This window comes from Butyrivibrio sp. AE2032, assembly GCF_000702965.1.
In genome coordinates this window covers 1,027,843-1,258,528 of the sequence record NZ_JNLF01000005.1, presented here as the reverse complement: position 1 = coordinate 1,258,528, position 230,686 = coordinate 1,027,843, and the positions used below count along the sequence as shown (strand labels likewise).

At 49.4% G+C, this 230,686-nt stretch carries 169 protein-coding genes, 1 pseudogene, 1 riboswitch and 1 other annotated feature (2 of these 172 running past the window's edge); of the genes and pseudogenes, 124 read left to right on the top strand and 46 right to left on the bottom strand.

Annotation, left to right across the window (positions count from 1 at the left end; genetic code table 11):
* The 5 genes and pseudogenes from BO18_RS23250 to BO18_RS33415 all read left to right on the top strand — a co-directional run.
* Window positions 1-3,345, top strand: partial view of an ABC transporter ATP-binding protein/permease gene (locus tag BO18_RS23250; RefSeq protein ID WP_034450015.1) — the 3' portion only. 147 nt of this gene lie to the left of the window's left edge; 3,345 of the gene's 3,492 nt are visible here — the last part of the coding sequence; the start codon falls outside the window, past its left edge; its stop codon occupies window positions 3,343-3,345.
* Between the two features lie 311 nt (window positions 3,346-3,656).
* Entirely contained in the window at window positions 3,657-4,010 is a 354-nt protein-coding gene (locus BO18_RS23245; protein WP_034450013.1) for a hypothetical protein, read from the top strand.
* Between the two features lie 129 nt (window positions 4,011-4,139).
* Window positions 4,140-4,772, top strand: a pseudogene (locus BO18_RS36530) (flavin reductase); the annotation flags it as partial.
* A gap of 90 nt (window positions 4,773-4,862) precedes the next feature.
* Window positions 4,863-5,399, top strand: a complete 537-nt coding sequence (gene rbr, locus BO18_RS36525; RefSeq protein WP_034451650.1) for a rubrerythrin — start codon at window positions 4,863-4,865, stop codon at window positions 5,397-5,399.
* A gap of 255 nt (window positions 5,400-5,654) precedes the next feature.
* The gene (locus tag BO18_RS33415; protein ID WP_051689090.1) at window positions 5,655-7,694 is read left to right on the top strand and encodes a DUF6273 domain-containing protein; all 2,040 of its coding nucleotides are present in this window, start codon (window positions 5,655-5,657) and stop codon (window positions 7,692-7,694) included.
* Between the two features lie 422 nt (window positions 7,695-8,116).
* Here BO18_RS33415 and BO18_RS23220 read toward each other — a convergent pair whose 3' ends face one another.
* The 4 genes from BO18_RS23220 to BO18_RS23205 form a co-directional block, all read right to left on the bottom strand.
* Entirely contained in the window at window positions 8,117-10,846 is a 2,730-nt protein-coding gene (locus tag BO18_RS23220; protein ID WP_051689089.1) for a DegV family protein, read from the bottom strand.
* Window positions 10,843-13,398 carry an ATP-binding protein gene (locus BO18_RS23215; RefSeq protein WP_034450010.1) on the bottom strand — a complete coding sequence of 852 codons (2,556 nt, stop codon included), beginning with the start codon at window positions 13,396-13,398 and terminating at the stop codon, window positions 10,843-10,845. Before BO18_RS23215 ends, BO18_RS23220 begins: the two co-directional genes overlap by 4 nt.
* A 5-nt stretch (window positions 13,399-13,403) precedes the next feature.
* Window positions 13,404-15,764, bottom strand: a complete 2,361-nt coding sequence (locus BO18_RS35375) for a GGDEF/HDGYP domain-containing response regulator (protein ID WP_051689088.1) — start codon at window positions 15,762-15,764, stop codon at window positions 13,404-13,406.
* 126 nt (window positions 15,765-15,890) lie between these two features.
* Window positions 15,891-17,429 carry a leucine-rich repeat domain-containing protein gene (locus BO18_RS23205; RefSeq protein WP_034450008.1) on the bottom strand — a complete coding sequence of 513 codons (1,539 nt, stop codon included), beginning with the start codon at window positions 17,427-17,429 and terminating at the stop codon, window positions 15,891-15,893.
* A gap of 196 nt (window positions 17,430-17,625) precedes the next feature.
* On the opposite strand from BO18_RS23205, the gene BO18_RS23200 reads away from it, so the two are divergent.
* Complete coding sequence (locus BO18_RS23200; protein ID WP_034450006.1) at window positions 17,626-19,521, top strand: glycerophosphodiester phosphodiesterase family protein; 1,896 nt, start codon at window positions 17,626-17,628, stop codon at window positions 19,519-19,521.
* 54 nt (window positions 19,522-19,575) lie between these two features.
* On the opposite strand, the gene BO18_RS33405 is transcribed toward BO18_RS23200, so the two are convergent.
* Window positions 19,576-21,180 carry a leucine-rich repeat protein gene (locus tag BO18_RS33405; protein WP_051689087.1) on the bottom strand — a complete coding sequence of 535 codons (1,605 nt, stop codon included), beginning with the start codon at window positions 21,178-21,180 and terminating at the stop codon, window positions 19,576-19,578.
* A 250-nt stretch (window positions 21,181-21,430) separates the two neighbouring features.
* On the opposite strand from BO18_RS33405, the gene BO18_RS23190 reads away from it, so the two are divergent.
* Window positions 21,431-23,182 carry a Na/Pi cotransporter family protein gene (locus tag BO18_RS23190; RefSeq protein WP_034450005.1) on the top strand — a complete coding sequence of 584 codons (1,752 nt, stop codon included), beginning with the start codon at window positions 21,431-21,433 and terminating at the stop codon, window positions 23,180-23,182.
* A 60-nt stretch (window positions 23,183-23,242) separates the two neighbouring features.
* Here BO18_RS23190 and BO18_RS23185 read toward each other — a convergent pair whose 3' ends face one another.
* Window positions 23,243-23,791, bottom strand: a complete 549-nt coding sequence (locus BO18_RS23185) for a metallophosphoesterase family protein (protein ID WP_034450003.1) — start codon at window positions 23,789-23,791, stop codon at window positions 23,243-23,245.
* A 12-nt stretch (window positions 23,792-23,803) separates the two neighbouring features.
* Window positions 23,804-24,892, bottom strand: coding sequence for an FkbM family methyltransferase (locus BO18_RS23180; RefSeq protein WP_034450001.1), 1,089 nt, complete (start codon window positions 24,890-24,892; stop codon window positions 23,804-23,806).
* 132 nt (window positions 24,893-25,024) lie between these two features.
* On the opposite strand from BO18_RS23180, the gene BO18_RS23175 reads away from it, so the two are divergent.
* Complete coding sequence (locus BO18_RS23175) at window positions 25,025-26,164, top strand: DUF4349 domain-containing protein (RefSeq protein ID WP_034449999.1); 1,140 nt, start codon at window positions 25,025-25,027, stop codon at window positions 26,162-26,164.
* Between the two features lie 121 nt (window positions 26,165-26,285).
* Here BO18_RS23175 and BO18_RS23170 read toward each other — a convergent pair whose 3' ends face one another.
* The 3 genes from BO18_RS23170 to ttdA are packed head-to-tail and all read right to left on the bottom strand — an operon-like array spanning window position 26,286 to window position 28,531.
* Complete coding sequence (locus BO18_RS23170) at window positions 26,286-27,008, bottom strand: HAD family hydrolase (RefSeq protein ID WP_051689086.1); 723 nt, start codon at window positions 27,006-27,008, stop codon at window positions 26,286-26,288.
* A gap of 3 nt (window positions 27,009-27,011) precedes the next feature.
* The gene (ttdB, locus tag BO18_RS23165; protein ID WP_034449997.1) at window positions 27,012-27,635 is read right to left on the bottom strand and encodes a L(+)-tartrate dehydratase subunit beta; all 624 of its coding nucleotides are present in this window, start codon (window positions 27,633-27,635) and stop codon (window positions 27,012-27,014) included.
* On the bottom strand, window positions 27,632-28,531 hold the full coding sequence (gene ttdA, locus BO18_RS23160; RefSeq protein ID WP_034449995.1) for a L(+)-tartrate dehydratase subunit alpha: 900 nt from the start codon (window positions 28,529-28,531) through the stop codon (window positions 27,632-27,634). Before ttdA ends, ttdB begins: the two co-directional genes overlap by 4 nt.
* Before the next feature lie 140 nt (window positions 28,532-28,671).
* Between ttdA and BO18_RS23155 the strand changes: the two genes are divergently transcribed.
* Window positions 28,672-30,072 carry an O-antigen ligase family protein gene (locus BO18_RS23155; protein ID WP_034449993.1) on the top strand — a complete coding sequence of 467 codons (1,401 nt, stop codon included), beginning with the start codon at window positions 28,672-28,674 and terminating at the stop codon, window positions 30,070-30,072.
* 22 nt (window positions 30,073-30,094) lie between these two features.
* Window positions 30,095-30,982, top strand: a complete 888-nt coding sequence (locus tag BO18_RS23150; protein ID WP_034449991.1) for an alpha/beta hydrolase — start codon at window positions 30,095-30,097, stop codon at window positions 30,980-30,982.
* A gap of 192 nt (window positions 30,983-31,174) precedes the next feature.
* Here BO18_RS23150 and BO18_RS23145 read toward each other — a convergent pair whose 3' ends face one another.
* Window positions 31,175-31,843, bottom strand: coding sequence for an ECF transporter S component (locus BO18_RS23145; protein ID WP_051689085.1), 669 nt, complete (start codon window positions 31,841-31,843; stop codon window positions 31,175-31,177).
* Window positions 31,844-31,848: 5 nt separating this feature from the next.
* Window positions 31,849-31,995: riboswitch (FMN riboswitch) on the bottom strand.
* A gap of 303 nt (window positions 31,996-32,298) precedes the next feature.
* On the opposite strand from BO18_RS23145, the gene BO18_RS23140 reads away from it, so the two are divergent.
* From BO18_RS23140 to BO18_RS23090, 11 genes are all read left to right on the top strand, one after another.
* Entirely contained in the window at window positions 32,299-33,189 is an 891-nt protein-coding gene (locus tag BO18_RS23140) for a LicD family protein (protein WP_185752557.1), read from the top strand.
* 23 nt (window positions 33,190-33,212) lie between these two features.
* Window positions 33,213-34,094: a LicD family protein gene (locus BO18_RS23135; protein WP_034449988.1), complete on the top strand. Its 882-nt coding sequence runs from the start codon at window positions 33,213-33,215 to the stop codon at window positions 34,092-34,094.
* 12 nt (window positions 34,095-34,106) lie between these two features.
* Window positions 34,107-34,985 carry a LicD family protein gene (locus tag BO18_RS23130; RefSeq protein WP_034449986.1) on the top strand — a complete coding sequence of 293 codons (879 nt, stop codon included), beginning with the start codon at window positions 34,107-34,109 and terminating at the stop codon, window positions 34,983-34,985.
* A 38-nt stretch (window positions 34,986-35,023) separates the two neighbouring features.
* Complete coding sequence (locus BO18_RS23125) at window positions 35,024-36,118, top strand: DegT/DnrJ/EryC1/StrS family aminotransferase (protein ID WP_034449985.1); 1,095 nt, start codon at window positions 35,024-35,026, stop codon at window positions 36,116-36,118.
* An 11-nt stretch (window positions 36,119-36,129) separates the two neighbouring features.
* Window positions 36,130-37,047: a GNAT family N-acetyltransferase gene (locus tag BO18_RS23120; RefSeq protein ID WP_034449983.1), complete on the top strand. Its 918-nt coding sequence runs from the start codon at window positions 36,130-36,132 to the stop codon at window positions 37,045-37,047.
* Window positions 37,047-38,492, top strand: coding sequence for a lipopolysaccharide biosynthesis protein (locus BO18_RS23115; RefSeq protein ID WP_034449981.1), 1,446 nt, complete (start codon window positions 37,047-37,049; stop codon window positions 38,490-38,492). Before BO18_RS23120 ends, BO18_RS23115 begins: the two co-directional genes overlap by 1 nt.
* A complete protein-coding gene (locus BO18_RS23110; RefSeq protein ID WP_034449979.1) occupies window positions 38,492-39,712 on the top strand; it encodes a CDP-glycerol glycerophosphotransferase family protein in 1,221 nt (406 codons plus the stop codon). Before BO18_RS23115 ends, BO18_RS23110 begins: the two co-directional genes overlap by 1 nt.
* Window positions 39,709-40,728: a dTDP-glucose 4,6-dehydratase gene (gene rfbB / locus BO18_RS23105; protein WP_034449977.1), complete on the top strand. Its 1,020-nt coding sequence runs from the start codon at window positions 39,709-39,711 to the stop codon at window positions 40,726-40,728. The genes BO18_RS23110 and rfbB overlap by 4 nt, the downstream gene beginning before the upstream one ends.
* Window positions 40,715-41,668, top strand: coding sequence for a glycosyltransferase family 2 protein (locus BO18_RS23100; RefSeq protein WP_034449975.1), 954 nt, complete (start codon window positions 40,715-40,717; stop codon window positions 41,666-41,668). Before rfbB ends, BO18_RS23100 begins: the two co-directional genes overlap by 14 nt.
* A 77-nt stretch (window positions 41,669-41,745) precedes the next feature.
* On the top strand, window positions 41,746-42,576 hold the full coding sequence (locus BO18_RS23095; protein ID WP_034449973.1) for a glycosyltransferase: 831 nt from the start codon (window positions 41,746-41,748) through the stop codon (window positions 42,574-42,576).
* Window positions 42,573-43,649 carry a glycosyltransferase gene (locus tag BO18_RS23090; protein ID WP_034449971.1) on the top strand — a complete coding sequence of 359 codons (1,077 nt, stop codon included), beginning with the start codon at window positions 42,573-42,575 and terminating at the stop codon, window positions 43,647-43,649. Before BO18_RS23095 ends, BO18_RS23090 begins: the two co-directional genes overlap by 4 nt.
* Here BO18_RS23090 and BO18_RS23085 read toward each other — a convergent pair.
* The 4 genes from BO18_RS23085 to glmS form a co-directional block, all read right to left on the bottom strand.
* Window positions 43,640-44,512, bottom strand: a complete 873-nt coding sequence (locus BO18_RS23085) for a hypothetical protein (protein ID WP_185752556.1) — start codon at window positions 44,510-44,512, stop codon at window positions 43,640-43,642. The genes BO18_RS23090 and BO18_RS23085 overlap by 10 nt on opposite strands.
* 138 nt (window positions 44,513-44,650) lie before the next feature.
* Complete coding sequence (locus BO18_RS23075) at window positions 44,651-46,255, bottom strand: sel1 repeat family protein (protein ID WP_185752555.1); 1,605 nt, start codon at window positions 46,253-46,255, stop codon at window positions 44,651-44,653.
* 417 nt (window positions 46,256-46,672) lie between these two features.
* The gene (locus BO18_RS23070) at window positions 46,673-47,647 is read right to left on the bottom strand and encodes an IS30 family transposase (protein WP_034449535.1); all 975 of its coding nucleotides are present in this window, start codon (window positions 47,645-47,647) and stop codon (window positions 46,673-46,675) included.
* Between the two features lie 701 nt (window positions 47,648-48,348).
* Window positions 48,349-50,199 carry a glutamine--fructose-6-phosphate transaminase (isomerizing) gene (gene glmS, locus BO18_RS23065; protein ID WP_034449964.1) on the bottom strand — a complete coding sequence of 617 codons (1,851 nt, stop codon included), beginning with the start codon at window positions 50,197-50,199 and terminating at the stop codon, window positions 48,349-48,351.
* A 209-nt stretch (window positions 50,200-50,408) separates the two neighbouring features.
* Here glmS and BO18_RS23060 point away from each other — a divergent pair, with 209 nt between their 5' ends.
* The 4 genes from BO18_RS23060 to BO18_RS23045 all read left to right on the top strand — a co-directional run bounded on the left by BO18_RS23060 (window position 50,409) and on the right by BO18_RS23045 (window position 57,187).
* Window positions 50,409-51,137 carry an ABC transporter ATP-binding protein gene (locus tag BO18_RS23060; RefSeq protein WP_034449962.1) on the top strand — a complete coding sequence of 243 codons (729 nt, stop codon included), beginning with the start codon at window positions 50,409-50,411 and terminating at the stop codon, window positions 51,135-51,137.
* Window positions 51,130-52,047 carry a SufB/SufD family protein gene (locus tag BO18_RS23055; RefSeq protein WP_034449961.1) on the top strand — a complete coding sequence of 306 codons (918 nt, stop codon included), beginning with the start codon at window positions 51,130-51,132 and terminating at the stop codon, window positions 52,045-52,047. The genes BO18_RS23060 and BO18_RS23055 overlap by 8 nt, the downstream gene beginning before the upstream one ends.
* Window positions 52,048-52,149: 102 nt before the next feature.
* Window positions 52,150-53,163 (top strand): DUF4236 domain-containing protein, encoded by a 1,014-nt coding sequence (locus tag BO18_RS23050; protein ID WP_034449959.1) that lies wholly within the window; start codon window positions 52,150-52,152, stop codon window positions 53,161-53,163.
* 166 nt (window positions 53,164-53,329) lie between these two features.
* On the top strand, window positions 53,330-57,187 hold the full coding sequence (locus BO18_RS23045) for an EAL domain-containing protein (protein WP_034449957.1): 3,858 nt from the start codon (window positions 53,330-53,332) through the stop codon (window positions 57,185-57,187).
* Window positions 57,188-57,196: 9 nt separating this feature from the next.
* Here the strand turns inward: BO18_RS23045 and BO18_RS23040 are convergent, their stop codons facing one another.
* The gene (locus BO18_RS23040; RefSeq protein ID WP_034449955.1) at window positions 57,197-57,961 is read right to left on the bottom strand and encodes an exodeoxyribonuclease III; all 765 of its coding nucleotides are present in this window, start codon (window positions 57,959-57,961) and stop codon (window positions 57,197-57,199) included.
* A gap of 68 nt (window positions 57,962-58,029) precedes the next feature.
* On the opposite strand from BO18_RS23040, the gene BO18_RS23035 reads away from it, so the two are divergent.
* The 7 genes from BO18_RS23035 to BO18_RS33400 all read left to right on the top strand — a co-directional run bounded on the left by BO18_RS23035 (window position 58,030) and on the right by BO18_RS33400 (window position 65,750).
* Entirely contained in the window at window positions 58,030-58,869 is an 840-nt protein-coding gene (locus BO18_RS23035) for an asparaginase domain-containing protein (RefSeq protein WP_034449953.1), read from the top strand.
* Window positions 58,866-59,498, top strand: coding sequence for a hypothetical protein (locus BO18_RS23030; RefSeq protein WP_034449951.1), 633 nt, complete (start codon window positions 58,866-58,868; stop codon window positions 59,496-59,498). The genes BO18_RS23035 and BO18_RS23030 overlap by 4 nt, the downstream gene beginning before the upstream one ends.
* 44 nt (window positions 59,499-59,542) lie before the next feature.
* Window positions 59,543-59,794 (top strand): acyl carrier protein, encoded by a 252-nt coding sequence (locus BO18_RS23025; RefSeq protein ID WP_034449949.1) that lies wholly within the window; start codon window positions 59,543-59,545, stop codon window positions 59,792-59,794.
* A gap of 2 nt (window positions 59,795-59,796) precedes the next feature.
* Window positions 59,797-62,061, top strand: coding sequence for a beta-ketoacyl-[acyl-carrier-protein] synthase family protein (locus tag BO18_RS23020; RefSeq protein ID WP_034449948.1), 2,265 nt, complete (start codon window positions 59,797-59,799; stop codon window positions 62,059-62,061).
* Between the two features lie 25 nt (window positions 62,062-62,086).
* A complete protein-coding gene (locus BO18_RS23015; RefSeq protein WP_034449946.1) occupies window positions 62,087-62,821 on the top strand; it encodes an SDR family NAD(P)-dependent oxidoreductase in 735 nt (244 codons plus the stop codon).
* A 2-nt stretch (window positions 62,822-62,823) separates the two neighbouring features.
* Complete coding sequence (locus BO18_RS23010; RefSeq protein WP_051689084.1) at window positions 62,824-63,558, top strand: flavodoxin family protein; 735 nt, start codon at window positions 62,824-62,826, stop codon at window positions 63,556-63,558.
* 110 nt (window positions 63,559-63,668) lie between these two features.
* A complete protein-coding gene (locus BO18_RS33400) occupies window positions 63,669-65,750 on the top strand; it encodes a leucine-rich repeat protein (protein ID WP_051689083.1) in 2,082 nt (693 codons plus the stop codon).
* Between the two features lie 86 nt (window positions 65,751-65,836).
* Here BO18_RS33400 and BO18_RS23000 read toward each other — a convergent pair whose 3' ends face one another.
* A complete protein-coding gene (locus BO18_RS23000; protein ID WP_066738428.1) occupies window positions 65,837-66,385 on the bottom strand; it encodes a hypothetical protein in 549 nt (182 codons plus the stop codon).
* 106 nt (window positions 66,386-66,491) lie between these two features.
* On the opposite strand from BO18_RS23000, the gene BO18_RS22995 reads away from it, so the two are divergent.
* From BO18_RS22995 to BO18_RS22875, 25 genes are all read left to right on the top strand, one after another.
* Complete coding sequence (locus BO18_RS22995; RefSeq protein WP_034449944.1) at window positions 66,492-67,469, top strand: 3-oxoacyl-ACP synthase III family protein; 978 nt, start codon at window positions 66,492-66,494, stop codon at window positions 67,467-67,469.
* 28 nt (window positions 67,470-67,497) lie between these two features.
* Window positions 67,498-68,433 carry an enoyl-[acyl-carrier-protein] reductase FabK gene (fabK, locus tag BO18_RS22990; protein ID WP_034449942.1) on the top strand — a complete coding sequence of 312 codons (936 nt, stop codon included), beginning with the start codon at window positions 67,498-67,500 and terminating at the stop codon, window positions 68,431-68,433.
* On the top strand, window positions 68,433-69,350 hold the full coding sequence (gene fabD, locus BO18_RS22985; protein WP_242856601.1) for an ACP S-malonyltransferase: 918 nt from the start codon (window positions 68,433-68,435) through the stop codon (window positions 69,348-69,350). The genes fabK and fabD overlap by 1 nt, the downstream gene beginning before the upstream one ends.
* Before the next feature lie 18 nt (window positions 69,351-69,368).
* On the top strand, window positions 69,369-70,115 hold the full coding sequence (gene fabG / locus BO18_RS22980) for a 3-oxoacyl-[acyl-carrier-protein] reductase (protein WP_034449938.1): 747 nt from the start codon (window positions 69,369-69,371) through the stop codon (window positions 70,113-70,115).
* A gap of 51 nt (window positions 70,116-70,166) precedes the next feature.
* Window positions 70,167-71,399 (top strand): beta-ketoacyl-ACP synthase II, encoded by a 1,233-nt coding sequence (gene fabF / locus BO18_RS22975; RefSeq protein WP_034449936.1) that lies wholly within the window; start codon window positions 70,167-70,169, stop codon window positions 71,397-71,399.
* A 15-nt stretch (window positions 71,400-71,414) separates the two neighbouring features.
* Window positions 71,415-71,855, top strand: a complete 441-nt coding sequence (gene fabZ / locus BO18_RS22970) for a 3-hydroxyacyl-ACP dehydratase FabZ (protein WP_034449934.1) — start codon at window positions 71,415-71,417, stop codon at window positions 71,853-71,855.
* Between the two features lie 175 nt (window positions 71,856-72,030).
* A complete protein-coding gene (locus BO18_RS33395; protein ID WP_051689082.1) occupies window positions 72,031-74,019 on the top strand; it encodes an N-acetylmuramoyl-L-alanine amidase family protein in 1,989 nt (662 codons plus the stop codon).
* Between the two features lie 72 nt (window positions 74,020-74,091).
* The gene (locus BO18_RS22960; protein ID WP_034449932.1) at window positions 74,092-76,386 is read left to right on the top strand and encodes a beta-glucosidase; all 2,295 of its coding nucleotides are present in this window, start codon (window positions 74,092-74,094) and stop codon (window positions 76,384-76,386) included.
* Between the two features lie 82 nt (window positions 76,387-76,468).
* Window positions 76,469-77,578 (top strand): UDP-galactopyranose mutase, encoded by a 1,110-nt coding sequence (gene glf, locus BO18_RS22955; protein ID WP_034449931.1) that lies wholly within the window; start codon window positions 76,469-76,471, stop codon window positions 77,576-77,578.
* Window positions 77,575-79,461, top strand: a complete 1,887-nt coding sequence (locus BO18_RS22950) for a hypothetical protein (protein ID WP_034449930.1) — start codon at window positions 77,575-77,577, stop codon at window positions 79,459-79,461. Before glf ends, BO18_RS22950 begins: the two co-directional genes overlap by 4 nt.
* Before the next feature lie 153 nt (window positions 79,462-79,614).
* Window positions 79,615-79,902 (top strand): Asp-tRNA(Asn)/Glu-tRNA(Gln) amidotransferase subunit GatC, encoded by a 288-nt coding sequence (gene gatC, locus BO18_RS22945; protein WP_034449929.1) that lies wholly within the window; start codon window positions 79,615-79,617, stop codon window positions 79,900-79,902.
* A gap of 19 nt (window positions 79,903-79,921) precedes the next feature.
* Window positions 79,922-81,409, top strand: a complete 1,488-nt coding sequence (gatA, locus tag BO18_RS22940; RefSeq protein WP_034451637.1) for an Asp-tRNA(Asn)/Glu-tRNA(Gln) amidotransferase subunit GatA — start codon at window positions 79,922-79,924, stop codon at window positions 81,407-81,409.
* A gap of 1 nt (window position 81,410) precedes the next feature.
* Window positions 81,411-82,853, top strand: coding sequence for an Asp-tRNA(Asn)/Glu-tRNA(Gln) amidotransferase subunit GatB (gene gatB, locus BO18_RS22935; protein ID WP_034449928.1), 1,443 nt, complete (start codon window positions 81,411-81,413; stop codon window positions 82,851-82,853).
* Complete coding sequence (locus tag BO18_RS22930; protein ID WP_051689080.1) at window positions 82,853-84,196, top strand: hemolysin family protein; 1,344 nt, start codon at window positions 82,853-82,855, stop codon at window positions 84,194-84,196. Before gatB ends, BO18_RS22930 begins: the two co-directional genes overlap by 1 nt.
* Window positions 84,189-84,848, top strand: coding sequence for an HAD family hydrolase (locus BO18_RS22925; RefSeq protein ID WP_051689079.1), 660 nt, complete (start codon window positions 84,189-84,191; stop codon window positions 84,846-84,848). Before BO18_RS22930 ends, BO18_RS22925 begins: the two co-directional genes overlap by 8 nt.
* A 43-nt stretch (window positions 84,849-84,891) precedes the next feature.
* Entirely contained in the window at window positions 84,892-86,415 is a 1,524-nt protein-coding gene (locus BO18_RS22920) for a hypothetical protein (protein WP_034449927.1), read from the top strand.
* A 201-nt stretch (window positions 86,416-86,616) separates the two neighbouring features.
* Window positions 86,617-87,591 carry a hypothetical protein gene (locus tag BO18_RS22915; protein WP_034449926.1) on the top strand — a complete coding sequence of 325 codons (975 nt, stop codon included), beginning with the start codon at window positions 86,617-86,619 and terminating at the stop codon, window positions 87,589-87,591.
* A 101-nt stretch (window positions 87,592-87,692) separates the two neighbouring features.
* Window positions 87,693-87,943 (top strand) — a binding site (T-box leader).
* A 74-nt stretch (window positions 87,944-88,017) separates the two neighbouring features.
* Window positions 88,018-89,484, top strand: coding sequence for an anthranilate synthase component I (trpE, locus tag BO18_RS22910; RefSeq protein ID WP_034449922.1), 1,467 nt, complete (start codon window positions 88,018-88,020; stop codon window positions 89,482-89,484).
* Window positions 89,481-90,047 (top strand): anthranilate synthase component II, encoded by a 567-nt coding sequence (locus BO18_RS22905; RefSeq protein WP_034449920.1) that lies wholly within the window; start codon window positions 89,481-89,483, stop codon window positions 90,045-90,047. Before trpE ends, BO18_RS22905 begins: the two co-directional genes overlap by 4 nt.
* Window positions 90,048-91,012: 965 nt before the next feature.
* Window positions 91,013-93,265, top strand: coding sequence for a leucine-rich repeat protein (locus tag BO18_RS33390; protein WP_051689078.1), 2,253 nt, complete (start codon window positions 91,013-91,015; stop codon window positions 93,263-93,265).
* Window positions 93,266-93,330: 65 nt separating this feature from the next.
* Window positions 93,331-95,508: an N-acetylmuramoyl-L-alanine amidase family protein gene (locus BO18_RS33385; RefSeq protein ID WP_051689077.1), complete on the top strand. Its 2,178-nt coding sequence runs from the start codon at window positions 93,331-93,333 to the stop codon at window positions 95,506-95,508.
* Window positions 95,509-95,547: 39 nt separating this feature from the next.
* Entirely contained in the window at window positions 95,548-95,949 is a 402-nt protein-coding gene (locus BO18_RS22890; RefSeq protein WP_034449918.1) for a hypothetical protein, read from the top strand.
* 64 nt (window positions 95,950-96,013) lie between these two features.
* Window positions 96,014-96,217, top strand: coding sequence for a tautomerase family protein (locus BO18_RS22885; RefSeq protein ID WP_051689076.1), 204 nt, complete (start codon window positions 96,014-96,016; stop codon window positions 96,215-96,217).
* A 207-nt stretch (window positions 96,218-96,424) separates the two neighbouring features.
* Window positions 96,425-97,612: a hypothetical protein gene (locus BO18_RS22880; RefSeq protein ID WP_034449916.1), complete on the top strand. Its 1,188-nt coding sequence runs from the start codon at window positions 96,425-96,427 to the stop codon at window positions 97,610-97,612.
* Window positions 97,613-97,616: 4 nt separating this feature from the next.
* Window positions 97,617-98,042, top strand: coding sequence for a hypothetical protein (locus BO18_RS22875; RefSeq protein ID WP_034449915.1), 426 nt, complete (start codon window positions 97,617-97,619; stop codon window positions 98,040-98,042).
* Window positions 98,043-98,095: 53 nt separating this feature from the next.
* Here BO18_RS22875 and BO18_RS22870 read toward each other — a convergent pair whose 3' ends face one another.
* Window positions 98,096-98,980: a LysR family transcriptional regulator gene (locus BO18_RS22870; RefSeq protein ID WP_051689075.1), complete on the bottom strand. Its 885-nt coding sequence runs from the start codon at window positions 98,978-98,980 to the stop codon at window positions 98,096-98,098.
* A gap of 222 nt (window positions 98,981-99,202) precedes the next feature.
* Here BO18_RS22870 and gltB point away from each other — a divergent pair, with 222 nt between their 5' ends.
* From gltB to BO18_RS22850, 4 genes are all read left to right on the top strand, one after another.
* The gene (gltB, locus tag BO18_RS22865; RefSeq protein WP_034449913.1) at window positions 99,203-103,744 is read left to right on the top strand and encodes a glutamate synthase large subunit; all 4,542 of its coding nucleotides are present in this window, start codon (window positions 99,203-99,205) and stop codon (window positions 103,742-103,744) included.
* 15 nt (window positions 103,745-103,759) lie between these two features.
* The gene (locus BO18_RS22860; protein ID WP_034449912.1) at window positions 103,760-105,226 is read left to right on the top strand and encodes a glutamate synthase subunit beta; all 1,467 of its coding nucleotides are present in this window, start codon (window positions 103,760-103,762) and stop codon (window positions 105,224-105,226) included.
* 34 nt (window positions 105,227-105,260) lie between these two features.
* Window positions 105,261-107,363, top strand: a complete 2,103-nt coding sequence (locus tag BO18_RS22855; RefSeq protein ID WP_034449910.1) for a glutamine synthetase III family protein — start codon at window positions 105,261-105,263, stop codon at window positions 107,361-107,363.
* Between the two features lie 105 nt (window positions 107,364-107,468).
* The gene (locus BO18_RS22850; protein WP_034449908.1) at window positions 107,469-109,061 is read left to right on the top strand and encodes a CTP synthase; all 1,593 of its coding nucleotides are present in this window, start codon (window positions 107,469-107,471) and stop codon (window positions 109,059-109,061) included.
* A gap of 4 nt (window positions 109,062-109,065) precedes the next feature.
* On the opposite strand, the gene BO18_RS22845 is transcribed toward BO18_RS22850, so the two are convergent.
* The gene (locus tag BO18_RS22845) at window positions 109,066-109,479 is read right to left on the bottom strand and encodes a type II toxin-antitoxin system VapC family toxin (RefSeq protein ID WP_034449906.1); all 414 of its coding nucleotides are present in this window, start codon (window positions 109,477-109,479) and stop codon (window positions 109,066-109,068) included.
* Window positions 109,463-109,927, bottom strand: a complete 465-nt coding sequence (locus BO18_RS22840; protein ID WP_034449904.1) for a helix-turn-helix domain-containing protein — start codon at window positions 109,925-109,927, stop codon at window positions 109,463-109,465. Before BO18_RS22840 ends, BO18_RS22845 begins: the two co-directional genes overlap by 17 nt.
* Window positions 109,928-110,315: 388 nt before the next feature.
* Here BO18_RS22840 and rpoB point away from each other — a divergent pair, with 388 nt between their 5' ends.
* The 7 genes from rpoB to rlmD all read left to right on the top strand — a co-directional run bounded on the left by rpoB (window position 110,316) and on the right by rlmD (window position 124,366).
* Window positions 110,316-114,257, top strand: coding sequence for a DNA-directed RNA polymerase subunit beta (rpoB, locus tag BO18_RS22835; protein ID WP_034449902.1), 3,942 nt, complete (start codon window positions 110,316-110,318; stop codon window positions 114,255-114,257).
* A gap of 18 nt (window positions 114,258-114,275) precedes the next feature.
* Window positions 114,276-118,310 (top strand): DNA-directed RNA polymerase subunit beta', encoded by a 4,035-nt coding sequence (gene rpoC, locus BO18_RS22830; protein WP_066738426.1) that lies wholly within the window; start codon window positions 114,276-114,278, stop codon window positions 118,308-118,310.
* Between the two features lie 220 nt (window positions 118,311-118,530).
* Complete coding sequence (locus BO18_RS22825) at window positions 118,531-119,799, top strand: C40 family peptidase (RefSeq protein WP_034449901.1); 1,269 nt, start codon at window positions 118,531-118,533, stop codon at window positions 119,797-119,799.
* A 501-nt stretch (window positions 119,800-120,300) separates the two neighbouring features.
* Complete coding sequence (locus BO18_RS22820) at window positions 120,301-121,578, top strand: C40 family peptidase (RefSeq protein WP_034449899.1); 1,278 nt, start codon at window positions 120,301-120,303, stop codon at window positions 121,576-121,578.
* A gap of 105 nt (window positions 121,579-121,683) precedes the next feature.
* Entirely contained in the window at window positions 121,684-122,304 is a 621-nt protein-coding gene (locus BO18_RS22815; RefSeq protein WP_034449898.1) for a cyclodeaminase/cyclohydrolase family protein, read from the top strand.
* Between the two features lie 2 nt (window positions 122,305-122,306).
* Window positions 122,307-123,152 carry a bifunctional 5,10-methylenetetrahydrofolate dehydrogenase/5,10-methenyltetrahydrofolate cyclohydrolase gene (locus tag BO18_RS22810; RefSeq protein WP_034449896.1) on the top strand — a complete coding sequence of 282 codons (846 nt, stop codon included), beginning with the start codon at window positions 122,307-122,309 and terminating at the stop codon, window positions 123,150-123,152.
* On the top strand, window positions 123,152-124,366 hold the full coding sequence (gene rlmD, locus BO18_RS22805) for a 23S rRNA (uracil(1939)-C(5))-methyltransferase RlmD (protein ID WP_034449894.1): 1,215 nt from the start codon (window positions 123,152-123,154) through the stop codon (window positions 124,364-124,366). Before BO18_RS22810 ends, rlmD begins: the two co-directional genes overlap by 1 nt.
* 33 nt (window positions 124,367-124,399) lie before the next feature.
* Here rlmD and BO18_RS22800 read toward each other — a convergent pair whose 3' ends face one another.
* Window positions 124,400-124,939, bottom strand: coding sequence for a hypothetical protein (locus BO18_RS22800; RefSeq protein ID WP_034449892.1), 540 nt, complete (start codon window positions 124,937-124,939; stop codon window positions 124,400-124,402).
* Between the two features lie 284 nt (window positions 124,940-125,223).
* Between BO18_RS22800 and BO18_RS22795 the strand changes: the two genes are divergently transcribed.
* The 12 genes from BO18_RS22795 to BO18_RS33380 all read left to right on the top strand — a co-directional run bounded on the left by BO18_RS22795 (window position 125,224) and on the right by BO18_RS33380 (window position 135,814).
* Window positions 125,224-126,126: an RHS repeat domain-containing protein gene (locus BO18_RS22795; protein WP_034449890.1), complete on the top strand. Its 903-nt coding sequence runs from the start codon at window positions 125,224-125,226 to the stop codon at window positions 126,124-126,126.
* Window positions 126,127-126,250: 124 nt separating this feature from the next.
* The gene (locus tag BO18_RS22790) at window positions 126,251-126,955 is read left to right on the top strand and encodes an ABC transporter ATP-binding protein (RefSeq protein ID WP_034449889.1); all 705 of its coding nucleotides are present in this window, start codon (window positions 126,251-126,253) and stop codon (window positions 126,953-126,955) included.
* Between the two features lie 30 nt (window positions 126,956-126,985).
* Window positions 126,986-129,853: an ABC transporter permease gene (locus BO18_RS22785; RefSeq protein WP_034449887.1), complete on the top strand. Its 2,868-nt coding sequence runs from the start codon at window positions 126,986-126,988 to the stop codon at window positions 129,851-129,853.
* 3 nt (window positions 129,854-129,856) lie between these two features.
* Window positions 129,857-130,531 carry a response regulator transcription factor gene (locus BO18_RS22780; protein WP_034449886.1) on the top strand — a complete coding sequence of 225 codons (675 nt, stop codon included), beginning with the start codon at window positions 129,857-129,859 and terminating at the stop codon, window positions 130,529-130,531.
* A complete protein-coding gene (locus BO18_RS22775) occupies window positions 130,528-131,457 on the top strand; it encodes a sensor histidine kinase (RefSeq protein WP_051689074.1) in 930 nt (309 codons plus the stop codon). Before BO18_RS22780 ends, BO18_RS22775 begins: the two co-directional genes overlap by 4 nt.
* A gap of 57 nt (window positions 131,458-131,514) precedes the next feature.
* On the top strand, window positions 131,515-132,447 hold the full coding sequence (gene cysK, locus BO18_RS22770) for a cysteine synthase A (protein ID WP_034449884.1): 933 nt from the start codon (window positions 131,515-131,517) through the stop codon (window positions 132,445-132,447).
* A gap of 154 nt (window positions 132,448-132,601) precedes the next feature.
* Window positions 132,602-133,054, top strand: coding sequence for a helix-turn-helix transcriptional regulator (locus tag BO18_RS22765; protein ID WP_034449882.1), 453 nt, complete (start codon window positions 132,602-132,604; stop codon window positions 133,052-133,054).
* 2 nt (window positions 133,055-133,056) lie between these two features.
* Entirely contained in the window at window positions 133,057-133,308 is a 252-nt protein-coding gene (locus tag BO18_RS22760; RefSeq protein ID WP_034449881.1) for a hypothetical protein, read from the top strand.
* Between the two features lie 10 nt (window positions 133,309-133,318).
* On the top strand, window positions 133,319-133,459 hold the full coding sequence (locus tag BO18_RS35045) for a hypothetical protein (protein WP_185752554.1): 141 nt from the start codon (window positions 133,319-133,321) through the stop codon (window positions 133,457-133,459).
* Window position 133,460: 1 nt separating this feature from the next.
* Window positions 133,461-134,426, top strand: coding sequence for a PstS family phosphate ABC transporter substrate-binding protein (locus tag BO18_RS22755; protein WP_034449879.1), 966 nt, complete (start codon window positions 133,461-133,463; stop codon window positions 134,424-134,426).
* Window positions 134,427-134,577: 151 nt separating this feature from the next.
* The gene (locus tag BO18_RS22750; RefSeq protein WP_034449878.1) at window positions 134,578-134,931 is read left to right on the top strand and encodes a hypothetical protein; all 354 of its coding nucleotides are present in this window, start codon (window positions 134,578-134,580) and stop codon (window positions 134,929-134,931) included.
* A gap of 76 nt (window positions 134,932-135,007) precedes the next feature.
* A complete protein-coding gene (locus BO18_RS33380) occupies window positions 135,008-135,814 on the top strand; it encodes a prolipoprotein diacylglyceryl transferase (protein WP_185752553.1) in 807 nt (268 codons plus the stop codon).
* Window positions 135,815-135,888: 74 nt separating this feature from the next.
* On the opposite strand, the gene BO18_RS22740 is transcribed toward BO18_RS33380, so the two are convergent.
* Window positions 135,889-136,176: a hypothetical protein gene (locus tag BO18_RS22740; RefSeq protein ID WP_034449877.1), complete on the bottom strand. Its 288-nt coding sequence runs from the start codon at window positions 136,174-136,176 to the stop codon at window positions 135,889-135,891.
* A 272-nt stretch (window positions 136,177-136,448) separates the two neighbouring features.
* On the opposite strand from BO18_RS22740, the gene BO18_RS22735 reads away from it, so the two are divergent.
* The 9 genes from BO18_RS22735 (at window position 136,449) to BO18_RS33370 (ending at window position 147,353) form a co-directional block, all read left to right on the top strand.
* Entirely contained in the window at window positions 136,449-138,107 is a 1,659-nt protein-coding gene (locus BO18_RS22735) for a diphosphate--fructose-6-phosphate 1-phosphotransferase (protein ID WP_034449876.1), read from the top strand.
* Between the two features lie 78 nt (window positions 138,108-138,185).
* A complete protein-coding gene (locus BO18_RS22730) occupies window positions 138,186-138,824 on the top strand; it encodes a hypothetical protein (RefSeq protein ID WP_034449875.1) in 639 nt (212 codons plus the stop codon).
* A 73-nt stretch (window positions 138,825-138,897) separates the two neighbouring features.
* Window positions 138,898-139,584: a D-lyxose/D-mannose family sugar isomerase gene (locus tag BO18_RS22725; RefSeq protein ID WP_034449874.1), complete on the top strand. Its 687-nt coding sequence runs from the start codon at window positions 138,898-138,900 to the stop codon at window positions 139,582-139,584.
* Window positions 139,585-139,720: 136 nt separating this feature from the next.
* Window positions 139,721-141,514, top strand: coding sequence for a glycoside hydrolase family 25 protein (locus BO18_RS33375; protein WP_051689072.1), 1,794 nt, complete (start codon window positions 139,721-139,723; stop codon window positions 141,512-141,514).
* A gap of 22 nt (window positions 141,515-141,536) precedes the next feature.
* On the top strand, window positions 141,537-142,652 hold the full coding sequence (locus BO18_RS22715) for a GGDEF domain-containing protein (RefSeq protein WP_034449872.1): 1,116 nt from the start codon (window positions 141,537-141,539) through the stop codon (window positions 142,650-142,652).
* Between the two features lie 4 nt (window positions 142,653-142,656).
* Entirely contained in the window at window positions 142,657-143,352 is a 696-nt protein-coding gene (locus BO18_RS22710) for a DUF308 domain-containing protein (RefSeq protein WP_034449870.1), read from the top strand.
* A 42-nt stretch (window positions 143,353-143,394) separates the two neighbouring features.
* Window positions 143,395-144,042, top strand: coding sequence for an MBL fold metallo-hydrolase (locus tag BO18_RS22705; protein WP_051689071.1), 648 nt, complete (start codon window positions 143,395-143,397; stop codon window positions 144,040-144,042).
* A gap of 68 nt (window positions 144,043-144,110) precedes the next feature.
* The gene (locus BO18_RS22700; protein ID WP_034449869.1) at window positions 144,111-145,595 is read left to right on the top strand and encodes a DUF1846 domain-containing protein; all 1,485 of its coding nucleotides are present in this window, start codon (window positions 144,111-144,113) and stop codon (window positions 145,593-145,595) included.
* A 174-nt stretch (window positions 145,596-145,769) separates the two neighbouring features.
* Window positions 145,770-147,353, top strand: coding sequence for a hypothetical protein (locus BO18_RS33370; protein WP_051689070.1), 1,584 nt, complete (start codon window positions 145,770-145,772; stop codon window positions 147,351-147,353).
* A gap of 126 nt (window positions 147,354-147,479) precedes the next feature.
* Here BO18_RS33370 and BO18_RS22690 read toward each other — a convergent pair whose 3' ends face one another.
* The gene (locus tag BO18_RS22690) at window positions 147,480-147,824 is read right to left on the bottom strand and encodes a hypothetical protein (protein WP_034449867.1); all 345 of its coding nucleotides are present in this window, start codon (window positions 147,822-147,824) and stop codon (window positions 147,480-147,482) included.
* Window positions 147,825-148,292: 468 nt separating this feature from the next.
* On the opposite strand from BO18_RS22690, the gene BO18_RS22685 reads away from it, so the two are divergent.
* The 8 genes from BO18_RS22685 to BO18_RS22655 all read left to right on the top strand — a co-directional run bounded on the left by BO18_RS22685 (window position 148,293) and on the right by BO18_RS22655 (window position 158,805).
* Entirely contained in the window at window positions 148,293-148,754 is a 462-nt protein-coding gene (locus BO18_RS22685) for a CtsR family transcriptional regulator (RefSeq protein ID WP_034449865.1), read from the top strand.
* Window positions 148,755-148,785: 31 nt separating this feature from the next.
* Window positions 148,786-149,439: a hypothetical protein gene (locus BO18_RS22680; RefSeq protein WP_034449864.1), complete on the top strand. Its 654-nt coding sequence runs from the start codon at window positions 148,786-148,788 to the stop codon at window positions 149,437-149,439.
* Entirely contained in the window at window positions 149,432-150,472 is a 1,041-nt protein-coding gene (locus tag BO18_RS22675; protein ID WP_034449862.1) for a hypothetical protein, read from the top strand. The genes BO18_RS22680 and BO18_RS22675 overlap by 8 nt, the downstream gene beginning before the upstream one ends.
* The gene (locus BO18_RS22670; RefSeq protein ID WP_051689069.1) at window positions 150,459-153,149 is read left to right on the top strand and encodes an ATP-dependent Clp protease ATP-binding subunit; all 2,691 of its coding nucleotides are present in this window, start codon (window positions 150,459-150,461) and stop codon (window positions 153,147-153,149) included. Before BO18_RS22675 ends, BO18_RS22670 begins: the two co-directional genes overlap by 14 nt.
* Window positions 153,150-153,253: 104 nt before the next feature.
* Window positions 153,254-154,582, top strand: coding sequence for a lysophospholipid acyltransferase family protein (locus BO18_RS22665; protein WP_034449860.1), 1,329 nt, complete (start codon window positions 153,254-153,256; stop codon window positions 154,580-154,582).
* 190 nt (window positions 154,583-154,772) lie between these two features.
* The gene (gene tpiA / locus BO18_RS22660; protein ID WP_334291235.1) at window positions 154,773-156,716 is read left to right on the top strand and encodes a triose-phosphate isomerase; all 1,944 of its coding nucleotides are present in this window, start codon (window positions 154,773-154,775) and stop codon (window positions 156,714-156,716) included.
* A gap of 77 nt (window positions 156,717-156,793) precedes the next feature.
* Window positions 156,794-156,931, top strand: coding sequence for a hypothetical protein (locus BO18_RS35040; protein WP_185752552.1), 138 nt, complete (start codon window positions 156,794-156,796; stop codon window positions 156,929-156,931).
* A gap of 77 nt (window positions 156,932-157,008) precedes the next feature.
* Entirely contained in the window at window positions 157,009-158,805 is a 1,797-nt protein-coding gene (locus tag BO18_RS22655) for a putative bifunctional diguanylate cyclase/phosphodiesterase (RefSeq protein WP_051689068.1), read from the top strand.
* Window positions 158,806-158,816: 11 nt separating this feature from the next.
* Here the strand turns inward: BO18_RS22655 and gltA are convergent, their stop codons facing one another.
* Both gltA and BO18_RS22645 read right to left on the bottom strand, forming a co-directional pair.
* Window positions 158,817-160,211, bottom strand: a complete 1,395-nt coding sequence (gltA, locus tag BO18_RS22650; RefSeq protein WP_034449857.1) for an NADPH-dependent glutamate synthase — start codon at window positions 160,209-160,211, stop codon at window positions 158,817-158,819.
* A 13-nt stretch (window positions 160,212-160,224) separates the two neighbouring features.
* Complete coding sequence (locus BO18_RS22645; RefSeq protein WP_034449855.1) at window positions 160,225-161,103, bottom strand: sulfide/dihydroorotate dehydrogenase-like FAD/NAD-binding protein; 879 nt, start codon at window positions 161,101-161,103, stop codon at window positions 160,225-160,227.
* A gap of 260 nt (window positions 161,104-161,363) precedes the next feature.
* On the opposite strand from BO18_RS22645, the gene BO18_RS22640 reads away from it, so the two are divergent.
* Together BO18_RS22640 and BO18_RS22635 are read left to right on the top strand one after the other, a co-directional pair.
* Window positions 161,364-162,095, top strand: a complete 732-nt coding sequence (locus BO18_RS22640) for a zinc metallopeptidase (RefSeq protein WP_034449853.1) — start codon at window positions 161,364-161,366, stop codon at window positions 162,093-162,095.
* A gap of 15 nt (window positions 162,096-162,110) precedes the next feature.
* Window positions 162,111-163,076, top strand: coding sequence for an alpha/beta fold hydrolase (locus BO18_RS22635; protein ID WP_034449851.1), 966 nt, complete (start codon window positions 162,111-162,113; stop codon window positions 163,074-163,076).
* Here BO18_RS22635 and BO18_RS22630 read toward each other — a convergent pair.
* The gene (locus BO18_RS22630) at window positions 163,073-165,364 is read right to left on the bottom strand and encodes a TIM-barrel domain-containing protein (RefSeq protein WP_034449849.1); all 2,292 of its coding nucleotides are present in this window, start codon (window positions 165,362-165,364) and stop codon (window positions 163,073-163,075) included. The genes BO18_RS22635 and BO18_RS22630 overlap by 4 nt on opposite strands.
* Before the next feature lie 109 nt (window positions 165,365-165,473).
* Here BO18_RS22630 and BO18_RS22625 point away from each other — a divergent pair, with 109 nt between their 5' ends.
* Both BO18_RS22625 and BO18_RS22620 read left to right on the top strand, forming a co-directional pair.
* On the top strand, window positions 165,474-166,859 hold the full coding sequence (locus BO18_RS22625) for a CCA tRNA nucleotidyltransferase (RefSeq protein ID WP_034449848.1): 1,386 nt from the start codon (window positions 165,474-165,476) through the stop codon (window positions 166,857-166,859).
* A 129-nt stretch (window positions 166,860-166,988) separates the two neighbouring features.
* Window positions 166,989-167,777, top strand: a complete 789-nt coding sequence (locus BO18_RS22620; protein ID WP_034449846.1) for a type II secretion system protein — start codon at window positions 166,989-166,991, stop codon at window positions 167,775-167,777.
* A 182-nt stretch (window positions 167,778-167,959) separates the two neighbouring features.
* Here BO18_RS22620 and BO18_RS22615 read toward each other — a convergent pair whose 3' ends face one another.
* From BO18_RS22615 to BO18_RS22600, 4 genes are all read right to left on the bottom strand, one after another.
* Window positions 167,960-169,588, bottom strand: a complete 1,629-nt coding sequence (locus BO18_RS22615) for an ATP-binding cassette domain-containing protein (protein ID WP_051689067.1) — start codon at window positions 169,586-169,588, stop codon at window positions 167,960-167,962.
* Entirely contained in the window at window positions 169,588-170,205 is a 618-nt protein-coding gene (locus BO18_RS22610) for an ABC transporter permease (protein ID WP_185752551.1), read from the bottom strand. Before BO18_RS22610 ends, BO18_RS22615 begins: the two co-directional genes overlap by 1 nt.
* A gap of 241 nt (window positions 170,206-170,446) precedes the next feature.
* The gene (locus BO18_RS22605) at window positions 170,447-171,406 is read right to left on the bottom strand and encodes an ABC transporter permease (RefSeq protein WP_034449842.1); all 960 of its coding nucleotides are present in this window, start codon (window positions 171,404-171,406) and stop codon (window positions 170,447-170,449) included.
* 132 nt (window positions 171,407-171,538) lie between these two features.
* Window positions 171,539-173,062 (bottom strand): ABC transporter substrate-binding protein, encoded by a 1,524-nt coding sequence (locus BO18_RS22600; RefSeq protein WP_034449840.1) that lies wholly within the window; start codon window positions 173,060-173,062, stop codon window positions 171,539-171,541.
* A gap of 233 nt (window positions 173,063-173,295) precedes the next feature.
* On the opposite strand from BO18_RS22600, the gene BO18_RS22595 reads away from it, so the two are divergent.
* From BO18_RS22595 to BO18_RS22570, 6 genes are all read left to right on the top strand, one after another.
* On the top strand, window positions 173,296-175,023 hold the full coding sequence (locus BO18_RS22595; RefSeq protein WP_034449839.1) for a hypothetical protein: 1,728 nt from the start codon (window positions 173,296-173,298) through the stop codon (window positions 175,021-175,023).
* 294 nt (window positions 175,024-175,317) lie between these two features.
* A complete protein-coding gene (locus BO18_RS22590) occupies window positions 175,318-177,393 on the top strand; it encodes an elongation factor G (RefSeq protein ID WP_034449837.1) in 2,076 nt (691 codons plus the stop codon).
* A 167-nt stretch (window positions 177,394-177,560) separates the two neighbouring features.
* Window positions 177,561-178,049 carry an NADH-quinone oxidoreductase subunit NuoE family protein gene (locus BO18_RS22585; RefSeq protein ID WP_034449836.1) on the top strand — a complete coding sequence of 163 codons (489 nt, stop codon included), beginning with the start codon at window positions 177,561-177,563 and terminating at the stop codon, window positions 178,047-178,049.
* Window positions 178,046-179,929 (top strand): NADH-quinone oxidoreductase subunit NuoF, encoded by a 1,884-nt coding sequence (gene nuoF / locus BO18_RS22580; RefSeq protein ID WP_081861207.1) that lies wholly within the window; start codon window positions 178,046-178,048, stop codon window positions 179,927-179,929. The genes BO18_RS22585 and nuoF overlap by 4 nt, the downstream gene beginning before the upstream one ends.
* Window positions 179,930-179,944: 15 nt before the next feature.
* Entirely contained in the window at window positions 179,945-181,726 is a 1,782-nt protein-coding gene (locus tag BO18_RS22575) for an NADH-dependent [FeFe] hydrogenase, group A6 (RefSeq protein ID WP_034449834.1), read from the top strand.
* 156 nt (window positions 181,727-181,882) lie between these two features.
* Window positions 181,883-183,805 (top strand): diguanylate cyclase domain-containing protein, encoded by a 1,923-nt coding sequence (locus BO18_RS22570; protein WP_034449832.1) that lies wholly within the window; start codon window positions 181,883-181,885, stop codon window positions 183,803-183,805.
* Here BO18_RS22570 and BO18_RS22565 read toward each other — a convergent pair.
* The gene (locus tag BO18_RS22565; RefSeq protein ID WP_034449830.1) at window positions 183,802-186,966 is read right to left on the bottom strand and encodes a hypothetical protein; all 3,165 of its coding nucleotides are present in this window, start codon (window positions 186,964-186,966) and stop codon (window positions 183,802-183,804) included. The two genes, BO18_RS22570 and BO18_RS22565, sit on opposite strands and share 4 nt — an antisense overlap.
* A gap of 257 nt (window positions 186,967-187,223) precedes the next feature.
* Here BO18_RS22565 and BO18_RS22560 point away from each other — a divergent pair, with 257 nt between their 5' ends.
* From BO18_RS22560 to BO18_RS22510, 10 genes are all read left to right on the top strand, one after another.
* Entirely contained in the window at window positions 187,224-187,709 is a 486-nt protein-coding gene (locus tag BO18_RS22560) for a deoxycytidylate deaminase (protein ID WP_034449829.1), read from the top strand.
* 11 nt (window positions 187,710-187,720) lie between these two features.
* Window positions 187,721-189,802: a glycoside hydrolase family 5 protein gene (locus BO18_RS33365; protein ID WP_051689064.1), complete on the top strand. Its 2,082-nt coding sequence runs from the start codon at window positions 187,721-187,723 to the stop codon at window positions 189,800-189,802.
* A gap of 1 nt (window position 189,803) precedes the next feature.
* Entirely contained in the window at window positions 189,804-190,688 is an 885-nt protein-coding gene (locus BO18_RS22550; protein ID WP_034449827.1) for a hypothetical protein, read from the top strand.
* A 143-nt stretch (window positions 190,689-190,831) separates the two neighbouring features.
* The gene (locus tag BO18_RS36160; RefSeq protein WP_051689063.1) at window positions 190,832-194,377 is read left to right on the top strand and encodes a hypothetical protein; all 3,546 of its coding nucleotides are present in this window, start codon (window positions 190,832-190,834) and stop codon (window positions 194,375-194,377) included.
* Between the two features lie 32 nt (window positions 194,378-194,409).
* Entirely contained in the window at window positions 194,410-194,835 is a 426-nt protein-coding gene (locus tag BO18_RS22535) for a hypothetical protein (RefSeq protein WP_034449826.1), read from the top strand.
* A gap of 5 nt (window positions 194,836-194,840) precedes the next feature.
* Window positions 194,841-195,914 (top strand): radical SAM/SPASM domain-containing protein, encoded by a 1,074-nt coding sequence (locus tag BO18_RS22530; RefSeq protein WP_330379621.1) that lies wholly within the window; start codon window positions 194,841-194,843, stop codon window positions 195,912-195,914.
* A gap of 57 nt (window positions 195,915-195,971) precedes the next feature.
* Complete coding sequence (locus tag BO18_RS22525) at window positions 195,972-196,769, top strand: SDR family NAD(P)-dependent oxidoreductase (protein WP_034449823.1); 798 nt, start codon at window positions 195,972-195,974, stop codon at window positions 196,767-196,769.
* 39 nt (window positions 196,770-196,808) lie between these two features.
* Window positions 196,809-197,147: an SCP2 sterol-binding domain-containing protein gene (locus tag BO18_RS22520; RefSeq protein ID WP_034449822.1), complete on the top strand. Its 339-nt coding sequence runs from the start codon at window positions 196,809-196,811 to the stop codon at window positions 197,145-197,147.
* A gap of 146 nt (window positions 197,148-197,293) precedes the next feature.
* Window positions 197,294-198,871 (top strand): sialate O-acetylesterase, encoded by a 1,578-nt coding sequence (locus BO18_RS22515; protein WP_081861206.1) that lies wholly within the window; start codon window positions 197,294-197,296, stop codon window positions 198,869-198,871.
* A gap of 1 nt (window position 198,872) precedes the next feature.
* Window positions 198,873-199,304: a CBS domain-containing protein gene (locus BO18_RS22510; protein WP_034449820.1), complete on the top strand. Its 432-nt coding sequence runs from the start codon at window positions 198,873-198,875 to the stop codon at window positions 199,302-199,304.
* A gap of 52 nt (window positions 199,305-199,356) precedes the next feature.
* Here the strand turns inward: BO18_RS22510 and BO18_RS22505 are convergent, their stop codons facing one another.
* The 9 genes from BO18_RS22505 to BO18_RS22465 form a co-directional block, all read right to left on the bottom strand.
* Window positions 199,357-200,967: an LCP family protein gene (locus BO18_RS22505; protein WP_034449819.1), complete on the bottom strand. Its 1,611-nt coding sequence runs from the start codon at window positions 200,965-200,967 to the stop codon at window positions 199,357-199,359.
* Between the two features lie 26 nt (window positions 200,968-200,993).
* Window positions 200,994-202,373, bottom strand: coding sequence for a hypothetical protein (locus BO18_RS22500; RefSeq protein ID WP_034449818.1), 1,380 nt, complete (start codon window positions 202,371-202,373; stop codon window positions 200,994-200,996).
* A 130-nt stretch (window positions 202,374-202,503) separates the two neighbouring features.
* Complete coding sequence (gene yidC / locus BO18_RS22495; protein WP_034449817.1) at window positions 202,504-205,278, bottom strand: membrane protein insertase YidC; 2,775 nt, start codon at window positions 205,276-205,278, stop codon at window positions 202,504-202,506.
* Window positions 205,279-205,297: 19 nt separating this feature from the next.
* Window positions 205,298-208,072, bottom strand: a complete 2,775-nt coding sequence (locus BO18_RS22490; protein ID WP_034449815.1) for a YidC/Oxa1 family membrane protein insertase — start codon at window positions 208,070-208,072, stop codon at window positions 205,298-205,300.
* Complete coding sequence (gene yidC, locus BO18_RS22485; RefSeq protein ID WP_034449814.1) at window positions 208,069-210,834, bottom strand: membrane protein insertase YidC; 2,766 nt, start codon at window positions 210,832-210,834, stop codon at window positions 208,069-208,071. The genes BO18_RS22490 and yidC (BO18_RS22485) overlap by 4 nt, the downstream gene beginning before the upstream one ends.
* Window positions 210,834-212,006 carry a CDP-glycerol glycerophosphotransferase family protein gene (locus BO18_RS22480; RefSeq protein ID WP_051689062.1) on the bottom strand — a complete coding sequence of 391 codons (1,173 nt, stop codon included), beginning with the start codon at window positions 212,004-212,006 and terminating at the stop codon, window positions 210,834-210,836. The genes yidC (BO18_RS22485) and BO18_RS22480 overlap by 1 nt, the downstream gene beginning before the upstream one ends.
* A 263-nt stretch (window positions 212,007-212,269) precedes the next feature.
* Window positions 212,270-215,020: a membrane protein insertase YidC gene (yidC, locus tag BO18_RS22475; protein ID WP_034449813.1), complete on the bottom strand. Its 2,751-nt coding sequence runs from the start codon at window positions 215,018-215,020 to the stop codon at window positions 212,270-212,272.
* A 6-nt stretch (window positions 215,021-215,026) separates the two neighbouring features.
* Window positions 215,027-216,355 (bottom strand): CDP-glycerol glycerophosphotransferase family protein, encoded by a 1,329-nt coding sequence (locus BO18_RS22470; RefSeq protein ID WP_051689061.1) that lies wholly within the window; start codon window positions 216,353-216,355, stop codon window positions 215,027-215,029.
* 211 nt (window positions 216,356-216,566) lie between these two features.
* Window positions 216,567-217,631: a type IV pilus twitching motility protein PilT gene (locus BO18_RS22465; RefSeq protein ID WP_034449811.1), complete on the bottom strand. Its 1,065-nt coding sequence runs from the start codon at window positions 217,629-217,631 to the stop codon at window positions 216,567-216,569.
* Window positions 217,632-217,840: 209 nt separating this feature from the next.
* Here BO18_RS22465 and BO18_RS22460 point away from each other — a divergent pair, with 209 nt between their 5' ends.
* Complete coding sequence (locus tag BO18_RS22460; protein WP_034449809.1) at window positions 217,841-218,224, top strand: hypothetical protein; 384 nt, start codon at window positions 217,841-217,843, stop codon at window positions 218,222-218,224.
* Window positions 218,225-218,233: 9 nt separating this feature from the next.
* On the opposite strand, the gene BO18_RS22455 is transcribed toward BO18_RS22460, so the two are convergent.
* Complete coding sequence (locus BO18_RS22455) at window positions 218,234-218,710, bottom strand: DNA-deoxyinosine glycosylase (RefSeq protein ID WP_034449807.1); 477 nt, start codon at window positions 218,708-218,710, stop codon at window positions 218,234-218,236.
* Between the two features lie 164 nt (window positions 218,711-218,874).
* Here BO18_RS22455 and BO18_RS22450 point away from each other — a divergent pair, with 164 nt between their 5' ends.
* The 6 genes from BO18_RS22450 to BO18_RS22425 all read left to right on the top strand — a co-directional run bounded on the left by BO18_RS22450 (window position 218,875) and on the right by BO18_RS22425 (window position 226,827).
* The gene (locus BO18_RS22450) at window positions 218,875-220,242 is read left to right on the top strand and encodes a YwqG family protein (RefSeq protein ID WP_034449806.1); all 1,368 of its coding nucleotides are present in this window, start codon (window positions 218,875-218,877) and stop codon (window positions 220,240-220,242) included.
* Window positions 220,243-220,248: 6 nt separating this feature from the next.
* The gene (locus BO18_RS22445) at window positions 220,249-220,785 is read left to right on the top strand and encodes a hypothetical protein (RefSeq protein WP_034449805.1); all 537 of its coding nucleotides are present in this window, start codon (window positions 220,249-220,251) and stop codon (window positions 220,783-220,785) included.
* A 210-nt stretch (window positions 220,786-220,995) separates the two neighbouring features.
* The gene (locus BO18_RS22440; RefSeq protein WP_034449804.1) at window positions 220,996-221,226 is read left to right on the top strand and encodes a hypothetical protein; all 231 of its coding nucleotides are present in this window, start codon (window positions 220,996-220,998) and stop codon (window positions 221,224-221,226) included.
* Window positions 221,227-221,367: 141 nt separating this feature from the next.
* The gene (locus BO18_RS22435) at window positions 221,368-221,844 is read left to right on the top strand and encodes a flavin reductase (protein WP_034449803.1); all 477 of its coding nucleotides are present in this window, start codon (window positions 221,368-221,370) and stop codon (window positions 221,842-221,844) included.
* Between the two features lie 409 nt (window positions 221,845-222,253).
* Window positions 222,254-224,638, top strand: a complete 2,385-nt coding sequence (locus BO18_RS22430; protein WP_034449801.1) for a hypothetical protein — start codon at window positions 222,254-222,256, stop codon at window positions 224,636-224,638.
* A gap of 2 nt (window positions 224,639-224,640) precedes the next feature.
* Window positions 224,641-226,827: an extracellular solute-binding protein gene (locus BO18_RS22425; protein WP_034449799.1), complete on the top strand. Its 2,187-nt coding sequence runs from the start codon at window positions 224,641-224,643 to the stop codon at window positions 226,825-226,827.
* 27 nt (window positions 226,828-226,854) lie between these two features.
* Here the strand turns inward: BO18_RS22425 and BO18_RS22420 are convergent, their stop codons facing one another.
* From BO18_RS22420 to BO18_RS22400, 5 genes are all read right to left on the bottom strand, one after another.
* Window positions 226,855-227,586 carry a hypothetical protein gene (locus tag BO18_RS22420; protein ID WP_185752550.1) on the bottom strand — a complete coding sequence of 244 codons (732 nt, stop codon included), beginning with the start codon at window positions 227,584-227,586 and terminating at the stop codon, window positions 226,855-226,857.
* A gap of 142 nt (window positions 227,587-227,728) precedes the next feature.
* Window positions 227,729-228,322, bottom strand: coding sequence for a hypothetical protein (locus BO18_RS22415; RefSeq protein ID WP_034449797.1), 594 nt, complete (start codon window positions 228,320-228,322; stop codon window positions 227,729-227,731).
* A 70-nt stretch (window positions 228,323-228,392) separates the two neighbouring features.
* Window positions 228,393-229,103, bottom strand: coding sequence for a rhomboid family intramembrane serine protease (locus BO18_RS22410; RefSeq protein ID WP_034449795.1), 711 nt, complete (start codon window positions 229,101-229,103; stop codon window positions 228,393-228,395).
* A 354-nt stretch (window positions 229,104-229,457) separates the two neighbouring features.
* Window positions 229,458-229,808 (bottom strand): DUF6547 family protein, encoded by a 351-nt coding sequence (locus tag BO18_RS22405; RefSeq protein ID WP_034449793.1) that lies wholly within the window; start codon window positions 229,806-229,808, stop codon window positions 229,458-229,460.
* Between the two features lie 316 nt (window positions 229,809-230,124).
* On the bottom strand, window positions 230,125-230,686 hold the 3' end of the coding sequence (locus BO18_RS22400; RefSeq protein WP_034448571.1) for an IS1182 family transposase. It continues 983 nt past the right edge of the window; the window shows 562 of its 1,545 coding nt (coding positions 984-1,545); its start codon lies off the right edge, out of view — the gene reads right to left on this strand; it ends in the stop codon at window positions 230,125-230,127.

Here is a 230,686-nt window from a genome sequence, read left to right as displayed (position 1 = left end):
ATAATCGGAGGTCTGGACCGTTACGATTCGGGCGACCTCATAATAAACGGCGTTTCCACCAAGCGTTACAGGGACAGGGACTGGGATTCATACAGAAACCACACGATAGGCTTCGTATTCCAGAGCTATAACCTGATCCCGCACCAGACCGTTCTGTCGAATGTCGAGCTCGCGCTCACCATCTCGGGAATATCCAAGAGGGACAGAAGACAGAGGGCTCTGGACGCGCTCGCAAAGGTCGGACTCCGCGAACAGGCACATAAAAAACCGAACCAGATGTCGGGCGGACAGATGCAGCGTGTCGCCATAGCCAGAGCTCTCGTAAACGATCCCGACATCCTTCTGGCAGACGAGCCGACGGGCGCGCTCGATACTGAGACCAGCATCCAGGTCATGGACCTTCTCAAGGAGGTCGCAAAGGACCGCCTGGTCGTAATGGTTACGCATAACCCGGAGCTCGCCGAGGAATACGCCACGAGGATAGTAAAGCTCAAGGACGGAAAGATCATAGGAGACAGCGATCCTTTCGAGCCCGAGGCAAGCGCGGTCACGGCAGCTCCCGTTCACAAGAATCTGGGCAAGGCTTCCATGAGTTTCTTTACTTCGCTCGCTTTGAGCTTCAACAATCTCTGGACCAAGAAGACGAGGACCATACTCGTTGCTTTCGCCGGTTCGATCGGCATCATCGGCATTGCGCTGATCCTGTCGCTCTCGAACGGCGTCAACACTTATATCGACAGGATAGAGGCACAGACATTGTCTCAATATCCGCTGTCCATTGAGTCTTCATCGATCTCTTTTATGTCGATGATGATGGTCTCTACCGAGACGTGGGAGCCTGCCAAGGAAGGCGAAGTCACCGAAGTGCCTTCCGTCAGCCAGCTCCTTTCGACGGTCACAACGAATGACCTTATCTCGCTGAAGGAATATTTCGACAGCGGTGAGACGGATATCTATGAGCTTACGAACGGCGTTGAGTATTCATACGGCCTGGATCCTCAGATCTTCCGCTATGAAAGAGGAAAGAGGGAATACAGACAGGTAAATCCCAACAACGATTTTGCTTCGATGGGACTCACGTCTTCGAGCGTGTTCACATCGGCTTACAGCATGAACGTCTTTTTCGAAATGCCGGAGAATGAGGCGCTCTACATCAACCAGTACGATGTCAAGGCAGGCAGATGGCCCGAGAATTCCCAGGAGGCTGTCCTCGTTCTCACACAGAACGGCGCCGTGTCTGACTACATAATCTACGCTTTCGGATTAAGGGATACCGGTGAGCTCGATAAGATGATCAGGGACTTCAGCAACGGCGTGGAAGTCGTATCCGATCAGGAATACTACACCTGGCATTACGAGGACTTCATGGGCAAGAACTTCAAGGTCGTTCCCGCTTACGAATTCTATAAGTACGACGCTACAAACAAGATCTATACCGACATGAGGAACAGCAGCGATTATATGTGCGACCTCCTGAACAAGGCTCAGGATCTCAAGATCGTCGGCATCGTCCAGCCCAAGAAGGGTGAGGATATATGGATGCTCGATTCGGGCATCTACTACGGCAAGGACCTGGTCGAGGAACTCAGGGAAAGTGCCGAGAAATCAGACATCGTCAAGGCACAGCTTGCTGACCGCGAAGTCAACGTACTGACGGGCGTAAGGTTCGATGAGGAGGAATCCGATTTCGATATGGGCAATCTCTTCTCGATCGATGAGAATGCCATTCAGGATGCATTCAAGTTCGACGAGAGCAAGTTAACCATCGACGAGAGCGCTTTCGGCGACATGAGCGGAATGGATCTGTCGGGCGCGTTCGGCAGCGCGATGCCGGATCTTTCTGCCGACCAGATCATGGGTCTCCTTGACGGAGTGGAACTCAAGATAGATTTCGATGCTCTGGGACAGGGTATGTCGGCCCTTTTCACGGATTATATGGCTTACGCTTCGGAGAATCCGACGACGGATTTCGCAAAGCTCCCCGATGCCATCACGCAGTTCATCAGTTCTGAGGAGGGCAGTGCCGTCTTAAGATCCGAACTCGAAAAGGCGATAGAGGAGAGCGGTGTCACATCGATCGACCAGACTCTGGTCAACACGGCGCTGAACAACATAACGGACGGCTTTGCCGAATACGCTGTCGCGCACGGCATGGACCTCTCCGACCAGTCAAACTACGGCGAATACTTCAGGGAATACCTGGAGAGCGACGAGGGCCGCGAGATCGTCGGCGAGCAGTCCGACATGATCTCGAAAGAGATAACCGACAAGATCGACATCTCCCTCGAGAAGTCGCAGGAGATCGCGGAAGCGCTCCTGGCAAGATACAGCGAATATGCGCTTGAGAACGAGCTGCCCGATCCCCAGGCTCTTCCCCAGTCCCTCGTGGATTATCTCGGAAGCGAGAGAGGCCAGCAGCTCATCATGTACACGATCAACACCGCGGTAAATACCGACGAGATCGTATCGGCAGTCATGACCAATGTTTCGGGTCTGACAACGCAGATGGCAACATCGATAGCATCGGGCGTTGAGAAGGCGATCAGCATGGTCGTTGAGCGTATCGCATCAAACCTGACGACAGCCCTGCAGAATACTTTCGAGGATCTGGGAAGTGCACTGACGATTGATCAGGATGCATTTGCAGATGCATTCCAGTTCAACATGGGTGAGAACGAGCTCCAGTCCTTCATGACTGAGATGATGGGCGGAGGTGTGTCTTCCGCTGAAGGTAACCTCTCCGCATTCGGTTACTGCGACAAGGAAGATCTGCAGTCGATCACCATATATCCGAAGGACTTCGAATCCAAAGACCAGATCACGCAGATCCTGAAGGACTACAACAAGATGGCTGAAGACGCCGGCGAAGACGATAAGAGCATCGTCTACACCGATATCGTCGGAGCCCTTATGAAGTCGGTTACGAAGATCATCAACACGATATCCTACGTGCTCATCGCATTCGTTGCGATCTCGCTCGTCGTATCGTCCATAATGATCGGCGTCATCACATACATCAGCGTTCTCGAGCGCCGCAAGGAGATCGGTATCCTGCGTGCCATGGGTGCATCCAAGCACAACGTAGCACAGGTCTTCAACGCCGAGACCATGATCACGGGCTTCCTTGCCGGCATCATCGGCGTCGGCATCTCGCTGATACTCCTTATCCCGATCAATGCCCTGATCCACAAGCTCGCCGAGTCTTCGGACGTCAGCGCGATCATGCCCTGGGCGGCAGCCATCCTGCTTGTCGTATTGAGCATAGTGCTGACCTTCATAGGCGGTCTCATCCCGTCCAAGTCGGCTTCAAGACAGGATCCGGTAACGGCTCTGAGGACAGAGTAAGGCTCACTGATAACAGAAAGAACTTTGAGTGCACTTTTGCTTATGCGGGAGTGCGCTTTTACTTTCAGGAAATACACCATTTCATTTTCGGGAGTGCACGTTACAGTACGTTATTTGGCCAAAAACCGTACTCAAAAGTGCAAATAGAAGTAAAAGTGCAATTTTAAGTACGGATTATTGCGAAAATCCGTACTCCTTGGTGACTATCTTTTGGAGTGACCGACAAGACGCAAAATCTGTGATCAGTCTTCCTGGTTAGTCTTGAAATACATATCCCCGATGCTAGAATTATAATGGTGGAGAACAAAAATATGAAAAATAGAGTTAAAAAAACAAATCCCTTATTATTTTTTTTAATTGTTTTAATCGCCTTATTTGTTTTTCTTTTATTCCCGAGAAAGATATACCTGAAGGATGGTGGAACTGTTTTGTATCAGAGTGTTGGTCTTGGTTATATATATCAAGTTGAGCAGCGTCACAGGATATATACAGAGGGAAACTATAGTTATTATGAAATTGGTACTCGTGTAATGATTTTCCGTATGGATATCTTTGATGATATCCATGTGGATTATGACCATCCATCCCCTTTGGAACGCTCCCCTGAAATCGAATCTGCAAATAGTGAAATAGATGATATCTTTGCATCGATGCATAACAGTTGATTTCTGTTTTTGCCGTTAACAACTGGCGCATACACTGTGATCTCCTGACCTGTTTTCCGGATTTTCGAAAAAATCAGAATTCATTTATTATTCACCCAAAAACCAAGCTAATTACTATATAATAGATTTATGCTTTCCGCGAGGGAGCGCCAAATCGGGAGAAAGGGGAACAGTATGGACAGCAAAGCCATGTACAACCTGACTTACGGTCTCTTTGTCCTGACTGCCAAAGAAGGCGGCAAAGACAACGGATGCATCGTCAATACCGTATCTCAGGTCACGACGGAACCCAACAGGATCTGTGTTGCCGTAAACAAGCTGAACTACACGCATGACATGATCGTCCGGACAGGCGAGTTCAACGTGTCGATCCTGACGGAGGGTTCGAAGTTTGAGACTTACAAGCATTTCGGATTCCAGAGCGGAAAAGATACCGACAAGATGGAATCGATCGACTTTAAGCGTGCGGCAAACGGTATCGCATATATCGCGAAAGAGACGAATGCCTATCTGTCCGCAAAGGTCGTAAGCACGACGGATCTCGGAACGCATACGCTGTTCCTTGCAGACGTAACGGACGGGGAGATCTTATCGGACGATCCTTCGGTCACTTATGCTTTTTACCAGAAATACATCAAGAAGAGACCCGCGGCGGCTTCTTCCGAAGCTCCGAAGAAAGGCTTCATCTGCACGGTCTGCGGATATATCTACGAAGGCGACACGCTGCCTTCCGATTTCATATGCCCGTGGTGCAAGCACGATGCAAGTTATTTCATTCCCACCGGCGGAGAAGCGCCCGTTAAAGAAACAATAAAAGAAAATACAATAACCAAAACGCAGGAGGAAACAAAAATGAGCAAGTACGCAGGCACACAGACAGAGAAGAACTTACAGGCTGCTTTCGCAGGTGAGTCACAGGCAAGGAATAAGTATACTTATTTCGCATCCAAGGCTAAGAAGGAAGGCTACGAGCAGATCGCAGCACTCTTCCTTAAGACTGCTGACAACGAGAAAGAGCATGCAAAGATGTGGTTCAAGGAGCTCGAGGGCATCGGCACGACAGCTGAGAACCTTGCAGCAGCTGCTGACGGCGAGAACTTCGAGTGGACAGACATGTACGAAGGCTTCGCAAAGACAGCTGAGGAAGAGGGCTTCCCGGCACTCGCAGCAAAGTTCAGAATGGTCGGCGCCATCGAGAAGCATCACGAGGAAAGATACAGAGCTCTCCTTAAGAACGTTGAGGCTCAGGAAGTATTCGCAAAGAGCGAGGTCAAGGTTTGGGAGTGCAGGAACTGCGGTCACATCGTAGTCGGCGAGAAGGCTCCGGAGATCTGCCCTGTATGCGCTCATCCCCAGGCTTATTTCGAAGTCAACGCGGAGAACTACTGATACCTCAGTTACAACTTAAGAACTTAAAGACCGCTCCGGGCATGTGTACCCGGGGCGGTTTTTTCGTGGCCAATAAAGGAACGGATCATTTGCCGCCCGGGCGATCCGGAAACGGCGGGATCACGTGAAAAATGGTACAAACGGGTGATATTAATTTCTGTTGTAATCCATTATTATTTCAATTATATTTTATTAGTGCTTCAGGCCGGCAGTGTTTTCAGCTGCAAACAGACCTCGATCGAAAAGGAGACTGATATGGGTAACAGGAGATTGGAAAAATGTGCGGGCAAAGCCGCCGCAGCGTTTTTATCTGCATCAATGTTCGTCACGTTACTGCCGAATGTGCTTGGAAACGGCACGGTACTGGCGTATGAGAGTAAGGATCAGGATAATACTTTCCTGGGGGTTTCGGGTATATCAAATCCGGAGGCTCCGAAGGATAACAGGGGCTGGACGGGCAACTATGTATATTTCGGAATGTATGACAGTGTACCGATCAAATTCCGTGTGCTGCAGAAAGATTCCCAGGTTTATTCTTCCAGAAAATCCCTGTTCCTGGACAGCGATCTCCCTTTGTTCGACATGAAGTTCGATGACGATGATGCTTCGAAATCATGGAAGGAAAGCGATGTACGGGAATACCTCAACGATGAATTCCTGTATTATGCATTTACTGATACGGATATCAATGCCATCTTAAAGAGCAGCGGCAACGGAAAAGTCTCTTACGGACAGGGATCGTTCCTTAAATATATGTATGGTTCACCGGTTTCTGTTGATGATAAGTTGTTCCTTCTCGATGCGGGTGAATTAACAAACACTGCATACGGGTATTCATCTGATGACGGCTGGGATTATGAAGAACTGTCGGATCTGAATTCTCCTTATGGTTGTTCTTCTCATACGGTCACAACCAGGTTAAAGTACTACTCATCCGGAGAAGCATACTGGATGCGTTCATCCTCAAGAGGGTTTTCCCAAAATGCCGGGTACGTCCATAAGAACGGAGTTTTGGCAACTTGTAATGCCGGCAGCAATTATTGTGGCGTTGCACCTGCATTAAACATCGACCAGAGTTATATTATCTTTTCTTCCAGGACCGGAGAGATAGCAGACGATTTCAAGCTTACTTTACTTGACAATAAGCTCAATATCGCACTTCAGAACGGACTTGCCTGTGATACAGACGGCGCCGGAAACGTAACTGTCCCGTTCGCCATCTCAGGATCGCATTCGTCCGATGTCAACAGAGTATCCGTACTGATCCTCGACAAGGAATATACGGCAGGCAACACCAACGGGGCTAAGATCCTCTACTACGATTCCATTGCCGAAGAATTCGCCAAGAAGGACACCGGCTCATTTAAATTCCCCTCATCTCTGGATCCCGAGAAATGGGGAAAGGACTACCATGTGTATATCCTTGCTGAGATGGCATGCGCTGAATATCTTACTGATTATGCGAGCAGACCGCTCGAGATATCTTCGCCCTTCAAGCCTGTTCACAGAAACGAATGGGTCGAAGCAGACGGCATCTGGCATTACTATGACGGCGACGGAAACATGGTCAAAGGCGGCTGGTATGAGATCAAGAAGGTCTGGTATTACTTCAATGCTGACGGCGACATGATGACTGACTGGCAGCAGATCGGAGGCTCATGGTATTACCTGGGCAGCGACGGTGCCATGAGGACAGGCTGGAAGCAGATCGGCGGGAAGTGGTATTACTTCAAGAGCAACGGTGTCATGGTAACCGGCTGGCAGCAGATCGGCGGCAAGTGGTATTACTTTAACACCAGCGGCGTAATGCAGACCGGCTGGCAGCAGATCAGCGGTAAATGGTACTTCTTTGACGGTAACGGCATCATGCAGACAGGCTGGTACGCGAGCGGCAGTTCCTGGTATTACCTGGGTACCGACGGTGTGATGGTGACAGGCTGGAAGGAGATCGGCGGTTCCTGGTATTACTTCAACAGCAAGGGCATCATGCAGAAAAACTGGCAGCAGATCAGCGGTAAATGGTATTACTTTAACGACAGCGGTGCGATGCAGACGGGTCTTACTAAGATCGGCGGTACAACGTACTACTTCAAGGCTGACGGCACGATGGCAACAGGCTGGGTTGAGATCAGCGGTTCGTGGTACTATTTCGAGTCCTCCGGCGCAATGCATACCGGATGGCTGGAGTCAGGCGGAAAGACATATTACTTCAAGGCTGACGGCAAGATGGTCACGGGATGGATCGAGATCGACGGCGTCTGGCACCGCTTCAACGACAAGGGCGAGAAGTATTAAGGCTATATTTTGTATATTTAAAGCACAGGGCTGTCTCAGGTGAGCAGCCCTTATCTTTGCAAAGAAGTTCCTGTAGACGGATTGAATTTATTCGGCAAAGATTCGGCTATGCCATATTTTTGCTAGTTTTTTCTAAGATGATGCTTGAAAAATACGGCAAATGATCCGGCAGTGCCGCATAGTTGCCGAATTAAATCCGGCCTATGTGCCTGGCTTGAAAAAGCAGGCTGAAACCTCGGCTGTAGCCGGGCTTTTAGCCGGGTTTTCTGAAAAAACTGATCAAAAGCAGGCTGAAACCTCGGCTGTAGCCGGGCTTTTCGCCGGGTTTTTGAAACCACTTCGGAGATAACACCTTATTGTGTCCGCGTAAGCGTGGCGGTGATAAGCAGACGTGATTAGATGCGGTGATCAGATAATCCCCGTCACTTCTCCATGTACAGCAGTCCGAATGTGCCGGCGCCACAGTTGACCGCGATGGCAGGGGAGGCCTGCTTGAAGTAGATCTCATCGAAATGCATGCGCTTCTCGATCTGCTCGCGGATCCAGTCCAGATCGTGCTTGTTAATGCCGACGTAGGTTACGAAGAGAACTCTCGTGTCGATGGACGCGCCGCGGTTCAGGACGGAGCTGATGTATGCTTTCCATGCCTTTTCCCTTGAGCCGAAGTAGGACATGCCTACGCCCATCTTACCTTTGCGCAGGACGAGGATGGGGCGCACCATGAGCGACTTGACGATGTTGGCGGTGCCGTTGCCGACCTGGCCGGCGCGTGCGAGGAAGTCAAGATTGTCTACGATGAAGCTCGTATGGATCTTCTTCTTTACGACTTCGAGATCCTTGATGATCTCTTCGGGCGTAAGACCTGCTTCGGCCATCCTGCATGCTTCTATCGCGAGAAGACCCTGGCCGCTCGACAGGTGCGCGGAATCGATTACGAAAACGTTGTCGAAAGACTTCGACGCATCGAGCGCGGGCTTATATCCGCTGTGCTCGATCTTGCTCGAGATCGAGATGTGGACGATGTTGTTTGAGTATGAAAGCTGCTTTGCGAAGAACTCCTCGACCTCTCTAACCGTAGGTCCCTGAGGCAGGACGATATGGTTCGGATCTTCCATATACTTGAGGACGCCCAGAGTCTCTATCTCCTTGCCGTCCTTGAAGATGCCTTCTTCCGTGTGGACCTTGTGGGGGAGGACAGCAATGCCGTACTTCTCGATGATCTCGGGTGAGAGGTCGGCGACGCTCTCCGTGGTAATGACGATGCTCTTACGCTTCTTGGCGCCCTTCATCCAGGAGATGGACTCCTCGGCGATCTCGCTCCTGTTGCCGGTGATCTTGACGATCTCCTTCGGCAGGTGGTTGTAGAGCTCGTTCTCGAGTGCCTCGCCGCTAACGGGCTTGGCAAGATATCCGTCGAAATTCTCGCGGGCATAGAGTGCGCGGTTCTCCTCATCGGCATTGGCCGTGAGGATGACGATCGCCGATTCACGGCAGCGGCCGCCCGTCTGATCCTTGATCTGGCGTCTGCACTCGATGCCGTCCATCTCGGGCATCAGGTGATCCATGAAGATGACGTCGTACTTGATGTTAAGAGTTTTTCTCAAAGCTTCAACGCCGCTCGAAGCCGTGTCGATACGGACTTTGGTATCACGCAGGAGCTTGCTGACGACCATGAGGTTGGCCTCGTTGTCGTCGACGACCAGGATCCTCGCCTGGGGTGCTTCGAACTTGGGAAGGTACTCCTTCTTGCGCCCAGTGGTGCTGCCTGCCTTTGCGAAGTCGTAGTTGCCGACGGAGCCCTCTCTCTCGACGCGCTGGGGGATCTCGATGATGAATGTCGAACCTTTCTTGTAAACGCTGTTTACGGTGATCTTACCGCCCATGAGGTCGACCAGCTGCTTTACGATCGAGAGTCCCAGACCGGTTCCTTCGATGTGCTTTGTGGCTGTCTCGTCAACTCTCTTGAAGGCGGAGAAGAGGTAGGGGATGTCCTCTGACTTGATGCCGATGCCGGTGTCCGTGACCATGTAGATCATGTTGCAGGTCTTGTCTTCCTTCATCTCGCACTGTACCGTCAGGGATACAGAACCTTCTTTGGTGTATTTGATGGCATTGTTGATGACGTTTATGAGGATCTGCTTGATGCGGACCTCATCGCCGACTAGTTCAGCCGGGATATCGGGAGATACATCCACGGTGAAGTCGAGTTTCTTGTCCTTTGCCCTGATCCAGAGCATTCCGACGATGTCTGAGAGCATGTCGCCGGTGTGATACGGCTCTATCAGGAGCTGCATGCTTCCTGACTGGAACTTGCTCATGTCGAGGATATCGTTGATGAGGCTTAACAGGAGTTTTCCTGCAGCTTTGATGTTGACTGCGTCTTCTACTACTTCCTCACTTACGTCCTCGCGGAGGATCATCTCATTGAGGCCGATGATGGTGTTGATAGGTGTTCTGATCTCGTGGCTCATGTTGGAGAAGAAGCTGTTCTGCGACTTGTTCAGCATGACGATCTCTTTACGCTGGCGCTCGGCAGTTACGAGCTGTTCGTTGAGCCTGAATCTCGTGTAGGACATGATGATGCCCATTACGACCTGGAAGACTGAGAAGATGGTGAAGTTGGCGAGCTCGTTCGGTTCGATCGCGCCGTTGGAGACCATGTAGAACATGAATGACGCCATCGCAGCGTTGGAGAGCAGCGCGATGATGACATATGCTATCGGGTTGAAATATACGCAGAGAGGGACTACCAGCGCAACAGTCATAAACAGCGTGGTGTCGAGTGTTCCGCGTGCAAGGGAGTTGACGATTACGAGAGATACTACCCAAAGATAAAGCGAGATGCCCATGAAATGGTTGAGCACATATACTGTGCGGTATCTTGTCTCAAAGTCCTTCATGGCATGGTTTATGCCGAACATCCAGATGAGAACGACGGCGAGAAGCCATACATAGCAGATCTGATGGTAAAGTACCGTCGTGCCGCCGAAATAAGCCGGGTAAACAAATGTGAGCGTCAGGAATATGACCGCGGCGAGGAATGCAAGGATCATGGTGACGCGGGTGGGTCCGACGGATTCATAGTAAGCTGATTTGATCGCTTCAGGATCGTTGCTCGAAGGCTTGAAAAGATATCTCAACATGTCTCTCATACCTTATCACCTCCGTTGCTTTCGGGTTCGAACTCGAAGACTTCATCCTCTTCGTCGTCGGAAAGGAGCAGCTCCTTTATGTCCGCCGTGACGCGGTTGTAGTCCATGAGCATCTGTTCGTGATTATCGAGGATATATTCCTCGTTGTCTTCTTTCGCTGCCTGCTCCAGAGCTTTCGCCTTCTCGGACAGCGCGGCTATGCCGATCATCTTCGAAGTGCTCTTCAGGGCATGAACGAGTATCTCATAGTTATGCCAGTCGCGTACGGAGTAATAGTTCTTCATTGCAGCCATCTTGTCGGCGCTCTCTGTTGCGAACTGGATGAGGAGCGACCTGTAGAAATCGACGTCTCCCACGCAGTAGCTGATGCCTGCGACGGTGTCGATGCCGCTCTTTTTGAGTTCCTCCATCGGATCCTTCTCTGCAGCCGGTTTGGAAGATGCCTCCTGCGGGATCTCGTCTTTTACCGATGTTTCCTCTTCCGCTATCTCGCTCGCATCGACGAACGATATCGAGGATTTGGGGAGGACTTGCTTCAATACGCGCTCAAGCTCCTCGATCTCGACTGGTTTGCTTACGAAGCCGTCGAAGCCTTCCTTAAGGAACATCTGCTTTGCAGAGCTCATGGCATTGGCTGTGAGTGCAACTACCGGTATCGAGCCGTTTAATCCGGCGACATCGGTCCTTATCCTCTTCATGGCTTCGACGCCGTCCATTCCGCTCATCATGTGATCCATGAATATGATGTCGAATACTTTTTCGCGGCAGATGTCGATGGATTCCTGACCTGAGGAAGCGGTGATGACCTTCATGCCGTATCTTCCGAAGATGCTCTTAGCGACCACGAGGTTCATGGACTCATCGTCAACGACGAGCGCCCTTACGCCTTCGCAGCGCAGCAGTTTTACGTTCTCTTCCTTGGTGTCGACAGTGGAGTTCAGTATGGATACGACAGGGAAGCAGTAGAAAGGCTTCTCGAGTATCTTAACGTGTGTGTTCTTGGGAAGGATCATGCCTTCGTTTGCGACGACGGCAACGACCATCTCTTTCGCGAGTTCCTCAATGAGATCGACATTGTCGTTGTATTCCTCTTCCGCGATGAACAGGTGCGTCAGATGAACGGAGTTCTTGAGGAGTTTCAGGTTTTCAGCGTTGTTAACGCGGTGCATCTGGACGCCTAAGCCCTTAACTATGTTGAGTACCATTGAGTTGTAGTAGTCTCTGACTGCCGGATTCTCGTATTTCTCGAAATGCAGGAACGCGCCGAGGCAGAGCTTGTCGGGTGCGGCAACGGACATGCAGCTCAAAGGATCGACGATCCTCTGCGGAATGCTGACGGTGACCGTGGTGCCGATGTCGGGCTTGCTGTTGATCGTCATGAAGCCGCCCAGGAGTGAGACGAAGCCTGATGCTATCGCAAGTCCAAGACCAAGACCGCCGCCCTGGCGGGAACGTCCGGAATCAGCCTGATAGAAGCTGTCGTAGACCTTCTCGAGTTCGTATTCGGTCATGCCCTTGCCGGTATCGGTGACTTCGATGTTGAGGTTAAGTCCGTACTCATGCTTGGCTGCCGTGATCCTTACGTAGACGCCGCCTTTCTGCGTGTACTTGAGACCGTTGGTGATGAGCGCCTTCAAAACTTTCTTGAGCTTGGCAACGTCGGAATTCATTACCGCCGGGATCGAGGGATCGACGTCGATGATGAGCTCAACATTCTTGGATTTATACTGCTTTACGTCAGTGACGAGATCGTGGAGAACGGAAGAGAGCATGTAGTCTTCATTGTTGCAGACTGCCTTCTTACGGTCGATCTCGGAATAGTCGAGGATGTCGCTTATCTGCTCTGCGACCTTGCGTCCGGAGTCCCTTACCGCTATCAGATCGTGCTGTATCTCGCGGTTCTTGGACTTGTCGATGGCAAGGCTGGTAAGACCGATGATGGCATTTACCGGAGTCCTCAGTTCGTGAGAGACGTTTGCGAGGAAATCGTTGAGACGTTCGGTCGCTTCCTTGAGCTGTTCGACCTCGTCATTGGAACTGCTGAGGACCTGAAGCCATCTGTCGATTATCGTTTTCGCGAACCTGCCGATGAAGTAGACCATGCAGAGGTGGAGGATGATGCGCGTTATCATGAGAGCGTCGAAGGTCTCGCCGCCGATTATCAGCATCACGATCTCGTAGATCATCGTGACATAGTAGGTGAACTGGCAGAGCGTGATGAGGGGCTTTTTGCCGGTCATGATGTTGAGCGTGATAATCGCGGACATTACGATAGCGAGATCGAACGTGCTCGTATCGTGGATGCCGTAGAAGAAGAAACATCCCATCATCAGGATCGCATAGATCCAGATGCGGATGTTCGCGGGCGTGTTATGCCTTATGTGGAGCGTCCAGGCTACGATGACACCGACGAAGATGAGCAGTATCGCCCATTTTTCCCAACCCATGAGAAATGATTCGGCTATCAGTATCATGGAAAAGATAGTGTAACTTACAAGAAGCGTCAGGTGGGAGGACTGAAACATATCTTTGATGTCGGTTGTCGTAGTCATAAGGATTATCCCCTGTATTTGTATTCTTTATCTTCCTCTATGATCTCCAGCATTATTTCCGCGAAATGCGGATCGAACTGTCTGCCTGATCCGGACTTCAGTTCATCTTTTATCATTTCCTGCGTGAGGCGCGTCCTGTAGATCCTGTCGCTCGACATGGCGTCATAAGCGTCAGCCACGGCTATTATCCTGGCCTCTTCGGGGATGGCGCTGCCGCTGAGCCTGTCGGGATAACCGGTGCCGTCATACCTCTCGTGGTGATGTTTTGCGCCCAGCGCGAACTTGGGATCGCTCTCGATATTCTGAAGGATGGATGCGCCCATCTCGGAATGCTTCTTGACCAGCGCGTATTCTTCTTCGGTGAGCTTGCCCATCTTGTTGAGAACGGAGATCGGGATGCCGATCTTGCCGACATCGTGAAGGATCGCGATCATGTAGATCTCGTCCTGTCTCTCATCGGAGAAACCGAGTCTTTTGGCTATCATCCTCGAATACTCAGCGACGCGGCTTGAATGGCCTTTGGTATAAACGTCCTTTGTATCGATCGCCGCTGCGAGGCAGCTTATGGCCTGCAGGAACAGAGCCTTGTTTTCCTTTGTCTTCTGCTCGACCTCGAAATAGAGCTGCTTCTGTAAAGTGACGAGCTGTATGAGGTTATTGACGCGCAAAAGGAGGACTTCGGGAACGAAGGGCTTTCTTATGAAGTCCATCGCGCCCAGCTGCAGGCCTTCTCTCTCGGAGCCTTCGCTCTCGTCAGCCGTCAGGAATATGACGGGGATCTTAGATGCGGCCGACTCGAGGGAATGGAGCTTCTTTATCGCGTCGAAACCGCCCATTCCGGGCATCTTGACGTCCAGGAGTATCAGACTCGGCATCTCGGCTTCCTTGTCCAGGTACTCGAAAAGGGCCTCTCCCGATCTTAATGCGACGACATGAAGTCCGCCCGAACTGAGGATCTTGCCCGCAACCTGGAGATTGATGACGTCGTCATCAACGACAACGACAGTCCTGACCTTCTCCTTTTCGGCGGGTTCTGTATAGCTGCCGATGAATTCCGACTCGTATGTGATAACGAGATTGGTTATCTTCCTGGCGTTCCAGGGATCCATGATGTGTGATATGACCTTGCCTACGGAGTCGGCCCTGATGTCCGTGAGGAATACAAAATACTGGTTCTTGCTGTTCCTCATGAAGATATCCGACTTGCGGAGGGATTCCCTGATGTGGTTACCGAATTCGTCAACGCCGTCGTAGAAATCGTTGTCCGCCGTTCCGTTCTCGGGTGAGAGCGTGAAAAGGACCTTACATGCGTTGATGTGGTGTCTCATTATGTATCTGATGACATAGCGGTAGACAGGGGAGAAGGAGTCCTTGTCGAGCTGGAGCGCGACATCGTGGATGGAACGCTCGCCCAGGATCTCGGAGATCGCGTGGATGTCTGCGGCCGATGTCTCCTGTCCGTTGTCGACGTCATCGTCGTAGAGTCCGTAACCGTGCTTGCCGTTTTTCTTGATGATGTAGAGAGCTTTGTCGGCGAGCTTTAAGAGTGAATTGTAATCGTTTCCGAATCTCGGAACGAAGATGCCTCCGATGGAAGCTCCGAGCGGTATGCTCATGTCCTCGCCCATCAGTTCCTTTGCCCTGCGGGTGATGTTATCGTTGATGGTCTGGGCTATCTCGGCAACCGCCTTCTCGGTCGTGACGCCGAGTGCGAAAGCGGTGAACTCGTCGCCACCGATCCTTCCGCATTTGCTGCCTGAAGGAACTGCCGAACGGATGATGTCCGCACATGCGATGAGGACCTTGTCGCCCATCTCATGTCCGTAAAGGTCGTTTACGAGCTTGAATGAATCGAGGTCGATCATCATGAGGCAGCCGGTGGAATTGGAGCATGTCTTTGAGAGTTCGACGCCTGTCGCTCCTTTGTTGAGGAGACCTGTCAGTTTATCGATCGTGGCTTCACTCTTAAGGCTCTGCATCTCCTGTGAGTTCGACATGATGTTGTCGATCCTCCTGAGGAGGACGTCGGGATTGAAAGGCTTTCTGATAAAGTCGGATACGCCGACCTCAAAGCCTCTCGTCTCGGTGTCGACATCCTCATCCGCCGTAAGGAAGATGACGGGAGTCTTCATCAGACCCTTCTGCTGCTCTATCTGCCTGAGTTTCCCAAGCGTCTCGAAGCCGTCCATCACGGGCATCTTGATGTCAAGAAGCACCAGATCCGGCATGCCGTTTGTGTCAACGTACTCGAGAAAAGCACTGCCCGATTTGAGGGCGGTAACGCGCATGTTGTTCTTACTCAGGATATGACCTGCCATCTTAAGATTGGCAGTGTCGTCATCTACGACAATAATCCACTTCGCCATATGTGATCACCCCGTTTTTATACAAAAGAAAGCACTAATGCTAATAATATAGCACACGAGGATATAGGTTTTTCTTACCTTCTTATGACACTGATAAAGATAAAAAATCTTTAAAACAATGGATGTTTAAGGGTTTGTGCAATAACCTTCGCTGTTGAAGTTATAGTTCTTGCCGTCGATCTTGTAAGTGGCGTTTTTCGCATACCATCCGGAAGTGTCCTGATAGTACCAGCCCTTGGAGTCCTTCTTCCAGCTTGCCCTTTCCTTGTAGAGCCACTTGCCGCTTAATTCGAGCCAGTATCCGCTGCAGAATTCATTTGCTGCCATGGAACCGTCAGACTTGAAGAAATAATAGTATCCTTCTATCTGTTTCCATCCGGTTACCATTGCACCTTCGGAATTGAAGAAGTACCACTTGCCGCCGATCTTCTGCCAGCCCGTGACCATGGAGCCGTCACTGCTCAGGTAGAACCATTTATTGTTGTTATTGAGCCAGCCGGTTGCCATGATGCCGGACTTGTTGAAGAAATACCACTTGTTGTTGAATTTGGCCCAGCCGGTGATCATGACGCCCTGATCGTCAAAAGCATATTTATGACCGTCGACCGTTGCGATCTTGTTGTAGAAAACCTTTCCGTCGTTGTCAAAAAACATCCACTTTCCGTTGCCCAGACTGAACCAGCCGACACGGACATTGATATATTTATCCATGTAACCGTTATCTGTCTTGCGTATGACGATATCTCCGTCATTGCAGTGGACAACGGTACCGTCGAGGTGAAGCGCGGTTCCGATAAGGGTTTCTGAAGAGTCGATCTCCTTGACAAGCGTCATCCATTTGCCGCTGTCACCGTAATATTTTATGGATTCCAGACCTGATCCCGTAAAGGCATTGAATCCGATGCTCTTAATGGTACCCGGAATGGTTATGGATTTCAGGTTTGTACACTTTTTGAAAGCACTGTATTCGATAGAAGAAAGACCTGAGGGCAGGGTAACAGATGAAAGATTTTTGCAGTTGTAGAATGCAAGTTCAGGGATCTTCGTTGTTCCGTTCTCGAAAGAAACTTTCCTGATAGCGTTTGAATCGCAGAAAGAATAGTCGAATGAAGGATTAGTTCCGGTGAATTTTGAGGGGACTATCACGTTTGAAGGACCGTCATATTTGTCAAGACAGAAATAAACGGTACAATCGGAAGCTGTGCCGATCGTTTTTATCTCGGGAAGATATGTTGCGGCATTTCCGTTGATACCGGTCATATCGAGTTTTATATATTTGCATTGATTATTTTCTATAGTTATCTTTTCAAGCCAGGTGCAGGTTGCAAGGCCTGAAACTTCACGGTAATTTCCGGTGAATGAAATGTCGTGAACCTGCTTAAGTGATGAAGGCATTACGAATGTTTCCGGATCCGAGTGGGGGTTGTAGACTGAAACCTGGTCTATCTTATCGCTGTGAGATTCAAAGCTTGAAGGAGTGAATGAAGTCTCATTAGTCCTGATAAGCTCGAGATATCCGTACATCCTGTCGACCAGAGTATATCTCCACAGATAGACATCGCCTCCGATATAGCAGTAACCGCTTTCATCAAAAGCAAGAACGCTGTTGAACATTGAGACAAGAATACAAAGCGAAATAAAAACCGATGCAAATGCCTTCTTCATAACAGATCCTCCCCATATATCATAAATATTTAAAATTTTACTATGGCAACAGTCATTCATCAACTGAGATTGATAAATATGTCAGTTGCTAAGGGCAGTACGGGAATCTGCCGTGAGTTATCCGGCAAACTTGATATAAGGGTACGGCGTAATTATAATGACGGCAGAATAAACATTTCGAGAGTTATGGAAAACAATGTCTGATATATCCATTAACGGCAAATTAACCAAAAAGGCCAAGAACCATGTCTCGAAGTTCTTCTCCGGGTTCGGATACTTTCTGCAGGAGGTCTTCATCCTTTTCAGGCAGAACTTCAAGGAAGTCATGATCTTTCTCCTTATCAGCTCGGTCTTTACAGTCTCGCTCACAACGTTCCTCAAGGGCAGGCTGATCGAATTTATGATGATGGTAAGCGGAGAGACGTACATCGCGCCCGAAAACATTCAGCGCGTGCTTTTAAATCCCTTATCCATCCTTGCCATGGCGGCTTTCGTGATCGTGGTCACTCTCATGTCGCTGTTCCAGATCGCGGGACTGCAGCATGCGTTTTCCATGGGAAGCGTGGGACGCAATACGAATATCACCAGCATGATCTATGCCGGACTCCACGTATGCAGAAAGGCCATCCACCCGAAGAACTGGATAATAATCATATTCATCCTTGTCCTTTTCCCGCTGACAAAGCTGCTGCCGCTTTCGGGATCGACCTTCAAGCTCATCCTGCCGGGATTCGTTGACCAGACCATCGACTATACGAAAGGCCTGGGCGCGCTGTACAACGCGATCTATTTTATCCTTATCGTATTTCTCACCGTATACATCTTTTCGGTCAACAGCTTCGTTATCCAGAAGAAATCATTCATCCAGAGCTGCAGGCAGTCAAGAAGACTCATAAAAGGCCATTTTGTCGAGACGATACTCACCATGATCCTTCTTACGATCCTTATGAACTTCACGATAAATTCCGTTTCTTCGATCATCGTCATCAACTATAAGGAACTGATGTCCTGGATCCGCGGCAACACGAGCATCGTCGACAAGTCCGAGGCGGTCGGCACTTATACATACATGCTCAGGCAGATCCTGAAGAGCTATCTCTCGCCTGCGGTAAACAATGCCGCACTGACGGTGCTGTTCTACAAGTATTTCGACGGGGAGGCAAAGTTCAATACGATCGCCAAGTCGACTTTCAGGGCCAGAAAACCTTCAAAGGAATTTCTCATAACCTCTATGGTTTTGTTATCGGTACTCGCCACCGTATCCTGTTTCTTCGTTTACCAGAAGTATTCATTCCTCGCTGAGGATGTTGAAAGACCGTTAGTCTGCGCGCACCGCGGAGATAACGTGAACGCACCCGAGAACACCATGGAGGCGTTCGAGCTTGCAGCCAGCGAGAACCTGCAGTGGATAGAACTCGACGTCCATCAGACTTCTGACGGCGTCATAGTCTGCAATCACGATTCAACGATAAAGAGGGTGACCGGGTATAACCTGGCCATCCATGAGCATACTTTTGCCGAAGTGAGAGCCTGCAAGGTAGGCAACTGGATGCCTGGAGATTACGAGCACGTAGTCATACCGACGCTTGAAGAGGCGCTCACGTTCGCGAAAGAGAACGGGCTGAATGTCCAGGTTGAACTCAAGGGTCACAGCAGTGATGTGAATTTTGAGGAAAACGTGCTTAAAGTTATAAACGACACCGGCATGCACGACAACGTCATGGTGATCTCGCAAAATGCCGCGCGCATGAAGCGCATCAAGGAGCTCGATCCCAACATCACCAAGGGCTACTGCATGGTTGTCGCTCTCGGCAATCTCGAAGATCTGGAATACTCCGACAACATCACGATCGAAGAGACATATGTTACTCCGGAACTCGTACACCGCATGCACGAGCAGGGCAAGAAAGTCTTCTGCTGGACGGTGGACCGCGACGATACCGTACAGTATCTCATCAGCTGCGGCGTGGACGTCATCGGAACGGATAACCCGATCCTCATAAGCAAAGCCGTGGACAAGGCCGACTACTCAGGCGGATTCATGAGGGTGTTCCACATCGTCATGCATGCCATCGCGAACATGGATACATAAGAAAGGCCGCCTCACTGAAGCAGCCTCTCCAATACTTAAATTGAATAACGGATCTTAAGGATTCGTGCAGTAACCTGACTTGTCAAAGTTGTAATTCTTTCCGTCGATCTTAAGAGTCTGGTTCTTTGCATACCAGCCGTTTGAATCGCCATACCACCAGCCCTTGGAATCTTTCTTCCAGGAAGCCTTGTAGGTATATGTCCATCTGCCGTCGGCATCGAGCCTGTAGCCGCCGCAGTATTCATTTGCAGCCATTGAGCCGTTGGTCTTGAAATAGAAATAGTAACCGTCGATCTTTTTCCAGCCTGTAACCATCTGGCCGTTGGATCCGAAATAATACCAGACGCCTTCTATCGGCTTCCAATACGTGGCCATGTCGCCATTGGGATTAAGATAATACCATTTGCCGCCGTCAAGGAGCCATCCTGTCTGCATGATGCCCTTGTTATTCAGGTAATACCAATAGCCGTTTGACTGCACCCAGCCGGTCTGCATGACGCCGGACTTATTGAAGAAATACCAGTTGTTATCGAACTGGGCCCAGCCGGTTATCATGTAAGCGTTCTTGTCAAAACCGTAGGTCTTTCCGTCTATTACCTGCATGCAGCCATAGGAGCATCCGCCGTTTTCGTTATAGTACATCCACTTGCCGTTGCTTTCCTTTGACCAGCCGTAGTAGTTCTGGTAATAACGGTAATAGTAGCGCGTCTCTTTCTCATTAAAACTGATAAGGATGTCTCCGTCGTTGCAGTGAACCACAGTGCCGTCAAGGTAAAGGACATTCGCGCCGTTGATAGGTCCGTCTTCATTCCACTGTTGTACAAGTCCGTACCACTTCGATCTTGTTCCGTCGTAGTAGATGTCCTTTACTCCGGAATCCTCGAAAGCGTTGTGACGGATCCTGGTTATGGTTGAGGGGATGGTTACTGAAGTGAGGTTTTTGCACCTGGCAAAGGCGCTGTACTCGATCGTGGTTACTCCCGTGGGGATGCTGACCGAATTGAGCTTCTCGCAGTCATAGAAAGCATCATCAGGTATGCATTTTGTTCCTTTCTCGAAAGTAACATTTTTAATGCCTGACGAGTTCTTGAAAGAGTACTCTATGCGGCTGTCTGAGCCGTATTGCGCAGGTACGGTGATGTTAGCAGTTCTTGTGTCGCTGATATTAAGATTGAATTTAGTGTCTGACGTGTCGCAGAGGATCTTAGGCAGCGTGACCAGATAATTCCTGGAAAAATCAAGTTCGACCCATTTGGCGCTGTTTGCGCTGAAGGTGATCTTTGACAGATTTGTACATACATGGAGATTTTTTACGGACTCGCATGTGCCGGTGAAGGTGATCTCTTTAAGAGCAGGCATATCATACGGGTAGATATAATACTCATATTCATTTTGACCGTCGGGAAGAGGCTGTATTCCGCTTATATTCATCTTTACGGCTTCTTTGGCCGTGTCCTTGTCATATCTGGAATCCTGAAACCCGGATGATGAGCCCTTGCTGATATTCAGTGTCTTACTGCTCGTCTCATAATTCCACTTATAGTAACCCTCGTTCATCTTGAACTGGCCGCTGGTCGGTGAGTCGGCAAATACAGTGCCGAAAAACGTAAATACCGTACTCGCAGCCAGGACGAGCGACATTACGGATCTTTTCTTCATCGTTCTGATCCCCCTTGAATTAAATTTATAAAAACAATTTTACTATGAATGGGTGCACAGCGCCATCGCGGATTTCAGTAAGATGCCCGCCGTGCACAGTTATTACCGCAAAGCCTTGTGTCTGTTGATATATAGATAGCAGTCTATGTAATCTGAAACACAACATTTTCTGATTTTACATATCGCCGATTTGACGATAAAATACGATAGAAAATAAATTATTTGGATCAGTGTCGGAGCAGCATAAGATATGGACGTTTTCTCATTTATAACCCTTTTTGGAGGACTCGCATTCTTTCTTTACGGAATGCATACACTGTCTGAATCTTTAAAAAAGACCGCAGGCGGCAGGCTCGAAAAACTCCTCAACAAAGCGACTGACAATAAGTTCAAAGGACTTGCAGTCGGTGCGATAATAACGATCGCCATCCAGTCATCATCGGCAATGACGGTCATGCTGGTCGGTTTCGTTAACTCCGGCATCATGGAACTGCCCCAGACAGTTGGCGTTATCTTCGGCTCCGACATCGGCACGACGCTCACCGCATGGATCCTGTCACTCGCAGGCATCGACAGCGGCGACAGTCTGGTCTTAAAACTCCTTAAGCCTTCATGCTTCTCACTGGTCGTTGCACTCATCGGCGTCGTCATGATCATGATGTGCAAGAAACAGCGCCACAAGGACATCGGCTCCATGCTCATCGGCTTTGCCATCCTCATGCAGGGAATGACCATGATGTCCGCTTCGATGGAACCTTTGAAGGAGATGGACAGCTTCGTCTCCATAATGACGGCATTCAAGAACCCGCTCCTGGGCGTTCTTTCCGGCGCGATAGTAACGGGCATCATCCAGAGCTCCGCGGCTGCCATCGGTATCCTGCAGAGTATCTCCATGACGGGCCAGCTCACTTACGGTATGGCGATCCCGCTCGTAATGGGCGCCAATATCGGTACCTGCATGACTGCGATCCTTTCTTCGATCGGCGTTAACAGGGATGCAAAGAGAGTTACCGTCATACACGTCACGATCAAGCTCCTCGGCACTGTCATCTGGCTCATCGTTTTCTATGCGGTAAATGCCATCTTCGATTTCAGTTTCATGGACAACCAGGTCAACATCGTCGGTGTTGCTGCCATCCACTCGATATTCAACATCGCAAACACGATACTTCTTTTCCCGTTCAGCAAGCTCCTCGTAAAGATCGCCCACCTCATCGTCAAAGAGACAGAGGAAGAGCAGGAGTTCAAACTCGACGAGCGTCTCATGCTCACGCCCTCCATTGCTGTCGGTGAGTGCCGCAACATGATGATCAAGATGGTCAGCAAGGCCAGGGACGGGCTCGACAAGTCAATGGGCATGCTGATCAACGGTTACAACGCAACTGATTTCGAGTTCATCAAGAAGAACGAGGAGAGGGTGGACGGTTACGAAGACCTTCTTGGTTCCTATCTCATGAAGCTTACCACCACGCAGCACCTGAGCGTCGAGGACAAGAACAAGTCTTCGAGGATCCTGCAGGCGATCGGAGAAGTGGAGAGGATCGCGGACCACGCGAACTATCTGTCCGATTCGGCCGAGGAGATCGAGACGAAGCACCTCGCTTTCTCTGATGCCGCCCAGGAAGAGCTCAACAGGGTCATCCCCGCCGTCCGTGACATCTACACGATGGCTTTGGACTGCTTCCTTTCCAACAATGCAGCCAATGCCGAGAACATCGGACCTTTGAGAATAGTAATCAGCGAGATGTGCGACCAGTTCAAGGCAAACCACGTCGAGAGACTTGCGAACGGTATCTGCACGACCGAGCAGGGATTCGTCTTCAACGACATCTTATACAGCTGCGTCAGGATCGCCGAGCACAGCCTCAACATCGCCGCCATCGCATACAGATTCAAGACTTCCGGCGAGAACGTTTCCGACACTTACATGCACGACTTCAAGCAGCGTAAGGATAAGGACGAGAAGAAGTATCAGGAGTACGTCAAGAAGTACAAGGCCTGATGTTCCGGCCGTCATTTTCGGATTTTTAAGAACCCGTTGTATATCTGGGCGCGGGAACGGCTATTCGACTGTAAGATACTTTACGTCGTATCTGCCGTCCTCTTCCATCTCCATGATCATGTAACCGCGTTTTGAGCCGCCGCGGGGGAGGGAGATCGATCCCGGATTGAGTATGCGCGGACCGGACGGATTGCCTGCATCCGATCCGTAATATCTTCCGTAAGCCCTGACCGCATCACCGAAGCTGTCGTACGGCACATGCGTGTGTCCGAAAAGGCAGATGTCGCAGCCCTGTGCCTGTGCCGAGAGCGAGAGTGTCAGGAGCCCGTAACCTGCATGCTGGATGTGGCCGTGAGAGCAGTAGAATCTGTGTCCCTTGAGTTCAAAGACTGCCACGGTCTTCACGATGGAAGGATCGTATGAGGTGATGTCGCAGTTGCCCCTTACGAATACGCACGGGGTCCTGGGCGATCCCGCCCATGAAGCGATCTCGGACTGTGAATATTCGCAGTCTCCCAAATGGATCAGCATGTCGGGAGATTCCTTTGATATCGCCGTCCTTAACGGTCCGTTTATTCCGTGCGAGTCGCTTACGATCAGTATCTTCATAAGGTTTCCTTATCAGACAAAATAGAAGTCGGTATCCCATCCCGGGATGCATCTGGTGTGGCGCATGAAGACCTTGTAGTCGTCCCTTATCCCGAGCACTTTTTCCGGAATGGCGAAAACATCCTCGCTCCTGTGATAGCAGGCGATCTTCATGACGGGGTGTGATCTGAGTATCGTTTCACGTGCCCCTTCGATGGCTTCGGATTCGGAACCCTCGACATCGAACTTTATGAAACTCACGTCACTTATGCCCAAAGAATCGACGGTTACCACGTCGATCTCGCGGGTGTTCTTTATTTCCACATTGCTGTTGGACAAGGCTCTTGTGCCCCTGCCTCTTGATGAGGATACGAGTTCTGTCCCGGTCCAGCTTCCGGCAAGTGCGTTGATGCATCTTATGTCAAAGCCTTCGTCCGACAGATCCTTCGCGTATGCTTCGAGCTTTGCAAAAGAATGGCGCTCGGGTTCGACGGCAACGCATGATGTTAAACCCGGAATGATCTCGCGGTATCTCTTTACGGTATCTCCATAGTACGCTCCGAGATCGACATAGCAGCCGTTCCTGATGCCGGAAAGAAGGGCGGCTTCATCGTCAGGAGACGATTCGCAGGCGGCAAGATATGAGAGACTTCCGGAGAGCTTATAATCGATGTAGTTTCTGAAGCAGTTTTTTGAAGCATCGTCCTCAAGGCGCGCACAGACTTTTCCGATGTGTTCCTTATTGGTCTCATAGTATTCGCGGTTGAACAGTATGTTTCCGTATGCGGGGACATCGGGGACGTAGAGTTCCCTGCCTGAAGCGATCTTTCCGACCTGCTCGAGGACTTCGGGTCTTGAAGAACCGAAACAGACGAGGACGATGAAATCGTCTGCCAGAGTCCTGCAGCAGTCAGCGTATGACATTACCTTATAGCCGTGGAACATGCGGTCCCTGACAAAGCCGTTGCTCGCAAAGACAGCGGCTATAAGGTCAGCAAGGCCGTAACTCTTTAACACGGCGATTATCTTGTCGGCGCCGTCGCCCGTGCCGTAGAGGGCGATGGGGCGGCGTTCAAGCGCAAGGTATTCCCAAAGGTCATGTTGTGTTTTCGAGATGCTCATAGGGATAAGTATATACTCTTTGACCCCGCCCCGCGAAAAAAATCATGGAGGGGGTGCAACATTTCGCGGACCCCGTCTGTATATAGGGTAATAACGGGAAACAAACCATGCCCGGATACGGAGGATATATATATGAAAAAAGGTGCGATCATAGGTATAGTGGCAGGCTCGGTTGCGACCAGCATGCTCGTGTTATTGCTTTTCGCAGGCACATATCTGAGCAAGGCAAAGGCAGCTTCCTCGGAGGTGCGCTCCCACAATGACAGCGCTTATGCCAATTATGAAACGAATTCATACCTGAGCGGTGCTTCCTCGAACAAGGGAATTACATATTCCATGGATATGAGCGACAACTTCGGATATGCCGATGAGGAAGCGGAATATTTCGAGAACGACGTGGTCACGCAGAACACCCCGGACATTACCGAGGTCAACATGGATCCCACACAGGGAAGACTTCTTATAAGGACCGTGAGCATCACTGCCGAGACGACGAATTACGCATCGGTTTCCGCAGATCTCGAGAACAAGGTCAGGGAGTGCGGAGGATATATCGAGTATTCTTCCATGAACGGAACGGGCAACAACAGGGACCTGCGCACCGGAACATACACCGTACGCGTTCCCGCGGAAAAGCTTGATGCTCTCATCAGCGCTGTAAGCGGAAGCTGCACGGTAACTTCTTCGAGTGAGGGCACATCAGATGTTACTCTCGAATATGTTGACACAAAGTCCAGGATCGAATCATTAAGAGTCGAGTACGACCAGCTGATGGAACTCTTAAAGCAGGCTGAAGATCTCGATACCATCATCATCCTTCAGAACAGGCTTACTGATGTCAGATACCAGATCGAGAGCTCCGAATCCAGGATCAGGGTGCTCGAGAACCAGGTACAGTTCGCAACGCTCAATCTCACTTTAAGAGAGGTTCTCGAAGAGAAGGAAGTCGAGGAGGCTCACGTTGTAACTTACGGCGAGAGAGTCACGGATCAGTTCAAGGACATGTGGGAAAACACGGTAGAGTTCTTCCAGGATCTCCTCCTGTGGATCATCTCCATAATCCCGGGTCTCATCTTCATGACAGTCCTTACGGTAATAATCCTCATCATAATCTTCTCAGCAAACAAGAAGAGAAGAAAGAAGATCGCAAAGGCCCGTGCGGAGAAGGAAGCAGCAGAGAAGAAGGCTGCCGAAATGAAAGAAGCAGAACAGATTTCCGAAAATAAAAAAATGTCTAAGGAGGAAAACAAAGAAGAAAAGAAGGAGGATTGAAAACAGAATTAACCCGGATAAGCATAGTATCATTCTGTAATCAATATCTGAGTTACGGCCGTAGATTAAGGGATAAAGGAAAGGGCAGGAGGTAAAGGAACAACCCGGAATAAGTACTGATTCAGAAACGCATTACAGAAAAATCACATTCGGCTGCGAAGCGCTCCCACCCCTCGGGACCTCCGCAGCCGATATTATCATATACGGCACACGTGAGGAATCCGCCGGATCTGGCGCCTTTCAGCGCCTGCGGAACGTCGTCGAAAACGAGAGCCCTGCAGGGCTCGATCCTGATGCCTGATGCTGACACATATTCAGTCGCGCGGAGGAAGATGTCGGGTGAACTCTTGTCGATCTTTCCGCCCAGATCTTCCAGAGTAATGACGCAGTCGAAGAGTTCTTTTATGCCTGTGTGAGTGAGCGCCGCGCCGGCGTTTTGGCGGGAAAGGGCAGTGGTAACGCTAAGTGAAAACCCGAGCCTTTTTGCTTCCTCAAGATACTCTTTCGCGCCTTCTTTGAGGTTTACTTCAGAACGGTAAAATTCATATACCATCGATTCCCATGTGGCGGCGACTTCCTGCCATGTCATGGGGATGCGGTACTTGGTCTGCGTATATCTTGCGGCATCCTCGATGGAGACGCGCTTGACGAATTCCGTGTAGTCGGGAGTCACCTCATATCCGTAACGGCCGAGGAACTCCTTGTCGACATCGTGCCATACGCTCATGGAATCGAGAAGCGTTCCGTCGAGATCGAAGATGAGAAGCCTGACGCCCTCTTTTGAGAGCGCTTTGAGGTCAGGATAAGATGTGCTGCTGACGGCGGGACTGCTGTTCGGATCCATCAGTTAACCCATGAAATCGAGCTTGCCCTTGAGTTCTTCCAGAGCTTTTTCCCTGCGGTCGTTGAAATCGACCTTGTTATTCTCGATGAGGTTGTTGCCGTATGAATCGATCGATACGATCAGGGGTCCGAAACGCTCGGCCTTGAGCTTCCACATGGCTTCGGGCATTCCGAGGTCGAGCCACTCGACGCCTTCGACGTCCGTTACTTCCTCGGCTGCAACCACTGCGCATCCGCCCGGGAAGATGGTGTGGATCGCGCAGTTGTCGATACATCCATGTGTCGTCTTGGGACCCATTCCGCCCTTTCCGATTATTATCTTAACGCCCGTCTTTTCAAGGAACTCCGCTTCGGCTTTTTCCATGCGCATTGAAGTCGTGGGGCCTACGCTGATGACCTTGTACTTGTCGGGTTCGCCTTCGGCGGAGATCTTCTTCATTATCGGTCCCGCGTGGAAGATGGCCTTGCCCGTAAGATCCACGGGAGGCATCTTGCCGGACATTACGACTCTGTGGTGAACGTCGTCCCTGCCGGTCACGATGTCGCCTGTAAGATAGATGACATCGCCTATATGTACTTTCCTGATATCCTCATCGGATACGGGTGTCGTGAATTCGAAAGTGCTCATAAGACTGCCCCCTTGTGTGTGAAGAGATCGTAGGTGAAGTCGGGATTGATCCTGATGCCCGCTCTCCTGTGCGCCCAGCATGCTGTGGACATGCCCATGGCGAGAGTTGCAGGGTGTCTTGATGCCTGCTCGATGTTTACGCCCATGACGGAGAGCTTTCCGCCGAATCCGCCGGGGCCGAGGCCTATGGAGTTGAGGCCGTCCTCAATGAGCTTTTCCATCTGGGCAGCCTTGGGATTAGGGTTGTGCGAACCGACCTGTCTTAAGAGTGCTTTTTTGGAGAGCTTGGCTGCAACTTCGGAAGAGCCTGCGATGCCGATGCCTACGAGGCAGGGAGGACATGCGTTTACGCCGTATGTCGTCATCTGTTCGAAAACCGCCTTCGCGATGCCGTCGTATCCTTCGAGCGGCATAAGGACTTTGGAGAAGCCCGGCAGTGAGCATCCGCCGCCTGCCATGTAGAAATAGAGTTCCAGAACGTCGCTGTCCTTTACGATCTCCCAGTCGATCCAGGGGCTGTGCGTCCCGATGTTGTTGCCTGTGTTTACTTCGTCGAAAACCTCGACCGCGTTAGGTCTCAGAGGAGCCTTGGCTGTAGCCTCCCTGACTGCGTCTATCAGTGTGTCTTCGATGATGTCCATGTAAGGCCATCTGGAGCCGACCCTTGCGAAGAACTGAGGAATGCCGGTGTCCTGGCATGAAGGCCTGCCCAGGGAATGAGCAAGCTGCATGTTCTTTTCCATTACGTTGTAGATATCGGGTGCAAAGCCCTCGTTCTCGGTCTCTTTCATCTGTGCGAGACGGGCTTTAACGTCATCAGGAAGATGACCTGCGGAGTAGCTCATGAACGATGCGACGAGCTTTGTAAGCTGTTCCTGCGGTAAGTCAACAGACATATCTTTTCCTCCCGGAGATTCATTCTGTGACAATTATATATCATTGTCGAAGTATAGTACTCACGGACTTTTAAATGGTTTGCAAGTTCTTTATAATGAATCAGATTACTAAATGTTTTGTGTTAAAGGGGTTATAAAGGATGACTGCTGAAGCTGAGGCGAAGGTGCCTGTTCTCGCGAAGATCACTTCCGATAAAGTATTCTGTTACGTGTCAATGGCGCTCCTCATGTTCCTGCCTGTTGCGGAGATCATCACGGAGTTCCTCATCAAGGCGAAGATCAAGAAACTGAGATTCCTTTATCCGTCTTACTATCAGCCTTATATCGTCATGATATTCGGCGGCATTTTTGTCCTTCTCATAGTATTGAATCTGATCTCGAGAGCGGTCAGCGGAAAATTCAAACTGTACCTTGCCGACATCTTCTTTTTCACTTTGACGGCATTCATGCTCATCTCGATGTTCTGCTCGGTAAACTTCGGCGTGTTCGCCGACGGCGTGCTCTTCTACAGCGAGCGTCCCGAGACATTCCTCTGCTATTACGGACTGTTTTTCGCAGGCTCCATGATCGTGGATCCGAACCTCAGAAAAAAGCTCCTTTTCTCATATGCGATCATAGCTGTTATCGAAGGCATTTTGGGTTTTTTGCAGTCCTTCAACATCGAGATCTCATACTGTCTTTACGCGGTCAACCGCATGCCCAACACGGCATACGGAACGCTCCAGAACACGAACTTCTACGGCACGCTCTCATGCGTTCTTACAGCTGCGGTATCAGGCCTTTTCATCTTCAGTTCGAAGCTCCTTAAGTCAAAGGCTGCGAAATGGGGAACGCTGGCATTATCGCTCCTTCTTTTCTACACGCTCCTCGCGAGCAAGGCGCGTCTTGCTTGGATCGGCATGGCCGGCATGATCTTCATGTACATCGTGTCGCTCATCGTCATGCGCAAGGGCGCGATCGACAAGGATTCATTAAGACAGATAACGATCGACTTCTTAACTCTCATTATCGGTTACATCGCGGTCATCATCATCGCAATTATCTGCACGCCTTACATCACGAGCAGGATCGAAGTTACTGCCGAGGATCTCCAGGAAAAGGCCGGAAGCGACGGTTTCGGAAACGGCAGAGGCAGGATATGGAGAGCCGCGCTCAACAGCGTCCGCAGGCACTGGCTTACGGGTATCGGTCTCGATAACCTTGCACAGGCATTCAGGGAAATGCCCGGATGGAAGCAGGGTGACTATGTACAGTCCAAGGGACACTGTGAATACATTCACACGCTCGCAACACAGGGTGTATTTGCCCTCGTTAATTATCTCGTAATGCTTATCTGTGCAGGCGCAGGTGCGGTCAAGACAGTCTTCACCGAGAAGGACGATGTGAAGAGAAGCCTCACATGGATCTTCCTGGGCGTCTTCATCGCATACGCGGCACAGGCCACATTGAGCAGCAGCATTATGAATGTTGCACCGTATTTCTGGATCATCGCCGGTCTGCTGTTACCAAGGACCAAGCCTGTCTCGCTGAAGAAAGGCTGACCTCACATAAAGGAGGCGTCACATGCTCAATTCTTTTGTCCGTTATAAAGCAGAGAAGAACAGACAGCTCTTCATAAAGAACTGCACGATCAGCGACGCACCGAGACTCGAAGAAGAGGTTTTCCCGGCCGAATGCAAGGCGGAGATGGACTTCGTTTACAAGAACGGAAACGAACCCTTAAAGCTCGACGTCTATACACCGTTCGGCTGTTACGGCCCCAAGGAATGCTTCATCCTGATCCACGGCGGAGCATTCGTATACGGCAGCAAGGTCCTTGACCAGAACTTCGGCATGCACCTTGCGATAAAGGCCGGCATCCCGGTCGTAAATGTCGACTACACTCTAATGCCCGATTCCGACATATCGCAGATAGTAAACGAGATATTCCATGCGATGAACTACATCAGCAGCAAATACGGCATCAGGACCTTCCATACTGTCGGAGATTCCGCCGGCGGGTACCTGGCTTACCTTGTCGCCATTGCCGCAAGGAGCAGACATATCCGTCACGGCCTGTGGGTTTTCGAAAAGCTCAACGGCACCGTTCAGTCGGCCGGCCTTGTCTGTCCCGGCATCAGAAACCCCAGGAAAGGTTTCCCTGGTATATATTTCGAGAAACAGATCAACACCAAAAATGAACCTCTGCGCCTTCCGGATTATGTCTACGATCTCAACCTCATAGCGGAGCGCGACACCGACTTAAGGCTCGCGATAATCACGGGCGAAGAGGACTTCCTCCGCGAACAGGACCGCGAGTTCAGCAAGCATTTCGAGAACGTGCTCTTCTACGATGCCGAAAACGACGGCGACCTCATAATGCACCACGTCTTCCCGGTAGCACATCCCGAATGGCCTCAGTCGGTCAAGGCGATATCCATGATCGCCGAGAATGCGGTCGGGAGAAGATAGGATCGGCAAGAGTGCTCTGATATGCATCTCAGCGTGACAGGGTGATTCCGCGAAGTGCACCGGAGAGTACGGATTACGGCGAAAAAACGTACTCAAAAGAGCAAAAAGGTTAAAAGTGCATTTTTCAGTACCGAAATCCGGTTAAAAACAGCACGAAAATCAGCACTGGTGCACCTTCTGCAGACGAAAGTATCACGCCCTTTTGTTCTTGGGCTGTTCGTGCGTCTGATCGTAAGTCCTGTTGATCAGCTTTGAGATAGGCTTGTAAACGAAGAATGTGATCGTGCCGACAACGATACCCTTGAAAAGGTTGAAGGGAACGAATACTGCGAGGAGCAGCGAGATCTTGTCCTTTACGAGCGGATTGGCGCCTGCGCTCATTCCGATGATGGCTTCAAGAGGGAATCCCATCGCAGAACCGTAGAGAGGCAATGTGATGAATGCGTTTACGGGGATTGCGATCAGAGCGAGAACGAGTGTTGAGATAATCATGGATACTGCAGCGCCTTTTCTCGTGCGGAACTTGCGGTAGATGAGACCTGCCGTGCCGACATAGATGACTCCGGTGATGAAGTTTGAAAGCTCTCCGATACCCATTGTCTGTGTGACGGGAAGGTGGATGAGATTCTTTAGAAGCTCGATCACGATGGCCCAGACCGGGCCGAGAGCGAATGTGCCGATGAGTACGGGAAGCTCGGCGAAATCGAATTTCAGGAATGCCGGCATGAACGGGAGCGGCACTTCGAGATACATCAGGAGTACTGCCATTGCCGTGAGGATGGCGCATGCGGCGATGCGGCGGATCATGATCTTGCGCGCAGCACGGGAATCCGCCTTAACGGTTACTTGAGTTTCAGTCATAGAAAATACACTTCCTTTCTTCCGGACTTTACCGTCGGCCCCTAGAATCTCACTGGGTCAACCTCACCTTGAAAAAAATTATGAGGCTTGCGGGCTTACGCTTCTGGCGCTCACCGCCGGTCGGAGAATCACACTCCGCCTTGGACGCCTCAATTATACATTGGAAAGACGATTTGTAAAGACTCGTTCATAGCAATTCCGCTTGCTCCGGGTCCTCCGCGCTTCGCTTGTGCGGAAGTCGCAAGCTGAATGCTATGAACTCGTACGGAAACGTGAGCACTGCAGAATCGCAAGCTCGATACTATGAACGAGACGAAGAAGCGGAAACGGGCCGCCGTTCACTACGGAGTCATATTTATATAATTTTGCTTGTAATAAATTATAGTGTTATAATCGCTTATCACGGCCGGAGCGGGTCTATGTTCGCTTGCCGTGAATCTGCCGGGAGTGGATATATGGAGAGGATTTCATCAGATACGAGGAAAAAGGTCCAGTATGTCATCACTGACATGCTGCGCCAGTTCGACAAGATCTGCAGAGACAACGATATAGAATACTTCGTTTGCTACGGTACCGAATTGGGTGCGGTCAGGCATCAGGGATTCATCCCATGGGATGATGACGCCGATGTCGGCATGATGCGCGAGGATTATGAGAAGTTCAGGAAGGTCTTCGAGTCACAGGATACGGGGAACCTTTATCTGGCAAGTCCTGACGGCGATTACGAATGGCATGAGAAGGTCTATCCGAGACTCTACTATCTCGGAACGGAGATGGAGCTCGGGTACTGGAACGACTGCTTTGAGCTGAGCGGCGACAAGTTCGGCAAGGCGATCAATCTGGACATCTTCCTTTTCGATTATGTGGACAACGATCCTGCGAAGATTGAGGATACGATCAAGAAGGCGCTGAAGCTCAAGCGCAGATACATGTACTACAAGTTCAAGTCGAAGATCGTTAAGAACAGGGGTGCGAGGGCATTCGTGATGAGCCTCATGAAGCGCCTTATGTATGATTTCCATCACAACGATCCGGATGCTTCGAGGAAGCAGTATGAGAAATATAAGCAGCTCGTGCAGCACCCGAAGAGCGATTACATAATTAATTTCGATGACCTGGAAGCAGTCGACATAAGGGCATCGCTCTTAAGATACGACCAGGTGTTCCCGACGGTCCCCGGCATGTTCGAGGGGTTTGAGGTCAGGATGCAGAGGGATTACGACGCGGCGCTCACGAAGCTCTACGGCGATTACATGACGCCTCCCGAAGGGGATGCGAAGGATGTCCACAAGACGGTACGCGCGTCTTTCGGAGACTACAAGTTCCCTGATTCTTTTGAGGATTAAGGCAGCAGGAAGGAAGTAACTCTTTGATCAGCAGCAAGGAAATGTATTCGAAGAGCTTTAAGGAGTACATCCTGAGCGATGAGACCCTGAAGAAGGTTCAGGGAGAGCTGTTCAAGATCCTTTTGGACGTTAAGTACGTCTGTGAGAAATACGACATCAAATATATGCTCGCCGGCGGCACTATGCTCGGCGCCGTAAGGCATAAGGGATTCATCCCGTGGGATGATGACATCGACCTCTTCATGTTCAGGGAAGAGGCCGTAAAACTCGTCGCAAGGTTCAGGGAGGAGTTCCCCGACAAGTATCTGGTTGCCGAGCCCCTGTGCGACGACCTGTATTTTTCGAAAGCGATCAAGATATACAAGAAGGGCACGAAATATGTCGAGATCCCGCTCGCGGGGATCGATGCTTTCGACATGCTCTTCGTTGACGTGTTCATAATAGAGAATGTTCCCGCGAACAGCTTCATGCGCAAGCTTCACTGGAAGCACTACAAGTTCGTCTACAACGCAGCGAGCGTCTGCATCGACTACAAGTACCCGTCGCCGATAATCATGGAGAAGGCGAAGGAAAACAAGGATATCGCCGAATACGTGAACTTCAGGAGAAGGATAGGCTGGTTCTTCTCGCATTTCGGAGGAATGAAGTATTACCTCAGAAGATGCGAAAAGATCGGCAACATGAAGCGCCATACCGGCTGGGTCGGCGTTCCGTCAGGAAGCTACGACAACGAGAACTATCCCGAAGAGATCCTCCGCGAGACGACGATGGCCGAATTCTGCGGATATGAATTTCCGATACCCGCCGCATACGATACGGTGCTGGGCAGAATGTTCGGCGACTACATGAAGATCCCCGATCCGTCAAAGCGTGAGTGCCATGTGGCATATAAGATCGAGATCTGACAGGAGATAGCGATGGGCAAGGAATACGAACAGGACCTGCTTAAGAAGACACAGATAATTCTGACGGATATGATGCGTCAGTTCGACAAGATCTGCAGGGACAATGACATAGATTATTTCGTTGCATACGGCACCGCGATCGGCGCCATAAGACACAAGGGATTCATCCCGTGGGATGACGATATCGACGTCGGCATGATGCGCACCGAATACGAGAAGCTGAAGAAGGTTTTCGAGACTCAGGATACAGGCAATCTCTATCTGAGCAGTGCGGACAGTGACGACGAGTGGCACGATAAGTTCTTCCCGAAGCTCAACTACAGGGGCACCGTCTATATCTCGGATAACTGGCATGACAGTTTCGAGAAGGATGGCGAGAAGGACGGAAGGCCGATCAATTTCGACATATTCCTTTACGATTATGCTGATGAGGACCATCTCAAGATCGCGAAGAAAACGATGGACCTCAAGCGCAATTACATGTACACCAAGTTCAAGGCCAAGCTCATAAAGGGCAAGGGTGTGGGGGCGTTTGTCTCGAGCCTTGCAAAGAGGCTGATGTACGACATCCATGCTTCCGATCCGGACTATCCTAAAAAGCAGTTCGCGAAATACTTAAAGCTCATCGAGCACCCGAAGAGCGACTACATCATCTGCTACGACACCTGGTCCGAATTTGATGTCACGAGTTCGTTCATCAGGTACGATGAGTCCTTCCCGACGAAGTCAGTACAGTTCGAAGGGATCGACGTCAAGATACAGAAAGATTACGCGAAGACACTGACGGCCCAGTACGGCGATTACATGACTCTGCCGCCCGTGGACCAGAGAGTCGCCCACCCGCCTTACAACGTATCGTTCGGCGATTATAAGTTTCCGGATGAGGCCTGAGCGGCATCAGAGAACAAATCGAGGGAGTGTTGCTACATATGAAAATACCTTTTGTCAGTTTTATCCCGCTCGAAAAGGAGCTCGATAAGGAACTCCGCGGAGCCTTTGACCGCGTCTTTACAAGATCGTGGTATATCGAGGGTGAGGAAGACAAAACCTTTGAGCAGGCATTCGCCGAATACTGCGGTGTTAAGTATGCCGTGGGAACGGGCAACGGCCTCGATGCGCTGATGCTCGCGCTGAAGGCTCTCGGAATAGGCGAAGGGGACGATGTCATCGTTCCGTCGAACACGTTTATCGCGACTGCCCTTGCGGTTACCTATGTGGGTGCAACGCCCGTATTTGTCGAGCCTGACATAAGCACGTTCAACATCGATCCTTCCCGCATCGAAGATAAGATAACGGCTAAGACAAAGGCCATAATGCCGGTCCATCTCTACGGTCAGGCCTGTGACATGGATCCGGTTATGGAGATTGCGAAAAAGCACAGCCTTTATGTCGTCGAGGACTGCGCTCAGGCTCACGGCGCGACATACAAGGGAAGAAAGATCGGAACCTTCGGCGACGTTGCGGGATTCAGTTTCTACCCTGGAAAGAACCTGGGAGCGCTGGGCGATGCGGGAGCCGTCATAACAAACGACAAAGAGATCGCGGAAAAGGTAAGGGCTTTGGGCAATTACGGTTCCGACTATAAATACCACCACATCTACAAGGGCAACAACAGCAGGCTCGATGAGCTGCAGGCGGCTTTCCTGGCTGCAAAACTGCCAATGCTCGACAAGGTGAACGAGGAAAGAAGAAGGATCGCCGCACTCTATTCCGCGGGCATCAAAAATGAGAAGGTCATACTTCCCGTGGTTAGGGAGGACTGCGTTCCCGTATGGCATATCTACGCCGTAAGGTGCGCAGAAAGGGATGCATTGGAAAAGCACCTTGCAGACCTTGAGATAAAGACGAACAAGCACTATCCGATACCGATCCATCTGCAGGAATGCTACAGTGATCTCGGCCTCGGTAAAGGTTGCCTTCCTATTGCCGAAGAGATAAGTGCCACCGAACTCAGCCTTCCGCTATACTACGGGATGACTGATGAGCAGATACAGTACGTTATCGATTCTGTAAACAGTTTCTAAGGAGAAATGCGATGCATCTGAGACAACTGGAACTTAGGGATGCCCCGCTGATGCTCGAGTGGATGCACGACGAGAGCGTCGTAGGACAGCTCCGCACGGATTTCGCTTCGAAGACATTGAGCGACGCCGAGGCATTCATTAAAAAGAGCATTGAAGGCAGCAAGGACATCAACCTTGCAATAGCATCCGACGAGGATGAATACATGGGCACGGTAACGCTCCGCGACATAGAGGACGGCAGTGCCGAATTTGCGATCACGGTAAGGACCAAGGCCATGAGCAAGGGCTATGCCTGGACCGGCATGGAGATGATCCTGAAAAAGGCTTTTGAGGAACTTGGACTTGAGAGCGTTTACTGGTGCGTAAGCAGAAAGAATACGAGAGCCGTAAGGTTCTACGACAAGCATAACTTCCACGAGGCTTTGGACATTCCCGCAAAGGTCCTCGCAAGATATGAAGGCATCGATGACCTCAAGTGGTATTCGGTGCTCAAGGATGATGACATCAACGAGAAGGATACCGTTGCGGGCTGTAAGGTAATTCATATCAAGACGATCCCGACGGTCAATGCCGGCGAGCTCTCTTTCTTTGAGGCTGAGCAGGACGTTCCTTTCGACATCAAGAGGATCTACTACATCTCCAAAGTGCCCGAGGGCGTAAGGAGAGGATTCCACGCACACAAAGCGCTCAAGCAGCTTTTGTTCTGTCCGTACGGACGCATCCAGCTGATACTCGAGAACAACAACGGCAGGGAAGAGATAGAACTCTACGACCCTTCCATAGGCGTTCTCATAGAGGAACCCACCTGGCGTGAGATGCTGTGGCTCCAGAAGGATTCGGTACTGTGCGTTGCTGCTTCGGATCACTACGATCCCGCCGATTACATCAGAGACTACTCTGAATTCAAAGAGTACATACGGAGCAGATAATGACCTCGATCAGGGAAAAATGGCAGAAGATTCCGGTCACTTTAAAGGCTTCGGGTGCGTATGCGGTCTGCAGCATCCTGCAGCGCTGCATCTCTTTCTTTACGATGCCGATCTTTGCCAAACGGCTCCTCACGACAGAGCAGTACGGCGACGTTACTCTCTATAACACGTGGTCGAGCATAATCACGATAATACTGACGCTCAATCTCGCGTACGGTTCGTTCTCGACAGCGATGGTAAAGTTCGAGAAGGACAGGGACGGTTACATATCGTCCGTACAGGGTATTTTCTTATATCTGACGGGATTGTTCGTGCTGATCTATCTTCCTTTCAGGAAGCTTTTCAACACTGTTTTCGAGATGCCGACATGGATCGTGCTGATAATGTTCTTCGACATCATCACGAACAGCGCATGGTCTCTCTGGGCAGGCAAGAAGAGGTTTGAATTCAAGTGGAAGGAAGTCGTTGCGGCTTCGCTCGTTAACTCCATATTGTCTCCTGTTCTTGCACTGTTCATCGTGCTCAATATCGAAGAGCGCGGTTACGGAAGGATCATCGGTTTTGCAGCCGTAACTCTCGTGTTCGGCGGCTACCTCTTCATCGCGAACACCTTCCGCGGCAAGAAGCTCTACAAAAAGGAATACTGGGAATATGCCTTGAGCTTCAACATACCGCTCATCGCGTACTATCTTTCCCAGACGATATTCAACATGAGCGACAGGCTCATGATCGACCACATCATCGACAAGGGCGCCGCGGCCGTCTACGGCGTTGCCTACCAGCTCGCCACGGTCCTGACGTTCGTGCTCAATGCCATCAACAACTCATATGTGCCGTGGTTCTACGGACAACTCAAGGAGGGCAAGCAGAAAGAGAACAGGAGCGTCACGGTCGCGATATCCGTGCTCATGAGCCTTCTTCTGTGCGGCGTAATCTGGTACGCGCCTGAGATAATCCTGCTCTGGGCGGGCGAAAAATACACGGGTGCAAATTACGTCGTTTTGCCGGTTGCTGTAAGCATACTTCTCCTGTTCTATTCGCAGCTCTTCATCAATGTCGAGTTCTTCTATGAGAGGAAGAAGGAGCTCGTATGGGCTTCCATCGGATCCGCCCTGGTCAACATCGTACTGAACTGGTGGCTGATACCTTATTTCGGTATCGTTGCCGCAGGATATACGACGCTCGCAAGCTATGTGCTCTTTGCTCTCTGCAACTACATCGCGATGAAGAAGGTACTGAAGGAAAAGAACATGAAGGACGACATGTACGACTACAAGCTCCTTCTTGCCATCCTGGGACTTTTCTGCATCGTGGCGGCAGGAGGAGCACTGCTCTACAGCCTCCTATGGGTACGCATCGTCATCACGGTCATCGTCTTAATAGTCATGGTCGTAAAGCGCAACTACTTTATCGACATGTATAAGAAGATCAAGGGGAAGAAGTGATGGCTGATTCTGCGTTTAAAGAAGCATTGAGGAAAGCCAAGCACCGTCTGGATGCACAGGGTGCCAAGCGCTTCATCCGCGAGTTTGAATCAAAGCCCGTTGGAGATCCCGTCAAGGTGGGATTCATCGTCCAGATGCCCGAGGTATGGCATGTGCTCGAACCCGTATATAAGATAATGTGCGGCGATAAGCGTTTCGAGCCATGGCTCATAATAATCCCGTCCTATGACATCAAGAGCAGGACTTTTGCGGATAATGTCTCCGATTATTTCGTAAACGAATGCGTTAACGGGAATGTCATTACCGCCATAAAGGACGGCGCATGGTGTGACATCGATCTTCAGGGCTTCGATTACGTGTTTCTCCAAAGACCATACAACGAGTACTATCCCGCACATCTCAAGAGCGGGGAGATCGCCCGTCAGACGAGGCTCTGCTACATAACCTATGCCACGCATGAGATCATCCATGACGATGAATATCCGAATGATTTCTTTGAGAATGTATATCTTGGTTTCATGGAAGATGACGCGCTCACGGACATGCTGAACAAAAGATATTCGTCAGGCACCCACAGGCGTTATTTCAACGTCGGTCATCCCGCATACGAAAACGGGTTAAAGCTCGATAAGGAATGCGGTTATTCGAGCGTTCTCTGGGCGCCGAGATGGAGTACCGATCCGGCTGTCGGAGTCAGTCATTTCAGCGATTACTGCAAACCTCTGACAGGCTTTGATATGGGCAGCGGTTCACTTACCGTAAGGCCTCACCCCATGATGTGGGACAACTTCATCAAGAAGGGCGTAATGACTGAGGAGGAAAAGGCTGAGATCCTTTCTGATTGGGATAATGCGGGAATAAAGACTGATCCCAACAAGAGCATACTCGACACTTTTAATACGACGGATATCCTCATCTCGGACATCTCATCCGTCGTTCCGATGTTTTTCTTAAGCGGCAAGCCCGTGATATACTGTCCGTTCGACTGTGATTACACTGACGTATTCAGGAAGATCCTTCCGGGACTTTATAAGGCTTACGACTGGGACGAACTCTCAAAGACCCTGAAGATGCTGCTTTCCGGGGAAGATCCCCTCAGGGAGGAGCGCCTCCGGATTTTAAATGAGTCCTTTTTGAAGTATAATCATTCATCAGAAGCTATAGTCGAAGAGATATATAAGAATTCAACTGAACACAAGAAAAGAGGTCTTGATACATGAACATTATCGTAACGGGCGGAGCAGGATTTATCGGTTCTAACTTTGTTTTCCACATGCTGGACAAGCATCCGGACTACAGGATCATCTGCCTCGACAAGCTTACATATGCAGGCAATCTGTCCACGCTCAAGAACGTTATGGACAACCCGAACTTCAGATTCGTAAAGCTCGACATCTGCGACAGGGAAGGCGTTTACAAGCTCTTTGAGGAAGAACATCCCGACATGGTCGTAAACTTCGCTGCCGAGAGCCACGTTGACAGGAGCATCAAGGATCCTTCGATCTTCCTTCAGACAAACATCATCGGCACGAGTGTTCTTATGGACGCGTGCAGGGAGTACGGCATCAAGAGATATCACCAGGTATCCACGGATGAGGTCTACGGCGACCTTCCTCTGGACCGTCCCGACCTGTTCTTCACAGAGACGACACCCATTCACACATCTTCACCTTACAGCTCGTCGAAGGCCGGCGCGGATCTTCTGGTAATGGCATATCACCGCACGTTCGGTCTGCCTGTCACCATTTCGAGATGCTCGAACAACTACGGACCTTATCACTTCCCCGAGAAGCTCATCCCTCTCATGATCGTAAACTGCCTGCATGACAAGCCCCTCCCGGTATACGGTGAAGGTCTTAACGTCCGTGATTGGCTCTATGTTGAGGATCACTGCAGGGCGATAGACCTCATCATCCACAACGGCACAGTCGGCGAAGTATATAACGTCGGCGGTCACAACGAGATGAAGAACATCGACATCGTAAAGCTCATCTGCAAGGAACTCGGCAAGCCCGAGTCGCTGATCACATACGTTCAGGACCGTAAGGGACACGACATGCGTTACGCGATCGACCCGACGAAGATCCACAATGAACTCGGCTGGCTTCCCGAGACGAAGTTCGCTGACGGCATCAAGAAGACAATACAGTGGTATCTCGACAACCGCGAATGGTGGGAAGAGATCATAAGCGGCGAATATCAGACTTACTACGAGCGCATGTATGGCGAATCCTGATATCTCGGTCATCGTACTGACTTATAACGCCGATCTTAACGATCTTAAGAAGACACTACGTTCCATCATGCTCCAGAAAGGGGTCAGTTATGAGATCGTCATCGCCGATGACGGTTCTTCCGACAATCTCTCTGATGAGATAAGCGCTTTTTTCGAAACTTCCGGTTTTGAAGATTACGTTCTTGCCATGAGTCCCGAAAACCACGGCACCGTCATCAACGTCATAAGCGGTGTCGAAAAGGCTTCGGGAAGATACGTCAAGCTCATAAGTCCGGGCGATTATCTCTATGATGAGGATTCTTTGAAAAAACTCTTTGACTGCGCGGCAAAAAATGACGCGCCGCTTGTTTTCGGAGATATCCTGATCTTCGATTCGAACGCTGAAGAATTTACTGTCATCAAAAAGTGGGCTTATCCGCAGATCGTTAAGTGCTATTCGGAAGATAGCTATGATCCTGAAGCCGTAAGGCTCAATAATCTTGTCGTTGCAGACAACGTCCACGGCGTATCGACGCTCATCGAACACGTGGTGCTCCTGAAATATCTGAAGATGATCGAAGGCAAGGTCATCTACTGCGAAGACCTCTCATACAGGCTCATGGCATATGAAGGCGTGAAAATGATCCGCTGCCCGTATCCCGTCGTAATGTACGGCTACGGTGAGGGTATATCCACCAGCGGCAAATGGGAGGAAAGGCTCCGCAATGACACGCGCGCCGCAAACGAGCTGATGCTATCCATGCCGTGCAGTGACGAAAAGTTCAAGGAACTGATGCGCCAGGCTTTTGAGGAGCGCTTTTCGGGCGACAGGAAGAAGATGAAGGCGTTCTTTGCGAAGCACCCGGATCTCCTGCTTAAAAAGCTGAAGATGGAGCGCTCGCCGCGTTATACCGCCACTGAATACAATGAGGCATTTGTCAGTCAGATCCTCGGCGCCTGACGGAAATAACAGTTTGAACGTTAATATGGTTTTGTACGTTCATATAGTAGAATATACTTCTAACGAAGAGGAGTATTATGGCCAAGCTAAGCGTATTGTTGTCGCTCTACATAAAGGAAAAGCCTGAATATGTCGAGGAGTGCTTTCAGAGCCTCCTGAGACAGACCGTACCGGCTGATGAATGGGTCGTCGTCGAAGACGGTCCTCTTACCGGTGAACTTTACGCAGTTCTTGAAAAGTACGAGAAAGAGCATCCCGGCCTCATAAAGCGCGTTCCCCTCGAAAAGAACCAGGGCCTGGGACTTGCCCTCCGCGCAGGCGTTCCGGAGTGTTCGAATGACCTCATCGCGAGAATGGATACGGACGATATCTGCAGGGAAGACAGGTTCGAAAAGCAGCTTGCCGAGTTTGAGAAGGATCCGTCTCTGGATGTGGTCGGAAGCCACGAGGACGAGTTTGAGGATACTCCCGACACCATCGTCGCGAAGAGAACGGTCCCGCTGACGGACGCCGAGATAAAGAAATACCAGAAGCGCCGCGACGGTTTTAACCACGTAACCGTAATGTTCAAAAAAGCCGCTGTCCTGGCTGCAGGCAATTACCAGTCCTGCCCGCTCATGGAAGACACTTATCTCTGGGTCCGCATGATGAAGAACGGCATACACTGCAAGAACATTGACGAGTCCCTTGTCTTTGTCAGGATCGGCAAGGACATGTACGACAGGAGAGGCGGCTGGGCTTATTTCAAGAAATACAAAGCCGGATTTAAGATGGTCTACGCCACGGGCTACATCTCGTGGTTCGACTATGCTTCCGTAATAGTCATCCAGTTCATCGTGGCTTTGGTACCCAGAGGCATACGCGGCTGGATATTCAAGAAGATGCTGCACAGGAAGAAAAAGTCATGATAATACTGCATATAGGTTCGATCGCGGATAATCCGTTCAGCGGCGTGTGCGTCGTCGTGCCGCAGTACATCAAAGAGCAAAGGGCTCTCGGTCATCAGGCTGCCCTGTACAACATAAGGGAGAAGGACAGAACGGATCTGATCGACCAGTTCCCGCTGATGGAAAAGTTCGACATAGACAGGATTCCGGAGCCATTTAACCGCCCCGACCTTGTTGTTTTCCAGGAGTGCTACCGCAAAGAATACCTAAGCATATGGAAGCAGCTCAAGAGCAGGGGCATCCCCTATGTCGTGATCCCGCACGGCGAACTCCGCAAGGAGGCGCAGGCTCAGAAGAAACTCAAGAAGACGGTGGCAAACATCCTGCTCTTCAACAGTTTTACAAACAACGCTCTGGGACTGCAGTGCCTCTCGCAGCAGGAGTACGACACCACATCATTCGGACGCAGGAAGTTCATTGCGACCAACGGCGTGACGATGCCCGGGATCAGGAAAGAGTCTTTCCGCAGTGAAGGTTTGAAACTCGTATTCATAGGACGTCTCGACGCTCACGTAAAGGGCCTCGACATCCTCCTGGAAGCCGTCAGCAAGACGATGGATCTCATGAAGCAGAACCATGTGACATTGGATATCTACGGCCCCGATAATTTCGGCAGATACGAGAACATGGAAAGGCTCATCGAATCTTTCGGAGTCGGTGAAGTCGTAACGCTCCACCATGAGGTGCTCGGAAAAGACAAGGAGGATACACTCCTGGACGGTGATGTTTTCGTGCAGACGTCGCGCCACGAGGGAATGCCGGGCGGCATCCTGGAAGCGCTGAGCTACGGCGTTCCGTGCCTGGTAACAAGAGGCACGAACTTAGGTGAGAAGATCACTGAGACGGACTGCGGCTGGATGGCCGAAAACAATGCCGAAAGCGTTGCTGACTGCATCAGAAAGGCCATTGCCGGGAAGGATACGTTAGCAGCCAAGTCGGCTAATGCCGTAAGGTTCATCGAAGAAAATTACTCGTGGAACGTCGTCATGCAGAAGACGGTCGAAGAGTATCAGAAACTGCTGTCTCAGAAATAATATGTGTGACTGATGCCGGGGACGATGCCTTCAAGCGGATCGACTCCGGGATTTTCATGGAGCGCGCTCAATACCACGTCCATCATCTGAAGCTGTTCTGCCGAGGCGTAATATCCTCTTCCGCATATGGAGACATTGTATTTTTCGGGCTGGCTCGGGTTTGCGGGGCGGAGCCTGATCTCGAGATTGTGGGATATTATCTTTATCTCGGTGATGTAGAGTTCAAGATCAGAACCCTTGGGCGTGGTCCACGTTCCGATATCGGTATAGCCCGAGAAAGTGACGGATGTGTCGTTGTCGTAGAAGCCGAGGAAACGGTAGGAAGAATCCATTTCGCTGTAATCGAAGGCTTCCTTTACATAGAAAATGTCTATCCAGTCGCACTTGCATGTCCTTGCCTCGTAGTCGTAGACAGTGACGTCCTCAGGCTGGATAAGCATCGAGATGTCGGTATACGAATGGTATACGAGGTCGCCTTTCTGAAAGCCGAAAGAGCCCGATCCCACATCCCTGGATGAAGTTTCCGCGGTGTCTGAAGGAGCGGAAGTGTTTGATGTGTCAATTGTTTCGGATGTGTCAGAGGTGTCGGAGGCGTCAGTTGTTTCCTCTGTTGTGTTTTCGGTTTCCGAGGGAGTAGTCTCCGATTCCATTTGGCTTGTCTGCGTTGCGGAAGACGTGGTGTTCTCTGAGGTGGCAGCCGATGTTTCCGTGGTTTCTGTGGTTTCAGCTGTTGCGGAAGTTCTGTCCGTACTTTCAGAGGATGCTTCCGAAGGAGCCGTGCTGCAGGCAGAAAGCAACACGCCGGTCAAAACAACCGACGCTATAAGCCGCCGTATCTTACTGGATCCTGCATTGATTGCCATCCGTTATATGCACCTGTTCTATTATTCCCCAAGCGCAATTATATACCAAACCGGAAGATATTCCAGCCCGAAAACCATACTGAGAACGTCCGCTGTCTGTGGAAGTTATAATTCCTGAACAGCCGAGATCAGCCGAGATCAGCCGAGGTTCGTTCCGGAGGGCTTGTTGAAGAAGATCTTGTCTGCGGCAAATTCGAAGCAGACTCTTCCTTCATTTATGAACGTGAATATCGATGTGCCCTCCTTGGCATTGTTCCTTACGACCAGCTTGTCAAAGGTGAGATAACCGGGGGCCTTGGCCAGAATCTCAATGCGGTGGTTTATGTTTTCCGCAGGGAAAGAGAAATCGAGCCTGTCGCTCAGGCCGACGCGGAGCGCCCATGGCTGTACCGACAGCGACAGGGGTGCCTTGGTGTCGGGAAAGATGGAGTGGCGTCTTATCGTGAGCTTAAACTTGCCCTTAAGCTTCTTTGCGCGGAGCGAGTAATACGCGGGGAACGGAGGCCCCGTAAAGTCGTCGAAGACATCGGAGACGTCCTCATTGCCCAACATCTGCCAGGATGAATTGATCTTGATGTGATCCTTCGGCGTGAATTCGTTGATGACCTTGTCTATCTCGGTCTGTATGTGCTTTGAGAATTCAAGGTCGGAATAGAGCTTGTTTGTCTGATAGCGGACGAAAGAGGAATAGGATGCCTCAAGGAGAAGCTTGAGCCTCTTGGCCTTCTGGTCCGGGAAGATCGCAAGCGCATGAGCGATCCTCAGAGCGCTCTCCGGCAGGCATATGTTGTACTCGCCGGATTCAAACCTGATCCTGGCGTCGTGATATACCTGAAGGAAGATGTTATATGCAAGGAGCGGATCCGGATTGCCGGCCTCGCCCAAAAGGAGCATGTCCGCGAACATGAGCTTTGCTTCGAAAATGTTGTAGTTCGAAGCGATGGCAAAGTAGGAAAACGCCTTGTTGAAGTCGGGCTTGCCCGTAAGCCTGCCGTCGTGATAGATGAATCCCAGCGCGTTGGCCGCATAGCCGAAACCGAATTCCCTCAGCAGGATCTCAAAGAGCCTTGCAGCCTCGGCGTAATCGCAGCTGTAAGCGCTGTTGCCGCCGTTGCAGGCAAAAGCCTTGATCTTGAGCGCTTCGAAAACGTGCTCTTCGCACATCAGGTCCGTGAAATAGACGAATCTCGAGATGATGCTCTTGGGAGCATCCGACAGGAGCAGGTTGTTGTCCCAGTGGTTTACGAAAGCGAGCATCTGCTCTTTGGTATATGTGCGTTCTTCAAAAGGAAGATCCTTGTTTTCCTCGAAATTCTCGATGAGATTAAGGAGCTCGGGTATACCGAGGACCTCTGATGCCGTTCCTCTCGGGAATTTGCTTTCCTCATCGAGCTTGTCAGCAACCTGGGCGAGCTTGACCATTATGGTGACGATCATGTCCTCTTCCGTCTCGGGGATGGGAGGGCACGGAAAATCGTAGATGCGGTCGGGGTCGGGTCCCAGAAGTTCATCCAGGAGCAGATCCTCATAGAAATAAGTGGTGAGCGGGGCCCACCAGTCGAATATGAAATCCTTGAAAGAGAGCTGTTCATCCTCGAAATGTCCGAGCGCAGTCTTAAGGTCTGACAGCTGCATCGGATATTCATTCTCGCACTGGACGTCAAAGCCTGACTCGGGATATGCATCCGTGTCATCTCCGCCGACGATATCGATCCAGCCGACATCGTATCTGCAGATATCCATCAGTTTGTCCTGTGTCATAAAGATGTATGGTCTGTGTTTGCTCATGTGTATATTATAACGCGTGCTTATCCTTATTAAAGTCTTGACAAGGGTTTGTCCCATAATCGGGAGGGAACGGGGCGGGCGGAAGTCCCGTATTTACGGACAATGGAGGCTGTACCGGTGAGGGCTGGGGCTGTTCCCGGGAGGCGCATGACGCAAAGTGATGAGATTATCCCGTTGGGGTAGTTTTCGGGACTTTGGGATAAAACGGAGGCGAAATATTCCAAGCGGGTCATTTTTCGCGACTTTGGGATAAAACGGGGCTGAATTATCCCACCGAGCCATTTTTCGGGACTTTGGGATAAATTTTGAACTCGAAATTATCCCAAGATGAGGTTTTCTTGCAGTTTGGGATAAAATCCCAGCGGCGAATTTTCAAGTCAAGTGCAACGTGGTTGAATAGAAGACCTCGTAAGGTGTTGCATAGCCCAGACACTTTCTTGGCCTGGTGTTCAGATTATACACGACCTGTTCGACTAATTTATCTGTCATTTGTGTTATGTCCTTTCCTTTTGGAAAATATTCTCTAAGTAAGCCGTTGGTATTCTCGTTTGTTCCTCTAGCCCAGGGTTGGTGAGGTGCCGGAAAGTAGAATTCAATGCCGGTTTCTTTAGTGATCTCAGCATGTCTGGCAAATTCTTTGCCTCTATCTAAGGTCACGGTGAATACCGGTTGTCCTTTCAGGAGAGAGGACATAACTTCATTTACGTCATCTGACAACTTGGATCTGGACTTCTTACTAAGCAAGAATCGGCTGCGTCGATCTGTAAGTGTTACCAGACAAGACTTGTTAAATACACCAGCTACGGTATCACCCTCCCAATCACCGATTCTCAGACGTTTATTGGCCTCTTCAGGACGATCCTCTATTCGGTTGGAGATTATAATCTTTCCACGCTTTTCAAATTTGCGTCTTACATTTTTACCTTTACGCCTAAGCTTCAAGATCAGACCTCTGCCGTATTCACCTTTTCTGTTAAACACTTTCTTGTGCAGTGCACGGTAAATCGTGCTGTAACTTATTGAGTATTCTGAGTTCTCATGTTTGAGACGTCCTGCAATCTGTTCAGGGGACCATTGGTACACTTCTATCTTTTCTCTTACAGTCTCTTTCAAAGCCTCATTAGAGAGCTTGGGCTGCATCCGGCAAGTCAATCTTCTTGTTTCATACTTTCCTTGGGCAGTAGAAGCTCTATAGAAAGTTTGATATGAATTTCTTTTTATCTCACGTGATATGGTTGACTTGTTACGTCCCAAATAATCTGCAATAGCTGTAACACTCCAACCGTGTGATAGCCACAGCATTATCATTTCCCGTTCCATTAGTGTAAGATGATGGTAGTTGCTCATAAGGTGCTCCTTTGATGTTTTTTGTTTAGCAACACCATTATATCAAGGGCCCTATGGGCAATTCTTATTTACTGCGGTTGCACTTGACTTGAAAATTCGCCGCTCAAAATTATCCCAAGTGAAGCATTTTTAAACTTTTGGGATAATTTCACCTCTGAAAATTGTCCCGCGGAGGTAATAATCTAAGGTTTGGGATAAAATCGCCATTTAGGAGTCTTTTGGCAGGTATCGAGTAAGAAGTGCTTTCCTTTATTTCGATACCTTTGATTACAGAAGATATCGGAAAGGAAGACTTTTTAAGTTTTCGATACCCTGACCTTCCGGTTGATATCGTTTTTAAAGACTTTTTCCTGAAAACGATACCATGACCTTCCGGCTGATATCGTTTTTAAAGACTTTTTCCTGAAAACGATACCCTGACCTTCCGACTGATATCGTTTTTAAAGACTTTTCCCTGAAAACGATACTTTGGTCCTTCAGAAAGTATCGGAAATTGGGATTTTCCTCCGAAAACGATACCTTGAGTTTCGGCGGGTATCGGAAACGAAGAATTAAACCGGATTTCGATACCTTTGCCTCAGCTGGTATACAGCACAGCGGTTCTGACACCCGCGCAGCCCCGCCCCCAACAAAAAGTGCCGCCCCACCACGTGAGACGGCACCATTCAAATATCAGTTAAAGAATACGCGGGTAAGAGAACTTACTCTACCGTTACGCTCTTTGCGAGGTTACGCGGCTTGTCGACGTCGAGACCTCTTGCGCAGGATACATAGTAGCCGAGGAGCTGGAGCGGAACGACTGCCAGGGAAGCTGCGAAGAGCTCGTTGATCTTCGGGACATAGACCACGAAGTCCGCGGAGTCCTCGATCGCATAATTGCCGAATGACGTGAGGGCCATGAGGTAAGCACCACGAGCCTTTGTCTCTACAAGGTTGGAAAGAGTCTTCTCATAAAGACCGCTCTGTGTAAGGACACCGATGACAAAGGTGCCTTCCTCGATGAGGCTGATCGTGCCGTGCTTGAGCTCACCTGCAGCGTATGCTTCGCTGTGAATGTATGAGATCTCCTTCATCTTGAGGCTGCCTTCCATCGTGATAGCGTAGTCGATGCCGCGGCCGATGAAGAAGATGTCCTTCTGGGCCGAGAGCTTGGCGGCAAACCACTGGAGACGCTCCTTGTCCTCGAGGACCTTGTTGATCTTGGCGGGGATGGTCATTACTTCGGAAGTAAGCTCTTTTGCCTCATCTTCTGTAATGGCGCCTTTTATCAAAGCAAACTTGATGGCAAGAACATAGCAGATAGCGAGCTGGGCTGAATATGCCTTGGTGGTGGCAACAGAGATCTCGGGACCTGCAAGTGTGTAGAGTACATAGTCTGCTTCACGTGCGATGGTGGATCCTACAACGTTAACTATGGCAAGCGTCTTGATGCCGTTTGCCTTAGCATCTCTTAATGCTGCGAGTGAATCTGCAGTCTCGCCTGACTGGCTGATGATGATGCAGAGGGCATTCTTGTTGAGAGGCATGGATCTGTAGCGGAATTCGGATGCAAGCTCGCATCTTACCGGAATGCCTGCCAGTTTCTCAACGATATACTGGGTGCAGCAGCCGACATGATATGCGGAACCGCATGCAACGATGTAGATCTGTTCAAATGATTTGATGTCCTCATCCGTGAGATTTGTGGCGGAGAGATCGATCTTATATGAGTCTCCGTCGGGTACGATAACGGAATTAAGAGTATCTGATACTGCCTTGGGCTGCTCGTGGATCTCCTTCATCATGAAGTGCTCAAATCCGCCCTTTTCGGCAGAAGCCGCATCCCAGTCGATCTCCACGGGAGTTTTCTCGATTGTGTCACCGTCCAGGTTATAGAAAGTAACATTGCCGGGTTCGAGACATGCCATTTCAAGGTCATCGATGTAGTAAACGGTTCTTGTGTACTTAAGGATGGCGGGAACGTCAGATGCAAGATAGGAAGCATCCTTGTCGAAGCCGATGATCATGGGGGAGTCCTTGCGGGCGACGAAGATCTTGCCCGGGTGATCCTTGAACATTACGGCGAGAGCGTAGGAGCCTCTTACACGGACCATTGTCTTTGCGAGGGCTTCGATCGGGTCGTGTGTGTATTTCTTGTAGTAGTAATCGATGGTCTTGATGGCGACTTCGGTGTCTGTCTCGGAATAGAACTTGTAACCCTTGCGGATCATCTTGTCCCTCAATTCCTGATAGTTCTCGATGATGCCGTTATGTACGCCGACAACGTTATAGTCGTCAACGATGTGGGGATGCGCGTTGTTCTCGGTGGGTTCGCCGTGGGTAGCCCATCTCGTGTGGCCGATGCCGCAGGTGCCCTTGAGGGCCGCGCCGCCGTCGGTCTTTTCAGCGAGGACTTTGAGTCTGCCCTTGGCCTTGACTACAACGGGGTTCTTTTCGCCGTCCCTTACCGAGAGACCGGCAGAGTCATAACCTCTGTACTCGAGCTTTGCAAGACCGTCCAGGAGGATAGGAGCTGCTTTTTTCTTTCCTGTGTAACCAACGATTCCGCACATAATAAGGAATTCTCCCTGCTTTTTTTAATTGAAGTATTTTATCACACGGCGAATATCCCTATTGAAACTCTCTGGGTATCATAATCATTTCCGTTAAGTATGATAGCCGTTTACAAATAATTTTCGTCATATGTCGAAAATAACTATTGATAATTGCCCCGAAACAATTTAAAGTAAGTTGGCTTTAATAAACGGAAAGGGGAAGTCATATGCTCGAACTGCAGAACATCAGCTTTCATGCCGATGACAAAGACATCCTTAAAGATATAAACCTTACGATAGACGACAAGTTTGTCGCCATCACCGGACCCAACGGCAGCGGTAAATCGACCCTGTTAAAGATCATCATGGGCATCATTAAGCCCACTTCGGGAAAGATCATCTTTGACGGGCAGGACATCACGGAACTAGCCGTCAACGAACGCGCCAACCTGGGCATCAGCTTTGCATTCCAGCAGCCCGTCAGGTTCAAGGGCCTTAAGGTAAAGGACCTTCTGACGATCGCGGCAGGCGAAGGCGTTGACGTCACCAAAGACTGCAAATACCTGTCGGCAGTCGGTCTCTGCGCCAAGGATTACCTGAACCGTGAGATCAACGATACGCTTTCGGGCGGTGAGATGAAGAGAATTGAGATCGCAATGGCGGCTGCAAGAGGCGGAAAGCTCAGTCTTTTCGACGAGCCTGAGGCCGGCATCGACCTCTGGAGCTTCCAGAGCCTCATCAAGGTTTTCGAGAACTTAAGAAGAGTCACGAACGGAAACATCATGATAATCAGCCACCAGGAAAGGATCCTGGAGATTGCCGACAAGATCATCTACTTGAAGGACGGTGTTGCCGACAGATACGACGAGTCCGCGAAGATCATGAGCGAGCTCAACATGGGCCGTTACGGATGCGGCTGCGCATACTCTCAGAAAGAAGGTGTCTGCAATGGATGATCTCGAAAAGAGAATGCTCAAAGAAGTTGCGGAGCTGGACAGCCTTCCGGTAGGCGCGTTCAACATCAGGAGCAACGGCAAGAGCGAGGCAAGGAACTCAACGGCAAACATACAGATCGAATCCCGTGAGTCGGGTGACGGCATCAACGTATATTTCAAGGACGGCACGAAAAACGAATCCTGCCACATCCCGGTCATCATCAGCATGTCCGGTCACAAGGAGTGCGTATATAACGATTTCTTCGTCGGCGAAGACTGCGACGTCACCATAATCGCGGGCTGCGGCATCAGCAACTGCGGCGGTCACGACAGCCAGCACGACGGCATCCACACCTTCCATATCGGTAAGAATTCGAAGGTGAAATATGTCGAGAAGCATTACGGCGAAGGCACAGGCACGGGCAAGAGGTTCATGAACCCCACGACTGTGGTCCACCTCTCTGAAGGCGCAACCATGGATATGGATACTTCCCAGATCGCCGGAATAAACGACACTTACAGGATCACCAGGGCCGATCTCGGTCCCGGCGCGAGCCTGGTCATGCACGACAAGATCCTTACGAATTTCGACCAGACGGCCAAAGCCGAGATCGTGGTCGAGCTTAACGGCGACGGTTCCTCATGCGATATCGTAAGCCGCGGCGTAGCCAAGGGCGAATCACAGCAGGATGTTATCATCGACATTGCGGGAAACAGCGCATGCCACGGTCACGCAGAATGCGATTCCATCATCATGGACAAGGGCGTCATCGTAGCAACTCCGAAGCTCAAGGCAACATGCGTAGATGCTTCGCTCATCCACGAGGCAGCCATCGGAAAGATCGCCGGCGAGCAGATCATAAAGCTCATGACTCTCGGCTTAAGCGAGCAGGAAGCCGAGCAGAAGATCATCGAAGGATTCCTGAGGTAACGGAGACTGTCCCGGACGCCGTCATTTAATAAACAAAATAAAAGAATTGTCTCCGCAATTGTGGTAAAATAACTTTAACATTTTTTACCGGAGGCACGGCGTATGGGACTTAATTTCCGCAAATCTATCTCTTTGGGCAAGGGCTTGAAGCTCAACTTAAGCAAATCAGGACCCAGTGTATCATTCGGTAAGAGCGGATTCAGACAGTCCGTTAACCTGAAGGGACAGGCAAGGACAACGGTCGGCATTCCAGGCACGGGCATCTATTACACAAAGACAAGCAATGTAAAGAATATCGTCGGCGGACTTACCGGAAAGGATAAGGATACGTCGGCAAAGGGCAAGAAGGCGGCAGGCAAGGCTGCCGGTGAAAAGGCCGAGAAGGCGCCCAAGACAACAAAGGCTGCTGCAGCCGCACCCGCAAAGAATGCGGTAAATGAAGAGCTCATCGCAGAATCCAAGGCGAAGATCGAGGAATTTGCAGCAGGCATCGAAGCGCTCAAGTCAGTACATAAGCAGTCCGACGGATACATCGACTGGGAAGCAGTCGCGAACGGTGCTGTATCAGGCCAGATGAAGGAACTCCAGCCCTTCGCACAGAGCGTTCTTGCCGGTGATATAGATTCTTATTTCCAGGTTATCTCCGAAGTCGGACCTTTTGATGACCTTCTCGAATACGGCAGCGGATTTGAGGTCGGAACGGACGATCCGAAGATCCTTGAGATCGAATTCCAGGTCAAGTCAGATAAGATCATCCCCACGGAATATCCCGACATGAAGGCAAGCGGAGAACTCGTCATGAAGGAGTTCAGCAAGTCTGCGTACTATGAACTCGTCCAGGACTATGTCTCGAGCACGATGCTCAGGATCGCAAGGGATACATTCGCCATCCTTCCCGTACAGACGGTCATCATACACGCCGTTGACAAGGTGCTGAACCCGGCCACGGGCAATGACGAGGAAGTCACCATCTGTTCCGCAAAGATCAAGAGAGATGCGCTTGCCACCCTTAATTTCGAGCGTATCGACCCTTCAGACTGCCTTGAGAGCTTTGAGAGCAACGTTAAGTTCAGGAAGACTTCCGGCTACGCTCCCGTCGACAGAGTGCTCGCGTAAGTCCCGCCTGAAGCAGGGCTTCCGTTTGTTGACAGAATGTAAACTTTCAGACGGTATCCTGATAACAAACGCGTGCGTTTATTGCTTTTCAGGATGAGGCTGATTAGTATTACAATATAAGTGCTTTTACTTTGTTTTATGGATTATTACTCGTAGAGGGTCGTTGATGTCGAGACGCAAGAGAATAGCTTTATTTGTAGCCCAGGCTGATGAATACTATCAGGCCCAGTTTATAGAGGGCTTTATCGGTAAGGCATTCGAACATGACGCGGACGTCCTTGTTTTCAGCAGCTATCTCAAGTATCAGAACAATCTGGGAAGAGAAGTGGGCGAGACGTCCATCTTCACGCTTGTGCCCTATGAGGATTTCGACGCCATAGCAGTAATGGCCGACACTCTCCAGTCTCCGGGTCTTTCCGACAGTATCGAGGAGATCATCCACCAGCGCTGCAAATGCCCCGTAGTATTCATCGACAAGGAGAGCAAGTATTTCCCGTCGGTATTCCCGAATCACTACGGCGCCGTAAAGAAGCTTGTCGATCACCTTATCGAAAAGCACGGCTATACAGACATCGCTTACCTCACAGGTAAGGCATGGCACCACTATTCCAAGCAGAGATTACAGGCATTTATGGACGCTATGTCCGAGCACGGTCTGACGGTCGGAAGAGACAGGGTCTTCTACGGAGACTTCTGGTATACGAGCGGCGAGAATCTCGGTGAGAGGCTCTTAAAGAAGGGCGGAAAGCTCCCTCAGGCTATCGCGTGCGCCAATGACTGCATGGCCATAGGTCTTTGCAAGGCGCTCGAAGGCGGCGGGATCAATATTCCCAACGACATCGCCGTGGCAGGTTACGATTCCACCGAAGAGGGCAGGTATTCGCCTAAGCCCGTCACATCGCTCAGGATCCCGGCCAAGTCTCTGGGCGCATATGCTTTGGGACTTCTCTTCGATAAGATGGAAGGCCGCGAGACGCCTCCTTTCGAAGATTACGGCGATTTCTTCTGCGGAAGGACATGCGGATGCAGCGAGGACAAGGTCCAGTATGAGACAAAGCTCCGCAAGGTATGGGATACCGATACATCGCATAACAGCGTTTTCTCGTCTTTCAACCATCTCGATGAGGATCTGGTCATCCAGAATGATTTCGATGGTCTCGCGAAAACGACATTCTCGTATGTTTTCCAGATAAGAGAATTTGAGAGCTTCAGCATCTGCCTGAACGACAAGTGGCAGCAGAAGGCTAAGGCCATGTCCGGAGCCATCGACGATTCTAGGATCTCTCCCGAGAGGCTCTCGGACGTTGACAGGTTCTTTACCAAAAAGATGATGCACGTCATCGCGTGCCGTGAGGAGAGGCTGAGCCTCGACAGGGTAAGCGACGACGTCTATTTCGACAGGCACGTTCTTATCCCGAGGCTCGACAGCGAGAGGATGAAACCCGAGGCATTCTTCTTCACGCCGCTGCATTTTGAGGAATCGACGTTCGGCTACGCGGTACTGTCTTATACGGAACCGAGATCTTACAAGAAATCCTACCGTTTCTGGCTCCACAGCATTATGAGGGGCCTTGAGAACTTCAGAAGATATGACGAGCTCATCGCCATCAACAAGAAGCTCGAAGCGAGCCTCGTAAGAGACCCGCTCACAGGTATCTACAATTACAACGGCTTCCTCCAGCAGACGGAAGACATCATAATAATGAATCCGCTGAGGGAAGAAGAGCAGGTCGGAGTACTCGCCGTCGACATCAAGAATCTTTCGAAGATCAACAACGAGAACGGAAGGTCCGCAGGCGACAATGCCATCATCAGCATGGGGCATTTCATGGACGAGGTATTCTCCCACGGGCGCATCTACTGCATGGGCAACGGCGAGATGGTCGCGCTCGAAGTCATGGGCAAAGACGAAGATGTCATGCAATGCCTTGAGCAGAGGGTCAAGGCACTCTACGAAAAGATCGAGGAGTATAACGCATCCCTTGGCGAAGGGTCGAGAAAACTCGAGGTATATTACGGCACTTCCGACGGAAGACCGAAGACAAAGTCAGATTACGAGAGCCTTGTAAGCGTTGCGCTTTCAAGAAAGAACGGACAGAAACTCAATTTCCAGAAGATGAACGCGGACGGCTTCGACGAGTCGCAGATCGAGGAGGCAAAGGTCGTAAACGAGATCCTCGACAAGAACAGGATAAACTACCATTTCCAGCCTATCGTAAATGCGCGCACAGGCGAGATCTATGCTTACGAAGCACTGATGAGAGCCGACACGAATCCTTATGTGCAGCCGCTCCTTGTCATCAAGTACGCAGGTTTCTTCAACAGGCTGTACGATATCGAATATGCCACGTTCCATAATGTTCTCAGTTATGTCATGGAAAACAGAGGCAAGTTCGATCCTGAGGCCAAGATATTCATCAACTCCATTCCGGGCCAGCGCCTGAAGAAGGAGGACATGGATAACATCTCAGAGATGGCAAAGGCTCTTCAGGGCAGGCTCGTAGTCGAGTTTACCGAGCAGTCTGAGATCGATGACAAGGAACTTGCCGACATGAAGAGGGAGTATCAGGCTTTCGGTTTTGAGACCGCGGTCGACGACTACGGCACAGGTTACTCCAACGTCAGCAACCTCCTGCGCTACATGCCGAACTATGTAAAGATCGACAGGGCGCTCCTGGCAAACATCCAGGATTCACCGCAAAAGCAGCACTTTGTAAAGGACATCATCGAGTTTTCGCACGACAATAACATTATGGCTCTCGCCGAAGGCATCGAGACGACAGAGGAGATCGAGACGGTCATCAACCTCGGCATCGACCTCATCCAGGGCTACTACACCGCGCGTCCTTCCGAGAAGATCATCAAGGAGATAGCTCCCGAGATCAAGGAAGAGATCGTCCGTTACAGCTCGGGCAAGGCAAGGAACCGCACGAGAAGAGACTATGTCGCAGGAAGGGAAGTAAGGATCTCGCTCCCGATCCTCATAAAGGAAGGCTATAACACCATTCACGTCACGTCCGGACATGTCACCCACAGGGATCTTCATATCCTGGGCGTTCCGGGCGACGATGCTGTGATCAGTCTCGAGATCGAGAGCGGTTACAAGGGTAAGATCGCCATTGAGAACTGCTCGTTTACGGGCAGGATGCACGATGCGGCAATTAATATCGGCGACGACTGTGAAGTAGTTCTCTCGCTTACCGGCGACAATGTACTGTCCGGAGGAGGCATCAAGGTATCACCGACTTCCACGCTTACGTTTGAAGGCACCGGTAATCTGTCGATCGGTTCGACCGGAGTCGAGGCGTTCGGCATCGGAAATGACATGGATTCCTATCATGGAGACCTCATCTTCGATCAGGACGGGCAGATAGAGATATCGGTCAATGCCAGCAAGAGCGTTGCCATCGGAAGCGGCCTCGGCGGACACATCATCGTCAGAAGGGGTATGTACAAGATCAACCTCATGGGCCAGCACGCGGTCGCCATTGGATCGAATTCCGGCGACATCGAACCGCTCATAAGTAACTGCTATGTAGGCATAAAGAGTGTAGCGCAGTATGCTGTGGGTATCGGTTCCGTCATGGGCAGATGCGACCTGATGATCGAGCACTCGTCGGTAAACATGGATTTCGAGGGAGCCGAGATAGTCATGATCGGTTCAAAGCACAGCGAGAAGCTCCAGGTAAGGATCTACAGTGCGACCATTACCGCGAAGTCCAAGGCGCACGATATCACCGTTATCGGATCCGGTACGGCCGCGCCCACTAATGTTTCCATCGATTTCGTAACACTGAGGGTCGATCTCGGAGGCACACACTCCGGCATCTACAGGGGCATGGATAAGAACGTCAAGATCAGGGTATCCAACTCAAAGACGGAAGGCGCCATCTTTACGGGCCTTTCCATTCCGGAACATATGGAGAGCATGGATTTCCGCTCTACGGGCTCACTTACCAACCTCGAAATCAACGGACATCTCATGACCGAGAATACGGTCGGCATTAAGGACAGCGACAGCTGATAAGCTTACTCACTTAAGATCGAGATAGATAGGGCAGTGGTCGGATCCCATGATATCCGTCATCATGTTCGACTCCTTAACACGGGAGTTGAGGCCGTCTGTCGTAAAGAAATAGTCGATCCTCCAGCCTACGTTACGCTCTCTTGCGGCCGTCTTGTAGGACCACCACGTGTAGCATTCCTTATCGTCGGGATGGAGCATCCTGAAGGTGTCAGTAAGGCCTCTTTCGATGAACTTGTCCATATAAGCGCGCTCTTCAGGCAGGAAGCCTGAGATCTTTGAGTTCGCCTTGGGGTTCGACAGGTCGATCTCCTTGTGCGCGGTGTTGACGTCGCCGCAGCAGATGACTTCCTTGCCCTTCGCCTTGAGCTCATCGACCTGGTCTAAGAAGCAGTCGTAGAATCTCAGCTTGAACTTGACGAAGTCGTCGCCCCTGCCGCCGTTCGGAAAGTAGATGTTATAGAGCACGAAATCGCCGAAATCAGCCTTTATCACGCGTCCCTCATGGTCGAACTCCTCAACGCCGAAGCCGAATTCGACGCTTACGGGCTCGATCTTTGAATAAAGGGCGGTTCCCGAATAGCCTTTGCGTTCGGCGGAGTAGAACCAGCTCCTGTAGCCCGGGATGTCCGTGATCTCAGGACCAAGCTGATCTCTCATCGCCTTGATCTCCTGGATGCCTATCACGTCGGCGCCGATCTTTTCGAGGCTTTCGGCAAATCCCTTTGTTGCAACTGCTCTGATACCGTTAACGTTCCAGCTCGCTATTCTCATAAAACTGCTCCTGAATTATAATTGCTATGGATAATTTTACTCTAATTAAGCTTCGGAAGGAAACGGATATGCGGATATTAGGCGCGATGCTCGGAGGTACGATCTCTTCTTATTGTGTGTCAGGAACAATTAAACTCGGCAAACCATCTTTTGTCCGTGAGTTCCTTATAGAAAATTTTCCGTTCAACGAATTCATAATCCCTGAGTTTGAGACATATTCTTCAGAGAATGCGACACCGGAACTTTACAGGAACGCATTGAAGAAGATCATCGAGGAGACAAAAAAGTCCAAATACGACGGCGTCCTGATAACGCACGGCACAGACACATGTGCTTTTTTCGCGCAGCTCGCAGCAAGGGTGTTATCGGGAATAAACATTCCTTATGTAATAACCGGCGCCATGCATGCTCCCGACATTGATCCGAAGGAGGCTTCGGGCAATCTGATGTATGCGGTTCAGTGCCTCGAGGAAGGCAGGACCGGCGTCGTTTTCAGAGACGAAAATGGCGAGCATCAGCTCTATCAGGCGCACCTCATAATGTCGCCCGACATCTACGGATTATACAGCGAGTACAGGGACGGATCGTCATTCCATCCGAAGGAACATCCGGATTTCTTTACAAAGAAACTTCCCAAAATACTTACAGTCAGCGCCGTTCCCGGAAACGTTGCTGCTGACGGGGATTTTGACAGAGTACTGATCTGCTGCAACCACTCGGGCACTGCTTCCGAAGACCTCATATCCCTGGTTGAGCGCTGGACCCGGGAAGGAAAGGAGTGCTACATGGCTCCGATCCCCAGGAAGGGCGCCGTATATGAGAGCCGCAAGAAGTTAAGGGAAGCGGGAGCCATTGAACTTACGGGAATGCCTTTGGAAGGCGCATGGTGTGAGGTGTTGTTAAGATGAGTTTGCCGCCTAAGATAAAGGATAAACAGGGACTTGAGTCATACGGAGGAAGCCAGATGTGGCTTCCCGATGCCATGCTCCTTAACAGCGGATGCGGAATAATCGCCGGACTTGACGCTATCATGCGTCTCAAGGGCGAGGAAGGCATGACGAGGGACGAGTATTTTGAAAGGTTTTTCGATGCCAAAGACTACATAAGGCCCATCACAGTCGGAAAGAACAGGGAGCCCAGAAAGCTGTTCGGCAAGGAGTTCTTAGGGAGCTTCGGCGTCAGCGCGGGCAGGTTCAGAAAAGGCGTGAGAAAGCTCGGGGCAAAGGAAGGCCTTAAGGTCAGAATCAAGCCCTTCTGGTTCAAGTGGTGGGAGAAGATCCCGAAGTATCTTGAGACCGGGGATCCTCTGGTCATGCTCATAACGGCGCCTTTCAACAATGTCGCGGTAGAGACGCCTTCCGGACACAAGACGATGTGCGGATATCACTGGGTCACGATAACAGGGCTTGAGGGCGACACTCTGTGGGTATCCTCGTGGGGCTGGAGATGTAAGATGTCGATGAAGGAACTCAGGAGATTCAACGTGATTTTGCACTTTTATTCCGTTTCGTTGGAAAAACAGGGCAACATAGTGTAAGGTTATTCAGTAGTTTTTATTTATATTTTAGGAGGATTTTGGAAATGAATAATGAGATCGCCGAGAAGATCAAGGAAATGCTGGTAGAAAGACTCAGGATACCGGCAGATGAGCTCGAGTACGATTCAGAGCTTTTCGGTGAGGACATCGGACTTGATTCCATCGATTCCATCGAGATCATTGTAGGCATCGAGAACCTCTTCGGTGTGGACCTTTCCGGTTCAGGCGCAACAAAAGAGGATTTCCGTTCCATCGAGACACTTACCGCATTTGTAGAAGCACATAAAGAGGACTGATAATGCTGATGAATGAAAGGCGCTGTGTCATTACGGGCCTGGGACTTGTCTGCGCTATCGGAAATGACACGGAAGAAAGCTTTAAGTCAGCACTTAACGGTATCTCGGGGATCAAGGACGTCAAGAGCTTTGATACTTCTTCCTGCTACTCTCACAAGGGTGCTGAAGTTGAGCTGACCAACGAACAGCTTGCTAACGGAAAATATGACAGGACAACGGCACTTGGCATCAAGGCTGCCGGAGAAGCCATAAAGGATTCGGGAATCGACATGGATTCCGAAGATGCTTCCAAGATCGGTGTTATCCTTGGAAGCTGTATCGCCGGCGCTGCATGTGTCGAGAAATACTACAACCAGAAATGCAAGGGCGAAAAGGGTGACTTAAATGACCTGAAATCAATGCCCGCTACGGTCATTGCAGGTAATGTCGCCGACTACTATAACTGCGGAGGAATCACCGCGAACATAGTAAATGCCTGTGCTGCAGGAACATTAAGCGTGGCACTTGCCATCGACCTTATCAGAGGCGGCAAGGGAGAGATCTTCCTTGCAGGAGGATGCGATTCATTCTCATCGCTCGCTTTCTCGGGTTTCCACGCACTCAGGGCTCTCGATGCTTCCGAGTGTTCTCCTTTTAACCACAGTGAGGGAATCACTTTAGGCGAAGGCGCAGGAGTACTTGTTGTAGAGAGTTACGAGCATGCGATCAAGCGTGGCGCAAGGATCTACTGCGATGTATTAGGTTCCGGAGTAAGCTCGGATGCTTACCATATCACGGCTCCGAGACCGGACGGTGAAGGCCAGATGAGCGTCATTGAGCGCGCCATCAAGAATTCCGGACTCGATTATTCGGATATCGATTACGTAAATGCACACGGAACGGGAACAGCAAAGAACGATGAATCCGAGTTCCTGTCCCTTAAGACATCTTTTGCCGGAAACGATCACGTATCGGCAAGTTCTACCAAGTCCATGACGGGACACTGCTTAGGCGCCGCAGGTGCCATTGAGGCAGTACTTACAGTCAAAGCATTAACGGAAGGAAAGCTTCCTCCCACGAGCGGCTATTCGGAAGAAGACCTCAAGGTACTTGCCGAAAAGTCCGGCAATATTGACTTTATCGCCAATAAGCCCCGTGAAAGGGACATCAAGTATGCGATGTCCAATTCATTCGCTTTTGGCGGAAACAACGCAAGTATCGTTTTCGCTAAGGATCCAAACAAGCTTAATCTCTTGTGCCCCAAGCAGGATCTTTACGTAACCGGCATCGGAATCGTAAACGGCGAGTTCGATGAGAGCACCAATGCTTACACGGCCAAACTGGATGCTGACATGTTTAAGGCATACGGTGTCAAATCCGCATTCCTGAGAAAGCTCGACAGGCTCTCACAGCTCCAGCTCTTAAGCGGAGTTAAGGCTCTGGAAGATGCGGGCATTACCGTTACTCCGGAAAATGAAGGCATCATCGGCATCTGCATCGGCACCAACGACGGACCGATGACTGAGATCGCAAATTTCCAGAAGGGCATCATCAAGGACGGCATCGAAAAGGGAAGCGCGTTTGCGTTCCCGAATACCGTCTATAACGCTGCGGGAGGATACCTCAGTATCTTCACAGGTATCAAGGGCTACAATGTTACCATCGCAAACGGTTTCCAGTCAGGTCTCCAGAGCGTCTGTGCCGCAGCCGGCGCGATCATGTTCGGCTATGAGAGCATCATGCTCGCTACAGGTACGGATGAATGCACCGAGATAGATGAAGAGATCTACACTGATCTCGGCTATACAGGCAACGGAAGTTTCAAGCTTGGCGAAGGCTCCGTAACCTGTGTCATCGAGAAGGCTTCCTGTGCGGTCGAAAGAGGCGCCAAGCGCTATGCGAAGATCGGCGGTTTCTCTTCTGCAAGAGACACATCAGGTGACAGGAACAACAACACGAGACTTTCTGAAGCCGCGCTTACCAAGGTCATCGAAAATGTCCTGGAAGAAGCACAGCTTAAGGCTGAAGACATCTCCTGTATCTATGGTTTCGGTAACGGAATAGAAGAGATCGATTCGTTCGAGATGGAAGTTTATAAGAAGATCTTCGGAGAAGGCATCGAAGTCAAACTCGTAAAGAAGGATTTCGGTGAAGCCAGGGCGGCATCTTCATCACTCCAGTTTGCCATGCTCGCAAAGGATATCTACGAGGGCAGGTTCGAAAACGGAATAGCAGTCTCGTTCGGTACGAGCGCGCTTTATTCGGCACTACTGCTTACCAAAGCGTGAGGCACACATAAAGGAAGGCACTTTTATGAGCAAAACAGCAGTTGTAACAGGCGGCTCAAGAGGAATAGGCAAGGCAATCGCGCTCCGACTCGCTCAGGAAGGCTATGACATAGCCCTCAATTACGCGAGCAATGATGACGCGGCAAAGGCTGCACAGGAAGAAATCAAGGCTCTCGGCGTAAACTGTGAAATCTACAAGGCTGACACTTCCGACATTGCTCAGGTAAAGGCGATGTTCAAGGAGATCAAGAAGGCTTTTGAGACTATCGATGTCCTTGTAAACAATGCGGGAGTCGTCGATGATGCTTATCTTCTTATGATCAGACCGGACTCTCTCGAGAGGAGCCTTTCCATCAACATCAAGGGTTATATCAACTGCGCACAGGCGGCAAGCCTTAAGATGTGTTCTCAAAAGAGCGGAAAGATAATCAATGTGTCTTCCGTTAGTTCCATCCTCGCAGTGCCCGGCCAGACCGTCTACAGCGCTACAAAAGGCGCAGTCAATTCCATGACCCAGACGATGGCAAAAGAGCTCGCTCCCTACGGCATCCAGGTAAATGCCGTAGCTCCCGGATTTGTCGGTACGGACATGATCAAGTCCATCCCCGGCGATCTGGCTGAGAAATATCTTGAGAGCGTTCCCATGAAGAGATTCGGCTCTGCCGAAGATGTTGCCAACTGCGTTGCAAGCCTTGTCAGTGATGCTTTCTCATACATGACAGGCCAGGTCATTGTCCTTGACGGAGGTCTTAGTCTGTAAAGATGAAAGTACTTATCTTAAACGGCAGTCCCAAGATAGAACGCAGCAACACGCTCAACGTAACGAATGCCTTTGTTTCCGGGTTCCCTGAAGGCACGGAAGTCAAAAGGATAGATATCTATGCAAAGGATATTAAGCCCTGCAGAGGCTGCTTTGCATGCTGGGCATCTTCTGACGGAACATGCGCCATTAAGGATGACATGGCTGAGATAATCGCTGCCATCAAGGAATCGGACATAATTATCGAAAGCTTCCCCTTATATTTCTATGGCATGCCTTCACAGCTCAAGGCAGTCACCGACAGATGCCTTTCTCTTGCAGAGCCATACATGGGCACGAGGTCTGATGACGGCCAAACATTCAACAAGATGAGAGATCCATCCATTTTCGAAAAGAAATTCGTCATAATCAGCTCCTGCGGTTATGTGGAACTCGAACCCGTTTATCCTGCACTTCTCGCACAGTATGACTTGATCTGCGGCGGAAGAGACAGATATACATGCATCCTATGTCCCATGGGCGAAGTCTTCATGACGGGCAAAGCTAAAAGGCAGATCAGGGTATATCTCGACGATCTAAAGAAGGCTGGTGCAGAATATTGTGCCAATGACTTTAAGCTCGATCCCGAGACGATCAGGAAACTACAGATCCCACTCCTTTCACCCGAGGGATTTGCCAACCTTACAAGTTCCCATTTAAACGAAGGCGGATGGGCTGCGAGCAGATTCGATAATTAGTCTAAAAAAGCCGCGGCCTGCGGCTTTTGTATTAATATAAGGAAAGATATTTAATTTCAACGCGGAAGGTTACTGCACGAATCGGTAAAGTTTTTTCGGAGGCATGGAAAATGAGAAGGTCATTACAGCTTTTAGTTACATTTATATCTGTTTTGATCACTGCTTCGTTATTTTCGCTGGCCGTTCTGGCTGACGGAGATTCAGCGACCGGCTGGCAGGAGAAAGACGGCAAATGGTATTACTACGATGAAGATGGCAAAATGGTAACCGGCTGGCTTTATATAGAAGAAGATGATAGTAGGTATTATCTTCTCCCAACGGGCGAGATGGCAACCGGCTGGCAGGAGATTGGTGATGAGTGGTATTACTTTTTCTCTTCTGGCAAGAGGGCAGAAGGTTGGAATCAGATTGCCGGTGAATGGTATTATTTTGATTGGTACGGAATGGAGACCGACTGGTCTAAGATTAATAATGAGTGGTATTACTTTTATCCGTCAGGCAAAATGGCTCACGATACAACGGTAGACGGATTTACGTTTAACTCCCAAGGTTTGATTGAAAGTGCAAAAGGCAGCAATGATTCCTTCGATTGGGAACTTTCCCCCGGCGGTGAATTAACGGTTTATTGCAGATCAAATACATTGAATGTTAAGGCCAATATTGAGTACGCGGTAATTGTAATAGATTTGTCAACCTCTTTGAAAATAAAGGAGGCAACCGATTCACAATATAACAGTATCGAATTGGACAGCGGTGTTTTTGGTGATTTCTATTATCTGAAAACTGTTGACATATCAGTTCCTGTCACTTCATTAGGAACTTATGCATTTGCCGGATGCACAAATCTTGAATCAATAACAATTCCGGATTCAGTTACTTCAATTGGAGCTTATGCATTTCAAAGCTGTGAAAGACTTCAATCAGTAACAATTCCAGATTCAGTTACTTCAATTGGAACTTATGCATTTTCAAGTTGTGTAAGCCTCAAATCAATAACTATTCCTGATTCTGTTACAACCTTCGGAAAACAGCCCTTTGGCGGGTGTACCAGCCTGAAAACAGTCAATCTTCCCGATTCTCTTGCTGATTACGCTTACAAAGGTTTGCTTGCAGGAACAGGAATAGAATCAATAGTTATCCCTTCATCAGTTACTTCGATCACAGAGGAAGCATTTATAGATTGTGATAGTCTTAATTCAGTAACGATTCCGGATTCAGTAAAGTCAATTGGAAACAGTGCATTTGAAAATTGTGATAGTCTTAGATCAGTAACAATTCCGAATTCAGTAACGTCAATTGGCAAAGGAGCATTTTCAAGTTGTGACTGTCTGAACACTGTTAAGTTATCTGATAATATATCGACTGTACCTGATTGGGCATTCAGTTATTGTCCTAATCTTACAACTGTGTATTTCTCAGCCGGAGTTAAGCGTGTTTCTGCCGGTGCTTTTTATAAATCTCCAGTTAAAGATATTTATTTTACCGGCACTAAAAATGATTGGGATAAGATAGCAATAACATCTGCTACATATATGCAACGGTACTCTCCAGATGATCCTTATGGTGAACCTGTGGAATTATATGCAGAATCAATGACTGTGCTTTTTAAAGGAACATATATCCATTATTTGAAAAATGAGTGGGTACAGGACAGCAAAGGCTGGTGGTATCGTTTTTCTGACGGTTCTTATCCTGTATCCCGGTGGGAAAACATAGATAAAAAGTGGTATTACTTTGATGCTTCCGGTTACATGGTTACAGGCTGGCAGAAAATAGATAGCAGCTGGTTTTTCTTAAATAAAAACGGTGTTATGCAGACCGGTTGGATTGAAGACGGCGGCATATGGTATTACCTGAAATCTTCAGGTGCCATGGCAACAGGTTGGCAAGAGATAGGTGAGATCTGGTACTACTTCGGCACTAACGGGAAGATGGCAAAAGGTTGGCAGAAGATCGGCAGCAAGGATTATTACTTCAAGTCGAATGGCTCGATGGCTTCTGATGAATATATCGATGGATACTATCTGGATAAGAGTGGTGCATGGACATACAAACCGAGATCTTCTTGGAAGAAGAATTCAAAGGGCTGGTACTATCAGGATACAGCCGGATGGTATGCAAAGAACGGCACTTGGAAGATCGACGGCAAGAACTACAATTTCGATGCTAAAGGCTACTGCACGAATCCATAAGATTTCTTGCTTTATTGAAGCAGCAATTAGGGTTGCGGAAATTTCCGCAACCCTAATTAATGACTGATAAACACACTGTAAATAGATTATGCTGACTTATTACCGGCAAGCTCTCTGACTTTTTCGATTGAGAGGCCGGAAAACTCTGCAATCTTCTCGAGTGATAACGAGCCATCATTAATCATCTTTTTAGCATTCTCTATTCTGTCTTTTTCAACAGCTTCATTTCTCATTTCATCTAATATATCGCACATATCATTAACTCCTTCCTCAGTTTCCTTAAACTGTCTGACTCTGTCAGATAACTCTTTGTAATTGATCTCATCTGCATCGGTGCAATACAGATCTTTTATTAGCTTACCGAGAGCTGTGTCATTAGTTTTCATTGATCCGCTTACGTATATTATATGCGAGCCGTCATCAAATTGCACATTCCTCTCCTGTATGGTGCGGTCAATGTGATAGATAGGTTCGTTGTAACCTAACACGTCATTCTCGGTGATGAATATAACGTAGCACTCCGGAAGGTCAGTAAATTCATCACCTGGATTAAGGCTGTTTGCATCGATAACGCTCGAGTGATATCTGGCCCGTTTCTTGTGCGGGGCATCCCGCGGGAGCTTTACACTTGACAAAAAACTGTACCTGTGAAATACTTTGACAATCAAACTATTTAGTTTGGGGAGCCGGCATGTTCATGATCCGGGCTTCCCAAAGGGATAGAATAAAGAGGTTTTAGTAATGACAGGAAGAATCATAGGACTCGGATCGTATATACCGAAAAAGGTCGTAACCAATGACGACTTTGCAAAATTTTTGGATACGAGCGACGAGTGGATCACAGAGCGTACCGGTATCAAGGAAAGACATATTGCAGACCATATTACAGAGAAGCCGTCTACGATGGCTGTCGAGGCTGCAAAGAAAGCCGTAGAGGATGCGGGGATAGATCCCAAGGACATCGACCTCATCGTAACGGCATCCACTACATCAGACAGCGTTATACCTGCTTTATCCTGCATCGTTCAGAGAGAACTGGGCGTAACCGAGAATTGCGGATGCTTTGACGTTGTATGCGCATGTCCCGGCTTCATCGTTGCATTCAATACTGTTCAGGGTTTTATCGAGTCAGGCAACTCCAAGACTGCTCTTGTAATCGGTACCGAGTGCAATTCGAATTTTGCGAACTATGAGGACAGAGGAACATGTATCCTCTTTGGCGACGGTGCAGGTGCTGCGGTCCTTAAGGCTGAGGATATCAAGCGTAACGAGTTCATCATGAGATCTTCAGGATATAGAAGCGACTGCCTCAGATGCGAGGCTGCAAGACAGCCCGACAGGTGGGAGGAAGAGGGCTTCAAGACAGCTACTTCTTTCTATATGCAGGGCAGGGAAGTATTTAAGTTTGCAGTATCGGAAGTTCCTCAGATAATCAAGGATCTTGCTGAGAAGTACAGCTTTGATCTCGAGAATGACGTGGATTACTTTATCCTCCACCAGGCAAATGCGCGCATCATCGAAGCTACCGCTAAGAAGCTCGGGATCGACAGGGCTAAGTTCCCCATGAACATTATGAATTACGGCAATGTTTCATCTGCGAGCATTCCGATGCTCCTTGCCGAGATGAAGCAGGACGGAAGGCTCAAACCCGGAATGAAGCTCGTGCTTGCAAGCTTCGGAGCAGGCCTCACATGGGATGCTAACTATATTGTTTACTAAAGTTAATCAGTGAAAAAGGAGATATAAGATTATGACCAGGATCACAGATTTGATCGGAATTAAATATCCTATTTTCCAGGGCGGTATGGCCTGGGTTGCTGACTGGCACATTGCTGCAGCAGTTTCAGAGGCAGGCGGTCTCGGCATCATCGGCGTCGGCGGCGCTGACGAGAACTGGCTCCGTGACCAGATCAAGAAGTGCCGTGAGGCAACAGACAAGCCGTTCGGCGTAAATCTCATGCTCATGAATCCCAGAGCACCTGAGATCGCAAAGGTCATCGCGGAAGAGAAGGTCAAGGTTGTTACTACGGGTGCAGGTTCACCTGAGAAATACATGGATATGTGGAAAGAGGCAGGCATAATCGTTGTTCCTGTAGTTGCAGGTGTTGCGCTTGCAAAAAGAATGCAGCAGTGCGGTGCTGATGCCGTCATAGCAGAGGGTACAGAGTCCGGCGGACACATCGGCGAAGCTACTACGATGACACTCGTTCCCCAGGTGGCCGATGCCGTATCCATCCCCGTTATCGCAGCAGGCGGTATCGCTGACGGCAGAGGCGTGGCTGCAGCATTCATGCTCGGCGCCGAGGGTGTTCAGTGCGGTACTGTTTTCTGTGCATGCGATGAAGTAAATGTTCATCAGAACTACAAGGACATGGTTATTAAGGCTAAGGACAACTCAACAAGAGTTACCGGAAGATCTTACGGCCATCCTGTAAGACAGATAAGAAACGCTCTTTCCAACAAGTATCTTGAGATGGAGCAGAGCGGGGTAACTTTCGAGGAGCTCGAGGGACTTACGGTAGGAAGTCTCCGCAAGGCTGTTGTTGAGGGAGATACCAAGGAAGGTACTTTCATGGCAGGACAGATCGCCGGTCTTGTCAATGAGATCAGACCTGCAAAGGTCATCATCGAATCAATGTTCGAACAGGCAGATAAACTTATGGGAAGGAAGCTTGAAGCATAATGAAGATCGCTTTTTGTTATCCGGGCCAGGGAGTACAGCAGGTAGGAATGGCGGAAGGTTTCGTCAGAGCAGACGAACACTATGCCGACATGATCGCCGAAGCAACAAAGGCTTCGGGAGTAGACATGAACAAGCTCCTCTTTGAGCCCAACGACGACATCAATATCACGGAATACACGCAGCCCGCACTCGTTACGGCATGCTGCATCATCACAGACGCTCTTCTGATCGCAGGTTACAGACCTGAGGTCACTGCGGGACTCTCACTGGGCGAATACTGCAGCCTCTATGTTGCAGGCGCCATGAGTTTTGAGGATGCCGTAAGACTTACGAGGATCAGGGGAAAGCTCATGTCTTCCGAAGTTCCGGCAGGCGAAGGCACGATGGCTGCTGTCATCGGTCTTGACGCTGAGACTATCGGGAACGTTATCAAGGATATAGACGGCTGCTGGTGTGCTAATTTTAACTGCCCCGGCCAGATCGTTATCACAGGTAAAAAGGAAGCCGTCCTGGAAGCCATGCCCAAGCTCACGAAGGCAGGCGCAAAGAAGGTAGTGGAACTCAATGTATCAGGACCGTTCCATTCACCGCTTCTTAAGGGTGCAGGCGAAAAGCTCGCAAAGGAACTCGAGAATGTTGAGCTCAGCGACCTGAAGATCCCTTATCTTGCGAACGTCAGCGGTGCACAGGTAACGGACAAGTCACAGATAAAGGATCTGCTCAAGCAGCAGGTATTCAGTCCCGTAAAGTGGGAGCAGACTCTTTATGAACTTGAGAAGATGGGCGTTGACACAATTATAGAAGTAGGTCCCGGAAAGACGATTGCAGGTTTTGTCAGAAAGACTGTTCCGTCTATCAGGGTAATCGGAGTTTCGACACCGGAAGATGTCGAAAGCTTAGCGGAAAAACTCGGCTGATATCAGGAGGTAAAGATCATGTCAGAGATTACAGGAAAAACAGCAATCGTTACAGGCGCTTCAAGAGGTATCGGCAGAGCTATCGCCGTCAGGCTCGCAAAGAGCGGATTTAACATCGCGATCGTTGATGCATGCCCTCTCGAGATGAGCAAGGATTGTGAAGATGAAGTAAAGACACTGGGTGTTGAGGCTAAGGCTTACCAGTGCAACGTCGCTGATTTCGAGAAGGTCGGAGAGACAGTAGCTCAGATCGCTGAGGACTTCGGCGGCATCTATATCCTCGTAAACAATGCGGGCATCACAAGAGATACGCTGCTCCTCAAGATGACAGAGCAGAATTTCGATGACGTAATCGCAGTTAACCTCAAGGGTACATTCAATTTCATCAAGCACTGCACGCCCTTCATGATGAAGAAGAGGGAAGGAAGAGTCGTAAGCATTTCTTCCATCGTAGGTCTTGAGGGACAGGCAGGCCAGGTCAACTATTCCGCTTCAAAGGCAGGAATCATCGGTGTTACAAAGTCATGCGCAAGAGAGCTGGCTTCAAGAAACATCACTTTCAACGCCATCGCTCCCGGATATGTTGAGACACCCATGACGGCTGTTCTCACAGACAAGCAGAAGGAAGCGATCTTCGAGATGATCCCTCTCAAGAGATACGGACAGCCCGAAGACATCGCCAATGCTGTTAACTTCCTCTGCTCTGCTGATGCTTCTTACATCACAGGTCAGGTATTGAGCGTTGACGGCGGAATGCATATGTAATCAACTGCCTTTACGGCATCACGAAATAAGAATCACGGAGAAATTAATTAAATGGCAAACAGAGTTGTAGTAACCGGCATGGGTGCGATCACCCCTCTTGGTAACAGCGTAGAGGCTTTCTGGGAAGGTCTCAAAAAAGGAAAGGCAGCTACCGCGCCGATTACAAAGTTTGATGCGAGCAATTCCAAGGTTAAGCTTGCATGCGAAGTAAAGGATTTCGATCCTCAGAACTACATGGATTTCAAGACGATGAAGCGTATGGAGCCTTTCGCTCATTTCGCTTTGGCGGCAGCAAAGGAAGCAATCGAGCAGTCCGGCCTCAACATGGAGAATGAGGATCCCTACAGAGTAGGCGTCATCGTAAGTTCAGGTATCGGATCGATGCAGGCTCACGAGAGAGAGCAGGTAAGGTTCGAGAAGGCCGGCAAGATCGCCCCCATGTACATTCCCTTGATGATCGCCAACATGGCATCAGCAAACATCGCTATCCAGTACGGTATGAAGGGCATCAACACTTGTGTCGTAACGGCATGCGCAACGGGCGCTCACTCAATAGGCGATGCCTTCAAGGCAGTCAAGTACGGCGACGCCGACGTCATGATCACCGGCGGATGCGAGGCAGCTGTCTGCAAGACGGGCGTACAGGGATTTGCAGCTCTTACGGCTCTTTCCACCAATGAAGATCCCGAGACGGCTTCCAGACCGTTCGATAAGGACAGGGACGGATTCGTCATCGGCGAAGGTTCCGGCGTCCTTGTAATCGAAAGCTATGAGCATGCAAAGGCAAGAGGCGCAAACATCCTTGCTGAGGTTGTCGGATACGGCGCGACATGCGACGCATATCACATCACTTCACCTGCTGAAGACGGATCCGGCGCCGGCATGGCCATGATCATCGCGATGAAGGAAGCAGGCATCAAGCCTTCTCAGATCGACTACATCAACGCTCACGGAACTTCCACGCACCACAACGATCTTTTCGAGACACGTGCCATGAAGTATGCGTTTAAGGAAGATATCAGGAACATCTCCATCAACTCCACCAAGTCCATGATCGGCCACGTTCTGGGCGGCGCAGGCGGCGTTGAGCTCATCACATGCGTAAAGGCAATCCAGGACGGATTCGTTCACGTTACGGCAGGTTCAAAGGAGAGCGAAGGTGAGATGGACCTCGATTACACATTTATCGAACCGAAAAACCGTAATATAGTTTATGCTATGACTAACAACCTCGGCTTCGGCGGACACAATGCTTCCCTGATAGTCAAAAAGTTTGAAGAATAAGGAGGATCCTTGAATATGGCAAATGCGCTTACCACAACAGAGATCATGAAGATCATCCCCCACAGACATCCCTTCCTTCTCATCGACAAGGTAGAGGATTATGTTCCGGGCGAATACTGCATCGCTTATAAGAATTTTACTTATGATGAGTATTTCTTCAGGGGACACTTCCCTGAGATGCCTATCGTTCCCGGTGTCATAACAGTTGAGGCTCTTGCACAGGCAGGCGCCGTAGCCATCCTCTCGAGAGAGGATTTTAAGGGCAAGATCGCAGTATTTGCAGGCATCGACAAGTGCAAATTCAAGGCAGCCGTCACACCCGGCGACACCGTAAGACTTGAGACAAGGATCACGGCAGTCAAGGGTCCCGTCGGCCTAGGCGAAGCGGTCGCAACGGTAAACGGCAAGGTAGCCGTACAGGCAACTTTGAAGTTTGCGATCCTTACGAATTCATAAGAGTAAGTAAAACTGACTGTTCATTATCAACTGACCCCGTGGCGCATGCTGCGGGGCCTGTTTTACCAGGGAAATACTTATCAGGCAGATTTTTATTAATCACCTTGCGGGTTTAGTGCTATCCTAATCAGTATCATTTAAATATCAGAATAAGAAAAACAAAAGAGGAAGTAATATGGAAAAGACATTGAGAAAGATAACGGCTTTTCTGTTGGTTTTGGCTGAAATGGTATGTTTCCTGCCGCAGCTGTCAATGAATGTGGCAGCAGATGAAGCGGAAAAACAGGAAGGCTATACAGTAACGCTGACAGGTGGTGCAAATGCGGTTGCCAGCGGCGGCAGTACGGTTCAGAGCGGACTGACCGATCAGATGGAGGCAGTTTACTATACTGCAGATACCGGTTATTATTTCGAGGATTTTGAAGATATTACGATTAACGGTATTACCGTAGATAAATTAGGTGATGGTGTGGTAGAGGTTTACGGAATACCGGAGGCCGATGTGGAGCTCGTTGTTCCTGATGCGGTCAGGATTCCTGTAACAACAACCTATACAGTAACGCTGACCGGAGGTGCGAATGCGGTTGCCAGTGGCGGCGACACGGTTCAGAGCGGACTGACCGGTCAGATGGAGTCTGTTTACTATACTGCAGATACCGGTTATTATTTTGAGGATTTTGAAGATATTACGATTAACGGTATTACCGTAACAAAATTGGGTGAAGAGCTTATACAGGTTTACGGAATACCGGAGGCAGATGTGGAGATCGTTGTTCCGGATGCGGTCAAGATACCTGTCACCTATAAAGTAAGATTCGTAGTGGAAAACGGCGCATGGAATGACGAGTCATCAGATGTAATCGTTGTAACACTTGAAGGCGATGATATAAAACTTACGGCAGAGATGATCCCTTCTGCCGGCAATATGCCTGACTTCTCATTCGTTGAAGGTGAGTGGGATGTTGTACCGGATGAAAAAACGGTAATCACGGAAGATGTTACTTATACATATACTTATGCTCCTCACGGACCGGGCTGGTATGAATACAATGATAACTGGTTTTACTTCGATGAAGAAGGCAAGCTGGTAGAGAACAGATGGTTCCGGTATAAGAACAAATGGTATTACATTGACCTTGAAGGCATGATGGTGACAGGCTGGCACGAAGAAGGCGGCAGGATATATTATCTGACAGATTCGGGCGCCATGGCTACAGGATGGGCCAGGGTAGATGACGAATGGTACTATTTCGATCCTTCATCCGGTGAAATGAGAAAGGGCGGATGGTTCGAGATCAACGGCAAGAGATATCTCTTTTATGACGATGGTACTATGTGGTCATCCGCATTCTATTGCGAGGATGACAAGACATACTATATTACGGAAGAAGGCACTTTTGCTAAAGGTTGGCAGAAAGTGGACGATTACTGGTATTATTTCGATCCTTCGACCGGTGTTATGAAAACAGACGGATGGAACAAGATCAATGGCAAGTGGTTCTATCTCGGTGAAGACGGTATTATGTTTAGCGAAACATTCTATGATGAGAATGACTATACATACTATTTTACGAAAGACGGCTACATGGCTACAGGCTGGCAGAAGGTTGACGATTACTGGTATTATTTCGATCCTTCGACCGGTGTTATGAAAACAGACGGATGGAACAAGATCAATGGTAAGTGGTTCTATCTCGGTGAAGACGGCATTATGTTTAGCGGTACATTCTATGATGAGAATGACTATACATACTATTTTACGAAAGACGGCTACATGGCTACAGGCTGGCAGAAGGTTGACGGTGAATGGTATTATTTCGATCCTTCGACCGGTGTTATGAAAACAGACGGATGGAACAAGATCAATGGCAAGTGGTTCTATCTCGGTGAAGACGGCATTATGTTTAGTAATAATTCCGTTGAGGTGAACGGCAAGACATACTATCTGAAGGAAGACGGTTCCATGGCTACAGGCTGGCAGAAGGTTGACGGTGAATGGTATTATTTCTCGATCCCGGACGGTGCTATGAAGACCGGATGGCTGAAGGACAACGGCAAATGGTATTGGTTCGGTACTGACGGTGTTATGGCCTGCTCCACAACAGTTACCATAAACGGAAAGGCATATGAGTTTGACAGCGAGGGCATATGTCTGAATCCTTAAGGAAAGACTGCTGATCTTCAGAACCTGTTTATTCAAACCGGTTATATTGTGAAAGGTTATTTCAATAGGAAATTGGATATTAAGAAACTGCTGAACAACATGACAGTTGCCGATAAGGCAAGGCTTCTTTGCGGGACGACCGCTTTTTCGATAGGCGGGTTTGAATCTGCTGCGGGGTATATCCCTGAACTCAACATGCAGGACGGCGGCACGGGAATTAATTACGAGCATCTCCTGATGCATGAGTTTACGGATGTTTCGAAAGATTACGGATTCGGCGAACTCTATAATGTCATCCATTATTTCTATGAGACGGACAGGCTCACAAAGACGGAGAAGGAGTTAAGGGATAAGATAGATGTCCTTCTGACTGATTACAAAAGCGGGATAGATGTTGCCCCCGGATGTTATCCTCCGGGGATACTTCTCGGTTCGACATGGGATCCCGAAGTGGTCTATGAGACGGGCAGGGCTCTGGGAATGGAGGCTCTCGTCTACCGCGTGGGCGTGCTTCTGGGGACCCCAAATGTGAATATCCTGAGAGAGCCTGTCTGCGGGCGTTTCTTTGAAGGTTATTCCGAAGATCCGTTCCTTGCAAAGAGCCTTGCGCCTGAGATGTGCAGAGGCGTTGAGGATATGGGAGTCGCATCGGATGTCAAGCATTTCGCGTGCAATAATCTTGAGATCAACCGCAACATCATTAATGAACTGATACGCATGAGGGCATTAAGGGAGATATATTTCCCGGCCTTTGAAGCCTGCAGCAAGGTTGCTTCGACGCTCATGACAGCTTACCCCATGATCAACGGCAGGAAGTGTACCGAGAATCCCTGGTTGCTCAAGGATGTGTTAAGGAAAGAATGGGGTTATGAGGGTGTCACCGTAACCGACTGGTCGGCATGCACCGGGAAGACCGGTGATTCGGCGGTTTCGGGCCAGGATCTTTTCATGCCCGGTCCGTGGGATCCCTCGGACATCGTAAAGGCAGTGGAAGACGGCAGGCTTCCCTTGAAGGATCTCGACGGAGCAGCGTTAAGAGTCCTCAAACTGATCGACCGGTTTGCCGGCGGCAAAGCGCCTTCTGAACTGACAGCCGGGAAATATAAGAAGACCGGTGACAAGGCGGCTTACAAGTCTGCCTGTGAGGGCATAGTTATGCTGAAGAACAGGGGCGGGCTGCCCCTTAAGAAGAATGCAAAGGTGGTATTCTTCGGGAAGGACCGTTTCAGAGACTACGGTATAGGGAGCGCGCAGGTGTTTACCGACAGGACGACGGTGCTCTCGTCTGAACTTGGCTCAGTCCTCGGCAGCGGAAACGTTCTTTTCAAGGACATGGAGGCATTCCGGAAAGGCGCCACGGCAATAGTGATCGAGACGATCGAGTCTGCGGAAGGTGCGGACAGACCTGATCTCAAAATGAACAAAGAGACCGTGTCACTTATTAAGAAACTTGCAAAAGATAAGGGAAAGGGCCGGATCTGCCTGATACTGAATGTACCCGGACCGGTTGAACTGGAAGGTCTTGAAGAGCATTTGGATTCCGTATTTGCCGTATTCTATCCCGGCATGATGGGCGGAAAGGCCATGGCTGACATCCTTTTGGGCAAGGTTAATCCTTCAGGCGCCCTGCCTTGCACTTTCCCCCGTTCGTATAAGGATACTCCCGCATATCTCTGTTATCCCGACAGCCTGACCTGCACATATGGTGAGGATATATATGTCGGTTACAGGGGCTACGCGAAGCGTGACATGAAAGTGCTCTATCCGTTCGGATACGGACTTTCCTATTCGAAGTTTGAGATAGATGGTGCTTCATCGTCCATGAGGGGCGGAAAGATAAGTGTTTCCGCTGATATCAGTAATAAGAGCAGGATCGATGGCAAGGCAGTGCTTCAGGTCTATGTCTCGAAAAAGAAGCCGCTGACACCCCGCGCGCCCTTTGAACTCAAGGGGTTTAAAAAGCAGCTGATAAAGGCGGGGAGCAGCCGGAGACTGACAGTCACGATCGATCCGGGTGAGCTTTCCTATTTCGATGAAGAGTATGGCAAATTCCTGCTGGAAGAAGGCAGATACGATATTTCCGTAAGCCTTACGGGCGCGGAAACTCTGATCCCGGCAGGCAGCATCACCGTCAGGAACGGGTCGGATGAATTGAAGTGCGGGGCAAACTGGGCCTGCGGTCTGATCGCGCAGTATAAGGAACTTACCGATGCGCTCAGGAAGGACAGCGAGGCTTTGGGACTGCCGTTTGCCGGATTTGAAGTGACGGTAAGATATTCGCCTTACACAAAACTCAGGGAACTCGTCAAGGAAACGGATAAGCTTGTAAATTTCAAAAAGGCAGCCGGAAAATTCAGACCGGAATAGGCTTCACAACCGCCTCAGATTAGGCGAATTCCCGCAAATAGTGTATTATTATCAGGACTTTCAGATAATCGGAGGGATAAATATGGGTGAATATGATTTCCTGATCGTCGGTGCGGGATTATATGGTGCGACTTTCGCACGTCTTGCAACGGATGACGGCTACAAGTGTCTCGTTATCGACAGAAGACCGAATGTGGCAGGCAATGTCTATACCGAAAACGTCAACGGCATCAACGTTCATAAGTACGGAGCACACATCTTCCACACAAGCGACAAGGAAGTATGGGATTTCGCCAATAAGTTCGCGGAGTTCAACCGTTATACCAACTGCGTGGTAGCGAACTACAAGGGCGAGCTCTATTCGATGCCTTTTAATATGTATACCTTCAATAAGATGTGGGGTGTTGTGACTCCGGCCGAGGCAAGGGCAAAGCTCGACGAGCAGATCGCTCTGGGCAAGGTCGATGAGCCGCAGAATCTTGAGGAGCAGGCCATATCTCTTATCGGTCCCGACATCTACGAAAAGCTCGTCAAGGGCTATACGGAGAAGCAGTGGGGCAGAAAGGCGACCGAGCTTCCCGCATTCATTATCAAGAGACTTCCCGTAAGACTGACATACGACAACAACTACTTTAACGATAATTATCAGGGCATTCCCGTCGGCGGATACACGAAGTGGATCGAGAACATGCTCGGCGGCATCGAGGTCAGACTGGGTGTGGATTACCTCAAGGAGAGGGATTCTTTGGACAAAATTGCCAATAAGATAATCTATACGGGAATGATTGATGAGTATTATAATTACTCCCTGGGCAAGCTCGAGTACAGGAGTCTGAGGTTTGAGACTGAATATCTTCCCGATACTGATGACTTCCAGGGCAATGCTGTAGTAAACTATACCGACGCCGAGACGCCGTTCACGAGGATACTGGAGCACAAGCATTTCGAGTTCGGCAAGGGCAAGGGCACCGTCATCACGCACGAGTATCCGGCTGAATGGAAACCCGGTGACGAGCCTTACTATCCGCTCAACAACGAGAGAAACAACGGGCTCTACAAGCAGTATGAGGAACTTGCCGCATCGGACGGGAACGTCATTTTCGGAGGGCGTTTGGGGAAATACAAATACTATGACATGGACGATACGATCGCTGCATGCATGCAAGATTACAAGAGGATAACTACTACATGAAAATGAAAAAGATCAGCACAATCATCCTGGCTGCGGCCGTATCCGCATCCGTGATCCTTCCGGGCGCGACCGCACTGGCTTACAACGAGAACGGCGAGCCGGAGACATTTGAAGAGCTCTACGGCAACCAGCTCGTGAACTACCTGAACCATCAGTATTATTTCGATGGCGAGGCCATTCCGGTAAATGAGTCGAACTTCTACTTCATCAACTCATTCCTCGAACTCGGCAATTACGCTAACATGGGCTACACGCCTGCAACGACCCTGAATTATCTGGATCTCGCTGCCGAATATCCGGGCGACGGTTACGGAACATGGGGCGACTATTTCGTTGAATACGCCGAGAATTCACTAGAGATGTCATGCATCCTCTGCAAGAGGGCGGAAGAAGAGGGCGTCAAGCTCTCGGATGACACGCTGGCCGATATCGATTCGCTCATGGAGAGCATGAAAACGGGCAATGCTGCCAGCGCCAACATGACACTGGACGAATATCTCCAGTTCTATTACGGTCCCGGCAATGATGAGGTCAACTTCAGAAAGGTTGTCGAGAAGTACTATCTCACCGATGCTTACTCGAAAAAGTACTGTGAGGATTATGTTTACTCCGATGAACAGAAGAATCCTCCCTATATCAGATATGCGCTCTTCTATGCGCCCGAATCCGCAGACCAGACGACGAAGGACACTGCCCTCGCGGATGCTACGGCCATGAAGGAAGCGTGCACCGGCATCGACAGCCTTTCGGATCTTATCAATACGGCTTATACTGACGGAAAGCTCTACGATCAGGGCGGAGACGTTGTTCTTTTCAAGGGACAGATCTCACCTGAGGCCGAAGATTTTGAAGCATGGGCTTATGACAGCAGCAGAAAGAAGGGCGACATTGACGTCGTATACGATTCCGATTGGGGTTACTACGTAGTCGGTTATCTCGGAACACAGGAGCAGATCTCCTTCGTTCCGAACATCAGATATGCGCTCTTCTATGCTCCCGAGACAGACGATCAGACCAACAAGGACAATGCCCTCAAGGCTGCACAAGCCATGAAGGATGCATGCTCCTCGATCAATGATCTCACGGGTCTTGCAAAGACCGCTTACGAAAACGGCACTGTCCGCGACCAGGGCGACATCCTCGTTCCCAAGGGACAGATGGTTGCCAAGTTTGAGGAATGGGCTTACGGTGAAGGCAGGACAGAGGGTGAGATGGATATCATCTACGCTCCCGAATACGGTTATTTCGTAGTAGGTTATCTCGGAATCGAGAAGAGCATCACCGATTCGCTCAAGCAGATCGCGCTCAAGGAACTGAGCGATTCCATTCTCGAAGAGATCAAAGCAAAGTCCCACGACTTCCATACGGATGAGACATATGGTCCGGCTCCTGCGGCACCTACCGCAACACCCGTACCGGATGAAGCTATCCCGACAGGTCCTGATTTCAATCCTTATTCCACGGATCCGACTGATGCTTCAGGCAACCCGGCAGGACAGAACATGTCCACTGCAGATGTACTCGTAGTAGTATTCATCACCCTTGCAGGCGTTGCCATCGCCGCAGTCATCGTCATACTCATTATGTATGCCGTAAAGAATAATAAGAACGGCGGCAATACCTCTTCCGGAAAGTCTGACGGAAAGAAGAATGATTCCGGAAAGGGCAAGAGCGATAAGTCTGACAAGTCTGAAAAGGCTGAAAAGTCCGAAAAGAAGGCTCCTGCAAAGAAGAAGGCTTCGAGAGACGAGGATGAGGACGATGAGGATGAGGACTTTATCGGCGGTTCCGACGACGGTGACTCCGACGCATGGAAGAAGCCCGATGATTCAGACCCTGATGATGCCGGCGACGAGGATTCCGATCCGGATGACGAAGAGTAATGGCTTTTCGTAAAAACTGATTGCTTAAGGACCGTCTCAAGATACTGAGGCGGTTCTTTAGTCGTAGTATCCCCCAAGCCCTTTATTATAATTAGGCGTCATGCTAAAATCTTAAGGTTATAGATTAAGATGGAGAACTAGGAGTTTAATTCCATGGAGATTACCAAAGATTTGGTCCAATATCTTGAGAGCCTCGGCAGACTTGAGCTGAGCGCCGAAGATGAGGAAAAGACACAGAAGGCTTTAGGCGACATCCTGGGCTATTTCGACCAGCTGAGCGAGCTTGATACTGAAGGCGTCGAGCCCCTGAGCCATGCGGCAGGCGTTGCGAACGTCACGCGTGATGATGTTATCGCCAACGGTGATATGAGGGATGCGGTATTGTCGAACGCACCCGAGACAAAGGACGGTACGATCCTCGTGCCGAAGACCTTTGATTAAGGGGGCGCTTATGACTGATATCGAGATCCGTAAGATGGGAGCCCTTGAGATAGGCTCCGCCATAAAAGAGGGAAAGATCACTTCCGTTGAAGCGACGAAGGCTTACCTTGATGCGATCGATGCGATTGACGGCGAGTACAAGACATACATCACCGTCATTAGAGACGAGGCTCTCGCTAAAGCCGCAGAGGCTGACGCAGCCATTAAAGCAGGTACGCTGACAGGTCCTCTGGCAGGCGTTCCGATCGCAATTAAAGACAATATCTGCACCAAGGGCATAAAGACCACGTGCGCTTCGAAGATGCTCGGAAATTTCGTTCCGCCTTACGATGCAGAGGTTATCCGCAAGATAGAGGATGCCGGGATGATCATCCTGGGCAAGACCAACATGGACGAGTTCGCGATGGGTTCTACGACCGAGACGAGTTATTTCGGCGCCACATCCAATCCCTGGGATAAGGACAGGGTACCGGGCGGTTCGTCAGGCGGTTCCGCCGCTTGCGTTGCCGCAGCTCTGGCACCTGTCGCACTGGGTTCCGACACGGGCGGATCGATAAGACAGCCCGCTTCATTCTGTGGCGTTACGGGCCTCAAGCCCACATACGGCTCTGTATCGAGATACGGACTTGTCGCTTTCGCATCCTCGCTTGACCAGATCGGACCCATCGCCAGAAAGGCCGAAGACATTGCTGCCGTTTATAACGTCATCAGCGGCAAGGATCAGAAGGACCAGTCTTCACTGGAGTCCGAAAAGATCGACATGGCAAAGATCGCGGATTACGACCTCGCCGGAAAGAAGTTCGGCATTCCCGAAGAATACATCAGCGAAGGCATCGATGAGGACGTCAGGAAGGCAGTCCTTAATGCCGTTGAAATCCTTAAGTCAAAGGGTGCGACGGTTGAGACATTCTCCATGCCGATAATAAAATACGCCATCCCGACTTACTACATCATCTGCACGGCAGAGGCATGTTCAAACCTCTCCAGATACGACGGTGTTAAGTACGGCTACAGACCCGAGGGTGTCGAGGACCTGGGACAGCTCTACATCAAGTCCAGGAGCGAGGGCTTCGGACTCGAGGTAAAGAGAAGGATCATGCTCGGCAACTTCGTTCTTTCTTCAGGCTACTACGATGCTTACTACAACAAGGCGCTGAGGGTAAAGAACCTGATCAAGCAGGCTTTCGACGAGGCATTCGCAAAGTACGATGCCGTCCTGGGTCCTGTTGCGCCCACTCCCGCTCTTAAGAAGGGCGAGAGCCTCTCGGATCCTCTGAAGATGTATCTGGGCGATATCTGCACGGTACTCGTAAACATAGTCGGTATCCCGGCGATGTCCGTACCCTGCGGCTTTACGGCCGATGGACTTCCCGTAGGTCTCCAGATCATGGGAAAGAGATTCGGCGAAGAGACGGTGATCGGCGTGACATCCGCTTTCCAGAAGGCGACCGCCGAAGAGGGGTTCGAGAATAAGATCCCCGAAGAATGCATCAGAGGGGAGGGCTGATATCATGCAGGAATACGAGATGGTAATTGGCCTTGAAGTACATTGCGAGCTCTCGACGGAGTCAAAGATCTTCTGCGGATGCTCAGCGAAATTCGGAGGCGAGCCCAACACACACGTATGTGAAGTCTGCTCCGGTATGCCGGGCACTCTTCCGACACTCAACAAGCAGGTTGTAGAGTACGCCGTAAAGGCGGGACTCGCGCTCAACTGCGAGATTACAAGGAACAACAAGTTCGACCGTAAGAACTATTTCTATCCTGACCTTCCCAAGGCATATCAGATATCACAGCTGTATTTCCCGATATGCAGGAACGGTCACGTTGACATCAAGACATCCAAGGGCATGAAGTCCATCGGCATCCACGAGATCCACATGGAGGAAGATGCCGGAAAGCTCGTCCATGACCCTGTTACGGGCATGACTATGGTAGACTTCAACCGCTGCGGCGTTCCGCTCCTCGAGATCGTTTCGGAGCCTGACTTCAGATCCGGCGAAGAGGTTATCGCATATCTCGAAAAATTAAGAGACACGATGCAGTATCTGGGGATCTCCGACTGCAAGATGCAGGAAGGTTCCATGAGAGCCGACGTCAACCTCTCCGTAAGACCCGTAGGCCAGAAGGAATTCGGCACAAGGACCGAGATGAAGAACATCGCGAGCCTCAAGGCCATCGAGCGCGCCATCGAATATGAGCGCGACAGACAGATCGACCTCATCGAAGAGGGTGGCAAGGTCGTTCAGGAGACAAGACGCTGGGACGACGAGCAGGAGTACACATACTCCATGCGCTCGAAAGAGAACGCCCAGGATTACAAATATTTCCCGGATCCCGACCTCATGCCGATCAACATCTCCGAAGAGTTCCTCGACAGGGTGAGATCAGAGCTCCCCGAGTTTGCGGACGCAAAGCGCGAGAGATATGTAAGCGAATTGGGACTCCCCGAATATGACGCGGAGATAATCACGGGAACACCCGCCCTCGTTAAGGTTTTCGAGAGCGCGTGTGAAGTCACTTCGAATCCTAAGGACTGCTCAAACTGGCTCATGACAGATCTCCTCAAGATCGCCAAGGACGCTAAGGTCCTTGCTGCCGACATCGATTTTGACGGTAAGGTCATGGGAAAGATAATCAACCTCGTAAATGAGGGTAAGATCAACAGGAAATCGGGCAAGATGGCTCTCGAGGAAGCATTCCTCAACGGCACCGATCCCGAGAAGTATATCGCCGACAACGGCCTCGCCCAGGTATCCGATGCAGGTTCCATCGAGCCTGTCATAAGAGAGATCATCGCCGCTAACGAGAAGGCTGTAAACGGCTATCTCGCAGGCGAGGAGAAGAACCTCACGTTCCTCATCGGCCAGTCCATGCGTGCCCTGAAGGGCAAAGCGGATCACCAGGTCGTAAGACAGACCCTGATCGATATTCTTAACGGAATGAAATAATGGATATACTGCTCAGCATCTTACTGGTCTTATTCTTCGTCCTCGTCAATGCCTTTTTCTCAGGCACCGAGATGGCTGTCATCTCGCTCAACGATGCGAAGATGCATAAACTCGCCGAGGAAGGCGACAGAAAGGCTTTACGGGTAATTAAGTTCCTGGATAACCCCGGGAGTTTTCTTGCTACCATCCAGGTAGGCGTTACCCTGGCCGGATTCCTGTCATCGGCTTTCGCGGCCAACAGCTTCGCGAGCAGGCTTGCCCTTTGGGTGGATCCTGATTCTGTCCATCCCTGGATGGAATCCCTCTGGACAGTGGTCATCACCATCGTGCTCTCGTATTTCTCTCTCGTACTGGGAGAGCTCGTTCCTAAGCGCATAGCGCAGAACAAGCCCGAGAGATGGGCATTTGCGGCCGCAGGCATCGTTAAGTTTTTCGGCGCCGTCTTAAAGCCGTTCGTATGGTTCCTTACCAAATCGACGAATCTCATCCTCATGCTCTTCAGGATCGATCCCAATCAGACCGACAAGCCGGTAACTGAGGAAGAAATCCGCATGATGGTCGATGTAGGCTCTGAGTCGGGCAACATCGAAGATACCGAGAAGGAAATGATCGAGAATGTTTTCGAGTTCAACGACAAGGAAGTCTCGGAGATCATGACGCACAGGAAGAAGATCGTATCCCTTCCGATCGATGCCGGTTACGACGAAGTAATGCGCGTCGCCAGGGAAGAGAAGTTTACCAGGATCCCTGTCTACAAGGATACGATCGATGACATCATCGGCATCCTTCACATAAAGGACCTCATAGGCATAATGCCTCCCACTGAGGAGAAACCCTTCAAGCTCGAGAAGTTCATAAGAGAGCCTCTCATCGTTCACGAGACCAGAAAGATATCTTCACTCTTCGGCGAGATGAAGAACTGCGGCATGCAGATGGCTGTCATCGTCGATGAGTACGGCGGAACGATGGGCATCGCCACGATAGAGGATATGCTCGAGGAGCTCGTCGGAAACATTACCGATGAGTTCGACGATGAGGCTGACGAGTTCGTCAGGCTCTCTAACGGCGATTATATAGTCAGGGGCGACATGACGCTGAGCGATCTCGAAGACGTTCTCGATATTGAGCTCACCGACGATGAATATGACACGATCGCGGGACTCGTAATCTCTCAGCTCGACCGCGTTCCCGAAGAGACCGAACACCCCGTGGTCAACTACAAGAACCTCAGGATCAAGGTGCTCAAGGTCGAAGAGAATGCCATCGCAAAGGTGCTGATCCACATCAATCCGGTCGAGAAGCCCGAAGACGGCAAGGAAGACGGTTCGAAGTCCGATGAGTAAGTACGACCTTGTTCTCTATGATCTGGACGGAACGCTGCAGGACTCGATCCCGCTGATAATGGAGTCTTTCAAACACGCATACGAGGTTGTTCTCGGCGGCACCGACAGGACCGATGAGGACCTCATGAGTTATATCGGAAAACCGCTGGGTGATTCTTTCGCAAGACACGACGATGAGACCAAAGAGCGGCTGACCGCGGCTTATCTCGAGTATAACTGCGCCAGGATGAAGGAGAACGTGATCCCCGTATTTCCGGGCGTTTACGGGTTCCTCTCGAAAATCCGGTCCATGGGCGTCAGACAGGGAATAGTCACTTCCAAGCGTGAGACATCCGCCATGATAACCATTGAACTGCTCGATCTGGGGCAGTATTTCGATACCATGGTATTCCGCGAAGCAACGGAACGCGCCAAACCCCACGGCGACCCGCTGGTATATGCAGCAAAGGCCATGGGTGTCGAAGACATGAGCCGTGTTCTCTACGTCGGAGACGCGGTCCCCGACCTGCTCTCGGCAAGGGATGCGGGGTGTGATTTCGCCCTCGTGGGGTGGACGAAGATGGACAGGGAGGAGCTGGACAGCTTAAATCCCGATTATTTAATAGAGATTCCGGAGCGACTTCCTTGCATTATCAAGGGCTCCGAATTATAATGTTCAATGCTTTTTATAAAAATAATAAGGTAGGATAGGTAAAATGGCTAAGACCTCCAAGTCCGGAAAGTCGAGCAGAAAAGCAGTATCTGGCAGCATGATGGCGATCATCATCGCTATCGTCCTCATCATTGCATGCTTCTTCACATATATTTCCGGAATACTTCCCAAGACGCTGACGGGCGTAAGCATCACAGAGACCCGTGACAACGGCACGACCGGAACCGTAAAGAATTTCTCTCTCTTAGAGACGAACTTCCACTTCCAAGAGGTTTACAACTCTTATGCAAACTACGGTATGGTATCGTCTGAGCACCTCGATGAGGTCTACAACGAAGAGACCGGCGAGACATACAGAGACTGGCTCCTCAAGGAAGCTGCAAAAGAGATGAAGACTCTTGCACTCGTTGAGCGCGCAGCAAAGAACAACGGATTCATGCAGTATTCCAAGGCCAGGGAATATGCAGCTTGGGATGTTGATACTCTTGACCTTTATTCCCAGATGTACGGTTACCAGACAAGCCAGCAGTATCTCTCGGCTATCTACGGTACAGGCATGACAAAGAGAAGCTACGTTGATTTCTCTTCACGTGAGGTTCTCGTTCAGGAGTACGGCTTCTATCTTAAGCAGTTCGATACAACCATCGTTCCCACAGCCGAGCAGATCCAGGCAAGGTTCGATGAAGATCCCAGCCAGTACGCAATAGCAACATTCAATTATTTCACCATCACCGCAGGCACGGATGCCGACGGAAATGAGACAAGCCTCAGCGATGCAATCGCAGCTGCAAAGAAGATCGCGGAGAGCACAAAGGATTCCGCTTCCTTCAGAGAAGCTGCCCTTGCTTATCTCCAGGGCAAAGGCGCCAGCGCTACATCTTTCGATGACGGTGCTGACCCGACACTCTACGAGAACTACTCATATTCGCAGGCTTCATACCTGAATACGGACGTTAAGAACTTCGTATACAACGAGGCAAAGGCCGGTGACGTAAAGGTTATCGAGACAGACACAGGTGCTTATGTTGTTTATGTTGCAGAGTGCAAGGTCGATGATTCAAAGACTGTTGCCTACAGAACACTTACGCTGAACAATGAGACGGCTTCCAAGACTGACGCAACAGCAGAGGAGATCGCTCAGGCTGCTCAGGCACTTGCCGCTGAAGCAGCAACATACTGCACACAGGGTCTGGATCCTTTCACATTCTACAATGTGGTCAAGGAGCACACATCCGACAGGAATGAACTCCTCACAGGCGGATACAACGCAGGTGTCACGGAGGACTACTTTGTCGCTACTGATGAGAACGGATTCAACAACACACAGGTTGAGTGCGGACAGTGGCTCTTTGAGGATGGACGCAAGACTGGTGACGTCAAGATCGCCATCTCCGAAGATCAGAAGACTGTATATGTTTACTATTTCGAAGGCTCCTGCACAGCTTGGGAGAATTCAGTAAAGAACAACATCATCTCTGAGAACTTCAACACATGGAATACAAGTCTTGAGAGCGGCAATCCTCTCTACGTTGTAAACGCAGGTCTGATGAAGTATCTCGTATATTAATAATAGATATTCATAAATTACCAGAGGGCTGTTTCCTTGCGGAGGCGGCCCTTTTCATTTGCCCCCGCGCTTCCAGAAAACATATTGAATATACGCGCGCGTATAAGACAGTTGCTTTTTATAGATTATGACTACTGTACGTTGCATGCGTTTGAGTTTAAGATTTATAAGTCTTTATTGATAAATAAGGAGGATAATATCATGAAGAAGATTATGGCGCTTATTCTCGGACTTGCCATGATGCTCGGCATCGCTTCCTGTGCGAAGAAGGTTGAAGTTCCGTCGAAGAGCGATGTAAGGAAAGCCGTTGAGGAAGAGTATGAGATGGAGTTCAAGTGCAAGTCTCAGGACATTTCCGACGATGAGAAAGAAGCTGAATGGGTATTCCTTTCAAAGGACGGTTCCCTCGAAGTAACAGTTAACTGGAATTCCAAGAATCCCGAAGAGTTTGAGTTTGACGAGGAAGAGCATCCCGAGGCTACTGAAACAGAGCCTGTTATTGAGACAGAGACTGAAGAGACCACTGAAGAAACAACAGAAGAGACAACTGCTGAAACCACCAAAGAGACAACGAAGGAAACACAGACTTCCGAGTCTTCCGATGCTTCTGAGACTTCCGGCGATGAGACAAAGTCCACAGCAGCTCCCCAGGGCAACGGCAAGTATGTTAATTTCGATGAGATGAACTTCTATGTAAACGGTCAGAAGTTCACACTCGGAAAAGTAACACTCCAGGAGATGATCGATGCAGGCGTTCCTTTCGAAGCAGACGACCTCGAGGACGCAGGTAACAACCTCAAGTCCAACTATCAGTCATCCGGCTTTGAGATCGTTCTCGGAGAATACTATTCCGCATATATCTATGTATTCAACGATACAGATTCAGGCAAGCCCATGAACGAGTGCTATGTCAACGAGATCTATTTCCCTTACAATCCCAAGAAGGAGCAGGACATCCTCTCATTCGATTTCCCGCTCAACATGACAATGGATGATCTTAAGGCAAATGCCGGTGAGCCTACAAAGGAATCCCACTATGATTCCGAAGACAGCGACTACTATTCTGATACACTCAAGTATGAGACAGAGTCCGAGAGATATATCAGCGGAAGCCGTTATCAGTTTGAATTCTCAAACAGCGAGCTCAGATATATCTACATCACATACATGCCCTGATAACGAGCATTAAGTTAAAGACAAACAGGAGGCTGTCCGTAAAGGGCAGCCTCTATATTTATGTTGACAACCCACCTTTCATATAGTATTTTTATCTCAATTCAAAACCGTTGACGGAGAGTGAGTAGTTTTAGGAATTCCTGTCAAAGAGAGTCCGGGATGGTGAGATCCGGGCACAAGGAGCTTAGAGCGAATGGACTTCGGAGGGCGCGAGGGAAAGGGGATATCCCCAAGTATATTGCGACGTAAGGCATACGTAAGTTGCCGGAGATATGATGGTATCTCGTCTAAGCGCACGGATCAGACCGTGAATCAAGGTGGCACCGCGGATAAGTTGTTATTCGTCCTTGACAGAAGATAAAGGATCTTTTGTCGAAGGGCGTTTTTTATTGCCTTCGGCAAAAAGAAAAGCCGGAGGTGACAAGAATGAAAGTTGTGCCGTCGATCGAAGAAGTAAGAGAGCTGGCCAAAAGCGGCAGGTACGACGTCGTACCGCTCAGTACAGAGATACTGTCTGACTTTACCACGCCCATAGAAGCTATCCGCATTCTCAAGAATGCATCGACTCATGCGTATATGCTCGAGTCTGCGCAGGCAGACGAGAGGTGGGGAAGATACACCTTCCTGGGCTTTGATCCCAAGCTTGAGATCACATGCATAAACGGAGAGATTACATACGGCGACAAGACCGAAAAGACGGATGATCCTTCCGAGATAATAAGAGACATCCTCTCAAAGTTCAGAAGCCCGAGATTCGACTATCTCCCTTCGTTTACCGGCGGCCTTGTCGGATATTTCTCATATGATTACCTTTGCTATGCTGAGCCCACCGCGAAATGCGATGTCATCGACAGCGAGAACTTCAAGGATGTCGATCTCATGCTCTTTGATAAAGTCATAGCTTTCGATCACGTAAGGCAGAAGCTGATCCTCATCTCCAACATGTCTTTGGAAGACGTTGACGCGGGATATGCAGAGGCATCTGAAGAACTGGGGGCCCTCATAGACCTTCTGAAGAACGGCGCGAAAACGGAAGAGCCCGAAGGAAAGCTCCTTTCTGAAGTAACGCCCCTGTTCTCGAAAGAAGAATACTGCGCGATGGTCGAGAAGGCCAAGCACCATATCCTTGAGGGAGACATCTTCCAGATAGTGCTCTCAAACAGGCTCTCGGCTTCTTTCGAGGGAAGTCTTCTCAATACATACAGGATCTTAAGGACGATCAATCCTTCACCTTATATGTTCTATTTCGCCGGCACCGACGTGGAAGTCGCGGGAGCTTCGCCGGAGACTCTGGTAAAGCTCGAAGACGGTATCCTTCACACATTCCCGCTCGCCGGAACCCGTCCCAGAGGAAAGACGGAAGAAGAGGACAGAAGGCTCGAGGAAGAACTCCTGGCTGACGAAAAGGAACTTGCCGAGCACAACATGCTCGTCGACCTGGGCCGCAACGACCTGGGCAAGATAAGTGAGTTCGGATCGGTCGAAGTCGAGAAATTAAGGAGCATAGAGCGTTATTCCCATGTCATGCACATCGGTTCCACGGTACGCGGAAAGATCGACGGGAAGCACGATGCGCTCGATGCCATCGAAGCTGTCCTTCCGGCAGGCACGCTTTCAGGCGCACCGAAGATAAGGGCATGCCAGCTGATCGGCGAACTCGAGAACAACAAGCGCGGCATCTACGGCGGCGCGATCGGCTATATCGACTTTACGGGCAACATGGATACGTGCATCGCGATCCGCATTGCCTACAAAAAGAACGGCAAGGTCTTCGTAAGGAGCGGCGCGGGCATCGTTGCCGATTCCGTTCCGGAGAAAGAATACGAGGAGTGCCTCAACAAGGCAAAGGCCGTCCTCAATTCGCTTAACCTTGCGCAGGAGGTGGACGTATGATCCTTCTTATAGATAATTACGACAGCTTTTCATATAACCTTTACCAGATGATCGGCCAGATCGATCCCGACATAAAGGTCATCCGCAACGACGAGATGACGGTGGATGAGATCCGCGCCTTAAAGCCGGACCGCATAATTCTTTCACCCGGCCCCGGAAGACCGGAAGACGCAGGCATCATCTGTGATGTCGCAGCATCTATCCATGACATTCCGATCCTGGGCGTGTGCCTCGGCCACCAGGCCATCTGCAAGGCTTACGGCGCCGTCGTTACTTATGCCGAGCACCTGATGCACGGGAAGCAGTCCGATGTGGGACTTTACGCTTTATGCCCTCTGTTCAGGGGAATAGGCGAGCGCACCAAAGTCGCACGTTACCACTCACTTGCAGCAGACCGTGACACGATCCCTGATTGTCTGCAGATTACGGCTGTGGCAGATGACGGTGAGGTAATGGCCGTGCAGCATCGTGAATATCCGATCTACGGTGTACAGTTCCATCCGGAATCGATCCTTACGCCCGACGGAAAGAAGATGCTCGAGAACTTCCTTAACATAAAGTAATCTAACGTGGTGATAACCTTCTCCTTAAGAATGGGCTGTATCAAAATGCTGGTACAGCCCCTTACTTTCGCTTTTTGGCTGGCATTTGCCCAATGCCTGCTTTTCTGCCGTGTAAAAACGGCGAAAAACTGACCCCTTGAAGTGGATGTGCTAATGACCAGCCATGTCTGCCGGAAGGCCAAAGTATCGAAATGTTTAAAAAACTTCCGTTTCCGATACCTGTCGAGAGTCCAACGTATCGAAATCCGGGGAAATCCTTTGTTTTCGATACCTCGGCTGAACCGCAGATATCGTTATTGAGATTTTTCTTCCGAAAACGATACCTTTGATCTTCCACTGATATCGTTTTTGAAGACTTTTTCCTGAAAACGATACCTTTGATCTCCCGCTGATATCGTTTTTGAAGACTTTTTCCTGAAAACGATATCGTAGCTTTACTTGCAGGCGATTTTATCCCAAACCGTGAATTATTGCCTCCGTGGGATAATTTTCAGAGGTGAATTTATCCCAAAAGTTTAAATATGCTTCACTTGGGATAATTTGCGGTCCGAATTTTATCCCAAATCGCAAGAAACCCTCATCTTGGGATAATTTCGAGCACAAATTTTATCCCAAATCACAAGAAAACCTCATCTTGGGATAATTTCGATCTCACCTTTCAAAAGTCGAGGTATCGAAACGCAGATAATCACTTCGATTTCGATACCTGTCGAAAAGACAGGTCAGAATTCTGCAATCAACTGCAACTGCCACACTTGCTGAAACAATAAGGGGCTAAATGTTATGTAACCCGGAGTTTACGTTCCTGATTAATTGACGTCCTGTACTGTAAGACGGCATTTAAAATCTTACGCTCTTGAATTTTGTTTTAAGATAAGTTACAGAATAAGAAAGTATTCTCAGCGGGGGATACTATAATTATTATGTGGTTTTCCGTTTATTCTTGTGTGTATCGAGGAGATATCATGGGCACTCAGTTAAGAAGATTTATTTCATCTTTATTGGCAGTAACGATTGCATTGGGCGTTGTCATATATGATAGATCGACAGTCAACGCAGATGCAAATAGTGTATATATAGTTAAAGAGATCGATCTGTATTCAACTGCAAGCAAGAGTCTGGTAAGCATACCTGAAGAATATAAGTCATCTTACAAGATCACCCTTGCAGATCTGGGCCTGACCAAGGGGAAGATCGTCAGTTGCAGTGTTTTGAAAAGTTCGCCCAAAAACATATATTATGATGACTATTACGAATACTCTGTCAGTGTAACCAATGACGGACTTGTTACTCCCGGCGGCTTGTTTTGGATTGGTGATGATTGCTATGAGGAACGCCCGCAGGACGGGGTATATGATGAATTTGAGCCGAGCAACGGAACGGCTGTTGTCATGGTAGTATTAGAGGGCGGAAAAGAGTATTACATAACATTCCATAACCATGACTATGACCGGATCTATGCGGATAAAGTCATAGATGATTTCATTGCCGAAAACATAACATCAGACATGTCCGTGGAGGAGATCGTCACTGCAGCAACAAAATGGGTAGCAGAAACCTTTGATTACAGCGATAAATGTGCGGCAGCTTACACAATGATCTCAAGAGGTGGCGGTGATTGCCATGCAAGTGCCGATCTGATCAGCCGGATCTGTCAAAAGTGCGGACTTCATGCCTGGTCACGCAATGCCAACAAAGATCCCGGCGCAGGTTCAGGTCATATGAATGCAATCGTTGAAGATAAGGAAAACGGTGTCTGGTATATCTGTGAAGCCGGTTATGGCGGAAAAGCTCCCAGATATTATAATGTTTATTTCAGGAAAAGCTTGTACTGTTATCGTTTTATTTCTTCGCAGGATATAGAGCTCTATCAAATAGATGCTGATAATGAGACATATGCGAAAACAACGAGCATAACGGTCCCTTCTCAGATCGAGGGCTATACGGTCTCTTCGTTAGGCAAGTACTGCTTTAATAATTCTTCAAGGATTAACCATATAAGCATTCCGGATACTGTCAAAACTTTGAAAGAGGGAGCTTTCCGCAACTGCTCATCATTGGATTCAATGGATATCCCTTCAGGTGTTACTTCGATCGACACCGGAGTCTTCTATAACTGCAGGAATATGAAGACCGTAAAGATCCCATCTTCAGTTACTTCAATCGGCCAAAATGCATTATACGGATGTCAGAAACTGACGGACATTTATTTTGAAGGTTCTGAAAGCGATTGGAAAAAGATCGAGATCGGAACGGGTAATGATGTCCTGTCCAAGGCTGTCATCCATTACGGTTCTTCGCCTAAGAACGGCTGGGAAAAGACATCAGACGGAAAGTGGACATACTATGACGTTGGCCGGCTTGCAACAGGCTGGCAGGAGATCGACAACCTGAGATATTATTTTGATGAATCGGGAATAATGCAGACCGGCTGGCATTTTATGGATTATTGCTGGTTTTACTTTGATGCATCCGGAATAATGCAGACAGGTTGGCTTCGACAGAATAACAAATGGTATTACCTGGATCAATCAGGGCGTATGTTAAGTGATTCTATTTGGTGGATAGATGGTAATGGTTACTGTTTTTCCGAGGCAGGAGAAATGGCAACTAACGGTTGGATTCAGCTATATAACAGATGGTATTACTGCAGTTCGTCAGGAAAATTTCTAATCGGTTGGAACCGGATTGGTGGCAGATGGTACTATTTCTACCATTACGGAAATATGGCGACCGGCTGGGAAAAATTGGGCAACAGATGGTTCTATTTTGCAGACGATGGTTACATGGTCACAGGATGGAAGAAGATCGACGGCAAGTGGTACTATTTCGACAGTAACGGGTATATGCTTACCGGCTGGCAGAAGATAGATAACAAGTGGTATTTCTTCCAAACTGACGGCATTATGCAGACCGGATGGTTCAGCAAAGGCGGCAAATGGTATTACTTCAGATCTGATGGTTCCATGAAGACCGGCTGGCTGAATCTTGGAAAGGATTGGTACTATCTCGGAAGTAATGGCGATATGGTCACTGGCTGGCTTGCCAGAGGTGGCAAATGGCACTTCTTTGATGGCAGTGGAAGAATGGTGACCGGCTGGCTTTCAGATAATGGTCATTGGTATTATTTTGATTCTTCAGGTGGTATGGTAACCGGTTCGGTAAATATCTCCGGAACCACTTATTATTTTGATAATTCCGGCATTTTGATCGAATAATAAACTCGAACGATCGGCTGATCAGTTTTTTGGAAAACAGAATTAACATCCTAAGAGGTGATATCATGGGCACTCAGTTAAAAAGATTTATTTCATCTTTATTGGCAGTAACGATAGCATTGGGCGTTGTCGTGTTTGATAAAAAGGACGCCAGAGCAGCTGTCATCAAGGAGATCGATCTGTATTCAACTTCAAGCGACAGTCCGGTAAGTGTTCCGGGAAACTACAGAAAGTCGTATCAGATCACCCTTGCGGATCTGGGTCTGACCAAAGGAGAGATATCATCTTACAGCGTTCTGTTCAGACAGCCGGATGGAATTCTATATGAAGATTATAACTTTGCCGCTGTCAATGTATCAAACACCGGCCTCGTTACTACGGCTTGCTGGTATTGGAATAACGGAATTGGTTACAGTAATCCTCCGGAGGATTGGGACTACACCAGAACTACTCCTATTACCGGAACGGCGACGGTAAGAGTATATCTGAAGGATTACACTCATTACGACATAACATTCCACCACATTGATTACGATGCTGTTTATGCTGATAAGGTTATAGATGATTTTGTCGCGAAAAACATAACGTCGGACATGTCCGTTAAAGATATCGTCACAGCAGCAACAAAATGGGCCGCAGAATCATTTGATTACGGCAATATAAGTTCCGCATATTCAATGATCATCTACGGATATGGTGACTGCTGGGCAAGTACCGACCTGATCTGCCAGGTTTGCACAAAGTGCGGACTGAAAGCCTGGGCTCGCAATGGCAACAAAGATCTGGGCGCAGGCTCAGGCCATATGAATGCGATGGTTGAAGACAAAGCAAACGGCGTCTGGTATGTCGGTGAAGCCGGTTATTCCGGAAAGGCACCCCGTAAGTATTCTGTCCGTACAAGGACAAGTTTGTACTGTTACCGCACATTAACTTCGGAGAACAATGCGGTTGAACTCTATCAAATAGATGCAGATAACGAGACATATAATAAGACAACGAGCATCAGGATCCCGTCAAAGATCGAGGGTTATACAGTCACTTCACTTGGTGCAAACTTTATAGCCGGCAACACGGTAGTTAACCATGTGATAATTCCGGATACAGTCAGGAATCTGGGAAACGGAGCTTTCTATAACTGCTCGTCATTGTCTTCAATAGATATTCCTTCCGGTGTTACTACGATCGGTGCCGGAGTTTTCGGGTACTGCACATCACTGAAAACGGTTAAGATACCTTCATCAGTTACTTCTATCGGCAATGAAGCATTTTTCGGGTGCGAGAAACTGACTGATATCTATTTTGAAGGTTCCGAGAGTGATTGGAAAAAGATCTCGATCGGCTCGGATAACGATGTCCTGTCCAATGTCACATTCCACTATGGTACTTCACCTAAGACCGGTTGGACAAAGACGTCAGACGGCAAGTGGACATACTATGATCTTGGCAGTCTCGCGACCGGCCTGCATGAGGTCGACAACAGCATGTACTATTTCGATGCGTCCGGAATAATGCAGACGGGCTGGCAGCAGATAGATTCTTTTTGGTATTACTTCAAAGCTTCAGGGAAAATGCTGACCGGCTGGCAGTATCTGGGCAACTACTGGTACTATCTGGACTATACGGGAAAGATGCTCAAAGGTTTTCAGAAGATCAACGGTTCCTGCTATTACTTTGGTGAAACCGGTGAAATGGCAACCGGCTGGAAAGAGATAAACTACGGCTGGTTCTATTTCGGGACATCGGGAAATATGCAGACCGGCTGGCAGAAGATCGGAAACAAATGGTATTTCTTTGAAAATACAGGCCGAATGATAACCGGATGGGAAAACCTTAGCGGCAGCTGGTTCTACTTCGACACCGACGGCTGCATGGCCACAAGCTGGAAGCTGATCGATGGCAAGTGGTACTACTTCGGAAGCAACGGTTACATGGTCAACGGCTGGCAGATGATCGGAAATAAATGGTACGTCTTCGATAAGTCGGGCTACATGCTTACCGGATGGTACAACAGCAGCGGCAACTGGTATTATCTTGCGGAAACAGGCGAGATGGTTACCGGCTGGAAGCAGATCGGCGGCAACTGGTACCGCTTCGACAATTCGGGGAAAATGACTACAGGCTGGTACTTTACCGGCGGTGACTGGTATTACATGAACGGTCAGGGAGTAATGGTTACCGGCACCCAGACCATAAACGGAAAAGAATATGTTTTCGATTCCACCGGAATATGCACCAACCCGTAACAGCAGCTTTGTAATGTTCTGCTTTTTGGAGGAAAGACAGTGAGACCAATTAATGAATTGCTCCCCTGGTTTATCAGTGAGCAGGATTCGTGCCAGAAGCGCGGATTAGGCCATGTCCCGCCTGCGCTCAGAAACCTTTCTGAGGGAGTAGAGGAAGATGATGATAAAGCTGCTTATCTTTCGACTCTGATCACCATTTTGCAGGACTATAAGTTTTATGAAACTCACGGCGGCGCTGCAGGCGATATAACCATCAGTATTATGGAAGATCTCGTGGAATTTCTCGTTGCCGAAAAAGAGAAGCACAGAGAAAAAGCATATGAGTATGTCGCCTTCAAGGATAAATGGGAAATGTCGACACAGGAATTGGATGCGATGACATCTTATTTCGATGCGGAGATATATGTCCGCATGCTGATAACTATCGCGAAATCCAATTAAAGAACAGGAGAACGGAACATGCCGTTAATCAGAATAGAAATGATCCGCGGGAAAGATCCCTCCCATGAAGACTGACAGCTTCATGATCATTGAGATCACCATGTTTCCGGGAAGGACCGCCGGGCAGAAGAAAGCGCTGATCGAATGCGTCACCTCAAAGCTCGTCGACCGGTTATCCATTGACTCAACAGATGTTTTCATCGTGATAAATGAACCCGCAAATGAGAACTGGGGCATGGCAGGAATACAGCGGGCTGAGAAGAAGTAATACGTGCTCCATTGACTGCACCTGACAGACGTGACTTCAGTGTTGACAATTTTGTTGATGACATTGCTCAAGATGTTTTGCGACAGCCCTTTTTTGCGCGGACCGATATAACTGACGGACAGTGCAAAAATCTTGTTTTTGTATCTTCTGATATAGTAATATTTTCTTGTGCGGAAGTTTTTTGCCAAAGAATAAGGGGATAAGGTTATGGCAACACTATGTAGGAATTGCAGTCACGCATTGGTTTTTAATCCTGAGTCACAGCTGCTTGAATGTTCATATTGCGGCAGTTCTTTCAGGCCCGATGAGATCGAGTCAGAGGCCAAGGAGTACAGGCAGGATCTGAAAGCCGAATCAATGAATGAAGTCTATGGTACTGAGATCGGAAAGTTCATGGACTGTTATGTTTATTCATGCAGCGAATGCGGCGGCGAGATCATCGTCAACGGAACGGAAGCTTCGACTACATGCGTTTATTGCGGGAACCCGAATGTTGTTTTCAGCAGGATCGCAAGGCAGAAGTGCCCGGAGTATGTTCTTCCGTTCTCGGTAACCAAAGAACAGGCAATTGAGCTTGTCCGCGGGAAGATCGGCAAGGGCTTTTTCATTCCTAAGCAGATCAGGGAATTCTCACCTGAATGCGTACGCGGAATCTATGTCCCATATTGGATAGTAAACGCAACATTTTCGAATGCCGTTATTGTCTACGGCAAGACCGGCAGAGGAAAGTATGCTGAAGTCAATCATTACGGACGTGCCGGAGATCTGGAACTGAAGAATTTCCCGGTAGATGCATCACGCGCTTTGTCAGATGAGAGCAGTTCAAAGCTCGAGCCGTTCGATCTCTCGCATCTCAAGCCTTTTGACGAAGACTATCTCGCAGGTTTTTATTCGAACATCTCAGATGTCACCTACGGTGATGTTAAAAATGCCGTATTTAAGAGAGCTCAGAAATACTTTGATGAAGAGGTACAGGATAATGTAAGAGCCGAAAAAACGAAGATCTTACATTCCTGCCCTTCCTTAATGCTCGACAACGATATGGTATATGCAATGATGCCGGTCTGGTTCATCACTTTAAAGCATAAAAGAAAGCACGTTACTATTCTGGTCAATGGTGATACAGGAAAGGTCGTCTGTGGAATTCCCTTTGATAAGTCAAGGTTCTATCCGATCCTTTTTGGTCTGGGGATCCTTCTGACGGCTGCGGCTTTCGCCTTGTTCTATTACGCATTTTTTATCCTGGCCATTGCCCCGTTGCTGACCTATTTCCTCGGTGCTGGCATAATCGTACTGTTTTCGATGGGGATCAGAAAAATAGTAAGGGCAATGAGGAGCATAAAACTGGCGCAGGACGATGATATGTTTACCTTCATGAATAAGAGACAGGGGTGATCATATGGATGCTGCAATGCTGATTATTTATTTAATTATATTGGTGTTTGCTCTCGGATCAGGATTAGGCTTAACCTGCCTGATCATGGGAACGATAATCGATAAAACAAACAACATCGGTGACAGCCGGGGTACAAACGATGATTACAAGGCGCACATCCACTTTACTGCCAGAAAGGACAAATTAACCCGTAAAGAGGAGAAGGAATTCCTCGGCACATATGGTGTTAAGAATGAAGATCCTACATCAGAGCCTGAGGGCAGAGATCTTGTAAGAAGACTTTCCGGTGAAGAACTTGCCGGGGACGGAGATGCTTCCGCTAAAAGGGAGAAGATGTTAAAAGGTCCGGATAAGAAGCAGAGCTTATGGGATGACAGGCAGCCTCAAAATGATCTTTCCGGCGTGTTCAGACCATTAAAAGACAAATAAACACAGCAAAAAATAAGGGGCCATCTCTTCAATCCGGAGACGGCCCCGCTTATTTATGAGTACATATTCCTTACATGTTCTATGAACTTCATGGCCAGGGCGCTCGGGATCTTCTCCTTATCCCATGACAGGATGTAGTCGACGTTGGTTTCGGGAGTTATTGTCTTTACGACCACGTTCGCGTCGGCGGAGATGTTCTTTGCGACTGAAGCGGGGAAGATAGCGATGCCGATGTTCTGGTCAACGAGCTTTGATGCGTTTGAGGAGTGTGCAGTCTTAACTATGAAGTGCGGCTCCTTGCCGGTGCTCTCGAACCAGCTCCTGATCTCCTCTTCTCTTGAATGTCTTGAGGAGATGATGAGATCGGTATCTACTATGTCATTTAATGTGACGGTCTTTTTCCTGCTCTTGGCGAGAGGGTGGGATGCGGGGATTATCGCTGCCCACGAATCGCTGTATACGGTGATGCCGTCAAGCTGCTCGGTGTTGAGGGGCGTCATTGTGATGGCAAGCTCAAGAAGCCCGGACTTCATCCTGTATGTGAGGTCGTCCACGGTGCCGCACCAGAGGTTATAAGTAACGTTAGGATATTCTTTCTTAAAAGAAGAGATCCATTCTGCCGCAAGGGAAGGACCGTTACTGTCTACGTGGCCGAGATAGAGCGTTCCGCTCAGACCTTTCTTAACGTCGGTGATCTCTGTTTTCGCGATATCAGCAAGAGCTAAGATCTGTTCACCGCGTCGCTTGAGCGCGAGACCTTCGGGAGTGAGGGTGACGTGGCGCTTTCCGCGGATGATGAGGGTACAGCCGAGTTCTTCCTCGAGGTCCATGAGCGCTCTTGAGAGCGGGGGCTGGGATAAGTGCAGACGCTCTGCCGCGCGTGTGATGTTACGTTCTTCCGCAACTGTTAAGAAATAACGTATCTGACGTAGATCCATGGGCTGTCCTCCTTATGTCGCTATCATACTCTAAAGGTATGGTTATACGAATATTATATGTATTTTATTTCCTGTACCCTTCGAGATACAATCTCACTTGAAATCGATTAACGATATTCTAAACGCATTGAAAAAGAATATCAATACTCTTTGAGAATGATTTCAACCGGCATTACATCGTGGTGGATGAAAGTTAGAGTTGCCGGACGGGTGGAGGAGAATATGAGACCTTACGAAGAGAAGTATGTCAGAGAATGCTACCAGGCAATGCAAGAAGAACATGATGCTTGCGGTATCGGCTTAGTAGTTAACATTGATGGTAAAAAAGAATACCGTACTCTTGATGACGCATTATCCATTGTCGAAAAGCTCGAGCACAGAGCAGGTAAGGACGCTACAGGTGAAGTAGGCGACGGCGTCGGTATTCTTGTTCAGATCTCACACAAGTTTTTTAAGAACGCTGCTAAAGAGGCAGGCATCGAAGTAAAGGACGAGGGCGATTACGGCGTCGGTATGTTCTTCCTTCCCCAGGATAGCAAGAAGCGCACGCTCGCTATGCGTATGTTCAAGGTCATCACGGAGAAGAACGGCCTTAAGGTAATGGGCTGGAGAGAAGTTCCCACAGATCCCGATATTCTCGGCAAGGTTGCAAGAGATGCTATGCCGGTCATCATGCAGTGCTTCGTTGAAAGACCTGCTGATTGTGAGAAGGGTCTTGCATTTGACCGTATGCTCTATGTCGCAAGAAGAGAATTCGAGCAGAGCACAGACGATACATATATTACTTCTTTATCTTCAAGAACTATCGTATATAAGGGAATGTTCCTGGTAGGACAGCTCCGCAAGTTCTATAAGGATATGCAGAGCAAGGATTATGAGACAGCCATTGCTATGGTCCACTCAAGATTCTCTACTAACACAACACCTTCATGGGAGAGAGCTCATCCTTACAGAATGATCGCTCACAACGGTGAGATCAACACGATCAGAGGTAACTTCGACAGAATGCTCGCCCGAGAAGAGACATTGTACAGTCCTTCGATCGAGAACGATGTAGACAAGATCTTCCCGATCATCCACAAGACGGGTTCTGACTCTGCAATGCTCGACAACACTTTAGAGTTCTTCATGATGAACGGAATCCCGCTTCCTCTGGCAGTCATGATGATGATCCCTGAGCCCTGGAAGAACGATTCCTACATGGAGCAGGAGAAGAAGGATTTCTACCATTACTACGCAACAATGATGGAACCCTGGGACGGTCCTGCAGCTATCCTCTTCACAGACGGTGTTATCGCTGGCGCTACATTAGACCGTAACGGCTTAAGACCTTCCAGATATTACATCACAGACGATAACAGACTTATCCTCTCATCTGAGGTAGGCGTTCTCGACATAGATCCCGAGCATATCGTAAAGAAGTCCAGATTACAGCCCGGCCGTATCCTTCTTATCGATACAGAGAAGGGCAAGCTCATTTCTGACGAAGAGTGCAAGAAGTACTATTCCGAGAAGAACCCTTACGGTGAGTGGCTCGCACTGAACCTCCTTCATCTGTCTGAACTCAAGATCCCCAACAAGAAGATCCCGGTTCATACACAGGAGATGAGAAACAAGCTCTATAAGGTGTTCGGATATACATTTGAAGACGTTAAGAATGAGATCCTGCCGATGGCTACGAACAAAGTTGAGGCAACAGCTTCAATGGGTACGGATATCCCTCTCGCAGTTCTCTCAGAGAAGCATCAGCTTCTGTTCTCGTTCTTCAAGCAGCTTTTCGCGCAGGTTACAAATCCGCCGATCGACTCCATAAGAGAAGAGATCGTTACAGATACAACAGTATATATCGGTTCCGATGGTAACCTTCTTGAGGAAAAGAGCGGTAACTGCAGAGTGCTCGAAGTCAATAACCCGATCCTCACAGGCGTTGATCTCGTTAAGATCAAGTCTTTGGACCAGCCCGGCTTCAAGACAGCTACTGTATCTATACTTTATTATAAGAACACATCGCTCGAAAAGGCTCTGGACCAGCTCCTCATCACTGTCGACAGGACATGTGCAAAGGGCGCCAACATCATCGTTCTCTCAGACAGAGGCATCGATGAGAACCACGTTGCAATCCCGTCGCTCCTTGCTGTATCAGCAGTTGAGCAGCACTTAGTCCAGACAAGAAAGAGAACGGCTGTATCCCTGATCATCGAGAGCGGCGAGCCCCGTGATGTTCACCAGATGGCAACACTTCTGGGCTTCGGTGCACGTGCTATCAATCCTTATCTCGCACATGAGTGCATCGCTGAGATGATCGACAAGGGAATCCTCGATAAGGATTACCACACGGCAATCGATGACTACAACTACGCTATCCTTCACGGAATCGTTAAGACTTCCGCAAAGATGGGTATTTCCACACTGCAGTCTTATCAGTCCGCAAAGATCTTCGAAGCAGTCGGAATCTGCAAGGAAGTAGTTGATAAGTATTTCACAGGCATCGTAAGCCGCGTAGGCGGTATCGGCCTGGAGGAGATCTCCGAGGGAATCCTTTTCAGACATGACAAGGCTTTCGATCCCATGGGTCTTGAGAATGATACGACTCTGGACAGCACAGGCTTCCATAATCTGAGAAGCGGTGATGACAAGGAAGATCATCTGTACAACCCCAAGACGATCGTTGCCCTCCAGAAGGCAGTAAGAGAAGGTTCTTACGAACTCTTCAAGGAATATACGGCAATCGTAGACAACGAGAAGCCCCATACATTAAGAGGTCTCCTCGCATTCAAGAAGACAGGCAATTCCATCCCGCTCGAGGAAGTGGAACCTGCTTCAGAGATCGTTAAGAGATTTAAGACCGGCGCTATGTCTTACGGTTCTATCTCCAAGGAAGCACACGAGTGCATGGCAATCGCTATGAACCGCCTGGGCGGCAAGTCCAATACAGGTGAGGGCGGTGAGTCACCCGAGAGATTCGGCACGGAGAAGAACTCCAAGATCAAGCAGGTCGCATCAGGCAGATTCGGCGTTACGAGTGAATATTTGAACAGCGCTGAAGAGATCCAGATCAAGATGGCACAGGGTGCTAAGCCCGGTGAAGGCGGACACCTCCCCGGAAAGAAAGTCTATCCCTGGATCGCAGAGAGAAGATATTCAACACCGGGTGTTGCTCTTATCTCACCTCCGCCTCATCACGATATCTATTCGATCGAAGATCTAGCACAGCTCATCTACGATCTTAAGAACGCAAACAGAAAAGCAAGGATCTCCGTAAAGCTCGTATCCGAGGCAGGTGTAGGCACTATCGCATGCGGCGTTGCCAAGGCAGGCGCACAGGTAATCCTCATCTCAGGTTATGACGGCGGTACGGGTGCAGCTCCCGCAAGCTCCATCCACAACGCAGGTCTTCCTTGGGAATTAGGTCTTGCAGAGACTCATCACGCATTGATCGAGAGCGGCCTTAGAGGAAGAGTTGCAGTCGAGACAGACGGTAAGCTCATGAGCGGCAGAGACGTTGCCATCGCAGCACTCTTAGGCGCCGAGGAATTCGGTTTTGCCACAGCACCCCTGGTATCCATGGGCTGTATGATGATGAGAGTCTGCAACAAGGATACATGCCCGTTCGGTATCGCATGCCAGAACGAGGAATTGAGAAAGAGATTTAAGGGCAAGCCGGAGCACGTTATGAACTTCATGCTCTTCATCGCAGAAGAGTTAAGAGAGATCATGGCAGACTTGGGTTTCAGAACGGTCGATGAGATGGTCGGCAGATCCGACCTCCTCAAGGTTAAGGACAAGCAGATAACAAAGAGAGCCGAGATGGTCTCCCTCGCGCAGATTATAGATCCGTCCTATGCGGATTCCGAAGTACGTCATTTCGAACCCGACCATGTATTCGACTTCGAGCTCGAAAAGACGATCGACGAGAGAGTGTTCCTCCCTGAACTCGCGAAAGGCCTTAAGAAAGGATCCATCAAGATTACTGACGTTAAGGTATCGAGTACCGACAGAGCAGTAGGAACTATCTTAGGTTCGGAGATCACAGCCGAATACGGAACACAGTTGGCAGATGACAGCGTCATCGTTGAACTTGTTGGCGGCGGCGGACAGAGCTTCGGTGCATTCATTCCGAAGGGCCTGACGTTAAAGCTCACGGGCGATGCGAATGACGGATTCGGAAAGGGATTATCCGGCGGAAAGCTCATCATCAAGCCTTATGAGAATTCCGGATTTGAAGCTTCCAAGAATGTCATCATCGGAAACGTTGCCCTTTACGGTGCAACAAACGGTACTGCATACGTCTGCGGCGTAGCAGGTGAGCGTTTCATGATCAGGAACTCCGGCGCGACAGGCGTATGCGAAGGTACCGGTGACCACGGTCTGGAGTACATGACAGGCGGCAAGGCAGTGATCCTGGGCGAAGTCGGAAAGAACTTTGCAGCAGGTATGAGCGGCGGAATCGCTTATGTACTCGATGAACACCACACTCTCTATACCAAGATCAACAAGGCTCTTGTAGAGATGAGTGAGATCACAGAAGACGCAGATAAGAACGAGCTCAGAGCAATCCTTCAAGATTATGAGCAGGCAACAGGTTCTCTTAAAGCAAAGGCCATACTTCAAGACTTTGACAAGTATGTCGCAAGCTTCAAGAAGATCATCCCGACAGATTACCGTCACATGCTGACCTTGATCGCCAAGTACGAGGAACAAGGCATTGCGCATGAACAAGCGGTCTATGAAGCTTTCAAAGAAGCTACAAAAGTCGGTGCTTGAGCTGGGGAGGATCGTATGGGTAAAGCTACAGGTTTTTTGGAATACGACAGGCACGAGGACTCCTGGGTATCTGAAGAGAAAAGGATCACCGGCTTTGAGGAATTCCACAATCATTTAAACGAAGAAGAAAGACGCTGCCAGGCAGCAAGATGCATGGATTGCGGCGTACCGATGTGCCAGTCGGCCATCTGCCTCAAGGGTATGGTAACGGGATGTCCCTTACATAACGTTATCCCCGAGTGGAACGACGAGATCTACAAAGGACATTACGAAGCGGCATTGGGAAGGCTTCTGAAGACATCGAACTTCCCTGAGTTCACCGGAAGAGTTTGTCCCGCACTTTGCGAAAAGGCATGCATCAACGGAATAAATTCAGGAGCAGTTACGATTCACGATAACGAGCTCTTCCTCATAGAAAAGGGATATGAGATGGGTTACATGAAGCCCAGGATCCCTAAGACCAGATCGGGAAAGAAGGTCGCAGTAATCGGCGCAGGCCCTGCGGGACTCGCAGTTGCAGACCAGCTCAACCACAGAGGTCATGAGGTCACGGTTTTCGAGCGCGAAGATCAGATCGGAGGCTTACTGATGTACGGCATTCCGAACATGAAGCTCGACAAGAGCGTGATCGAGAGAAGAAGAAAACTGATGGAAGAGGAAGGTGTCATCTTCAAGACCGGAGTCGATGTAGGTAACGGTGCCTCTTTCGAGAAGATAACAGATGAATTCGATGCGGTAGCTCTCTGCTGCGGATCAAAGAAAGCAAGAACTATTACCGCAAAGGGTTCAGAAGATTGTAAGGATATGCATCTTGCTGTTGATTTCCTTAAGTCTGCGACCAAGGACCTTCTTTCAGGAAAGGCAGGCAAGTGGACGATAAGTGCCAAGGACAAGAACGTTGTTGTTGTCGGAGGCGGTGATACCGGAAACGACTGCGTAGGAACATGCATAAGACAGGGCTGCAAGAGCATCACACAACTTGAGATGATGGCAAGGCCGCCCAGGGAAAGACAACAGAATAACCCCTGGCCTGAGTGGCCCAAGGTCGAGAAGACCGACTACGGACAACAGGAGGCCATCAAGGTATTCGGTTCCGACCCGAGAATATATGAGACAACCGTAAAGGAACTCATTACTCAAAAGGGAAAGCTTAAAGAGATCAAGACAGTCAAAGTTAAGTTCGAAGACAGAAAACTGGTCGAGGTCGAAGGAACCGAACAGACAATAAAGTGCGATCTCCTGATCATAGCTGCAGGCTTTGTGGGATGCGAAGACTACATTGCGAAGGAAAGCAAAGTCGAACTTACACAAAGAGGAACGGTTAAGACAGAGCCCGAACAGTATAAGACTTCGATACCGAAGGTGTTCACGGCAGGAGACATGCACAGAGGCCAGTCGCTCGTTGTGTGGGCCATAACAGAAGGAAGGCACTGCGCGGCTGAGATGGACAGATTCCTGATGGGTTACAGCCCGCTGATCTGATAAACAAGTTATTAAATTTTAGGAGGAATATATTATGGAAACTAAGTCTGTACCGGAAATGTTCGGTGAAAACGTCTTTGACGACAGAGTGATGAGAGCGGTCTTGAGTGAGGATGTTTATCAGTCACTCAGAAAGACTATCGATGAGGGCGCCAAGCTTGATACCAAGGTTGCCGAGCAGGTGGCAACGGCAATGCGTGACTGGGCACTTTCAAAGGGTGCGACACATTTTACCCACTGGTTCCAGCCTTTGACAGGCGTTACCGCTGAGAAGCATGATTCATTCATCGAGCCTTCACCTGACGGTGGCGTAATAATGGCATTCTCAGGAAAGAACCTCATCCAGGGCGAGCCTGACGCATCCTCATTCCCGACAGGCGGCATCAGAGCTACTTTCGAGGCAAGAGGATATACGGCATGGGATCCTACGTCTTATGCTTTCATCAAGGATAAGACACTCTGCATCCCTACGGCTTTCTGCTCTTACACAGGCGAAGCTCTCGATAAGAAGACACCTTTGCTCCGTTCAATGGAAGCTTTGAACAAGCAGGCTCTCCGTATCCTGAAGCTTTTCGGAAACGAAGACGCAAAGTACGTTCATACATCAGTAGGACCTGAGCAGGAGTACTTCCTCATCACAAAGGAAATGTACGACAAGCGTCCCGACATCAAGTACACGGGCAGAACACTCTTCGGCGCCAAGGCTCCCAAGGGCCAGGAGATGGACGACCATTACTTTGGCGTTATTAAGCCCAAGGTACAGGAGTTCATGAACGATCTTAACCAGGAACTCTGGAAGCTCGGCATCCTCGCAAAGACAGAGCACAACGAGGTTGCTCCCGCTCAGCACGAGCTTGCTCCGATCTATTCCTCAACGAATATCGCCACTGACCAGAACCAGCTCATGATGGAGATCATGCAGAAGGTTGCCGCACGTCACGGTCTTGTCTGCCTCCTCCACGAGAAGCCGTTTGCAGGCGTTAACGGATCAGGTAAGCATAACAACTGGTCAATGTCGACAGATACAGGTATCAACCTCTTAAGCCCCGGCGCTACTCCTTATGAGAACGCTCAGTTCCTGCTTTTCCTCTGCGCAGTAATCAAGGCAGTTGACGATTATCAGGATCTCCTCCGTCTCGCGGTAGCTACTGCAGGCAACGACCACAGACTGGGCGCCAACGAGGCACCTCCGGCAATCATCTCCATCTTCCTTGGCGATGAGCTCACCGCCATCCTCGACGCCATCGAGAATGACACACCTTATGCAGGTGCAGAGAAGAAGATCATGAAGCTCGGCGTTGATGTATTACCCAGATTTGCACGTGATACAACAGACCGTAACAGAACATCACCTTTTGCTTTCACGGGCAACAAGTTCGAGTTCAGAAGCCTCGGTTCCTCCAACAGCATCGCCTGCGCAAACATGATGCTCAACGCAGCTGTTGCAGAATCCCTGAAGATCTATGCCGACAGACTTGAAGGCGCTGAAGATTTCGAGACGGCACTTCACGACATGATCAAGAAGACCATTAAGGATCACAAGAGGATCCTCTTCAACGGCAACGGATACGACGATGCATGGGTCAAGGAAGCCACAGAGGTCAGGGGCCTGTCCAACTACAAGACAACACCTGACTGTATGCCTCACCTCCTCGACGAGAAGAACGTTAAGATGCTCACGGCTCATAAGGTCTTCACAGAGGCAGAACTCAAGTCCAGAGTCGACATCATGCTCGAAAACTACAGCAAGTCAGTCCTCATCGAAGCTAACACGATGCTCGAGATGAGCAGACGCATGATCCTCCCGGCCATCGAGTGCTACGAGAACAAGCTCGCAGGAGCAGTTGCGGCAAAGAAAGCAGTAGCTCCTTCAGTAGCCTGCGCTTATGAAGGCGACATCATCGCCAAGCTCTCCGACCTCGCAGACAAGGTCTATGCCGGAGCTAACGAACTCGAGAAGGCGATCAGCGCGGCAAACGGCGAATCCGACATCATCGCAGAGAGCTTATCGATCAAGGACAACGTCATTACTGCAATGAACGATATCCGTAAGGCAGCCGATGAGGCCGAGACATATGTCTCCAAGGAATGCTGGCCGCTTCCTTCGTACGGCGACCTGCTCTTCAGCGTAAAATAACAGATCCTCATATTCCACCCAACTAAGTAACCCCCGGAGCTTTCGAGCTCTGGGGATTACTTAGAATTATGTTTAGAGAAAAAATAAGAAAAGAGATGAAGACGTATGACTAAGTATATATTTGTAACCGGAGGAGTTGTTTCAGGATTAGGTAAAGGGATAACGGCCGCTTCGTTGGGCAGGCTCCTTAAGGCGAGAGGTCTTAAAGTGGCGGCTCAGAAGCTCGACCCGTATATCAATGTCGATCCGGGAACCATGAGCCCCTACCAGCACGGTGAAGTCTACGTCACTGAAGACGGCGCGGAGACGGATCTCGACTTAGGTCACTATGAGAGATTCATCGATGAAGACCTCAACAAATATTCAAACCTCACATCCGGTCGAGTCTATTGGAACGTCCTCAACAGAGAAAGAAGAGGCGAATACCTGGGCTCGACTGTTCAGGTTATTCCGCATATTACCAACGAGATCAAGGAATTCGTTTACCGCGTCGGCAAGAAAACTAACGCAGACGTGGTCATCACCGAGATCGGAGGAACGGTCGGCGACATCGAGTCACAGCCCTTCATCGAAGCCGTAAGACAGATATCGCTCGAAGTAGGAAGGGAGAACAGCCTCTTTATCCATGTAACCCTCGTTCCCTTCCTCAGAGGTTCTGATGAGCACAAGTCGAAGCCTACCCAGCACTCCGTAAAGGAACTGCAGGGAATGGGAGTTAACCCGGGCGTCCTCATCTTAAGGTGCGACGAGCCCCTTGAAGACGAGATAATGAAGAAGATCGCGCACTTCTGCAACGTTAAGGAAGACTGCGTTATCGAGAACATCACGCTGCCTGTCCTTTATGAGGCACCTCTCATGCTCGAGGAGGCAAACTTCTCCGAGATCGTCTGCAGGGAACTGGGTCTTGAGACCAAAGAGCCTGACCTTACACACTGGAAAGAGATGGTCGACAAGATCCATCACATCGAAAGGGAAGTAAAGATCGGTCTCGTAGGCAAATACGTACACCTCCACGACGCATATCTCTCAGTTGCCGAAGCTCTCAAGAGCGCCGGCTATGCCAATGACGTCAAAGTGGTCATCGAATGGATCGACTCCGAGCTTATTAATGAGAACACCGTAAGCGATATGCTTTCCGGCATGGACGGAATAATCGTGCCCGGCGGTTTCGGCGACCGCGGTATCAACGGCATGATCCTTGCTGCCAAATACGCGCGCGAAAATAATATACCTTATTTCGGTATCTGCCTCGGAATGCAGATAGCCGTCATTGAATATGCCAGAAATGTCCTGGGTATCGCAGATGCCAACTCGGGAGAGTTTGACGAGCAGTGCTCCAACAAGGTAATAGACTTCATGCCCGGCCAGAGCGACGACATCGACAAGGGCGGCACGCTCCGTCTTGGCGCATATCCCTGCAAGATCGCTCCGGACAGCCTGCTCTATGCCTGCTACAGCGAAGATGAGATACAGGAGCGCCACAGACACAGATATGAGGTCAACAACGACTACAGGGCGCGTTTTGTAGAGAGCGGCGCACGTTTCGCGGGCACGGCTCCGGACGATTCGCTCGTTGAGGAGATGGAGATACCGGGCCACAGGTTCTATCTGGGCGTCCAGTATCACCCCGAGTTCAAGTCCAGACCGGACAGGGCGCATCCTATATTCAAAAAGTTTATAGAAGCCGCAAAAGGTTAAATCCTCAGCCAAGTAACTCCAGAAGTTCTTCTGGAGTTACTGCTTTTACGGGGCCGTTCCCGAAGTCCTGGATGTTGCGGGTTACGATATAGTCTGCGTCAATGGATCCGGCACAGGCGTATTGAATCGCGTCTTCAAAGTCGGTGATATCGTCGTTGGCGAGAGCTTTATCAATAATCTCATCTGTTATTATTGCGGTGTTGAGATATTTTCTTATTTCTTTTATGTATTCTTTCCTTAGAGCAGGCGACATAGCTTTCCTGAGAATGTAGAAAATATCGCAGAATGAGCGCGATGAGAGATAGCCGGTTACTTTTGAATCAGCGCACAATTCTATAACACTGAGAGATTTTTCCATAAATGGTTCACGGTGTGCAGCGACATCGATAATTATATTAGTATCAATCAGTAAGACCATATTTGCGCCTCAATTCTGCTTCTAAAGTCGCTTTATCGTCATAGCCTATATCCATTGGGTTGGACAAAGCCACTGTTCTTTCAAATGCCGCTCTTTTTCTTTGGCGCTCCTCTTCTTTCAGTTCGTCAGCATAAGATTTGATCCTTTTCAGGTCATCCTCACGCAGCGTATCCAAGGTACTGTTGATATCAAGAGTGATTTCAGACGCCGGTCCTTTGCCGCAGGGAACTATAGCGAGGGTATAGCCCATGGCTTCGAGCATCCTGAGCATGGTATCAAGCCTGGGGCTCGTGCTCCCGTTTTCGATCCTGCCGATGGCGGCCTGGTGCATGTTTGCCTTTTTGGCTATCTCGGCCTGGGACATGTGTCTCTTTTTCCTTACCTTGATAAAATCATCGATTATTCCGCGTTCCATCTTTACGGGATCCGTATGTTCATTAAGTGCCATATCAATACCTCCTGCCGAAATAATAACATTTTCGATATAATTATAACGAATAGGCAAGTGATGTTCAATTCGGACGGGAAGGAAAAGGTGGTGAGGTCCTTTATATTGGCTCTTTTCGCGGCCTCCGGGCCGGCAAAATGGCGTATTGGTGAATAGTGCCATAGTTTTTGGGTATCGAAATAACAAATTGCCCCATAGCGCACAAAAAAAGATGTTGACAAGAATTGTTTGGTTCTATATAATTCTTTACTGCGTCGTAATGGGTTTGGGCAACTATGCCCTTTTCTCTTGACGGAAGAGGATTTTTATGATAAATAAAAATACTTTTCAACCAAGAAACCGCTTAAACCTATGGTTTTTAAGCTTTGTGTGAGGTGATTCGTTAACAATGGTCCATTCCGTAAAACAAGGCAAGACAGAGCGACAGTCGTATTCCAAGATCAAAGAAGTAATCGAGGTGCCTAACCTTATCGAGAACCAGAAGCAGTCCTATCAGTGGTTCATCGACGAGGGTATGCAGCAGATATTCGACGAAGTATCGCCGATTACTGATGAGCAGGGCAAATACGAAGTCTATTTTGTCAGCAAGGTCTTCGACACTGAGAATCCCTGTGATCCCACAGGCAAGGAGAAGGAAGGCAAGGGTAAGAAGAACAAGGAAGCAAAGTCTGCCGTTAAGCTTACCAAGTCGGCTATTATCGACAGCTGCAAGAAAAATGACAGCAACTATGCCGCTCCTTTAAGCATTCAGCTCAGACTCCACAACAAGATCGACGGAACAGTTACTGATGAGACAGCTTTCGTCGGCAATTTCCCTATCATGACAGATCAGGGTACATTTATTGTCAACGGCGCGGAGCGTGTCGTCATCAACCAGATCGTAAGATCTCCCGGCGCTTATTACAGCGAGATGAGATCCAAGATGGGTAACAGACTTCTTTCCGCTGAGCTCATTCCTTACAGAGGATCCTGGATCCTTATCGAAGAGGATGAGAAGGAAAGCAAGCTCAACGCTAAAGAGAGAGCTCTTAAGGCTGCAGGTTCTCCCGATGCAAACACAGATCCCGATGAATATAACCTTATCTACATCGTAGTAGATAAGTCCCATAAGATTTCCCTCTCAGTATTCCTGAGATGCCTTGGCCTCGTAAAGAACGAGGACATCATTGCCATGTTCGGTGATGAGGAGTGCCTCAGGATGACACTTGAGAAGGACGAGACTGAATTTGCCGCAGATCCCCAGACTGCAGCATTCGCAGAGTTCTTCAAGAAGGTCCGCAACAACGAGCCCTTCTCTGTTGAGAACGCAAGAAGCATCCTCAACAAGACATATTTCGATTCCCTCAGATATGATCTTGAGAGAGTCGGTATCTACAAGGTCAACAAGAAGTTCGAGCTTTCCGCAAGAATCATCGGAAGCAAGACTGCTGACAACGTAGTAACGGATGACGGCGAGCTCATCTGCAAGAAGAACACCGTCATTACCGAAGAGATCGCCAAGAAGATCGAAGATTCAGGCGTTATGGCCGTTCAGATCTTCCCCAGAAAGCTCGTTCGCGCAGCTGATGAGGATGAGTTTGAAGAAAAGCCGCTCAAGGTTATCGGCAACGGCAGGGTAGACGCTGAGGTCTTCATCGCAAACAGCATCACAAAGACAGAATTCAAGAAGTTCGATATCACAAGGACAGGCATCAACGAGAAGGTCAGAGCCGGTGTCCTCAGAGAGATCATCGAGCAGGTCAAGGCCGAGAGCAAGAATGACGTTGCCGCAAGACTTGAGGCAGCCATGGCTGAGCGCAAGGAAGACCTTATGCCGAGAAATCTCACTGTTGACGATATCTATGCGTTCGTTTCCTACTACATCGGACTGCACAGAGGCGTCGGCAGGATCGACAACATCGACCACCTGGGCAACCGTAGAGTCAAGTCTGTAGGCGAGCTCCTCCAGAACCAGCTCCGTACAGGTATCCAGAGAGTCGAGAAGAATACAAGAGACAGGATCTCACAGATCTCCAGCAAGGAAGGCGAAGTCGTTACGGCATCCAGCCTTGTCAACACGAGACCTTTGAGCGCCGCTTTCAGAGAGTTCTTCGGATCGTCACAGCTTTCAGCTTTCGCCGATCAGAACAACCCGCTGGCCGAGCTTACGAACAAGAGAAGACTTTCGGCTTTGGGTCCGGGCGGTATCTCACGTGAGAGAGCATCGATGGAAGTCCGCGATATCAACCCTACACACTACGGGCGTATGTGTACGATCGAGACACCGGAAGGTCAGAACATCGGTCTCATGACCTCCCTTGCTATCTATGCACGCATCAACAAGTACGGATTCATCGAGACTCCTTACAGAAAGTACGACAAGGAAGCTCACAGGGTTACTGACGAAGTTGTCTACATGTCCGCTGACGAAGAGGACGAGTTTAACATCGCCCAGGCCAACGAGCCTATCGACGACGAGGGCCGTTTCATCGGCAAGAAGATCGTCTGCCGTTATCTGGACCAGTTCCTGCAGCTCGATCCCGATCAGGTCGACTACATGGACGTATCTCCTAAGCAGCTCGTATCCGTATCAACATCACTCATTCCGTTCCTCGGAAACGACGACGCTAACCGTGCCCTCATGGGTTCGAACATGCAGCGTCAGGCCGTACCGCTCATCAAGCCTGAGGCACCGATCATCGGAACAGGTATGGAATACCGTGCCGCAAAGGATTCCGGCGTATGTATCGTCGCTTCACACGACGGTGTTGTATCCTTTGTAGCTTCAGACAAGATCGAAGTAACCTGTGCTGACGGCACCGTAGACACCTACATGCTCGCCAAGTATCAGAGATCCAACCAGAGCACATGCATCAACCAGCGCCCGATCGTTGCGATGGGCGAGAAGGTAAAGGCCGGCGATACGATTGCAGACGGTCCTGCAACCGACAACGGCGAGCTTGCTCTCGGACGTAACGTTCTCATCGGATTCACCACATGGGAAGGTTACAACTACGAGGACGCTGTTCTCGTAAATGAAAGAATCGTAAGAGATGACGTTTATACGTCCATCCATATCGAAGAGCACGAGTGCGAGGCACGTGAGACAAAGCTCGGTGCCGAGCAGATCACAAGAGAAGTTCCGAACGTAAGTGACGACGCTCTTTCCAACCTCGACGAGAACGGTATCGTAATGATCGGTGCCGAGGTCAAGGACGGAGACATCCTCGTAGGTAAGGTTTCACCTAAGGGCGAGACAGACCAGACAGCAGAAGAGAGACTCTACAAGGCTATCTTCAACGAGAGGGCAAGAGAAGTTAAGGATACTTCAAAGCGTGTTCCTCACGGCGGTTCCGGCGTAGTCGTTGACGTTGTTGTTTCCACAAAGGAGACAAACGGCAACCTCAAGAACGGTGTAGACAAGAGAGTCCGCGTATATGTCGCCCAGAAGAGAAAGCTCTCCATCGGCGATAAGATGGCAGGACGTCACGGAAACAAGGGTGTCGTTTCAAGAGTACTCCCTGAAGAGGATATGCCTTTCTTACCCGACGGTACTACACTCGACATCTGCCTGAACCCCTTGGGCGTTCCTTCCCGTATGAACATCGGTCAGCTCCTCGAGGTACACCTCGGACGTGCTGCCAAGGCACTCAACTGGAAGATCGCAACACCTGTATTCGACGGTGCGAACGAGAACGACATCGCTGATGCTTTCGAACTCGCAGGTATCGATAAGGACGGTAAGACCGTACTTTACGACGGACGTACGGGTGAACCTTTCGAGAACAGAGTAACGGTAGGTATCATGTACTACATGAAGCTGCACCACCTTGTCGACGACAAGATGCACGCAAGATCCACAGGACCTTACTCACTCGTTACACAGCAGCCTTTGGGCGGTAAAGCCCAGTTCGGCGGACAGAGATTCGGTGAGATGGAAGTTTGGGCACTCGAAGCTTACGGTGCTGCTCATACCCTCCAGGAGATCCTCACGGTCAAGTCCGACGATATCGAAGGCCGTTCAAAGACATACGATGCCATCATCCGCGGCAAGAACATTCCTGAACCGGGTATCCCTGAGTCCTTCAACGTCCTTGTCAACGAGTTAAAGGCTTTGGCATTGGATGTACGTACATATACAGACGATAAGGAATATATCGTTGAGGAGAGAGAATCTTACGACAATTACAGCGAAATGGATGAGTCGACAAGAGCTCTGCTCGACGGCGAGGATGCAGAGTCTCCTTCCGATATCTTCAGCGAAGGTTTCGTAGAGGCAGATGCTGAGGGCCATATCAAGGAAGAGGATTCCGACATGATGGACGATTCCTTTGAAGATGACGACATTTAAAGGAGATAGAAGAAAGATATGAATAATGCAAATCATCTTACTAAAATCAGTATTCAGCTTGCTTCTCCCGAGGTCATCAAGAGCTGGTCACACGGCGAAGTAAAGAAGCCTGAGACCATCAATTACCGTACACAGAGACCTGAGGTCGACGGACTCTTCTGCGAGAAGATCTTCGGACCCACAAAGTCCTGGGAGTGCCGCTGCGGCAAATACAAGAAGATCAGATTTAAGGGTTATATCTGCGACAAGTGCGGCGTCGAGGTAACAAAGAACACGGTTCGCCGTGAGAGACTCGGCCACATCCAGCTCGCCACACCCGTATCACACATCTGGTACTTCAAGACCCAGCCTTCAAAGATCGGTACACTGCTCGACCTTACAGTTAAGCAGCTCGAGAGCGTTCTTTACTACTCCAAGTACATCGTAATCGATCCGGGCAACAGCGTTGAGACCGGCCTCAACAAGTATGACATCATCTCTGAAGATGAATATAAGAGAGTAAGAGAGAACTGCGGTAAGGATTCTTTCGTTGCAAAGATGGGTGCCGAGGCTATCAAGATCCTTCTTGCAGAGCTCAACATCGATGAGATCATCGAGCAGCTCAAGCAGGATAAGACAGGATCGGTAAGCACTCAGAAGAGACTCAAGATCAACAAGAGACTTGAGATCGCAGAAGCTTTCAAGGCTTCAGGCAACAAGCCCGAGTGGATGATCCTTGACGTAATCCCCGTTCTCCCTCCGGAACTCCGTCCTATGGTACCGTTGGACGGCGGCCGTTACGCTACTTCAGATCTTAACGATCTCTACAGAAGAGTTATCGGAAGAAACAACCGTCTCAAGAAGCTTTTGGACCTTGGCGCTCCTGAGATCATCGTAAGAAACGAGAAGAGAATGCTCCAGGAAGCTGTTGACGCTCTGATCGACAACGGCCGTCACGGCACACCTGTAAAGGGTTCCACGTCCGCTACGAGCAACAGACAGCTCAAGTCACTCTCTGACATGCTCAAGGGTAAGCAGGGCCGTTTCAGACAGAACCTCCTCGGTAAGCGTGTAGACTACTCCGGACGTTCCGTTATCATCGTCGGACCTGAGCTCAAGATGCATCAGTGCGGTCTCCCTAAGGAGATGGCATTGGAGCTCTTCAAGCCCTTCGTAATCAAGAAGCTCGTCGAACTCAACGACAAGCTCAACATCAAGACTGCAAGAAGACAGGTAGACGCAAGAGTACCTGAGGTATGGGACATCCTCGAAGAGATCATCAAGGATCATCCGGTACTTCTCAACCGTGCTCCTACGCTCCACAGACTTTCCATCCAGGCATTCGAGCCTGTACTCGTTGAAGGCCGTGCCATCAAGCTCCATCCGCTCGTCTGCACAGGCTTTAACGCAGACTTCGACGGTGACCAGATGGCTGTACACGTACCGCTCTCCGCTGAGGCACAGGCAGAGGCAAGATTCCTCATGCTCTCAACGAACAACCTCCTGAAGCCTCAGGACGGTAAGCCGGTTACGGTTCCTACACAGGATATGATCCTCGGCTGCTACTACCTCACAATGGAAGTAGAGCACGATAAGGGTGAGGGCATGGTCTTCTCCTCCATCGACGAGGCTCAGATGGCATATGACGAGCACCAGATCACGCTCCATAGCATGATCAAGGTCCGCATTAGCAAGGAAGTAAACGGAAAGATGGAGACGGGTCTCGTAGAGTCCACACTCGGAAGATTCATCTTCAACCAGATCGTTCCCCAGGATCTCGGATTTGTCGACAGAACAAAGCCTGAGAATCACCTTAAGCTCGAGATCGACTTCAAGAAGCTCAGCGAGCAGAAGGAGAAGGCTGCAGAGTCCAAGGCAAAGGATCCTGACAAGGAATTCAAGTTCGAATTCGCTCTCGGCAAGAAGAAGCTCGAGAAGATCATCGCAAAGTGCATCGCCATCCACGGCCTCGAGAGGACAACGATATTCCTCGATGACGTTAAGGCAATGGGCTATAAGTTCTCCACCATCTCCGGTATCTCCATCGGTATCGAAGACATGATCATCCCTGACATCAAGGATAAGATGATCGCTGAAGGTGACGAGAGAGTCGAAGAGATCAACGAAGCTGCAGAAGAAGGATTCTTCACAGAGACAGAGCGTCACAACGAGGTCACGAAGATCTGGTCTGAGACGACAAACAACATCACCAAGGCTTTGATGGACAACCTGGACATCTACAACCCGATCAGGATGATGGCTGACTCCGGCGCCCGTGGTTCCAACAACCAGATCAAGCAGCTCGCAGGTATGCGTGGCTTGATGCAGGATACGACAGGTAACACGATCGAGATCCCGATCAAGTCCAACCTCCGTGAAGGTATGAACGTGCTCGAGTTCTTCATCTCCTCACACGGTGCACGTAAGGCCCTCTCCGATACGGCTCTCAAGACAGCCGAATCTGGTTATCTTACAAGACGTCTCGTCGACGTTGCCCAGGCAGTCGTCGTTACAGAGGAAGACTGCGGTACTGATGACTTCACATGGGTCAAGGAGATCACAGAGGTTTCCAACAAGCACGTTAACGTCATCAAGTCCCTTAACGACCGTCTCTATGGCCGTTATGCAGCTGAAGATATCGTAAATTACCAGACAGGCGAGATCATCGTTAAGAAGAACGAGCTGATCGACGCACTCAAGGCAGAGGAGATCTGCAAGTCTGTTGACCAGGCTAAGAAGGAAGCCGATGAAGCCAGAAAGGCTGTCAAGGAATCCGTCAAGATCAAGGGCGCTGAGACACCCGAGAAGATCGCCGAGCGCGACAGAAAGATCGCTGCAAAGGTTGCCGAGGCTGAGGCTGCAGGCAAGATCCTTTCGAGACAGCAGATCGAAGATCTGGGCAAGCTCAAGATCAGATCAGTATTCGACTGCCGCTCCAGAAGAGGCGTCTGCTCCAAGTGCTACGGTATCAACCTTGCTACAGGCCGTCCTGTTGCAGTCGGTGAAGCTGTCGGTATCATCGCCGCACAGTCCATCGGTGAGCCTGGTACACAGCTTACGATGAGAACGTTCCACTCCGGCGGTATCGCTGCTTCCGGTGAAGATATCACACAGGGTCTCCCCCGTGTTACCGAGATCTTCGAAGCAAGAGATCCTAAGGGTCACGGCATCATCTCTTCCGTTCCGGGTTCTGTCAAGATAGTTGAGAACGAGAAGACAAAGCAGAAGACGATCGTTGTAACTCCTGTTTACGACGAGGGCATCGATCCCATCCTGGATGCAAAGGGCAACCCCATCGAGAAGATGGAGTACAAGGTTCCTTCACACGCAACCATCACCGTTACAGACGGTCAGGTCATCGAAGCAGGCGACCAGATCATCGACGGTAAGATCGATCCTAAGGAGATCCTCAGAGTTAAGGATATCCGTGCCGTTCAGAAGTACATCATCTCCGAGATCACAAAGGTTTACTACACCGGTGGTGGTGTAAACATCAACGATAAGCACATCGAGATCATCACAAAGCAGATGATGAGAAGAGTCCAGATCGACGATCCGGGTGATACAGGCTTCATGACAGGTACGACTGTTGACTGGTATAACTTCATTTCCAGGAACAGGGATATCGAAGAGCAGAACAAGCAGATCGAGAACGAGGACGAGAAGCTCAGACCCGCTAACGGCAAGACGATCCTCCTCGGTATCGCAAAGGCTGCAAGCGCATCTGACTCCTTCATGTCCGCCGCATCCTTCCAGGAGACTGCAAAGGTTCTCACAGACGCAGTCATCAAGGGCAAGGTCGATCCGCTCATCGGTATCAAGGAGAACGTCATCATCGGTGCGCTCATCCCTGCAGGTACCGGTATCAAGGCACACAGCGACATCACAGCTGTCCCCGTCATCAAGGCTAATGCCAAGCTCATCACAGGCCATGAATATGGTGAGGGAGAAGGCGATACAACACTCTTCGCCAACGATTACCTCGACCAGGTTCAGGCAAGGAACGAGCTCCTCGATGAGCAGGACCGCCTGGATTCACAGCTCGAAGCTGACGGGATCAAGGAAAAGAAGTAACTTTTTTGTCCCGTAATTGTAAAGCAACAGCGGGTATATAGAGTTTATAATGACGCCGGAGGAGTTTATTCTCTTCCGGCGTTTTTGTATGCTGTGCGTCAGGTCAGCCTTTTCGGGATGATTGCAGACAAACGGCAGCTTTTGCGCCCAAGAATTGCCACAGATAACCGTTTCATGGGGTTGTATAATTGAAACAATCTATGAGAAGGCTTGGAGATTAATGAAGAAAGCAGTTTTGAAACATAACAGAAAGCAGCACATACTCGCCATCGCGACGGGCTTTTTTGCAGCTCTTCCGATAATCTGCCTGCCCATAGGTCTCCGCGAAGGCATGACTCCCGCAATGGCGGTTTCCCATGCTTATGAAGCCATTTTCGGCACCGGAAATGTCGAAACGGGCGAGGTAGTCATTGAGGAATGGGCTTTGGTCAGCAGTGCGGACGAGCTCATCAGCGCCGATGTGGGCGAACCCGTTTATGAAGGTGAAGGCACAGAGCCTACCGAATATACGGAAGTGTGCGGCACTTCAAGTTATTCAGACATTCCGAAATATGTCATCTATCAGCAGTACGACGATTCAAATCTCCCGATCGAGCTTTTGGATCCCCAGTTCTTTGCTCCTGATGACACAACATATTATGTGAGAGCAAACCAGTCTATCCTCAAAGAGACTCCCGACATGGATTCTGTTACTCTCGTAAAGCTCCACCTGGGTCAGGAAGTTACACGTACCGGTGTCGGCGACACATGGTCTAGGATCAAGACTGAGAAGGGCGAGGAAGGATTTGTCCTCACCAATTCCATTCAGGATACGATGCTCTCTATCGAAGTCGACAGAACGGTATGGGTCGATACGGACAGCCTTATCGTAAGATCACAGCCTTCTACTTCTTCAGAAGAGGTAACGGTAGTTAACCAGGACGCAAAGCTCTACTGCAGCGCGATCGTAGGTGATAAATGGTACAAGGTAAAGACGACAGGCGGCAAGTCCGGCTACGTATATAAGTCATATACGACCACGAATCCCCCGCCGACGCCGACTCCCACACCCACACCCCGTCCGAGATCATCAGGCGGCGGTGGTGGCGGAAGCTACGGCGATACCAGAAAGCTCCCCAAGATCACGGGCTGCAACGGCGAGAGTATCGTAAGCATCGCTGAGTCCATGCTCGGTGTACCTTATGTATTTGCAGGATCTTCTTCGAGCGGCATCGACTGCTCCGGTCTCGTAATGTACTGCTACGCACAGGTCGGCGTATCACTGCCGCATGGTGCCACACAGATCTGGCTCCACTCGGGCGTCAGCGTGCCGAGGAGCGACATCCAGCCGGGCGACGTTGTCTGCTACGACTACGGAAGCTACTGCGGCCACGTTGCGATATACGTCGGCGACGGTCAGGTAATCCACGCGTCGAGTACGAGAGGACGTGTATGTTACGGCAATGTCGACATGATGAGCATCAAGGCGATAAAACGTATAATCCAGTAAAACAACAAGCTGTCTCCGGTCGAAGAACTTCGCAAGCGGGACAGCTTTTTTATTTAGTGCATTAAAAACGATCATCATCAGTCATTTTCAGAGTGGCGATTTTATCCCAAAAGTTCAAAAATGTTTCACTAGGGATAATTTTCAGAGGTGATTTTATCCCAAAAGCTTAAAAATACTTCACTTGGGATAATTTTCGTCCCGCATTTTATCCCAAACCTCAAGAAAACTTCATTTAGGGATAATTTTGAACTCAATTTTTATCCCCAAATGCAAGAAAACCTCATCTTGGGATAATTTCAAGCTCACCTTCCCAAAGTCGAGGTATCGAAATATTGAAAATACATTCTTTTTCTATACCAGAATAACTATGCTATTTTCAACCCTTTTTGTCTTTTCAGAGGGTCGGGTTGCGGCACCCGTGAGATACTCGTCTCCAAATTGCCACAAAGGATCTTTCAGTTCATAGTATAATCTGATGTAGAAAACACAGGTGGGGATTTAATGAGAAAACCGGTTCTGAGACAAAACAACAAATGGGGTATCCTTTCCATTGCGACGGGGCTGTTTGCCGCGCTCCCGATAATCTGTCTGCCAATTGGTCTGCGTGAGGGCATGTCGCCCGCCATGGTGGTGGCAAATGCGAATAACCGCGTAAACGGCGTAACCAATGTCGAGACAGGTGAAGTCGTGCTCGAGGAATGGGCGCTCGTCAGCAGTGTTGATGAACTCAGCAGCGGTATTACGGAAAACTATGAAGAACTCCCGGAAGGTACTGACCCCGTGGAATTATCTGAAGATATCAGCTTTTCTGATATCCCGAAATATGTAATCTATCAGAGATACGACGATTCCGATCTCCCGATCGAACTTTTGGATCCCCAGTTCTTTGCACCCGACGATACAACTTACTATGTAAGAGCAAGACAGTCGATCCTTAAGGAAACGCCTGACATGGATTCGCTGACCCTTGTCTCGCTTCACGTCGGACAGGAAGTAACGCGCACGGGCGTAGGCGATACCTGGTCGCGCATAAAGGTAAAGGATAAGGAAAACGAGTATGAGGGATTTGTCCTGACCAACACCATCCAGGATACGATGGTCTCGGTAGAGATCGACAGGACGGTATGGGTCGACACGGACAGCCTCATCGTAAGAGCCGAGCCTTCGACTTCATCTGAAGAGGTCACGGTCGTAAATCAGGACGCAAAGCTATACTGCAGCGCGATCGTTGGCGATAAATGGTACAAGGTAAAGACCACGGGCGGAAAATCAGGTTATGTATACAAGTCTTATACGACCACGAATCCCCCGCCGACGCCCACACCCACTCCGACACCGCGTCCGAGAACGTCAAGCAGTAGCGGCGGCGGTGGCGGCGGAAGCTACGGCGATACCAGAAAGCTCCCCAAGATTACGGGCTGTAACGGTGAGAGTATCGTAAGCCTCGCTGAGTCCATGCTCGGCAAGCCGTATGTATTCGGAGGAACGACTTCGAGCGGCGTTGACTGCGCGGGTCTCGTTACTTATTGTTATGCCCAGGTCGGCATCAGCGTTGCTAACGGTTCAAACACCATCTATAAATCCTACGGCGTAAGCGTGCCAAGGAGCGACTTAAAGCCCGGAGACGTCATATGCTACGACTATGGCGGCTGGTGCGGCCACGTTGCGATCTACATCGGCGACGGGCAGGTAATCCACGCATCGGCTTCAAAGGGCGTGGTAAAATACGGCGTTCTCGACATGATGGGCATTATAGCCATCAAGCGGTTTATACAGTAACCTTGGACTTTATAACCTGCTTTGTTTTACAATCTCCTATAGCGAAAACGGGTCTTTTTCGAGTAAAATAGCGTCGTCCCAAAACACTGTACAGGAGATCGGAATATGGAAGACAGAACAGTCAGCGTATTTTTGGAAGAACTCTCTTCAGGCGCACCCACACCGGGCGGCGGCGGAGCATCCGCGGTATGCGGCGCGATAGCTGCAGCACTCGGTTCCATGGTGGGCAACCTCACGAGCGGAAAGAAGAAGTATGCCGAGTATCAGGAAGAGATAGAGATCGCCATCGCGAAATGCGGCTCTCTCGTTAAAGAGTTCGAAGCACTCGGAAAAAAGGACGAGGAGGTTTTCGAACCTTTGGCAAAGGCATATTCCATCCCCAAAGACCAGGAAGGAAGAGACGAGATCCTTGAAGGTGTATTAAGACAGGCAAGCACCGCGCCTTTTGAAGTAGTCGAAAAGGCTTATGAGACATCACTTGTACTCGCACGTCTCGCGGTCATAGGCTCAAGACTTGCGATAAGCGACGTTGGCGTTGCCGCTGCGGCATGCGAGACAGCCGCAAAGGGCGCTGCCATGAACGTATACATAAACACGAAGTCCATGAAGGACAGAGAATATGCGGAAGACCTTAATAAGAAGACCATAGATCTTGTAAACGAGACATCCGGGGTCTGCAGTAAGGTCTACGAAGAAGTAAAGACACTTTTGATCGGCGGGAAATAAACATGAGAAGACTGGGCGGCAAAGAAGTTGCAGACGAGATACTGGAAGAACTCAAAGTCAGAGTGGAGGCGCTGAAGGGCAGGGGCATAGAGCCCAAGCTCGCCGTACTCCGCGTCGGCGAAAGAGACGATGACCTGGCCTATGAGAGAGGCGTTCTCAAGCGCTTTGAATCGGCAGGCGTAACGGTGGAAGTCACGGCTTTGGACAGCGGTGTCTCGCAGGAAGAACTCGACAGTACATTCGACGGCATCAATAATGATCCGAAGGTCCACGGCATACTTGTTTTCAGACCTCTGCCCAAGCCTCTTAGCGATGAACATATGAGAAGAACGATCGACTCCGGCAAGGACGTCGATTTCATGGATATCCGCAATATGGAAGACTGCCTTGCGGGCGTGCCCGACTGTTCGGCCCCCTGTACTGCGGAAGCCGTAATGGCACTTATCAGGCACTATCAGATAGAGACAAAGGGCAAGAAGGTAACGGTGGTCGGAAGAAGCCTTGTCATCGGCAAGCCCGTTGCTCTCCTTCTTACGACAGCGAATGCGACGGTAACCGTATGTCACACCAAAACGGTCGACATAGAAAGCGAGTGCAGAAATGCCGACATCATCGTCGCATGCTGCGGCGTACCCAAGAAGATAGATCTTTCTTACGTAAAAGAAGGTCAGATAATAATCGACGTCGGAATGAACGTCGATGAGGAAGGAAAACTCTGCGGAGACGTCGATTACGACGCCGTATCGGAGATCGCCGAAGCGGTTACTCCCGTACCGGGCGGCGTAGGCTCCATAACCACTGCGATCCTGTTAAAGCACGTGGTCAATAATGCTGAAAGGCAAGCCTGATGAAATCCGGCAAAGAGTCAGGATCAGAGAAACTGGCAGGGAATTTTAATGTCCGCAACACCTGTCCCGCAGCAAAGAAATGCGGCGGTTGTTCTTATGCCGGCAGGACTTATCTCGAACAGGCGGCTGCCAAATACAAGAAAGTCCAAAGACTGATCTCGCCTTTTTGCGATGTGATGCACATCTACTACTGCGATGATCCGCTGTTCTACCGCAACAAGGTGCATTCCGCTTTCAAGAAGCTAAGGAACGGACACGTCATCTGCGGTCCTTACGAAACAGGTTCCCACCGCATAGTTGAAGTCGATTCATGCCTCATTGAGAACAAGACCGCGTCGGCGATAATCAGAGACTGCGCCGTGCTCGCGGAGAAACTGAAGATAAGCATTTACGACGAACGCCGCGGAGTCGGTGAGTTAAGGCGTATCCTCGTAAGGACGGCCGATGCCACAGGCGAAGTGATGGTCGTTCTCATAATCGGCAGCAACGTATTCAGGAAAAAGAAGATATTCACGGACGAGTTATTAAAGCTCCATCCCGAGATAACAACCCTTCTCATCGACATCAACAAGCGTCACGACTCCATGATCTTAGGCGGGACGGAGATCAGGAAAGTCATGGGCAAGGGTTATATCACGGATATAATTCTTGGAAAGAAGTTCAGGGTATCGCCTGAGTCATTCATGCAGTCCAATCACAAGATGGCGGAGATCCTTTATTCTGAGGCCATAAGGCTTGCCGATTTTACAGGCAACGAGGTATGCATTGACGCATACTGCGGAACAGGCTCGACGACATTGTCATTTGCTGATTCCGTAAAGAGCATCACAGGCGTCGAACTCAATGAACATGCTTACAGGGACGCCCTCGCGAATACATCATTAAACAAGGTGGAAAACGCCAGTTTCGTTCATGCCGATGCGACCGAATACATGGAGAGGCTCGCAAAGCAGGATGCGAAGATCGACTGCGTCATCCTAGACCCGACAAGATTGGGCACCACATCCAAGTTCATCAGCGCCTGCAAAGAACTCGGTCCTTCAAAGATCGTTTATATCTCATGCTGTCCCGAGACGCTTGCAAGAGACCTTAAGGAATTCAGGGACAAGGGCTTCGAACCGTTCATAGCCGAGCCCGTCGAACTCTTCCCGTGGACAGATAAATTAGAGACCATCGTTATCCTCTCAAATATCTCCAAGACCCGCAAAAGCTGAACAGGACATAAATGCCTTGCCGGTACCGCTTTTTTATGTCGGCCTTACGAGTACCACGAAACGGTATGTACCGTCCCTGTATTCGTAGACCGAGTATTCCCATGTCCAGTATTTCAGCGTTCCGTCTTTGTTCAGGTAGTCGAAGTTAAGCGGGAGCGATGTGTTCATGCTGTTGAATGGACAGATCGTCTGGACCTTATATTCTTTCACGCTTTTGTTTTTTATGTCAGATGATTTTTCCGGGTTGGATGACATGGCATTTCTGATGGCTGTTTCGGAGCCGGAGGGCAGGGCGGCGCACAATTCGTCAATGCTCGCGAACGGACATGTCTCAACCTGGAGATCGACATCCTGGAACCCGCGCGTGCCGCTCCTTTCCACGTAATTGGCCAGTTCCGGGATAAGGGCCTCGTTGCTTAAAGATGTTTTTGTTTCGATGCCCGGTGCCTCTCTGACGTGCCATTTCGTGAGAGAATAGACAAACATATACATAAAACCGAAGTACAGTATGACGGGTGTTAATAAGATAATAAGGATCCTGAGGATGGGATGTTTTACCTGTTTGTTCTTCATAAGTCTTATCTCCCTGTAGCGGATTACCATGATTGTTGTCATATTACCATCTGAATTATCGTTTTTCAAGCGAAATATATCGAAAAACGATATAAAATTTCTGTTAATCGCAAAATGAATGGTACCGGAGCGCTCTTTCTGCCGCAGCTTAATAAGTATCTGAATGTCAAACGCGGTGAAAATCTGATAGTATTAGGCGGTGAAGGTCAGGGCCTTGCCGATATAAAGGGGAAAAGCCTGCCCGGCCTCCTGCGCAATGCGCGGAATATATGACGGAGAGAACTATGCATAAAAAATTGGTTTGTATCTTGGCAGCGGCTCTGATGATGGGTGCAGCCGCATCTTGCGGTAATACTCCTTCCGCAACCCAGACCGAATTTACGGGAGTGCTGACAAGAGAGACACTGGAGACCAAGGATCCCTATAACGGCTACAAGACCATATGTGTTTACTATAACGGCACAATGATAGAGGCGAAGGATTTCGATGAGTCCGGGCGCCTCGTAAAGGATCAGATCCTCGGCAACGACGGATATACCCTGATCTATGAATATGACGCTTCGGGCAACCTCATAAGGGACGACAAGCTCGGATTGGACAGCAAGAGCCTGGGCGGATACAGTTACGAATACGATGCTTCGGGTAATCTTACGAAAAAGACATATATCGACAAGGACGGCAATAACGGGAAAGCTCATGTGTATGAATACGACGCTTCCGGCAACATGGTAAGGGATACCGAGACCGACCAGAACGGGACCAAGCTTCAGTGGATCGAATACGAATACGATCCTCTCGGCAATCCCGTACTCCAGAAGCAGACTGATGCGGACGGAAGCTCTTTCGAGATAAAGAATGAATACGAGTACAACGTCTACGGTGACATAATTAAGTCCCAGTGCTACAGGAGCGGTAAGAAGAGCGAGAGCTCCGAGTATGAATATGACGATGCCGGCAGAGTTACGAGCGAAAAGACGTTCAAGGCCGACGGCAAGATCAAGAGCTGGTGCGAATACCAGTATGACGCTTCAGGGTACAGGATTAAGAAACTGAGCCACACCGAAGAAGGCGGCATCTTCCAGATAACCACATACGACAACGACAGTGACGGCAACGTCGTCGTGGAGACGAAGGTCGATTCCGAAGGCGAGATCGTGGAAATGTACCAGTACGTCCTCTACTACTGATCCCGATAAATAAGCGAAAAAAATACACAGGATTCCAAAGTGACTAAATTGTCACTTTGGAATTCATTTTTTATGCCCGGCGGTCTGTTACCATTGGCATATCTTGAACAAGGAGAAACCTGAAATGGAATTATTGAGATGTGAGAATCTGAGCAAGGTATACGGCACGGGGGATGGTAAGACCGTAGCTCTTCAGGATGTGTCCTTTACGGTCGAAAAAGGGGAGTTCGTATCCATAGTAGGCGCATCGGGAAGCGGCAAGTCCACGCTGCTTCACATAATCGGAGGTGTCGACAAGCCGACATCCGGAAAAGTGTTCATAAACGGAACGGATATACACAGCCAGTCTGAAGACAAGCTCGCGATATTCAGGAGAAGACACATAGGACTGGTCTACCAGTTCTATAATCTGCTGCCCGAACTCAACGTCGATGAGAATATCGTTCTTCCCCATATGCTGGACGGAAGAAAGCCTGACAAGGAAAGGCTCGACAAGATAGTCGAATATCTGGGCCTTTCAGACAGGCGGAGCCATCTTCCGGGTGAGCTTTCCGGCGGCCAGCAGCAGAGGGCGTCCATCGGAAGGGCGCTGTTCTCAAAACCCGAACTGCTCCTGGCAGATGAGCCCACGGGCAATCTCGACAGAAAGAACAGTGCCGAGATAGTGGAACTCTTAAAGGAATCCAACAAGAGATTCGGCCAGACCCTGATCCTCATAACCCACGACGAGAACATAGCTCTTCAGGCGGACAGGATCATATACATGGAAGACGGAAACATCGTAAAAGATGACCGCATCAGGGTCACTGACTTAACAGGCCGCGAATAATGGGGAAAAGGATAATAAGGAAACGTCAGTATGAGAAACACGAAGATAGTTCACCGGGTGACATTAAAGCACATGAAGATGAACTCCAGGCGCACGCTGATCTCTGTAATCGGCATCGCGCTCATGGTAATGCTCCTTACATGTGTGTTCGTCGGAAAGGATACGGTCTACAGGTATTTTGTGGATCTGGGCGCTGCAAAGTCAGGCTCGTATCACTATGCAGTCTATAACATCGACAGGGAACTGCTCGGAAAGATAAAAGAACTGGATCCCATAAAGGAAATCGGTGTAACGGAAGACCTGAAATACACGGAATTCGACAGGACCGGAAACCCGCAAAAGCCTTTCCTGAACATAAGAAGGTATTCAGCCGAAGCAATGGAGTATATGAACATCAGCGTGACTGAGGGAAGACTTCCCGAAAACGGTGATGAGATCGTGATAAGCAGATCGGCCATTGAGGACGGCTCGTCCATAAAGATCGGCGATACCATTGACTGCGCTACATTCCAGAGGTTCATGTCAAACACTGCAGAGTCGGGCTCAACGGTCATCCAGTATCCGATGCTCGAGATACCCGCCGGAGAAACGGTCGAGCTCCCTTACAACATGTTCTATTTCGTACCCGGCACGGAATTCGGTGACGAGTTCTATGAGACGCACGAAGAGATCCACGAGATGACAGGATTTACGCACACCTATAAGGTTGTCGGCATAATAGAAACTCCGGGATTCGAAGAACCCGGATGTGCATGGTATGCCGCCATCACACAGGTCGATGAGTCTTCGCTCTACGGTGATGTTTTTAACGCTCTCATTATTACGGACGAAAAGAAGGTCCCTGCGAATTTTGCCGTTACGCTCGGTGAGATCGCTGGATATGTGAACGTCCACTCCAACGACAGCGTTCTCATCTTCTCCGGAAACTCTTCAGACAATTCTCTGAATTTCATAGTCGTTGCCGCACAGGTGTTCTTCGTGATCCTTATCGTGCTCATTTCGATAATGCTCATATACAATGTTTTCGCACTTTCCTATGACGAACGCGTAAAGTATCTGGGCATGCTCTCATCCGTCGGCGCGACAGGCAGACAGAAGAGAAGCTCGGTATACTTCGAGGCATTCGTTCTCCTGCTCCCGGCACTCCCGGCAGGCATAGCCGCGGGACTCGGCATTGTCAGGATCGCATCCGATATCGGAGCTCCCATGGCGCAGAAACTCTATGATTTTGATGCCGTGCAGAGCATAAACCTGAGACCTGCTCTTGAGGTTAAGCCTGTTACTGTTGCTGCCGTGCTTATCTTAAGCGCCGTCACGGTATTCATTTCCGCTCTTATCCCGGCCCGTAAGATAAGCAAGGTCGGCCCGGTCGAGAGCATTAGGGGAAATGCCGGCAAGGCAAGAAAGCACGGAAAGAGCAAAAACCCTGACAAGCTTATCACGGGATCTGCCGAAGGCATGCTCTCCTCAAGATCTTTCAGGAACGGCAGGAGCAGATCCCTGGGCATCATAAGAGCGGTATCGATATTCCTGCTCGTTACGACGGTGGTTTATTTCGCTGCATCGCTCCTCATGCAGATGGTCGACTTCAAACTTGTCGACGACACCGTACATTACAAGTACTACGAAGACAGGGATTACGCATTTGTCATGTCCCTGTCGGGTGATGACGACTGCGATCCTGATGAGGTCATGAACTCGATCAAAGAGATGGACGGCGTTACGGATTTAAAGGTCTGCAGATCTTCAAGCATGATGTTCTATTTGGACAACAGTGAGCTGAGTGATGAGTATTGGGACGCTTTATACGATATTTTATGTCTTTATTATCCGGAGGGAGAATTCTCGAGGGAAACATTCAACGAGAATTTTAAGGAACGCGGAGAAGGCACAGGTAATCCCATAGATGTACTGGTTTTTGAAGATGAAGATTTCGCTAAGATAGCAAAGAAAGTGAAAGCTGAAGATTACGAAGAAGGAGAACTGCCCTGCATCATCCTCGATACGGCATCGATCTCCACGGATTCATACAGGATCTACGGCAACCATGCAAGAGATTACAGATATCTTCAGATAGACAGTCCCTTGGTTGCCGAAAAAGGCGGGGAACTCCCTATATATCCGTATACACTGACACGCGAACAGGCGGCCGAATTGGGATACGAAGCAGATCAAATGGCGTTCCCCGAGATCGAGCTTGACGGACCTCTTAACCTTAAGGTGATCGCAAAGGCTGATATGGATGACCTGAGTGACTACCTGGATGGAGATCCCGGATTTGACGTACGCATTATCGTCCCCATGGGCGTTGCCGGATACATGGAAAGATTATCCACCGACCGTATGGATGTGGAGATCTATTTTAACTGTGATGACGAGGCGAGCCTTTCAAAGATCTCGCTTCTCGAAAAGCAGCTCGTAAACGACGACATAACGGGTATCTTTGCCCGTACATCCAGAGTCGCCGAATTCAAGGAGATCATGGCATACCTGATCAAGATCGTGCTGGTAATATTCACTGCGATCGCTTCATCGATCTGCCTTCTCAATGTATACAGTTCCATCTCCGCGCTCATGGTGTCAAAGCGGAAGAGCTTTGCCGTGCTGAAGTCGGTCGGCTCAACGTTCAGGCAGCTCCTGACAACTGAACTTCTCGGGAGTGCAAGGGTACTGGTATGGTCATTCCTCGTGGCAGCGCCTTTCGTGGCAGTCATATGCCTGTGGCTCTCAAAGACGCTCATCAGGAGATTCGGCTACTTTACTGTCAGCTTCCCGTGGGCCTATGTACTGATCATCTCCTGCGCGATAATCCTGTCGGTCATCATCATGACCATCGCATGCTTAAGGCGCGAGAATAAGATTGATATAATAGACGAGATAAAACGTGAAAGTGTCTGACGCATGGTACTGGTGGTTGAAGACGACAGCATAATAGCAGAAGGCTTAAAGCTTGCACTGACAGGCGAGGGTATGGAAGTTACCCTCGCTTCTTCTGTTGCCGAAGCTTTCGCCGCTCTTGAGAGCGATGAGCCGGGCATGAAGATCGATTTCTGCCTTTTGGACATGACGCTTCCCGACGGAAACGGCATGGAGATCTGCACGAAGGTAAGAGAGTCTTCCGAGATGCCGATCATCTTCCTTACCGCGATGGATGACGAGATCCACACGGTACTGGCTTTCGACAAGGGCGCCGATGACTATATTTCGAAGCCTTTCCACATCAAGGAACTTATCGCCAGGATGAAGCGCCTCATGAAGCGCACCAAGTCATCCGCAAATACCGTCTGCAGGATCGGAGACAACAACATCGACATTACGAATGCGAAGATGTCCAGAGGCGGGGAGGAGATCCCGCTGACCGCCATGGAATATAAACTTCTTCTGGTATTCATCAATCACGCCGGCGAGATCCTCGACAGGGACCGGATACTGAATATCCTCTGGGACGATGTCGGGAGCTTTGTAAACGACAACACCCTGACCGTCTATATAAAGAGGCTCAGGAGCAAGCTCGCCGACGATGAGGGCAGATACATAGAGACCATCAGGGGACAGGGGTACAGGCTTAATCTATGAACCCTTATCTGATACTGTCGATTGTCCTTGCCCTGATAGTTGCCGCACTGATTATCTATATCGTGCTGGATAAGATCAAGAGGAAAAAGGAACTCGACGAACTGATAGAATTCCTTACCAGGGTGCAGGACCGCGACAGTTTCCCGGAACTGGGCCGCGAAGCCGAGGGCCGCATGCTCATCTTAAGAAGCGAGATCTATAAGCTTGCCTCGACCCTCCAGGAGGAATATGCGGGTGAGGTAAAGAAGAATGCCTACATGGCGGACATGCTCTCAAACATCTCACATCAGATAAAGACTCCGCTTACCGCGATAAACCTCATGACGGATGCCCTCAAGAACGGCAATCTCGATGAGGCCCAGAGACGCCGCTGCATCGCGAACATCGAGACGCAGACAGATCACATAACCTGGCTTGTCAGAACTCTCCTGACACTGGCCGAGATAGATGCCGGAGTGCTCGTTCTCAAGAAAGAAGACGTCAGCGTTAGTGAACTCGTGGACGGCATCGTGTCAGGCATTGCCATTGAAGCCGACATAAAGGACGTATCGATAGACATCGATGTGTCACCCGAAGACAGGATAACATGCGATAAGCGGTGGACGTCAGAAGCGCTTTCCAACATCATCAAGAATTCACTGCAGCATACGGGCGAGGGCGGCAGCATAAAGATCTCCTCGGAAGAGACGAACGTTTCCGTCAACATCAGGATAGAAGACACAGGCTGCGGCATCTCCAAAAAAGATCTTCCGCACATCTTCGACCGCTTCTACCACGGTGAGAGATCGGATCCGGGCAGCAACGGGATAGGTCTTTCCCTGTCAAAGCAGATAATCAACTCCCAGAACGGAACGGTCTCCTGCGAGAGCGAAGAGGGAAAGGGAACTATTTTCGAGATAAAGATATATAAGTCTGCAACTATTTGAAAAACCCTGTATAATATGTCGCGGTATAAGTTTTGTTTATAACGCGGAGTGCATTTAATGATCTATAACAACATTCTTGAGGCAGTAGGCAATACCCCCCTCATCAAGCTTAATCGCATAGTACCCGAAGGCGCGGCAGATATCTTCGTTAAGAACGAAGGCCTCGACGTCGGAGGTTCCATCAAGACGCGCACGGCGCTCAACATGATCGAGCGCGCCGAGCAGGAAGGCAAGCTCAACAAGGACAGCATCATAGTCGAGCCAACGAGCGGCAACCAGGGCATAGGCCTTGCGCTTATAGGCGCCGTAAAGGGTTATAAGACGATCATCATAATGCCTGATTCCGTAAGCCGCGAGAGAAGTCTCCTCGTTAAGCACTACGGTGCCGAGGTCATCCTCATCCACGACGACAACGACATAGGCAAGGCGATAGACGACTGCCGCAAGAAGGCAGAAGAGATCGCTGCTTCCGATCCCAGGGTATTCATCCCCCAGCAGTTCGAGAATCCCGCCAATACCGAAGCGCAGTATGCATATACCGCCAAAGAGCTCCTCGAGGCAATGGACGGCCGTGTTATCGACGGCTTCTGCTCGGGTATCGGCACCGGCGGCACCATAACGGGTATAGGCCACGCTTTGAAGGAGGCAAATCCTTCCACGGTCATCTGGGCGGCAGAACCCGAGAACGCAGCCATATTGTCCGGCGGCTCTATAGGCACCCACGTGCAGATGGGCATAGGCGACGGACTTATCCCCGGCATCCTTGATACAACGGTTTATGACGACATCTGCATCATCACTGACGAAGAGGCTCTCGACACATCGCGCAGACTGACACGTGAAGAGGGCATGATGTGCGGTATCTCATCAGGCACCAATGTTGCCTGCGCCATCAAGCTTGCAATGAAGCTCGGAGCAGGAAAAACAGTTGTTACGGTATTGCCTGATACAGCTGAAAGATACTTCTCCACGCCGCTTTTCGAAGACTGATATCTTTTATACAATTGCTGTTTCATTACCCGCTAAAACCTGTGTTTGAGTTTTAGCGGGTGTTTTTTTGGGGGGTGAAAACTTGCAAAACTACACCAAAAGTGTAAAATTACACTATTGATAGTTTGACCATCAAAGGAAATTGGGAAAGAACATGAAACGCGAAGAGTTCATCAAGGCTGTAAGCAGCAAGCTCAAACTAATCAGGACTGAGTACGGAATTACCCAGGAGGCGATGAGCGAGATGCTCGGCATCTCCAAGAAGACTTTGGTCGAAACCGAAAAGGGCAGGAGAGAACTGTCCTGGACCGAAGTTATCGCGGTGGCGTCAGTTTTTGAGAAGAGCGAAGTGCTTCAGGGGATAATGGGCGGTGATTCGGGCGACGTCATCCATGCGCTCGCTTTTGAGGACAGGCATATTCAGTATCCTCCGACAATGGGAGGGAAGGTCTGGTGGCGGGTGATCGATGAAAAGAACGGCATAAGACTTCAGCAGAATTACGTTACCGGCCATTACAGGCTTTTGGATGAGAACGATTGCAGACTGATCTCGTCTTTTGACAGGAGCGAGGTTGAAGAATACAGAGATTCACTGGGGAGGAAATAAGCATGTCAACGTATAACATTGAGCGGTTCTTAAGTAATATCGGGAACTTGGCAATATGGGCGGCTCCGGCTGTCCTTTTCATTGTCTTTTTGGTCCTGTTCATAGTGAATTTGAGAAAATTCAAGAAAGAAAGGGCTAAACCGTTTAAGGTCAAAGCAATAGTATTCGGATGTCTTTCAGGATATTTCCTGCTTACGGTCGCCGGTGAGATCTGTCTGGTGCTGTTCCTTGCTGCGGCAGTGGCGCATATGTGAGGTAGGAAATATGAAGGATAAGACTTTTGTAATCATATTGGCGGCAATAATGGTCATTGGAATAGGGACTACTGCTGCACTCTTGATCCACGGATACAATCTTTGGAAAGAGATCTCGATAGTCGAGATGATCGCGAATTGGGGATGCTGATATGGATAGGAAAAAACTTGTAAAGCAGCTTGCCGTCATTGCTTTGTTTATTGTTTTGTTTGCAGGTCTTGATCTGGCAATTTATCAGCTGTTTATAAAGAGAGTCATAAGCCACCACACGCCCGGCATGCAGAAGATGAGCGTTGAAGTGGCAAACTACGTGCCTTTTACGGGTTCCGAAAACGTTTTTCCGGCAAAGGATGCGGAAAAACTTGAAGGTGACATCCCGACGATCGACGGTGCCGCTGCTCTGCTCCCTGTATATGCGGGCTTTGTTGAGAGCATCTACCCTGAAGATTCCGTCATATATAAAGGTGAAGACTACGATACAGCGAGCGCCATGCATTACACGAATACGAGAGGTGCCTACAAGGATATCGTCGACGGGAATGCCGACATAATAATATGTGCGCAGCCTTCGGATGAGCAGCTCGCATATGCGGCGGAGAAAGGCGTTGAGCTTGAGATGGTTCCGATAGGATCTGACGCTTTCGTTTTCATAGTCAATTCCAACAATCCCGTATCGGACATTTCGATAGAACAGATACGGGGCATCTATTCCGGACAGATCACAAACTGGAGCGAACTCGGCGGAAATAACATGCCGATCGCAGCGATGCGGAGAAATAAGAACAGCGGTTCCGAGACCGCTCTCGAAAAGCTCATGGGCGACCTTCCGATAAAACCTGACTACACGGCGCTTTTCGGCAGCCCAATAGGATTCTCGTTCAGGTATTACGTGACGGGAATGCTCGCTGAAGGCGGAGTTAAGATCCTGACGATAAACGGTATTTCGCCCACGCCCGAGACGATAGCCGACGGCTCATATCCTGTGGCGGGAAATATCTATGCGGTCTACCGCAAAGGCGAGACAAACGGAAATGTATACAAGGCGATCGATTTTATGCTGTCGCCGGAAGGCCAGAAGATAATCGAAGACAGCGGATATATCCCTTTAGGGCAGTAATTATTGGTGGAATATAACAAAACGAGATGTATTTGCCCATAGAATACTGTTATTGCTCAAATGCATTTGTGGATTTACTTTTTTTGTGAGTTGTGTAAAAATTGCCTCATGACATCCAATATGCATGTCAAAATTCAAGGAGGGTCTGTAAATGGAAACCACAAAGAATAAGCAAATCGTTGCATTGGTATTAGGTATTGCATCCCTTGTTATCCCTAACATCGGAACATCTATTTCTAACGCTGTCGACACATCCACAAACAGCGGTTCTCTTACCGCAGGTATCATTGTTATTGTTGCTACTTTGGCAGCTATCATTGTCGGTATCATCGGTATGATCAAGTCAGCTGGTGCCAGAAAAGAAGCTAAGGAGGCTGGTGAGAAGCAGATTCTTGCTACTATCGGTCTTATTACATCTATCGTAGGTACAGTTGAAAGTGCTATCGTATTCTTCTCCTGCGGTCTCTGCATCGCTTGCGTTGCTTGTGCAGCAGCTTCAGTCTGATAGATAGTTTAATCTAAGCATAAGAGGTCAGTTGCTTAAGTCATTAAGCAACTGCCTTTTTTATTTAAGGTCATTCATGTATCCATTTATCGAAATATTCGGAAGAACAATAGGAACATACGGCATATTGGCAGCTATCGGAATGTTTGCCAGCGCTTTGTGCTGCTATCTGCTTTTACGGAAAAAAGAAGTATATTTTGAAGATATCGCCATGACCGGTCTGATATTCGCTGCCGGAGCCGTGATCGGCGCGCATATTGTTTACGGATTCACGAATACGGATAAGATCATCGAATTATTCAAGAATCTCAAGGACTATAACTTTATAAGTTTTGTTCAGACGCTGTTCGGAAACTATTTCGGCGGCATGGTGTTCTACGGAGGTCTTATAGGCGGTCTGATCGCGCTTGTCATTTCAGACAAAGTATCCCAGAAGTATTTCAGGGGAGATGTCATGTTTGATGCCGTAGCCGTTGCCATTCCGCTTTTCCATACATTCGGCCGTATCGGATGCTTTCTGGGCGGTTGTTGTTATGGCGTGGCCTGTGATGTCGGTTTCACGGTACACGGAAACACGCTGTATCCGGCCGTAAATGATGTTAACAGGCTTCCGATACAGCTTATCGAATCGGCACTAAATCTGATCCTGTTCTTCGTTTTACTGGTGCTTTATAAAAAAGGAAAGTTTCAGCACAGGATGCTGATCGTTTATTTTTACATCTATCCCGTCATCAGATTCACGGATGAATTCTTCAGGGGAGACGAGATCAGGGGATTCCTTTTCGGATTGTCAACATCACAGATAATAAGCATATTGCTGTTCTTATTTGCGGTAACCGTCACGGTAATCGACGTCAGTAAAAAGAGACTTCAAAAAGAATAGATGCCTGTCAATTCATAAGCAACAAAAAAGGCCGTCCGGGAATCCCGAACGGCCTTTGGCATTAATGACGTTTATCAGTAGCTTGAAACGCCTGCAGCTGCTGCAGCAGCAACGATGATGATCATGATAGCGCCTACAACGATGTTGAGGATGAGACCGATGATACCTGTGATCTTACCAACTTTTGTGAATGTGTTCTGAACGCCTTCCTTAGCGCACTGGCTGCCGAGAACGAGGCTTACGATAGCGGGAATGAGACCAGCTCCGTAACATTCGCAAAGTACGATAGATGCGATGCCGCATGCCATGCAAGCGATTGACTTGCCCTTAGACTGACCCTGTACAGGTGTGTTTTCTGCCATTTGAATGACCCTCCAAATAATAATATTCAGGGATTTCGCTATTTGTTCTACCCCATGCACCGTTGATTTTATCAAATGCTTATGTGAATGTTAATGGAGTTTCGGCCAAAAAGTTTGACAATCAAATTACTTTTTTGGTGTGAATTGACAAAAGGCTTTGAGGTTCGGTCAGAACAGTGGATAAATCATACACAAAGCCCGAAATCTATCATTTACTTTTGGCTCCTGATTAATTATTATTCTTGTGTATTTTATTCTAAAGGAGTAATGCTATGGATATTTCACCACTTCAGAAGGCAAGATATGAGTATCAGCCCAAGCTTCCGGGCATGCTTAGAAACGGTATCGCTGAGATCAGCGTACAGGAAGGTGCTGCTACACAGTCTGTTGCAGACCAGGATAAGATCAAGGCTCTTTTCCCCAACACATATGGTAAGCCCGAGATCACATTCGTTAAGGGCGCAAATACATCCGCTGCTAAGAAGCAGGTTGTCGGCGTAATCCTTTCCGGCGGCCAGGCTCCGGGCGGACACAACGTCATTTCCGGTCTTTATGATGCTTTGAAGGCAACAAATCCCGAGAACAAGCTCCTCGGTTTCAAGAAGGGACCTGACGGACTTCTCAAGAACGACTATGTTGAGTTCGATGACAAGTTCATCGATGCATACAGAAACACAGGCGGATTCGACATCATCGGTTCCGGCAGAACAAAGCTCGAGACAGTTGAGCAGTTCCAGACAGTTGCTAACTATGCAAAAGAGAACGGCCTTACTGCTATCGTCATCATCGGCGGTGACGACTCCAACACAAATGCTGCCACACTCGCTGAGTACATGGCTGCCAACAACACAGGCATCCAGGTTATCGGCTGCCCCAAGACGATCGACGGCGACTTGAAGAACGAGGATATCGAAGCTTCTTTCGGTTTCGATACAGCTACAAAGACATATTCCGAGCTCATCGGCAACATCGAGAGAGATGCTAACTCCGCAAAGAAGTATTGGCACTTCATCAAGGTTATGGGACGTTCCGCTTCCCACGTTGCTCTTGAGTGCGCACTTGAGACACAGCCTAACATCTGCCTCATCGGTGAGGAAGTTGCAGCTAAGAAGATGTCTCTTGCAGATATCACAAACCAGATCGCTGACTCCGTTGAGAAGAGAGCAGCTAACGGCGACAACTTCGGTGTTGCCATCATCCCTGAGGGTATCGTAGAGTTCGTACCTGAGTTCTCCGCTCTCATCGCTGAGATCAACGAGCTCCTCGCAGGCGAGAAGACAGCTCAGTTTAATAGCCTTCCTGACTGGAACGCTAAGTATGAGTTCATCAAGGCCGGCCTTTCCGCTGATGCTTTCAAGGTATTCGACATCCTTCCTCAGGGCATCCAGCAGCAGCTCTTCCTCGAGAGAGATCCTCACGGCAACGTTCAGGTATCCCTCATCGAGTCCGAGAAGCTCTTCTCCGAGATGGTCAAGAACGAGCTCGCAAAGAGAAAGGAAGCTGGCACATACAAGGGTAAGTTCGGCGCTCAGCACCACTTCTTCGGTTATGAAGGCCGCTGCGCATTCCCTTCCAACTTCGATGCTGACTACTGCTACTCTCTGGGCTTCAACGCATTCATGCTCATCCAGTATGGTTACACAGGATACCTCTCAAAGGTTTCCAACATCTCCAAGCCCGCTGATGAGTGGGTTGCAGGCGGTATGCCTATCACAAAGATGATGAACATGGAGAGAAGAAACGGCGCAGACAAGCCGGTTATCAGAAAGGCTCTCGTTGAGCTCGACGGCAAGCCGTTCAAGTATTTCGAAGCAAACCGTGAGAAGTGGGCAGTTGAGACTGCATTCACATTCCCCGGTGCCATCCAGTACTTCGGACCCTCAGAAGTTTGCGACAGAACAACAGTTACACTCGCACTCGAGAAGGGCTGATACCTGACTTAAATATCAGATCGATCAAGGGCTGTTCATTAGGGAGCAGCCCTTTTGCATACCGTGTATAATTTACTTATGAGCAAAAAGAGTCAGACAGCGGAAATGATCATTAATGCCGTTATCGTTATTCTTACGGTGACCGGTACTGTTCTCATGCTCACCGGAAAGCCCGAAGAGGGAGCGCTGCAGTCGACAGGTATAGAGAACTTCAAGTTCTACACTGTCCTTACGAACGTGTTCTGCGGCGTCATCGCGGCTGTTTATCTGGTGTTGTGCCTTCTCAATAAGAATACTGACAGGATGGCGGCTTTAAAGCTCGCGGCTGTATGCGGTGTGGCGATAACATTTGCTGTTGTTGCGTTCATGTTCGGGCCATTATACGGTTATCCGCAGTTCTACAAGCGGGGCAATCTCTTATTCCATCTTCTGGAACCTCTGACGGCAATGACGGAATTCATCTTCGTTAAGCGGAAAAAGATGCCGTTCAGGTTTACGGTGATCGCGGCGGTTCCGACGCTCCTTTACGGCATCGGTTACCTTTTGAACATCCTGATAAACGGGATCGGCGGTCCCTGGCCTTATACCAACGATTTTTATGCTTTCTTAAGCTGGGGCTGGCCTGTGGGCATCCTGATATTTACCGTGATAACTCTGTCGGCTTTCGGAGTTGCCTGCATATTCAGGGCGGTAAGCAACAGGCGGGCCGTGCGTTGAAATTGCCCCTTTTCGGTCGCAAATAATCCTGATGACAATGTTAAGATAGTGAGCGGGGAAAAGGAGAACTCATATGAAAAGATCCGAGATCAACAAAGCGCTTAAGCGCATGGAAAGCGTGACGGAGGAGCTGAAGATAAGTCTTCCGCCGTTCTGTCATTTCACGCCGGAAGAGTGGCTTTCCAAAGGCCATGAATACGATGAGATCAGGGAAAACATGCTCGGCTGGGATATAACGGATTACGGTCTGGGCGATTTTGACAAGGTCGGATTCTCGCTGATAACTTTGAGAAACGGCAATCTCAAGGCAAAGGATAAATATCCCAAGTCCTACGCGGAGAAACTCCTGTTCATCGAGGAAGGGCAGTATTCGCCCAATCACTTCCACTGGAACAAGATGGAGGACATCATAAACAAGGGCGGCGGAAATCTGCTGATCAGGGTCTACAACTCACTCCCGGATGAAGAGATCGATAAGGAGAGCGATGTCACCGTCCACACTGACGGCAGGACATATCAGGTTAAGGCCGGAACTCAGATAAGGCTTACTCCCGGAGAGAGCATCTCGATACAGCCTTATCTTTATCATGATTTCGAAGTGGAGAAGGGAACGGGTGCGGTGCTCCTTGGCGAAGTGTCCCAGGTAAATGACGACAACACAGACAACAGGTTCAATCCGCAGGTCGGAAGATTCCCCGAGATAGAGGAGGACGAGCCGCCGTACAGGCTCCTGTGCAACGAATATCCGCCCGCTGAATAGAGGGTAATTGCACAAAGCGGCATGGCTTTTGTAGCAAAACGGTAACCTATATGTAAGGTGTTTCTGCCTTGACTTAAAAAGGGTACTAAAGCATTATTATCATGAATATTTATGTTTTTTAACAGGTGGTATTGATTTGAAAAAGAAAGCGGAAAATAAAGAACAGAGCTTTTTCGAGCGCTTTTGCTCGGCTCAGGAGAACAAGGCGAGATTAAGCCTTATCCTCGCGGCAGTGCTGGTCGTCGGTACGATCGGCTCCGTATGCACCGCGGCCATCACGCTCAAAGCGGATTCCTCCGTTCCTTCGGAGAATCTGGAACTCAACACCGCAGAGCAGTTCCTTGCAAGGGCAGCGATCGAAGCTTCCGAGAGCGAGGAGATCGAATTCGTATCAGCTGAAGATTATATCGAAGAGACAACATCCGTCGAGCCCAGGGAGACCAAGCGCGGCGGACTTACAGGCGAGCATGTCGTCGACGTCAGCGACTTGAAGTCCCTGACGGACGAGGAACTCGTTGAAGCCATCAAGGCAGGTAAGGCAGGCGTTATCGCGAGGAGCGATATCGACACGGACCAGTCCCAGAATCAGAACAACGTTCACCACGGTTCGGGCGGAAACGCACCTGCTGCAACTGATACACCGACACCGGTTCCGACAAATGTCCCGACACCGACGCTCGCGCCCATAACGATGGTCAAGTACCAGCTCGGAATAGACATCTCCGAGTTCCAGGGCAATATCAACTGGTCGAAAGTAAAGGCTGACGGTATTGATTTCGCATTCATCAGATGCGGCGGCCGCGGCTGGGGTGAATCGGGCAAGATCTATGAGGACACCAAGTTTGCCACCAACGTCAAGAATGCCAGGGCGGCAGGCATCAAGGTCGGCGCATATTTCTTCTCACAGGCGCTCACTCCTTACGAGGCTCTCGAAGAGGCTTCCATTACACTGTCAAAGGTAGGCAGTGTTACGATGGATCTTCCCGTCGTGCTCGACTGGGAGACAGGCGGCGGATACAGGACCGAAAACCTGAAGGGTGAAGACTTTGCAAACGTCATCACCGCTTTCTGCAGCACAATCGCGCAGAACGGCTACACACCCTGCGTATATCTCAATACGGGCGACATCAACAACAGACTCGGAAGTTATTCCGGCGAGATCCTTTCCAAATACAAGCTCTGGTATGCATATCCATACAGCTGCTACAGCGACGGCAGTATGTACAAGGCCGGCGACACGATCCCGCCCAGGAGCTTCTCCTATGAGTACTGGCAGTATTCATGGCACGGAAAGGTATCCGGCATCAGCACCGACGTCGACCTGAATATCAGGATCATGGGCAAGACGACACTTAATGCGCCCGAGGTTAAACTGACAAACACGAGCATTACCAGCGGAGTCGGCCAGACGATCGATCCTTTGGAAGGCGTATCGGCCAAGACATCCCAGGATGAGACCACGACGAGCGGGATCACCTATGAGATCACGGATGAGTCCGGTCAGAAGGTATCGCTCGAGCAGGCTCAGCAGAAGATAGGAAAATACACGATCACATATACTTACAAGGATTCGTTCCGCGGATCGGTAACCGCTTCCGCTACATGGGAAGTAGTGCAGGCAGTATCGCCTACGCCGACGCCTGCGGAGCAGGAAGCTGAGACTTCCGTCACACCTTCTCCCACTCCGGCTGAAGGCGAGAACGGCGACAACCCGACTCCGACACCTGTTGACCAGGAGCAGGGCGGTGAGACGACCGAAACACCGACACCTACACCTGTTGATCAGGAACAGGGCGGTGAGACGACTGAAACTCCGACACCTACACCTGCAGAGCAGGGCGGCAGCGGAGAGACCGGCGGTTCATCCGGAGAAGGCGGAGACAACGGCGGTTCAACCGAAGAGACAGGCGGAGACAATACCGCGACGTAACATTCGTTAAGGCACATAAAGGATGGACACGAAGCTGACAGGCGATCCCGCGATGCGGAATCTTGAAAGAAAGATAAGGTCCGAGATTGAGAAGCTCCTTCTCATTTCAACTGTCGTGTGCTTGTGTCTGGAGATCGCTCTTGCGTTTTATTACTACATAATCCAGGATCTCGGTCAGCCGCTTAAGTCCTATATAGAGTTCAGGATACTTGTTCCCTTCGGGATAAATATGCTCCTGTGGCTTATCACCAGGTTTTCGAACAGATCGGGGAACAGCACCGACAGCACGAAGAACAGGGTGTGCTCCATTTCGACTCTTTTGATGACGGGCGTAATATCGCTCGCACACAGCTATTTCATCCCATTATGGATACTGCCGCTGTTCGTCGTCATGTTCAGCTCGATCTTCCACGATGACTTCCTTCAGAAGATCCAGGCGGGAATCTGCTTCGTCCTTATCCTGTACTCAGGCATACTGCATATGTACGATTACCCGACGGAAAGGACGTTCACGATCATCTGCATCGTGATCGCGGAGATAATGGCGATCATAGTAAGTCTTATGTCTTTCAAGCTCGAATCCTACACCAAGATGAAATTCCTCATCACGGAGAGGAGCCTCACCGGTGACGGCAAGTTGGATACGGACAGCGTTACTGGCGTGTACACCAAGGCATTCCTGACCGGAGAGGCCGAGAAGATCCTCTCGCAGACAAATGAGAACGAGCCCTGCGGCATTGCCGTCCTGGATATAGACGATTTCAGGCTTATAAACGATGAGATAGGACATGACAAGGGAGATGACGTTCTCCGCGCGCTCGGTTCCATCCTGTCAGACTATATCGATGCCGGCACCCTGATCGGAAGGTACGGCGGCGAAAAGTTCGTGGTCTTATTCACTAATGCGGTTCCGGAAGAGAACATGGAAGATCTCAACCGCATGCGTAAGGAATTCGCGAAAAAGAAGTTTTCTTTCCTGGACAGGTCCGTTACGTTCAGCGGCGGATATGCCTGGTTTGATATGAAGACGGATCTCTCCAGGGCAGTTCGGGAGGCTGAAGAGGCACTTGCAAGGGCAAAGAATTCGGGTAAGAATAAGATAGTCGCGAGCGATGAAAGTGACGAAAGTGAGGAATGAATACATGGCTAAGACAAAGACCCAAAAGAAGAACAAGATAAGTGACTACAATGTCGGTACGATAATCGTCGACATCGTCATGCTCTTCCTGGGACTCATCTTCTTTATAGGAACACTGGCAGGCAAGGGCGATGCCATCGCAGCAGGCTTTGTCAGGGTCGTCGGCGGTGTTCTGGTCATTGTCGGCATCTTTGAACTGATCAACTTCCTGAGGATAAAGGAAAAGACGATCTTCGACTGGATCGTTCTTATAATCGGAGGTGCCATAGCTGTCACCGGAATAATATTCCTCATCAATCCCGCGCCAATCATCACGGTATTTAATTTTGTTTTCGGCATAATCGTATCTGTATACGCCATCGTTATCATAGTTGCTTCGGTAGGCACTCTGAGACCTGCGGGCGCCAAGTACTGGTGGTTCTCGCTCCTTTTCGGCATCATTGCGCTGGGCATGGGCATCTTCATCGTTTTCTTTAACGGTGCATCAAAGGCTCTGACCATCATCATCGGCATCACGCTCGTTATCGGCAGCATCGGCGGCATCGCAAATGCGATCCTTGCTTCCCAGGCAAAGAAAGAGTTCAAGGCAAACTCCAAGATCCTGGAAGACGCTACGTTTACCGTTGAGTCCACGACAGCCTCATCCGGTGACGGAAAGAAAAGCGCCGGTAACAGCGAAGACGACAGCGTCGATTTCTGATCCGTTATATCCGAAAACATCACCTGAGGAGGATCCCGTCCCATGGATATCACATATATCGGACACGCATGCTTCATGATAGAGCTCTCAACGGGTTATTCGATATGTTTTGACCCGTATGCACCGGGATCCGTACCCGGTCTCGGCGAAGTGTGTGTTGTTGCCGACAAAGTGCTCTGCTCACACGGGCACCGTGACCATAATGCCGAAGAGTGCGTAAAGTCTCCTTCAAGGGCCTTTAACGGACCGTTTCCGGAAATTGAGTTCATCGACACATACCACGATGAGGTTAAGGGCGCCAAGCGCGGTCCCAATAAGATCACAATAGTAAGATCGGAACCCGACAATGCCGTGATCGTTCACATGGGAGATATCGGCTGCGGTCTTACGGATGAGCAGCTCGAAAAGATAAAGGGCTGCGATCTTCTCATGATCCCGGTCGGCGGATTTTACACCATAGACTGCAGGCAGGCCTTCGAACTCTGCTGCAAGATCGATCCCAAAGCGGTTATCCCGATGCACTTCAGCGGTGACGGATTCGGCTATGACGTGATCTCGGGAATAGAGGAATTTGCAGAGCTCATCAGGGAGAACGGCGGACGTGATATAGTCGCCGCAGGAGAGAAGGTCAGGGGCCTTCCCGAAGGGAAAACGCTTCTCCTGATGGATCCGGTCAGATTTTTGCGCTAATCGTTTTTTGTAACATTCGAACGGACTTCTTTACGATATAATCTTTCGATAAAGGGGGTCGTTGTTATATGTTTAAGATCGGTTTTTCCAATGACAAATATGTAGAGCTCCAGAGCGAGCACATCAGAGAGCGCGTCGAGAAATTCGGCGGCAAGCTCTATCTCGAATTCGGCGGCAAATTATTCGACGATTATCATGCTTCCAGAGTATTGCCCGGCTTTGAGCCTGACAGCAAGATCAGGATGCTCAAGGCGCTTTCCGAAGATGCGGAGATCGTTATCGCGATCAATGCCGATGCCATTGAGAAGAACAAGAGAAGAGGAGACCTGGGCATCACTTACGATCAGGAAGTTCTTCGTCTCATCGATGCATTCACGGAATTCGGCCTTTATGTGGGAAGCGTTGTTATTACCCAGTTCGCAGGTCAGCCTTTGGCAGAGAAGTTCGAAGCAAGGCTCAGGGGTCTGGGAGTCAAGTCATACAGACATTACCCCATCGTAGGATATCCTTCCGACATCCCGCTTATCGTTAGTGAGGAAGGCTACGGCAAGAACGATTATATCGAGACTTCACGCAAGCTCGTCGTCGTAACTGCTCCCGGTCCGGGTTCCGGAAAGATGGCCACATGCCTCTCACAGCTCTATCACGAGAACAAGCGCGGCATCAAGGCCGGTTATGCGAAGTTCGAGACATTCCCTATCTGGTCGATCCCGCTCCAGCATCCCGTAAATGTTGCATATGAGGCAGCTACGGCTGACCTTGCGGACGTAAACATGATCGATCCTTTCCACCTTGAGGCATACGGAAAGACCACGGTAAATTACAACAGAGACGTTGAGATCTTCCCCGTTGTAAATGCCATTTTCGAGAAGATCTACGGCGAGAGCCCCTACAAGTCACCTACGGACATGGGCGTCAACATGGCAGGCTTTGCGATCGTCGATGACGAGGCATGCCAGGAAGCTTCCCGTCAGGAGATCGTAAGAAGATATTACGAAGCCAAGATGGCTGCTCGCGCCGGTCTTTCAGACGGTTCTGACGTAACCAAGATAGAATTCCTCATGAAGAAGAGCGGCATTGACATTACTTCACGCCGCGTTATCGGATCAGCTCTTGTCCGCGCTGAATCAACAGGTGCTCCGGCAGTTGCACTGGAACTTCCGGACGGCCAGATCGTTACAGGCAAGACCACTCCGCTTTTGGGACCTGCATCCGCAGCTCTCCTTAATGCTCTTAAGGTGCTCGCCGGGATCTCTCATGACATTCCGCTCATTTCACCTAATGTTATCGAGCCTATCTCTGATCTTAAGATCAATCACATGGGCAACCACAATCCGAGACTTCATACTGATGAAGTCCTCATTGCGCTCGCTATCAGTGCTACCACAAACCCTGTAGCGGAACTTGCCATGCAGCAGATCGGAAATCTCGTTAACAGCGATGCTCACTCAACCACCATGATGAGTTCTGTTGACCTCAACATGTTCCATAAACTCGGCATCAACCTTACGTGTGAGCCTGTTTACGAGACAAAGAAGCTGTATCACAGGTAAAGAGAAGAAACAAAGCTTTTGCCGGAATTATCTTAAAAAGTAAGATTAGATTCCGGATAACTGTCTGCACTTCCGGGGCCGCGTTATTCAAGTTCACTTTTTCGTGCGGATTTGACGAAAAGCTGCACGATTCCATGCACTTCAGGTGCAGCAGTAATCTTTGGGAGGAATTGCATGGGAATCTCAGCGATCAGAAAAAGCACAGACAGATTTGCCGGAACAATGATCAGGTTATTGGTTATGGTGGCAACCGTTTTCTCCGTTACGGTCCTGACCGGTAATGCCGTATCTGCAGATTCGGCATTGATCGAATCGGGAGATGAAGGCGAATATAAATACGAACTGTATTCAAACGGCGAGTTGAAGATCAGGGATATGGTCATATATGGAGATACTGTTTACCAGGTTTCTTTAAGCATGCTCAATGAATCCATCCTGGCTGAAGTTAAAACGGTTACTGTTGATATGACCGGTGTCAAAGAAGGCTGCTATATCCAGATCGGTACGAGTTTTCTCTGGGGTGATTACGATCGTGTCTGCAATGCAACTAAGCTGACGTTCCTCAATGCTCCCGATAACTATTCCTACGACATAGTCAATCTCCCGAAATTGAGCGGAGAGAATATAGTTTTCCCTGAAGGTGTGAAGATCGATGCACTTTGGCTGGAGAACCTGGAGAGCATTGATTCTTTTGAATTCCTTTCGAAATACTCTGTATACTGGCTGGATATCGGTCTTTCCGGTGATCTTAAGAAGGCAGATCTTACTTCCTGCAATGCAGGCAGAGTAAGTATTCATCAATGTGCCGGTTTGGAAGAAGTCAAATTCCCGCGCAAAGCTTCAATAATCGATGTCGACTACTGTGCGAGCCTTACACAGCTTCGTCTTCCGGCTTATTGTGAATATGTAAGTGTAAAAGACTGTGGAAAACTGAGAAGTGTTTATGTCAATGCAGGCCTCAAGTCGGCAAACAATAAATGTTTTGAAAGATGCAATAATCTGACAGATATCTGCTATTCAGGGTCAGCACTTTCCTTCGATGCAATTACCTTATTTAAATGGAATCTTGACAAGAACCCTGTTAAGGAATCAGGCTTTTTCAAAGATATAACGGGGAAATACACGGTCCATTATGCCGGACAGGGATGGAATCTGACCGGTGAAGATATGTGGATCTACTTGGATCAGGACGGAAATATCATGACAGGCTGGCAGCAGATAGACAGCAAATGGTATTTCTTCGATGAAATCGGTGTCATGCTCACAGGCTGGCAAAATGACGGCGGAGCATGGTATTTATTAAAGACATCCGGAGCTATGGTTACCGGTTGGCAAGAGATAAGCGGTGCCTGGTATTACTTCGGAACTAACGGAAAGATGACCACGGGTTGGAAGCAGATAAGCGGGAGCTGGTACTACTTCGGAAGCAACGGAAAGATGAAGACCGGCTGGCAGCAGATCGGCGGCACGTGGTATTACTTTGCCGGTTCCGGCGCCATGGTGACAGGCTGGAAAGAGATAGGCGGAGTGTACTATTTCTTCAAGTCAAACGGAGCGATGGCGGCAAATGAATACTGCGGCGGTTACCGGCTTGATTCAGACGGCAAGTGGACATACACATACAAGGCTTCCTGGAAGAAAGATTCCAAGGGCTGGTGGTATGGCGACTCGAACGGCTGGTATGCAAAGAACGAGACCTGGAAGATCGACGGCAAGGACTATAATTTCGATAAGTCTGGTTACTGCACGAATCCTTGATCTGAACTGATTCAAATGATTAACGAGAGGTTGTCTCACGTGTTGTGGGGCAGCCTCTTCGTTTGTTTGGGGCGGAAAGGGATTAGTCTGTTGCCTCCGGAACTGCATTATTTAACGGCTGACAGCTCAGTCGTTGGGATCGCTCCAGTACTTATTGATATCCAGGTTATTCCCTGTCTTCTTCATAACCAGCATCAATGCGTCATATCTGCTTATCTTTCTGCCGCGGTAGTAATAGGTATTGTTGAGTATGGGAGCCGAAACGCATGTGATTCCGAACTGTGCCCATGCTTCATCGACTTTTGCAGAGCCGGATTCCCAGCTGAACATCAGTCCCGATGCGCTGTAAGATTCGCTCATTATGCCTATATCCTGGAAGAATTTACTGTCGCTCGCGGTCATGCCGAGATTCCCGCCGGAAACGGTATCGAGCTGTTCCATGTTAAGTCCGTTTCTTTTTGTGTTCTTCATTGTTCTGTCCTCCTTGTCTGATGACTCCATGTCTTATGGTTTTATTATCCTGTGCGACCTGGAGCCGGACAATCAGTAATGTCAGACCACTCCGTTGATTAAACAACATATGCAAAGCAGGATGTTGCGGAACGGAAAAACAGAAAACCCAGACACTTCCGGTCCGGGTTTTCGTTTTTGGGGGCTGTTATGAAGAAACAAATCTTTTCTGATGACATTATTGCATCCGAACTTTAACTAAACCTTAAAGCAACCTGAATATTTTCTGAGATCTGAATACGGACCGCAGGGAACGGCGGAGGACTTTTTTGACTTTCAGGTGCGGCAAAACACAGGAAGTTGTTTCCGCGGGTTGACAAATGACCGGAACAGTACCATAATTTCATTAGTCAAAGAAAGTCAAAGTCAAAGTCAGGAAAGAGCAAATTGCAAAGCAGCTCTGATAACAAGCGGAAGGAGGATGATCTTGTGGCTAGACTGGTTGATGTTATAGAACAGATGATCAAGGATATGGTCGACGAGAATGACGGAACGGCTACGATCTGCAGGAGCCAGCTGGCTGAGCAGGCGAACTGCGTGCCGTCTCAGATCACTTATGTGCTGTCTACAAGGTTTTCGGGCGGAAGCGGATATATAGTCGAAAGCAGGAGAGGCGGCGGAGGACAGATCACGATCACGCGTGTAAGTCACGTCGGTCCCGCAGAATACCTGAAGGCGATAATCGACAGCGTGGGAGACGACCTCTCGCAGCAGCAGGCGAAGAACCTTCTGATGAACGCGGTGTCTGTCGGCGCCATGACTTCAAAGGAAGGAACGGCGATCATGGCAGCGGTATCCGACAGGGCGCTTGCCAGAGTCGATTCGGACATAAGGGCGGTCTTAAGGGCGGATATCTTCAAGCATGCGCTCCTGGGACTGATGGTTACTTGAGATAAAGAATTCCGGTAAAGGAGAAAGATAAATGAGATGTGAAAGATGCGGCAGGGAACTGACCAATACCATGTTTACGATAAACGGTACTGTCCTGTGTGAGCAGTGTGCAAAGAACGCAGGTTTCTACAGAGGACCTTCGGAATTCCTGGACAATCCGTTTGTCGAGCTCGATGCGATAGCTTCGACATTCAGGGAGATGGCCAAGAATGAGATAGATTTCGGCAACAGTACGCTTACATGTCCGAAATGCGGGATGACTCTGAAGGAATTCGAGAACGAAGGACATGTCGGATGCATCGAATGCTACAACACCTTTAATGAGAATATCATCAGGGAGATGTTCAAGCAGCAGGGCAACAGCGAGTACACCGGACGTCTTCCCTCACAGTCTGCAGGCACCGTAACGGAATCTCCGGCGGCAGTAAGGAAACAGATCCCGGCTGAAGGAGCTTCACCCGATGAGGGACCTGCGGCAGCGCCCGTACCGGGTCCCGCAGAAACGAAGAAAGAACACGCTTCGGGACTGACTATCGAAAAACTTATGAAGGCAGACCTCGGAATGCTCTCGGACGAAGAACTCGAGAAAGGCATAAAGCTCGCGGCTGATGCTGAGGAATATATCCTTGCGTCAAAGCTCAGAGACGAACTCAAAGGCAGAAAGGACGGTGGCAGCAATGGCTGAGTGGTATACAACGGAAGGTGCGGACAACGACGTTGTCCTCTCGACAAAAGCGTGCATCGTCAGGAACATAAAAGGATACAACTTCATGCCGAGGCTGGATGACAAAGACTGCCGGAGCCTGATGGATACTATTGACGGAGCCGTTGATAAGGACACATACATTGGCGGATGCGCTGCCGATCTCGACAGGAATACCGTATTGAAGCTCACGAGACTCCAGCTCCTGGGCCGCGAGGCGAGCCAGTTGGCTAATCCTGAGAGAAAGGCATTCTACTACAATGACGATGCGAGCCTCTCGATAACCGTGGGATGCGGCGAACATCTGACGATAAAGGCACAGGCACAGGGTCACGACATAAGCGTATACAAAAAGGCTGAGATGCTGGCGGTTGATCTCGAGAAAAAGCTCGATATCGCATTCTCCGGAAATTACGGATTCCTTACTTCGAATGTCAGGCTCGCCGGAACGGGTCTGAAGATCCTCTATACGGTCGCCATCCCTGCTCTTTCGAAAACGGAGAGCGGCATAACGGCGCTGTCGCAGCGTGTAAGACAGTATGAATGGACATTGTATCCGTTCTCCGAGAGGGGCGAGACCGCTGATTCCGATGTCTATATCATCGCGAGCGTCAACACTTTGGGCGTTACCGAGGAAGAGCTCCTCAGAAGGGGCGAGATGCTCATCGCGGATGTTATCAAAGCGGAGAGAGCCTGCCGTGAAGAACTTATCTCCAGCAGGAAGGAACAGGCGGAGGATAACTACGGAAGATCATACGGCACTCTGAGATACGCGAACATGATCTCCAGGGGAGAGGCGCTCCAGGCGCTTTCATGGATCAGGCTCTACCATGACCATGACGATTCGGGTGAGATAAAGATCTCCTGGAATACCATAGACAAGCTTACGATGGATATCCTGTGGGAGCCGGGCGCACCGAACAGAAAGTCGGGCCAGAGCACGGCATCACAGAAATACAGGGCGAATGGAATAAGAAAGATCCTGAAGGGAGTTGATAGAAATGAGAATAACTGAAGATACTGCAAAAGTGCTCGTTACGGCGAGCCTTATCGCTGAGGAGAAGCATACTTCCCTCATACGTGACACCATACTTTTTTCTGCGCTGTGCGTAACTGATACGCCTGCACGCGAGGTTCTGAACGACAACATCCAGGACATGTCGATAGTATTGGAACGTCTCGGAGTCGACGGCGAATACGAGATAGACGAGGCCGCTATCAAGATGCGTGCCGACAGGGCATTTTCAAATCTAAGGATCGACGTCAGGAGGATCTTCGCGAATGCCGCTGAACTGTCCAGAAGGACTGGCTTTGGCGGAGCGGTAAATCCTGAGCACCTTCTTTTCGTTATCCTGTCACGCAAGATATCCAATCATCCGGAGATCTTCAGCTGCCTTGAGGCCGCAGGGTGTGATCTTGAAGGCATAAGGGATTCCATCATCAGCATCTTCAATGAGCAGGCCGAAGAGGCAAAGAACGGAAACGGCCCATTCATGGACAGCGGTGATGACGATTCCGACAGACCTTCGGGCGGTCCTTCAGCAGGTCCGTCTGCAGGTCCCCGCAAACCTTCAGGCAAGGGATCGGGAAAGACCGGACACAAGACGCTCGACAAGTACGGCAAGAACCTGACAGAGCTCGCCAAGCAGGGCAAGATCGATCCGGTAATAGGCCGTGAGGAGGAGATCGCCAGAGTAATGCAGATACTCATCAGGCGCACAAAGAACAATCCGTGCCTCGTAGGCGATCCGGGTGTCGGCAAGACCGCGATAGCAGAAGGTCTCGCTCTCATGATCGCCGAGAACGACGTTCCTGACGTCATCAAGGGCAAGGTCGTTTACAGCGTCGAGATGGGTTCGATGGTCGCAGGCTCAAAGTACAGGGGCGAATTCGAGGACCGTATCAAGAGCATGCTCGATGAGGCGGTCGCAGATCCCAATGTCATTCTGTTCATCGACGAGATCCACACGCTGGTCGGAGCAGGCGAATCCTCCGGCGGTTCGATGGATGCTGCAAACATAATGAAGCCGCTCCTTACAAAAAACGAGCTCCAGGTAATTGGTGCAACGACGCTCGACGAATATACGAAGTTCATAGAAAAGGATCATGCTCTCGAGAGAAGATTCCAGAAGGTATTGGTCGAAGAGCCTTCCGTTGAGGATGCGATAGCGATAATGAAGGGCTTAAGGAGCAAATACGAAGAGCATCACAAGGTCCACATCCCGGATGACGTCCTCGAGCAGTCGGTAAGACTCTCGGCAAGATATGTCTCTGACAGGTTCCTGCCTGACAAGGCCATCGACCTCGTCGATGAGGCAGCCGCCGCAAAGAGGATCAACTATGCGCTCTCCAAGGCAAGAGGAGATCTCGAGAGGGAGATAGCGGATGTTGTCGCAAAGAAGAAGGAGGCTGTCGAGCGCCAGGATTTCGAGGCGGCACAGACTCTCAAGGAAGAAGAGGAGAAGATCAGGAACAGACTCGTGCTCCTGCAGGATAAGGTAAAGCCCGACGAGGAAGGCTTTACGGGCACTCTCACGGTTGATGATGTTGCCGTTGTCTTAGCGAAATGGACGGGAATCCCGGTAACGAAGATCACCGAGTCCGATGCCGAGAAGCTAAAGAACCTTGAAGCCGAGCTCACAAAGAGAGTCGTCGGTCAGGATGAGGCTGTTCATGCCATTTCAAAGGCCATCCGCAGAGGAAGACTGGGTCTCAAGGATGAGAAGAGGCCTTCCGGCTCGTTTATCTTCCTCGGTACGACAGGTGTAGGTAAGACCGAGCTTGCAAAGGCACTCGCGGAAGTAATGTTCGGCAATGAGAATGCGCTCGTCAGGATCGATATGTCCGAGTACGGCGAAAAGCACGATGTCGCAAGACTTATCGGTGCTCCTCCGGGATATGTCGGATACGATGAGGGCGGCCAGCTCACCGAGGCTGTAAGGAGACATCCTTATTCAGTCGTTCTTTTCGATGAGATCGAGAAGGCACATCCCGAGATATTCAACACCATGCTCCAGGTTCTGGACGACGGCCGTCTTACGGACGGTCACGGAAGAACGGTCGACTTCAAGAACACGATAATCATCATGACATCCAACATCGGAGCAAGGATGCTGGTCGGAAGCGAAGGCAGGAAGATCGGTTTTGCGATGGCAGATGAGAGCGACAAGGACGAACTCTCGAGAGAGGGCCTCTACGGCGGCAAGTCTTACGACGAGGCAAAGAAGCTCGTTCTGGACGAACTCAAGAAGACATTCTCGCCCGAATTCGTAAACCGTGTGGATGACATCATATTCTTCCGTATGCTCGGCAAGGATTCCCTCATCAGGATCGTAGACATCCTCATGAAGCAGGTCGGTTCAAGGATCAGGGATCTCGGCATGGACATCGTGCTCACAGACAGCGCGAAGGAACTCCTGGCAAAGAAGGGCTACGACCCGCAGTACGGCGCAAGGCCGCTCAGAAGAGTCATCACTTCCATGGTCGAGGACCGTTTCTCCGAAGCAATGCTCGACGGCGTCGTAAAGCCGGGACGCGTTGCGATAATCGATGCGGTAGAGACATCAGATCCTGAGGCGCTGATCGCTCAGGGGAGCGCTGCGGAAGACGGAAAGGTCATCGTCATCAGGGACGGAGGCGAGATAAAGAAGGACGGCGCAGAGGAAAAAGTAGCGGAAGACTCTGCGAAATAAAGATACAGTAAGCACCTGACGGCGAAATGTTGTATAATACTCACGCAATTACTTCGGTAATCAAAATAATTTCCGGGGTAACATAATTAATACGGAGTAACGAGATGCAGGAAAACACCAGTAATGCGGCCTCCCGTTCCAAGGCGCCGCGTGATTATGACATAGGATGCGTGCCGAGCAAATTCTGGTTTGGATTTGTCGGTTCACACATAATTGTGCCGTTGGTATGTGCTTACGCCCACATCAAGGTCAAACCCGACATGGAGTTTGTTAAGCATGAGGGTCCCATCATCGTCGTCTCCAATCATGAGTCTTACTTTGATCCGATCGTCATCAACCGTCTGACCAAGGCAAGACCTGCAAATTTCGTAACAGGTGAATTCGTATTCAGAGCTCCCGGCTGGGGGCACTGGTTCAAGCTGGGCGGCGCCATCCCCAAGAAGCAGTTCGTGGTTGATACGGCTGCGGTCAAGGCCATGATGCGCGTCATGAAGAGAAACGGTGTCATCATCGTATATCCCGAGGCAACGAGGCACGTCGACGGCAAGTCCATAGGATTTGATGACGGCGTCGCAAGGCTTGCGAAAAAGGCCGGCGCATCCGTCTATATCGCACACATCCACGGCGCCTACATGGCATGGCCGAGATGGTCCAGATCCGGCATGCGCAAGGGCAGGATCAGCGCCGAGTTCGTAAAGAAGATCTATTCTGACGAGGTAAAGCAGCTGTCGATCGAAGAGCTCCAGCAGAAGATCCTCGATGGAGTCGATTACAACGAGAACGACTGGATCCGCGAGAATCCCAGGACATACAAGAGCAGGAAGCTCGCGGCAGGTCTTCAGAACATTGCTTACGCCTGCCCGAAGTGCGGTTCCGAGTATACGATGCAGTATATGAATTCCGGAAAGCACGACATGATACAGTGCTCCAACTGCGGCAACGCGGCCAGATATCTTCCCACGGGTCTCATCGAGAAGGTCGACCCGCAGTGCGTCGTTTTCGACGATCTCCATAAGTGGACCGAATGGGAGAAGGGACTCATAAAGGAGCAGCTCGACGCCGGCGGATTCAAGATGGAGATGAATGCCGACCTCTTCAAGATTTTCGACAGGTTTACTTTCGCGAAAACGGGAAAGGGAAGGGTCACCATCACCGATAAGGAGATCATCTACTACGGCACAGACTGTCCTGCAGAGGAAGGAATCCCTTACAAGAAGGGCAAGCCGATGAAAAAATACAAGGACAGGGTGCTCGATTCGAGTGCGCCTTTCGAGCGCAAGGTCTTCGAGATCGACACGATGAGAGGACTTGTCGCTTCCTACGGCAAACATTTCGAGATCTACGACAAGGACGGCGAGCTCTACAGGTTCCATGTCGACGGCCAGAAGGTGTTCAAGATACACGAGATCGTGGTGCTCCTGGGCAAGAAATAATTTTCACTAGGTTGATTTAAGCGCAAATAAGAGCGGGTTTGGCAAAATATTCGCCAAACTCGCCTTTTTTATTGCTTTTATCTATCGCGCGAAGATAGTATAATCTTCAAGTCAGTAAATAAGAGGCGCTCATTTACGGGTGCTTCCCAAAACACAAAATAATGAATCAGGAGTGTGACAATCCATGGCAATGTATGACAAGAAAAGCGTCGAAGATTTAGACGTAGCCGGCAAGAGAGTTATAGTCCGCGTTGACTTTAACGTACCGCTCGACAAGGAAACAGGCACAAAGATCACAGATGACAAGCGTATCAAGGGTGCCCTCCCTACGATCAAGTATCTCGTAGACAACAAGGCAAAGGTTATCCTCGTATCACACCTCGGCCGTCCGAAGAACGGACCTGAGGCTAAGTTCTCCATGAAGCCCGCAGCAGACCGTCTCGCAGAGCTTCTCGGCCAGCCCGTTACTCTGGCTGCTGACGTTATCGGTGAAGATGCAAAGGCTAAGGCAGCTGCTCTTCAGGACGGTGAAGTTCTCATGCTCGAGAACGTCCGTTTCCACAAGGAAGAGACAAAGAACGATCCTAAGTTCGCTGCAGAGCTCGCTTCCATGGCTGACCTCTATGTAAACGACGCATTCGGTACGGCTCACCGTGCTCATGCATCCACAGCAGGTCTTGCAAACTTCCTGCCTTCCGCTTGCGGTTATCTCATCAAGAAGGAGATAGACTTCATCGGCGGCGCACTTGATAATCCGGCAAGACCGTTCGTTGCCATCCTCGGCGGCGCTAAGGTTTCCGACAAGATCGGCGTTATCACAAACCTCTTGGACAAGGCTGACACCATCATCATCGGCGGTGGTATGGCTTATACATTCATCGGCGCTCAGGGCGGCAAGATCGGTGATTCCCTCTTCGAGGCTGACAAGGTTGACCTCGCTAAGGAGATCCTCGCTAAGGCTGAAGAGAAGGGCGTTAAGCTCCTTCTTCCTACAGATACAGTTGTTGCTGATGCTTTCGATGCAAACGCTAACAGCAAGGTAGTTCCCACAATGGAGATCCCTGACGGATGGCAGGGCCTCGACATCGGCCCTGAGACGATCGCTAAGTTCTCTGAGGCTATCAAGGGCGCTAAGACAGTTATCTGGAATGGCCCTGCTGGCGTATTCGAGTTCGAGAAGTTCGCAGTTGGTACAAAGGCTATCGCTCAGGCAATCGCTGATGCAGACTGCACATCAATCATCGGCGGCGGTGACTCCGCAGCTGCTATCGAGAAGCTCGGCTATGCTGATAAGGTTTCTCACATCTCTACAGGCGGTGGCGCTTCTCTCGAGTACATCGAGGGTAAGGTTCTCCCCGGTATTGACTGCCTCAACGACAAGAAGACAGGCAGGATCTTTGCTGCAGGCAACTGGAAGATGAACTGCGGTATTCCTGCAGATGCAGTTAAGCTCATCGAAGAGCTCAAGCCCCTCGTAAAGAATGCTGAGCACAGAATCGCTCTCGGCGTTCCTGCTACAGCACTTGCTGCTGCAGTTGAGGCTGCTGCTTACACAAACATCAAGATCGCTGCTCAGAACTGCCACTTCGAAGAGAAGGGTGCATTCACAGGCGAGATTTCACCTCTCTGGCTCGCTAAGATGGGCGTAAATTACTGCATCATCGGCCACTCCGAGAGACGTGAGTACAACGCAGAGACAGACGAGACAGTCAACAAGAAGGCTCTTGCACTCCTCAAGTACGGCGTAAGACCTATCATCTGCTGCGGTGAGTCTCTTGCTCAGCGTGAAGCAGGTGAGACATTCGACTGGATCAAGGGTCAGATCGTCGGCGCTTTCAAGGATATCCCTGCTGACAAGCTCTGCCAGATCACTATCGCTTATGAGCCTATCTGGGCTATCGGCACAGGCAAGACAGCTACAGATGAGCAGGCTGAGGAAGTCTGCAAGTTCATCCGTGGCGTAATCGCTGAGCTCTATTGCCCCAAGTGCGCTGAGGCTATCACGATCCAGTACGGCGGTTCCTGCAATGCCAAGAACGCTGCAGGTCTCTTCGCTCAGGCTGACATCAACGGCGGTCTCGTAGGTGGTGCTTCCCTCAAGGCTGAGGATTTCTCCATCATCTGCAACGCTTGATAGAACATTAAGCAAACGATATTTCAGAGCCCGTGCTTTCAAAGAGCGCGGGCTCTTTTCGACAATAAGGGGGAGACATGGAAAGAAATATACGCACATCAGCCAAGGCTCTGGTGATCAAAGACGGCTGTCTTCTGGCGGTAAAGATAAACGATGAGGCGACACCAATCAGGATGGCTTCGAGTGGCTCCGGTGATCCGGAGATAACTGATTAAAAAAACGGCATCTCAACCTTTGAATGCGGATTGATAGTATAATATCAGCATAAGACAAGACTGCGCGAGGTACGGATATGTTCATCAATAAACTCAACCAGTTATATAAGCCCAAAAGGGTCATGTATTATGTTGACGCAGACGAGGATGCTGTCGCGGCTTTTTACGGCGGCAGGATTCCGGAGGAAGTCGGACGTTATGCCAACAGATTCGGCACTTACGACTATCCCGGGCTCTTTTATGTGAAGTCTCTCGGAAAGCCGGTTATCGGCATCGAATTCAGGACTGAAGATGAGAACGTTGATTATCCTGAAGATCTTAAGTCTGTCGTGCTCGATGAAGCGTTTTTCTATTCGATAGAGATCGATAATGACATCGAGGTCAGCATCGGTTCGATAAACGACATGTTCAAAAAGATCAGGGAAGACGATGATGCCCACAGGAATTACTGCGACCTGTCGGTCAGGGAAGATCCTGAGGTCATAAGCATTTTCTTAAGCGGCAAGAAGATCAGGATCCTCTACGAGATGCAGGTCGACACGGATCATGCCGCGGAGATCATAAGAGACGAATATGACGCTTTCGGGAAAAAGGAACTCTATACCAAGGCATTCATCGACCCGATCACGGGACACTACAACTGGAATCATCTTGTGCCTTTCCTGGAGATGCCCATGGACTACGGCATCAGGGATTATGCGTTCGTGCATTTCGATATCAAGGAATTCAGGGTCATCAACGAAGTCTATGGCCACATAGCGGCCAACAAGGTGCTGAGCAATGTCGTAAAGGCGATGAACGGATCTGACTTCGTCTATACCAGCGCCAGATGCCACAATGACAATTTCGCGATGATGATCAAGGACATGCCTGAAGATCAGATGATCGCAAGGCTCACGGAGTTTTTCGAAGACTTATCACACCTGGAAGAGGATCCGAACTACAAGATCTACTACAGATGCGGTGTCGTTCCGATGCAAAGATCGATCCTCTCGGGCAACAGAGTCGCCGATGCCGGCAAGCTTGCGCAGAAACTGGGCACGAATCACAACAAGACTGACATTGTCATCTTTACGGACAGGATGCACGAAGACATCCTCTGGGGTAATTACATCAAGGCTTATCTCGATACGGCCGTTGAGAACGATGAGTTCGTCGTTTATCTGCAGCCGAAATTCGACATCAGGACCGAGAAGATCAAGGGCGCCGAGGCTCTGATCAGGTGGAATTACAAGAAGAAGGAATTCCTCTATCCCGGCAAATTCATTCCGTTCTTCGAGCGCGACGGATCGATCGGCAAGATCGATGATATCGTGCTTAAGAAGGTCTGCATGACTTTCGAAAAGTGGAGAAAGGAAGGCAGGATACTCTACCCCGTATCAGTCAACCTCTCGCGAGAGCGCCTCTACGATGAGAACCTCGTCGATCACCTGACGGAGATCGTCGATTCGTATAACGTTTACCACGACCTTATTGATTTCGAGCTTACCGAGAGTGCCTCTTACGATAATACCGAGCAGATGATCCATGTGCTGAACGAGCTGAGAGACAGGGGATTCCACATATCGATGGACGACTTCGGAACAGGCTATTCCTCGTTCTCGCTCCTTACGCAGATGCCTCTTGATACGCTTAAGATCGACAAGAGTTTTGTCGATAAAGTAGGCGTCGAAAACATGATCGCCAAAGACGTCTCCGTAATAAGACACATCATATCCCTTGCAAAGGAACTGGGCTTCACGTGTCTGGCCGAAGGTGCCGAGAGCAAGCGCCAGATAGATGAATTAAGATCTTTGGGATGCGACGTAATCCAGGGCTACTATTACAGTAAGCCCGTCTCCATTGAAGAATACGAGAATAAGTATCTGAACTGAAAGATCTGCTTTTAACCTTTCGACAGATATTCGTCGATGCCCTTAGCTGCGGATTTGCCGGCGCCCATGGCGAGGATTACCGTTGCAGCTCCCGTTACCGCATCGCCGCCTGCAAAGACACCTTCGCGGGAAGTCATCTCAGCCTCGTTGACTATGATGCCGCCGCGCTTATTTACTTCAAGACCTGAAGTTGTTTTCTTGATAAGCGGGTTAGGTGACGTGCCGAGTGACATGATGACTGCATCGCACTCGATGGTGAACTCAGAACCTTCAACCGGAACAGGAGATCTTCTGCCGGAGGCATCGGGTTCTCCGAGTTCCATGCGGATGCACTTGCAGCCTGTTACCCAGCCGTTCTCGTCAGCGATGATCTCGACAGGATTTGTGAGAAGGTCGAAGATGATGCCTTCTTCTTTTGCATGATGGACTTCTTCAACACGTGCAGGGAGCTCAGCTTCCGAACGGCGGTATACGACATGTACTTCAGCACCGAGACGCTTGGCTGTACGGGCTGCATCCATTGCAACGTTGCCGCCGCCTACGATGACAGCTTTCTTTGCTCTCATGATGGGTGTTCTCGAATCAGGTGAGAAAGCGCCCATGAGATTGGATCTCGTGAGATATTCGTTGGCGGAGAATACGCCGAGTGACTGCTCTCCGGGGATGTTCATGAAGCGGGGAAGACCTGCGCCTGAGCCGATGAATACGGCTGAGAAGCCCTCGTTTTCGAAAAGATCGTCGATGGTAAGCGAGCGTCCTATGACGGCGTCAGTGACGATCTTTACACCCAGTTCCTTTACGTTTTCGATCTCTTTTGCAACGACCTTATCCTTGGGGAGACGGAACTCGGGGATACCGTAAACGAGTACGCCGCCTGCTTTGTGGAGAGCCTCGAAAATAGTTACGTCGTAACCCATTTTCGCGAGGTCACCTGCGCATGTGAGACCAGAAGGCCCGGCGCCTATTACGGCAACTTTCTTGCCTTTCTTTACCATGTCAGCCGGAAGCTTGGGCTTGATGCCCATATCCTTTGCAGTGTCGGCAACGAATCTTTCGAGACGTCCGATGGATACTGCTTCGCCCTTTACTCCTCTGATGCACTGTGCTTCACACTGTGTCTCCTGAGGACATACACGGCCGCAGACAGCGGGAAGGGAAGAAGACAGCGAGATGACTTCATAAGCACCTTCGACGTCGCCATCCTTGAGCTTTGCGATAAAGCCCGGGATGTTTATGGATACAGGGCAGCCCTGCATGCAGCGTGCATTCTTGCAGTTAAGGCAGCGTGAAGCCTCGAGAACTGCTTCTTCTTTTGTATAACCGAGGTTTACCTCGTCGAAGTTAGTGGCACGGACCTGCGGGTCCTGCTCTGATACGGGAACTTTCTTAAGTACGTCAAATTCCATTTTCATATCCCCCTTATGAACACATACCGCAGCCGCCGCTGTGGGTATCGCCTTCAGTGAGCCTTAACATGAGCTCACCTTCCTGTGTCTTATAAAGGCGTGAACGCTGCAGAGCCTGATCGAAATCGACTTCATGGCCATCGAATTCAGGACCGTCAACACATGCAAACTTGACCTGTCCGCCGACCAGAAGCCTGCAGGCGCCGCACATTCCAGTGCCGTCGACCATGATGGTATTCATGGATACGACAGTGTGGATGCCGAGCTGCTTTGTAAGCTGGCAGGCGAACTTCATCATGATGACAGGTCCGATAACGACGCAGTGATCGTAGCGGATGCCTTCGTCCCAAAGCTTCTGGAGTGCAACGCAGACATTGCCGTGGATGCCGTAGGAACCGTCATCTGTTGCGAAGTAGAGATTCTTTGTAACCGATCTCATCTCGTCTTCGAAAATGAGGAGTTCCTTTGTTCTCGCACCCTGGATGCAGTCGACGTCCACGCCGTTGTCGTGAAGCCACTTAAGCTGGTTATATACAGGTGCCGTACCGACACCGCCGGCGATGAAGACGATCTTCTTCGCCTTGAGTTCTTCTATTGAAAGATCGCATAGATCAGAGGGATTGCCCAGAGGACCGACCACGTCAGCAAAACATTCACCTGCGTTCATTCTGCTCATGCGTTCGGTCTCGGCTCCGACCGTCTGATATACGATAGTGATTATGCCGGTATCGCGGTCAAAGTCGCAGATGGTAAGCGGGATCCTCTCTCCGTCCTTGTCAGCTCTTACGATCAGGAACTGACCGGGCATAGCTCTTCTGGCAACGAGCGGTGCGTAGATGTCCATACGCCAGACCTTCGGGCCGAGCATCGTTTTTGTCTTTATCTCGAACATATATCCCATTCCTCCTAAGGACAAATATATGGGTGTCTGCTGTATCTGATCCGCAGATCAGGTATATAGTAACATACTACAATACAAGTTGTAATTGTTTTAAACCGATTTGATATTTGGTTTGTAAATATTTTATGCAAAAAGAAAAGATTATCAAATACAGAAGAAGCGCGGTTGTGAGGCAATACCGTTTCCCGTAAAGGTGATAAAATAGTAATAATCAGGTCTTTTGGAATAAGGCGGTAAGAGGAGGCGGTCAGATGTATTGGTATCTGGGAAACTACAGCGGATTGTTTTATTTGTTTGCGATAGGCATCATGATCTGGAGCCTGATCGTCAGGGGCAGGCTCAACAGACTGGTCAAAAAGTACAGTACCGTACCCGTATCCAGCGGAAAGGATGCGAACACGTGCGTGAATGAGATGCTCCGCGCCAATGAAGTGTATGGTGTTACGATAGGTCATATCCCGGGTGAACTGACTGATAATTTCAATCCCAAAGAGGAAGTTATCAATCTGTCGGACACCTGCTACGGAAAGAATTCGATCACGGCTGTCGCAGTTGCCGCACACGAATGCGGTCACGCCTGCCAGGCCTCATCAGGAATGGCTCTTTACAAGATCCGTCAGCTGATAGCGCCTGCCGCCGGCTTTACTTCGAAGATAAGTGTCTGGATCGCTATAATCGGCGTCCTCATTATGTATGCGGCAAGGACCTACGAGATGTCGGATGCCGGTTACTGGATAAGCACGGCAGGCATCGTCCTGTATTCAGTGGTATTCCTGTTCTATCTGGTAACTCTGCCCATTGAGCGCAATGCGAGCAGAAGAGGCCTTAAGGCTATGAAGGAATTCGGCTGGGTCTCTGACAGCCAGCTCGGAGCTGCCAAGAAAGTCCTTTGGGCTGCCGGCGACACATATGCTGTGGCACTCGCGAGCTCGGCACTTACACTGTTAAGGCTCCTGCTCATGAGAGGAAGACGCAGAAGATAAAAGGAGGATCACAATATGGCTCAGCTTAAGTCCGAGAAGATAGCCTTTATAAGCTCCATCGGAGGCGGCGTTCAGATTGCGGGATTTTTCTATCCGTCATCGGCGCCCGAGATAAAGGGAGTCGTGCAGATCTGCCACGGAATGGCTGAGTACATAGCGCGGTACGAGGAGATGATCGCCCGCTTCAACGAGGCGGGATACCACGTCTGCGGCATGGATATGCCCGGACACGGAACCACATATGAGATCAACAAGGATAAGGGCTTACCGAAAGGGTATTTCGGAGGCGTCAAAAACTCGTGGCAGATGCTCCTCACTGACGTCATGGGTTTTCATGAATATGCCGAAAAGCGTTTCGGAAAGGACGGGCTCAAGTACATCCTTTACGGTCACTCGATGGGTTCGTTCGTCGTAAGGTCCATCTTCTGCACACCGAGATACAATAAACAGTTCGACGGTTATGTTTTCGCATCAACGATGGGTCCCAACCCGGCAGTCGGAGCGGGCAAGTTCCTTGCAAGTACCGCCTGTGTGTTCGGAGGCAGTAAAAAGAAGAACAAGCTTTTGGAGGCGATCGCTTTCGGCAGTTACACAAAGCGCATAAAGAATGCCAAGACCAACTGCGACTGGATATCCTCGAGTGATGAGGAAGTCCGGAAATACATAGACGATCCCATGTGCGGATTCACGTTCACGAGCGAAGGTTTCAAGACATTGTTCAGCCTGATCTCATTCATGCAGAGCAAAGAAGCATACGCACAGGTTTCCGACCGTCCGTGTTTCCTCACATACGGAAGCGAAGACCCTGTGGGAAATTACGGTACGGGCGTCGAGAAAGTCATTGCCAGGCTGAAGGAATCAGGCGCAAACGTGAAGTCAAAGAACTACGGCGCATACCGTCACGAGATCCAGAATGAACCCGTGAAGGAAGAATATTTCGCCGATCTTATAGAGTTCTTCGACAGTGTCGAAAAGGCTTAACCCAGACTGATGACCAGTTCGTTGCTCGAGAATTCGACTGACGTTCCGTAGCTGAGCTTGTCTGGTACGGATTCGGACAGACCTACAACATTGAAGATCCCTGAAAGGATAAGATGCTTTGTGCCGCCGAGATTTTTCGTGCGGACTGTTATCTTGTTTCCGGAAACCTCGGCCGTGATTATGCCGGAGTTCTTGCCGCCGTCTGCGAAGACCTCGCATGCTGCCGTCGCGCCCTGGCTGAGCCCGAAGCATGTGAACGTCAGGTTGTCCAAAGCACCTGAGATCGTATTGGCATCCGGAGTCCTCGTGGGAACGATGGAGTTCGGACGGACGAAGACAGGTACTGAAGTGGATGAAGCCTTGCGCGAGATGTAGCGCGGTCCCTGGATCTTCTCGTGTGTCATGAAGTCTGTCCATATGCCGGAAGGAATATAGACTCTTACGTTATCATTCTGTGTCGTGACCGGGGACACGAGGAGAGAAGAGCCGAGCATATATTCGGTGTCGAATGAGACTGCGGCAGGGTCGCCTGCAAATTCCAATGCCATTGCGCGGACAACGGGTGTGCCGTAGTTTACGTTCTCGCAAAGACAGGAATAGATGTAAGGTGCGAGGACGGTCCTTATCGCGGAGAGAGACCTGATCGCATCTGATGTCTTTGCGTCTTCAAGTAATCTTAATGTTCCCCTGAACCTTGTGTGCGGAGCATAGGAGGCAAATCCCGTCCAGCGCTCAAAGAGCTTGGGATCCGTGAGTTCCCTGGCGGGAATGTCGATGTTAATGCCTCCGAATCCCGTAAGACCATAGGATATCGCGCTCTTCAGAGCTGCGGTGAGATCCGGATAGTCGGGTTCGAGCGTGCTGTAGATGTTCATGTAAGGAGCCTTCTGGTCACCTGAACTTACTGTATCGGATATTATGAAGGATCCGAGGCGTCCGTGCTCTCTGGCCGAGACTTCACTCAGACCGGAGTTTAAGATGCCCGGGAAGTTAAGGAGATATCCTTTTTTGCCGACGGCATTTTCAAATGCCTCCGTAAGCTGGTGAGTATAGTTCGATTCGTAGATGCTGTACCCTGCAGCTGCAAGACCCGTACATGTATTGAGAAACCAGCTTCTTGCCGCGGGGATGTTCAGATCGAGAGAAGCGACTCCGCCCTTGTCCGCATCACAGAGAACGGCGCATCCGTCGGGGTAGGAGATAAGACAGCCTGTATCAAGGAGTTCCTGATACTCAGGTGCTCTTTCTGAAACATAAGGATTGATCGAAATGCCGAGAGTGATGCCCATATCGAATATGGTCCTGGCGAAATTCTTCGGATCGGGGAATCTTACGGTGTCGAAAGTAAAACCGTAAGGTGCATAATCAGGGTGCCATAAGTTGCCGAGCCAGAGTTCTTTAACGTTGATGCCGGCATTGAGCGCTGCTCTGAGCTTATCGACGATCTCCTGGGCAGTCAGTGTGTAGTCATCTTCCAGTGCCAGTGAGATGCCTCCCGTGGTGTAGGAAAGCGGAGGCGTATGACCGTTGAGCTGGCTGAAGATCTCGAGAACCTCGGCCATGGTGTCGCCTGCGATGATGTTGTATTCGATATCCTCGCCTTCGGCTTCAAAGCTCAGGTTTCCGCTGACTGAACCCACATCGAATGTGACGGGTCGGTTGGTGTTTACGAAAAGACCGTACTTGGCATCTGAAACGATGAACGGGATATGTTCGGTTCCGGGCATTCCGGTGAAGTCCTCGCCTTTTACCAGCTGACCGTTGCGGATGACGGAAGCGCCTGCTCCGCCCAGACCGTAGATCATTTCGCGCGGTCCGAGATCTATGGATGCGCCTGTCTTCGAGTTCGAAGAATTGACATAGCTGTGTTCGGAGCCGGAATCAGTCTTGTAGTAGACCGGCATGTTGGCGGTCTGGCTTACCAGTTCGTTGCCGCAGTAGAAGAATCTGATCGAGAAGATCTTTTTGTTGATGCGTGCTTCAAGCGTACCGCTCTTGAATATTATCTCGTCGCCGCTGTCCTCTATAAGTCCGGATACGGAAGGGGCAAGTTCTATGACTTCCGAAGACTTTGCCCTGGGTTCGGCGTGATGGTTGGTTACCTTTACGGCGATTATCTTGCCTGCCGGAGAGAAAACGGAGACCGTGATCCTTCCTTTGGCATCCGTGAAACAGGCCTTTCCTCCTGTAAGGGATTCGGAGTATTCTTTGCATTCGCACCCGATCTTGAGTGTGTTGTTCTCGAAATAAACAGAATCGATCTGATAAGGTTTCCTGGTGAAGATCATATTATCCCTCCCGTAAAGTGAACACTTTTGCATTAAACAGAATAATTATATCCAAACTGTCCTTATATAAGTATTTCAAGAATATGACGATTCTAGTTATAATCTAAATATGGATAACGGCAGTTCTGTTTCATCTGAAAGGATTCCCGGTTATGTGCGCAGGATCCTGGAACTTATCTGTTCCTCAGGGTATAGGGCATATGTGGCCGGCGGTGCGGTGCGCGATATCGTGCTGGGCAAGACCCCGCATGATTATGATGTCGCGACTTCGGCCAGGCCCTCTGAAACTGCCGCGGTATTTAAAGCGGCAGGCATAGATTTTTACGACAACGCCGCCAGACACGGCACGGTTGCCGCCGTTACCGGAGAAGGGGATGTGGAGGTCACAACTTTCCGCAAGGACGGTTCCTATACCGACTTGAGACGTCCCGATGAAGTTGTTTTCAAGACTACGATCGAAGAGGATGTCAGACGCAGGGACTTTACCATCAACGCGATGTATATGGATTCCGACGGCAGGATATACGATCCCGTGGGCGGGGAAAAAGACTGTGAAGACAGGATAATAAGGGCGGTGGGCGATCCTGAGGAACGTTTCGGAGAGGATGCCCTTAGGATATTGAGAGCCTTGAGATTCTGTTCGTCTCTGGGATTTGACATCGAGCCGGGGACACTCAGTGCGATGGAGACATGTGCCGGCGAACTGAAGAGCATATCCGCCGAGAGGATCGCGGCTGAGCTTATCCGCATCGTGACCGGAAAATATGCATCAAAAGCCATCCGTACGGGGTGGAGGATACTTGGCGTTATCATACCTGAGATCAAGGAATGCAAGGATTTCGACCAGAAATCGGTATACCATGATATGGACGTTCTGGAACATACGCTGTATGTGCTCGATCTGTTGCCCTGTCCGGACGGAGGCAGAGACCCCGAGATTGCAATGGCCGCGCTGTTCCACGATCTCGGAAAGCCCGAACGTTTCAAACTCGGCGATAACGGCCAGGGACATATGAAGGGTCATCCGGAAGCAAGCGCAAGGATCACGGAGAGGGTCCTGAATGAATTGAAATATCCGAAGCAGTTTATCAATGACGTGTGTGTTCTTGTTCTGCTTCATGACACTTTTATCAAACCGGACAGGATAGAAGTCCACAAGTTTATGTGTATATATCCCGAAGAGTTATTGCGTAAACTGGAAGTCCTTCAGCGGGCCGACATCCGGGCTCATACCGAGCTGGGACAGCGGAGGATGGCAAAACTCGATGAGCTGATCAGAATAGCTGAGGAACTGAAGGCTTCGGGTGCCGTTTTCGATATAAAAGAGCTTGATATCGACGGAAATGACATCATTTCCCTTGGTGTCGGGGAAGGTCCCGAGATAGGCAGGATACTTGCTCAGGTCTTTAACAGTTATCTCGAGGAAAAATGCGTCAACACCAAGGATTCTTTGCTGAAAGAAGCCCGAAGGATCATCGGGTCCGGTCAAGTTTAATTGTTTGTAACATATTGTTTAAAACACCCTTACAAAATCAATATCTTGGTGATTGAATTTTAATGAAACGGTTCTTTATAATCTGAATATCAGCACACAAACAGGTTGATACAAGGGAGCGTGATCTATATGAAAAAAATGAGAAACAGCAAGAGGGGCTTTACCCTCACTGAGATCCTGATCGTTGTTGCGATCGTGGTTTTCCTTTCGGCAGCCGCATTTGTCGGCGTAGCAGTAACATTGAACAATGCCCGTAATACCAACGCAAAACTTCAGCTGGAGAACGGCGACAATTTCGAAGTCGAGGCCAGACAGGCAGTAAAAGACATTACCGCCAATGCTGCAGAATTCTTCGACATTCCTTATTACACACCTGAAAACAACTCCGGTGAGGAGACTGAAGAAACTGAAGAAAATGAATCGACAGGTGAAACTGAAACACCTGGCGGCGGTGGCGGCGATACCCACGAGAACAGCCCCACTCCGACAACGAAGGCGACGGAGACACCTACTCCGACTCCGGAACCTACTGCCACTACAGCACCTTCCGGCGGCGGCTCAAAGCCTTCCAACATTTCCAATCTTCCCGGAACAGTATCTTCCGGCAAGACCAACACAGTCAGTTGCTCTGTAGGAGATGCAAGAGACTGGGGTCAGGATTCCAGACGTGTCAGCGTCAAAGGTGAATCTCCGATTTATAGCGTAAAGCTAAAGTTTGAGGGCGGATCTCCTTCGTTGGATGATGCTAACTGGATGTACGATATAAAGAGCCTTGGTAACGGTGTATTTGAACTTACCTATAAGGCTAATGACGCAAGCAACAAACCTATTAAGAATTTCGAATTCAATTACAGAAGCGACAAGGGTACTTCAACCGGTAATGTTGTGATCCAGTCAATCCAGTATTATAACGAATAAGACTTTTGTTAACAAAAACATAAAGAAAAATACTCAGAAAGGCAAAGACACAGGGTGCTTTCGAAGGTAGAATTAATACGTATATATAAGTGACTTCACTTTATATAGATCACCCTTGAGATGGGCTGCTCCTCGCGGGCAGCCCTTCTTAGTGTCCGGGAATATTTCCGGTGCGGGATCTGTCAGAGTCCGTGGAGACTGCGTTCCGCCTCAAGGAGCCTGGCCGTGCTTTCCGATTTCGGGTTGCCCAGCACTTCACGGGTCGGCCCCTCCTCACATATCTCGCCGTTATGAAGGACTATCAGGCGCGGAGCTATCTGTCTTACGATATGAATATTATGAGTAATGAGAAGGAATGCCGTATGGCGTTCCCTGTTGATATCCGTCATGAGCTTCAGAAGTTCTGCCGAAGAACTGGCATCCAGAGACGAAAAAGGCTCGTCGGCAATGATCAGGGCAGGTTCCTGGATAAGGCACATTGCAATGGCAACACGCTGACGCTGGCCGCCCGAGAGTTCGTTTGGGCGGCGCGAGAGGTATCCGGCACCGAGTCCGCATTCTTCGAGTACGGCGGTGATGCGTGCCAGTTCACGTGATCTGCGTTCGGCTCTTGAGCCCGGCTCTGAAGACAGCTGTCTGCCGGATGCTTTCAAAGCTTCCAACATATGCCATCTGATGGTGTGTGCGGGATTAAGGCATGACACAGGATCCTGGAAGATCGCGCCGATGCTCGAGCTCTTTATGTTAACCGTGCCCGAATGCGGGAGCAGGCCGAGAAGTGATCTGATGAGAGTTGTCTTGCCGCTGCCTGAGCCGCCGATGAGGCCGAGGATCTCGTTGGGGAAGACCTCCAAAGAGACATTGTGAAGCACGTTCGTGTCAGTCTGTTTCTTATTCTTTACGCGTTCGAACAGTGATCTGCCGTAGCCTGCGGTTATGTCTTTTGCCGTCAGGACAGGGCTTCTTGAATAGTCGACAGTTGCGGGTTCAAGTCCCAGGATCCTCGTATCGAGCCTGGAGTTTGTAAGGAGTTCCGCCGTATAGCTGTTGCGCGGGTTGGTGAGTATGTCGGATGCCGTATCCCTGTCGATTATCTTTCCGTCCTTCATGACCATTACGCGGTCGCAGAATCCCCTTACCGCCGACAGGTCGTGCGAGATAAAGAGGATCGTCATGTGCAGCTTGTGACACAGGTCCTTGAGAAGGGCGAGGATCGACACCGTCGTGACTGTATCGAGCGACGAGGTGGGCTCGTCGCATATGAGAAGACGGGGCTTCAGAAGTGCGGCTCCCGCGATGAGGACTCTCTGACGCTGTCCGCCTGAGAGCTGGTGAGGGTAACGGCCGCAGATCTCTTCGGCATTCGTGAATCCGACTGTCCCGAGCATTTCGACAATTGCCTTATGGCGTTCTTCGGGAGTGCCGGCTTTATCCTTGTGAGCGGTCAGGACCTCATCGAGCTGTTTGCCGCATGTCATGAGCGGATCCAATGCCGTCGAAGGCTCCTGGAATATCATGCCGATGTCTCTTCCGAGCATCGCCCGCCTTTCTTTGGGTGCCATTTCGAGAAGATCGTTGCCGGCGAACTTTATAGAGCCTGAAGTGATCCTGGCCGATTCGGGCAGAAGTCCGGCTATGGCAAGCGACGTCATGGTCTTGCCTGAACCGGAGTTTCCGATGAGCCCCAGGATCTCTCCGTCCCTTATCCCGAAATCCACGTCATCAAGTACCGGCTTCGGGTTCGGATCCTTGCGGGTGGGGAAAGAGAGTGTAAGATGATGAACCTTTACGATGTGTATATGGCGGGGCATCACTTGCCTCCTTTCGAGAGGCTGACGCGCAGTCCTTCAGAAATAAAGTAAAGTCCCAGGATATAGAAGACCAGCATCAGGGCCGGGAATATGATGAGCCAGGGAGCGACGCGGATGTAAGCCTGCGCGTCTGCGAGCATCTTTCCGAATGAGGCATCGGGCGGCTGGACACCAAGACCCAGATAGCTCATGCCCGATTCGAAGAGTGTCATGTTTGCAAGTCCGATCACCGTTGCGGGCAGGAGCTGAGGAATCAGGTTCGGGAATATGTGAAGAGTCATTATGCGCCCGGGTCTGACTCCCATGACACGCGCATGGGTTATATAGTCAAGTTCCTTTATCTCCATCGTGCCGACGCGGCAGACCCTTGCGAATGTCGGCGCGAAAACTAGACCCAGCGCCCAGATGACGTTTGTGACAGAAGCTCCGAACACCGCTACGGCGACCAGCGCCAGGAGTATTCCGGGGAAGCACATAATGCTGTTGTTGAGGAGCATTATCCCTCTGTCCGCAAGACCACCGTAGTATCCTGCCGGGATGCCTGCGGCCGTGCCGAGTATGAGAGCGATCGCGACACCGGCGATCGAGATGAATATCGTGTATTTGGATGCCGACATCACGCGCGAAAGGACGTCTCTTCCGAAGTTGTCGGTCCCGAACGGATGGCGGAGGCATGGAGCCAGGAGCTTGGATGAGGCATCCGTGGCATCCGGAGCGAACGGTGTCCAAAACAGGGATATGATGAATGCGATCACGACTATCCCGAGCAGCATGAGCCCCGCCGTGTAGAAGGCGGATGCTTCGGGAGATCTGTAAGTCCTGTTCTTCTTTGCTGATGCCATCCCGTTCACACTCCTCTTATTTAAGCCTGATCCTGGGGTCGGCAAGGCTCGAGGCGATGTCGGAGATGAAGTACAGGAGGACGGTGACAAATGCCAGATAGAATACGATCCCGGACAGGAGCGGAAAGTCTCTGCGGGATATGGCGGAAAGCAGAAGGCGGCCCAGGCCGGGCAGATTAAAGACCTGTTCGACAATGAGACTTCCGCCCAATATATCTGAAAGGATTATGGATATTATGGTAATCGAAGAAACATTGGAATTCGGCAGTACGTGGCGTATGAGAATCTTAAGGTCCGAAAGCCCGTGGCTCTTTGAGGTGCGGACATAATCTGCCGTCTTCTGCTCGATTATCGATGATCTGAGGAACTTGAAGCTCATGGCGATCTTTGGCAGCGCGACCGCAAATGAAGGCAGGAGAAGGCAGGCGATGTAACCCGCGAAGTCATCTGAAGGCCTTACGTAATTGCCGACCGTAAGGAGTGAGAAGATAGAGCCTGCCAAAAGAATGAGCAGGAGAGAAGCGACGTAAGGCGGGATCGCAAAGAGGACATGTCCGATGACAGAGCATATCTGGTCTCCGAGCCGTCCTGGTTTACGCGCACTTAAGACAGCCAGTGGATAGGAGATGATGATGACCATGATCATGGCGATCACGCTCATGCCGATCGTGACGGGAAGTCTCTGAGCGATAAGCTCGCCGACGCTTACGTTGTATGCATAGGATTTTCCGGGATCAAATGTGATGAGACCCGCGAGCCATGTGAGATAACGTGTCGCAAGTGGCTTGTCCAAACCCATTTCAGCCCTCAGGAGTTCCACCTGGGATTCTGAGGCGTCGGGCCCCAGCATAACGCGGGCGGTGTCTCCCGGGATGATGGAAAAAGCGGCGAAAACAAGCAGCGACACGACAAGAAGTGTCAGGATCAGCTCAACAGTCTTACCGATAAGATAGCCGGCCTTGCTCTGCAAATCCATTCCTCCTGACATTCCGTTTATTCAATGTAAAAACCTATTATATATGCTTTTATCCCAAAGCTAAAGAATCGGGCTGCCTCTGGAGCTCCAGCTCCAGAGACAGCCCGCTGTATATTTAAAACCCGAATACCGTCAGTTTTGTGCCAGTTTGACCGTCGACATATCCTGAACATACATGGGGTATACGTGGTATCCTTCAAGTCTTGTGGATACAGCGGTTATCGTCGCGGGATCCTGGATATATGCGGAACATGCGTCTTCTGTAAGTATTCCGAGAACCTGATGATAGAGAGCCGTTCTCTCTTCCGAATCGGCAGTCATGGGGATCTTTTCCATCAGTTCATCGACTTTTGCATTGGAATAGTTAATGAAGTTGCCGTCGGATGTTGACCTGTAACGCTCCAGGACGTCGTAAGGTGCATATGTGCTGGTAAGCGCGATGACTGTTGTCTCATACTGACGTCCAGTGTAAACGGTGTCGAGCCATGTTGCCCAGTCGACCTGCTTGATCTCCATGTTGATGCCGATAGCCTTGAGCTCTGAAGCGAGTTCAACGGCGGTATTTACATGGATCAGGTAGGATGAAGTAACCGTGCATGTGATGTCGAAGCCGTTTTCATAGCCTGCTTCTGCCATCAGTGCCTTTGCTTTTTCGAGATCCTGGTCGAAAGTGCCGTCAAGCGAAGTGTCGTAATAACTTCCAAGCGCAGGGCTCATAGCTGTGGTGAGCTTGACTCCGGCGCCGTCCATCGTAACGGAGATGATGTCATCCCTGTTTATCGCATAGTTGATCGCCTCACGTACTCTTACGTCGTTCAGCGGCTCGACTTTGTTGTTGAGAGCAAAGATCTGGACCATGTTGGAACCGTTTGAAAGGATATTGTATCTGGAGGAATCGAGCTGGGCCGCACGGTCTGTCGTGAGGTAAGGGAAGATGTCTATGCTTCCGCTGGAGAGCTCGGTAAGACCTGCATCCATGTCTGCGCAGACCTTGAAAGTAACCTTGTCGAGGTAGGGAAGTCCCTTCTGCCAGTAGTTTTCGTTCCTTACGAGGATAACGCTCTGCCCGGGATTGTATGAATCGAATTTGAACGGGCCGGTTCCCATGGGAGCCGCCTGGCAGTTATCGTAACCTTCGGGGATGATGCCTGTGGTGAAGTAGCTCAAAAGTTCGCTGTTGCCGGATTCGAGAGTGACCTGGACGCGTCCGTCGGAAAGATCCGTGACTTCGCTTACCGGATCGAGTTCCCTTACGAGGGCAACGCCGCCCTGACCGTCCAAAAGTCCTGCCGCACGCTTGATCGAGTATACGACGTCAGCGGGATCGAGATCGGAACCGTCGTGGAACTTGACGCCTTTCCTAATCGTAAATGTATAAACGGATGCATCGCCCGAGATCTCGACATCCGTTGCGAGACAGGGATTGAGGTTTCCTTCGGAGTCAAACTTGTAGAGTCCCTCGTAGATGTTGAAGATGATCTCTTCATCACCTGCAGCGACTACCGTATGCGGATCGAATATGCCGGGCTCCTGAGTGATGCCTACAACGGCATAGTTGTCGGCAGCGGCCGGTTTTTTGGCGCATCCTGCCAGTGACGTGAAAATAAGAGCTGCAGCCGAGATGATAACAACTGCTTTGGAAATAAAACGGTGCATCTTACCCCTCCCGAAAAATCAGTTATTACATTATAAGGATGGGCTTATTTGCCACAAATAGGGCAACGCACACAAAAAACAGTGGGTCCTTTTACGGCTCTATCCGAAATTTAACTAAAAATTTATAAAATCTGTTTGAAGAAAAGATAATATTTTTTGACAGCCTGGTATATAATAAGTCCATGTAATTTCTGCGCGTGTTTTTTCGCGCGCATTTTTAGGAGAAACAAAATATGAAGAAGTGTCCGGTTTGCGGCGTAATGATGGGTGACAACGTTGCCCGTTGCTCAATGTGCAAGTACGATTTCCAGAAGGCTTCGCAGGGTAATAACGACGAGGCTGCGGCTGAAGCGAAGAAAGTCCTTGACCAGAAGCAGGCTGAGAACATCGCCCGTGCCGAGGCGAAGCGTTCCGAAGAAGAGAAGAGGATCCTTGAGGCTCTCGATAAGCTGAAGCGTGACTATGCCTCCATGGAGGAACAGTTTGAGGCCGAAAAGCAGAAGCTCGATAGGGAATTTACAGCATATCAGAAAAAGAAGCTTGCCGAGCAGTCAGCTTTGGAGACAACAGTAGAGACGGTCCGTAATGAAGTCATCGAAGCACGTGACAAGCGTGATGCTCTCCGCAAGGAAGCGGACGAGATGATCGAAGAGGCAAGAAAAAAGTCCAAGAAAGAGCACGATGACCTCATTGAAAACGCAAAGATCGAACAGCAAAAGATATATGATGAGACCCAGAAGCAGACTGAACAGATCGCTGCTGAGGTCGAGAAAGAATATGCCGCAGCCATAGCAAAGAGAGACGAGATCCTCGCCCAGGCAAAAGAAGTCCAGGCGATGATGGACAATGCCGACAAGATCAAGACCGAGAAGGAAAAGGAGATCAAAGCGGCAGAGGATAAGATCGTCAAGCTCAACGAAGATTTCGAGAAAGAGAAGATCAGGATCGCTGAAGAGCATAAGAAGCTTTCCGAGAAGCAGGCTGCAGAGGCCCTCAAGATGAAGGCTGACGCAGAGCGCGACAGGGATATCGCAAATGCCGAGAAGGAAAAGCTTATTGCCGAGGCACAGGCTGAGAGAGATCAGATCATCAAACATCTTGAAGAGCGCAATGCCAGCGCCCAGGCTGAATTTGACGCGATCAAGGAAAATGCCAATGCGGTTGTCGCAGATCTGCAGGCTGCACAGGCAAAGCGCGATGAGATCGTAGTTGAGATCCAGAATTTCGAGAAGGATGCCAAGAAGCAGCAGAAAGAACTCGATGAGGCCCTTAAGGAAGCAAATTCCCAGCTTAAGGAAGCTCAGGAACAGAGAGCCCAGGCTGAGAAGGATTATAACGAGCTTGTTGAACAGTCCGCAAACATTCAGGATCAGATCAACGGTCTGCAGCCTGAACTCAAGGAAGCGAAGATGATCATCGCTGACTCGAAGAATGCCACGGTTCTTGCGGAAGCTGCTGCACAGGAGATCGTTCTCAACGCCGAGAAGCAGGCAGTATTCCTTAAGCAGGCCGCCTTAAGCGAGAGCGAGAAGGGCGCAATGCTCGACAAGATCGAGGCTAAGGATAAAGAAATCAAGGAATTAAACGATAAGATCAAGGAGATGGAGATGGAGAAGGCTGAGCTTGAGAAGAAGCTTGCAGCGCTTGACGCAGCAGTTGCAGATTTGGAGAAGAAGGTCAGGACAGGCGGCGGGGCTGCCGGCGGACCGATGGATTATTCCGTTGAGGTAGTCGAGCACAATAAGTCTTCAGAGGTCAATGTCGATGCACTTTCCAAGCTCCTCAAGAAAAAGTCGGCAGAAGGCTGGACGCTCATCTCGGTAATCGATGATGACGGCGGTAAGCTTCTCGCTTCAATGGGCGGCGGACAGGAAGCCACACTTTCATCCTCGCTCTCCGGCGGTAATTTCAACTCCAAGGAGGACAGACTGGTCCTCATCTTCGGAAAACCGCAGAAGTAATCCGCGAACATCAAATTGTTTATGCCGGGGGCTGTCTCAGACTGATGAGACAGCCCCTGATTTTTGTTCTGCTGCATCCTGACGGAAGCTGTGACAGTAAGGGCATTTTTGTGGCAGAGCATAAGGACGCAGTGCATCCCGGACGATCAAACTCCATTAAAATCGGGCTTTGGACATGAAATTATAATGCACAAAAAAAGTTTTCGCCCGCGGGATTTTTTTGTGGAATTGGCATACCGAATCCTATATAATAGGAAAGTATTTAATTTTTGACTTCGAAGGAGGAAATGACTGATGGAAAATTATTCCGCAGACAAGATTCGCAACATTGCGTTGTTCGGACATGTAGGTTCCGGCAAGACGACATTAGCTGAGGCTATACTTTTTTACACCAAAGCTATTAATCGTCAGGGCCGCATAAGTGACGGTAACACGACACTTGACTACGATCCTGAGGAGATCAAGAGACAGATGTCGGTAGGCCTTTCAGTTGCCTGCTGCGAGTATAAGGGAAGCAAGATCAATATCATCGACACTCCAGGTGATTTCGATTTCCTCGGAGAAGAGATGAGCGGAATAAGGATCGCCGATTCCGGCGTAATCATGATCTCGGCAAAGGGCGGCACATCCGTCGGTTCCGAGAAGGCAATAAGACTTTTGAACGGTAAGAAGGTTCCCTTCCTGTTCTTTATGAACAGAATGGATGAGCCTAACGCTGACTTTGAAGCAGTAGCCGAGCGTATGATGGAGCGCTACGGACCTTCAGTCATCCCGCTTTCTTTCCCTATCATGGAAGACGGCAAGATGACGGGTATAGTAGACGTTATGAACCGCAAGGCTTTTTCTATAGATAAGGCTACAGGCAAGTTCGTTGAATTCCCGCTCCCCGAGCAGTACAACGAGCGTGTTGACGAACTCCAGGAAAAGGTTAACGAAGTAGTTGCAGAAGCAGACGACGAGCTCATGGAGAAGTTCTTCGCAGGCGAGAAGTTCACCGAGGACGAATTCCGTCACGGCGTACACGCAGGCTTCCGTGAAGGCAAGCTCCACCCGATCTACTGTGGTTCCGCATTCATGAACTGGGGCATTGACTTCCTGCTCAACTGCATCTCCAAGGACACACCTCCGGCAGGCAAGAAACCCGCTCTCGAGGCTACTCTCCCTGACGGCAGCACCCAGATGGTAGGGTGCTCCATCGACGATCCTCTTGCAGCATTCTGCTTCAAGACGATCTCCGACCCGTTCGTAGGAAAGATCAGTATCTTTAAGGTCAATGCCGGTACACTCCGTGCAAACTCCACTGTCTATAACGCAACAAAGGGTAAGGATGAGAGGATCGGCGGACTGTTCTTCCTTAAGGGTAAGGAACAGATCGCTACGGACTGCATCACCGCAGGCGATATCGGCGCTGCTTCAAAGCTCGCCAACACGGACACCAACGATACTATCTGCGACCGTGCACGTATCCTTGAGATGCCTAAGATCAAGTTCCCTCAGCCTTGTCTTTCAAAGTCCATCGTTCCTGTTAAGAAGGGCGACGAGGATAAGATCATCTCCGGTCTTACAAAGCTCGCTGACGAAGACCATTGCTTCACAGTCGAGACAAACCCTGAGACAAAGCAGATGGTACTTTCCGGTATCGGTGACATGCAGCTCAAGGTTCTCGTAAGCCAGCTCAAGAACAAGTACAACGTTGATTGTGAACTGGGCGAACCCAAGGTTCCTTACCGTGAAGCTATCCGCAAGAAGGTTAAGGTACAGGGTAAGCATAAGAAGCAGTCCGGCGGTCACGGTCAGTACGGTGACGTATGGATCGAGTTCGAACCCAACCCCGAGTGCGAAGAGCTCGTATTCGAGGAGAAGGTATTCGGCGGTGCGGTTCCGAAGAACTTCTTCCCCGCAGTAGAAAAGGGCCTGCAGGAATCCATCAAGAAGGGCGTACTCGCAGGCTATCCTGTCGTTAACCTCAAGGCTACTCTGGTCGACGGTTCGTACCACGACGTAGACTCTTCGGAAATGGCATTCAAGATCGCTGCAAACCTCGCTTTCAAGGCAGGCATGACACAGGGCAACCCCGTCCTTCTCGAACCCATCAGCAAGGTTGAGGTTCACATTCCCGAGGATAAGCAGGGCGACATCATGGGCGACCTCAACAAGAGACGCGGACGCATCATGGGTATCGATGCAGATGAGCTCGGATCCGTTGTAAATGCTGAAGTTCCTACGGCTGAAATGCTCGAATATGCTACCGACCTCAAGTCGATGACACAGGGCAGAGGATGGTTCGCAATGTCCCACGAGCGTTACGAGGCAGCTCCTCCGGAAGTCGCTGAGAAGGTTATCGCAGCAAGCAATGTAGAGGAAGAATAATCAAGCAATTCTGACAACAAGAATAGATATTCATTTGCGTTAAAACAATTTACACTTTTTGATACAAATACGTTGTTTTTGGGCGACAGTTAGTCTTTACTAACTGTCGTCTTGCAAAGTAAAATAGTCAAGTCTGGAATATTCCCAAAAGAGGCAGGAGGTTTTTTATGGCTAAATTACAAGAAGCTGCTGTCGCTCAGATCACGGAGATCTGTGATCGTCATAAGGACGATAAGACTCCTTTGATGATGATCCTGAGTGACATTCAGAATGAGTACGGATACATTCCGCTCGAAGTTCAGGAATTGGTTTCCAAGAAGACAGGTATTTCGGTTGCAGAGATCTATGGAGTTGTTACGTTCTACTCATTCTTTTCTCTTACTCCGAAGGGAAAGTACGTTGTAGGCTGCTGCCTCGGTACTGCCTGCTATGTTAAGGGCGCTCAGAACGTTATCGACAAGTTCCAGGAGCTCTTAGGCGTTAAGCCCGGCGAGACAACTGAAGACGGTCTGTTCACATTGGACGCTCTCCGTTGCATCGGCGCATGCGGTATCGCACCCGCAGTCAGCATCAACGGCCGTGTTTACCCCAAGGTAAAGGTAGACCAGGTTCCCGAGATCATTAAAGAATTGAAAGAGGAGGCAGCAAAGGCATGATAAGCACAGTTACTGACCTTAACGAGAGATTTGAAGCTCTCTCAAAGAGCCTCGATGATAAGATCAAGGGTGGAGACGGCAAGCGTCACATCGTTCTTTGCGGTGGTACAGGATGCCTTTCAGCTCATTCCACAGAGATCATGGAGAGATTTAACGCTCTTATCAAAGAAAAGGGCATCGAAGACAAGGCTACCGTTAACCAGGTTGGTTGTTTCGGTTTCTGCTCACAGGGACCTTTCGTAAAGATCTATCCTGAGGATACTCTTTACAAGATGGTCAAGATCGAGGATGTTGATGAGATCGTTGAGAAGGACCTCATCGGCGGCGAGATCGTTGACAGACTTCTCTATGTTGACCCAAAGACACAGGAGAAGGTTACAAAGCAGGAAGATATCACATTTTATAAGAAGCAGAGACGTGTAGCTCTCAACGGCTGCGGCGTCATCAATCCTGAAGATATCAATGAAGCCATCGGCATGGGCGCTTTCCAGGGTATCAAGAGAGCACTCACCATGACACAGCAGGAAGTTATCGATGAAGTTTTGGCTTCCGGACTTCGTGGCCGTGGCGGCGGCGGATTCCCCACAGGCAGAAAGTGGCAGTTCGCTTTAAATGTTGAATCAGATCAGAAGTACGTTGTTTGTAACGGCGACGAGGGTGACCCGGGTGCATTCATGGACCGTTCCATCCTCGAGGGAAATCCTCTTGCTGTTATCGAAGGTATGATGATCGCAGGTTATGCTTTCGGCGCTTCAGAAGGTTACTTCTATGTACGTGCCGAGTATCCTATCGCAGTTAAGAGACTTAAGATCGCCATCGAGCAGGCAAGAGCAGAGGGTCTCCTCGGAAAGAACATCCTTGGTTCAGACTTCAGCTTCGACTGCCAGATCAGACTCGGTGCAGGCGCATTCGTCTGCGGCGAGGAGACAGCTCTCCTTAACTCCATCGAGGGTAAGAGAGGTATGCCCCGTCCGAGGCCGCCGTTCCCGGCAATCAAGGGTCTCTGGGGCAAGCCGACATGCGTTAACAACGTAGAGACACTCGCATGCGTTCCTTACATCTTAAGAGAAGGCGCTGCTAATTTCGCTTCCGTTGGTACTGAGAAGTCCAAGGGTACAAAGGTATTCGCATTAGGCGGAAAAGTTAATAACGTTGGTCTCGTAGAAGTTCCTATGGGTACAACACTCAGAGAGCTCATCTATGACATCGGCGGCGGAATCCCGGACGGCAAGCAGTTCAAGGCTATCCAGACCGGTGGTCCTTCCGGCGGATGCTTAACAGCAGAGTACCTCGATGAGCCTATCGATTTCGATAACCTCGTAGCCAAGGGATCAATGATGGGTTCCGGCGGTGCTATCGTAATGGACGAAGACAACTGCATGGTTGACGTTGCAAAGTTCTATCTCGAATTCATCTGCGACGAGTCCTGCGGTAAGTGCACACCTTGCCGTATCGGTACAAAGAGAATGCTCGAGATCCTCACAAGGATCACAGAGGGCAAGGGCACAATGCACGATCTCGACGAGCTCGAGGAACTGAGCCAGACGATCAAGGCTAACTCCCTCTGCGCTCTCGGTCAGACAGCATCCAACCCTGTTAACTCAACACTCGCTCACTTCCGTGATGAGTACATCGCTCACATCGTTGACAAGAAGTGCCCTGCTCACGTTTGTAAGAACCTCATGTCTTACAAGATCGACGCTGATAAGTGTATCGGCTGCGGTATGTGCGCTAAGGGATGCCCTGCAAGCTGCATCACACGTACAGATTACGTTGCAGAAGGACACAAGCTTGCATCCATGGCAATTGACGCTGATAAGTGCGTTAAGTGCGGTGCGTGCATCAGCACATGTAAGTTCAACGCAATTTCGAAGGTTTAATCAGGAGGCAAAAGAATGAGTTTAGTTAATATTAAAATTGAAGGTCAGCCCTATCAGGTTGAAGCCGGCCTCACCATTCTTGAAGCTGCTAAGGCTTGTGGCTATGAGATCCCTTCACTTTGTGCATTTAATCACGGAGAGTGCAACCAGGGTTCATGCCGTGTTTGTCTCGTTGAGGCAACAGGCGCAAGAGGACTCGTTGCATCCTGCGTATATCCTGTAGCTGAGGGTATGGAGATCAAGATCTCTTCTCCTGCAGCTGTACAGGCTCGTAGAAGATCAGTAGAGCTCATGCTCTCCAATCACAACAAGAACTGCCAGCAGTGCGACAAGAACGGCCAGTGCGAGCTCCTCCACGTTGCTCAGGTCACAGGCGCAAGAGAAGACGCATTTGCAGGCGTTCACTCTGAGACACACATCGATACATTGGCTCCCGGACTTATCCGTGATACATCCAAGTGTATCCTCTGCGGACGTTGTATCGCCCGCTGCTCCAATGCTCACGGCATGGGCATACTCGGCTTCGAGAACCGCGGTTTTAATACATTCGTAGCACCTGCTGAGAACAGAAGCTTTGCAGATTCTCCTTGTATCCAGTGCGGTCAGTGCGTAAATGTTTGCCCTACGGGCGCACTCATGGAGCACTCCGAGATCGACAAGGTAGACGCAGCTTTCAAGGCAGGCAAGCACGTTATCGTTCAGGCAGCTCCTGCTGTACGTGCAGCTATCGGCGAAGAGTTCGACAATCCTGTAGGAACACCTTGCACAGGCAAGATGATCGCAGCTTTGAGAAGACTCGGCTTCGAGAGAGTTTACGACGTTAACTTCGGTGCAGACCTTACGATCATGGAAGAGGGCACAGAGCTTTTGGGACGTCTCCAGAACGGCGGCGTTCTCCCTATGATCACCTCCTGCTCACCCGGATGGATCAACTACGCTGAGTACAACTACGGCGATCTCCTTCCTCATCTTTCTTCCTGCAAGTCTCCTCACGAGATGCAGGGTGCCATCATCAAGTCTTACTGGGCACAGGAGAAGGGCATCGATCCTAAGGATATCTTCGTTGTATCCATCATGCCTTGTGTTGCCAAGAAGTTCGAGAAGGAAAGAGAGCAGCTCATCACAAACGGCAATCCTGACGTTGACGCAGTTCTCACAACACGTGAGCTCGCAAGAATGATCCGCCGTGCAGGTATCATGTTCAACCGTCTCCCTGATGAGGATTGGGATCAGGATATCATGGGCGATTACACAGGCGCAGGCGTTATCTTCGGTGTAACAGGCGGCGTTATGGAAGCAGCTCTCAGAACAGTTTACTTCAAGCTCACCGGCAAGGAGTGCGAGCCTATTGAGATCACAGCTGTACGTGGTCACGATGCAGGTATCAGAGAGGCTTCTCTCGACATCAACGGTACAACAGTTAACGTTGCAATCGCTTCCGGCATGAAGAGCGCTAAGGTTCTCTTGGACGAGATCCGCGAAGGCAAGTCAAAGTATCAGTTCATCGAGATCATGGGATGCCCCGGCGGTTGTATCAACGGCGGTGGTCAGCCTTATGTACGTCCTTGCTTCATGCCTAACGAGGCAGACGATATCCTCGACACATACAAGGAGAAGAGAGCTCAGGCACTCTATTCCGAAGATGAGCGTCAGGTTCTCCGTCAGTCTCACAACAATCCCCAGATCATCGAACTCTATGAGAAGTATCTGGGCGAGCCTAACTCACACAAGGCTCACGAGCTCCTGCACACAACATATGCTGCAAGAGAAGGCTTCAACGACGTAGAGAAGAAGTAATTTCCTATCGGAACAGTAATCACACAGGGTGTCTCAGATGAGGCACCCTGTTTTCATTAACAGTAAAGATTTCGGTGCGATTAAAGAATTTTGATTTATCGAGTGATATAATACCGCTTGGACAGAATATGAGGCCCCGCTTTTGCTTATTTCCATATGAAACACAGGATCGCAATTTACTCGAATGGTTATAACGGCAGCATAACTCTCAAGGCCATTGAGGGCATCAAAAGGTATGCCGCGGCTGAAGATCTGGACATACATTTTTATATCAGTTTTGCAGCAAACAACAGGCGGCCTGACACAAATGAAGGACAGCTCAACATCTATAATCTTGCGAAGCTGGAAGAATACGACGGACTTATCGTCTTTTCCAATCTGCTGAATAATATATCCACGGCTGAAAAGCTCTGCATGGAGGCCAAGGAAAAAAACGTTCCCGTAGTCAGCATCGGAATGAAGTTTGAAGGCATTCCGTTTGTCGGTAACAACAACGAAAAGGGAATGGCACAACTCGTCGAACATCTGATCACGGAACACGGCGTTAAGGACATTGTCTATATCGGCGGCGCGAAGGATCATGTGGATACGACGGACAGGGCACGTGTGGTCCGTGAAGTGATGGCACGTCACGGCCTTGAGCTGAATGACGGGAACATCATCTACGGTGACTGGACCAATGAAAAGCCAATAGAATATACGGATAATCTGATCGATTCGGGAGAAAAGTTCCCTGATGCCATAGTCTGTGCAAACGACATAATGGCTCTGGCAGTCATAAGCAGATTCCTCGAAAGAGGATACAATCCGCCGGATGACATTATCGTAACCGGTTTCGATCACATAGATGAATCGGGAATATCCTATCCCGCGCTTACCACGGTCGACCAGGATTATGAGACGATCGGTTATGAGAGCTGCGAGCTTCTTTACAGGATCATCAACGGCGATGACGGTAACCTCAATGTGTCAGTGGCTTCCAAGCTCGTCTTGGGCGAGAGCTGCGGGTGCAACTCCGAAGCAGACAGCTGCTATAATATCAAACGTCGTGAATACTGCAAAGGCGTGCATTCCAAGAACAAACAGGCAAGCTACTTCAACCGCTTCATGCGTGCCGAGAGAAATGCGATCCTTGAGTCTTCTGACTACGACGACATGAAGTTTAACTTGAGGAAGTATTATCTTTCAAATAATGATTACTTCCGCGGCAATTTCTTCCTTATGCTCAACAAGTACTATTTTGAGGATGCCGCATCTGAAGACAGTGAGGCATTGTCCGAATGCTATGAGGTGGATTTCGATACCACAGTGGCGATCAAGGACGGCAGGGAAGCCGATGAAATGATCGACAAGCGCCTGAGAATGCCGGGCTTTATCAAGAAAGAGGGCGAGCAGCATATCTATTTCTTCTATCCGCTGCAGAATGAGCGTTATAACTACGGCTATGTCGTTTTCGTTGACGGAACATACATAATCCAGGAGGATTTCCGCGTATACGAGTATCTCGAAAAGATGGAGCAGACGCTGATGCAGTTCAGGATCAACCTGCGCCTTGAGATGGTCAATAAAGAACTGAGATTCCTCTACGATAAAGATCCCATGACGGGTCTTTACAACAGATTCTGCTTCGTCAGTCATGCCGTTCCGCTTGTTGAGGAGAGCAGGAAACACCACAAGGCCGCCATGGTAATGTTTGCCGATATCAATGATCTCAAGCTGATAAATGACCGCTACGGACACATTTTCGGAGATAAGGCGATCATCACGGTAGCCGAGGGGATCAAGGAAAGCATCGGCAACGACAATGCCATCGGCATCCGTTACGGCGGCGACGAGTTTATCATAATCGCTGCAAATGCTGACAGGAAATATGCCGAGAACATAAGGCGCAGCATTAACGCCCACATCGAAAAAGAGAACAGCCTGGGTATCAATCCGGTCAGGTTTTCCGTAAGTATCGGCTATGTGCTCACCGATCCGAGATCAGACAAGTCAGTTATCGACTATGTCGATGAGGCTGACAAGCTGATGTACGGGATCAAGAACGATTATCACAAGAACAATCAGGATCCTTCTTAATAGATCCTGTAGATCGTTGTATTCTCCTCTGCGAAGTATGCGACCTGCGTAAGGTTCTCTTCAAAGAACTGCCTGTTGAACGTGATGCCGTTGCCGAAATCGGCGTCGTAGAACTCGGGATCGGCGATCAGATATCTGATATGACGCTCCTTGCAGTATCTCGTGAATTCATCAATGTTATCTCCGCAACCCGATACGAGCCACAGATAGATGGTGTCTCTAGTATATGTGTCATGACCTGCGGACCATGCGTAATAAGGCCAGCCGTAGTACATCGGGCGTCCTGCGAGCAGGAAACGGTTCATTGACCACATGGGGGTAAGGAAAGCATCATCAGGATCAGTATTTTCGGAGATCCATTTGGTTACAGGCGAGTTCATGTCGACTGTAAGAGGTGTTCTGTTCAGATTGACGTAAGTAGCCCATTCGCTTACGCCCGTGGCTGTAAGGGGAACCATGAGCGCGAGAGCCAGTATTACTCCAGCGAGTTCCAGAGCGATCCATGCGGGAAGCGCAAGACCTGAAGCTTTCTTATTCTGAACGGGTTCGTGCTTAGTGGCTTCGGGTCTTATCTCTTCGTCCTTAATGTCTTCGGCAGGGAGCTCTGTAACAACGGCTGCACCTTCTTCGGCAGACTCGATGGCAACATTGGCATCAGCCGCGTCATCAGCTTCTTCGCCGAATGTGAGTCCCAGAGCCTCATTGCCGGGACGCATGGACAGATGTGCAGGCCCGGGTGTGGAAGCCATAATGCCGTCGTCCGAATCGTCGGTCTCATCGTCATCCGCAGTTGCCGCAGATGCGGTATCTGCAGGAATAACGGGTGTTTCAGCCGGTTTCTCTTCAACAGGAAGTTCGGAAGGTTTGACCTCTTCGCCAAAGAGCGCCGCGATGGCTGCAACTCCGGCCTCCGCTTCTTCCGCAGTCTTATCTTCTTCAGAGTCAGCGGAAGTCTCTTCATCAGACGCTGCCGTATCTCCGGATGATTCTTTTTCTTCAGCCGAAGTTTCTTCTGAAGTATCTGCGGGTTTGTCTTCATCTTCTGATCCTGTCTCTTCGAGTGAGACATTCTCGCCGAAAAGTGCCGCCATGGCAGCGATACCTGCTTCAGCTTCAGGATCTTCAGGCTCCTTGTTGCTGCTGTCATCACCGAAAAGAAGTTCTTCGGGGAGAGCTTCCTCGACGATCTCTTCAGGGATCTCAGAGGTCTCTTCCTCAGCTTCAGTATTCTTTTTCGAAATGTCGGAAGGCTCGTCGGACAGCTTGTCCTTTATGACGGCCAGGTCGGCGTCGATGCCTGTGTGTGAGTCGGCAGCATCGAAATCAGGCTTTTCGGCAGGCTCTTCGTCATCTGTAATGGGCTCACCGAAAGCGCTTTCCGAAGGAAGCGTGGGCGTCCTTATGCCCTTGTTCGCGGAAGCTGCAGCCAATGCGACTTCACCGTCACTCGAATCTGCATCGATAATGTCGCTGACGATGATATCTGTTTCAGGTTCTGCAGATGCGTTTCCGGCTTTTCTGCGCTTGAAGGGAATAAAGAGCATGTTTGCGATCAGCGCTGCGACAAGTGCATCGAGAAGAATGAGCGTGACCTGGATGAACTTATGATTTGCGAGCATCTCGAGAGATACTTTAAAGAGGAACGCAAAGATCATGGGGTTAAGGAAGCAGATAAACAGCAGGAAACGGTGTACCGGCTTCTTGTGGATTATATCCAGGATGAGTACGACAATGGCAAATACAGCCGAGAGGATGAGCGTACCTCCCGTAACGATGACAAGATATTGCATCAGTGTGAGGACCGTGGGTTTATCAAGGATAAAGCCGGGGAGGAACTCGAAGGATACAACATTCTGATAACCGCCCGAGAATACAAGCGTCTGGATGTATGAGGATGCTACTGCACATACCGCAACAGCCAGATACAAGAGCCTGCTCTCGGAGAATACTGCCATGCCGAAGAGCACCAGAAGAAGCGCGATAAGGCATGAACCGTGGAAGTAAGGCATGACTATAACGAGTACGCATGCCAGAAGAGTTATCGATACGGGATAAAGGGGATCGTGTGATCTTGTGATCCAGGCGTTCCTCGAGAACGCGATCGCCTTGATCTTATCTGCACCCTCGGCTCTGGAAACGGAAATGCAGAGTCTCCTGATGAACGGCAGGAAGAGGATAACCATAATGAGTATTACCGCTACGCCGAGCATCAGATGACGCTGGTTGGGGTAGACGTTGATGGCCCAGATGCCCCAGTTGTCGTAATCAGTTACCTGATACCAGCTCGTCGAAGCCATTATCTCAGTAATGGCGCCCGAAAAGGTATTGCCCGCATCAGTAAGTTCCTTGATGTGGAAGAATACGTTGAGAGAACTCCTGAAGAATACGAGTACAGGTGCCACCAGGAATGCCGCGCGCCTTGAACTGATGAGGACTGCGAGGAGTCCCAGGAGTACGAGCGCGCATACCATGGACATTATCGAGGGCAGATTGAGCGCATAATCGATGGGAAGTCCCAGATACTGGAGCGTGCCGGCGAGGAAATAGAAAAGGAAATGATACTTGATCCCGTCGCCGGAGAAGTGCATGTACTGTGTGGGGAAGTTAAAGCCCTTGCCGAAAGAGGCGACCATCGCCGTATGGGGCGAGAGATCGGAGAATGTCGACAGACCGTTCATGAGCTGGTTGCCGCTGATCCTGTATGTATAGAACATCAGGAATGTGGCGGTGATGGTAAGAGCGAGGATAACGAGTCCGTAGAACAGTGAGTCGGGGACATTGGAAACGTAATCTTCTATCGTTGTCGCGCCGGAAGCCTTGAGGTCTTCGCGCTTGACTCTTTTGCGGTTGATGAGGATGAGGCATGTGAGGATCATCCAGAGGAAGAATGCAAACGTGATGAGCACGCCGAGCTTCTTGCAGATGTCGCCGTTGTCGATCAGATAGGAAAGACCGAGAGTTACATAGTAGTTAAAGAACGGGACGCACATCATGCCGGTAACGATGCCGGCGGGAACCGTGAAGATCGTGTTCGGAATGTGCCTGATAGCCTTTGCGGAAGGACTGCAGGCCACATATAATCTGCGGACGTCCGGTACTGACAGTCCTACAAAGCAGATACCGAATACGGCACAAAGTGCCAAATATAAGATAGCGAGCATAAATATCCCCTTATTTTAAATATCTTACTAATCTTAACACAACTTATCTTTATACCAATATGTGCCAATTCGTGAGGTTTTGGAAAGCCTCCGCCACTAAAAGAGTATAAACTGTATATCTCACGGTAAAAGGGAAATTTGTGTGAAAATTACTGTTCTTGACCGTGGAATACGGGAAGACGGCACCCCGTTTTGTTGCGGCATGCCTTCTGTTCGGCTAAAATTAGTATGTTTCACTTAAGTGTATGGAGGCGTATATGAGCGATAAGAGAACGGACTACATCAGCTGGGACGAATACTTCATGGGCGTTGCAAAGCTCGCGGCCATGAGAAGCAAGGATCCGAGCACCCAGGTAGGCGCATGCATCGTTGATAAGGATAAATACATCATCTCCGTCGGATATAACGGCCTGCCCTTAGGCTGTGACGATGAGGATTTCCCCTGGGCCAGAGAGGGCGGAGTACTGGACACGAAGTATGCTTTCGTTGCTCATGCCGAGCTCAATGCGATACTCAATTCCAAGACAGGCAACCTTGAAGGTTCCACCGTTTATGTCACGCTCTTCCCCTGCAATGAATGCACCAAGGCGCTGATACAGAAGCGTGTCGGCAAGGTTGTTTATTTCGACGACAAATATCACGATTCGGACACCACCATAGCAGCACGCAAGATGCTCGATGCAGCAGGCATCCCCTACGAGAAATATCAGCCTTCCGGCCGTAAAGCAGAGCTGGGTCTTTGACGGAGGCACACATGCGAAGTAAGACAGGGCAGAAGTTGCTTCTGCTGTTTATTACATCCGTATTTATCGTGACGGTCCTGCCGATGATATCACTTGCGGCTCCCTCAGGCACTGCCACACCGAACTGCTGGGGCAGCGGCGGACAGCTTGAGATACAGCTGTCGGGGTGCTCCGGCTATCAGAATATCACCGTTGTTGCTGAATTTTCCGGCAAGATCGATTCGGCGACGGGCTGGGGCTTTGATTCCTATAAGATAAGCGGCAATCAGGTAACGGCCGTCTGTTCTGCTTCAGGTCCCAACAACTGGGGATTTGACAGCAGGGTAGGCATACAGGTCACGGGCTCGGATGTCAATTCCGCAAAGCTCGTTTCAGTGTCAGGCGACGGCACTGCCGGGAAGGTCAATGAGACCGCCGCTGAGACCACGGGTTCGAATAATCAGACAAATACAACGACCGAGACGACAAAAGCTTCGGCAACTCCTGTTCCCGCACAGACGGTTAAGGGTGTGGAAGGAGATGACTGGCTTACCACGGTCGATTCCCACATAGTCGACATGAGCGGTAAGGAAGTTTGGCTTACCGGCTGCAACTGGTTTGGCTACAATACGGGCACCAATCTGTTTGACGGTGTATGGAACTGCAATCTCGAAGATTCGCTGGTTTCGATCGCAGACCACGGATTCAACGTTCTCCGCGTACCGATGAGTGCGGAACTCCTTCTGCAGTGGAAGCGCGGCGAGTATCCCAGGGCCAATTACAATAATGCCTACAACGAAAAGCTCAATTCCATGAATTCACTCGAGATCTTCGATTACGTCCTGTCCCTCTGTGAGCAGAACGGAATGAAGGTCATCATTGATATTCACACTGCAAAGACTGATGCTTCGGGACATAATCACCCTGTGTGGTACAGGGATGACATCACCGTCGATGATTTTGTCGAATCGCTTTCCTGGGTCGCCGGAAGGTACAGCAGCAACGACACCATAATCGGCTACGACTTAAAGAACGAGCCTCACGGCAAGGCTTCCGAGGATCCGCACGCCATCTGGAACGATTCGAACGATCCCAATAACTGGAAAAAAGTCGCCGAGCGCGCCGGAAATGCCGTTCTCGATGCGAATCCGCATGCCCTCATCATCATAGAGGGAATACAGATATATCCGAAGAATCTTGAGGCGAACAATTTCGTATCCCGGAATGACGATGCCGATTACTACAATACCTGGTGGGGCGCCAACCTTATGGCGGTCAGAAAGTTCCCGATAGATTTCGGTTCTCCCGAAAGGAATAAGCAGATCGTCTATTCTCCACACGACTACGGTCCGAGAGTCTTCGAACAGCCGTGGTTCCAGGGCGGTTTCACATACGACTCGCTCATGAAGGATGCCTGGTACGACTACTGGCTTTACATCCAAAAGGAAAACATCGCTCCGATCTTTGTCGGCGAGTGGGGCGGCTTTATGGAAGGCGACAACCTGAAGTGGATGGAATACTTCAGGCAGCTGATAGCAACGGAGCACCTGCACCATACTTTCTGGTGCTATAACGCCAATTCAGGCGATACCGGCGGACTCGTCAAAGATGATTTCAAGACATGGGATGACGAGAAATACGCATTTGTAAAAGACGTTCTCTGGCAGACCGGAGACGGCAGGTTCATAGGTCTCGACCACGAAGTCCCTTTGGGTAAGAACGGTATTGCCCTGTCAGATTATACGGGTGTCACGATAACTCCCGCGCCGGTCACTCCGGCAGCCGAGACGACTGCCGCAGCCGAGACAGCGGAGAGTGCCGTACAGACGACTGATATCACCACTGCCGTCAGCGAGACTGAAGTACACAGGGATCCCGCGGAATCGGAAGCTGCTTTCGAGGCAGTGAGAAAAGTTGCGATGGGTTTCATTATTGTTGCTATAATTGCAGTAGTACTGATAATAGCCGTAGTTGCGGCAGGCATCGCGCTGAAGCAGAAGAGGAAAGCGGAAGAGGAGATAATGACTGTAGATCCTGAAGAGCCTCATGCCGGTCTTAACGGCGGCAATGACGGCACGGAAGGTCCTGCTGACGGTGTTGGAGGGGATAACTGATATGTTTTACGAGATATTGAGTATTAACCTGGCAGACAATTCACAGCTTACGCCGATCGTTATCGGTCTTGCCGTGGTCGTCGTGGTCTGTCTCATCGTTGTGCTTACCATCCTGAGAATTAAGGATAAGCGTAAGGAGAAGATGGATGAGAATATCGACACTGCATGGCATGCCGAGCAGGTCGTAAACCGCACTGACATCCTGGCCAGGAAAGGAACCGGGGAAAAGAAGGTCAAGCAGATAAAGCGTGAGACTAGAGACCCCAGGAAGAAGGCCGAGGAAGAGGCAGCTGCCAAGAACACCCTCATCGGAGGCAGGAGCGAAGCCCAGCAGGAAGAAAAGGAAGCATCGGAAGTCTTCGGTTCTCTCGGCATCTCTTCAAAGAAGGCAGAAGAGATAGACAAGGCAAAGGAACAGATAATAATCAACGGATATCTGCAGAAGTCCAATACGGCTCCGATAAGACCCGTTTATTCCAATACTCTCGAGGCGCGTCAGAAGCAGAGAAAGGAACTCGATTCCGACGAGGTCGGTGCGGAAGCTTCCACACCCGCACTCGTTATGGATTCCGCCGCTCCTTCTGAAGTAAAGATCACCGAGGCTCCGGTACAGAAAGTAAAACCCACGGCGCTGAAGCGTCCGACAGCCACAAGGGTTTCCATGGATGAGGAAGAAGTGCCGGAAGAACCCGACACGACATATACAGCGGCTATAAGACCTGAGACAGGTTCGGAGGTCTCAAATGCGGTAGTGGAAGTTCCTGCTGACATCCAGGAGGAGAAGCCCGACATACTTAAATCGGGTGAGGAAGCGATCATTCCCGCCGCGACGGAGCCTGTGAAAGGCTTTGCTCCGAACAAGGATGTATCTTCACAAAACGGCTGATCCGGAATTCTTTCAAAGCTGAGTATCCGCTAATCCTCAGAATCCTTTGAGTACTTGAAAATACAGACGTTTAGGCTGTATAATTTTGGTATCTTTTAATAATATTTTTTTAAAAGATGTGTGCTTATTTGGAGGGTTTATAGATGTCGGGCAGCTATTCTGGACGCTTCTCGTTTAAGCCGTTGTGTTTGCTTTTCAGCATTCTCATCGGTTTTTCGTTTGCAGCTTCATTCATTAAACCTCATGATGTTTACGCTGACGGCGGTGTAAATTCCTGGCGTATCGAGCAGGGTGACAATTACTTCCGTTTCGGTTTCAATTTCTGGGGATTCAAAGACGGTGACGAGATAGAGATCACTTTCGGATTTTCCGCTTCCGGATATGAGATCAGTGACAAGATGGGCCCCGGAACATTTACCGCCTACGTAGACAGTGCGGATAACATCATCGTGAAATTATCTCCGGTCAATAATTCTGATTACAGCATAACGCTTTCCGGTACAAACCTGAGCAATGCATCGTTCTATCAAAGTTCATGGAGATACACCAAGAGAGCGCCGGATCCGACAGCTACAAATACGCCCAAGCCCACGGCAACAAACACGCCAAAACCCACGGCAACAAATACGCCCAAGCCGACTGCTACCAGTACGCCGAAGCCCACGGCTACGAGCACTCCCAAGGCTACACCTACAAATACTCCTAAGCCTACAGCAACAAACACCCCTAAGCCGACAGCCACGCCGGCTCCCACGGATGTGCCTGAGACATCGGAGGAGACCTCTGAGACCACCACTGAAACGACTGAAGAAACGACCACCGAAGCTGTTGTCGTAGCAGTTGTCGAGACCACGGAATCAAGCGAGACTACTGAGCCCACTGAACCGTCGGGCAGCGACACTTCGGAAGAGACCACCGCTGCAGAGACTACTCCTGCAGTTGTGGGACAGACTGAAAAGGGAACCCAGACTTCCAAGAAGAAAAACAACTTCGCATTGATCTGGATAGTCGTACTTATCGTCGTTGCGGTCCTGGCATTCCTCAGATACAGATATCTTAAGGACAGAAAATCCCTCAGCGGCGCAGATCTTGCTATAGCATTTATCCCCGGCGTTCCTTTCATCGCGGAGAAGTTCGGTTATTTAGGACCTGTCAGTCAGATGACTCCGGCTGTCAGCGCTCCCGCGAACGGCAAGGATTTTAATACGGCGAATGCCATGAAAGAGATCAAGGCAATGGAGAAGTCTTCAGCTGCAACTGCGAAAGCACCCGTTAAGCGACCTTCTTCAAATCCTGCAGCTCAGACAACGACAGCAGCCGGCAGCAAGCCTGCAGCTGCCCGGCAGTCTGCAAACAGACCTGTTGCCCAGAAATCCATTATTCCTTCATCAGGTAAGCCGGTTGCCGCAGCAGGCACTGCTTCTGCAGCTGCACGTCCGGCAGCGAAGGCTGATGTGAAGAAACCCGCAGACACGACAAAGAAACCGGCCGCTCCCGCACAGGCTGCTGACCGTGACAAACAAGCTAAACTTCTTGAAGAGAGGAAAGCCGCCCAGATGGCAAGAGTAGAAGAATTAAGGATGAATGCTGAAGCCAGAAGAGCTGCAGCAGCGAAAAACAGGGCTGCAGGCACGGCAGATCAGAGAACGCAGACTCGCAGCAACGATCCGGAGAAGAGCCTTACGGCATCAGCACACGGAAGCGCAGCCGCAGTTGCTTTCCGTCAGGCAGCCAAGCCCGAAGACAGAAAACCGAATCCTTCCGTTTTCGCACCCCGTCAGGATGCAGCTCCGGCCGTACAGAAACAGGCAACCGCTGCAGCCGCAGCTCCGAAGCAGGAAGTTAAACCCGTTCAGCAGACAACTGCTCCTGCAGCTGCTTCACCTAAGCAGGCAGCAGGAACTGTTCAGCAGACAACAGCAAAGACAGCTCAGACAGGTCCTGTCAGAAGACCCAAGAATGAACTTACACCCGAGCAGATAGCTGCACGCCAGCAGGCTGCAAAGCTCCTCGAGGAGAGGAAAGCCGCTCAGGCAGCAAGAGTTGAAGAGATAAGAAGGAATGCCGAAGCCAAGAGAGCCAGGGAAGCCGAGGAGGCTGCCAAGGCTGCGGAACAGGCAAGGCTTGCTGAAGAAGCAAGGAAAGCTGAAGCTGCAAGGGCAGCTGAGCAGGCAAGGATAGCAGATGCGATCAGCGCTCAGGAAGCGGCAAGGATAGCTGAAGAAGCAAGAAGAGCAGAGGCAGAGAAAGCTGCGGAAGCGGCAAGAGCTGCTGCCGTTGCTCTGGCTCAGGCTGAGGCGATCGCCGCAGAGGCCAGAAAACTCCAGGAGGAGGCTAAGGCCAGGGAGAGAGCCAGATTAGAAAACGAGAAGAGAAAAGCTGAAGAAGCTAAGGCAGCTGAAATGGCTGCAAGGGCAGCCGAGCAGGCAAGATTAGCTGAAGAAGCCAGGAAGGCTGAGGAAGCCAGAAGAGCAGAAGAAGCTGCAAGAGCTGCCGAGCAGGCAAGATTAGCTGAAGAAGCAAGGAAGGCTGAAGAGGTCAGAAGAGCCGAGGAAGCTGCAAGGGCAGCCGAGCAGGCAAGATTGGCTGAAGAAGCCAGGAAGGCCGAGGAGGCCAGAAGAGCTGAAGAAGCCGCCAGAGCAGCAGAACAGGCAAGGCTTGCGGAACAGGCCAGGATCGCCGAAGAAGCAAGGATCGCCAGTGAGGAAGCTGCCGCAGCTGAGCGTGCTAGGCAGGAGGCTGCCGAGGCTGCAAGAGCTGCCGCTGCCGCAAAGGCCGAGGCTGAAGCCAAGATGGCGGAAGCTCAGAAGGCGATCGAGGCTGCTGAAGCTGCAAGAGAGGCAAAGGCTGAGAAGGCTAAGAGGCAGAGCAAGACATCCGAAGTGTTTAAGTCGGCAATGGCTTCTTCTGACGGAGCAATTACTCCCGGAATCTCTGCCATAGCATCCGTTGAGGGATATCCTTTCGCAAACGTCGAGAACGATTCTGATAAACAAATCAAAGGTGAGGCACCCCGCAAGGGCAGTTCCGTAACTTCTTTCAAGAGCGGTTCTTCCGCAGGCGTCGGCGCTTCGGCTTCAAAGGATACATCAGGTCCGTCGATCTCAATAGAGCGTGCCAAGGCATCTTCCAATTCGAACCAGCTCGGAACACTTCTCGCAGGTAAGAATTACAACAATTCCGGAAGAGCACCCGTATGGGCAGCTCCCGCAATGGCCAGTGTAACGCCTTTCAAGGAGAGCGAAGAGGCCAAAGAGCAAAAGCTTATCGAAGAACAGAAGCGCATAGAGGAAGAGAAGGCCAGGAAGGAAGCCGAGGAGAAGGCAAAGGCGCAGCGCACAAGCATTGCCGACAATGCCACATCCCATAAGTCCGCATTCTTCAAGAGATCCCAGAGCGGAAGAAAACAGGTTCCTGCTCAGGAAGAGGACGATAATGCTACAGCATATGGCGGTATCGTAAGACCTTCTGCTATAGTAGATCAGGAGCGCGACATCAGAAAGAGCAGTACTGCTCCCGCGATGGGTGCGGCGCTTGAAGGTCAGAGACCTTCGATAATGGATCCGAACGTCAAGTCCATTCCCACGGCTTCAAAGCCGCTGGCAGGATTCAAGCCGACAGACGTAGAAGGACCTCAGAGTGAGGAGCCTTTCGATGATTCGGATTCGTCAGAAGAACAGCAGGCATGACAGGATAATGCCTGCCGGGGGAGAAATAGTAAATGAAAAGATCTAAGAAACCATTAACCTTTACAGCTATTGCCGCCAGTATCGGCGCGCTGAGCCTTGCAGTTGAAGGCTGTGTATACGGACCTCCGCCGGAAGAGACCTGTGTATACGGACCTCCGCCGGATGTTTCCGAGACGACTGAAAGTGCTGTAGGCACAAAGCCCCATGCATCCGATGACAACAACGAAGTCGGTGTCTACGGACCTCCGCCGGATGAGACATTCGACGGCAATGAGGTTGATGTCTACGGACCTCCGCCGGATGAGACTGACGGTGAGGAAGTCAACGTATACGGACCTCCGCCGGATGCCACGGGTCTGACCGTGGAAGAGACAACGGAAACTTCTCTTGAAGCGACACCTGTCACTGACGGCATGGAAGTTGTCGTATATGGTCCTCCGGGAGATGTCGGAGACTGATGTCTGTGGATATACCCGAAGCCAAGAAGGCTTATCTCGACAGAAAAGCTAAGGAACGTGCAAGGCTTTTTAAAGAGCCTGAATTGATCTACCTCTTTTTCGAGCTGACAAGAAGCTGCAATGAGAAGTGTTTCCATTGCGGCAGCAGTTGTGCGCCGGGATTGGGACACGGTCCCGACAAAGAGATGTTCAAATCCGTGTTGAGAGATGCAAAAGAGCATTTCGACCTTAAGAGACTCCAGCTCTGCATCACGGGCGGGGAGCCTCTCCTTTATCCGGATTTTGAAGAACTCCTGGGCTATGCAAACGATCTCGGCTTTAAGTGGGGCATGACGACTAATGCGACACTGATCACAAAGGATGTTGCGGCGATGCTCGCCAGAACCGGAATGGGTACGGTGTCGGTCAGCATAGACGGACTGAGAGATACGCACGACCGTCAGAGAGGCCTTAAGGGCGGATATGACAAGGCGATGCGCGGCATCGAGAACCTTATAGATCAGAAAGCCTTCAGGCACATTCAGGTTACCACGGTAGTCAATCACAAGAATATCGGCGAACTGGACGAGCTCTATGAGATCCTCGATAAGCTCGATCTTGATTCATGGCGGGTTATCGGCATCGAACCCATGGGCAGGGCTCTGGATTATCCCGATATGCTCATGACGCCGGACGACCAGAGATATATGTTCAATTTCATCCGCGAAAAGAGAGAACAGGGCATCCCGGTTAATTACGGCTGCTCTCACTTCCTCGGTCTTGAATTTGAAAGAGAAGTAAGAGACTGGTTCTTCTACTGCGGCGCCGGAACACACACCGCAGCCATCAGGGTGAACGGCGACATCACCGCATGTCTTGATATCGAGGAGCGCCCGGAATTCGTTCAGGGCAATATCTATAAGGATAAATTCAGTGACGTCTGGTTTAACCGCTTTCAGGTATTCAGGCAGCCTTTGTCTTCGATCTGCGAAGACTGTAAGGAATGCGAATGGGAGAAATGGTGTGCCGGCGGATCAAGGCACTGTTTCGATTACGATAACAATAAGCAGAGGGTATGCTTTAAGGGTATTCTCTTTTAATATCCTTCCTTTGAGTGTATTATTAAATCTACGGAACTTTCTCTAAGGAGAAGCTTTATGCACCAAAGGATCGCGATAATTACCGGCAGTTCATCAGGTATCGGAAAAGCATTTCTGGAACTCCTTGCCGGTGATAAGGGTGAATTCTACAAAACTCCATTTGATGAGATCTGGGCGGTAGGCAGGCGCAAAGATGCGCTCGATGCTATCGCGTCTTCTGTCAGCAGCGTTAAGGTGGTTCCCATAGCAGCTGACCTTTCGGGTGATTCAGGCATCAGGACAATCGAAGACAGGCTGAAGAGTGAGGAACCCGTCGTGGGTCTTCTTATCAATTCCGCAGGAATGGGCATAAAGGGCGCGGTGATGGACAAGACCGCGGAAACTCTGGACAGCACGGTAAGCATCAACTGCAGTGCTCTAAGCCGGATGATAAGGATCACAGTCCCGTACATGAAGAAGACGGAAGCAGGCCGTCCCGCGATAATCAACATCGGGTCATCGGCGGGCTTCCTTCCGCAGCCGGGATTTGCGTGCTATGCGGCGAGCAAGTCATATGTGATCTCATTCTCGAGGGCGATGAGCTGCGAACTCAAACCGAAGGGCATAGATGTGATGGTAGTCTGCCCCGGACCGGTTGCCACTGATTTCCAGAGAAGGGCTACCGAAGGCAAAGAGGCTGATTTTACGGACTGGCGCAAGAACTTCGTCATAGATCCCGTAAAGCTCTCCAGGGCATCTCTCAAGGCATCGCGGAAGGGGAGAAAGATACTTGTCTATCCTTTCTCTCAAAAACTCCTGCATCTTGCCTCAAAGATAGTTCCTACATCATGGATACTCGCCTTTATGGGCAATTAATACCAACAGATAAAGATACAAAGACCAGGGGGTGATCAAATGCAGAAGAAGAAAACAGAACCCACATTCGGAAGCATCTTCAGAGCTGTCGAAGAGAAGTGCGGGAAGGTGTCCTTTCTCCAGGATACCGCCACTCAGATAACCTTGAACGGTAATCTGGACAATCTTCCTTTGTATGTAAAGATCGAGGACGGAATGCCGGAGGTTGCACCTTACGAATACATCAACGCACCGTTCTATATCGATGCTGATGCGGAGACGTTTGCAGCCATCCTGAACGGCGATAAGAGCTTTACCGTCGCGGTGGCACAGGGTTTCATTACGATCAACGGAGACGCAGCCCAGGCGGTTGTCTTCTGCTCGACATTGTTCGGCTAACAACACTTTAAACATTATTCATCAGTTGTTTAGTGTTTGGTGCTTTGTGACTAACATTTTTAATGTATCGTATATCTAGAATATTCCAACCATTTATGTGTGTAGGAATGACAAAAAGATTCGTATATTTGTTATAATTAAAAGGTATGGCATTAAAACTTAACGGCATTTTCAGAGATAGGATGGTCTTCCAGTGGGGCGCTGAGCTCCGCGTGTTCGGATACTCCGATAAGACCTGTGTGATCAGATGCTCACTCTGCAAAGACGGTGAGGAGATCAGCACGGGGACATGCGGCACCGAACAGGATGGAAGTTTCCTCGTATGCCTGGAACCGGTCGATGAACCGGGCGGTCCTTACGAGATCAGGATCTTAGAAGATGATATCGTTGCTTACGAGATCCGCGACGCATATGCAGGCGAAGTATGGCTTGCGGCAGGCGGTGGAAATATGGATTATCCTCTCGCAAGATCCGAGTTTGCGAAGTTTATCATGCCGAAGATCGGTAAGACAGAGATCCGTTATTACAAGGTTCCCGCTTTCGGACATATGAACGAGGCACAGGCAAAGGCTGAAGCCGAGACCGAATGGATCGACATTAACAGCGAGACTGCCGGTCAGATGAGTGCCGTGGCTTTCTATTTCGCAAGAGAGATCGAATCAAGACTTGATTCAAAGATCGGCATTATCCAGTGCTGTGCCACAAGATCCACGATAGACAACTGGCAGAGCGTCGAGTCACTCCTTACCACCAAGGAAGGCAGAACATATATCAGGGATTTCGACGATGCCGCTTCCGAGCTCACACCGGAAGAATATGATAAAGAGTACGCAGAATATCTCGAAAAATACAGAAAATACAATGAGATCCTGGAGGAAGCTCTTAAAGAGAATCCCTGGATGACATATCCCGAAGCTGACGCAAAGCTTGGTCCCGCGCCCTGGCCGGCACCGATAGGACCCAAGTCGGCAAGACACCCCGGCTCCGCTTTTGAATGCATGATCTTAAGGATCGCGCCTTATACGTTAAGAGGAGTCATTTTCTATCAGGGCGAGGCGGATACCGACGGACACCAGTCCGAATACGGTCACGTTTTCGAGACCATGATCAAGGAATGGCGCGATGTCTTCTTTGACGACCAGTTGCCGTTCATCTTCTGCCAGCTTCCGATGTATATTTCCAAAGACCGTAAGTATATGGGCTTCGATGACATGAGCTGGCCGCTCCTCCGCGAGCAGCAGCAGATCGTTGCCATCGACATGCCTAATGTCTACATGGCAGTTATAGTTGACTGCGGCGAGTTTAATAACCTGTTCCCGTCTGACAAGAAGACTCCCGGTGACAGACTTGCGCTCCTGGCAGAAAAATTCGTATACGGTTTTGAGAAGGTCGATGCAGTATCGCCGTTCATCATCGATGCGAGACGCGGAGAAGGCGTTGAGATCACGTTCGGAGGAGATTATCTGCTCCTGAACCTCACCACGGGTTTCGGTCCTGACGATTCCGGATTTGAGATCGCAGGCGAGGACGGCAAGTACTATCCTGCTGAAGCTTCGGTAGACTTCGACGGAAAGACCATCCTGCTCTCATGCCCGCTGGTCGAATTCCCTTCGAAGGTAAGATATGCATTCTTCTCATATGGTCCGACACCGCTCCACGCGCAGAATGGTCTCACCGCTACACCTTTCCAGGTAAGGATCGACAAGGATCTTGGCGGAGTCTGATATGAACATCGCTTTTTTTACACGTCCCAAGCAGGAGATAACATATCTTTATTCTGACTTTACGGTCCGTCAGGCACTCGAGAAGATGCATAACAGTTCCTATACTGCCGTTCCCGTTGTTGACCGTGAAGGACACTATATAGCGACCGTTACGGAAGGAGATCTTCTCTGGTTTATCGTAAAGGGAGAGGGCGGAGAGCCGCACACCATGGCGATAGAGAGCCTCGAGCAGTTTAAGCTCACGGACGTCGGACTCAACGAGCACAGAAACCAGCCGATATCGATCAGCTCATCTATAGAGGACCTGATTATAAGATCGATGGAAACGAACTTCGTTCCGATAGTCGACGACCGCGGGATATTCATAGGAATAGTGACCCGGAGGTCGATCATCAAGCATTATTACGAGAAGAACATACTGCCGCACGAGTAAACCCGCTGCGGCTTTTCAATTTAAAAGGACCGCTCAGTGCGGTCCTTTGGTTTTATACGTCGTCGTCTGTAAGTATCCCGCCCGTCATGACTTTGTTTATCAGTTCCGTTCCGTAATTGACAGTGCTCGAGTCGGGATATGTGACATACAGTTTCTGGTTCGGCATCGAGTATGTGTAATCGTATCCGCCGCTTCCGCTTACAGCATAGGATTTGACGTTCCATGACGCAAGGTCGTCGAGCTGCATCCTTACAAGAGTGTCGATCTCTTTAACATCCATGTTTGTTACGATGAAGCCCTGAAGATCTGAAAGGATCGAATTGTAGTTTAAGAGCAGCGTGGAGTGGTCCGAGGTCAGTTTGTTTATGATCGCCGTAATGAGACGCATCTGGTTCTGTCCGCGCGTGTTATCGCCGGCCGCGAAAGCATAACGCTCGCGCGCGAAGACAACGGCCTGTGGTCCGTTAAGCGTGATATCGCCTGAAGGGAAGGAGTATCCTCTTGCATAGAAACTCTGCGGGTTGTAGATCGATACGCCGCCGATGTCATCAACGAGTTTTTCAGCACCAGTGAAGTTGATCTGGACATAGTAGTTTATGTCGCAGCCATACAGGTTCTCGAGTCCCGTGATGGAGCAGTCAACGCCGTAGATGCCGAGATGTGTGAGCTTATCCTTTGTGCCGTAGCTCGATCTCGGGTTGGGAACATAGAAGTCTCTCGGTGTGTTGAGCAGGAGGATCTGTTTTGTCTGGGGATTTACGACCATCAGGATATTGACGTCGCTCCTTGAAATGGTAAACATCTTTTCCCTGGTGTCAGAGCCGCTGATATAGACTATGAACGGCTCCAGATCAACGTTCTCGACCTTGCCGGTCGCCGTCTTGATCTCAACAGGCTTATCTGCTGTTCCGGCCGCTGAATAAGGATTGGAAGCTTCCGCCTGTGTAAGTTCATCATGTGTGATCTCGATGGTGGCGATAAGTCTTGCTTTGTCACCGAAATCCGAATACTGGTCAGTTTCCTTAAGGATCTCGACATAGTTATGTTCGATGACGGCGGCACCCACATTGTTCTTGAGCAGTGCATCTGCCACCTCGGCTATTGAAGCGAAGTCTGAGGCATTTACCTGTGTGCCGAGACGGCTGTTGATCTTGGTTACCGCAGCGAATGAGGCAGGACCGTCGTATCCGCCTATTACGCCGAAAGAATAACCCTTGCATTCTTCGATGTTCTGAGCGGGATCATCGTATCTGACGTATACGTTCATCGTGGCAGCTGCATCGGCCTTGTCAGAGATAGTGATCTCCTTGACGGTCTTATTTACTTTATCCATTACGTTTCCGGCATAGACAGCACCGCCGCATACGGCAAGAGACAGAACGATCGCGATAAAACGGCGGAACGTCCTGGCAGCGTTTGCTTTTGTCCCGGCAAAGAAAAGAAGATAGTTCAGGAACAGCAGGATGACCAATACTCCTCCGAATGTAAAAAGGAGTTTGTTAGGGAACATACCGAGCGTATGAGCCCTGAAGTATGCATATCCCGAGGTTGCTGCCTGAGCGAAAAGAAGTATTCCCGCAAATGTCCTCCATGAGCGGTTTTTCTTTTTCTCTTTGGCTTTCTTCTCCTGATCGAGCCTGACTTTCTCAAATGTGTGTTTCATGGTTCATTCCCTTTATCCTTTTGTTTTCAGACAGTTTCGACTGCCTCTTTCTTACGGCGCCATCTGCGCTTGAGTTTCTTTGATTCCTTTATCTCCTGTTTTACGGGTGCATAGTCCTTGAGATCCAGGAGTGCGGACAACATCTCCGTCTCCGGCTTATAGCGTGAGGACATGACCAGCTCTATCTTGCGGTCCTCGGTGCGGATCTTAAGGAATCTCGCGCACTTTTCGAGGTATACCGGTTTGTTTTCGTGCCTCTCACAGAGTTCACTCCAGGATACGATGTAAGGCTTCCTTATGAGGCGCTTATAGACCAGATCGGTCTTTTCGCCTTCCTTGATGAGCCAGACCCTCGAACGCTTCGGAAGACGTCCTATGCCGTGGAATGTATAGACCGACATGGCGATCTCCATGTCAGGGTACAGTTTCCTGAGTCTTCTGGGAACGTGTTTCTCGATCCTCGGAACCTGATCGTTGCGCTTGAAGATCTTCCTGAGGATCGTATATGCATAGATGTCTTTATAGTACTGTGAGACTCTGGCGAGTATTCTGAACAGGAACAGACCGGCGACAGCGATGTGGATGCTGACGATGAAGCTTACGACAGGCGCGAAGATCTGAAGAAGCATAAGCACTATATGAAGGAAACCCTTGATGATCTGCCATATAAAACTGGTTCCCTTAACAGGGATGGCAGCGACTATGACTTCCCATTTGTCGACACATGAATATGTGCAGTAGTAGAAGATCGAGATGGCGATTACCGTGATACCGGCAAGAATATACGTGCCGGCATCCGGACCTCCGTTTTCTCTCGACTTGCCGATGAAGTGAACGGCACGTACTGCAAGAGCTCCGCCTTTTACTCCCGGAGGATCCGCTTCGAGCGCTTCGGTCGTTACGAAGGGCAGGAGAGAGATGGAAACCGTGCAGATATAACCGACTAATTTGTCGAGTTTGTCGATGGTCTCTTCGGATACGATCTTGGATTCGGCAAAAGAATGGATGACGATAAGCGCGGCGGCTACGAGGGTCAGAAAGACTGCCGCGTAGGGATTTGCTATCGGGAGCTTTCCGACTTCCCTTATTATCGGCACGCCGTTAAGAAAATCCGCGATGCTGCAAAGCACAGCCGAGTCGGGCGAATAGACCGCTGCGTTCTCGATGGCGCCTAAGATGGCAAGCACCGCCATAGTGGCTGACGGGTTGATGGAAGCCGTGACTGCCGTGGAGAATGCGCCGGAATAAAAAGCGAGGTCTGTGGCAAAGCTTGCGGGTTCCGGAGCGCGGTTCGATCCGAAGCCGGCTGCCAGGCTTATCATGGGGATGAGAGCAACGCACAAGAGCGCGATAAGGGCTCCTGCGGTTCTTCTCAGTCTTGTCTTATCAGATTCGATCAGGCGCATGTTTGTCCTCCCTTACAGTTCAAATAGCGTCCTTGGGACGGCGATCTACAGAGCACAGTCCGCTGAATTATCAACTTACTATTATACACTGTCCCATTATTTGATTGTTTTCACGGAAATTACGATATCCTTACCATTCACCCAGGAACTTCCAGTTATTGGGATCGTGCGGATCACCTTCGACGGAATACCATTCGCCCGGAAGGAACGTATTCCCGTTATTAATGTTTATATCAAGGTCTTGTGAATAAAAGACTGTCTGAGGCCCGTTTTTCAGTTGTGAATCGATAGGATTATGTGTAAACGGATTTGTCGGGTTTTCTATAAGTCCGGATGTTGCAAGCACAGGTGTGTCTCCGTTTGTCATGAACTCTTCAGACACGGTGAATCCCGTGGCATCGAAATCCTTTACCAGAAGGAGAGGCATAAAGTACTGCATTGTGGTGTCGTTGCACATGACGGGGAACTGTTCTATGTTCCTTCCGTGATCGGCCACGATGATTATCCTGGTATTGTCATAGACACCGTTTTCGCGCAGATAATCGAACCATTTTCCGAATTGGATCATGGCAGCCATATATGCGTGATAATACGTGAGCTGATCCTGCGTGGTCATCGGCATCGTTACGCCGTCCACCGTGTATCTTGATACCATGTCGACATCATAAGCCGTGTTGTCGACATACATTGCCGGAACATAATCGGGTTCCTGGAGAAGGCTGGGTGAGTGAACGGTGTCGTTGGACATCATGAGGAATGTATTCTCAGAAGAGTCACTTATTTCCGTCATGTTTGGCAGATTGGTCAGAACGGGATATGACTCCAGGAACACCTTGCTGTAGCCTGTGCTCTTGCTGATGCCGTCCAATCTCTGTACCAGGGATGAGACATTCACGATCCCGTCCGTGTCCGGGACAGATGATGCGGCTTCATTGTACAAACCGCCGTTATATACTGTTTCCTGCAGGAGCAGCGGGGAAATCTTCATCAGTGAGAAACAGAAGAAATTCCTGTTGCGGATCTTGTCCACACGTTCATGCATCATGGCAGAGGATTCGGAATTTTCATCTTCGAAGATGCTGAACTTCGCGTTGGTTATATAACTGCTGATATCAGGATAATCATCGTATATCGACAGATCGGGGATCATGCCATATCCGGCGTAAGTGGGGTCGAAGACAGTGACTTTGAATCCGTTATTGTCGAAGAGCACGGGCATGACCTTGAGTGATTCATTCTGCTTGCTCTCGAGTGATTCTTCAGATCTGGCATTTATCCTCTCTGGCGTATATTCATAACCGCCGTAAAGAGCGGGTGAGCCGAAATTCGTATAAGGTCCGAAAGATATAGTATTCGGGTAGAACGTAAACCCGTCAAACTGCTCTTTGATTTCAGGCTTCTCGTTGATGACATAGGGCAACTGCGCGCTCATGGTCCTGTCAAGCATGACGACGACCACGTTCTTTCCGTTTTTGCTGAGCGGTATGACAGGCATCTCTTCTGAGGGCCGGGTTGTTGCGATGTAAGCATTATAGCCCCGCATGACGACAGAGGAATTATAGATTCCGCTTACTGCGACTGTAAGGATACCTACGATAAGGATACTCCTGGCGATCTTCCTGAACTTTACGGCAACAAGCACGAGAACAGCGGCTGCGGCGGAAACGGCAAGAGTGTTTATCAGGTATTCGGTGACAGTAAATGACGGTGGAGTGTCATATTGCAGAGTAGATGACATAAGCCCCAGATCTGTACCGAAAAGCAGATAGTCCAGGATCGACACTCCGCAGATAACCCATATTCCTTTGCAGAATAATGTTTTGATCTTGTTGCTCATGAAGAAATAGAATACGCCTGCCCACAGTACCCATGAACCGAGTGAAAGGAACATTGAGTTTACTATATAGAGGACCGGGTTAGAAGGATCCAGGACGTCTACAAATTCCGCTGACGAAGCGCGGATAACTGAGGAGGGAATAAGAAATCCCGTAAAAAGCGCCATGAAGAACGCACCCGCAAAGAAGAAGGAATGGTCATCTTTTTCAATCGCTGCCTTGGATACGGGTTTTGTTTTCTTTTTTATAAGTCCCGAAATGAGCGGGAGAGCGAGAAGTACGCATCCTGCAGAAAGGAGTATCTTCTGCCTTGCATCAAGGTCTGTCCTGATGAGCGAGAGGACAAGTAAGACTCCGCCTGCAGCGGCGAGTACGATGTTCAGCACCTTCCTCGGGTTCTTGAGCTTATAGAAGATGTTCTTAACGAGTGAGAATACGTTGTTTAAGAGCCAGTAGAATACAAGACCCGAAGGTGAGCGGTAGAGCAGTACCAGGAATACGGCAGCAAGTCCGTATACCTGTATCTTTGCTTTAAGGGGATGTCCTTTTGTGTAGATAATGCCCGATATGATGTTTATGAGAGTCATCAGGATAGGGAGGACATTAACAGGGAAAGATCCTATCGTGAACATGGCATCTTCCTTGCCCAGGTCGGAGATAAAGCCGAACTGCATTCCCTGAAGGCTCTGCATGCCTGATAAGAGATTATAGGCGGCGATGAAGAACGGTATCTGCAGGAGCAAAGATACGGAACTCTTCAAAGCATATACGGGCTTATAGTGATTGATGCGGTAGTATTCCTGCATCATGAGGAAACGCTCGTCACCTTTGAAAACGCTCTTTATCTGCTTGATGCGGGGAGCCATCTTTGCCTGGATGTCGCGCTCTTCGGCCTGCAGTTCATCCGCTCTCTTATACAGAGGAAGAACGAGGAAATTTACTGCGAGGCTTAAGAAGATTATGGAAAGTCCGGCATTGCCGATAAGTCTGTTTGCAACTGTATAGATGACTTCAAAGAGAAGCTCCAGAGGAGAAATTATCAACGTGTACAGCGCAGTTAATACATACATTGCCTTTACTCTTTTCCATTTACCAATTGCCTAAATATGTCCAGCTGTCAGGATCATGAGGATCACCCTCAACGGAATACCAGTCTCCCGGGAGGAACGTGTTGCCATTATTAACATAAAGATTGAGATCTCTGGAGAAAAAAACTGTCTGAGGGCCGGCTTTCATTTGCGAATCAATAGGATTACCCGTGAAGGGATTGGTTGGATCATCTATGAGGTTGGCAGTTGCAAGAGCCGGAGTATCACTGTTGGTCATAAATTCATCAGATATTGTAAACCCACTCTTATCAAAATCTTTTACTAATAATATTGGCATAAAGAACTGAACATCCAAATTATTGCACATTATTGAAAACTGTTCTGTATTAAATCCATGGTCAGACACGATTATAATCCTTGTATTATCATAGACACCGTTTTCGCGCAGGTAATCGAACCACTTTCCAAATTGGATAAATGCTGCCATGTAGGAGTGATAATATGTGACCTGTTCAGGTGTGGCCATGGGCAGTGTCTTGCCGTCCAGTGTGTAGCGTGATTCATTGTCAACATCATATTCCGTGTTGTCGACATACATAGCCGGAACATAGTCAGGTTCCTGCAACAGACAGGGAGAATGGACTGTGTCGTTGGACATCATGAGGAATGTATTCTTCGAATCATCACTGATCGTGGTCATTTCCGGAAGATTGCAGAGCACAGGATATGCTTCAAGGAAAAATTTGTTGTATCCCGTGCTTTTTGAAAGTCCTTCCGTATGCTGGACGTACGAGGAAACGGCAGCTTCTTTTTCGTTAGATGAAGTAAATATGGCTTCATTATAGATACCGCCGTCATAGATCGTTTCCTGCAGGATAAGAGGCGCTGTCTTCATCAGTGAAAAGCAGAAAAAATTACGGTTGCGGATATCATCAACCCTGTTGTGCATGCTGAGAGCCATGTCACTCTGCTCTTCATCATTATCAAGGATACTGAATTTTGCATTGGTGATATAGCAGTTAAACTCAGGATGATCGTCAAAGACTGACAGGTCCGGTATGAATTCGTAACCGGCATAGGTTGGGTCAAAAATAGTGACTTCATATCCGTTCTCGCCAAAGATGACTGGCATGACTTTCAGCGCCTCGTTTTGTTTGCTCTCAAGGCTTTCTTCAGACCTGGCATTCAGTCTTTCCGGAGTGTATTCGTATCCGCCGTATAAAGCGGGCGTGGCAAGATTTGTATACGGTCCGTATGAGATGGTGTTGGTATAGTAAGTAAACCCGTCAAACTGTTCTTTGATCTCAGGTTTCTCCTGGAAAATATACGGCAAATGAAGGCTCATTGTACGGTCGAGCATAACAACGACGACGTTCTTTCCGTTTTTGCTCAAAGGTATCTGCGGAGTTTCGGCGGAAGGCCTGAAACTCTCCATATACTGCTTGTATGTATGAAGGATGTCTTTGGACTGGAACGCGCCTATCGAAAGAGTTGTCAGGATGCCGACGATCATCATGCCGCGGGCTATTTTCCTGAATTTAATATATGCAAATGTGGCAACTAAGGCTACGGCAGCAACCACCAGTGTATTCAGCAGATATTCCTGAAAAGCGAAAGAGGGCTGGTTGTCAAACTGCAGCGTGGAAGAAAGATTGCCGAGATTCGTTCCGAAGAGCATATAGTCTGCGATGGAGACGCCGCAGATCATCCAGATTGCATTGCTGAATAACGATCTGGTCTTTCCGCTCATGAAGAAGTAGAAGACACCGGCCCACAGGACCCATGTGCCAAACGACAACAGTATCGAATTGATTATGTATATATAAGGGTTGGAAGGATAAAGAACATCGATAAATTCCTGTGTGGATGATTTTATTATTGTTACCGGAATAAGAAATCCCGTAAAAAGCGCCATAAAGAACGCACCCGCAAAGAAGAAGGAATGGTCAGCTTTTGCGGGCTCTGTCTTAGTCACAGGCTTTGTCTTCTTCTTGATGAGTCCCGAAATGAGGGGCAGAGCGAGCAGCACGCATCCTGCAGAAAGGAGTATCTTCTGCCTTGCATCAAGGTCAGTCCTGATGAGAGAAAGGACAATTATTACTCCGCCTGCTATGGCAAGTACGATGTTCAGTACCTTTCTCGGGTTCTTGAGCTTATAGAAGATATTCTTAACGAGAGAGAATACGTTGTTTAAGAGCCAGTAGAATACAAGACCCGAAGGCGAGCGGTAGAGCAGTACGAGGAATACAGCGGCAAGACCGTATACCTGTATCTTCGCCTTAAGAGGATGTCCCTTTGTGTAGATAATGCCCGACACTATGTTGATGAGCGTCATCAGGATGGGGAGGATATTAACGGGGAAAGAGCCTATAGTGAACATGGCGTCTTCCTTGCCCAGGTCGGAGATAAAGCCGAACTGCATTCCCTGAAGACTCTGCATGCCTGATAAGAGGTTATAGGCTGCGATGAAGAACGGTATCTGCAGGAGCAAAGAGACTGAACTTTTCAGTGCATAGATTGGCTTGTAATTATTTATGCGATAGTATTCCTGAAGCATCAGAAAACGTTCATCACCACTGAATGTCCGCTTTATGTGTTTGACCATAAAGGCCATTTCATTCTGAATATCGCGCTCTTCAGTCTGCAATTCATCCGCTCTCTTATACAGAGGAAGAACGAGGAAGTTTACTGCGAGGCTTAAAAAGATGATGGACAGTCCCGCATTGCCGATAAGTCTGTTTGCAACGGTATAGATGACTTCAAAGAGAAGCTCAAGAGGAGAAATTATCAACGTATACAGCGCAGATAAGATCATAACTGTTCTCTCCAGCTAGCCGGATCATGCGGATCGCCTTCGAGTACGTACCATTTGCCGGGCAGGAAGGTGTTTCCGTTGTTTACGTCAACATCAATCTCGTTGGAGAAAAAGATGTTCTGAGGACCGTTCTTGGCATCGGAGTTGATCGGATTATTCGTGAAAGGATTAACGGGATCGTCAATCAGGCCTTCTGTGGCAAGAGCGGGTGTGTCACCATTCGTCATGAACTCCTCTGATACCGTGAATCCTGTTGCATTAAAGTCCTTTACCATCAGGAGCGGCATGAAATATTCCATGTCCTGATCTCCGCATGTGATGCCGAACTGTCCCAGATCTCTTCCGTGGTCTGCAACGAGGATGATCCTCGTGTTGTCGTAGACACCGTTTTCGCGCAGATAGTCGAACCATTTGCCAAGTTCGATATATGCAGCCATGTTTGCCTGATAGTGAATGATCTGATCCTCTGTGGTCATCTGCATCGTTACGCCGTCTACCGTGTATCTTGATACCATGTCGACGTCATATGCAGTGTTGTCGACATTCATTGCCGGAACATAATCGGGTTCCTGCAGCAGACAGGGTGAGTGCGTCGTGTCATTGGACATCATGAGGAAGTTGTTTTCGTTACCGTTGCTGATCTTCGTGATGTTTGGCAGATTGGTGAGTACGGCATAGGATTCCAGGAAGAACTTGCGGTAGCCTGTACTCTTCGAAAGACCGTCCATGTGCTGTACGACGGAGACATTCATGTCTTCCGTGCTGCCGTTCGTGTTGGATTCGTTATACATGCCTCCGTCATAGACCGTCTCCTGCAGGATGACGGGAGAGATCCTCATGAGTGAGAAGAAGAACAGGTTGCGGTTGCGGATTGCATTGACGCGGGCGGACAGTTCGGCGGATGCTTCGCTGTTGCCGTCGCTCTCGAAATAGTTGAACCGTCCCATTGTGTTATAGCAGTGTAACGAAGGTATGTTGCAGTCATCGTAAATGGAAAGGTCGGGGATGGACTTATAGCCGGCGTAAGTCGGATCGCACACTGTAACGTTATATCCGTTCCCGCCGAAGATGACGGGCATGACCTTCAATGCCTCGTTGTGTTTGCTCTCAAGGCTTTCGCTGTCTCTGGCGTTCATATTCTCGGGCGTGTAATCATAGCCGCCGTAAAGGACGGGTGCGCCAAAGTTGGTATACGGTCCATAGGAAACCGTGTTGGGATAGTATGTAAAGCCGTCGAACTGTTCGAGCAGTTCGGGTTTCTCGTTGAATATATAAGGTGTCTCAGTACCCATCGCACGGTCGAGCATAAGTACTATGACGTTCTTTCCGTTTTTGCTCAAAGGTATCTCGGGCATCTCCGAAGAAGGAGCCGAACTGCTCTGATACCACAGATATGTGCGCCAGACATCGGCGGAATTGTATGCGCCGATGGCCATGACAGAGAGGATCCCGACGACAAGTACGTTCTTCGCGATCTTGTGGAATTTGATGTATGCAAAATAGAAGATGACAGAAACAGCTGCGATCGCGAGCAGGTTCAGCAGATGCTCGGTCAGTTCGAAAGACGGGCTCAGGTCGTACTGCAGTGTGGAGGAAAGGTTGCCGAGTTTCCTGCCGAAAAGGAGATGATCTGCAAGCGAGACGCCGCATATGATCCATATCGCCTTGCAGAACAATACTTTGATTTTATCGCTCATGAAGAAATAGAAGACGCCGCCCCAAAGCACCCAGCTGCCGAAGGACAGCAGCATCGAGTTGATGATGTAGAAAGCAGGATTATAAGGGTGCATTACGTCTATGAATTCTGCGGGAGAAGCATCGACGATGCCGGCGGGTATAAGAAGTCCTGTTATGAAAGCCATGAGAATTGCTCCGCCGAAGAAGAATACCCTGTCAGCTTTAGCGGGCTCAGCCTTTGACACAGGCTTTGTTTTCTTCCTGATGAGTCCCGAAACGAGCGGGAGAGCAAGGAGTACGCATCCTGCAGAGAGGAGTATCTTCTGCCTTGCATCAAGGTCTGTCCTGATGAGCGAGAGGACAAGTATGATTCCGCCTGCAGCGGCGAGTACGATGTTCAGCACCTTCCTCGGGTTCTTGAGCTTATAGAAGATATTCTTAACGAGGGAGAATACGTTGTTTAAGAGCCAGTAGAAAACAAGACCAGAAGGTGAACGGTAGAGCAATACCAGGAATACGGCAGCAAGTCCGTATACCTGTATCTTCGCTTTAAGGGGATGTCCTTTTGTGTAGATGATGCCCGATATGATGTTTATGAGAGTCATCAGGATAGGGAGAACATTAACAGGGAAAGATCCTATCGTGAACATGGCATCTTCCTTGCCCAGGTCGGAGATAAAGCCGAACTGCATTCCCTGAAGGCTCTGCATGCCTGATAAGAGATTATAGGCGGCGATGAAGAACGGTATCTGCAGGAGCAAAGATACGGAACTCTTCAAAGCATAGACGGGCTTATAGTGATTGACGCGGTAGTATTCCTGCATCATGAGGAAACGCTCGTCACCTTTGAAAACGCTCTTTATCTGCTTGATTCGCGGAGCCATCTTTGCCTGGATGTCGCGCTCTTCGGCCTGCAGCTCATCCGCTCTCTTATACAGAGGAAGAACGAGGAAATTTACTGCGAGGCTTAAGAAAATGATGGAAAGTCCGGCATTGCCGATGATCTTGTCGGCAACCATGAATATGACTTCAAAGAGAAGCTCCAGTGGAGAGATTATGAAGGTGTAGAGCATTGAAAGGATCATTAGATAATGCTCTTCCCTTTTAATGTAAGGTGCCTTGTGCTTTTAGGAGAGACGTTTTTGTCTTTTTCCTTTTCTTCAGCAGCCTTTTTGGCAATGACTTCATTATATTTTTCCATTATGAAATCTACCGTTCTTTTTGTTCCTTCCCCCATGTGGAGCCATGTCTCTGCTCTTGCTTTGTCACGTCCGGCCGCAAAGGAAGGATCTTCTATGCATTTGTCGATAAGATCCTTTATTTCGCTGACATTTTCTTCGTTTAATACCAGACCGAGCTCAGGCAGGATCCTGAAAGTCCAAGGTGTTTCTTTGATCCAAAAAGCATCATAGGGACTTATATCATATTTAGTGTCCGTATATATCAATGGTTTGTCGAACACCAACGTGAAATCGAATATTATTCCGGAAAAATCCGAAATAAGGATATCAGCACGGCGCAGGACTTCAAAATTATCATTGTCCCGGTTCCATTCCACCTTCGAAGGGTCGGTGTATTTGGACATGAGTTTATTGAGCATTTCCTTTTCCGATGCATAAGACTGCGGATGCGGCCTGACGATGACCTTGTATCCCGTAGAGATAAGGGCATCGATAAGTTTTTCGCCGAACCTCGAAAGTATGCCGCTCTTGCCCCACGAGGGAGCCATAAGGACTGTTCTCTCATGAGGAGGAAGCTCACCTGCGGCATCGAGTCTCTTTTTCATTTCGTCCATATACGGAATGCCCACGATGGGTGCCTCTCTGGGCTTGATATGGCGCATTTTTTCCAACAGTCTTATTTCTTCAACCTGATACTCTCCGGAGAGAGGGAGCGCGTCAAAGTGATCAGTACCGAACATACGGTACATTGAAATATCATTTGCCCCGTGCTGGACATGTATGTAGTAATCGACATTTGGTGAACGTTTCCATTGGAAGACATCAAGGCTTGGTGTAGTAGCTACGACAATGTTTGCATTGAGAAGATTGAGCTTGGAGAAAGCTTTATTACCTTCTCCGATATACTCGCACGTGATGTGTTCATATTTCTTGCTTAAAGCCGGATCATCTTCGGAACACGTCATATAAACAACTTTCTGATGACGTTTTTCAAATTCATTCAGGAGCGGTTCGAAAACATTCCAATATCTTTTATGGTCGGTGAATACCACGATGGGTATTTTTTGTGCATTCATTTTATTTTTTCGTGTGCCGGATGAGAATTTCAATTTCATTAACAGTGCACGGATAGAGAATAATGCCACACTAAATAAACCAAATAGTATGGTAAAGAGCATTCCACCCGTGCCGGGATCAATATATAGAACGTAAATATATTGCATATGAAGAATTCTCCCTTAACAGCCGTTCAAAGCATAAAGCATTTCGCATCATTCCAAATCCATATTTTATTACTTTTATTATATGTATTCAAATTCAAGCACTTTTTCATTGGATATCACTTCTCTTTCCAGTTCGACGGGTCGTGGGGATCACCGTCAAGGACATACCATTTGCCGGGAAGGAAGGTGTTGCCGTTATTTATCTCGAGATCGATTTCGTCAGAGAAGAATACGTTCTGAGGACCGTTCTTGGCATCGGAGCTGATAGGATTTTTCGTAAACGGATTAACAGGATCCTCGATCAGGCCAGCTGTGGCAAGAGAAGGTGTATCACCGTTTGTCATGAATTCATCAGATACCTTGAATCCGGTGGCGTTAAAATCCTTTACCATCAGGAGCGGCATGAAGATCTCCATATCCTGACCGTTGCAATAGATGTTGAACTGCCCGAGATCCCTGCCGTGGTCGGCTACAAGGATTATCCTGGTATTGTCGTATACACCGTTTTCGCGCAGATAGTCGAACCATCTGCCGAGTGCGATAAAGGCAGCCATGTCGACGTGATACTGGGTGACCTGATAGCTGTCGGCCATCTGCATCGTCACGCCGTCCACCGTATAACGGGATACCATATCAGTATCGTATGCCGTGTTGTCCACAAAGGGCGAGGGGACATAATCGGGCTCCTGTAAAAGACATGAGGAGTGGGTGGTATCGTTGGTCATCATCAGGAATGTGTTTCCTGCGTCGCTGCTGATCTCTGTCAGGTCAGAGAGCTTTGTGAGCACCGGATAAGATCCGAGAAAATCATGGTTATATCCGTACCCTTTGGATATGCCGTCGATGTGCTGGACTACGGAAAAAGCAGATAATGCTCCGTCGGAATTTGATGCTGCGGCTTCATTGTACAGACCGCCGTCGTATAGGGTTTCCTGCAATATTACAGGAGATATCTTCATCATGGAGTAACAGAAGAAATTGCGGTTGCGCATAGTCTTTACCCGTTCTGAAGTGTTTGCTGAATCCGCATCGTCTTCGAAATAGTTGAACATTCCGGCCGTGTTATAGCAGTTGTATTCCGGATGGTCATCAAAGATCGACAGATCCGGTATCCATTTATATCCTGCATAAGTCGGGTCGAATATGGTTACGCTGTAGTCGTTGCCGCCAAACAGGGAGGGCATGACTTTTAATGCTTCGTTCTGTTTGCTCTCAAGGCTTTCACCGTCTCTGGCGTTTATCTTCTCGGGAGTATATTCATAACCGCCGAAGAGAGCGGGTGTTCCGAAATTGGTGTGCGGTCCGTAGGAGATCGTGTTCGGATAGTATGTGAATCCGTCGAACTGTTCGAGCAGTTCGGGTTTCTCATTGAAGATATAGGGTACATGCGTTCCCATCGCTCGGTCGAGCATGAGTACGACGACGTTCTTTCCTTCTGTGCTCAAGGGGATGGAAGGCATCCCTGAGGAAGGCCCCGTCCGGCCTTCGTACCATGTATATGTGCCCATTATCTCAGCAGTGTTGAGAAGCCCCAACCCTGCCACGCTCAGGATTCCTATGATCAGAATGGTCTTCAGGATCTTTCTGAACCTGGAATAAATGAAAAGGAATACTGCAGCTAAGGCAACGGCTGCCAGCGAATTCAGAATGTATTCGGCGGCCGTGAAAGAGGGCTTTATGTCATACTGCAGAGTTGATGACAGGTTGCCGAGCTTTGTCCCGAAAAGCATGTAATCCAGGACCGATACTCCGCATATCACCCATATCCCTTTGCAGAATAATGACTTGACCTTATCGCTCATGAAGAAGTAGAAAACGCCTCCCCAGAGGACCCAGCTGCCGAAGGACAGCAACAGTGCATTAACGATGTAGAGCATTGGGTTGAACGGATCTATGACATCGATGAATTCGGCTGTCGAAGCATTAACCACGGCAGACGGGATGAGAAGTCCGGTGATAAGCGCCATAAAGGAAGTGCCTGCAAAGAATAACACTTTGTCAGCTTTTGCGGGCTCTGTCTTAGTCACAGGCTTTGTCTTCTTCTTGATGAGTCCCGAAATGAGAGGCAGAGCGAGCAATACGCATCCTGCAGAAAGGAGTATCTTCTGCCTTGCATCAAGGTCAGTCCTGATGAGCGAGAGAACAAGTATGACTCCGCCTGCAGCGGCGAGTACGATGTTCAGCACCTTCCTCGGGTTATTGAGCTTATAGAAGATGTTCTTAACGAGAGAGAATACGTTGTTTAAGAGCCAGTAGAATACAAGACCAGAAGGCGATCGGTAGAGAAGTACTAGGAATACAGCTGCAAGTCCGTATACCTGTATCTTCGCTTTAAGAGGATGTCCCTTTGTGTAGATGATGCCCGACACTATGTTGATGAGCGTCATCAGAATGGGGAGGATATTAACAGGGAAGGAGCCTATCATAAACAATGCGTCTTCCTTGCCCAGGTCGGAGATAAATCCGAACTGCATTCCCTGAAGGCTCTGCATGCCTGATAAGAGATTATAGGCTGCAATGAAGAACGGTATCTGGAGAAGGAGTGATACGGAACTCTTTAATGCATAGACGGGCTTGTAGTGATTGATGCGGTAGTATTCCTGCATCATGAGGAAACGCTCGTCACCTTTGAAAACGCTCTTTATCTGCTTGATTCGCGGAGCCATCTTTGCCTGGATGTCGCGCTCTTCGGCCTGCAGCTCATCCGCTCTCTTATACAGAGGAAGAACGAGGAAATTTACTGCGAGGCTTAAGAAAATGATGGAAAGTCCGGCATTGCCGATAAGTCTGTTCGCAATGGTAAAGATGACTTCGAACAGGAGTTCGAGCGGTGATATCAGGAAGGTATAGAGCATCGACAGAATCATTGTCCGTTATACTCCCTTTGATGCTGTTGCAACCTTTTTACGCTTGTTTTTATTTTTGGATGATCTTTCAGCTTCTGCTTTTTTGGCTTCTTCTGCCTTTGCGGCCAGCACTTCATCGTATTTTTGCATTACAAAGTCTACCGATCTCTTTGTGCTCTCGCCCATGTGCACCCATGTCTCGGCACGAGCTTTGTCACGGCCCTTCTTGAATGAAGGATCCTCTATGCATTTGTCGATAAGAGTCTTGATGTCGCCGACATTGTCCTCATTGAGTTCGAGACCCAGGTCGGGAAGGATCTTGAAAGTCCATGGCGTTTCATCGATCCAGGATGCGTCATAAGGTCTAATGTCGAACTTGGTATCCGTGTAGATGATCGGCTTGTCGAATACGAGAGAGAAATCGAAGATGACGCCTGAAAAGTCCGAGATCAGGATATCCGCCTGTCTTAAGACTTCGAAGTTGTCGTTGTCTCTATTCCAGATTACCTTTGATTCATCAGTGTACTTGGACATGAGAGCTTCGAGCATTTCTTTCTCGGATGTATAAGACTGGGGGTGAGGTCTGACTATTACTTTGTATCCCGTGGATATGAGAGCGTCGATGAGTTTTTCGCCGAATTTGGAGAGTATGCCGCTCTCCCCCCAGGAAGGAGCCAGCAGGACGGTTCTCTCGTGCGGAGGGACTTCGCCTGAAGCATCGAGTCTCTTCTTCATCTCATCCATATAAGGGATTCCGCAGAGACAGACTTCACGCGGAGCTATTTCGCGCAGTTCCTCCATCTGTCTTACTTCTCTTTCCTGATAATCTCCTGAAAGGATGAAAGCATCGTAGTGATCAGTACCGAACATGCGGTACATCAGTATTCCGTTTGCGGCATGAAGGATATGAATGTAGCAGTCGACATCCTTTGAGCGTTTCCACTGGAAAACGTCAAGGCTCGGTGTGGTCGAGAGCACTACAGAGGCATTCAGCAGATTGAGCTTGGAGAAAGCCTTGTTTCCTTCGCCTAAGAATTCGCAGGTGATGTATTCGTATTTTTTGTCGAAAGCGGGATCGTCTTCAGAGCACGTCAGGTAGACGGCTTTCTGTTTGCGCGCTTCCAGTTCGTCAAGTATGGGACCGAAAGTATTCCAATATCTCTTGTGATCCGTGAATATCGCGATCGGGATCTTTTTCTCATTACCCTTGGTGGCTTTTCCTCCGCTGGCGATAAACTTCATCTTGACCATAAGTGCGCGGGCAGAGAAGACCAGCACGCCGAAGATACCGAACAAAATGGTAAAGAGCATTCCGCCCGTACCGGGATCGATATACAAAACCTTAAAAAAATCCACCTGAAGAGTTCTCCCCGAATTCTTTTGAAATATTGCGGATGAATTGTGTCCGCAACTTATTAAGTTTATTACTTTTAATTAAAGACTTCAACTTGATACATGCAGTACTGCCGGGATTGCCGCTTCGGACAGGTTTAAGAAATACTAAGGGCTGTCTCCCGGCGGATAACCGTATGAGACAGCCCTTGCATGTGTCCCTTGCTTATTCAGATCAGAAGTAATTCGTTACACCGATCATCTTCTCAAGTTCGTTCGGATCGTAAGCTGCATCGATGGCGGTCCTTCTGGTGATGAGACCCATGGTAACAAGTCTCTGGAGATCGGTATTTAAGGTGTGCATACCGACCTGTGCGGCAGACTGGATGGCGCCCGGGATCATCTGGATCTTATCTTCGAGTATGAGACTCTTGATGGCACTCGTGCCTACCATGACCTCTGTCGTGAGGACACGGCCGTTGCCGTCTGACAAAGGAAGGAGCTGCTGTGATACAACGCCTCTGATGCTTGCTGCAAACTGTGAGCGGATCGTAGCCTGCATGTCCATCGGTGAACCGTCGATGATCCTGTTGATAGTCTGGGCGGCGCTCTGTGTGTGGAGTGTAGAGAGGACCAGGTGTCCTGTCTCGGCAGCGGTAATGGCGGCAGAGATCGTCTCGAAATCTCTCATCTCGCCGACGAGAATGATATCAGGGTCTTCACGGAGTGCGGAATGGAGTGCATATGCGAAAGTGCTGACGTCACGACCGACTTCACGCTGGTGGATCATGGCGCGGTTGTGAGGGTAGATGTACTCGATAGGATCTTCTATCGTGATAACGTGCTTAGCCTCATTCTTATTGATGTAGTCAACGATGGCAGAAAGCGTAGTCGTCTTGCCCGATCCCGTAGGACCTGTAACGAGGATGATTCCGTTGTTTGCGGTTGCAAGCGTCTTGATGACTTCCGGGAGGCCCAATGCTTCGAACTCGGGGATCTCGGCCATCAGCAGACGGATGCTGCATGCGAGGTTGTTACGCTGATGGTAAACGTTTGCCCTGATTCTTATGCCGTTGTCGATCATGCGTCCGACGTCTACGTCCTCACCTGCTTCGACGCGCTTTATCTCGTCAGGCGTAAGGATCGTATAGATCATGTCCTGTGCTTCTTCGGCAGTGGGACGTTCGTCAAGGATGTGGAGCATTCCGAACCTTCTTACGGCAAGGTTCGTACCCTGTGTAATATGGACGTCGGAACAGTCGCGTTCGATGGCATAATCCATCAGTTGTTCAAAAGTCATATATAGATCACCTCCAAAGTAAAGTTAGTCTGATTATAAATCAAAAACCTACCTGTTTAATATAGAATCCTGAACATTATTCCAAAGAATATGATATGGGGTGATTGTGCCGTAAAGACTGCATGATGATTGAAATGTCACGTTTTTTTGAATATAATTTTCTTATTGGAAAAGCTCGGAATAGCTGGAAGAATAAGGGGGAGATCATTATGCGTAAAGCTGCAGTAAACGTGGCAGTCATCATCATGTGTTTATTTATGTTCGCGGGATGCGTCCGTCCGAACAGTCTGGAGGAGGCGATATCTCCGGCTAAACTCCAAAGGATCAGCGATTCTTTGGCGTCCGGTAGTATTTACAAGGATGTTAAGGTTGAGATCAAAGGAAACCACGTTACTTTCAAGTACTACTTCAGCACATATCTGGATAACAGTCAGGCTTCCAGACTGAAACAGGCTCTTCAGAGCAGCAGCCTTCAGGACCAGTTCGACAGAATGAAGGATGAATTCGAGAAGGATTACGGCATAAGGCCAAGCAGGATCACTTTCATCTATTACAACAGTGACGAACAGATGATCGTAAAGATCGAGAAATAGTATCCTGGATCAGGAACGGATAGTTTTCCATGCTTCCACAAGCCTGTCAGTGCCCCATGCTGCATTGGCGGGACTTGTTGACGGGAGGCATATCCCTTCGCGCCCTGTCACGGGTAACAGGTATCTCTGATAGTACTGATATGCCTTCTTTCCGTTAAGGTATATTGATTTAATTTCAGCGGTTTTGAGTATGAGGGAAATATCATTGACGGTCACGTTGCGTATGCTCGAATCGGAGGAACCGTCTATCTCACAGGATGCGATGACATCCCATAATGCGACATGATTGCGGAGCAGGAATGCTTTCTTTTCCGGGACTGTAAGAGGCGCATCTTCGCCGAAGACCATAGATGTGACCTTCCAGAAACGGTTCTGAGGATGACCGTAGAAAAAGCCCTCTTCTCTGGACTTTACCGAAGGAAAACTTCCGAGGATAAGCACTCTTGATCTATTGTCGAAGACCGGATCGATCGGATGTACGATCATGTTTGCTCCTTTGGTACTGAATCATTTTGTTTAAGTATTTATACTACTCAAAATTAGAAAACAGAAGACAGTTCCCTCATGATAATATATTCTTTAATAAACCGTCCTGAACAGCAGAAGCTTTTTGTTGCCGGGCGGAATGATATGTCAGGAGGAAAAGAAAAATGTCTTATGAGATCGATAACGGATACGACCATGAATCAAAGATCAAGGAAAAGGCTCTGAGTTGTCCGCCTCTCTCAGGATTTAACCATCCCGCCGTGTTTTTAAGATGGGCTTATAACCGCGGTTTCCTTTCTGACAAACTCCTTAACGGCGAGCCGCTTCTGGAGCCCGCATTGAAGGGTAAAGGCGATGTCCGCGAAGTAATGGCAAAGAGCAATTTCATGAAAGGCGCCATCAGACCTTCATACTTCAAGGATGACTGCAAGCTGTTCGTCTGTATCTTCTATCAGTTCAGCGGCGAAAACATTTATCCTGGATGCGTAGACAAAAATGCAGAGGTTTATTTCGGAACTGAGAAATACAACAGTGAAGAATTCAAGGATGAGGCTTATCTGTTTGTCCCTTACGATGATGAGTATTATAAGAACCTTTCCGCATATATTGACGAAGCATGGGAAAAATGTCCTGACATCATGAAGGGACCTACGATAGGCAAGGAAAAACTCGATTACATCTGTGACATGATAAAGCAGCTGACGGAAAAGGATGCCATATTCTTCTCTGTTCACAAGGGCAAGACAAGCCTTACTTCGAGTAAGATCGGAGGATATCCCTACTGGCCGTCCGGCAAGGAATATCCCGTGGATTCGAACGGCGATAAACTGGTCCTTCTCGCACAGGTGAACCTCAGCGATTTTAAATTCGATAAACTGCCGGATACCGGTCTTCTTCAGTTTTTCATCTCGACCGGCGACAAACTCGGATTAGATGACGAAGAAGGATCAAAGGTCGTATATCACAAGACCATAGACGAAAACATTAAGGAAGAAGACGTAAAGAATCTGGGCATTCCTTCAAATGAGGAATTTGCGGACGGGAATAGGGAATTCCGTTCAGCAAAAGACGGGATCGCGGGCAATGATGAGGTCAGCCTGCCCACTTATGAGTCTTATCCGATAACCTTTACCGTTCAGAAAGACTCACTGCATGCCGGTCAGGCCGGGTATGTGAAGATCGTTGATGAGATAATGAGATATAAATACGGCTGCTATGTCAGAAGAAGACACTTCTGGCAGATAATGAGCGATGCTGACGGTGATTATCTGTACTATCAGCGTCCCGATGTCGAACACAAAATGTTCGGTCACCCGTTCTTTATAAAGGAAGATCCCAGAAAGACCGGACCTGTATGGCGCGTTCCGGATCTGTATAACACACTGCTCTTCCAGCTGGATTCCGAATCAGGTAATGAAGAAGGAGTTAAGATCATGATAGGCAATAAGGGCATCATCAACTTCTTTATCGACGATGATGATCTGAAAAACCTTGATTTTAATGATGTTCTCTACCACTGGGATAACCACTGATCCGGTATGAATCTTTATCATTTCTACGACGTAAGGACAGGCCCTTTTAAGAGCCTGACAAAGATTCCTGCAGAAGAAGCAAAGGCAGTCATTGGAAGGATCAGGGAGGAACGCCCTGATTCCATGTGCGCACAGCGTAATGACACCTATGTCGAAAAGCGCCGCAACTGCGAGGCAATACTGCGCAGGGAATTCGAAAAGAAGGGCGGAGTGATGGAGATCAGCTCTCCGCACTATATGGTCGTGGAGTTCAGTCCGTGGCTCTATTCCTGGTATGAGCAGCCGGCATTCATAAAGATCCCCATAGAGGAATTCGACCTTAAGACAGTGTCGTTTACGTACGGTGATTCGATGCCGACTTTCAGCGATAAGGTCAACGACGGAAAAGAGTACAGGAAGAAACTCTACACCTGCGATGAGATACTGAAAGTGATAGATAAGTACGGACTGCCGCAGGAGTGGAACGACGACGGGTCAAAAGGACCCGAAAGGTATATCGAAGCCCATGTCTGGAGCGACAGGGTTATAGAAAAATACTGTTAATTCCGGTATCTCATTCCAATCGTGAATTTATTGTTTATTTTTGAATAACCTTGGGTGAATTTTAGCTCTGCCGCGGTTGTTTTAGCACTATTGTATTTTATACTGACTTTATAGCGGTTATCGGCTATGTTTGTGAATTAAGATCAATAGTTCGAATGTAATACCTTATGCGGATCTTTCCGTAAGTTTTGAAGATCGGAGGTAACCCGGATGGATACAAGAGAATTGTGTATTGATGAACTCGGTACAGTCAACGGCGGATATTTTAATACTTCATCGATCAAGACACCGCCCAAGATCTATTCAAACCAGGGCAGCGGTATGCTGAATGCGGCAATGCCGGATGTGGATCCGTATATGAGGTCTGCCCCTGTTAAAGCAGGAAGGCCCGTCTGCGGATCGGATACAGGTGTGGATCCTTATATGCGTTCCATTTTCTGAGTCTCACAGTTCACCGGAACGGAAAAACTAAAGATTTGCCTGTCAGTAAGGGGTTGCGGATGAGTACCGCAGCCCCTGATCTTTTCTTATCCGGGACGGGACGGAAATGTTAATATGTTAGGTGACAGACAGGAGGTTATTATGGAATTTTCAACAGATATTTTCTCGCAGTTCGACAAGAAGTGGGCACTCCTTACGGCAGGAAAGCCCGGTGATTTTAACACCATGACCATCAGCTGGGGCGGCATGGGCACTTTGTGGGGCAGACCGGTTGTGACGTCGTATGTCCGCACGAGCCGTTACACGCATGAATTCGCTGACAGGGAAGAGTATTTCACGGTAAGCTTTTTCCCTGAGGAATACAAGAAAACGCTTGCGGTCTTAGGTTCGAAATCAGGCCGCGACATCGACAAGATCAACGCTTCCGGCCTGACACCTGTAGTTGCAGGTGAATCAGTCACTTTCGAAGAGGCGGAAGTCACACTGCTCTGCAAAAAACTGTTTAAGCAGAGGCTTGATCCTGCGAACATCATTGATCAGGGAGTTAAGGATTCCCACTTCTATGATAACGACGCCGAGCACGACATGTACATCGGTGAAGTGGTGGAGATCCTTTAAACTCGGGAACGGCAAGACTCCCTTCCGGTATAGCAGGTATATTGTGCATGAGATCGTCACACTGAAGCGGTTTTTGTGACGGTGTCGTGCAGTGCTCATTTCCGTACGGTTTTATAGCCAGATTCAGTACTAAAAAGTGCACTTTTAAGTAAAGTGCATTTTTCAGTACGGATTCTGAGGAAAATCCGTACGCTTCGACGCACTTCGCGGAAGCACCCTGTCACGCTGAGAGGCATCTCCGTGACGTTTTCGCGCGATCCGGTTTTGAATGTTCATGAAACATGACATGCGGGCATCAATTCGGCATAGGTTTGGTGACTTTTTAAGGATTCCTGTTTTCAATCAGCAAAAATCTTTTATAGTAAGGTCAGGGAAATAGGAATTTCATTCGATTTAGGAGGAATCTGTCATGAGGAAGGAAAAAGCGGTTTCTTCTCTGCTCGCAGTCTGCCTGTTTGCAACCGTGCTCGTGTCATGCACGAAAACGGGTAAGGAGCAGGTGGTCAGGGAAGATGATCCATGGTTTGATTCAATAAGATTTGAACTCGATACCGATCAGAAACCAACAGAGATGATGGAAAGCAGCATTGTGAGTTACTGTAACGGCAAAGTTTATCATTTATACAGCCTCACCAATCTTGCTGATTATGATGATTACAGAAGGACTATGCTCACGACATACGATGAACATGGCAATGAGTTAAGTTCGATCAGACTTGAAGATCCCGTCAACTATGTCTTGAGCAGCATCATTGCGGTAAGGCCTGACGCAGACGGTAAAACACTTGAAGCTGCCGCAGAAGTATTTGCACCGGGTTATTTTGCGAATGCGATCTGCAAGATCGACATTGAGAGCGGAAAAGTAACTTCCACAAAACTGATGGAAAAAGAGCCGGGCAAGCCGTTGGAACTGTCTGCAGGAGGCAAGGATGTTTATGGCGTATCAGATGTTTATTCTGCAGGAGAATATTATTTTCCTGTTATCTACGAGGGTTCATTAGGTGGTGAGGTGAAGGCTCACATATACTCGTTTAGGGGTGCCGAATACATAACCGAGCTGGATCTTACAGGTGTTCCCGCAGTACATATGCTCGAGGAGTTCTCCTACGATTCAAGGAGCAAAACCGTATTGACCATAGGCTATACCATGACCGACGGAGCGGTGGTATTGGAGTTTGATCCCGAGACAGGCAAGCGCACAGGCTATGAGAAATACAATGTTCAGGGCGATGGAGAGGTAAACCTTGCCGAATACAGAGCGGTTACCACAGGCGAGCTTTATAAGATCGACATGCTGGGAAACATAACCACATTTGACATGCAGACTCAGGAGGAAGTAACGGTTATTGACAACAACTGGTATACACCGTATTTTTCAGACCTTACGGAGGAATCCAATCTTGTCTATTGTGACAGCAGCAAAGCGGTGATCCAGTCGAGCGTTGAAGAACCGTATTCAATGTTCTTTGCGGGAACAAGAGAGACTGTCACCATACTTACAAAAGCTGACTCAAATCCTCATGCCGGCAAGAAAGTGATAGAACTTGCCACACCGGTCGACAAGGGCATGTCTGAATATCTGTCAAATGCGGTCTATGAATTCAACAGGACCGATAACGAATATCTCATCAGAGTATGGAGCAAATATAAGACCGGTATCGTCGCAGGCAGGGATCTGTCGATCCTGAATGCAGATGACGAGAAGATGTATACGATGATCCAGGAACTGAAAGGTGATGAAGCTCCTGATATCGCGATCGGGATCCAGAAACAGTATGCGATGAGGGATGATATTTTCGAGAACCTGGACGGATATCTGGAACAGGACGTATTGGACAGGCAGTTTTCCAATATTATCGAGGCATCGAGATTCGGAGGAAAGCAGTATTTTCTGCCGGTAACCATTGAGATCGAGGGGCTGGTAACAGATAAGAGCCTGACAGGTGACGGCGTTTACGGAATAACATTCGAAGACTATGACAGGATGGTAAATGAACAGTTAGACGGCTTCTCGCCTTACGATTATCCGTTCTCTGAATGCTTCTATAAGAAGGACTTCATCCTCTCATGCATCGATGTCAAAGCGGCCGTGGAAGGTGACAGGGTTGATTTCGGCACGGAACAATTCAGGGCTGCAGTTGAATATTCAAATGAGCATTTTGCGCAAGACGGATTCACAAAACCCGCTGACTTTGAATGGGATGAAGAGACAGCACGTGTACGTGGTTCCTGCAGATATGACAAGATAGGAAGCTATATTGATTTTATCCGTGCGTGCAAGGATGAAGATGGGAACTATACCATAATCGGAACTCCTTCCGTTGACGCATCAGGCCCGAGATTCAGAGCATTGGAAACAATATCCGTTACTTCCGCATCTGACGTGAAGGACGGTGCAAAGAAATTCCTGAATTTCCTGTTCGCGGGAGCTGGTTACTCCGGGTCCTCAAAGGAATTCCAATGTATTGTCACCAATAAAGAAACAATGGCAAGGAACATGTCGATGATCACGGAGAAAAACAATGACGCGCAGGCAGGTCTTCTGGAAATGGCAGATTACATGACAGGTATCGCAGATGACGCGGCGCTCTACGGTTATAAATATGCCGGCGATGGCTTGGGGGACAGCTTCTTCGATTGTCTATCGGCGCTCTCCAGATATTATTATGACGATCCTGTAATTACGGCTTTCCTCACGGAAGAGATCGGTCCTTACTATGCGGGAGACCGTTCGCTTGATGACGTGATAAAGATCCTTAATGACCGTTCCGAAAAATACATCAAGGAGATGTGATAATGAAAAAGATCGTATCAGCTGCTATGGCGTCTGTGTTTTTGTTTGGCTCTCTTATATCTTTTGCCGGATGCAAAGGCAAGGTGAAAAGGGAACACGAAGTCATCAGCGCGACTGACAAATGGTACTCATGCACCGAGTTCGATGCCGCAAGCAAATGCAATGCCCTGAATTACAATAATTATCATTTCTGGGCTCCTGTAGTGATCGGTGACAAGGTCGTAGTGACCTACAATGCTTATGATGACCTGTACTCGGGCGACCCGCATGACCCGATATGCATCTTTGATTCCGAAGGCAATCTTCTGAAAGAGTTCGAGATCACCGAAGAACTTCCCATGAGCACAAAACTCGGAGTCGTGGAAGAAAACGGAAACATGGCCGTGTACTTTCAGTCGATGGGCAAGCTCTATAAGGCTGATATTAACAATACTACTTATGAGATAGAGAATACTCGCGAGATAGATCTTAACGGCGATACCGTACAGTTCTCCAATTGCATGGCATCTGAAGGATATGTTTTTGCGGCCGGAACAAAGAACGGCGAGAGTTTTCTCTATGTGATCAAAGACGAAGAAGTTATCTTCAGCAAAAAGATGTTCGTTGAGTATCCGGTGATTCATGGTGTCACATATAAGGACGGCGGATTTCAGCTGTTGAATTACTACTCGTTATATTTTTTCGATCCGGAGAAACTGGAATTAAAAGCTGACGGTACGGCTTTTGCCCATTCGGGAGTGCAGGAAGAGATCATCGGGTCAGACGGCAGGAGCTATGTCAAAAAAGCCGACGGCATCTATGTCGATGATGAGCCGTACGTTTTGTATTCAGATACCGACTGTAACGTATACAGGTTTATGCTCGCAGATCTTCTCGAAGTAACAGAGGATTCCATAGTCCTCAATCTGAACATTACAGATTACGGTACCGATACGCCACAGATAATGTATCTCAAAAAGGAAGCTTCAAATCCGCATGCGGGCAAGACTGTCATCAGGGCCAAATCCTACGGCAATTCGATTGATTCGATGACAGGCGAGGCTATCCGTCAGTTTAATAACAGCAGCAAGGATTATTTCGTAAGATATGCAAGCGTCTCCCAGTACTTTATCTCGGATGAGGAATTTTCCGAACTGTACGAAAAAGATTTCAGGGAAGAGATAATATCGCCTGAAGCTGCCGATATCTATTTCGGTGTCGATTCTTTATGGTGGTTCCAAAACGAAGACTGTTTCGTGGATCTTAAGAACGAACTGCAGTTGGATCCCGATACTTATTACACGAAGATAACCGACAGTGCTTCACGTGACGGCAAGCTTTTTTACATGCCCCTGGCATATTGGGCGGAGGGGCTCTGGACAGATGCATCCAATGTTAAGGACGGAGCGAAAGGGTTTACGTACGATGAGTATGAGCAGTTCGTATCAACTACAGGTAACGGTAAGGATGCAATGTCGCAGTACTTCTCCAGAGAGGATTACTTCATCATGTGCTTTTCCATGATGAACGACACATGGTTCGAAAACGGCAAAGTCAACATAGCGAACAGCGAGTTTGAGTCCATGTGCGGATACTTCAAAGATAATGTTCCGGAAAATCCCGTGATCACCGAAGAGCAGATCATGTCGGGAGATTTTGTTACCGTTTCCGGATACGAGTTCAGCGATACGGATCCGTTCCTTTGCTGTCATCTCCTCGGGAAATACGACGATCCGGTGTTGCTCGGTCTTCCGACGTCAGACGGAAGGGGACCCGCGGCAGTCATTTCGAATTCCGTTGCAGTCAGCGCCGTTTCGGATCTTAAGGAAGGCTGTATTGATTTTATTAAGGTGCTGCTCTCCAAAGACATTCAGGAGAAGTGCAAAGACAATCCTATAAACAGGACTGCGCTTCCCGCCATAATCGACCGGGCAGGTGAGTATTTCCGTTACGAATACAAGATGGCCGGATTCACTTCGGAGTCAGAAGCTGCAAGATACGATTACTATTTCCTCACGGATGAGATGAAAGCATCTTATATAGCAAACATGGAAAAGGTTGAAGTCGTTTCCGCTTCCGATCCTTCCATAAGAGCTATCGTTTACGAGGAACTGTCTGAAGCATATTCAGGCCAGAAGGATATCAAGGATATAGAGGTGTCACTCGAAAACCGCCTTAAGACTTTGTACAGCGAGAAATATTCCAAGTGATGTTAGAATAACACCCGGGTATATCCGTCAATAATCTTCCGATACAAATATCAGATAGAAATAGTCGTTGTCAGATTTGATCTTCTTGTAGCAGACAAGCCAGTCATGGGAATCATCGACTTTGATCCTGACGCCCTTATTATATGTATTCATCAGGTTGAAGAACTCGCTTCCCTGTGAGCCTTCGCTGTAGCGTTCCACAAACGCATCGTAGATCTCCATCGCCTTATCAGGATCGTGGATCCTCATTTTCATCGAGAATTCGATCGCGCCTGTGGATTCGGTTCCGTCTATGTTAAAACTTTCGATGTGATCGATCTTCTCATCAGGGAGGATCAGGTCATAGAACATGAACAGGCCGCTGCCGCTTGAATCTGCATTGTTATATGCAGGGCGCTTGAGTTCCTTATCGAAAGTCTTAATATCCGCGATGTCATATGTGTGCGCGATGTCGTGATAATACTCGTATTCGGCAATGATCTCATCGACCGTCATATCCTGGATAATGTAGTAGCTGTCCATCCCTTTATAGCCGCCACCCTCATAATAGTCTCTGCCCTGAGTCTCTCTGGGAGGTACCGGCGTAGGATCAGGATCATCCCTGTAGTAACTGTGCTCTGTCTCATCGTCATCATCCCAAACATCGGGTTTCGGCGAAGTATTGTAATTCAATGCAAATGCCACAACTGCAACTATTCCGGCTGTTACCGTTAACGCAACTGCTCCTGCCGCAACACAGATCAATGCTTTCTTAGCCATATTATCTGTACCTTTCTTTTCCCCAAAAAGGATCTTATACCTGGTATACAACCAACAAGACTGAATTGTTGCATATTGCAGGTCAGATCAGATAAAGAGATTATACCATTCAGGCAACGTGCTCACGGTGAAGCGGGTTTTGTCACGTGGAAAGAGTGTACTTATCTTTGGTGAATACAACAGGTGTCTGCCCTTGATAGTCTTCGAAATAAACGACATATACCGTGTCGCCGGCAGATATCTTTTCATATTGTGTGCCGTATACTCTCACTTCAGTTCCATCACTCAGTTTCACCCAGGCACTATGATTTCTGAAACCGTTTTTGACAAATCTTTCTTCTACAACCATCTCATGCACTTCGTAAGTTGCGCTTTGAGCTCTCTTAAACGTCGGAACATTCGGTATTATCAAGGCACACATAACGGCGGTCAGACAGACAATGGCAAAGATCCAATCAGCCTTCTTATACTTTTTGATTATCAGTGACACTGCAAAGACCAAAATGCAAAAAGCAAATACTGCCAGGATCGGAACCAGAAGAAAACATATCTGATACTGATGAAGAAATGCTTCATTAATATCTGTATTCTGACTGAATACTATCTGATAGATATAGTTAACCAGAGACGACTTAAGGAAGGGCCTGGAAATAAAGATAATAAACAAGACGATAACAGCAATAAACAGTATCCACCATACCGTTCTGACGAGATTCTTATTATCATCTTGCTTCAACTTATTCCTCATGGTAATCAGATCCTAAAGATTCAACTGAAGTGCATTTTCTCCACCATTTTGCTTTACCTCAACCGGCGGACTCCGGTTTCTTTATATCGAAATATGCATTTATAGACTTGCGGAAAACAATCGTAAATATAATCCCGATAACCAGTGCCAGAAGGTGTATGATCATAGACTCTATTCCTGTAACACCACTTACACTCGGACTGAGTGAAATAATAAGTGTTGGAACGGCCATCGACATCAGGAAATAAAATGAAATTTGCTTAAAGAGCTTGCCGAATCCGTATTTTCTTCCAAGAACAAATAACGCGTACATAACGATCGGCATAAAGCAGAATGCCAGACCGGAAGCTCCTGCACCGCCAGCCAGTTCACTTTCATTTAAGATTTTAGTATAGACCGCGTCTATTATAAGCATAGTGATAACATCGGCCACCCAGGATACAGCAAACAAGACCAGTGTCTTTTTGGTTCCTAATATCTTTTCGGCCAGGATTCCAAACGGCAGTATCAGAAGCAGATTATATCCGAGATGACCAAGCGTCAAATCAATAGCAGAATAAGGAGCATCCGGCGGGAGAAGTTCTTGAGGTGCTCCATGAAGGAAAATCCACGTAATTATCTGCCACGGATATTTAAGAGGGAAAAACGCAAAGACAAAAAATGTTGAAGGAATAAGCTGAGAAATAAGAGTCACGATTATGCATAATAACGTGACGGCTATGCAAAAAAACGGAATGCCTTTTCCTAAATAAATGTTTCTGATCTTCATAGTCATTAACCCCATATCAGCCCGATAGCTGTTGATCATATAATAACAGAAAAGCAAAGCCGGCCTTATGTCACAACCTTAAAGAATCGCCTTAAGAAAAACAACCCCGCTGTCTGCAAGATGCAAAATCAGCGGGTAAGATGCATTTTCAACGTGAAAACAGAAGGTTTCAATACCAAGGAATCTCTCCCTCAGACAAGATAATCATACTATCCGTTTTTCCTGACGAAAACGAAAGCCCCAAACAATGGGGCTTTCTTATATGTTTTTTTTATTTAAATTTTAAAGTGATATTACTCGTACTCAACTGTTGTTGTCGAAATCGCATATGTATATGTTCTCTTGATTCTGTTTCTACTCAGGCCATTCATCGCCTTCGCATCTTGAGATGAAGTCATAGTACATACTGTCAAACGCATCATATGGTAATTGCATACCATCCTGACTGAGCACCAAACCATCCATATCCATTTTCTCATTCATATAAGCCAAGGTATCATGTATTCCGCCTATTCGGGCTTGAGTTGCCAGTTTAGCCAGTACTTTCTTTTGATCTTCTGACAGAGAGGAAAGCAGTTCATTAATATCCTTATTCTCGGCGGTATCCGGATATCCCTTTTCAAGAATCCATTTGACTAGTACTCCGTCTTTTATACTGACCAGTCCGTCTATAAATGATTTATACAATTCGAGTACATTTGCCATAATCTGTTACCTCCTAACTTCATTATCCATAATTCATCCAGCTTAGACGATATTTCTGATTATTTTCTGTACTAAGGAATCTCTCAGATAAGGTAATTATATCATCCATGAAAAGAACTCATGGCATAAAAAAGGAGTTGTCTCAAAAGTGACTAGTTCACAGAGAGGCAACTCCTTTTAAATTGTTCAAAACCGAACGCAAAACACCTCTAGAATCGTTAAAAATCGAGTCTCAATGGCAGTTTTTGTAGATAACTTGTTTTTTGAGCATGCTAACGCCGGTTCAGGATGGTTTCCGAACTGTTTTTATGTTTTTCTAAGCTGATTCGGAAAGAGGAAACAGCGCTTGTCCGATCCGCCCGCTTTGTATTCGGTTGTGGAGTTTGTTGAGGTCAAATGCTATTGCTAACAATGTGTATTCAGTTGCAACATTTTCTTTGCCCCGCGTAAGAAACCTCTTGAATCCGTAATCCTGTTTGGTTATTCCAAAGACACCTTCGGCTTGTATGGATCTGTTGACTCTCAGTTGGATTCCTTTTTCCGAAGTGATATTGTTCCGGCTTTCCTGCCTGAATGCATCGAAGACCTCACTTACCTGAATGCTCTTTGTGTATTGTCCTTTGTAACACTTGCCGTAGTATGGGCAGTCTTCACAGGATTCGCATTTATAGATCTTAATAGTGCTCTCATAACCCATGAAACCTTTCTTGTGTTTGTTTCCGGATAACTTGAGGTTCCGTCCGCCTTTACAGGTGTATACATCCTTTTCCTTGTCGTAATCCATTGCAAGCCTGAATTCCATATCCTTCTGGAATTTCTTTGTTTTGGAATACTCGTAGTTGGATGGTTTTATATACGGCGTGATTCCATTGCGCTTG

What these genes read in the sequence shown, in the direction of transcription:
- BO18_RS22405 (WP_034449793.1), bottom strand. Translation starts at nt 229,808, where the DNA reads ATGGCAAATGTACTCGAATTGTATAAATCATTTATAGACGGACTGGTC.
- BO18_RS23040 (WP_034449955.1), bottom strand. Translation starts at nt 57,961, where the DNA reads ATGAGAATAGCGAGCTGGAACGTTAACGGTATCAGAGCAGTTGCAACA.
- BO18_RS22825 (WP_034449901.1), top strand. Translation starts at nt 118,531, where the DNA reads ATGAAGAAAGCAGTTTTGAAACATAACAGAAAGCAGCACATACTCGCC.
- BO18_RS35040 (WP_185752552.1), top strand. Translation starts at nt 156,794, where the DNA reads ATGGAAAGAAATATACGCACATCAGCCAAGGCTCTGGTGATCAAAGAC.
- BO18_RS23070 (WP_034449535.1), bottom strand. Translation starts at nt 47,647, where the DNA reads ATGAGCAACTACCATCATCTTACACTAATGGAACGGGAAATGATAATG.
- BO18_RS22595 (WP_034449839.1), top strand. Translation starts at nt 173,296, where the DNA reads ATGAAGAAGTGTCCGGTTTGCGGCGTAATGATGGGTGACAACGTTGCC.
- rfbB (WP_034449977.1), top strand. Translation starts at nt 39,709, where the DNA reads ATGAACATTATCGTAACGGGCGGAGCAGGATTTATCGGTTCTAACTTT.
- BO18_RS23030 (WP_034449951.1), top strand. Translation starts at nt 58,866, where the DNA reads ATGAGTTTGCCGCCTAAGATAAAGGATAAACAGGGACTTGAGTCATAC.
- BO18_RS22625 (WP_034449848.1), top strand. Translation starts at nt 165,474, where the DNA reads ATGGATAACGGCAGTTCTGTTTCATCTGAAAGGATTCCCGGTTATGTG.
- BO18_RS23010 (WP_051689084.1), top strand. Translation starts at nt 62,824, where the DNA reads ATGAAAGTACTTATCTTAAACGGCAGTCCCAAGATAGAACGCAGCAAC.
- BO18_RS23140 (WP_185752557.1), top strand. Translation starts at nt 32,299, where the DNA reads ATGGAGAGGATTTCATCAGATACGAGGAAAAAGGTCCAGTATGTCATC.
- BO18_RS33405 (WP_051689087.1), bottom strand. Translation starts at nt 21,180, where the DNA reads ATGAAGAAAAGATCCGTAATGTCGCTCGTCCTGGCTGCGAGTACGGTA.
- nuoF (WP_081861207.1), top strand. Translation starts at nt 178,046, where the DNA reads ATGATAAGCACAGTTACTGACCTTAACGAGAGATTTGAAGCTCTCTCA.
- BO18_RS22780 (WP_034449886.1), top strand. Translation starts at nt 129,857, where the DNA reads ATGGTACTGGTGGTTGAAGACGACAGCATAATAGCAGAAGGCTTAAAG.
- BO18_RS22785 (WP_034449887.1), top strand. Translation starts at nt 126,986, where the DNA reads ATGAGAAACACGAAGATAGTTCACCGGGTGACATTAAAGCACATGAAG.
- BO18_RS23050 (WP_034449959.1), top strand. Translation starts at nt 52,150, where the DNA reads ATGGGACTTAATTTCCGCAAATCTATCTCTTTGGGCAAGGGCTTGAAG.
- BO18_RS22645 (WP_034449855.1), bottom strand. Translation starts at nt 161,103, where the DNA reads ATGTTCGAGATAAAGACAAAAACGATGCTCGGCCCGAAGGTCTGGCGT.
- BO18_RS22570 (WP_034449832.1), top strand. Translation starts at nt 181,883, where the DNA reads ATGAAACACAGGATCGCAATTTACTCGAATGGTTATAACGGCAGCATA.
- BO18_RS22585 (WP_034449836.1), top strand. Translation starts at nt 177,561, where the DNA reads ATGGCTAAATTACAAGAAGCTGCTGTCGCTCAGATCACGGAGATCTGT.
- BO18_RS23100 (WP_034449975.1), top strand. Translation starts at nt 40,715, where the DNA reads ATGGCGAATCCTGATATCTCGGTCATCGTACTGACTTATAACGCCGAT.
- gltA (WP_034449857.1), bottom strand. Translation starts at nt 160,211, where the DNA reads ATGGAATTTGACGTACTTAAGAAAGTTCCCGTATCAGAGCAGGACCCG.
- BO18_RS23175 (WP_034449999.1), top strand. Translation starts at nt 25,025, where the DNA reads ATGAAAAAAGGTGCGATCATAGGTATAGTGGCAGGCTCGGTTGCGACC.
- BO18_RS22640 (WP_034449853.1), top strand. Translation starts at nt 161,364, where the DNA reads ATGTATTGGTATCTGGGAAACTACAGCGGATTGTTTTATTTGTTTGCG.
- tpiA (WP_334291235.1), top strand. Translation starts at nt 154,773, where the DNA reads ATGTATGACAAGAAAAGCGTCGAAGATTTAGACGTAGCCGGCAAGAGA.
- BO18_RS22480 (WP_051689062.1), bottom strand. Translation starts at nt 212,006, where the DNA reads ATGAATGCACAAAAAATACCCATCGTGGTATTCACCGACCATAAAAGA.
- BO18_RS23200 (WP_034450006.1), top strand. Translation starts at nt 17,626, where the DNA reads ATGTCTGATATATCCATTAACGGCAAATTAACCAAAAAGGCCAAGAAC.
- BO18_RS35375 (WP_051689088.1), bottom strand. Translation starts at nt 15,764, where the DNA reads ATGGCGAAGTGGATTATTGTCGTAGATGACGACACTGCCAATCTTAAG.
- BO18_RS22800 (WP_034449892.1), bottom strand. Translation starts at nt 124,939, where the DNA reads ATGAAGAACAAACAGGTAAAACATCCCATCCTCAGGATCCTTATTATC.
- BO18_RS22880 (WP_034449916.1), top strand. Translation starts at nt 96,425, where the DNA reads ATGGCAACACTATGTAGGAATTGCAGTCACGCATTGGTTTTTAATCCT.
- rpoC (WP_066738426.1), top strand. Translation starts at nt 114,276, where the DNA reads ATGAATAATGCAAATCATCTTACTAAAATCAGTATTCAGCTTGCTTCT.
- BO18_RS22615 (WP_051689067.1), bottom strand. Translation starts at nt 169,588, where the DNA reads ATGCCCCGCCATATACACATCGTAAAGGTTCATCATCTTACACTCTCT.
- BO18_RS22795 (WP_034449890.1), top strand. Translation starts at nt 125,224, where the DNA reads ATGCATAAAAAATTGGTTTGTATCTTGGCAGCGGCTCTGATGATGGGT.
- BO18_RS22735 (WP_034449876.1), top strand. Translation starts at nt 136,449, where the DNA reads ATGGATATTTCACCACTTCAGAAGGCAAGATATGAGTATCAGCCCAAG.
- BO18_RS23060 (WP_034449962.1), top strand. Translation starts at nt 50,409, where the DNA reads ATGCTCGAACTGCAGAACATCAGCTTTCATGCCGATGACAAAGACATC.
- BO18_RS22505 (WP_034449819.1), bottom strand. Translation starts at nt 200,967, where the DNA reads ATGAAACACACATTTGAGAAAGTCAGGCTCGATCAGGAGAAGAAAGCC.
- BO18_RS23245 (WP_034450013.1), top strand. Translation starts at nt 3,657, where the DNA reads ATGAAAAATAGAGTTAAAAAAACAAATCCCTTATTATTTTTTTTAATT.
- BO18_RS22760 (WP_034449881.1), top strand. Translation starts at nt 133,057, where the DNA reads ATGTCAACGTATAACATTGAGCGGTTCTTAAGTAATATCGGGAACTTG.
- yidC (WP_034449813.1), bottom strand. Translation starts at nt 215,020, where the DNA reads ATGATTCTGTCGATGCTCTATACCTTCCTGATATCACCGCTCGAACTC.
- BO18_RS23145 (WP_051689085.1), bottom strand. Translation starts at nt 31,843, where the DNA reads ATGACTGAAACTCAAGTAACCGTTAAGGCGGATTCCCGTGCTGCGCGC.
- BO18_RS22665 (WP_034449860.1), top strand. Translation starts at nt 153,254, where the DNA reads ATGCAGGAAAACACCAGTAATGCGGCCTCCCGTTCCAAGGCGCCGCGT.
- BO18_RS22915 (WP_034449926.1), top strand. Translation starts at nt 86,617, where the DNA reads ATGAAGAAGATTATGGCGCTTATTCTCGGACTTGCCATGATGCTCGGC.
- trpE (WP_034449922.1), top strand. Translation starts at nt 88,018, where the DNA reads ATGAAAGTTGTGCCGTCGATCGAAGAAGTAAGAGAGCTGGCCAAAAGC.
- glf (WP_034449931.1), top strand. Translation starts at nt 76,469, where the DNA reads ATGGGTGAATATGATTTCCTGATCGTCGGTGCGGGATTATATGGTGCG.
- BO18_RS22765 (WP_034449882.1), top strand. Translation starts at nt 132,602, where the DNA reads ATGAAACGCGAAGAGTTCATCAAGGCTGTAAGCAGCAAGCTCAAACTA.
- BO18_RS23110 (WP_034449979.1), top strand. Translation starts at nt 38,492, where the DNA reads ATGGCTGATTCTGCGTTTAAAGAAGCATTGAGGAAAGCCAAGCACCGT.
- ttdB (WP_034449997.1), bottom strand. Translation starts at nt 27,635, where the DNA reads ATGAGCACTTTCGAATTCACGACACCCGTATCCGATGAGGATATCAGG.
- BO18_RS22705 (WP_051689071.1), top strand. Translation starts at nt 143,395, where the DNA reads ATGGATATCACATATATCGGACACGCATGCTTCATGATAGAGCTCTCA.
- BO18_RS22445 (WP_034449805.1), top strand. Translation starts at nt 220,249, where the DNA reads ATGAATCTTTATCATTTCTACGACGTAAGGACAGGCCCTTTTAAGAGC.
- BO18_RS23150 (WP_034449991.1), top strand. Translation starts at nt 30,095, where the DNA reads ATGCTCAATTCTTTTGTCCGTTATAAAGCAGAGAAGAACAGACAGCTC.
- BO18_RS22995 (WP_034449944.1), top strand. Translation starts at nt 66,492, where the DNA reads ATGACAGGAAGAATCATAGGACTCGGATCGTATATACCGAAAAAGGTC.
- BO18_RS23095 (WP_034449973.1), top strand. Translation starts at nt 41,746, where the DNA reads ATGGCCAAGCTAAGCGTATTGTTGTCGCTCTACATAAAGGAAAAGCCT.
- BO18_RS22840 (WP_034449904.1), bottom strand. Translation starts at nt 109,927, where the DNA reads ATGGCACTTAATGAACATACGGATCCCGTAAAGATGGAACGCGGAATA.
- BO18_RS22725 (WP_034449874.1), top strand. Translation starts at nt 138,898, where the DNA reads ATGAAAAGATCCGAGATCAACAAAGCGCTTAAGCGCATGGAAAGCGTG.
- BO18_RS22425 (WP_034449799.1), top strand. Translation starts at nt 224,641, where the DNA reads ATGAAAAAGATCGTATCAGCTGCTATGGCGTCTGTGTTTTTGTTTGGC.
- BO18_RS22920 (WP_034449927.1), top strand. Translation starts at nt 84,892, where the DNA reads ATGGCTAAGACCTCCAAGTCCGGAAAGTCGAGCAGAAAAGCAGTATCT.
- BO18_RS22925 (WP_051689079.1), top strand. Translation starts at nt 84,189, where the DNA reads ATGAGTAAGTACGACCTTGTTCTCTATGATCTGGACGGAACGCTGCAG.
- BO18_RS23220 (WP_051689089.1), bottom strand. Translation starts at nt 10,846, where the DNA reads ATGAGAGACATGTTGAGATATCTTTTCAAGCCTTCGAGCAACGATCCT.
- BO18_RS22815 (WP_034449898.1), top strand. Translation starts at nt 121,684, where the DNA reads ATGGAAGACAGAACAGTCAGCGTATTTTTGGAAGAACTCTCTTCAGGC.
- BO18_RS22845 (WP_034449906.1), bottom strand. Translation starts at nt 109,479, where the DNA reads ATGGTCTTACTGATTGATACTAATATAATTATCGATGTCGCTGCACAC.
- fabF (WP_034449936.1), top strand. Translation starts at nt 70,167, where the DNA reads ATGGCAAACAGAGTTGTAGTAACCGGCATGGGTGCGATCACCCCTCTT.
- gltB (WP_034449913.1), top strand. Translation starts at nt 99,203, where the DNA reads ATGAGACCTTACGAAGAGAAGTATGTCAGAGAATGCTACCAGGCAATG.
- BO18_RS22635 (WP_034449851.1), top strand. Translation starts at nt 162,111, where the DNA reads ATGGCTCAGCTTAAGTCCGAGAAGATAGCCTTTATAAGCTCCATCGGA.
- BO18_RS22630 (WP_034449849.1), bottom strand. Translation starts at nt 165,364, where the DNA reads ATGATCTTCACCAGGAAACCTTATCAGATCGATTCTGTTTATTTCGAG.
- BO18_RS22885 (WP_051689076.1), top strand. Translation starts at nt 96,014, where the DNA reads ATGAAGACTGACAGCTTCATGATCATTGAGATCACCATGTTTCCGGGA.
- BO18_RS22870 (WP_051689075.1), bottom strand. Translation starts at nt 98,980, where the DNA reads ATGGATCTACGTCAGATACGTTATTTCTTAACAGTTGCGGAAGAACGT.
- BO18_RS22670 (WP_051689069.1), top strand. Translation starts at nt 150,459, where the DNA reads ATGAGAATAACTGAAGATACTGCAAAAGTGCTCGTTACGGCGAGCCTT.
- rbr (WP_034451650.1), top strand. Translation starts at nt 4,863, where the DNA reads ATGAGCAAGTACGCAGGCACACAGACAGAGAAGAACTTACAGGCTGCT.
- BO18_RS22500 (WP_034449818.1), bottom strand. Translation starts at nt 202,373, where the DNA reads ATGCGCCTGATCGAATCTGATAAGACAAGACTGAGAAGAACCGCAGGA.
- BO18_RS22710 (WP_034449870.1), top strand. Translation starts at nt 142,657, where the DNA reads ATGGCTAAGACAAAGACCCAAAAGAAGAACAAGATAAGTGACTACAAT.
- fabG (WP_034449938.1), top strand. Translation starts at nt 69,369, where the DNA reads ATGTCAGAGATTACAGGAAAAACAGCAATCGTTACAGGCGCTTCAAGA.
- BO18_RS23055 (WP_034449961.1), top strand. Translation starts at nt 51,130, where the DNA reads ATGGATGATCTCGAAAAGAGAATGCTCAAAGAAGTTGCGGAGCTGGAC.
- BO18_RS22575 (WP_034449834.1), top strand. Translation starts at nt 179,945, where the DNA reads ATGAGTTTAGTTAATATTAAAATTGAAGGTCAGCCCTATCAGGTTGAA.
- BO18_RS23170 (WP_051689086.1), bottom strand. Translation starts at nt 27,008, where the DNA reads ATGGATCCGAACAGCAGTCCCGCCGTCAGCAGCACATCTTATCCTGAC.
- ttdA (WP_034449995.1), bottom strand. Translation starts at nt 28,531, where the DNA reads ATGTCTGTTGACTTACCGCAGGAACAGCTTACAAAGCTCGTCGCATCG.
- BO18_RS22515 (WP_081861206.1), top strand. Translation starts at nt 197,294, where the DNA reads ATGGCATTAAAACTTAACGGCATTTTCAGAGATAGGATGGTCTTCCAG.
- BO18_RS22525 (WP_034449823.1), top strand. Translation starts at nt 195,972, where the DNA reads ATGCACCAAAGGATCGCGATAATTACCGGCAGTTCATCAGGTATCGGA.
- BO18_RS22455 (WP_034449807.1), bottom strand. Translation starts at nt 218,710, where the DNA reads ATGATCGTACATCCGATCGATCCGGTCTTCGACAATAGATCAAGAGTG.
- BO18_RS23120 (WP_034449983.1), top strand. Translation starts at nt 36,130, where the DNA reads ATGCATCTGAGACAACTGGAACTTAGGGATGCCCCGCTGATGCTCGAG.
- BO18_RS22750 (WP_034449878.1), top strand. Translation starts at nt 134,578, where the DNA reads ATGGAAACCACAAAGAATAAGCAAATCGTTGCATTGGTATTAGGTATT.
- BO18_RS23035 (WP_034449953.1), top strand. Translation starts at nt 58,030, where the DNA reads ATGCGGATATTAGGCGCGATGCTCGGAGGTACGATCTCTTCTTATTGT.
- BO18_RS22715 (WP_034449872.1), top strand. Translation starts at nt 141,537, where the DNA reads ATGGACACGAAGCTGACAGGCGATCCCGCGATGCGGAATCTTGAAAGA.
- BO18_RS22600 (WP_034449840.1), bottom strand. Translation starts at nt 173,062, where the DNA reads ATGCACCGTTTTATTTCCAAAGCAGTTGTTATCATCTCGGCTGCAGCT.
- BO18_RS22740 (WP_034449877.1), bottom strand. Translation starts at nt 136,176, where the DNA reads ATGGCAGAAAACACACCTGTACAGGGTCAGTCTAAGGGCAAGTCAATC.
- BO18_RS23180 (WP_034450001.1), bottom strand. Translation starts at nt 24,892, where the DNA reads ATGAGCATCTCGAAAACACAACATGACCTTTGGGAATACCTTGCGCTT.
- glmS (WP_034449964.1), bottom strand. Translation starts at nt 50,199, where the DNA reads ATGTGCGGAATCGTTGGTTACACAGGAAAGAAAAAAGCAGCTCCTATC.
- BO18_RS36160 (WP_051689063.1), top strand. Translation starts at nt 190,832, where the DNA reads ATGTCGGGCAGCTATTCTGGACGCTTCTCGTTTAAGCCGTTGTGTTTG.
- BO18_RS33380 (WP_185752553.1), top strand. Translation starts at nt 135,008, where the DNA reads ATGTATCCATTTATCGAAATATTCGGAAGAACAATAGGAACATACGGC.
- BO18_RS23020 (WP_034449948.1), top strand. Translation starts at nt 59,797, where the DNA reads ATGCTGATGAATGAAAGGCGCTGTGTCATTACGGGCCTGGGACTTGTC.
- BO18_RS22460 (WP_034449809.1), top strand. Translation starts at nt 217,841, where the DNA reads ATGCGTAAAGCTGCAGTAAACGTGGCAGTCATCATCATGTGTTTATTT.
- BO18_RS22855 (WP_034449910.1), top strand. Translation starts at nt 105,261, where the DNA reads ATGGAAACTAAGTCTGTACCGGAAATGTTCGGTGAAAACGTCTTTGAC.
- BO18_RS22560 (WP_034449829.1), top strand. Translation starts at nt 187,224, where the DNA reads ATGAGCGATAAGAGAACGGACTACATCAGCTGGGACGAATACTTCATG.
- cysK (WP_034449884.1), top strand. Translation starts at nt 131,515, where the DNA reads ATGATCTATAACAACATTCTTGAGGCAGTAGGCAATACCCCCCTCATC.
- BO18_RS22775 (WP_051689074.1), top strand. Translation starts at nt 130,528, where the DNA reads ATGAACCCTTATCTGATACTGTCGATTGTCCTTGCCCTGATAGTTGCC.
- BO18_RS22675 (WP_034449862.1), top strand. Translation starts at nt 149,432, where the DNA reads ATGGCTGAGTGGTATACAACGGAAGGTGCGGACAACGACGTTGTCCTC.
- BO18_RS23115 (WP_034449981.1), top strand. Translation starts at nt 37,047, where the DNA reads ATGACCTCGATCAGGGAAAAATGGCAGAAGATTCCGGTCACTTTAAAG.
- BO18_RS33385 (WP_051689077.1), top strand. Translation starts at nt 93,331, where the DNA reads ATGGGCACTCAGTTAAAAAGATTTATTTCATCTTTATTGGCAGTAACG.
- BO18_RS22620 (WP_034449846.1), top strand. Translation starts at nt 166,989, where the DNA reads ATGAAAAAAATGAGAAACAGCAAGAGGGGCTTTACCCTCACTGAGATC.
- BO18_RS22490 (WP_034449815.1), bottom strand. Translation starts at nt 208,072, where the DNA reads ATGATCTTATCTGCGCTGTATACGTTGATAATTTCTCCTCTTGAGCTT.
- BO18_RS33395 (WP_051689082.1), top strand. Translation starts at nt 72,031, where the DNA reads ATGGAAAAGACATTGAGAAAGATAACGGCTTTTCTGTTGGTTTTGGCT.
- BO18_RS33415 (WP_051689090.1), top strand. Translation starts at nt 5,655, where the DNA reads ATGGGTAACAGGAGATTGGAAAAATGTGCGGGCAAAGCCGCCGCAGCG.
- rlmD (WP_034449894.1), top strand. Translation starts at nt 123,152, where the DNA reads ATGAAATCCGGCAAAGAGTCAGGATCAGAGAAACTGGCAGGGAATTTT.
- BO18_RS22860 (WP_034449912.1), top strand. Translation starts at nt 103,760, where the DNA reads ATGGGTAAAGCTACAGGTTTTTTGGAATACGACAGGCACGAGGACTCC.
- BO18_RS22655 (WP_051689068.1), top strand. Translation starts at nt 157,009, where the DNA reads ATGTTCATCAATAAACTCAACCAGTTATATAAGCCCAAAAGGGTCATG.
- BO18_RS22430 (WP_034449801.1), top strand. Translation starts at nt 222,254, where the DNA reads ATGAGGAAGGAAAAAGCGGTTTCTTCTCTGCTCGCAGTCTGCCTGTTT.
- BO18_RS23015 (WP_034449946.1), top strand. Translation starts at nt 62,087, where the DNA reads ATGAGCAAAACAGCAGTTGTAACAGGCGGCTCAAGAGGAATAGGCAAG.
- BO18_RS22950 (WP_034449930.1), top strand. Translation starts at nt 77,575, where the DNA reads ATGAAAATGAAAAAGATCAGCACAATCATCCTGGCTGCGGCCGTATCC.
- BO18_RS22450 (WP_034449806.1), top strand. Translation starts at nt 218,875, where the DNA reads ATGTCTTATGAGATCGATAACGGATACGACCATGAATCAAAGATCAAG.
- BO18_RS23185 (WP_034450003.1), bottom strand. Translation starts at nt 23,791, where the DNA reads ATGAAGATACTGATCGTAAGCGACTCGCACGGAATAAACGGACCGTTA.
- BO18_RS22590 (WP_034449837.1), top strand. Translation starts at nt 175,318, where the DNA reads ATGGAAAATTATTCCGCAGACAAGATTCGCAACATTGCGTTGTTCGGA.
- BO18_RS22520 (WP_034449822.1), top strand. Translation starts at nt 196,809, where the DNA reads ATGCAGAAGAAGAAAACAGAACCCACATTCGGAAGCATCTTCAGAGCT.
- BO18_RS33370 (WP_051689070.1), top strand. Translation starts at nt 145,770, where the DNA reads ATGGGAATCTCAGCGATCAGAAAAAGCACAGACAGATTTGCCGGAACA.
- BO18_RS22690 (WP_034449867.1), bottom strand. Translation starts at nt 147,824, where the DNA reads ATGAAGAACACAAAAAGAAACGGACTTAACATGGAACAGCTCGATACC.
- BO18_RS22435 (WP_034449803.1), top strand. Translation starts at nt 221,368, where the DNA reads ATGGAATTTTCAACAGATATTTTCTCGCAGTTCGACAAGAAGTGGGCA.
- BO18_RS22810 (WP_034449896.1), top strand. Translation starts at nt 122,307, where the DNA reads ATGAGAAGACTGGGCGGCAAAGAAGTTGCAGACGAGATACTGGAAGAA.
- fabZ (WP_034449934.1), top strand. Translation starts at nt 71,415, where the DNA reads ATGGCAAATGCGCTTACCACAACAGAGATCATGAAGATCATCCCCCAC.
- BO18_RS22410 (WP_034449795.1), bottom strand. Translation starts at nt 229,103, where the DNA reads ATGAAGATCAGAAACATTTATTTAGGAAAAGGCATTCCGTTTTTTTGC.
- BO18_RS22730 (WP_034449875.1), top strand. Translation starts at nt 138,186, where the DNA reads ATGAGCAAAAAGAGTCAGACAGCGGAAATGATCATTAATGCCGTTATC.
- BO18_RS22420 (WP_185752550.1), bottom strand. Translation starts at nt 227,586, where the DNA reads ATGGCTAAGAAAGCATTGATCTGTGTTGCGGCAGGAGCAGTTGCGTTA.
- BO18_RS23085 (WP_185752556.1), bottom strand. Translation starts at nt 44,512, where the DNA reads ATGGCAATCAATGCAGGATCCAGTAAGATACGGCGGCTTATAGCGTCG.
- BO18_RS23090 (WP_034449971.1), top strand. Translation starts at nt 42,573, where the DNA reads ATGATAATACTGCATATAGGTTCGATCGCGGATAATCCGTTCAGCGGC.
- BO18_RS23025 (WP_034449949.1), top strand. Translation starts at nt 59,543, where the DNA reads ATGAATAATGAGATCGCCGAGAAGATCAAGGAAATGCTGGTAGAAAGA.
- BO18_RS33400 (WP_051689083.1), top strand. Translation starts at nt 63,669, where the DNA reads ATGAGAAGGTCATTACAGCTTTTAGTTACATTTATATCTGTTTTGATC.
- BO18_RS23190 (WP_034450005.1), top strand. Translation starts at nt 21,431, where the DNA reads ATGGACGTTTTCTCATTTATAACCCTTTTTGGAGGACTCGCATTCTTT.
- BO18_RS22610 (WP_185752551.1), bottom strand. Translation starts at nt 170,205, where the DNA reads ATGTCGGCATCCAAATACACGATATTCATCTCGATCGCCGGTGTCGCG.
- BO18_RS33365 (WP_051689064.1), top strand. Translation starts at nt 187,721, where the DNA reads ATGCGAAGTAAGACAGGGCAGAAGTTGCTTCTGCTGTTTATTACATCC.
- BO18_RS35045 (WP_185752554.1), top strand. Translation starts at nt 133,319, where the DNA reads ATGAAGGATAAGACTTTTGTAATCATATTGGCGGCAATAATGGTCATT.
- BO18_RS23125 (WP_034449985.1), top strand. Translation starts at nt 35,024, where the DNA reads ATGAAAATACCTTTTGTCAGTTTTATCCCGCTCGAAAAGGAGCTCGAT.
- BO18_RS22565 (WP_034449830.1), bottom strand. Translation starts at nt 186,966, where the DNA reads ATGCTCGCTATCTTATATTTGGCACTTTGTGCCGTATTCGGTATCTGC.
- gatC (WP_034449929.1), top strand. Translation starts at nt 79,615, where the DNA reads ATGGAGATTACCAAAGATTTGGTCCAATATCTTGAGAGCCTCGGCAGA.
- BO18_RS22875 (WP_034449915.1), top strand. Translation starts at nt 97,617, where the DNA reads ATGGATGCTGCAATGCTGATTATTTATTTAATTATATTGGTGTTTGCT.
- rpoB (WP_034449902.1), top strand. Translation starts at nt 110,316, where the DNA reads ATGGTCCATTCCGTAAAACAAGGCAAGACAGAGCGACAGTCGTATTCC.
- BO18_RS22510 (WP_034449820.1), top strand. Translation starts at nt 198,873, where the DNA reads ATGAACATCGCTTTTTTTACACGTCCCAAGCAGGAGATAACATATCTT.
- BO18_RS23130 (WP_034449986.1), top strand. Translation starts at nt 34,107, where the DNA reads ATGGGCAAGGAATACGAACAGGACCTGCTTAAGAAGACACAGATAATT.
- BO18_RS23075 (WP_185752555.1), bottom strand. Translation starts at nt 46,255, where the DNA reads ATGGATATCTGCAGATACGATGTCGGCTGGATCGATATCGTCGGCGGA.
- BO18_RS22820 (WP_034449899.1), top strand. Translation starts at nt 120,301, where the DNA reads ATGAGAAAACCGGTTCTGAGACAAAACAACAAATGGGGTATCCTTTCC.
- BO18_RS22465 (WP_034449811.1), bottom strand. Translation starts at nt 217,631, where the DNA reads ATGACTTTTGAACAACTGATGGATTATGCCATCGAACGCGACTGTTCC.
- BO18_RS22930 (WP_051689080.1), top strand. Translation starts at nt 82,853, where the DNA reads ATGGATATACTGCTCAGCATCTTACTGGTCTTATTCTTCGTCCTCGTC.
- BO18_RS22440 (WP_034449804.1), top strand. Translation starts at nt 220,996, where the DNA reads ATGGATACAAGAGAATTGTGTATTGATGAACTCGGTACAGTCAACGGC.
- BO18_RS22905 (WP_034449920.1), top strand. Translation starts at nt 89,481, where the DNA reads ATGATCCTTCTTATAGATAATTACGACAGCTTTTCATATAACCTTTAC.
- BO18_RS22550 (WP_034449827.1), top strand. Translation starts at nt 189,804, where the DNA reads ATGTTTTACGAGATATTGAGTATTAACCTGGCAGACAATTCACAGCTT.
- BO18_RS23215 (WP_034450010.1), bottom strand. Translation starts at nt 13,398, where the DNA reads ATGACTACGACAACCGACATCAAAGATATGTTTCAGTCCTCCCACCTG.
- BO18_RS22700 (WP_034449869.1), top strand. Translation starts at nt 144,111, where the DNA reads ATGTTTAAGATCGGTTTTTCCAATGACAAATATGTAGAGCTCCAGAGC.
- BO18_RS22755 (WP_034449879.1), top strand. Translation starts at nt 133,461, where the DNA reads ATGGATAGGAAAAAACTTGTAAAGCAGCTTGCCGTCATTGCTTTGTTT.
- BO18_RS22850 (WP_034449908.1), top strand. Translation starts at nt 107,469, where the DNA reads ATGACTAAGTATATATTTGTAACCGGAGGAGTTGTTTCAGGATTAGGT.
- BO18_RS22790 (WP_034449889.1), top strand. Translation starts at nt 126,251, where the DNA reads ATGGAATTATTGAGATGTGAGAATCTGAGCAAGGTATACGGCACGGGG.
- yidC (WP_034449817.1), bottom strand. Translation starts at nt 205,278, where the DNA reads ATGTATGTATTAACTGCGCTGTACACGTTGATAATTTCTCCTCTGGAG.
- BO18_RS23155 (WP_034449993.1), top strand. Translation starts at nt 28,672, where the DNA reads ATGACTGCTGAAGCTGAGGCGAAGGTGCCTGTTCTCGCGAAGATCACT.
- BO18_RS23045 (WP_034449957.1), top strand. Translation starts at nt 53,330, where the DNA reads ATGTCGAGACGCAAGAGAATAGCTTTATTTGTAGCCCAGGCTGATGAA.
- fabD (WP_242856601.1), top strand. Translation starts at nt 68,433, where the DNA reads ATGAAGATCGCTTTTTGTTATCCGGGCCAGGGAGTACAGCAGGTAGGA.
- BO18_RS22535 (WP_034449826.1), top strand. Translation starts at nt 194,410, where the DNA reads ATGAAAAGATCTAAGAAACCATTAACCTTTACAGCTATTGCCGCCAGT.
- BO18_RS33390 (WP_051689078.1), top strand. Translation starts at nt 91,013, where the DNA reads ATGGGCACTCAGTTAAGAAGATTTATTTCATCTTTATTGGCAGTAACG.
- BO18_RS23205 (WP_034450008.1), bottom strand. Translation starts at nt 17,429, where the DNA reads ATGAAGAAGGCATTTGCATCGGTTTTTATTTCGCTTTGTATTCTTGTC.
- yidC (WP_034449814.1), bottom strand. Translation starts at nt 210,834, where the DNA reads ATGATCCTTTCAATGCTCTACACCTTCATAATCTCTCCACTGGAGCTT.
- BO18_RS22680 (WP_034449864.1), top strand. Translation starts at nt 148,786, where the DNA reads ATGAGATGTGAAAGATGCGGCAGGGAACTGACCAATACCATGTTTACG.
- BO18_RS22605 (WP_034449842.1), bottom strand. Translation starts at nt 171,406, where the DNA reads ATGGATTTGCAGAGCAAGGCCGGCTATCTTATCGGTAAGACTGTTGAG.